At 47.1% G+C, this 230,686-nt stretch carries 189 protein-coding genes and 1 tRNA gene (2 of these 190 cut by a window edge); 91 read left to right on the forward strand and 99 right to left on the reverse strand.

The features are described 5' to 3' along the window. A protein-coding gene (locus tag FEN17_RS04470) for a choice-of-anchor Q domain-containing protein (RefSeq protein WP_138364081.1) crosses the window boundary here: on the reverse strand, nucleotides 1-666 show its 5' end (the start). The gene continues 3,453 nt to the left of window position 1, outside the view; 666 of the gene's 4,119 nt are visible here — the first part of the coding sequence; it begins with the start codon at nucleotides 664-666; its stop codon lies off the left edge, out of view. 617 nt (nucleotides 667-1,283) lie between these two features. After that, nucleotides 1,284-2,093: a hypothetical protein gene (locus FEN17_RS04475; RefSeq protein ID WP_138364082.1), complete on the reverse strand. Its 810-nt coding sequence runs from the start codon at nucleotides 2,091-2,093 to the stop codon at nucleotides 1,284-1,286. 78 nt (nucleotides 2,094-2,171) lie between these two features. Here FEN17_RS04475 and FEN17_RS04480 point away from each other — a divergent pair, with 78 nt between their 5' ends. Then, nucleotides 2,172-2,582 (forward strand): helix-turn-helix domain-containing protein, encoded by a 411-nt coding sequence (locus tag FEN17_RS04480; RefSeq protein WP_138364083.1) that lies wholly within the window; start codon nucleotides 2,172-2,174, stop codon nucleotides 2,580-2,582. Nucleotides 2,583-2,847: 265 nt separating this feature from the next. Continuing rightward, complete coding sequence (locus tag FEN17_RS04485) at nucleotides 2,848-4,515, forward strand: hypothetical protein (RefSeq protein ID WP_138364084.1); 1,668 nt, start codon at nucleotides 2,848-2,850, stop codon at nucleotides 4,513-4,515. A 48-nt stretch (nucleotides 4,516-4,563) separates the two neighbouring features. Here the strand turns inward: FEN17_RS04485 and FEN17_RS27445 are convergent, their stop codons facing one another. From FEN17_RS27445 to FEN17_RS04500, 4 genes are all read right to left on the reverse strand, one after another. Next, nucleotides 4,564-4,722, reverse strand: coding sequence for a hypothetical protein (locus FEN17_RS27445; RefSeq protein WP_205748099.1), 159 nt, complete (start codon nucleotides 4,720-4,722; stop codon nucleotides 4,564-4,566). Next, the gene (locus FEN17_RS04490; protein ID WP_138364085.1) at nucleotides 4,709-5,293 is read right to left on the reverse strand and encodes an ATPase; all 585 of its coding nucleotides are present in this window, start codon (nucleotides 5,291-5,293) and stop codon (nucleotides 4,709-4,711) included. Before FEN17_RS04490 ends, FEN17_RS27445 begins: the two co-directional genes overlap by 14 nt. Before the next feature lie 15 nt (nucleotides 5,294-5,308). Continuing rightward, entirely contained in the window at nucleotides 5,309-5,749 is a 441-nt protein-coding gene (locus FEN17_RS04495; protein WP_138364086.1) for a helix-turn-helix domain-containing protein, read from the reverse strand. A 146-nt stretch (nucleotides 5,750-5,895) separates the two neighbouring features. Then, nucleotides 5,896-6,300: a DUF1801 domain-containing protein gene (locus tag FEN17_RS04500; RefSeq protein WP_138364087.1), complete on the reverse strand. Its 405-nt coding sequence runs from the start codon at nucleotides 6,298-6,300 to the stop codon at nucleotides 5,896-5,898. 170 nt (nucleotides 6,301-6,470) lie between these two features. On the opposite strand from FEN17_RS04500, the gene FEN17_RS04505 reads away from it, so the two are divergent. Both FEN17_RS04505 and FEN17_RS04510 read left to right on the forward strand, forming a co-directional pair. Further along, entirely contained in the window at nucleotides 6,471-7,364 is an 894-nt protein-coding gene (locus FEN17_RS04505; RefSeq protein WP_138364088.1) for a helix-turn-helix domain-containing protein, read from the forward strand. 79 nt (nucleotides 7,365-7,443) lie between these two features. Next, the gene (locus FEN17_RS04510) at nucleotides 7,444-8,283 is read left to right on the forward strand and encodes an SDR family NAD(P)-dependent oxidoreductase (protein WP_138364089.1); all 840 of its coding nucleotides are present in this window, start codon (nucleotides 7,444-7,446) and stop codon (nucleotides 8,281-8,283) included. On the opposite strand, the gene FEN17_RS04515 is transcribed toward FEN17_RS04510, so the two are convergent. Beyond that, nucleotides 8,271-8,639 (reverse strand): winged helix-turn-helix transcriptional regulator, encoded by a 369-nt coding sequence (locus tag FEN17_RS04515; protein WP_138364090.1) that lies wholly within the window; start codon nucleotides 8,637-8,639, stop codon nucleotides 8,271-8,273. The genes FEN17_RS04510 and FEN17_RS04515 overlap by 13 nt on opposite strands. 119 nt (nucleotides 8,640-8,758) lie before the next feature. Between FEN17_RS04515 and FEN17_RS04520 the strand changes: the two genes are divergently transcribed. Then, the gene (locus FEN17_RS04520; RefSeq protein WP_138364091.1) at nucleotides 8,759-9,511 is read left to right on the forward strand and encodes an SDR family NAD(P)-dependent oxidoreductase; all 753 of its coding nucleotides are present in this window, start codon (nucleotides 8,759-8,761) and stop codon (nucleotides 9,509-9,511) included. A gap of 71 nt (nucleotides 9,512-9,582) precedes the next feature. Here the strand turns inward: FEN17_RS04520 and FEN17_RS04525 are convergent, their stop codons facing one another. Continuing rightward, nucleotides 9,583-10,080, reverse strand: a complete 498-nt coding sequence (locus FEN17_RS04525; RefSeq protein WP_138364092.1) for a DUF4385 domain-containing protein — start codon at nucleotides 10,078-10,080, stop codon at nucleotides 9,583-9,585. 6 nt (nucleotides 10,081-10,086) lie between these two features. After that, complete coding sequence (locus FEN17_RS04530; RefSeq protein WP_138364093.1) at nucleotides 10,087-10,464, reverse strand: DUF4174 domain-containing protein; 378 nt, start codon at nucleotides 10,462-10,464, stop codon at nucleotides 10,087-10,089. Nucleotides 10,465-10,561: 97 nt separating this feature from the next. Here FEN17_RS04530 and FEN17_RS04535 point away from each other — a divergent pair, with 97 nt between their 5' ends. Together FEN17_RS04535 and FEN17_RS27960 are read left to right on the forward strand one after the other, a co-directional pair. Further along, nucleotides 10,562-11,206 (forward strand): DUF2306 domain-containing protein, encoded by a 645-nt coding sequence (locus tag FEN17_RS04535; protein WP_138364094.1) that lies wholly within the window; start codon nucleotides 10,562-10,564, stop codon nucleotides 11,204-11,206. 90 nt (nucleotides 11,207-11,296) lie between these two features. Continuing rightward, nucleotides 11,297-11,536, forward strand: coding sequence for a PLD nuclease N-terminal domain-containing protein (locus FEN17_RS27960; protein ID WP_138364095.1), 240 nt, complete (start codon nucleotides 11,297-11,299; stop codon nucleotides 11,534-11,536). 213 nt (nucleotides 11,537-11,749) lie between these two features. Here the strand turns inward: FEN17_RS27960 and FEN17_RS04545 are convergent, their stop codons facing one another. Both FEN17_RS04545 and FEN17_RS04550 read right to left on the reverse strand, forming a co-directional pair. Beyond that, on the reverse strand, nucleotides 11,750-12,106 hold the full coding sequence (locus FEN17_RS04545; protein ID WP_171037842.1) for a hypothetical protein: 357 nt from the start codon (nucleotides 12,104-12,106) through the stop codon (nucleotides 11,750-11,752). Nucleotides 12,107-12,271: 165 nt separating this feature from the next. After that, nucleotides 12,272-12,454 (reverse strand): helix-turn-helix domain-containing protein, encoded by a 183-nt coding sequence (locus FEN17_RS04550; protein ID WP_138364097.1) that lies wholly within the window; start codon nucleotides 12,452-12,454, stop codon nucleotides 12,272-12,274. Nucleotides 12,455-12,509: 55 nt separating this feature from the next. Here FEN17_RS04550 and FEN17_RS04555 point away from each other — a divergent pair, with 55 nt between their 5' ends. After that, entirely contained in the window at nucleotides 12,510-13,724 is a 1,215-nt protein-coding gene (locus FEN17_RS04555; protein ID WP_229208691.1) for a ligand-binding sensor domain-containing protein, read from the forward strand. Between the two features lie 116 nt (nucleotides 13,725-13,840). Further along, nucleotides 13,841-14,185, forward strand: coding sequence for a nuclear transport factor 2 family protein (locus tag FEN17_RS04560; RefSeq protein WP_138364098.1), 345 nt, complete (start codon nucleotides 13,841-13,843; stop codon nucleotides 14,183-14,185). Between the two features lie 39 nt (nucleotides 14,186-14,224). Here the strand turns inward: FEN17_RS04560 and FEN17_RS04565 are convergent, their stop codons facing one another. Both FEN17_RS04565 and FEN17_RS04570 read right to left on the reverse strand, forming a co-directional pair. After that, nucleotides 14,225-15,121 carry a helix-turn-helix domain-containing protein gene (locus tag FEN17_RS04565; protein WP_138364099.1) on the reverse strand — a complete coding sequence of 299 codons (897 nt, stop codon included), beginning with the start codon at nucleotides 15,119-15,121 and terminating at the stop codon, nucleotides 14,225-14,227. Nucleotides 15,122-15,130: 9 nt separating this feature from the next. Then, entirely contained in the window at nucleotides 15,131-16,171 is a 1,041-nt protein-coding gene (locus FEN17_RS04570; RefSeq protein WP_138364100.1) for an NAD(P)-dependent alcohol dehydrogenase, read from the reverse strand. Between the two features lie 220 nt (nucleotides 16,172-16,391). Here FEN17_RS04570 and FEN17_RS04575 point away from each other — a divergent pair, with 220 nt between their 5' ends. The 3 genes from FEN17_RS04575 to FEN17_RS04585 all read left to right on the forward strand — a co-directional run bounded on the left by FEN17_RS04575 (nucleotide 16,392) and on the right by FEN17_RS04585 (nucleotide 18,757). After that, entirely contained in the window at nucleotides 16,392-16,826 is a 435-nt protein-coding gene (locus FEN17_RS04575) for a VOC family protein (protein WP_138364101.1), read from the forward strand. Between the two features lie 146 nt (nucleotides 16,827-16,972). Further along, nucleotides 16,973-17,836 carry an AraC family transcriptional regulator gene (locus FEN17_RS04580; protein WP_138364102.1) on the forward strand — a complete coding sequence of 288 codons (864 nt, stop codon included), beginning with the start codon at nucleotides 16,973-16,975 and terminating at the stop codon, nucleotides 17,834-17,836. Between the two features lie 72 nt (nucleotides 17,837-17,908). Beyond that, nucleotides 17,909-18,757 carry an NAD-dependent epimerase/dehydratase family protein gene (locus FEN17_RS04585; RefSeq protein ID WP_138364103.1) on the forward strand — a complete coding sequence of 283 codons (849 nt, stop codon included), beginning with the start codon at nucleotides 17,909-17,911 and terminating at the stop codon, nucleotides 18,755-18,757. A gap of 4 nt (nucleotides 18,758-18,761) precedes the next feature. Here FEN17_RS04585 and FEN17_RS04590 read toward each other — a convergent pair whose 3' ends face one another. Continuing rightward, on the reverse strand, nucleotides 18,762-20,051 hold the full coding sequence (locus FEN17_RS04590; protein WP_138364104.1) for a hypothetical protein: 1,290 nt from the start codon (nucleotides 20,049-20,051) through the stop codon (nucleotides 18,762-18,764). 232 nt (nucleotides 20,052-20,283) lie between these two features. On the opposite strand from FEN17_RS04590, the gene FEN17_RS04595 reads away from it, so the two are divergent. Then, nucleotides 20,284-20,421, forward strand: a complete 138-nt coding sequence (locus FEN17_RS04595) for a DUF2256 domain-containing protein (RefSeq protein WP_138364105.1) — start codon at nucleotides 20,284-20,286, stop codon at nucleotides 20,419-20,421. A gap of 22 nt (nucleotides 20,422-20,443) precedes the next feature. Here FEN17_RS04595 and FEN17_RS04600 read toward each other — a convergent pair whose 3' ends face one another. The 5 genes from FEN17_RS04600 to FEN17_RS04620 form a co-directional block, all read right to left on the reverse strand. Further along, entirely contained in the window at nucleotides 20,444-21,508 is a 1,065-nt protein-coding gene (locus tag FEN17_RS04600; RefSeq protein ID WP_138364106.1) for an NAD(P)-dependent alcohol dehydrogenase, read from the reverse strand. An 89-nt stretch (nucleotides 21,509-21,597) separates the two neighbouring features. Then, a complete protein-coding gene (locus tag FEN17_RS04605) occupies nucleotides 21,598-23,754 on the reverse strand; it encodes a molybdopterin cofactor-binding domain-containing protein (protein WP_138364107.1) in 2,157 nt (718 codons plus the stop codon). 11 nt (nucleotides 23,755-23,765) lie between these two features. Continuing rightward, complete coding sequence (locus FEN17_RS04610) at nucleotides 23,766-24,413, reverse strand: cytochrome c (protein WP_138364108.1); 648 nt, start codon at nucleotides 24,411-24,413, stop codon at nucleotides 23,766-23,768. Between the two features lie 22 nt (nucleotides 24,414-24,435). Next, nucleotides 24,436-24,912, reverse strand: a complete 477-nt coding sequence (locus FEN17_RS04615; protein WP_138364109.1) for a (2Fe-2S)-binding protein — start codon at nucleotides 24,910-24,912, stop codon at nucleotides 24,436-24,438. Between the two features lie 147 nt (nucleotides 24,913-25,059). Further along, a complete protein-coding gene (locus FEN17_RS04620; protein WP_138364110.1) occupies nucleotides 25,060-26,574 on the reverse strand; it encodes a TlpA disulfide reductase family protein in 1,515 nt (504 codons plus the stop codon). A 158-nt stretch (nucleotides 26,575-26,732) separates the two neighbouring features. On the opposite strand from FEN17_RS04620, the gene FEN17_RS04625 reads away from it, so the two are divergent. The 4 genes from FEN17_RS04625 (at nucleotide 26,733) to katG (ending at nucleotide 31,914) form a co-directional block, all read left to right on the forward strand. After that, nucleotides 26,733-27,665 carry an NAD(P)H-binding protein gene (locus FEN17_RS04625; RefSeq protein ID WP_138364111.1) on the forward strand — a complete coding sequence of 311 codons (933 nt, stop codon included), beginning with the start codon at nucleotides 26,733-26,735 and terminating at the stop codon, nucleotides 27,663-27,665. 137 nt (nucleotides 27,666-27,802) lie between these two features. Next, nucleotides 27,803-28,693: a helix-turn-helix domain-containing protein gene (locus tag FEN17_RS04630; RefSeq protein ID WP_138364112.1), complete on the forward strand. Its 891-nt coding sequence runs from the start codon at nucleotides 27,803-27,805 to the stop codon at nucleotides 28,691-28,693. 68 nt (nucleotides 28,694-28,761) lie between these two features. Continuing rightward, a complete protein-coding gene (locus tag FEN17_RS04635; RefSeq protein WP_138364113.1) occupies nucleotides 28,762-29,499 on the forward strand; it encodes an SDR family oxidoreductase in 738 nt (245 codons plus the stop codon). Between the two features lie 141 nt (nucleotides 29,500-29,640). Continuing rightward, nucleotides 29,641-31,914, forward strand: a complete 2,274-nt coding sequence (gene katG, locus FEN17_RS04640; RefSeq protein ID WP_138364114.1) for a catalase/peroxidase HPI — start codon at nucleotides 29,641-29,643, stop codon at nucleotides 31,912-31,914. 59 nt (nucleotides 31,915-31,973) lie between these two features. Here katG and FEN17_RS04645 read toward each other — a convergent pair whose 3' ends face one another. Continuing rightward, nucleotides 31,974-33,476 carry an RNA polymerase sigma factor gene (locus tag FEN17_RS04645; RefSeq protein ID WP_138364115.1) on the reverse strand — a complete coding sequence of 501 codons (1,503 nt, stop codon included), beginning with the start codon at nucleotides 33,474-33,476 and terminating at the stop codon, nucleotides 31,974-31,976. On the opposite strand from FEN17_RS04645, the gene FEN17_RS04650 reads away from it, so the two are divergent. From FEN17_RS04650 to FEN17_RS04670, 5 genes are all read left to right on the forward strand, one after another. After that, nucleotides 33,432-34,028: a short chain dehydrogenase gene (locus FEN17_RS04650; RefSeq protein ID WP_138364116.1), complete on the forward strand. Its 597-nt coding sequence runs from the start codon at nucleotides 33,432-33,434 to the stop codon at nucleotides 34,026-34,028. The two genes, FEN17_RS04645 and FEN17_RS04650, sit on opposite strands and share 45 nt — an antisense overlap. A 220-nt stretch (nucleotides 34,029-34,248) precedes the next feature. Further along, on the forward strand, nucleotides 34,249-34,572 hold the full coding sequence (locus FEN17_RS04655) for an ArsR/SmtB family transcription factor (RefSeq protein ID WP_138364117.1): 324 nt from the start codon (nucleotides 34,249-34,251) through the stop codon (nucleotides 34,570-34,572). A 51-nt stretch (nucleotides 34,573-34,623) separates the two neighbouring features. Continuing rightward, nucleotides 34,624-35,094, forward strand: a complete 471-nt coding sequence (locus tag FEN17_RS04660; protein WP_138364118.1) for an SRPBCC domain-containing protein — start codon at nucleotides 34,624-34,626, stop codon at nucleotides 35,092-35,094. 4 nt (nucleotides 35,095-35,098) lie between these two features. Then, entirely contained in the window at nucleotides 35,099-35,494 is a 396-nt protein-coding gene (locus FEN17_RS04665) for a DoxX family protein (protein WP_138364119.1), read from the forward strand. 2 nt (nucleotides 35,495-35,496) lie between these two features. Next, nucleotides 35,497-36,081 (forward strand): YdeI/OmpD-associated family protein, encoded by a 585-nt coding sequence (locus FEN17_RS04670; protein WP_138364120.1) that lies wholly within the window; start codon nucleotides 35,497-35,499, stop codon nucleotides 36,079-36,081. 82 nt (nucleotides 36,082-36,163) lie between these two features. Here the strand turns inward: FEN17_RS04670 and FEN17_RS04675 are convergent, their stop codons facing one another. Next, complete coding sequence (locus FEN17_RS04675) at nucleotides 36,164-36,442, reverse strand: hypothetical protein (protein WP_138364121.1); 279 nt, start codon at nucleotides 36,440-36,442, stop codon at nucleotides 36,164-36,166. Nucleotides 36,443-36,763: 321 nt separating this feature from the next. Between FEN17_RS04675 and FEN17_RS04680 the strand changes: the two genes are divergently transcribed. After that, nucleotides 36,764-37,324: a DUF4256 domain-containing protein gene (locus FEN17_RS04680; RefSeq protein WP_138364122.1), complete on the forward strand. Its 561-nt coding sequence runs from the start codon at nucleotides 36,764-36,766 to the stop codon at nucleotides 37,322-37,324. Nucleotides 37,325-37,337: 13 nt separating this feature from the next. On the opposite strand, the gene FEN17_RS04685 is transcribed toward FEN17_RS04680, so the two are convergent. Continuing rightward, nucleotides 37,338-38,738 carry a PQQ-dependent sugar dehydrogenase gene (locus FEN17_RS04685; protein WP_138364123.1) on the reverse strand — a complete coding sequence of 467 codons (1,401 nt, stop codon included), beginning with the start codon at nucleotides 38,736-38,738 and terminating at the stop codon, nucleotides 37,338-37,340. 133 nt (nucleotides 38,739-38,871) lie between these two features. On the opposite strand from FEN17_RS04685, the gene FEN17_RS04690 reads away from it, so the two are divergent. Further along, the gene (locus FEN17_RS04690; RefSeq protein WP_138364124.1) at nucleotides 38,872-40,131 is read left to right on the forward strand and encodes an Hsp70 family protein; all 1,260 of its coding nucleotides are present in this window, start codon (nucleotides 38,872-38,874) and stop codon (nucleotides 40,129-40,131) included. 2 nt (nucleotides 40,132-40,133) lie between these two features. On the opposite strand, the gene FEN17_RS04695 is transcribed toward FEN17_RS04690, so the two are convergent. The 7 genes from FEN17_RS04695 to FEN17_RS04725 are packed head-to-tail and all read right to left on the reverse strand — an operon-like array spanning nucleotide 40,134 to nucleotide 49,294. Further along, nucleotides 40,134-41,669 (reverse strand): AMP-binding protein, encoded by a 1,536-nt coding sequence (locus FEN17_RS04695; protein ID WP_171037843.1) that lies wholly within the window; start codon nucleotides 41,667-41,669, stop codon nucleotides 40,134-40,136. A 30-nt stretch (nucleotides 41,670-41,699) separates the two neighbouring features. Continuing rightward, nucleotides 41,700-42,713 carry a hypothetical protein gene (locus FEN17_RS04700; RefSeq protein WP_138364126.1) on the reverse strand — a complete coding sequence of 338 codons (1,014 nt, stop codon included), beginning with the start codon at nucleotides 42,711-42,713 and terminating at the stop codon, nucleotides 41,700-41,702. Continuing rightward, nucleotides 42,710-43,372 carry a diacylglycerol/polyprenol kinase family protein gene (locus FEN17_RS04705; protein WP_138364127.1) on the reverse strand — a complete coding sequence of 221 codons (663 nt, stop codon included), beginning with the start codon at nucleotides 43,370-43,372 and terminating at the stop codon, nucleotides 42,710-42,712. Before FEN17_RS04705 ends, FEN17_RS04700 begins: the two co-directional genes overlap by 4 nt. A 15-nt stretch (nucleotides 43,373-43,387) precedes the next feature. Further along, a complete protein-coding gene (locus FEN17_RS04710; protein WP_138364128.1) occupies nucleotides 43,388-44,479 on the reverse strand; it encodes a DUF3419 family protein in 1,092 nt (363 codons plus the stop codon). After that, entirely contained in the window at nucleotides 44,476-47,052 is a 2,577-nt protein-coding gene (locus FEN17_RS04715; protein ID WP_138364129.1) for a PEP/pyruvate-binding domain-containing protein, read from the reverse strand. Before FEN17_RS04715 ends, FEN17_RS04710 begins: the two co-directional genes overlap by 4 nt. Beyond that, nucleotides 47,049-48,020, reverse strand: coding sequence for a UbiA family prenyltransferase (locus FEN17_RS04720; protein ID WP_138364130.1), 972 nt, complete (start codon nucleotides 48,018-48,020; stop codon nucleotides 47,049-47,051). Before FEN17_RS04720 ends, FEN17_RS04715 begins: the two co-directional genes overlap by 4 nt. Then, a complete protein-coding gene (locus tag FEN17_RS04725) occupies nucleotides 48,017-49,294 on the reverse strand; it encodes a hydroxymethylglutaryl-CoA reductase (protein WP_138364131.1) in 1,278 nt (425 codons plus the stop codon). Before FEN17_RS04725 ends, FEN17_RS04720 begins: the two co-directional genes overlap by 4 nt. Nucleotides 49,295-49,464: 170 nt before the next feature. On the opposite strand from FEN17_RS04725, the gene FEN17_RS04730 reads away from it, so the two are divergent. From FEN17_RS04730 to FEN17_RS04750, 5 genes are all read left to right on the forward strand, one after another. Beyond that, nucleotides 49,465-50,877, forward strand: coding sequence for an AraC family transcriptional regulator (locus FEN17_RS04730; protein WP_138364132.1), 1,413 nt, complete (start codon nucleotides 49,465-49,467; stop codon nucleotides 50,875-50,877). A 67-nt stretch (nucleotides 50,878-50,944) separates the two neighbouring features. Continuing rightward, the gene (locus FEN17_RS04735) at nucleotides 50,945-52,444 is read left to right on the forward strand and encodes a YfcC family protein (protein ID WP_138364133.1); all 1,500 of its coding nucleotides are present in this window, start codon (nucleotides 50,945-50,947) and stop codon (nucleotides 52,442-52,444) included. Nucleotides 52,445-52,492: 48 nt separating this feature from the next. Further along, complete coding sequence (locus FEN17_RS04740) at nucleotides 52,493-52,972, forward strand: GNAT family N-acetyltransferase (protein ID WP_138364134.1); 480 nt, start codon at nucleotides 52,493-52,495, stop codon at nucleotides 52,970-52,972. A 73-nt stretch (nucleotides 52,973-53,045) separates the two neighbouring features. After that, on the forward strand, nucleotides 53,046-54,209 hold the full coding sequence (locus tag FEN17_RS04745; protein ID WP_138364135.1) for an acetyltransferase domain-containing protein: 1,164 nt from the start codon (nucleotides 53,046-53,048) through the stop codon (nucleotides 54,207-54,209). Nucleotides 54,210-54,241: 32 nt separating this feature from the next. Beyond that, nucleotides 54,242-55,828 (forward strand): serine hydrolase, encoded by a 1,587-nt coding sequence (locus tag FEN17_RS04750; protein ID WP_138364136.1) that lies wholly within the window; start codon nucleotides 54,242-54,244, stop codon nucleotides 55,826-55,828. 47 nt (nucleotides 55,829-55,875) lie between these two features. Here FEN17_RS04750 and FEN17_RS04755 read toward each other — a convergent pair whose 3' ends face one another. The 3 genes from FEN17_RS04755 to FEN17_RS04765 form a co-directional block, all read right to left on the reverse strand. Continuing rightward, nucleotides 55,876-57,294 carry a glycoside hydrolase family 125 protein gene (locus FEN17_RS04755; protein WP_138364137.1) on the reverse strand — a complete coding sequence of 473 codons (1,419 nt, stop codon included), beginning with the start codon at nucleotides 57,292-57,294 and terminating at the stop codon, nucleotides 55,876-55,878. 49 nt (nucleotides 57,295-57,343) lie between these two features. Beyond that, nucleotides 57,344-58,930 carry a ribosomal protection-like ABC-F family protein gene (abc-f, locus tag FEN17_RS04760; RefSeq protein ID WP_138364138.1) on the reverse strand — a complete coding sequence of 529 codons (1,587 nt, stop codon included), beginning with the start codon at nucleotides 58,928-58,930 and terminating at the stop codon, nucleotides 57,344-57,346. Nucleotides 58,931-59,097: 167 nt separating this feature from the next. Then, on the reverse strand, nucleotides 59,098-60,816 hold the full coding sequence (locus FEN17_RS04765; RefSeq protein ID WP_138364139.1) for a tetratricopeptide repeat protein: 1,719 nt from the start codon (nucleotides 60,814-60,816) through the stop codon (nucleotides 59,098-59,100). Between the two features lie 314 nt (nucleotides 60,817-61,130). Between FEN17_RS04765 and FEN17_RS04770 the strand changes: the two genes are divergently transcribed. Further along, nucleotides 61,131-63,074, forward strand: a complete 1,944-nt coding sequence (locus FEN17_RS04770; protein WP_138364140.1) for a PAS domain-containing protein — start codon at nucleotides 61,131-61,133, stop codon at nucleotides 63,072-63,074. Between the two features lies 1 nt (nucleotide 63,075). On the opposite strand, the gene FEN17_RS04775 is transcribed toward FEN17_RS04770, so the two are convergent. Continuing rightward, nucleotides 63,076-63,675, reverse strand: a complete 600-nt coding sequence (locus FEN17_RS04775; protein WP_205748100.1) for a hypothetical protein — start codon at nucleotides 63,673-63,675, stop codon at nucleotides 63,076-63,078. Nucleotide 63,676: 1 nt separating this feature from the next. Continuing rightward, the gene (locus FEN17_RS04780) at nucleotides 63,677-64,483 is read right to left on the reverse strand and encodes a metallophosphoesterase family protein (RefSeq protein ID WP_229208692.1); all 807 of its coding nucleotides are present in this window, start codon (nucleotides 64,481-64,483) and stop codon (nucleotides 63,677-63,679) included. Between the two features lie 151 nt (nucleotides 64,484-64,634). Between FEN17_RS04780 and FEN17_RS04785 the strand changes: the two genes are divergently transcribed. From FEN17_RS04785 to FEN17_RS04840, 12 genes are all read left to right on the forward strand, one after another. Further along, complete coding sequence (locus tag FEN17_RS04785; protein ID WP_229208693.1) at nucleotides 64,635-65,090, forward strand: hypothetical protein; 456 nt, start codon at nucleotides 64,635-64,637, stop codon at nucleotides 65,088-65,090. A gap of 149 nt (nucleotides 65,091-65,239) precedes the next feature. Then, the gene (locus tag FEN17_RS04790; protein ID WP_138364142.1) at nucleotides 65,240-65,854 is read left to right on the forward strand and encodes a TetR/AcrR family transcriptional regulator; all 615 of its coding nucleotides are present in this window, start codon (nucleotides 65,240-65,242) and stop codon (nucleotides 65,852-65,854) included. A 47-nt stretch (nucleotides 65,855-65,901) separates the two neighbouring features. Next, nucleotides 65,902-67,269: a TolC family protein gene (locus FEN17_RS04795; protein WP_229208694.1), complete on the forward strand. Its 1,368-nt coding sequence runs from the start codon at nucleotides 65,902-65,904 to the stop codon at nucleotides 67,267-67,269. Between the two features lie 8 nt (nucleotides 67,270-67,277). Beyond that, on the forward strand, nucleotides 67,278-68,312 hold the full coding sequence (locus tag FEN17_RS04800; protein WP_138364143.1) for an efflux RND transporter periplasmic adaptor subunit: 1,035 nt from the start codon (nucleotides 67,278-67,280) through the stop codon (nucleotides 68,310-68,312). Nucleotides 68,313-68,330: 18 nt separating this feature from the next. Continuing rightward, entirely contained in the window at nucleotides 68,331-71,426 is a 3,096-nt protein-coding gene (locus tag FEN17_RS04805) for an efflux RND transporter permease subunit (protein WP_138364144.1), read from the forward strand. 164 nt (nucleotides 71,427-71,590) lie between these two features. After that, on the forward strand, nucleotides 71,591-72,628 hold the full coding sequence (locus tag FEN17_RS04810; RefSeq protein WP_138364145.1) for a LacI family DNA-binding transcriptional regulator: 1,038 nt from the start codon (nucleotides 71,591-71,593) through the stop codon (nucleotides 72,626-72,628). Nucleotides 72,629-72,764: 136 nt separating this feature from the next. Beyond that, nucleotides 72,765-74,006 carry a mandelate racemase/muconate lactonizing enzyme family protein gene (locus FEN17_RS04815; RefSeq protein ID WP_138364146.1) on the forward strand — a complete coding sequence of 414 codons (1,242 nt, stop codon included), beginning with the start codon at nucleotides 72,765-72,767 and terminating at the stop codon, nucleotides 74,004-74,006. A gap of 21 nt (nucleotides 74,007-74,027) precedes the next feature. Further along, nucleotides 74,028-76,259 carry an outer membrane protein assembly factor BamB family protein gene (locus tag FEN17_RS04820; RefSeq protein WP_138364147.1) on the forward strand — a complete coding sequence of 744 codons (2,232 nt, stop codon included), beginning with the start codon at nucleotides 74,028-74,030 and terminating at the stop codon, nucleotides 76,257-76,259. Nucleotides 76,260-76,283: 24 nt separating this feature from the next. Beyond that, nucleotides 76,284-77,282: a 2-dehydro-3-deoxygalactonokinase gene (locus FEN17_RS04825; RefSeq protein WP_138364148.1), complete on the forward strand. Its 999-nt coding sequence runs from the start codon at nucleotides 76,284-76,286 to the stop codon at nucleotides 77,280-77,282. Beyond that, a complete protein-coding gene (locus tag FEN17_RS04830; protein ID WP_138364149.1) occupies nucleotides 77,279-77,917 on the forward strand; it encodes a bifunctional 4-hydroxy-2-oxoglutarate aldolase/2-dehydro-3-deoxy-phosphogluconate aldolase in 639 nt (212 codons plus the stop codon). The genes FEN17_RS04825 and FEN17_RS04830 overlap by 4 nt, the downstream gene beginning before the upstream one ends. Next, a complete protein-coding gene (locus FEN17_RS04835) occupies nucleotides 77,917-79,212 on the forward strand; it encodes an MFS transporter (RefSeq protein ID WP_138364150.1) in 1,296 nt (431 codons plus the stop codon). Before FEN17_RS04830 ends, FEN17_RS04835 begins: the two co-directional genes overlap by 1 nt. A gap of 5 nt (nucleotides 79,213-79,217) precedes the next feature. After that, nucleotides 79,218-79,679 carry a GNAT family N-acetyltransferase gene (locus FEN17_RS04840; RefSeq protein WP_138364151.1) on the forward strand — a complete coding sequence of 154 codons (462 nt, stop codon included), beginning with the start codon at nucleotides 79,218-79,220 and terminating at the stop codon, nucleotides 79,677-79,679. 7 nt (nucleotides 79,680-79,686) lie between these two features. Here the strand turns inward: FEN17_RS04840 and FEN17_RS04845 are convergent, their stop codons facing one another. The 3 genes from FEN17_RS04845 to FEN17_RS04855 form a co-directional block, all read right to left on the reverse strand. Next, nucleotides 79,687-80,037, reverse strand: a complete 351-nt coding sequence (locus FEN17_RS04845; RefSeq protein ID WP_138364152.1) for a hypothetical protein — start codon at nucleotides 80,035-80,037, stop codon at nucleotides 79,687-79,689. 55 nt (nucleotides 80,038-80,092) lie between these two features. Next, entirely contained in the window at nucleotides 80,093-80,932 is an 840-nt protein-coding gene (locus tag FEN17_RS04850) for a hypothetical protein (protein WP_138364153.1), read from the reverse strand. A gap of 139 nt (nucleotides 80,933-81,071) precedes the next feature. Then, nucleotides 81,072-81,296 (reverse strand): hypothetical protein, encoded by a 225-nt coding sequence (locus FEN17_RS04855; RefSeq protein ID WP_138364154.1) that lies wholly within the window; start codon nucleotides 81,294-81,296, stop codon nucleotides 81,072-81,074. A gap of 194 nt (nucleotides 81,297-81,490) precedes the next feature. On the opposite strand from FEN17_RS04855, the gene FEN17_RS04860 reads away from it, so the two are divergent. After that, nucleotides 81,491-81,940, forward strand: a complete 450-nt coding sequence (locus tag FEN17_RS04860) for a nuclear transport factor 2 family protein (protein ID WP_138364155.1) — start codon at nucleotides 81,491-81,493, stop codon at nucleotides 81,938-81,940. 218 nt (nucleotides 81,941-82,158) lie between these two features. Here FEN17_RS04860 and FEN17_RS04865 read toward each other — a convergent pair whose 3' ends face one another. Then, nucleotides 82,159-83,874: a helix-turn-helix transcriptional regulator gene (locus FEN17_RS04865; protein WP_138364156.1), complete on the reverse strand. Its 1,716-nt coding sequence runs from the start codon at nucleotides 83,872-83,874 to the stop codon at nucleotides 82,159-82,161. 370 nt (nucleotides 83,875-84,244) lie between these two features. Between FEN17_RS04865 and FEN17_RS04870 the strand changes: the two genes are divergently transcribed. Next, nucleotides 84,245-86,479: a bifunctional alpha,alpha-trehalose-phosphate synthase (UDP-forming)/trehalose-phosphatase gene (locus tag FEN17_RS04870; RefSeq protein WP_138364157.1), complete on the forward strand. Its 2,235-nt coding sequence runs from the start codon at nucleotides 84,245-84,247 to the stop codon at nucleotides 86,477-86,479. Nucleotides 86,480-86,539: 60 nt separating this feature from the next. Here FEN17_RS04870 and FEN17_RS04875 read toward each other — a convergent pair whose 3' ends face one another. The 5 genes from FEN17_RS04875 to FEN17_RS04895 form a co-directional block, all read right to left on the reverse strand. Then, on the reverse strand, nucleotides 86,540-86,791 hold the full coding sequence (locus FEN17_RS04875; RefSeq protein ID WP_138364158.1) for a hypothetical protein: 252 nt from the start codon (nucleotides 86,789-86,791) through the stop codon (nucleotides 86,540-86,542). A gap of 242 nt (nucleotides 86,792-87,033) precedes the next feature. Then, complete coding sequence (locus tag FEN17_RS04880) at nucleotides 87,034-88,104, reverse strand: dipeptidase (protein WP_138364159.1); 1,071 nt, start codon at nucleotides 88,102-88,104, stop codon at nucleotides 87,034-87,036. Between the two features lie 19 nt (nucleotides 88,105-88,123). Next, the gene (locus FEN17_RS04885; protein WP_138364160.1) at nucleotides 88,124-89,233 is read right to left on the reverse strand and encodes a D-TA family PLP-dependent enzyme; all 1,110 of its coding nucleotides are present in this window, start codon (nucleotides 89,231-89,233) and stop codon (nucleotides 88,124-88,126) included. Nucleotides 89,234-89,267: 34 nt separating this feature from the next. After that, nucleotides 89,268-89,744 carry a RidA family protein gene (locus FEN17_RS04890; RefSeq protein WP_138364161.1) on the reverse strand — a complete coding sequence of 159 codons (477 nt, stop codon included), beginning with the start codon at nucleotides 89,742-89,744 and terminating at the stop codon, nucleotides 89,268-89,270. A 105-nt stretch (nucleotides 89,745-89,849) separates the two neighbouring features. Further along, nucleotides 89,850-91,154, reverse strand: a complete 1,305-nt coding sequence (locus FEN17_RS04895; RefSeq protein WP_138364162.1) for a GntT/GntP/DsdX family permease — start codon at nucleotides 91,152-91,154, stop codon at nucleotides 89,850-89,852. Between the two features lie 281 nt (nucleotides 91,155-91,435). Between FEN17_RS04895 and gyrA the strand changes: the two genes are divergently transcribed. Together gyrA and FEN17_RS04905 are read left to right on the forward strand one after the other, a co-directional pair. After that, the gene (gene gyrA / locus FEN17_RS04900; RefSeq protein ID WP_138364163.1) at nucleotides 91,436-94,069 is read left to right on the forward strand and encodes a DNA gyrase subunit A; all 2,634 of its coding nucleotides are present in this window, start codon (nucleotides 91,436-91,438) and stop codon (nucleotides 94,067-94,069) included. Between the two features lie 72 nt (nucleotides 94,070-94,141). Next, nucleotides 94,142-95,602, forward strand: coding sequence for a tetratricopeptide repeat protein (locus FEN17_RS04905; RefSeq protein ID WP_138364164.1), 1,461 nt, complete (start codon nucleotides 94,142-94,144; stop codon nucleotides 95,600-95,602). A 52-nt stretch (nucleotides 95,603-95,654) separates the two neighbouring features. On the opposite strand, the gene FEN17_RS04910 is transcribed toward FEN17_RS04905, so the two are convergent. The 9 genes from FEN17_RS04910 to FEN17_RS04950 form a co-directional block, all read right to left on the reverse strand. Then, a complete protein-coding gene (locus FEN17_RS04910) occupies nucleotides 95,655-96,980 on the reverse strand; it encodes a hypothetical protein (RefSeq protein WP_138364165.1) in 1,326 nt (441 codons plus the stop codon). 227 nt (nucleotides 96,981-97,207) lie between these two features. Beyond that, entirely contained in the window at nucleotides 97,208-98,077 is an 870-nt protein-coding gene (locus FEN17_RS04915) for a hydroxypyruvate isomerase family protein (RefSeq protein ID WP_138364166.1), read from the reverse strand. Nucleotides 98,078-98,208: 131 nt separating this feature from the next. After that, complete coding sequence (locus tag FEN17_RS04920; protein WP_138364167.1) at nucleotides 98,209-100,902, reverse strand: PQQ-dependent sugar dehydrogenase; 2,694 nt, start codon at nucleotides 100,900-100,902, stop codon at nucleotides 98,209-98,211. Between the two features lie 350 nt (nucleotides 100,903-101,252). Continuing rightward, nucleotides 101,253-102,761 (reverse strand): RagB/SusD family nutrient uptake outer membrane protein, encoded by a 1,509-nt coding sequence (locus tag FEN17_RS04925; RefSeq protein WP_138364168.1) that lies wholly within the window; start codon nucleotides 102,759-102,761, stop codon nucleotides 101,253-101,255. Between the two features lie 32 nt (nucleotides 102,762-102,793). After that, nucleotides 102,794-105,991, reverse strand: coding sequence for a SusC/RagA family TonB-linked outer membrane protein (locus tag FEN17_RS04930; RefSeq protein ID WP_138364169.1), 3,198 nt, complete (start codon nucleotides 105,989-105,991; stop codon nucleotides 102,794-102,796). Nucleotides 105,992-106,439: 448 nt separating this feature from the next. Further along, the gene (locus FEN17_RS04935) at nucleotides 106,440-107,867 is read right to left on the reverse strand and encodes a DUF1501 domain-containing protein (RefSeq protein WP_138364170.1); all 1,428 of its coding nucleotides are present in this window, start codon (nucleotides 107,865-107,867) and stop codon (nucleotides 106,440-106,442) included. Between the two features lie 184 nt (nucleotides 107,868-108,051). Next, nucleotides 108,052-110,364 (reverse strand): DUF1549 domain-containing protein, encoded by a 2,313-nt coding sequence (locus FEN17_RS04940; RefSeq protein WP_138365272.1) that lies wholly within the window; start codon nucleotides 110,362-110,364, stop codon nucleotides 108,052-108,054. Nucleotides 110,365-110,702: 338 nt separating this feature from the next. Next, on the reverse strand, nucleotides 110,703-112,211 hold the full coding sequence (locus tag FEN17_RS04945) for a RagB/SusD family nutrient uptake outer membrane protein (protein ID WP_138364171.1): 1,509 nt from the start codon (nucleotides 112,209-112,211) through the stop codon (nucleotides 110,703-110,705). 11 nt (nucleotides 112,212-112,222) lie between these two features. Then, a complete protein-coding gene (locus FEN17_RS04950; protein WP_310589757.1) occupies nucleotides 112,223-115,387 on the reverse strand; it encodes a SusC/RagA family TonB-linked outer membrane protein in 3,165 nt (1,054 codons plus the stop codon). Between the two features lie 497 nt (nucleotides 115,388-115,884). Between FEN17_RS04950 and FEN17_RS04955 the strand changes: the two genes are divergently transcribed. After that, nucleotides 115,885-117,693 (forward strand): T9SS type B sorting domain-containing protein, encoded by a 1,809-nt coding sequence (locus FEN17_RS04955; RefSeq protein ID WP_229208695.1) that lies wholly within the window; start codon nucleotides 115,885-115,887, stop codon nucleotides 117,691-117,693. A gap of 40 nt (nucleotides 117,694-117,733) precedes the next feature. On the opposite strand, the gene FEN17_RS04960 is transcribed toward FEN17_RS04955, so the two are convergent. Together FEN17_RS04960 and FEN17_RS04965 are read right to left on the reverse strand one after the other, a co-directional pair. After that, complete coding sequence (locus FEN17_RS04960; RefSeq protein ID WP_138364174.1) at nucleotides 117,734-118,147, reverse strand: helix-turn-helix transcriptional regulator; 414 nt, start codon at nucleotides 118,145-118,147, stop codon at nucleotides 117,734-117,736. A gap of 231 nt (nucleotides 118,148-118,378) precedes the next feature. Continuing rightward, complete coding sequence (locus FEN17_RS04965) at nucleotides 118,379-119,194, reverse strand: 2,3,4,5-tetrahydropyridine-2,6-dicarboxylate N-succinyltransferase (protein ID WP_138364175.1); 816 nt, start codon at nucleotides 119,192-119,194, stop codon at nucleotides 118,379-118,381. 366 nt (nucleotides 119,195-119,560) lie between these two features. On the opposite strand from FEN17_RS04965, the gene gap reads away from it, so the two are divergent. After that, nucleotides 119,561-120,574 carry a type I glyceraldehyde-3-phosphate dehydrogenase gene (gap, locus tag FEN17_RS04970; RefSeq protein WP_138364176.1) on the forward strand — a complete coding sequence of 338 codons (1,014 nt, stop codon included), beginning with the start codon at nucleotides 119,561-119,563 and terminating at the stop codon, nucleotides 120,572-120,574. Between the two features lie 55 nt (nucleotides 120,575-120,629). Here the strand turns inward: gap and trmB are convergent, their stop codons facing one another. From trmB to FEN17_RS05005, 7 genes are all read right to left on the reverse strand, one after another. Continuing rightward, entirely contained in the window at nucleotides 120,630-121,289 is a 660-nt protein-coding gene (gene trmB / locus FEN17_RS04975) for a tRNA (guanosine(46)-N7)-methyltransferase TrmB (protein ID WP_138364177.1), read from the reverse strand. Nucleotides 121,290-121,297: 8 nt separating this feature from the next. After that, nucleotides 121,298-122,599 carry a bifunctional folylpolyglutamate synthase/dihydrofolate synthase gene (locus FEN17_RS04980; RefSeq protein ID WP_138364178.1) on the reverse strand — a complete coding sequence of 434 codons (1,302 nt, stop codon included), beginning with the start codon at nucleotides 122,597-122,599 and terminating at the stop codon, nucleotides 121,298-121,300. A gap of 5 nt (nucleotides 122,600-122,604) precedes the next feature. Next, complete coding sequence (locus FEN17_RS04985; RefSeq protein WP_138364179.1) at nucleotides 122,605-123,531, reverse strand: hypothetical protein; 927 nt, start codon at nucleotides 123,529-123,531, stop codon at nucleotides 122,605-122,607. A gap of 81 nt (nucleotides 123,532-123,612) precedes the next feature. After that, nucleotides 123,613-124,686: an HU domain-containing protein gene (locus FEN17_RS04990; protein ID WP_138364180.1), complete on the reverse strand. Its 1,074-nt coding sequence runs from the start codon at nucleotides 124,684-124,686 to the stop codon at nucleotides 123,613-123,615. 30 nt (nucleotides 124,687-124,716) lie between these two features. After that, the gene (locus tag FEN17_RS04995) at nucleotides 124,717-126,387 is read right to left on the reverse strand and encodes a TonB-dependent receptor (protein WP_138364181.1); all 1,671 of its coding nucleotides are present in this window, start codon (nucleotides 126,385-126,387) and stop codon (nucleotides 124,717-124,719) included. Nucleotides 126,388-126,424: 37 nt separating this feature from the next. Further along, a complete protein-coding gene (locus FEN17_RS05000) occupies nucleotides 126,425-129,433 on the reverse strand; it encodes a tetratricopeptide repeat protein (RefSeq protein ID WP_138364182.1) in 3,009 nt (1,002 codons plus the stop codon). A gap of 161 nt (nucleotides 129,434-129,594) precedes the next feature. After that, nucleotides 129,595-129,846: a hypothetical protein gene (locus FEN17_RS05005; RefSeq protein ID WP_138364183.1), complete on the reverse strand. Its 252-nt coding sequence runs from the start codon at nucleotides 129,844-129,846 to the stop codon at nucleotides 129,595-129,597. Between the two features lie 15 nt (nucleotides 129,847-129,861). On the opposite strand from FEN17_RS05005, the gene FEN17_RS05010 reads away from it, so the two are divergent. Further along, the gene (locus tag FEN17_RS05010; protein WP_138364184.1) at nucleotides 129,862-130,893 is read left to right on the forward strand and encodes a tetratricopeptide repeat protein; all 1,032 of its coding nucleotides are present in this window, start codon (nucleotides 129,862-129,864) and stop codon (nucleotides 130,891-130,893) included. Here the strand turns inward: FEN17_RS05010 and menD are convergent. The 6 genes from menD to FEN17_RS05040 form a co-directional block, all read right to left on the reverse strand. Beyond that, nucleotides 130,890-132,611 (reverse strand): 2-succinyl-5-enolpyruvyl-6-hydroxy-3-cyclohexene-1-carboxylic-acid synthase, encoded by a 1,722-nt coding sequence (gene menD, locus FEN17_RS05015; RefSeq protein ID WP_138364185.1) that lies wholly within the window; start codon nucleotides 132,609-132,611, stop codon nucleotides 130,890-130,892. The genes FEN17_RS05010 and menD overlap by 4 nt on opposite strands. Nucleotides 132,612-132,684: 73 nt before the next feature. Beyond that, nucleotides 132,685-133,548, reverse strand: a complete 864-nt coding sequence (locus FEN17_RS05020; RefSeq protein WP_015810559.1) for a sigma-70 family RNA polymerase sigma factor — start codon at nucleotides 133,546-133,548, stop codon at nucleotides 132,685-132,687. 63 nt (nucleotides 133,549-133,611) lie between these two features. Beyond that, nucleotides 133,612-135,747: a polyribonucleotide nucleotidyltransferase gene (gene pnp, locus FEN17_RS05025; protein ID WP_138364186.1), complete on the reverse strand. Its 2,136-nt coding sequence runs from the start codon at nucleotides 135,745-135,747 to the stop codon at nucleotides 133,612-133,614. Nucleotides 135,748-135,851: 104 nt separating this feature from the next. After that, nucleotides 135,852-136,127 carry a 30S ribosomal protein S15 gene (rpsO, locus tag FEN17_RS05030; RefSeq protein WP_138364187.1) on the reverse strand — a complete coding sequence of 92 codons (276 nt, stop codon included), beginning with the start codon at nucleotides 136,125-136,127 and terminating at the stop codon, nucleotides 135,852-135,854. Between the two features lie 101 nt (nucleotides 136,128-136,228). After that, a complete protein-coding gene (locus FEN17_RS05035) occupies nucleotides 136,229-137,722 on the reverse strand; it encodes an LptF/LptG family permease (protein WP_138364188.1) in 1,494 nt (497 codons plus the stop codon). Continuing rightward, nucleotides 137,722-138,114 (reverse strand): START-like domain-containing protein, encoded by a 393-nt coding sequence (locus FEN17_RS05040; RefSeq protein WP_138364189.1) that lies wholly within the window; start codon nucleotides 138,112-138,114, stop codon nucleotides 137,722-137,724. The genes FEN17_RS05035 and FEN17_RS05040 overlap by 1 nt, the downstream gene beginning before the upstream one ends. 200 nt (nucleotides 138,115-138,314) lie before the next feature. On the opposite strand from FEN17_RS05040, the gene FEN17_RS05045 reads away from it, so the two are divergent. The 4 genes from FEN17_RS05045 to FEN17_RS05060 all read left to right on the forward strand — a co-directional run bounded on the left by FEN17_RS05045 (nucleotide 138,315) and on the right by FEN17_RS05060 (nucleotide 141,343). Beyond that, nucleotides 138,315-138,388 (forward strand) — tRNA-Met (locus FEN17_RS05045). 119 nt (nucleotides 138,389-138,507) lie between these two features. After that, entirely contained in the window at nucleotides 138,508-140,286 is a 1,779-nt protein-coding gene (locus tag FEN17_RS05050; protein WP_138364190.1) for an ABC transporter ATP-binding protein, read from the forward strand. 88 nt (nucleotides 140,287-140,374) lie between these two features. Continuing rightward, nucleotides 140,375-141,076: a 2OG-Fe(II) oxygenase gene (locus FEN17_RS05055; RefSeq protein WP_138364191.1), complete on the forward strand. Its 702-nt coding sequence runs from the start codon at nucleotides 140,375-140,377 to the stop codon at nucleotides 141,074-141,076. Between the two features lie 3 nt (nucleotides 141,077-141,079). Continuing rightward, nucleotides 141,080-141,343: an Ada metal-binding domain-containing protein gene (locus tag FEN17_RS05060; RefSeq protein WP_138364192.1), complete on the forward strand. Its 264-nt coding sequence runs from the start codon at nucleotides 141,080-141,082 to the stop codon at nucleotides 141,341-141,343. Here the strand turns inward: FEN17_RS05060 and FEN17_RS05065 are convergent. The 3 genes from FEN17_RS05065 to FEN17_RS05075 all read right to left on the reverse strand — a co-directional run bounded on the left by FEN17_RS05065 (nucleotide 141,335) and on the right by FEN17_RS05075 (nucleotide 144,009). Continuing rightward, entirely contained in the window at nucleotides 141,335-142,246 is a 912-nt protein-coding gene (locus FEN17_RS05065; RefSeq protein ID WP_138364193.1) for a DNA-3-methyladenine glycosylase family protein, read from the reverse strand. The two genes, FEN17_RS05060 and FEN17_RS05065, sit on opposite strands and share 9 nt — an antisense overlap. A 59-nt stretch (nucleotides 142,247-142,305) precedes the next feature. Then, nucleotides 142,306-143,325, reverse strand: coding sequence for a DNA polymerase III subunit delta (gene holA / locus FEN17_RS05070; RefSeq protein ID WP_138364194.1), 1,020 nt, complete (start codon nucleotides 143,323-143,325; stop codon nucleotides 142,306-142,308). Between the two features lie 78 nt (nucleotides 143,326-143,403). Continuing rightward, a complete protein-coding gene (locus FEN17_RS05075) occupies nucleotides 143,404-144,009 on the reverse strand; it encodes an acyl carrier protein phosphodiesterase (protein WP_138364195.1) in 606 nt (201 codons plus the stop codon). A gap of 98 nt (nucleotides 144,010-144,107) precedes the next feature. On the opposite strand from FEN17_RS05075, the gene FEN17_RS05080 reads away from it, so the two are divergent. Beyond that, complete coding sequence (locus FEN17_RS05080; protein ID WP_138364196.1) at nucleotides 144,108-144,623, forward strand: FKBP-type peptidyl-prolyl cis-trans isomerase; 516 nt, start codon at nucleotides 144,108-144,110, stop codon at nucleotides 144,621-144,623. Between the two features lie 57 nt (nucleotides 144,624-144,680). Here FEN17_RS05080 and FEN17_RS05085 read toward each other — a convergent pair whose 3' ends face one another. Further along, nucleotides 144,681-145,163 (reverse strand): deoxycytidylate deaminase, encoded by a 483-nt coding sequence (locus FEN17_RS05085; protein ID WP_138364197.1) that lies wholly within the window; start codon nucleotides 145,161-145,163, stop codon nucleotides 144,681-144,683. Nucleotides 145,164-145,226: 63 nt separating this feature from the next. Here FEN17_RS05085 and FEN17_RS05090 point away from each other — a divergent pair, with 63 nt between their 5' ends. Next, nucleotides 145,227-146,309, forward strand: a complete 1,083-nt coding sequence (locus FEN17_RS05090; RefSeq protein WP_138364198.1) for a DUF922 domain-containing protein — start codon at nucleotides 145,227-145,229, stop codon at nucleotides 146,307-146,309. Here FEN17_RS05090 and FEN17_RS05095 read toward each other — a convergent pair whose 3' ends face one another. The 3 genes from FEN17_RS05095 to FEN17_RS05105 are packed head-to-tail and all read right to left on the reverse strand — an operon-like array spanning nucleotide 146,310 to nucleotide 150,318. Beyond that, entirely contained in the window at nucleotides 146,310-148,097 is a 1,788-nt protein-coding gene (locus FEN17_RS05095; protein WP_138364199.1) for a ComEC/Rec2 family competence protein, read from the reverse strand. A gap of 6 nt (nucleotides 148,098-148,103) precedes the next feature. Further along, nucleotides 148,104-149,390, reverse strand: a complete 1,287-nt coding sequence (locus tag FEN17_RS05100; protein WP_138364200.1) for a T9SS type A sorting domain-containing protein — start codon at nucleotides 149,388-149,390, stop codon at nucleotides 148,104-148,106. After that, the gene (locus FEN17_RS05105; RefSeq protein WP_138364201.1) at nucleotides 149,371-150,318 is read right to left on the reverse strand and encodes a PhoH family protein; all 948 of its coding nucleotides are present in this window, start codon (nucleotides 150,316-150,318) and stop codon (nucleotides 149,371-149,373) included. Before FEN17_RS05105 ends, FEN17_RS05100 begins: the two co-directional genes overlap by 20 nt. 248 nt (nucleotides 150,319-150,566) lie before the next feature. Here FEN17_RS05105 and dnaB point away from each other — a divergent pair, with 248 nt between their 5' ends. Beyond that, nucleotides 150,567-152,189, forward strand: a complete 1,623-nt coding sequence (gene dnaB, locus FEN17_RS05110) for a replicative DNA helicase (RefSeq protein ID WP_138364202.1) — start codon at nucleotides 150,567-150,569, stop codon at nucleotides 152,187-152,189. 20 nt (nucleotides 152,190-152,209) lie between these two features. On the opposite strand, the gene rlmD is transcribed toward dnaB, so the two are convergent. Next, nucleotides 152,210-153,607: a 23S rRNA (uracil(1939)-C(5))-methyltransferase RlmD gene (rlmD, locus tag FEN17_RS05115; protein WP_138364203.1), complete on the reverse strand. Its 1,398-nt coding sequence runs from the start codon at nucleotides 153,605-153,607 to the stop codon at nucleotides 152,210-152,212. A 63-nt stretch (nucleotides 153,608-153,670) separates the two neighbouring features. On the opposite strand from rlmD, the gene FEN17_RS05120 reads away from it, so the two are divergent. The 5 genes from FEN17_RS05120 to FEN17_RS05140 all read left to right on the forward strand — a co-directional run bounded on the left by FEN17_RS05120 (nucleotide 153,671) and on the right by FEN17_RS05140 (nucleotide 159,863). Beyond that, entirely contained in the window at nucleotides 153,671-155,878 is a 2,208-nt protein-coding gene (locus tag FEN17_RS05120) for a T9SS type B sorting domain-containing protein (protein WP_138364204.1), read from the forward strand. 456 nt (nucleotides 155,879-156,334) lie between these two features. Continuing rightward, nucleotides 156,335-156,745 (forward strand): Rrf2 family transcriptional regulator, encoded by a 411-nt coding sequence (locus FEN17_RS05125; RefSeq protein ID WP_138364205.1) that lies wholly within the window; start codon nucleotides 156,335-156,337, stop codon nucleotides 156,743-156,745. 66 nt (nucleotides 156,746-156,811) lie between these two features. Continuing rightward, nucleotides 156,812-157,465, forward strand: a complete 654-nt coding sequence (locus FEN17_RS05130; RefSeq protein WP_138364206.1) for an NAD(P)-dependent oxidoreductase — start codon at nucleotides 156,812-156,814, stop codon at nucleotides 157,463-157,465. A gap of 406 nt (nucleotides 157,466-157,871) precedes the next feature. Then, nucleotides 157,872-158,504 (forward strand): SRPBCC domain-containing protein, encoded by a 633-nt coding sequence (locus tag FEN17_RS05135; RefSeq protein ID WP_138364207.1) that lies wholly within the window; start codon nucleotides 157,872-157,874, stop codon nucleotides 158,502-158,504. A 36-nt stretch (nucleotides 158,505-158,540) separates the two neighbouring features. Continuing rightward, on the forward strand, nucleotides 158,541-159,863 hold the full coding sequence (locus tag FEN17_RS05140) for a putative porin (protein WP_229208696.1): 1,323 nt from the start codon (nucleotides 158,541-158,543) through the stop codon (nucleotides 159,861-159,863). Here the strand turns inward: FEN17_RS05140 and FEN17_RS05145 are convergent. Further along, on the reverse strand, nucleotides 159,835-160,314 hold the full coding sequence (locus FEN17_RS05145; RefSeq protein WP_138364208.1) for an SRPBCC family protein: 480 nt from the start codon (nucleotides 160,312-160,314) through the stop codon (nucleotides 159,835-159,837). The two genes, FEN17_RS05140 and FEN17_RS05145, sit on opposite strands and share 29 nt — an antisense overlap. A 109-nt stretch (nucleotides 160,315-160,423) precedes the next feature. Here FEN17_RS05145 and FEN17_RS05150 point away from each other — a divergent pair, with 109 nt between their 5' ends. Next, nucleotides 160,424-160,870 carry an SRPBCC family protein gene (locus tag FEN17_RS05150; protein WP_138364209.1) on the forward strand — a complete coding sequence of 149 codons (447 nt, stop codon included), beginning with the start codon at nucleotides 160,424-160,426 and terminating at the stop codon, nucleotides 160,868-160,870. A gap of 47 nt (nucleotides 160,871-160,917) precedes the next feature. Here the strand turns inward: FEN17_RS05150 and FEN17_RS05155 are convergent, their stop codons facing one another. Then, nucleotides 160,918-163,035: a Tex family protein gene (locus tag FEN17_RS05155; protein ID WP_138364210.1), complete on the reverse strand. Its 2,118-nt coding sequence runs from the start codon at nucleotides 163,033-163,035 to the stop codon at nucleotides 160,918-160,920. 87 nt (nucleotides 163,036-163,122) lie between these two features. Between FEN17_RS05155 and FEN17_RS05160 the strand changes: the two genes are divergently transcribed. The 3 genes from FEN17_RS05160 (at nucleotide 163,123) to FEN17_RS05170 (ending at nucleotide 165,395) form a co-directional block, all read left to right on the forward strand. Next, nucleotides 163,123-163,953 (forward strand): ThuA domain-containing protein, encoded by an 831-nt coding sequence (locus FEN17_RS05160; protein WP_138364211.1) that lies wholly within the window; start codon nucleotides 163,123-163,125, stop codon nucleotides 163,951-163,953. A 9-nt stretch (nucleotides 163,954-163,962) separates the two neighbouring features. After that, nucleotides 163,963-164,871, forward strand: coding sequence for a helix-turn-helix transcriptional regulator (locus FEN17_RS05165; RefSeq protein ID WP_138364212.1), 909 nt, complete (start codon nucleotides 163,963-163,965; stop codon nucleotides 164,869-164,871). Nucleotides 164,872-164,939: 68 nt separating this feature from the next. After that, nucleotides 164,940-165,395, forward strand: a complete 456-nt coding sequence (locus FEN17_RS05170; RefSeq protein WP_138364213.1) for an SRPBCC domain-containing protein — start codon at nucleotides 164,940-164,942, stop codon at nucleotides 165,393-165,395. Between the two features lie 3 nt (nucleotides 165,396-165,398). Here the strand turns inward: FEN17_RS05170 and FEN17_RS05175 are convergent, their stop codons facing one another. From FEN17_RS05175 to FEN17_RS05185, 3 genes are all read right to left on the reverse strand, one after another. Continuing rightward, nucleotides 165,399-165,632 carry a hypothetical protein gene (locus tag FEN17_RS05175; RefSeq protein WP_138364214.1) on the reverse strand — a complete coding sequence of 78 codons (234 nt, stop codon included), beginning with the start codon at nucleotides 165,630-165,632 and terminating at the stop codon, nucleotides 165,399-165,401. Between the two features lie 63 nt (nucleotides 165,633-165,695). After that, a complete protein-coding gene (locus tag FEN17_RS05180) occupies nucleotides 165,696-166,922 on the reverse strand; it encodes an RsmB/NOP family class I SAM-dependent RNA methyltransferase (RefSeq protein ID WP_138364215.1) in 1,227 nt (408 codons plus the stop codon). A 22-nt stretch (nucleotides 166,923-166,944) separates the two neighbouring features. Further along, nucleotides 166,945-168,165 (reverse strand): GAF domain-containing sensor histidine kinase, encoded by a 1,221-nt coding sequence (locus tag FEN17_RS05185; protein ID WP_229208697.1) that lies wholly within the window; start codon nucleotides 168,163-168,165, stop codon nucleotides 166,945-166,947. A gap of 432 nt (nucleotides 168,166-168,597) precedes the next feature. On the opposite strand from FEN17_RS05185, the gene FEN17_RS05190 reads away from it, so the two are divergent. The 4 genes from FEN17_RS05190 (at nucleotide 168,598) to FEN17_RS05205 (ending at nucleotide 172,087) form a co-directional block, all read left to right on the forward strand. Further along, a complete protein-coding gene (locus tag FEN17_RS05190) occupies nucleotides 168,598-169,065 on the forward strand; it encodes a DUF2147 domain-containing protein (protein WP_229208698.1) in 468 nt (155 codons plus the stop codon). A gap of 133 nt (nucleotides 169,066-169,198) precedes the next feature. Further along, entirely contained in the window at nucleotides 169,199-170,143 is a 945-nt protein-coding gene (locus FEN17_RS05195; RefSeq protein WP_138364216.1) for a helix-turn-helix transcriptional regulator, read from the forward strand. 5 nt (nucleotides 170,144-170,148) lie between these two features. Then, the gene (locus FEN17_RS05200; RefSeq protein ID WP_138364217.1) at nucleotides 170,149-170,688 is read left to right on the forward strand and encodes an NADPH-dependent FMN reductase; all 540 of its coding nucleotides are present in this window, start codon (nucleotides 170,149-170,151) and stop codon (nucleotides 170,686-170,688) included. 112 nt (nucleotides 170,689-170,800) lie between these two features. Then, nucleotides 170,801-172,087, forward strand: a complete 1,287-nt coding sequence (locus tag FEN17_RS05205) for an O-acetylhomoserine aminocarboxypropyltransferase/cysteine synthase family protein (protein ID WP_138364218.1) — start codon at nucleotides 170,801-170,803, stop codon at nucleotides 172,085-172,087. 64 nt (nucleotides 172,088-172,151) lie between these two features. Here the strand turns inward: FEN17_RS05205 and FEN17_RS05210 are convergent, their stop codons facing one another. Then, nucleotides 172,152-174,296, reverse strand: a complete 2,145-nt coding sequence (locus tag FEN17_RS05210; RefSeq protein ID WP_138364219.1) for a S9 family peptidase — start codon at nucleotides 174,294-174,296, stop codon at nucleotides 172,152-172,154. A 198-nt stretch (nucleotides 174,297-174,494) separates the two neighbouring features. On the opposite strand from FEN17_RS05210, the gene polA reads away from it, so the two are divergent. Continuing rightward, nucleotides 174,495-177,377 (forward strand): DNA polymerase I, encoded by a 2,883-nt coding sequence (gene polA / locus FEN17_RS05215; protein ID WP_138364220.1) that lies wholly within the window; start codon nucleotides 174,495-174,497, stop codon nucleotides 177,375-177,377. 25 nt (nucleotides 177,378-177,402) lie between these two features. On the opposite strand, the gene FEN17_RS05220 is transcribed toward polA, so the two are convergent. The 3 genes from FEN17_RS05220 to FEN17_RS05230 form a co-directional block, all read right to left on the reverse strand. Further along, the gene (locus FEN17_RS05220) at nucleotides 177,403-178,674 is read right to left on the reverse strand and encodes a T9SS type A sorting domain-containing protein (protein WP_138364221.1); all 1,272 of its coding nucleotides are present in this window, start codon (nucleotides 178,672-178,674) and stop codon (nucleotides 177,403-177,405) included. 118 nt (nucleotides 178,675-178,792) lie between these two features. Next, nucleotides 178,793-180,388, reverse strand: a complete 1,596-nt coding sequence (locus FEN17_RS05225; RefSeq protein WP_138364222.1) for a SusD/RagB family nutrient-binding outer membrane lipoprotein — start codon at nucleotides 180,386-180,388, stop codon at nucleotides 178,793-178,795. Between the two features lie 45 nt (nucleotides 180,389-180,433). Then, nucleotides 180,434-183,592 carry a SusC/RagA family TonB-linked outer membrane protein gene (locus FEN17_RS05230; RefSeq protein ID WP_138364223.1) on the reverse strand — a complete coding sequence of 1,053 codons (3,159 nt, stop codon included), beginning with the start codon at nucleotides 183,590-183,592 and terminating at the stop codon, nucleotides 180,434-180,436. 881 nt (nucleotides 183,593-184,473) lie between these two features. Here FEN17_RS05230 and FEN17_RS05235 point away from each other — a divergent pair. From FEN17_RS05235 to FEN17_RS05280, 10 genes are all read left to right on the forward strand, one after another. Then, the gene (locus FEN17_RS05235) at nucleotides 184,474-186,201 is read left to right on the forward strand and encodes a 3-keto-alpha-glucoside-1,2-lyase-like domain-containing protein (RefSeq protein ID WP_138364224.1); all 1,728 of its coding nucleotides are present in this window, start codon (nucleotides 184,474-184,476) and stop codon (nucleotides 186,199-186,201) included. A 39-nt stretch (nucleotides 186,202-186,240) separates the two neighbouring features. Beyond that, nucleotides 186,241-188,232: a plastocyanin/azurin family copper-binding protein gene (locus FEN17_RS05240; protein WP_138364225.1), complete on the forward strand. Its 1,992-nt coding sequence runs from the start codon at nucleotides 186,241-186,243 to the stop codon at nucleotides 188,230-188,232. 151 nt (nucleotides 188,233-188,383) lie between these two features. Beyond that, a complete protein-coding gene (locus tag FEN17_RS05245) occupies nucleotides 188,384-188,989 on the forward strand; it encodes an RNA polymerase sigma factor (protein WP_138364226.1) in 606 nt (201 codons plus the stop codon). Nucleotides 188,990-189,122: 133 nt separating this feature from the next. Continuing rightward, complete coding sequence (locus FEN17_RS05250; RefSeq protein ID WP_138364227.1) at nucleotides 189,123-190,220, forward strand: FecR family protein; 1,098 nt, start codon at nucleotides 189,123-189,125, stop codon at nucleotides 190,218-190,220. Between the two features lie 205 nt (nucleotides 190,221-190,425). After that, a complete protein-coding gene (locus FEN17_RS05255) occupies nucleotides 190,426-193,842 on the forward strand; it encodes a SusC/RagA family TonB-linked outer membrane protein (protein WP_138364228.1) in 3,417 nt (1,138 codons plus the stop codon). A 58-nt stretch (nucleotides 193,843-193,900) separates the two neighbouring features. Then, nucleotides 193,901-195,433, forward strand: a complete 1,533-nt coding sequence (locus tag FEN17_RS05260; RefSeq protein WP_138364229.1) for a SusD/RagB family nutrient-binding outer membrane lipoprotein — start codon at nucleotides 193,901-193,903, stop codon at nucleotides 195,431-195,433. A gap of 29 nt (nucleotides 195,434-195,462) precedes the next feature. Next, nucleotides 195,463-196,395 carry an RraA family protein gene (locus FEN17_RS05265; RefSeq protein ID WP_138364230.1) on the forward strand — a complete coding sequence of 311 codons (933 nt, stop codon included), beginning with the start codon at nucleotides 195,463-195,465 and terminating at the stop codon, nucleotides 196,393-196,395. 137 nt (nucleotides 196,396-196,532) lie between these two features. Further along, nucleotides 196,533-198,017 carry a mandelate racemase/muconate lactonizing enzyme family protein gene (locus FEN17_RS05270; protein WP_138364231.1) on the forward strand — a complete coding sequence of 495 codons (1,485 nt, stop codon included), beginning with the start codon at nucleotides 196,533-196,535 and terminating at the stop codon, nucleotides 198,015-198,017. Nucleotides 198,018-198,131: 114 nt separating this feature from the next. Continuing rightward, the gene (locus FEN17_RS05275; protein ID WP_229208699.1) at nucleotides 198,132-200,405 is read left to right on the forward strand and encodes a cation:proton antiporter; all 2,274 of its coding nucleotides are present in this window, start codon (nucleotides 198,132-198,134) and stop codon (nucleotides 200,403-200,405) included. 38 nt (nucleotides 200,406-200,443) lie between these two features. Then, a complete protein-coding gene (locus tag FEN17_RS05280) occupies nucleotides 200,444-203,698 on the forward strand; it encodes a cyclic nucleotide-binding domain-containing protein (protein WP_138364232.1) in 3,255 nt (1,084 codons plus the stop codon). On the opposite strand, the gene FEN17_RS05285 is transcribed toward FEN17_RS05280, so the two are convergent. The 4 genes from FEN17_RS05285 to FEN17_RS05300 are packed head-to-tail and all read right to left on the reverse strand — an operon-like array spanning nucleotide 203,690 to nucleotide 207,076. Next, nucleotides 203,690-204,259: an HD domain-containing protein gene (locus FEN17_RS05285; protein ID WP_138364233.1), complete on the reverse strand. Its 570-nt coding sequence runs from the start codon at nucleotides 204,257-204,259 to the stop codon at nucleotides 203,690-203,692. The two genes, FEN17_RS05280 and FEN17_RS05285, sit on opposite strands and share 9 nt — an antisense overlap. Nucleotides 204,260-204,261: 2 nt before the next feature. Beyond that, nucleotides 204,262-205,308 (reverse strand): adenylate/guanylate cyclase domain-containing protein, encoded by a 1,047-nt coding sequence (locus tag FEN17_RS05290; RefSeq protein WP_138364234.1) that lies wholly within the window; start codon nucleotides 205,306-205,308, stop codon nucleotides 204,262-204,264. Then, nucleotides 205,305-205,679 carry a response regulator gene (locus FEN17_RS05295; RefSeq protein WP_138364235.1) on the reverse strand — a complete coding sequence of 125 codons (375 nt, stop codon included), beginning with the start codon at nucleotides 205,677-205,679 and terminating at the stop codon, nucleotides 205,305-205,307. The genes FEN17_RS05290 and FEN17_RS05295 overlap by 4 nt, the downstream gene beginning before the upstream one ends. Before the next feature lie 32 nt (nucleotides 205,680-205,711). Beyond that, entirely contained in the window at nucleotides 205,712-207,076 is a 1,365-nt protein-coding gene (locus FEN17_RS05300) for an ATP-binding protein (protein ID WP_138364236.1), read from the reverse strand. A 214-nt stretch (nucleotides 207,077-207,290) separates the two neighbouring features. On the opposite strand from FEN17_RS05300, the gene FEN17_RS05305 reads away from it, so the two are divergent. The 4 genes from FEN17_RS05305 to FEN17_RS05320 are packed head-to-tail and all read left to right on the forward strand — an operon-like array spanning nucleotide 207,291 to nucleotide 213,156. Continuing rightward, entirely contained in the window at nucleotides 207,291-208,550 is a 1,260-nt protein-coding gene (locus FEN17_RS05305) for a TolC family protein (protein ID WP_138364237.1), read from the forward strand. Nucleotide 208,551: 1 nt separating this feature from the next. Then, nucleotides 208,552-209,562, forward strand: a complete 1,011-nt coding sequence (locus tag FEN17_RS05310; RefSeq protein ID WP_229208700.1) for an efflux RND transporter periplasmic adaptor subunit — start codon at nucleotides 208,552-208,554, stop codon at nucleotides 209,560-209,562. 6 nt (nucleotides 209,563-209,568) lie between these two features. Beyond that, nucleotides 209,569-212,724 carry an efflux RND transporter permease subunit gene (locus tag FEN17_RS05315; RefSeq protein ID WP_138364238.1) on the forward strand — a complete coding sequence of 1,052 codons (3,156 nt, stop codon included), beginning with the start codon at nucleotides 209,569-209,571 and terminating at the stop codon, nucleotides 212,722-212,724. Nucleotides 212,725-212,769: 45 nt separating this feature from the next. Beyond that, on the forward strand, nucleotides 212,770-213,156 hold the full coding sequence (locus FEN17_RS05320) for a DUF5618 family protein (protein ID WP_138364239.1): 387 nt from the start codon (nucleotides 212,770-212,772) through the stop codon (nucleotides 213,154-213,156). Between the two features lie 106 nt (nucleotides 213,157-213,262). Here the strand turns inward: FEN17_RS05320 and FEN17_RS05325 are convergent, their stop codons facing one another. From FEN17_RS05325 to FEN17_RS05350, 7 genes are all read right to left on the reverse strand, one after another. Further along, nucleotides 213,263-213,946, reverse strand: coding sequence for an NAD-dependent epimerase/dehydratase family protein (locus FEN17_RS05325; protein WP_138364240.1), 684 nt, complete (start codon nucleotides 213,944-213,946; stop codon nucleotides 213,263-213,265). Between the two features lie 48 nt (nucleotides 213,947-213,994). After that, entirely contained in the window at nucleotides 213,995-214,849 is an 855-nt protein-coding gene (locus FEN17_RS05330) for an oxidoreductase (RefSeq protein ID WP_138364241.1), read from the reverse strand. 85 nt (nucleotides 214,850-214,934) lie between these two features. Further along, nucleotides 214,935-215,837 carry a helix-turn-helix domain-containing protein gene (locus FEN17_RS05335; protein ID WP_138364242.1) on the reverse strand — a complete coding sequence of 301 codons (903 nt, stop codon included), beginning with the start codon at nucleotides 215,835-215,837 and terminating at the stop codon, nucleotides 214,935-214,937. Nucleotides 215,838-216,074: 237 nt separating this feature from the next. Further along, nucleotides 216,075-216,506, reverse strand: coding sequence for a hypothetical protein (locus FEN17_RS05340; RefSeq protein ID WP_138364243.1), 432 nt, complete (start codon nucleotides 216,504-216,506; stop codon nucleotides 216,075-216,077). Between the two features lie 17 nt (nucleotides 216,507-216,523). After that, the gene (locus FEN17_RS27210) at nucleotides 216,524-216,691 is read right to left on the reverse strand and encodes a hypothetical protein (protein WP_171037844.1); all 168 of its coding nucleotides are present in this window, start codon (nucleotides 216,689-216,691) and stop codon (nucleotides 216,524-216,526) included. Nucleotides 216,692-216,820: 129 nt separating this feature from the next. Next, nucleotides 216,821-217,513: a metal-dependent hydrolase gene (locus tag FEN17_RS05345; protein ID WP_138364244.1), complete on the reverse strand. Its 693-nt coding sequence runs from the start codon at nucleotides 217,511-217,513 to the stop codon at nucleotides 216,821-216,823. Between the two features lie 76 nt (nucleotides 217,514-217,589). Then, the gene (locus tag FEN17_RS05350) at nucleotides 217,590-218,159 is read right to left on the reverse strand and encodes a Crp/Fnr family transcriptional regulator (RefSeq protein WP_138364245.1); all 570 of its coding nucleotides are present in this window, start codon (nucleotides 218,157-218,159) and stop codon (nucleotides 217,590-217,592) included. 265 nt (nucleotides 218,160-218,424) lie between these two features. Between FEN17_RS05350 and FEN17_RS05355 the strand changes: the two genes are divergently transcribed. From FEN17_RS05355 to FEN17_RS05385, 7 genes are all read left to right on the forward strand, one after another. Continuing rightward, nucleotides 218,425-220,857, forward strand: coding sequence for an ABC transporter permease (locus FEN17_RS05355; RefSeq protein ID WP_138364246.1), 2,433 nt, complete (start codon nucleotides 218,425-218,427; stop codon nucleotides 220,855-220,857). A 1-nt stretch (nucleotide 220,858) separates the two neighbouring features. Beyond that, nucleotides 220,859-221,962, forward strand: coding sequence for a hypothetical protein (locus FEN17_RS05360; RefSeq protein ID WP_138364247.1), 1,104 nt, complete (start codon nucleotides 220,859-220,861; stop codon nucleotides 221,960-221,962). A 62-nt stretch (nucleotides 221,963-222,024) separates the two neighbouring features. Beyond that, nucleotides 222,025-222,507 carry a ferritin-like domain-containing protein gene (locus FEN17_RS05365; protein WP_138364248.1) on the forward strand — a complete coding sequence of 161 codons (483 nt, stop codon included), beginning with the start codon at nucleotides 222,025-222,027 and terminating at the stop codon, nucleotides 222,505-222,507. A 208-nt stretch (nucleotides 222,508-222,715) separates the two neighbouring features. Next, nucleotides 222,716-223,240, forward strand: a complete 525-nt coding sequence (locus FEN17_RS05370; protein WP_138365278.1) for an RNA polymerase sigma factor — start codon at nucleotides 222,716-222,718, stop codon at nucleotides 223,238-223,240. After that, the gene (locus FEN17_RS05375; protein WP_138364249.1) at nucleotides 223,227-224,066 is read left to right on the forward strand and encodes a zf-HC2 domain-containing protein; all 840 of its coding nucleotides are present in this window, start codon (nucleotides 223,227-223,229) and stop codon (nucleotides 224,064-224,066) included. Before FEN17_RS05370 ends, FEN17_RS05375 begins: the two co-directional genes overlap by 14 nt. 23 nt (nucleotides 224,067-224,089) lie before the next feature. After that, nucleotides 224,090-224,953, forward strand: coding sequence for a DUF4097 family beta strand repeat-containing protein (locus FEN17_RS05380; RefSeq protein WP_138364250.1), 864 nt, complete (start codon nucleotides 224,090-224,092; stop codon nucleotides 224,951-224,953). A gap of 5 nt (nucleotides 224,954-224,958) precedes the next feature. After that, nucleotides 224,959-225,801, forward strand: a complete 843-nt coding sequence (locus FEN17_RS05385; protein ID WP_138364251.1) for a DUF4097 family beta strand repeat-containing protein — start codon at nucleotides 224,959-224,961, stop codon at nucleotides 225,799-225,801. 14 nt (nucleotides 225,802-225,815) lie between these two features. Here the strand turns inward: FEN17_RS05385 and FEN17_RS05390 are convergent, their stop codons facing one another. From FEN17_RS05390 to FEN17_RS05405, 4 genes are all read right to left on the reverse strand, one after another. Beyond that, nucleotides 225,816-226,250, reverse strand: a complete 435-nt coding sequence (locus FEN17_RS05390; protein ID WP_138364252.1) for a MarR family winged helix-turn-helix transcriptional regulator — start codon at nucleotides 226,248-226,250, stop codon at nucleotides 225,816-225,818. A gap of 138 nt (nucleotides 226,251-226,388) precedes the next feature. Further along, nucleotides 226,389-228,236, reverse strand: a complete 1,848-nt coding sequence (locus FEN17_RS05395; protein ID WP_138364253.1) for a chloride channel protein — start codon at nucleotides 228,234-228,236, stop codon at nucleotides 226,389-226,391. Between the two features lie 111 nt (nucleotides 228,237-228,347). Beyond that, nucleotides 228,348-229,115: a hypothetical protein gene (locus FEN17_RS05400; protein ID WP_138364254.1), complete on the reverse strand. Its 768-nt coding sequence runs from the start codon at nucleotides 229,113-229,115 to the stop codon at nucleotides 228,348-228,350. A gap of 85 nt (nucleotides 229,116-229,200) precedes the next feature. Continuing rightward, nucleotides 229,201-230,686, reverse strand: the 3' portion of a protein-coding gene (locus tag FEN17_RS05405; protein ID WP_138364255.1) for a response regulator. It continues 443 nt past the right edge of the window; the window shows 1,486 of its 1,929 coding nt (coding positions 444-1,929); its start codon lies off the right edge, out of view; its stop codon occupies nucleotides 229,201-229,203.

Consider the following 230,686-nt stretch of genomic DNA (forward strand, 5'->3'; position numbering starts at 1 on the left):
ACTACCGATGGTGCAGTTGGTAAGGATCGGGGAAGATGCTGTATTGTAAAGACCACTGCCTCCTCTATTGAAAATTGTACAGTTTACCAAAACCGGAGATGCATTGTCGTTGGTCATTGCGGTACCGCCGCCCGAGCGCCCGATGATTAATATATTGACAAACATGGGAGAAGAGGCTGTGTTTCTGACGACAAATGCCCCGCCCGTCAACGTAAAGCCATTCAGCACGGCCGCGCTCGTCAGTCCGTTGTTGAGATTACTTACCACAGAACCAGTAGCATCTGTACCCGACAAGATGCTTGCATTGGCAGTAACTGATAAATCACGTGCCGCAAGCATTAATTCTGTTCCCGCAAAGCCACCATAGACTTCCACCCCTTCCTTCAATTTGAAGCTCCGGTTGAAATTTTGGTCGCGATCGGCAATGTAAGTTCCGCCAGCCACCCACACCTGGTCGCCGCTGCTGCTGGCATTGATCATATTTTGAATGTTGCCGCTTGCGTCATTCCAGCTTGCGCCGGTACCGGTTGCGTCCGGTTTCACATAACGCGTTGCAGCAAAAGCAACAGATGGTAATGAGGTGAGGAGTAAAAGGATAAGAAATGTTCGGGAGAGGACAAAAAATAAGGGTTTTTTGATCTTTGCAGGAAGTAGCGTTAAATACATACGGGAAGTGACAGAGGAGTTTAGAAGCTTTTGTAAAGCTCTGAGTTCCCTGCGAGAAAACCGAAACGTATATCCGTATTTGGCGCTATTTATTTACAACGGTATTCCAAGCATAATACTATCGGTGGCTAGGAAGCAGGTGTCTCATCACATAGTGAAGGAGCAACAGTTGCTTCGATTGTTGCATCCCGGCCCGGTAACACAGCATTTATAGTTTTATTGGCTGGACCCGGATTACGAGGGGATACGCTGATGCTGCTTCAGGGTGAAACAATGAGAAGGGCTGCTGGAATGTCGGAAGAGAATATTCAAAAAACATTGGATCAGGGCTCGGGTCTTTATGACATTGTTCTGAAATCACAGAATCGCGATTCCCTGAAGGCTGAGCTAACCAAATAAGGCTGGTAATAAGCAGGTAAAAGTTAAAGAAATACCTAACCTCAACCACTTTTTTCAGGAATGTGAAACGGGATCGCCGGATGAATATGCAACCATCGATCAAACTTTTTCACCCACGGCGTTATCAGAAATGTCTAGTTGGATATTAAAACAAGTGAATTAGGTAGGTCAAGCTATTTAACGGAAGTTTGGTGAGTAATCCGGTGAGCAACAACAGGTCATTCTACCTTACTTAAAAAATTCACCCCAATTAAATAAGGCATAAGCAGGGTGATAGCCGGGATATAGGACACATAGTTGGCAATCGAAAGCGGCGCGGGGAGGTTGGCAGGCAGCAGGTTTAATAGCGCGCACAAGCAACAGAAGAAAATGTAAACAGAACTGGCAAGCCGACTGAGATGGCCCGATCTGCTTAGCGCATAAGCGAACACGGCTGTGCCTAAGTAGATCAATGTTACTTCTACCATTCTTACAGCAGTGAAGGCGGTGGATACTGTCTGAAGCCAGTCGGGCTTGGAGGGCGCCCCTGGTTGAGAATATTTCACAAATACATTCGTCAGAAAAAATCCCCAGTAAATCATGTTTGTGATGAAAAGGGGAAGTGCTATTACAAACATCGTCTTGCCGACCTTTGCGAAACGCACACCCGGGCCGCTTCTAAGCATATCATACATTCTCAGAAAACCTATAGTGGTGAACGTACCGCTCACGATCAGAATGCAGTATCGCAATTGCTGCTCCCATGCCAGCGCTGCCCATCCCTCGGCAGTTTCAGGCGGCGGGCCCATTCCGGCAAAAACAGAAATAGGCGCCCAGGACATGATTAAGGGCCATGCGATGCCGCGAACAGTCTCACTTTTTGCATCTCCCAGTGCCTTCACAGCCAGGAACATGAGCAGCATGTTCAGGAACCAGCCCGGCAGGTAAACCCAATGGGATTGGTGCCCGAAAACGAAAGCCATCAAAGTCACCATGACGGGAACGGCAAGGAGGAAGATGTAGCTGAGTTTTTGAGTGAAAGTTTTCATTAAAAAACAAACGTCAAGTACATATCAATGTATGAATGGTAAAGGACAATGCAATGACAATCAGCGTTTCTTGTATCGATGATGTCCACTATTTGTTTGACCAGTGCCAGAATTAAGCACCATCATTCATTCAATACTATCCCAATCAAGGTAATGATGGAAAGCTTCGAGAATGTCTCAAATTTGTGTCAGGTAGCAGAAATTGAGCTGATCTACAAATTAGAAGTACAGGCAGGCAAATGGAAAGAGCGCGTAGCCCGCAAAGCCGGGAATCCGAAAGCGCTAGAAAAGTCAAGGATTATTGCAATTAATATTTTAGCCCAACTGCGAAAGCTTGGAATGACCCAAAAGGATTTGGCGGAGAAATTGCAGGAAACACCTCAAACTATTAATTCTTGGGTGAAAGGGAATAGTAATTTTATGATTGAAACGATTGTCAGGATCGAGGAGGTTTTGGGAGTTGAGTTGATTGGGGTTAGGGTAGGGTGATTATGTGTAGGTGAAATTCTACAGAACGACAGGTTATTAAGAGGCGATGATAGAAAGTCAACATATATGTATATTTGTTATACAACCAAAATTCCCTTTCTGTGTTTCAAATAGCGACAGAAGCCGATGTTAAAAATGTTTTTGAAGAGTCATCCAAATTCTTGAAAGTTTATCGAACAAGGCGGGCTATGGGTGGCGATAATTTATCTCATCAACTTTTTTTGATGATGTTGAATTTCAAGTACCCATAAAATTTGGCGTCGCGATGTTCGGTGGAACATCAGTGTCTAACTTAAGTAGGCTTACAGGATTCCAATATTATCATACAGTTCCGCACATCGTTTTTAATGGTGGTGATTATAGTGCAATTCATTTTAGTCGCTTTAAAAGTGAATATATTAAAGGGGCTGAGACATCTGGCGAAACTGCAAACTTACCGAACGAAGCACTTTTGAACATCGAGATTAGAGTGGGCCGGTTCAAAGGGCCTATCCGCTTTACTAATTCTAGAATTGGTAACGTAAAAATTTTGGGCGGGATATTTGAAGAGGTTGTTGCTTTCGAGCGTGGTATCTATGGCAATATAGAAATTTCTGGAGGTGAGTTTAAGAACGGTATCTTTCTAGGAAATAATAATTTATTTCCGAACGAAGTTCCGTTTTTGCCGCCGCCAGGCGGAGTGAAAACGTGGACCTCCACTGTCAGTGGTATTTTTGAAAACTTACGCCTGACATCAAAGAGCGAGATTGAAATAGTACTATCGAATATAGTAGTTAAGAATACATTTCTTGTGGATATTAAGCAAGGTGATGTGGATATTCATGGTTTGCTCTCCCTTGTTAGATCGCAGTATTGTGGTGGGAAGATTTCTGAAAGTTATGGAAATCACAGCATTTTAGAGATAGGTAATACTCGAAATGTTTCCAAGTTGCAATTGTCAGTAGTTAACACAAATACTAATGAATTAACTTTTCTTGGGTTGTTGTCAAGAGAATCAGGTATAAGTTTTAATGTCTGCAAAGTAACTTCGCTAACGTTTAATAGCTTTGTTTCACTAGGGTCCGTGAAGTTTGATCGGCTTTCATTTATCAATTTCAAAAAGGACTTCTTCTCAATTGATTTGGTGCCGAGAGCCCAGGCCTTAAATTCCAGCGAATACTATAACTCAGCATTTCATACTTCAAGCAATCCAGAAATATGGCCACAAGTGTTAGCTAGCTACGAACCAGGCTTGCGGGAGGTGCCTGCAGCAAAACAGATACACGCAAATTCAATATTTACCATAAAGAACTCAGATCTGGGCAAAATGATTTTTCTTCAATGCGACTTCTCTTCGGAAGTGTCATTCGAAAATTCAAAATTGAATGAGATAGCATTGATTGGAAATGACTTTCCGATAAACAGATGGGCAGAGAATACGAATACTAGTCAGCAAAGATTGTTACTATTTCAACTAAAGAAGGTTTATGAGGCCAGTGGGGACAACGATCGGGCGAGGCGACACAGAGCAGCTGAGTTGGAAGCCTACCGTCAGGATTTATCTAGGAGTGATAGGGGCGAAAGATTTACACTCGGATTAAATCAGTGGTCAAATAGTCATGGTGAGAGTTGGACCAAAGCACTTGGTAGAATTTTATTTTATGGCGTCTTATCTTGGCTAACAGTCAGTTTGCCATTTTTTGAAATTGAGGTTGACCCAGCGGAGAATTTCAGAGTTTTTGTCTTGTCACTTTCTTATTTCATTGAATATTTAAACCCTATACACAAGCTTGGATTTGTTAAGGATTTTGCTGAAAACGTAGCGAGAGTGAAAATCGAAAATAAAGTTGAGTATGCTCTTGCTTGGGGAAACGTAATTGATAGTCTTTGGCGAATTTTATCTGCGTATCTAATTTATCAATTGATATTCGCATTTAGAAAGCATAGTAAGTAGATTTGAATTAATTATAGGATCAAGCCATCAATCGTTATTCTTAATGTTTCATTTCTCCCAAGGCTTTATCTTCACAATCTTATTATCCCTCATAACCACAAGCGCACTATCCCTTTGTTTTTTAAACTCTACAACATTGTCAAAAGTCTTTTTGAGACCAAAAATGATTTTGTCGCGTAGTTCGAGCTGTTCTTTAATTGTTGTCATAGGTTTTTCTTAGTTGAGCATATTTACTTGTATCAATAACCTCTAATTCACTGTTTATTGTTTTTTGTGCGACAATTTCCGGAGCTCCGAAAGAATTGTCAAACAGAAATGCACCATGCACAATCGGTAAATAAATGTCAAATAGATTTTTTATCCCTTTAATATATCTGCGCTCAATCACGTCAGGTGGTATGTTATGGCCGCCTTCTGCCACTCTTGTTTTAACACGTTCTTTGGCAAGATCAATATTATCAAGCCAAAAGAAGATCAATGTTGCTGTATAGTCTTTGTTTTTCGCTTCTTCAATTTTCTGCTTATAACTTCTGCTCGACAATGTTGTTTCAAAGGCAAAGCTTTCGTTGTTATTCAGTAATTCATTTACTCTATCCAACATGATTCTTCCTGCCTCAACTGCAACCTTCTCAGGTTGAAACGGCGATATGCCTTTAGCAATTTCATCGGCGTTTACAAATTCCTTACATTCTATAATTTCCGGTAAAATTGTGAAGGAAGCAGAAGTTTTTCCAGCTCCATTACAACCTGCAATAATGTATAAGTTCTTGTTAGACACTATGATATCTATAAACTATACGATATATTTTTTATTTTCCCCAATCAAACGCTCCAAACGCCCCATCATCTCATCCTTCTCCTTCAACATCCGCTCATACAAAGCAATCTTCTCCTCATGAAGCTGAACAATTTTTTCGATAGGATTTATATAAAAGGTGCCCTGGTTAAAGGAGTTATCATTTGAATGATCGTTGTAAGTGTTCGAAATGATATTAATCGCCTGATCCTCATCAAAATTCCGAATTGCCTCAGCAGGAATCTTCAAAATCGCCGCAACCTTCTCCAAAATGTCGTTATCGATCTTCTCTCTCTGTTCAAGTAGAGAGATTTTTTGCTGGTTCCAGTCGTCGCCGAGCTCAAACGCCATGGCGTCTTGCTTAAGTCCGAAAAGTTCCCTGAATCTCTTCAAGTTACGGCCTTCGTGGATCTTCGGGTTGGAGGTAGTATGTGCCATGTGGAAAGGGTGTTTGGTTAAAAAAAGCAATTTATATAAATCTGCCGGGATGTGCCCGAATATCTTACGGCCGGCCCGCGTAGGGATTGCAATGTATAAAACTGGGCGATCATGTTGGAAACAAGCCCCACGTATTGTAGTGAGGTTCAGGAAATGCTCTTCAAAATCCAATCATGAATAATCTTGATTAAGGCGTCCTTGCTCGTCTCAATCGATTCGAGCGTGTTAAAGGTTGCAATAGCCCTGTCATTTTCCTTCCAAAGCAAAAGGTGATTTTCATCTTCGATTAATCGGGCATTTGGTTGTTCTTTGACCTTTGCTCCCCGGTGAAAGATGAGTTGGATTTTGGTCGGTGGCAAGATTTTCATCGTGATCCTATCCTCGCCGCCAATCGAATAGTTGGGGCCATTCCATTTAATGTTTTCGTTAAGCCGGGTGTCCGCTGACAATATAATGGAGCGCAGCGCATCAATTTCGCTCCTGAGCGGATGAGCAAGATCATCCAGAAATTGGGTTACCTCTGTATTATCGGTTAGGTCTTTCGTGTTCATTGGTTTTTAGCATCTGTGATTCACAAAGCTAATGTCTGCTTCATTGACAAGGGTAGGGGATACAAGACAAACGTGCGGGCGGATCGGGACGGTTGTCAGGATAGAAACTACCTGGCACCAAATTAGATAACAGGCTGTTGCTGATACGCGACGAATTGATTAGCTATAATATGCTGAAAACTCAAACCCTGGAAGCCTTTTACGCATTGAAGTTTGACGAGGCACCGCCTGAACCAGGTACCGGGGACTTTAATGTTTTTCGACTGGATCTTTCCAATGGGCTTTCCCATACCATGCCCTATGCCCGGTACGATTTCTACAAAATTATGCTCATCCGCGGCAGGCACCGCTGCCATTATGCAGCCAAGAGCATCGAGTTCGATGGTAGTACGCTTCTGTTTTTCAATCCTGCGACGCCTTACAGTTTTGAACGGCTGGATGCCGGATCGACCGGGTTCTTTTGCATTTTTAAAGAAGCCTTTTTCATAGAAAATCTGAGAAATGGCATCGGTCACCTGCGGATGTTTGAGCCTGAAAATAAATCGGTGTACCATTTGGATGGAAGGCAGGATCAGGAAGTGGCCGTGCTGTTTGAGAAAATGCTGAATGAGATTCATTCAGATTATCGTTTCCGGTTTGATCTGATCCGAAACCATGTGTCCGAACTCATCCATCTGGCATTGAAAATGTTGCCTGACGAGCAGTTATACCAACATCCGGATACGAATGCACGGATTACCTCGATTTTCATCAAGCTGCTTGAAAGCCAGCTTCCGATTCAATCCAAGGATCAATGCATCTGGATGCGGTCAGCGGGAGATTTTGCCGACAGGCTTTCCGTGCATGTAAACCATCTGAACCGCGCTGTCCGCGCGGCCACCGGAAAGACGACGACAACGCACATTGCGGAGCGGATCACAGCCGAAGCCACCGCATTGTTAAAGCATACGGATTGGACTGTGTCCGAAATCAGTTATTGTCTTGGTTTCGCGCAACCAGCCCATTTCACCTATTTTTTCAGGAAGCAAACCAAGCTTACGCCCAGCGCCGTGCGGGATGTTTGAATTTCGATAGCATCCGTTTGATTGCGGTAATGCCCGGACTGGATAGCCGTCCTACTTTTGCCATATCAAAATACGGGATATGGAAAACAGAAAAACATGGTTTGTCACAGGCGCTTCAAAAGGCCTGGGATTGACATTAGTGAAGCGATTATTGCAGGCAGGCCACCAGGTAGCGGCTACTTCCCGCAACACGGCCAGCCTCATTGAGGCAGTCGGCTTTCAGGGAGATGCATTTTTACCATTAGGTGTGGAACTAGGCAGCGACGAAAGTGTGGCGGCTGCCATCGGGCAGGCGGATCAACATTTCGGCGGAATCGACGTGGTGGTTAACAATGCCGGTTACGGCATCGGCGGGAGCATGGAAGAGCTGACAGACAAAGAAGTTCGCGATAGTTTTGCCATCAATGTATTTGGTACGATCAATGTCATCCGCCACGTGCTGCCTGTGATGCGCAGGCAGGGATCAGGTCATATTATCAACATTTCTTCGATTGCTGGTATTGCCCCGAGCGCAGGCTGGTCGGTTTACGGCGCTGCAAAACACGCGGTGATCGGCCTGACCGAAGTGCTGGCTGACGATGTCCGTCACCTGGGCATCAAAGTAACGCTGGTTGCTCCCGGCGCTTTTCGCACAAACTTCAACAATCCGGATTCGCTGGTATTATCGCAGCGCAAAATCGATGCTTATTCGGAAGTGCGGTCCTTACAGGAAAAGTTTGCGGCCAAGAGCGGCACACAGGCCGGTGACCCGGCAAAGGCTGCAAAGGCCATGATGGAAGTGACCGAAATGGCACAGCCACCTTTGTATTTACTTTTGGGTAGCGATGCTTATGCGCGCGCATTCGCCAAGTTAGACCTGCTGTCTTCCTCTTACAAGGATTGGGAAGTGCTGACAAAATCGACGGATTATGATGCTTGATACTGAATCGACAGCTCGGTTTCCTTTTTGATCTGTTTCTCGCCCCATTGCCGGAGATATTCAATAAACGGGATCAGCTCCTGCCCAACTTCGGTCAAGGTATATTCAACTTTTGGCGGTACTTCGTGGTACACTTTCCGGCTGATCAGGTTATCGGCTTCCAATTCCCGCAAAGTTTGTGTCAGCATTTTGGTTGTTACATCGGGTAAAGTCCTGCCGAGCTCGCCGTAGCGCAGGATAGCATGTTCATGCAGGTACCACAGGATCCGGCCTTTGTATTTTCCGCCGATCCGTCTGAATGCGTAATCGACGGAGCATGTCGGCATATCCGGACATTCGTGTTTATTTTTCTTCATTTTAATGGATTGATAATCAGCAATAGATTCTAAATAGTATGTAAGATACAAAAAAGTACATACTTGACGTAAGGAAATGTACACCCTAGCTTTGCAGCTCATTAAAATTAGAAAATAAGATGAGCTTAAAATTGAAAGATAAAGTCGCCGTAGTGACCGGTGCATCCAAAGGAATTGGTGCAGGAATAGCAAAAGCATTTGCCAGAGAAGGCGCGAAAGTGGTTGTCAACTATGCATCCAGCAGAACCAATGCTGAGAAGGTTATCAGTGATATCATCCAAAAAGGCGGAACTGCCACGGCCATACAAGCGGACATTTCCAAATTTGATGATATCAAAAGATTACTCGACGAGACGGTAAAGACGTATGGTCAGCTCGATATTCTGGTCAATAATGCAGGTGTTTTCAAAATAGAAATGCTGGACGGAATAACGGAAGAGAGCTTTCATTTGCAGGTCAATACCCATCTGATGGGACCGATTCTGACGATTCAGCAGGCCGTCAGTTTATTTGGCGACAGGGGCGGGAGCATTATCAATGTCAGTTCAACGGTAAGTCAAAACCCGATCCCCGGTGTCATGGTGTATTCTGCAGCCAAAGCTGGTATCGACAATGTTACAAAAACATTGGCGAAAGAATTAGGTCCTAAAAACATCCGCATCAACACCATCGCCCCGGGCGTGACCGACACCGAAGGAAACCACGAAATGGGTATCATTGGCGGCGACATTGAAAAACAAATGCTTCCCCTCACACCACTGGGACGGATCGGTCAGCCGGAAGATATCGCAAAGGTTGCCGTATTTCTGGCTTCCGATGAGGCAGGCTGGGTAACAGGTGAGCGGATTACCGTTTCTGGCGGGCTTTTATAGCCGTGTAGACCTTCACTAATCTGACTCACCAAAAACGACTCGTCAGAATTGGGATGAAGCAATGTGCAAATTCAGCCAATCTTGTTTTTCCAAGCCTTTTTCATTTGCGCATACTGCTCATTACTTTCTGCTTGCTTCCACTTCTCATAAAATACTGTAGCGGCTTCGGCTTTTTCTTGTTGCCCTGTGCCTTTTTCAAGAAGCGCGTATTGATTGTCTTTATCGTATTTCTTGCCGCCCTTATAATTGGCATAGCGCCGCGCCCTGGTAAATCCCATTTGTAGGTATTTGCGGGCCATATCTGCGCCTACAAAATCTTTTTCTTTCAAGTAACTAAGGAATAGTTCATAAATCTTGCTGCTGCTTTCCTTTGCTATATCCTTAGTTTTAAATCGCCAAAATTTGCCGATCTCCGATTTGTAAGGCTCGCAGATCAAAACACCCTGCTCGCCTTTGCCGACACGGTACAGCTCCGGATGTTTTTTGTAGTCAATGTCCGGCTTCCAGGGATAGGCGCCTTCGTCAAAATTTAAATAAGATGGCGTTTCCTTTGATTGACGCTGACCCATTTGTTGCTACTTTGGATTATTACCTCGGCTGCGCTTGACCTCACTTTTTCGCATCGGCATCGCGTCAATCAGGCCAAACAACTTCTCGGCACTCACCACATCGCTGGATCTAAACTTTTCACCACCATCGCGGCCAACTAATATAAAAGTGAAGGAGCTGGCGCTGTCGATGTCCCACTTCTTCCAAGCAGACAAATTTTTCCCGGAGAAAGGGAATTTGTGCACATTAATATCACGCTCAATCATATCTTTTTGATGTGCATCCAAGATAGCCATCTGCGATTTCTGCTTTGTTAAACCGCTGTCTGTATAGAAAAGCAGTACCTGTCTCGGAGACTCAGCTGCGATCAATGTGGCAATCATTATTCCAAATAGTATTTTCATGCGAACAGTCTTTTGTAACCCAAGTTAATAACTGTTGTATAGAAGTAAAAAAGCAACTTTGCTGCCCATAAAGGCATCCTACACGAAAACGGTATCTATGACACAAAAATCAAGCCCTTCATTGAGTAGCAAAATCTCCCGGATTACGATCGCCGTGCTTGCCACGTTCATAGGATTGTACCCATTATTCTATTTTTTCCAGAACAATTTTGGAATACTGGGCAGTAAGAACAGCGCGCTATTGGCCAGCTTAGTATGGAGCTCCGCTTTTTATATACACATTACCGCCGGAGGACTGGCTCTGCTTTGCGGCTGGGTTCAATTTAATCAAAGGATCAGAATGTCATCCCCGGTACTCCACCGCAACCTTGGAAAACTATATCTGTTACTTGCACTTTGCAGTTCGGCTTCTGCTGCGTATCTGGCACTGCACGCACAGGGAGGTTGGATGGCTGCAATGGGATTTCTATGTCTGGCTATTGTCTGGTTTACCAGCACGCTGCTAGGCTATGCCAGTATTTTAAAGGGGAAGATTAATCAGCATCAAAAGTTCATGACTTACAGCTACGCCGCATGCTTTGCTGCTGTAACACTCCGCATCTTGCTACCGGTTCTAGTCGCTGTTTATCAGGATTTTACCAAAGCATATATACTTGTAGCGTGGCTATGTTGGCTCCCTAATATGTTGGTTGCGTATCTGATAACACGAAACATTAAACAATCTGAAAACGGGAATGCTTGATGGCCCGTAGTCATAAAAGATGAAAGAGTATTTGGAAAGAGGTATCCAATCTTTATATTTATGCTATTATCCAACTACTTATAAATCAGTATGGCCATATTGACCACATTGTTTGGGCTAGGAAATCAGGAGCTTTTGCTGATTTCGATTGCCATACTATTTTACTCAGTTGTGATATGGACGGTCGTCGATCTATTTTCTAATAAAGATCTACCCGCAATCCCAAAATTACTTTGGTTAATTGTAATTCTTTTCTTCCCATTTCTAGGGACGCTGATTTACCTATACTACGGAAGGTCAGCGAAACATTTGTCAAACCAAAGGCAATAGCGATATCTGCGCTAGCATCCTTAGTTTCTTGTCGAGAAAGTCCATGGTGCTGTTTTCATGAAACCTCCCAAATATGTGGCCCTTTCGGAAGTAGAAGTGGCAAGGATAGAATATCTCAGATTGGAGGGTTTCCCGAGAATTCATAATGTCAAAATATTTAGTAAAGAGTTTCTACAATTAATAATATATGGACTGTGAGTTGGTAAATTCCATTTAAATGAGTTTACTACCTTGTAGTATGTCAAGTATCTCCTCTAACTTGCCTTTCGTTATTTCCCCATTTAAATAAGGATTAGCCAGTTCAAAAATTATGTCTTCCATCATCTGATTTTCATAAGCTACATCGTCTCGACATTCGAGGATATTTGCCCATTCTTCTACGGTTTCGAACGTGATATCACCAGCAATGGCCCGATTAATAAGATATGTAAAATCACCTTTAGAGACAGTTATAAGTGCTATTTCGCTATCCCATGGATACTTATCAAGCTCCGTTTTCAAGCTGTTTAAGTTACCTTTTATTTGAACAATATCGGCTAGCAATAAAGCCCGGCTCTTAACTTTTGTCATTTTCGTTCTTATGTGCAAAACAGTTGTCTCAGTATCGAGGGCGTTATATAAAAAGAACCTTAATGTAGAGTATAATAAATAGACTTCAAATAATCTGTCTTTCCGGTATTTCCAGTTTGTATCCCTTCCCATGAACATTCGTTATTCTCAGCTCAGGATCAGCGCTTAATTTCTTTCGCAGTTTGGAATAAACATGTCCAGACTACGCCCGATGAAAACCGCTTCATTGATCCAGATTTCCTGCATCAGCGTTTCTCGGGAAATCAGTTCACCGAAATTTTTGTGTACTGTGACGGTGTAACCAGATGGAAACTGTGATGCAGTGAGCAAGTCCTCTGCCAGGATCACGAGCGAGTCGTGGTTAAAAACAAATTCATTTTCGAACCTGTGCAGAAAAATTTACATGCATTTACATCTTTTTACAATTGATTTACAAGCAGCAACAAACCGGATGTCTACATTAGGACTTGTTAAATTAAAAACAATTTACCTATTCATTAACATGGCAAAATCCGTGCACATCAGTGTCTTTTTCATTTTGATTCTATCCACTTTCTGTGAAGGACAAGGGCAAGTTGGCCTGCCAAATGAGACGAAGCCCGAACCGAAAGAATTGATTGTCTCCGGCGTACCTAAGACAATCACCCGTAATATTATGGAGGATAGTAAGGGCAATATGTGGGTTGCCGCGTTTGATGGTATTTTTCGGCAGGATTCCACACAGGCAGCAGGAAAGTCTTTTACGAACATTACTAGCGAAATAAGCTCAGCCCGTTTTTTTGATATATTGGAAGATAAGGAAGGGAACTTTTGGTTTTCGACAACCTACTCAGGAGTATACTATTACCAACCCGGGCGGGCAGGAGGAGAATCTCTTCAGCATTTTACGATCGAGGACGGGCTCGCGAGTGATCAGGTTCTTGCTATTTATGAGGATAAAAATGGCAATATCTGGTTTGGGACAAAAGCCGGTGCAAGCCGCTACAATCCTGCCCGGCGGTCCAATTCGGACGCTCAAAAGTCAGATACGCTTGGGGCAAAGGAAAAATTATTTACAACATTTAAGATGAATGAGTCGGACCGCCGAGCGGGGTCGTCACGTTTTGATCCTTACGATAACGATGTTAATTCAATTGTTGAAGACGATACGGGAAAATTTTGGTTTGGCACAAGGGGCAATACCTTCACTTTTGACGGGAAGAAGTTTACCGTTGTTACAAATCATGGTGAGCCTCTTTTTAATGTCCGAAAGATAATCAAGGATACAAAAGGTAATATTTGGCTGGCAGGCATAGAAGACGGCCTCTGGCGCATCAGTGGTAATACATTTACCAATTTTTCACAGCAACCTACCGGGTATGTTTATGAAGACAAAAAAGGGAACATCTGGACTAGTTCAAAACCTCCGTATAACGGAAGCGACAGATGGGCACTTTCACGTTATGACGTTCAAACATTGTCTGACCAGAAACCGAACGTAACCGATGTAATGGCGGAATATGAAGATTATAAAAATATGATTTTTGGCATTGCAGAAGCGAAAGATGGAAGCATCTGGTTTGGCACTTTAAGTGGTCTGTTTCGCTATGATGGAGAGGCTATCACTCCCATAAAATAAATAGGGCCACTGGAAGCGATGCATCTTCTGCATCCAGGTAGAAGAAGCTGAAATGCGTAATCATGCCGGATCCGCACATTAACTTAACTACCAATTCATCAAAAAAACCACTTCCAATGAACAACAAACAAATCCTGCAAGCCGCCAACAACGCCGTGATGCAAGGGGACAATGAAGGTTTCCTGGCTTTCTGTACGGATGATGTCGTATGGACTTTTGTCGGTGATCAGACTTTAAGAGGGAAGGAGGCCGTGCGGCAGTATATGGCCGAAACTTATTTGGAGCCGCCTCAATTTGATGTGGAAAATATGATTGAAGGAGGGGTTTACGTCACCGCGATTGGCAAGATCGATTTGAAGGATGCGGATGGAAATCTTGTCAATTATTCGTATTGCGACGTTTGGCGATTTGAGGACGGCAAAATGGCTGAACTGACGGCATTTGTTATTCAAATTTCGTAGGCAAGCTTTTCTTTGCTTAAAAGCGCTGCTACCCTTTTTTTAATTGAAACTACTCCGGTATTCCATCGGCGACATATTTGTCTTGTTTTTGAATAGCTTGTGAAACGATTGCGGATACTCAAATCCCATCTGGTAGGCGATTTCACTTACCTGTAAGTTGGTCGTTGACAACAACTGTTTGGCTTTTTCAATTACCTTGGCCTGAATGTGCTGCTGGGCTGTCTGGCCGGAGGTGATTCGCAGCATGTCGCTGAGGTAACCGGGGGAAAGGTTTAGTTCTTTTGCGATTTGCTGCACGCTAGGCAATCCTTTTTGCTGATCCCAGAATTGATCCAGGACGGTTTCGAGGCGGGTCAGGATTTCGTCATTCGCTACTTTGCGTGTAATGAATTGGCGGGCATAAAAACGGCTGCTGTACTGCAGCAAAAGCTCGATCTGGGCGATCATCACGTCCTGGCTGAAATTATCTATACTGGTCTGGTATTCACTTTCAATGTTGGTGAAGATGCCTTCAATCTTTGCCTCCTCCTCTTCCGATAAATGCAGCGCTTCGTGAAGCTCGTACGAGAAAAAATGGAAGTTCCGAATCCTGGCTGCCAGTGGCGTATTGGCGATGAAATCAGGGTGAAACATCAGCGTAATACCACCCGGTGGTTTCGTTCCCGGGCTAAGTTTCATCAGCAGTTGATGTGGAGAGATAAATGCCATCATCCCTTCATCAAAATCATAATGCCGGTGCCCGTATTTCAGCTTGCCGTCATAATTCTTCTTGATGGATATGCAAAAAAAATTGAGTGTAAAATGCTGTAATTCAGTGAGCCTATCGTAGGCAGCATGTTCATGCCGGAAAACGCTGACCAGCGGATGCTTCGGCTTGGGCAATCCGAGCAGGCGATGCTGCTCGGATATGGAATTGATGAGATATGGCTTGTTCACCTATTGAAATTACAGGGTTTTCATGTCAATGACAAAACGATATCTGACATCGCCACGCTGCATCCGGTCGTATGCGGTATGGATATCTTTGATATCGATCAGTTCAATGTCGGACACAATGCCGTGTTCTGCACAAAAATCCAGCATTTCCTGCGTCTCGGGCAACCCACCTGCGCCTGAACCGGCGATGACCTTGTTACCCATTGCCAAAGAGAATGAGCTCACTTCCCACGGCTTGGCGGGCATACCTACATTCACATAAATGCCGTTTGTTTTCAACACAGAAAGATAGGGGTTTACATCGCTGTTGCCGGAAACCGTATCCAGTACAAAATCAAAAGTCTTGAATGCCGCCTTCATCTGCGCCTCATCTTTTGAAATAATAAAATGTAATGCGCCAAGCTTCCGTGCAGCTTCCTCCTTGCCTGGTGAAGTACTCAGCACCGTTACCTCGGCTCCCAAAGCATTCCCAAATTTAACGCCCATGTGACCCAATCCGCCTAAGCCGACCACGGCCAGCTTATGACCCTTGCCCACATTCCAACGTTTCAATGGCGAGTAAGTAGTAATTCCGGCGCAAAGCAACGGTGCTACGCCAGCCAGGTCGAGCTTTTCTGAAATGTGATGCACAAAGTCTTCGTTCACCACAATCGTGTTTGAGTAACCTCCGTAAACCGGCAAACCGTCGTGACCCAGGTTATTGTACGTCTGGACTGGCGACACGGAGCAAAATTGTTCCTGGCCATTTTTACAGTCCTGACATTCCCGGCACGAATCCACCATTACGCCGACACCGCCAAGGTCGCCTATGCCGAACTTTCTGGCGTGAGCGCCCACAGCGCTGATGCGTCCAACAATTTCATGGCCGGGGACCATCGGGAAAATGCCCTCAAACCATTCGTTTCGGGTCAGGTGAATGTCGGTATGACAAACCCCGCAGTACAGAATTTCGATTTGTACGTCGTGCGCGCCGATGTCGCGTCTTTCAAATTGCCAGGGCGCCAGCGGGCTTTCCGCTGTTTGCGCCGCATATCCTTTTGCAGCTATCATAAAGTAAAATTTTATGACACAAACTTAGGAAGCACCCGGCAGCAGCGATTATCCAGATCCGGGGAAAACGTATCCGGATTTTCTCGGGATCTAAATTCATGGGCAAACCCAACTTTGGCACTATTCACCCCCTAAGATGTCGCATTTACACAGTTTCGGTGGCAGGATTATATTCCACCTTTGCATTATGCAATGTCAAAAAAACTAAAAAAATAAAACTATGAGGACAATTAATCCCTGGATCAATTTCAACGGAAATGCGGAGGAAGCATTCACTTTTTACAAATCCGTTTTTGGCGGAGAATTCTCAAAAATCGTTCGCTTCAAAGATCTGGCAAGCGATGAATTTACCATACCGGAAAGCGAGGCGAATAAGATCATGACCATCATTTTGCCTATCGGAAAGCACAATGTGCTGCTCGCCAACGATGTTCCGGAATTTATGGGACGGGTAAATGAAAATGAAAACAGGTCCAAAATTTCAATCAGTGCAGAAAGTCGTGAAGAGGCAGACAGGCTTTTCAACGGATTATCGGCCGGGGGTAGTGTAGAAGGACCGATCGGTGACAGTCCCTGGGGTACTTATGCAGGTATGTTCCGGGACAAATATGGTATCGAGTGGATCGTAGATTTTGACCCGAATTATAACGGTTAATCAAGTGCTTGAATCAGCGTTTTTGTAAAAAATGAATCAGGGGATTTGCAAACCAGATGTTTGTAAATCCCCTGATTTGCATTTCGACTAAGATACTTTGCCGTAAGTAGCTAATTTCGTAAATACGACCCGAGTACCTTTGAACCATGAAAACGACAACCCGCAAGCATTCACTGCCGCCGGATTTTAGCCAGAACGACCAGCTGCCGATCCGCATCGTATCGCCCGATTTTGGTCATTTGCCAAAGGATGTGATCGGTAAATATGGGCTTACGCGCCGGCTGCCGTACTATTTTTTCCTTTTTGTGCTGGAAGGGACGAGCCGCCACGGGGTTGATCTGGATGAATTTGAAATCGGGAAGAATGAATTGCTGTTTTCGTTGCCACATCAGATGCAGCAGCTTCCGGAAAGTGCGCATGGCAAGGATTATTACAAATTAGGTTTTGATGAGGAATGTTTGTCACGGCTGCCCAGGCAATATCCTTTTCTATTAAACCCGCTCAATCAGCATAAGATAGCATTTCCCCATGCTGCCGCAGCCAGACTTTGTTCGATTTTTGAAATATTAAAAAACCTGCTGGGTACGCCCGATACCGAACCGGACCTGATCCTGGCCCACCTGAATAGCCTGCTGACCGAGATCAACACCGCATATTTTGCCGGGCAAGAAAGGCCTGTGGATGACCGTATTTCCAAGTTTATCGGCTTCAAAGTATTTGTTGAAAATAACCTGACCGACCATCCCACCATCCGTGACATTGCAGAAGCGCTGGCGATGAGTCAGGACAGCCTGTACCAGATCGTCAAGCAGTATTCAGGACTTTCGCCTAAGGAATTTGTGACTGATAGGCTTATCCTCGAAGCGCGGCGCAGGCTTTATTATGGTGAGCGGACTTCCGTGAAAGAGCTGGCTTTTGACCTGGGTTTCAATGATCCGGATTACTTTTCAAGGCTTTTCAAGAAAGTGACCGGCAAGACCGTCGCAGGTTTTTTTCAGGATTTGTCCTGAACTGCCCGCTTTTCGTCCGGCCCATTTAAAATTCCTCTTCCGAGCTTTGTCCATCACATTAATACATGAGTTATGGACAACAAATCAGAAAAAATATTGATTACCGGCATCACTGGTCTGGTAGGTGCCCGCCTGCTTCCGAGGCTTGCAGCGGAGGGCTGGAATTGTCACGCCCTGGTTCGTGGCGGTAAACCGGTTCCGGAGGGAATTAATGCCGTGGAAGGAGATATCCTCGACGCAGAAACGCTCACAGAAGCTGTGAAAGACGCATCCGCCATTATTCACCTCGCTGCCGTATTCCGCACGGCTGATACGGATCTTATCTGGAAAAGTAACCTGGAAGGAACGCAGAATCTTATCGACGCCGCAAAAAAATATGCGCCAAATGCCCGATTCATCCTTGCCAGCACGGCGCACGTTTATAATGCAGACAATCCGCACCCTGGCCGGGAAGACGACGAACTTAATCCGCAGTTGGCTTATCCGGCAAGCAAGCTGGCAGCCGAAAACGCCCTGCGCGCAAGCGGACTCAACTGGTCGGTACTCCGGTTTCCGTTTGTATACGGCGACGGCGACAAGCACGTAGAAATGCTGCCGGAACATGTTTTGGGAAAATGGCATCCCGCAGCCAGAATGAGTATTATCCACCACCGCGACATCGCAAATGCCATCAAAATGGCGTTCGCCGGAAAGATGGATGGGCGCATTGTGAACATTTCCGACGAAGCCCCGACTTCCGTCTACGAACTCCTGCGATTGGTCGGCGTAACCATGGAATCGTCTTCGGAGCCGCTCACCAATCCCTGGCATTTACAAGTCGACAGTTCATTGGCGCGGAACCTGGGCTTTCAGCCGGAAGTGCGGACAGTTTACCAGGCAGTGGCGGAGGGTTTGCTGTGGAAATTGGCAGTAGGCTTCTAATCAATCAGAGCGCCAGACCGACACCGATATTTGTCCTGAATCCCAGCGATGTTTTGTTATTGTTTAATTGCTCTTTCACATTGTACGATGTATTAAGATCAATATAGCCGCGGCGAAATGCGCGAAGCTGAAAACCTAAAAGTGGGCCAGCCTGAATCATGTTGGTCTCACTTTTTAAATCCACGCCCCGAACGTCGGAATGTTTGCCTTTGTAGTAATTGTATTCTGTGTGGAGACCAGCATACCAGCCGGACAATCCATTACCGCCTTTGCCTCTTCTTTGCTGTTGTTTTTGCAGGAAATAATATCGCGGCTGTACTGAGAATATGGCAATCTTTTCCCTGGAATAAACGAGTGTATACGGAAATATTCTGTAAATAGGCAGGTATGTATTGGGGTCATAGCCGATTTCGATCTGATTATCGTGTCTCAGATAGTTAAATCCGTTATTCATTGCAGCATCTAATTGCACATTAACAGTCCAGGGAGAGGTTTTGATTTTTCGTTCAAATGCAACACCCACCCGAATTCTGTTTAAATAATAGCCCACCGTAAGTTCCGGCAATCTGATCTTCCACTGCTGACCCTGAAATTCATCACAACGTAAAATGTCGCAAAAAGGCGCGGTGGCCGATTTTTTCCAATCTCCGAGCGCAATGCCCATACTTGCTTGCGTCGAAAACTGCAAACCTGTCGCTCCAAATCCGTATGAGTAATCAAAAACTGATTTGAAAAGGGCAAAGGAAAAATCCATATAGCCATGATTTAGAAAGCGTCTTTGAAATCCAAACTTTATTCCTGCCTTCGGATCATTTTCAACGGTACCGGGAATGTTAAAGAATAATGCGGCATAATTTCCGCTGAAATTGTTGGCACTTTTTCCGGACTTGATACGTCGGCGCATGTTGACAAACCAGCGAAGCTGCGCATCAATAACCGTATTTTGCCAGGATTCCCTGATCGGCGCATTTACGCCGTAAAGCGGAAAATGTCCCGACAATGCCAGCGAAAAGGCGGGGAGAAACTTTACTTCATAGCCCAGATGAAGCGATAAATTGTTGAGGGTTTTATCATCGCTCAGCGGGTAGGGGACTGCCTGATAATATTGCGACAATCCCAGTTTAAACATATTGCGAGTGGGCACTTTGGTCATAAAGACATTTTCATATCTGTCGATAAACCGCTGTTTTACAAGCGTATCCGGCTCTTGTGAAAATGTTACCGCAGTTTTTTCCTGAGCAAAAACATTTCCGGCAGAAATGATCGCAATCAGGGTTATTAGATTTTTTATCAATACTAAAAACGAAGGAGAAATTTTTAACATTTCTGGGCAGTGCTATATTTCAATGTAGGTTCAACCTAATAAATGCAGGTTGATTGAAACAAGGAGGCTGGAATGTTTACAAATCGTTGTATGCGGAGAAAGTTTTTGTTGGATTGTATTGGAATGGATTTAATGGGATAGTTGCTGGGAGCGAACTTTATGAAAAATAATTCCAAGCTTCTAACCGACAACAATTTCAAAAATGAAAGGAATCAAAAAGCAAGACCTCCCGGAGAAGAATTGTGTAGTTTGCGGCAGGCCTTTTACCTGGCGGAAGAAGTGGGAGAAAGTGTGGGACGAGGTGAAATATTGCAGTGAAAAGTGCCGCCGGACGAAATGACACGGCGGCACGTTTTCAGGTCTTAGCTATTTTTCAAAGAAGTCATATCAATCACGAAACGATATTTGACGTCACCTTTCAGCAGCCGCTCGTACGCTTCGTTAATATTTTGAATGTCAATCATTTCAATGTCCGCGGTAATGTTTTTCTCACCGCAAAAATCCAGCATTTCCTGTGTTTCCTTGATCCCGCCGATCGCAGATCCCGCAAAACTTTTGCGACCACCGATCAGGCTGAATGCAGCTACCGGCAGCGGATGCTCAGGCGCGCCCACCAATGCCAGCGAACCATCCACGCGGAGCAATCCGAGGTATGTATTAATGTCGTGCTCAGCGCTCACGGCATCCAGGATGAAATGCAGTTTCCCTTTGAATGCCGCCATCTGTTCCTTGTCTTTTGACAATACAACTTCGTCAGCACCAAGGCGTTTTGCTTCTTCGAATTTGGATTCCGACGTCGTGAATGCTACCACGTGCGCACCCATGGCTTTGGCAATTTTAATGGCCATGTGACCCAGACCGCCGATGCCGACAACACCTACTTTTTTACCCGGGCCTACCTGCCAGTGGTGCAGGGGAGAGTAAGTGGTGATACCCGCGCAAAGCAGGGGCGCAGTAGCCGCAAGATCCAGATTTTCAGGAATTCGCAATACATAGTTTTCATCAACCACCACAGTTTCAGAATATCCACCGAAAGTTGGGGAACCGGGGAAATAACTGTCCGGCGAATTGTAAGTGCCTGTCATACCCGGCTCGCAATATTGTTCCAGATGGTCTTTACAATACTCACATTCGCGGCAAGAATCGACCATACAACCCACGCCGACAATGTCGCCCACTTTGAATTTGCTTACGTGATCACCTACGCTTTTTATTTTACCAACGATCTCGTGACCCGGCACGCAGGGATACATTGTCGGGCCCCACTCGCTGCGGGCTGTGTGAAGATCGGAGTGGCAAACGCCGCAAAACAAAATGTCAATCTCTACGTCGTGAGGCGTAGCTTTTCTTCTTTTAATGGTAAGTTGTTCGAGGTCAGCTTCTGCCGCCTCATTTCCAAATGCTTTGATTTCAAATGATTCCGTCATGTGTAGATTTTTGTGGTTTAATTATTTGGTCTGGACAGTCTGCTCAGAGATTTGCCAGCATAATGTTATGCAAAAAATGCAAGGATCGCTTAAACGGCCGCCAAATTGAATGGTAACTTTCTGATGCGTTTTCCGGTCAAATCGAAAATCGCGTTTGTCAGTGCGGGCGCAAAAGGCGGCAAACCTGGCTCGCCTACGCCACCTGCATTCTCATCATTGTCCATAATGTGTACTTCAATCGGCGGAATGTCGGTAATGCGCGGCATCTGGTATGTGCTGAAATTGTTGTCTACGGGGATCCCATCTTTAAATTTCACCTCGTGCATGGTCGCCGCGCCAAGTCCCATCACGATGGAACCTTCCACCTGCGCTTCGATCGTATCCGGGTTCACGTACCAGCCGCAATCCATCACGGCCCATACTTTATCGATCTTTACGCCGCCCGTCGCAGCTTTCGAAACTTTCACTACCTGCGCTACCGTGCTATCGAAACATTCGGTGATCGCAACGCCAAAACCTTCGCCTTTTTTCCGCTTTTTCCAACCGGAAACACTTTCGATTTTATCAATCAACTTTTGCAAACGTTCCTCTTTCAAATGTGCCCTGCGGAAATCCAGCGGGTCTTTTCCGGCTTCTGCGGCCAGTTCATCCAGGAAACTTTCATAAGCAAAACCATTCGTAGAAGCATACACCGACCGCCACCAGATCACCGGAATCGGCGTTTCAAAAGGCACATCCATAATCGCCAGGTTTTTGATGGATTCGGCATAAGGTTTCAAAAATCCCTCGGAAGCGCTGCCATTTGGTTTATCTTTCGGCGCACCCGACGCGTGGCCGATATTCTGTCCCGCCAGTTTTACTTTCAATGCATCGATCCCGCCATCTTTCACTACGCCTTCGCAGCGATAGGTGATCCCCGGCCGGTAAGGTCCCTGGGTGGCATCGTCCTCCCGCGTCCATACCACCTGGATTGGCGTCTTCATCGCTTTCGAAATTTCTGCGGCTTCGTGCGGATAATCCATCAGGGCTTTCCGGCCAAAACCGCCGCCCAGGAAGGTCATATTCACCTCCACATTCTTTTTGTCCAGACCCATTTCCTTGCTCAGATATTCCTGCAGCCACTCGGGCGCCTGCACCGGTCCCCAGATTTGCAGCTTGTCGCCCTGGTAATGTGCCACGCAATTCAGCGGCTCCATACAGGCGTGGTACTGGTACGGTGTTTCGTAAGTCGCCTCGATTTTTTTCGAAGCCTTGCTCAGAATGCCGTCCACATCGCCTTGTTTTTTAAAAGGTAAACCTTCCTGCGTGTCCAGTGCTTTTGCCTGTCTTTTATAAATTTCTTCGGTGTCCAGATGTTCAAAACCCGAATCATCCCACTGCACTTTCAAAGCTTTTTTACCCTGTATTGCGGCCCAGGTCGAGTCCGCCACCACTGCCACACCTTCGCGGTACGCAGTGAAAACGCCTCTTTTGATCTTTACCACCTTTTTTACGCCTGGTACTTTGAGCGCAGCAGAATCGTCAAAACTTTTTACCTTTCCCAGCATGCGCGGGTTGCGTTCCACGGCGGCGTAGAGCATACCGGGAAGCATTTTATCAATGCCAAAAACAGCGGTACCATTTGTTTTCAAATGCGTATCCATCCGTTTCAGCGGCTTGCCAATCAACTTATAGTCAGCACGTTTTTTCAAAACCACATCCTTGGGCGGTTCCAGTTTGGAGGCAGCTTCCACGAGCTCGCCGTAGTGCATTTGCCTGCCCGACGGTTTATGGAAAACCTTTCCGCCTTCGGCATAACATGTAGCCTTGTCCACCGACCATTTTGCGGCTGCGGCCTGGATCAGCATCTCGCGTGCCGTAGCACTGAGTTTCAACAGGTTTTTATAAGAACCCCTTACCGTAGAACTTCCTCCGGTGATCTGGCTGCCATATTTTTCCTTGTTACCTTTTGCCGAAACAATGTTGGCATCAGCCAGGTTGACTTCCAACTCTTCGGCTACAATCTGCGGCACAGCCTGGTAAGATCCCTGGCCCATTTCGGCCCGGTGATTGAAAATTGTGACCTTACCCGACTGGTCAATGTGGATCCAGGCATTCAGCTCCACGCCAAACTGATCGGCTTCCGCAGCCGTCACAATTTTGGCTTGTTTGGCACTGGCAGGCATGTAAAATCCCAGCGAAAGAAAAGCACCCGCAGCGCCGGTTGTTTTCAGGAAATTCCTTCTTGATAATGATGTATTGTCCATATTAAATGCGGTCAGTTGGTGGTAGGAGCGGGCGCGTAAGCACCTTTCTTGATCCAGGTATTCCAGGCTTTTACAAAATCTTTGTGGCTCATCGGCGGCAATGTGCGACCCTCACCCGGGTCCCAGCCTGCCAGCACGAGCGAATCGTGGGCATGTTCCAGAAGCTGTTTTGTGTCTTTGTTACCGTTTTTACTTTTGTCAACAAGCTGTTTAGCAAGCTCATGCGGCGTTTTTCCCTGGAAAACCATTTTCATGTCGGCGGGAGGTAAGTGCCAGTTTGGGTTACCGGGAGGCGTGTGCAGGCCGGGCGTGTTGGTCGGCTGGTGGCAGTTCATACATTTCATCGCATACACGCCTTTTCCGTCCGCGCCACGCTTGGGTCCCATCGCATGCAGATGGCTGTCGTCACCTTGCAGCGGTACGTCGCCCGCCGGGTGGCAGTTCATGCAGCGCGGACTCATCAGCACCGTGTATACATCCATGAATGCTTTCACGGATTCAATGCTGTCTTTATTTTCTGTTTTAAAATGGATGGTGACCAAATGATCGGTTGTCCGAAATGCGGATAGCGCCACGGCCCCGCAGAAAATCAGGACCGAAAGCAATGTCGCATTCCGCTGGGAAATGAGCGGAGTTCTTCTGAATTTCAAAAATTTCATGGTGAGATTTTAATGTCGGTGATTAACCATTGCTGGCTGTTTTTTGCAGTTCAGACGCCAGGTGGATGGCCTTCCGCACGCGCAGGTAAGTGCCACAGCGACAAACGTTTCCTGCCATCGCATCATCAATATCCTGATCGGTCGGATCGGGTTTTTCGCGCAGCAGCACCACCGCAGACATGATCTGGCCGGAGTGGCAATACCCACATTGCGGTACGTCAAGATCTTGCCAGGCTTTCTGCACGGGATGGTTATTATCTTCCGAAAGTCCCTCAATAGTCACCACTTTCTTACCTTCGGCCCGGCTCACTTTGGTCACGCAGGAGCGCACCGCCTCACCATTCAAATGCACGACACATGCGCCGCATTGCGCTACGCCACAGCCATACTTGGTCCCTTTCAACCCGGCCAGATCGCGGATCGCCCAGAGCAGCGGCATTTGCGGATCAGCTTCCAGGACAGTATCCTTGTTGTTAATGTTTAATTTGATTTTCGTCATGGTGAATTTTTTGTATAAAGCTGAATTTAAAACTTTTACCGCAGGAATACATATCAACGCCCCTTATAATCTGCTATTACCGGGAAAATTATCGTGCCTTCCTCCGGACCGGACGTCTACGAAATGCAAAGTGAATGAGAGATGCGCCTAGCGTCCCTTCTCCAACAAAGATGAAATCATCAATTCCAGCGTCCGGTGGTTGGAGCTGTCAATGCGGAAATTTTTGAAGATAATGTTGCCGTTTTTGTCAATCAAAAAATTCTCAGGCGCACCGTTGACGCCGAAATGTTGCTGGGTGTAAGCAAAGCTGCCGCGCAGCGGGATGAAGGAATATCCGGTGTTTTTCATAAAAGGTAACACAAAACCATCCTGCGACGGTAAAGCATTGATTCCCAGGTAAACCAGACTGTCACCTTTGAAAATATCCACGACCTGCTGAAAATGCGGGAATTCCTCCCGGCAGGGAGCGCAGCCCGGAAACCAGATTGTCAGCAAAATCACTTTCCCTTTTAACGCATCCATTTTCAGAGAGTCGCTTGTTGTGTACGTGCCCAGTTCAAAAGGGTAGGCGGGTGTAGCCGCTTTGGCCCGTAATAATTGAATATCTTGATCAACCTGATCTTTTTCCTTACCCATTTTCTTACCATAGAATTGGAGGGCCTGGAAAACCGCATCGGTTGGCAGTTTTGCAAACCTTGCAGCCAGGCTATCATAAGCAGATTCAACATTACCTGTGTTTTCCAATAAAGACGCTTTTTTGAGAAGGATAATATCGTTTGTAAAATTGACGCGGGGCAATTTCACTTCTTCTAGCTTGGTTAAAGCTTCGGGATATTTTTGATCTCGTTCCAGGTTTTCAACTGCAATCAATGTTTCCGCAGCCTGTTTTCTGTTTTTCCAATCACCTTCTCCGCCCATTTCTTCGGCCAGCAGGAGGGCTTTTTCAGGATTTGTTTGAAGATAGATATCAGTTAAATGGGTCATCGCGAGCACGGTAGCGCCAAATTTCTCCGGCGGGTACAATTCGCGCAGCATTTCAAAAAGTTGCCTTTGCTTTTCCAGATCGGTTTTTTGTAGGCCTAGTCCAAACAATGCTTGTGCGCCACGTTCATCTGTTCGAAATCGATTTGCGAAATCAAACACCATTCGCTCGTAATGATCGCGATTGCCTGGTTCCAAAGATTTAAGGTAGCCGAATGCATAGTTGACATTTGAAGGGTCGGCTGTCGCCGCTTTACCGATATATTCCTGGAATAAATCGTTTCGAGCCGCCATATTCGCGTCTTCGGCAAGCATATACCAAACAGATGCGCTATCAGGTGCAAGTGCAGCCGCTTTAAGCAGGAAATCTTTCGGCTGAGGCATCGCAGCCATGTAATAAACTTTCCCGATCGCTATCGGAATGTTGACATTGTCCGGATAAGCTTTCATCCAGGTTTCGTATTGTTCCCAGAGATGCGGATTTTTCATGCCCATCGCATAAATGTAGCTTCTATGCGCTTTGAAACTATTTATATCCGCCTGAACGGCCGCAAATGCTTTCTTGATCACCTCGTCCGATGCAGGCCCCATGCGGGTGGGTGTCTGCGCCGATACTGGTCTTTCACTACAAAAAACGCATAGTGAAATCACAAGCAACGCAAGTCGAACAGCATTTGTCATCGTTCCCTGATTTTAATATCTCAAATTGTAAAGTGCTCGATCAGGCATTACTACCGGGGAATTTGTGGTTTTCCTGTTTCGGCTAAATCAAACATAGAATCGGCTAAATTCTCCTAACTGGCGCGTCCGACCTTTGTTTCAACAAAACAGGATAGGATATGAAAATTGTTGTAACAGGTTCTTTGGGGAACATTAGCCGGCCGCTGGCTGAGGCATTGGTAGGGCAGGGTCATGCCGTGACGGTTGTGAGCAGTGACGACGGAAAGCGGGGACCGATTGAAAAACTGGGGGCGACGGCGGCGATCGGTTCGATTTCTGACGTCGGCTTTTTGACCGAAACATTCAAAGGTGCGGACGCGGTTTATGCCATGATCCCGCTGAGTTTCACCGAGCCCGACCTGGCCGAATATCTGCGCCGGATGGCTCAAAATTATGCGCAGGCACTGAAATCGGCAGGGACAAAACGCGTGGTACTGATGAGTGGCTGGGCGGCCGACCTGGTCAAAGCTGAAAATGCAGAACATTACTTTGATGGGCTCAAAGCATCCCTGACGATCATGCGGCCTGGCTCGTTTTATACCAACTTTTACCAGTCGATGGATTTGATCAAAGGCAAAGGTTTTATCGGTAAATTCCTGACTTTCAGATATTCAGGAATTTGGGCGCTGCTAACAGGGAAAACCGGCGTACTCATGGGGAACTGCGGGGGTGATGACCGGATCGTATTTGTATCGCCCAAAGATATCGCCGATGCCGTGGCGGAGGAGCTGGTTTTAATGCCAAAAGAGAAAACGATCCGCTACGTTGGCAGCGAAGAAATGACCTGCAACCAAGCCGCAAAGATCATTGGTACCGCAGTAGGTAAGCCCTGGCTGAAATGGGTGCTGCTTTCGGACAAAGAAATGCTGAACGGACTGAAAATGGCCAAAGTGCCCGAAAAGCTGGCCGAAACATTGGTCGAAATGCAGGCCGCCATGCACAGCGGCAAGACCCTCGAAAACTTCCACTGCAACCAGCCAAAAATGGGTAAAACGAAGCTCTCCGAGTTCGCGAAGGAGTTTGCGACAGCTTATCATGCGACTCAACACTAGTTTTCCGCATCATTTTTGAGCAAATTCGGGATTGGGGTTAGCACGAAGTTGACGCTGTTTTAAATAAATTTGGTGTGAAAGTGGGCATCCGTTTCTGGTAAGATGCTCACTATAAATATATTGTTGTAATTCCTCTCATGAACCTGATCCAAAACGAGCAGCCAATTCCCGTACATTCCCTGAGCGACGACCCGATTCTGGCGGGCGAACTTTTTAGTATGATCAGGATGGAAGGCACATTGAGCTATCAATCCGAGCTTTTGGTCCCGCACCGTAAAGCTTACTATCTGATGGTTTTTGCCAAAACGGGCACGGGGCGACATTGGGTGGACATGAGGCCGTACACAATCAGAGAAAGCGCATTTTATTTTTCCGGTCCAAACCAGCTGATTGTCAAGGAAGAAGCCAAGCCGATCTGGGGAACTGCATTTGCTTTCACCGCCGAATTTTTAGCCTTGCAGGACAATGCGTCGCTGGGCCGCCTGCCGCTGATCAGAAATCCGCACAATGCGCATGAATTGCTCCTGAATGAGGCTGACGCAGCTTTTACCGAAGATTTGCTTGATAAAATTTATAAAGAATACAACGATCCCGGTGAGTGGCAGCAGAGAATGCTGACAGCTTACCTGACCGTTTTGCTGACCTACCTGAGCCGTTTATATACCGAACAATTTGAACAAGATGCTACTGGAACGGACAAGTTGGTTTTGAAGAAATACCACGCAAAAATTGACGAGCATTTCCGGGAAATGCACCAGGTGAGCGAATATGCATCTTTATTGAATGTTTCCGCCGGACATTTGAGCGAAATCGTGAAGGTCCAGAGCGGCAGACCTGCCATCGCGCACATTCACGAGCGACTGGTGATGGAGGCACGGCGCATGTTGTTCCACACCGAATATTCCCTGAAAGAAATTGCCTACGACCTCGGTTTTTCCGACGCTTCTTATTTCAACCGTTTTTTCAAACGCGAAACGGATCTGACGCCCGCCGAATACCGCGCCTCTATCCGTGAAATGTACCATTAATGCCGGAAAATGTGTTTCAAATGTCAGCGGTGCACAAAGTAGTTTTGTACATCAAAAACAAATGAAACATGAAAACAGTATTGATAACAGGCGCCAACAAGAGCATTGGCTTTGAAACTGCCCGGCAGTTATTACAAAAAGGCTACTACGTTTACCTCGGTAGCCGGGATCTGGAAAAAGGCCAAAAGGCTGTGGATCAGCTGAATGCAGAGGGACTGAACAATGTAGAGCCTATCGTGATCGACGTCGATCGTCACGAATCCATCAAGGCGGCCCGCGAAGAAGTTGGCCGAAAAACCCAGGTGTTGGACGTGCTCATTAACAATGCGGGGATCAGCGGCAGCTTTCCGCAAACAGCCCAGGAAACGGATATCAGCGTTTTTAAGGAAGTTTTCGAGACCAATTTTTTTGGTGTGATCGAAACCACGCAGGCATTTCTGGATCTGTTGAAAAATTCGCCTGAGCCGCGGATCGTCAATGTTACTTCCGGCCTCGGTTCGCTGACTTTGCATAATGATCCTACCTGGAAATATTACCCAGTGAAAGGCGCAGTTTACACATCATCCAAAGCTTCACTCAACGCTTTTACCATTGTACTTGCTTACGAATTGCGGGATACTGCGTTCAAAGTCAATGCAGTAGATCCGGGTTATACCGCTACCGATTTTAATCATCACAGCGGTCCCGGCACCGTGGAAGATGCAGCGGCACGGCTTGTTAAAGCTGCGACGCTCGGCCCGGACGGTCTGACAGGTCAGTTTTTTAGTGACGATAATGCGCCGGATACCGGAATCAGTCCCTGGTAGGTTTGAGTTATTCTTAACGATAAGTTTTAACTATGGAAACATAGAATTAATCGATTGTGATTATATTTTGCAAACGCATAACTTGCCGACCGGCTCATTAGCTAATGCAATAATTACTTCGTTTAATCATGAACTCATTATATGGAAAAAGACTCAAATGACATCAGCAAGTGCCCGTTCCACAATGGCACGATGAATCACAATGTTGGCGGCGGCGGTACACGCAACCGCGACTGGTGGCCTAATCAGTTGAAGGTCAGTATCCTGCGACAACATTCGACGAAAACCGATCCGATGGACCCGGATTTCAATTATGCCGAAGCTTTCAAAAGTCTTGACCTGGGAGCAGTAAAAGCAGATCTGCATGCCCTCATGACGGATTCTCAGGAGTGGTGGCCAGCCGATTTCGGACATTATGGCCCTCTTTTTATCCGCATGGCGTGGCACAGCGCCGGAACCTATCGTGTTTTCGACGGTCGGGGAGGTGGAGGTGCCGGGCAGCAACGTTTTGCGCCGCTGAATAGCTGGCCCGACAATGTCAGCCTTGATAAAGCCCGCAGGTTGTTGTGGCCGATCAAGCAGAAATATGGTAAAAAATTATCCTGGGCCGATTTGATGATCCTGACCGGTAATGTTGCGCTGGAATCGATGGGTTTCAAAACATTCGGTTTCGCGGGCGGTCGTCCTGACGTTTGGGAGCCGGACGAGGACATTTACTGGGGTTCGGAAAAAACCTGGCTCGGCAATGATGAGCGCTATGCGAATGGTGTAGCTGGCGTTGAAGGTCACGGTGTAGTGTCTTCCGACGAAAATCCAGGTCACGGAATCCACTCCCGCACATTGGAAAAACCACTCGGTGCGGCACATATGGGTCTTATTTATGTAAACCCGGAAGGTCCGGACGGGAATCCCGATCCGATCGCAGCGGCAAATGATATTCGTGTCACATTCGGCCGCATGGCAATGAATGATGAGGAAACGGTGGCGTTAATCGCTGGCGGTCACAGCTTTGGAAAGACACACGGGGCGTCTACCTCCGATCACGTGGGCAAAGAACCTGAGGCGGCGGATGTAGAATCGCAGGGTCTGGGTTGGAGCAACAGTTTTGGCTCAGGCGCTGGCGCCGACACCATTACCAGCGGTTTGGAAGTGATCTGGACCACCACGCCGACGCAGTGGAGCAACAATTTCTTCGAGAACCTTTTTGCCTTCGAGTGGGAGCTTACCAAAAGCCCTGGCGGTGCACACCAGTGGGTGGCCAAAAATGCCGATGCAACCATTCCTGACGCTTTCGACAGCAATAAAAAGCACGCGCCGAGAATGTTGACGACGGATTTGGCATTACGTGTGGATCCTGCTTATGAAAAAATTTCGCGTCTTTTTCTGGAAAACCCGGACGCATTTGCGGACGCTTTCGCGCGCGCCTGGTTCAAACTGACGCACCGCGATATGGGCCCACGCGCCCGCTACCTCGGTCCGGAAGTACCGGAAGAAGTGCTGATCTGGCAAGATCCTATTCCGGCAGTAGACCACGCGCTGGTTGATGAAAACGACATTGCAGGACTGAAAGCCAATATTTTAGCTTCGGGACTGAGTGTGTCAGAGCTGGTAACCACAGCCTGGGCGTCGGCATCGACGTTCCGTGGTTCAGACAAACGCGGCGGCGCAAACGGTGCCCGCATACGTCTGGCCCCGCAGAAAGATTGGGCGGTAAATAATCCGGCGCAGCTGAAAAAAGTGCTCGGTACACTGGAAAGTATTCAGGAGGAATTCAATGGTACGCAATATGACGGGAAAAAAGTTTCTCTGGCGGATTTGATCGTGCTGGCAGGTGTTGCCGGTGTTGAAAAAGCTGCAAGTGACGCCGGATTTGCTGTAAATGTTCCTTTCACGGCTGGTCGCGCCGATGCTTCACAGGAGCAAACCGACGTAGAATCAGTGAGTTACCTTGAACCGGCTGCCGACGGTTTCCGCAATTACCGCAATGCAACATTATCTGTATCCACCGAAGAAATGCTGATCGACAAAGCACAGCTGCTAACATTAACAGCGCCTGAACTGACGGTGCTGGTAGGAGGGTTGCGTGCCCTGGGTGCCAATTTCGATGGATCAAAAACAGGCGTATTCACAACCCGTCCGGGTGTTCTTTCGAATGATTTCTTTGTCAACCTGCTGGATATGAACACGTCCTGGAAAGCAATGGGCAATGACCGTGAGCTTTACCTGGGTACGGATCGCGCCAGCGGCCAGCCAAAATGGACAGCCAGCCGTGCCGATCTGGTTTTCGGTTCTAATTCAGAATTAAGGGCCATCGCCGAAGTATACGGAAGCTCAGATGCAGGCGAAAAATTCGTTAAAGATTTCGTCGTAGCCTGGAATAAAGTGATGAATCTGGATAGGTTTGATCTGGCTTGATTGCTGGATTAAATTTGGTATAAAAAAGGGCGACTGGTTTAACCAGTCGCCCTTTTGTTTTATTCTGCTAACGTAATTTCCACGACGCCTTGTTTTCCATTTTGCCCGTATTTTTTCTCACCATCAGCCTTATTTAACTGAACAATGTTATACTTTTTGTTAGAAAGTTTGATTGCATCATTCATTTTAATTGGCACATGCTCTACCACTAAATAATATACTTCGCCCATGACAGCGAACTTTCCGCTTCCCGAAAACTTATTACTTGCAAAATCGACCTTCACATTATCCCCTAAAAAGTATAAATTGTGGGTTTCGGAATATAGTAATTTGGGAGCGTAAAAAGTCCCCGAATCGGAGGCCGCTTCTTCATTGTGATATGCTGCCACCTCATGACTTTTGATTCGACTGGAAAGATCTTTCATTATTGTTGTCGAATCCAAAGTTAATCCTGCAATCAATAACCCACCCAAAGTGCTTAGATTTTTCATTGGTTTTTCTGTTTTAGTTTTTTCAACTATGATGGGATTTTTTGGAATGGTTGCAGTTTTTGGTGTAATTAAGTTTATGTGAATAGTTCTTTGTGTTGAATCCGGCGCCTCGAAAAAGATAGACTCTTTTGTATCAAAATGTTCAGGAGAATCGACATTAAATATAACTATACCGGAAAAAATCAGCGCGGCTGAGCCTACTGAGATCGCAACTTTAGAATAAATGTTTACAGATGCTGTACCGAATTTAAACAAATGGATATCAGTTTTTGGAATTCTCATAAAATCAATCTGATGCTTATTTTTCAAGTCAATCGAGAGATTCTTTAATGTTCGAAAAAATATTTGATCAAAATTCCAGAAGGGAATGATTAGCCAGAGCATTGCTTTTTGTCGTTTGTTTTTAACGCTATCAAAAAGAATTTCTTTGATTTTCTTTCGCGCCCTGGCTAAATGTGATTTGGAAGTCCCTTCACTGATGTCTAACTGGTCGGCAATTTCCGAGTGAGTTAAATTATCAATAACATACAAGTTGAAGACAAGTCGATGATGCTCCGGAAGTTGTGCAATTGCACTCAGAAGCTGTGTCTCTGAGAATGTTGCATTTTCAATTACATCTTCGTCATCCGGAATATCAATAACTGGCTCAAAGGGCCCAGCAATTTGATTTGTCTTTGGAAAATTTTTTTGCTTACGCACGTATTGTAGGGCTACATTCACAACAATGCGCCGCAGCCATGCTTCAAAGGGACCTCTATTTTCGAAATCATAAGCTTTGCTGATCGCAATAATAAATGCGTCGTGTGCGAGATCTTCCGCAGTCTGCCGATCCTGCGTGTATCGCCAGCAGACGCCAATCATTTTCGCAATATTCTTGCGGTAGGTCGCTTCCCAAAAAGTATCCGAAATGTGCTCCATATTTGAAACTGTACCTGCAATGATGCTGTTTTTCGAAAAGGTGGCAGCAAAAGTTCGAAAAAATGATTGCCGGCCCCAATCTAACCTTTTAAAAATAAGTATAACACAATGAAAATCATCATAGTAGGCGGCACCGGAACGATCGGTAAGCATGTTGTAAAGGCGCTGGAAGCCGGTAACGAAATCATTGAAGTCGGCTCAAAAAGCGGCGATTTCCAGATTGACATTACCGATCTTTCGTCTATTCAATCATTTTTCGAAAAAGTCGGTCCTTTCGATGCGCTGGTAAGTACTACCGGCTCTGCACATTTCGGTCCATTATCCAAAATGACGGACGCGGCTTTCAGGGTAGGTGTGGATAGCAAGCTGCTGGGACAGATCAATCTGGTGCTGATCGGTCAGCATTATATTAATCCAAAAGGCTCATTTACATTAACTTCCGGCAGTTTGGCCGAAGATCCGATCATTCTCGGCTCGGCAGTGAGCGCCATCAACGGAGCGATCAATTCCTTTGTAAAATCGGCTTATATGGAGCTCGAAAATGGTGTCCGCATCAACGTGGTAGCGCCTGGCGTGGTCGAAGACTCCCCGCATTATTTCCCATTTTTCCCGGGCGACATCCCCAACCAAATGCACCACGTCGCGCAGGCGTATGTGAAGAGTGTGGTGGGTGGGCAAAATGGGCAGGTTTTTAAAGTGGGGTAAAGAAGTAGTTGAAATATTTTCAAAGGAAAAGCCTGGCTGTATGCCGGGCTTTTCTTTTTGGACGGCTATGGAGTTTGATAGTCAAGTATTTGGGATTCAATTCTATGTAAAACGAAGAGCCTGCGTTTTTACTGATCTAAATCCGATCCGTCAAAAAATTTTAATAAAAATTTGCGTAGTTAAGTGACTACATATATATTCGTAGCCAAATAACTACGCAATGAATTTAAGACGAGATGTTTTTCAGGCGATTGCCGATCCTACGCGACGCGCGATTTTACTTTTGGTGGCGTCGCATTCCATGACTGCAGGCGCGATTGCAGCCAATTTTGATACTGCCAGGCCGACGGTTTCCAAACATTTGGCGATTTTGACAGAATGTGAATTGCTGCAACAGGAGCAAAATGGGCGGGAAGTTTATTATCACATTAATGCAAAAGGAATGAAAGATGTCGCGGATTTCATCGAACCATTCCGGAATATGTGGGATGATCGGTTTAATAAATTGGAAAGTATTATGAAGAATTATAAACCTAAACAATAACCCTTCGACTGCGCTCAGGGTGACAATGTAAAACCAAGAAATGAATTAAACATGGAACGGAAAACGAAAATTGATGCGGAAAATGGGAAACAGGATTTGGTAATTACGCGGGAATTCGATTTGCCATTGGATCTGCTTTTTAAAGCTTATGAGGAAGCGGAGATCGTGGAGCAGTGGATGGGTACAAAGGTGATTAAACTGGAAAATAAGAAACACGGAAGCTGGCGGTTTCAAACTTCCGATCCGCAGGGAAATGTTGTATTTGGTGCGCATGGTACGGTGCATGAATTTACCCCAAACAAAAAGATCATTCGCACATTTGAAATGGATAATGCTCCATTTCCGGTTCAGCTTGAATTTCTTGAATTTGAAAAATTGACCGACGAAACAAGCAAACTAACCATGCAAATCGTCTACCGCTCTGTGGAAGATCGGGACAGAATGTTGAGCCTGCCATTTGCGCAGGGAATTAATATGGCGCACAATAGATTGCAGCAGGTTGTTAACCAATTGAAACATTAATATCATGTCGAAGAGAGATAAAATCATTTATTGGGTCGCCACGCTTTGGCTTTCATTGGGAATGGTATCGACTGGTATTGTTCAGATTATTAAAATGAAGGAAGAAGTGACAATGTTCGACCGGCTGGGATATCCTGCGTATTTATTGATTATGCTCGGAGTCTGGAAAATATTTGGCGTGGTAGCGGTATTGATTCCCAGATTTCCCTTAGTAAAAGAGTGGGCTTATGCGGGGTTTTTCTTTGCCATGTCTGGCGCCGTATTTTCGCATCTTGCAGTCGGTGATCCTTTAAAAGAGCTTTTCGGGCCAATGTTACTGATCATTCTGACAATTGTATCCTGGTATTTTCGTCCGGCAGACCGGCGGTTAACTTATCTTAATTCTCCTTCAATTAATTGATTATGGAAACAAATCCAAAGGTTGACTGGTATTTCGAAAAGGCTGGGAAATGGCAAAACGAAGTCGCAAAATTGCGGACAATCATTCTCGGTTGCGGTTTAGCGGAAGAATTAAAATGGGGATGTCCATGCTACACGGAGCATAAAAATAACATCGTGCTGATCCATACTTTCAATGAGTATTGCGCATTACTATTTTTTAAGGGTGTATTATTAAAAGATACCGAGGGAATTCTAGTCCAGCAAACCGAGAATGTGCAGGCTGCAAGACAAATCCGGTTTACAAGTTTGCAACAAATCAATGATCTGGAAGTTATATTAAAAGCGCACATTTTTGAAGCAATTGAAGTAGAAAGAGCAGGTTTAAAAGTGGAAATGAAAAAGACCACGGAATTCAATACGCCCGAAGAATTCCAAATCAAACTGAATGAAAATCCGGCATTAAAATCTGCATTTGAAGCATTAACCCCGGGCCGGCAACGCGGCTACTTACTACATTTCTCGCAAGCCAAACAAGCGAAGACGCGCGAGGCTCGAATCGAGAAAAATATTGATCGAATATTTGAAGGGAAAGGATTAGAAGACTGAAAAAATATTCGTGTATTCGTGGCATCAACTTTTTTGCCACGAATACACCGCTGCGGCGGACCGTGAATAACACACGAATATTTTAAGCTTTTGCCATTTTTTCAAAACCTTCCCACAACAATTTCAGATCAAAAAGAGCGGCTTTTTCGCTGTCTCCAAATGGAATGTTCGAATGATAAAGCGCCAGATCGTGAACGAGTTGCAGGGACTGAGATAGTTCTCGATAACCTTGACAGCCAATGAGATACAAAAACTCAGCCTGCGATTGAGTCAGAGGATCGCCGACTTCGGATGCGGGGTGTGCATTGCGTGATGGGTTGACTGGATCGGAGTCAACATTCTGCCTTTCAAAAGTTCGCATTTTTAAAAAGTTTGAAGTTAATAAATAAGGAGAGGTCACCGCGAACTTCACTAAAGTATGGAACTTTCGTCAGGTCTCGGGACTTGCACCCGTATGCCTCTCCAAGGCCATTTCTTCCTGGCTTTTAATACTCGTTCCATAAAAATTTTAATAAAAGTTCGCGAGGACAAATATAGGAGAATATGCGAAAGTGGCGCAAGGTAGAATTGTACCTGTGCGGTTAGAATTTGTGGCGGTGCGGCTTTAAAGTTGTCTGAGGAGAAACCTACCGAAAGTTTGAAACCAGAACCCGGATATATTTAACATTACCTAAAAATCAACATGAAAACCACCAAAACCCTATCCCAAGACCAAACAACCGAGCTTCTCAAAACCCTACAAACGCGTTTCGAAAAAAATAAAGCGCGGCATAAGGGCATTGCTTGGTCAGCGGTGCAGGAGCGGCTGGAAAGTAAGCCAGATAAGCTTTGGACGTTGGATGAAATGGAAGTGACTGGTGGTGAGCCGGATGTGATTGGGCGGGATCAGAAATCCGGGGAGTTTATTTTCTGTGATTGTTCTACGGAAAGTCCGAATCGCAGGAGTTTATGCTACGACCGTACGGCTTGGGAATCGCGGAAAGCCAATAAGCCGGAAAATACGGCGATGGATTTGGCGGAGGAAATGGGCGTCGAGCTGCTCACGGAGGAAGAATATCAGGATTTGCAAAAGCTTGGAAAGTTCGATCTAAAAACGTCCAGCTGGCTGAAAACACCTGATAATGTCCGAAAACTCGGCGGCGCCATTTTTGGAGACCGCCGGTATGACCGGGTTTTCATTTATCACAATGGTGCTGATTCTTACTATGCAGCCCGCGGTTTCAGAGGGTTGTTAAAGGTTTGATAGTGAACTGTTTTCAATTCTTCGGCGTAAGTCGGAGCAGCAAATCAGGATCATTAAGTAGCACATATATCGCACCGTCAGGCCCGGTTTTGATCTCGCGGACACGCCCAAATCCTTTTAGGAAAATTTCCTGCGATTTCACGCGATTCCCTTCAATTACCAGCCGCTTTATTTCCTCAAATGCCAGCGCGCCCACCAGCAAATTATTTTTCCATTTCGGGAATAAACTGCTCGTCACAAACTCGGCCGGGCATACTGCGGGCGAAGGCGTCCAGTACGTAACCGTCTGTTCCATACCTACTTTCGCAGTATCATTGGAAACAATTTCGCCACTGTAATCGACGCCGTAAGTGATTTTCGGCCAGCCGTAGTTTGCTCCCTTTTTCAAAATATTCAACTCATCGCCGCCCATCGGTCCGTGTTCCGTCATCCAGATTTCACCTGTCACCGGCGAGGGCGCAAATCCCTGCACATTGCGGTTGCCAAGGCTGTAAATCGCCGGCAATGCTTTTGGGTCATTTATAAACGGATTGTCTTTTGGAATCGAACCGTCCGCATTGATCCTGAATACTTTACCAGAAGGTTTTCCAGGATTTTGCGAATCATCCGCCAGGTTCATATCGCCGATTGAAAAGAAAAGAAAGCCCGATTTGTCAAAAAACAACCTGCCGCCCCAGCGCGTCCCGCCTACAACTTTCAGTGAGTCCGGCACTTCGAACAATGTCTGCTCATCCGTCCACGCGAGGCCCTTGATTTTCGCCCGGACGAGCTTCGTCATACTCAGCGATTTTTTGTCTTCCAAACTGCTATTCGTGTGACTATAAGCGAGATATACCCATCCGTTTTTCTTGTAATCCGGGTCCAGCGCAATGTCAAAGTATCCGCTCGTCGCATTTTTAGTGAAGGTAGCAGGTACGCCTGTCACCGGTTCCGGATCGAGTTTTCCATCATTTAAAAACCGGATGGCTCCTGTCCGCTCCGAAATTAGCGCATGATTTGAATCGATAAACTCAATGCCCCAAGGCGTGTGCAGGCCGGAATTCACAACCTGTTCGACTTTTAGTACGTAATCTTTTGTGTTAATGGTCTCAGGAACAGGCATTTTAGCGCTCGGCGCGACGGTTTGGGACTTCACAATAAAATCAGTAACTGCTTTAATCTGCGCATCGTCCAAAGTGGTTTTAAATGCGGCCATATCCGTGTGCGCAATGCCGTATTTGATATTTTTGGAAATTGCTCCCGCACCTTTTCCATACTTCCAATCTGTTTTGATGAGCGCCGGCGCCGATCCGCCCTGCAACTGTGCCCCATGACAGCCCGCGCAGTAAGTCTGGAAAATTTTTGGGCCGTCCTGCGACTGTGCGGAAACCCCTGCGACTGTGAGAAGTAAGATGAACGTAAGGTTATTTTTCATAAAGTTCGATGGTGCTAGGTGCGTGAATATCAGGAAAAAATGCGTTCCAGCGCGTGTGGGAATTGGTAAACTTTCCGCTCACACTTGGATTGCCGGGCAAATAATCGGAAATTGCGCCCCCAATTTTTGAAAGATGACAACTCCTGTTTTTTGCGGTATCGACTTCGGCACTTCCAATTCCAGCCTGGCCGTTGCAAACCAAAATAATGTGTACCTCATCCCTGTCGAGGACGCCAATACCACCATTCCCAGCGCCATGTTTTTTGCCCGGAAAGACAACCAGGCATTTTTCGGTCGCGATGCGATGGAGCGTTTTCTGTCGCGTCAGCCCGGCCGGTTGATGCGGAGCTTAAAACGCGTTTTGGGTAGCACCGCGATGCGCCAGGGCACGATGGTGAATGGTGAACTGATGAAATTCGACCAGATCATCGCCGCTTTTTTGGAAAAGATGAAGCTCAAAGCCGAGGCCGAATGTGGTTCCGAGCTGAGTCACGTGGTGATGGGCCGGCCCGTACATTTTGTAGATAATGATGCCGCGGCTGACCAACGTGCTGAAAGTGAGCTGAAAGCAATTGCAGCCAAGCTTGGTTTCGAGCATATTGGATTTCAATTTGAACCTATCGCCGCCGCATTTGCCCACGAGGCGCGGGTAGTGGGGGAGAAGCTGGCGATGGTGGTGGATCTGGGTGGCGGTACCTCCGATTTTACGGTGATTAGATTGTCCAAGGAAAATGCCAAAAAACACGACCGGACCAGCGATATCCTGGCCAATACCGGTGTGCGGCTGGGTGGAAATGATTTTGATAAAGACCTGAGCCTTGCCGAAATGATGCCTGAACTCGGTTTCAGGACGAGGTATGGTGCCAAAAATCTGGAAGTACCTTCGTACCATTATTTTGACCTTTCCGAGTGGAGCAAGGTCAATTTTTTATATACCAATCGCATTGTTTTTCAGGCGAAACAACTGCTGCGCGAGACGCATGAACCTGCTAAATATGGTCGGCTGATCAATGTTTTGGAACAGGAAACCGGCCACGCGGTACTTGCTGAAACGGAGAAAATGAAGATCGGACTCGCCGGAAATGAGCGTTATGAAGCCTCGCTAAATTTTATCGGCGAGGATCTGCGCATTGATGTCGATCGAGAGGATTTCAACAATGCGATTATTTCCAAAACAGAGCGGATTCTCGAAGCCGCGAAGGAATGTCTGGTAGCGGCGGGCATTAGTGCTGAGGACATTAGCCTGGTGATTATGACGGGTGGCTCTACCGAAATCCCGCTGATCCAGGAGCAGTTCCGCAGCCTTTTTCCCAAGGCCGACTGGTCGGAGGAAAACAAATTGTCCAGCGTCGGACTGGGGCTGGCTTATGATGCGCGGAACCGGTTTTCGTAGGATCAGGAGTTCAGGAATGTGTACTGTCCGGCCAGTCTTCGTAACCTTTCGTAGTCGATTTTCGAGTTATGCCTCGGGTCACGGGGAATTTTTTTGATGAAGAGTATTTTTTCAAATTCCTTTTCAAGCGTTTGCTTCACATTGTCGTGAAACCGGCTGTTTTTCAGTTCAATGATTGCGGTAATTTTCCCGGCTAACATTAAAATTGTCCCCATTTCGATGCCTTCCAAGGTTTGGAAATAATTTTCATACATAAAAGGAGAAACGATTTCATTTTGATTGAAGATGAGCGTGTTACATCTTCCGGTCAAATATAAATTTCCATCCGGCCCAAAGTAACCGCTATCGCCAGTCCGGTGCCAGCAGGTTTCACCAATAAAGATTTTATTTCGTTTGAGCGCTTCCTCATTATGCAGGTAAGCCCTCAAAACGTGTTTTCCCGAGACGATAATTTCGCCAATTTCACCCTGCGTAACTTCTATCCCTTCCAGTTCTTTCTGTGTGCTTATTTCAAGGTTTTCTCTGATCTGAATGATTTTTACGGTTGCAGCCGGCTCCGGCATTCCCACCAGCAAACCCTTTTCATCCTGATTTTCAATCAAAACATCCGCATCAACCGAACTAATTGGTTCCGCTTCTGTTGAGCCATAAACGATTTGAATGTTGGTATCTGGAAATGCATTTCGATATAATGTGGCCTCACTCGGAAAAACCGGCGCGCCTCCGGTGAAGATTTTCTGAATGTGAGGTAATGTTAAATGCTTTTTGGACAAATGTTTGGAAATCTCTTTTACAAAAAATGGGGAGGCAATAATGCTGGTTACTGCATGCGTTTCGATCTGGTCAATGATGTTTTCCGATTTCAGTGAGCCGGGTTTTCTGGCATTGAAATCGGGGATGACGGAGGTGACACCGGCGCCAAGATTGAGGAGTAGCACAATCGGCAGTGCGGGCATGCAGATGTCCGCGGGATCGAATTCCAGGATCGGTTGCAAAGCCAGAAATTGTTCACGCAGGAGTCCGTGGGTGCGGATTGCGGCTTTCGGGTTTCCTGTGCTGCCGGTGGTGAAAGTGATCAGCGCAATGTCGTTTTCTAATGTTTTTGGAAGATTCGCAGCGACTAGATTTTTATCGAAATCCACACCCAGATGCAGCGGAATTTGTCTCAATCCCGGGACAAACCACGCCAAAATCCGGCCTTTGGTCGTACTGATAAATGCTTTACAATGAGCGAGTTTGCAACAAACATTCAGCCTTTTCAAACTAACCCACTCATCCAGAAAAACCGCCACTGCACCGATTTTAAATAAGGCTAAAACAATCCGGTACAAATCATCGCTCATCGGTACAAACACCATTACCCTGTCACCTTTTTGAATGCCTTTTTTTAGGAAATAGGCCGCCGTCTGATCTATGGAGGCAGCAAATTCGCCGAAAGTGACCTTTTTATTTTTGTAGATCAATGCAGTTTTATCCGGCGTTTTTTGCGCCGCTTTTTCCAGCAGATCGACAATGTTAAAAGGTTGATTATCTTCCATGAAGTTGTTATTCAGTACTTTATCAAAGGTTTAGTCGATTTTCACCCCGTACAATGCGTAATTTTTATAATTAACCCCCGAAAAATTCTTGGACAAAGCCATGGACGTGCCCTGCTGATAAATAAAGGGATGCAGCGCGCTCGTAAAGCCCAATTTCATCGCCTCACCGTAAACAATGTTGCCAATCACATGCCCCAAACCTTTCCAATTCGGATCGGGATGCCGCGCCAAAGTTTTTACGATCAAAGATTTTTCAGTGGTATTCAGAAAATCCTGGATGCAGAAATAGTAGCCGATCAATGTGCCGTTTTCATCTTCCGCCAGCAATGTCAAAGCAGGATTGATGAGATTTTTTGTCGGCAGATATTTATCAAGAAATGCTTTTTGGGAAATGGGCGTGTACAGGAAATTTGTTTTAAAAGCGATTTCATTGAATGCATAAATACGCCCGATTTCGTCTTCAAAATGCTGTAAATCAATCGGTCGGATTACAACTCCTTCATCAAATAATTCCTGCTGCCGGGCGGTCAATGCGGCATCTTCATTCAGTTCGAGGTTACTGTCAATGTTGGTGTAATATCTGGCGATGACCTCAAAACCTGCATCCTGAAACTGATCATTGTAATATAAATGATGAAAAGGTTCCAGAAAATAGGGCGGGTTATTACGGTCAGTAGAAAAACGGTAATTTTCCCAGGTACTGCCATTCATCGGGCCGATTAAATAGCTTGCGTCCAATGTTTTGGCTTGCTCTTTTAAATGATCAAGTAATGTGATCGCATAAGTGGCATTCTCCGCACATTCATAAGTCCCGACTGTGCAGGCAGGTGCATCGTGATATTTTAAAAATGGGTTAAAATAAAGACTCGCCCGCGCTACAACTTTTTCGCGATCAGTAAGATAGTAGCACCCTTCCAGAAAATCCACCGGTATTTTCTCTGACTTTTTTAATGCTAGCTCGGACTCCTGATATATGCTTTCGGGTAGCTTTTCAAAAAGGTGAAAATCCGTTTCTCCTGGTTTTGTTTTGAAAATCTGGATCATAAAATCAGGCTCAGGGTAATCGCCACGCTGGCGGGAATTGATAAGTTATCGCTGCCTTTCCAACTGATTGCTTCGGCAATGGTTGCTACTATGGATAGGATAATCAAATTCCAAACTGCGCTTTCCAGTTGAATTTTGAGAATATAAAAAACTATGGCAGAGACTATTAAGTTGCAAACAAAGAATGCCGCCGAGCCGGAAATCGTCTTTTTACATTGACCAATTTGATAGGTCCCGAACGGAAACTTTTTGCCGGTAAGCGCAGCGATCGGATCGCAGATGGCCAGGATTAGAATCGGCAAATAAAAGATCACGACACCTTTATCTAATAATGTGTACATTAAAAAACAGGCATAAACTGCCACCGGAAACAGAATGCTTCCGTGCGAGTCGCGATCGATGGCGTTGATCGAGGGTAACAGTTTGAATTTCAGGCTTAAAAGGAGAATGATCAGGAAGCTGGAACACAGGATTAAAACCTGCCAGTGGCTTGTCAGGAATATAGGAAAAAGCATCGTGAGAAGTCCGGTGCCGAGGTGTACCAGCTTGCGCGTCAGTTCAGGCTTGACATTGAACTGGTGATAAAGCAGCTCGGCCACGCCAAAAAGGGCGAGGAAGCAGGCGGCGAGGATCAGCATCGGCAAAATTTCTGCGAACATGGAGGTAATGTGTGTTTAGGGCCTGACTCGGTTTAATATAAATTGGTTGTAGAAAAATCCTTTGTCGATCCGGGAAAGATTTTCGGAGATATCCCGGCAAAATTCCACTTTCCCGGGCAAAATCGCAGAAATCCGGCGCGGTACCATCAGGTTCCAGTAGGCCAGTTTTCCACCTTTTTCCATGCCTTTTATCAATGTTTCAGAAGTTGTCTTGAAAAGTTTTTCATCCATATATTCAAAAATATCAGACAGGTTCATTGCATGAAAACGCCCGAAGTCTGTCATCGCATCCTGGGCAAAACCTTGTTTTAAATGCAGTGAACCAATATTTTGTCGGATCACTTTGTAATTTTCTTCTTGCAAATAATGTGGCAATGCTCCCTGGAAATCACCCGTCAAATTATAGTTAAGAATGTAGTTCCGCTGAGCAGCCGTCGATCTCAAATGTTGCGCCGCTTTGTTGAAAATGAATGTCGAAACAGCGCCGTCGACCTGTTTCAGAAACTCCGGGTCGCGGCCATATTTGCCCATCACATACCGGCTGAAAAATATTTTGAAAAGCAGCCGCCAGCGCCAGGTATTCCATTTTTTTGTGTAAAAATCTTCCTGCGCCTGTGGAGATTTCGGTGCCAAAAGTTGCCCGACCGTTTTCCTCGAATGTATCCAAGGCAAAATCTTATTCGCAAAAAGCCGGAAGTATTTTTCAAATTTTCCGGCATGGATTACGCCCTTTTCAATGATTTCCCGATTGGCTTCCCAATAAGCTCGCGCCTCTGTCGAAAGCTGGTTTTTGATCAGATCAAAATGTTTTAAACGCTTTTCAGAGAGCGAGAAGCCAAGAAATGCCAAAGTTTCTTCCAGCTCGAAATGAAAGATGCTGATCTTTTTTAACTCGATCAGGAAAAGCTGGGTCGGGTTAATGTCCACGGCTACAACCAGCTCGGGATCAGTGGTTAATAAGGAAAAACTATTGTCTCCCGCTGAGCCGATGGACAGGTTTTTTTTGCCGCGGTCCGACAATGCTTCAACCAGAATATCCGCATCTTCCCAGCAATTCGCATAGCGGATCAGACCGAAATCGACGACATCTGTCAGTTTTTGGCTCATGATTCGATGATGTTAATGATACCCGAACTGCCGTCCATCTCAATTTCGTCGCCGGTTTTCAATGTTTTCAAAAGTCCGGTCACACCGACAATGCAAGGTTTGCCCATTTCGCGCGAGACGATCGCCGAGTGGCTGAGCAGGCTGCCTCGTTCGACAATGATACCCAGCGCGCCGGGAAAAAGGGTGACCCAACCCGGATCTGTACTGATAGTGACAAGGATATCTCCATTTAAAGAGGCAATTTCATGCGCATTTAGCACGACGCGCACTTTGCCCCGCACGCGCCCCGGGGAGCAGCCGATGCCTTTCAGCCCGCCTTCGGGTCGCTCGATTCTATCGGTACTAAAAAAATCATTGTCGTGGTAAGGCGCGCCGTAAGTGGCAAATCGTTCGGAAAGTGGCCCGGCCGCCTGGTTTTTCTCAAATTCGTTTTTCCGCAACATGATCAGCCCGCGAATTTCCTGGGTGACGGAAGTTCCATCGAGGTAAGCGAAAATTTCTTCTTTGGTCAAAAAGAAAATGTCACGCTCGTAGGCAATGATGCCGTCGGCGGCGAACTTCTTTCCGATGTAGCTAAACAACTGACGTACAATACCAAAGGCACGTGTCCTTTCATAGCGGAGATTTTCCCGCGCGCTCACCAGTTCGCGCGCTTTGTTCAATGTGCGCCGAAATTTTAGCTTTTGCAAAATACCGCCTTTCAAAGCTCTATTTATTTCCTGCTCGGCTTTTTGCCGGATTTCCAGCTCGCGGCTGCCTGAAATTTGCGCCGATGTGATACCAGTTTCGACATACGATTTCAGAATGCGGATAAAAGCCGTCGGGTCCTGCGTGTAGGATACCGTTTCCAGTTTCAACTCACCGACGCAGCGCTCGCCGAAATCGGCAATGTACCGGTCGATTTCTTTTTTGATTGAAACAAAATCAATGTGTTTATTCTCAATCAGTTCCGCCCAGATTTCGGCTTCGTTTTTGTTTGTAAAAAGTGCTTTTAATCCTGGATTTTCAGAAATCTGGCTGGCCAGCCGGATACTCCTGTGCACCGGCTCGACGGAGATAATGTCGCTGCTGCCGCAAAGCAGGTCGTTGTGAATGTTGCGGTTTTCGGCACCGGCGTATTTTTCACATTGTTTTTGCAGCATCCCAAACCAGATCATCGCGAAAAAATCATTCAGCAAAGGCGCTTTCCACTCGTCCAGCAAGGTTTTTTCGAAATTCAGATAAAGCTGCATCAGCTCGTAAGCAGTTTTGGAATCGTAATCGATGGCCTTATATTCGGTGATCGTCTGGTTCAAAAGCTCCATAAATTCGCGACGTTTCCGCGGCAGCGATTTCCACCTCAAATACATATTTCCCGCCATCTTCACAATCCGCCACCACGCTCTTCCTTTCGAGAGCTGGTAACTTTCCGGAATGTCAAACCGCTCTTTCACACCCATCATTTTTTCCATAAACCGCGCATTAATGCTGTATCCCGGCAGCATCGCCAGCATGTGGTACCAGGTTCTGAGGTTGTAATAAACCCGGCCGTTGAGGAAACCCAGCGTATTGGAAAACACTCGTTCATTTTGCCGGATTACCGCATCGCTGACGCCGAGATAAGCGCTAAACAGCTTATAAGCAGTCTCATAGGATTTACTGATAAAAGAAAAAGTAAGCGGCGTAGTCACGCCCGGATACGATTCTATAATGTTGCTGTTGTCCCAGAGAATGTAATGTCCGGTAGTGTTGAACTGCTTTTTTAAGGTAGTGACCGGCCTGGTTTGCAATAAATACAACTGACCGTTTTGAAATGCAAATTCGATGTCCTGAGGTGCGCCAAATTCTTTTTGCAGCTGATCCAGCATTTGCCCGATCTCACGGATCTGGTCATCGGAAAGGGTAGGGGCGTTTTGTTTGTCTTCTGCTACTGCTATTTTAATGGTGCCGCCAGAAGCAGCATTGCTAAATGTTACAGCCTCCGTTTTTTCAACAATTTCAGCATAAACATTGCCATTTTTCAATGTAAAATGATCCGCATTTAACTCACCGGAGACCAATCCTTCTCCCAGGCCATACACCGCGCTGATCAGCTTTTCATCCACATTTCCATTTACCGGATTAACACCAAAAGCCACACCAGCAACCTCAGGATCAAGCATTTCCTGAATGATTACCGCGATGCCCGCGGGCCCTAAAAGTTGGTGATGCTGCTGATAAGTTTTCACCCGATCCGAAAAGGCAGAATCCCAGACTGCCCTGATTTTTGATTTCAAATCTGTGGCCGGGACATATAGAAATGTCTCAAATTGACCTGCAAACGAAAAATCGGCGCCGTCTTCATCGGCTGCGGAAGACCGGACTGCGAAGAATCGGGCGTCGCCAAAATCTCTTGATATCTCAAAAACGATGCGATTGATGTCTGATTCTGCCGAATTTTCTGAAAACATGATTTCTAATGTCTCAACCGGCAAAACCAGGAAAGACGGAACCCGCAAACCCAATTTTTTCAGGCGAAAAAGATTGGTCGCTTTTCCGCCGATGGTCAGGTTGGGCGGCAGATTTTCTTCGGTATCCCGCAAGTATCGCATCATACAGACAACATTTTTGAGAGCATCGGGCCGCCGCCTAATGTCAGGTACATCGCGATCGTCCAGAGTGCGGAGGCGTATTCGATCATTTTGGAAAGCTTTTCGGTTTTTTTATTTAAAAACAAAAAGGCAGGCATCGAGCAAATGATAAAAACTGCCCCCAGCACCAGAAACGCAGTTTTACCATAACCTGCAAAAACAGAAGCCGCAATGCTCAATGATAATGTGACCACCAAAATTGCAATCCAAAGCCAGACCGCTTTTTGTGTACCGAGTAAAGAAGTGTAAGTCAGCACACCTTCCGATTCTTTTTCTGGGACGCGGATTTTTCGGCCGACTTCTAGCACAATCCCATTCATAAATGATACTGCGAAAAAAAATACCAACCCGCTCGGCGCGTCGACGCCAGCCAACAACCAGTCCAGTCCGCTGGCGTAAATGTCGATGAGTGGGATGATCACCATGTGCGACACGACGTACCAGAATTGATGCCTTCGAAGCCAGTCGGCGATGAAAAATTCTTTTCCCATCAGCAGCAGATAACCGATTACAATGCTGTAAATCAGCAGCATCTTCGGGAAGAAAATAAGATTGACTACAATTTGAACCGCAGCGAATATCGCGCCGGTTATGGCAAGTTCTCTGAATGTAATCAGGCCGCGGGGCACGGCAAGTTCTTTCCGGTATTTGGCGTCATCTTCGGCGTCTTTGAATTCGTCGAAAATCCGTACGAGAAAAAAGAGGGATATGGTCGTGAAAATGCCGGTAAGGAAAATTTTCCAGCTGACAAATCCTTCGGCGCCGCGGCAAATTCTTGAAAAGGAGATCGCCGAAAAGCTGAATGCCGTAACCAGCAGTCCATGACCGAGGATCGGGAAACGCTCTTTTTGATAAATGTAGAGCCGTTTCAGGAAAGGTGCACGATTTTCCTCCGGCCTGCTGAATTCATTTCCTTGCGCGGGTAGCCTCATTTTTTGCGACCGAACTTCTGGTGAGCGGCGGCAAATTGACCGGCGGACAATGCTGCTGCAATGGACAATTCCCCAGCCAAAACCAGCGCGCCGCATATCTCGGCAAACTTCCGGGCTTTGCCTTCGCCGTAGCAATCCATCAGTTCCAGACATTCGCGCTGGGTGGGTAGCGAAGTACCGCCGCCGACGGTGCCGACGATGAGGTTGGGCAATGTTACCGAGGCATAGAGGCTGCCGTCGCCGGTGAGCTCCATACGGGTGATTCCCACCGCGGCTTCGGAAATGCAGGCGACGTCCTGGCCGGTGGCGATGAAAAGTGCGGTCAGACCATTGGCATAATGTCCCTGCGCGCCGATGGAGCCGCTTTGTATCGTGCCGACTGTGGAAGACAACCAGTATTGCGCCATCGCTTCCGGGCTGGTTTTCAGTATTTTAACAACAATTTCCCTGCTGAGTGTGATCTCGGTTGTTACCTTTTTACCGCGGACATGCGCGAATGATTGGGAAGTGGCTTTTTTATCGCCGGAATAATTGCCTTCGATAAACCACCATTCCGGCTGCACGGGTGCGTTGGCAATGATATATTGGCAAATCGCATTGCTGCAAATGGTGACCATATTTTGCCCGGATGCGTCGCCGGTCTGAAATTCAAAAGTGAGGATCAGGTGGTTGCCTTCAATGTTGGATTTCATATCCGAAAGTCGCGCATATCGGCTGGTTTCACCGGTAATGCGTTCAAATTCAGCAATGTTTCCCAAAATCCAGATCAGGAATGTGCCCAAATCGCCGAGGTGCTCAAACTTGAAAAGCGGCGAGCGCTGGACACCTTCGATCAGGCATACAGAGGTAGTGCCGCCTGCCCGCCGGCAAGCCCTCGCGCCGCGACTGTATGAAGCCAGTAAACTGCCTTCGCTCGTCGCCATCGGTACATAAAAATCTCCTTTGGCGCACGAGCCCAAAACCGTCAGCGGGCCGACAATCCCGGTGGGTACCATGGACATCCCGATGAAATTTTCAATGTTCCCTTCCAGCTGCGAGAGGTTTGAAAACGTATTCTTTCCGGTAAGATAGGGGAGCTCCCGGCCCGTTTTCCTAAGCATATAATCCAGCCTTTTCTCTGTTCCTTCCTGCGTAACCGGCACTTCTGCGGGCAAGGATTCGGTCAGCGGCTCGGGCAATTTTTTGTTGCGGATATCAGAGATCAGCTGGTCGATATTTTCCAAAGCGCTGATTTGCTGCAACGCTTTTAAGGTGATTTCACTTGATGAAGACATAGGGCGTTTTTTGGATTTTTCATGCTAACATTTGGGCAAAATCGTAATTTTTAGAAGAAATAAAAATTTATGCGCCTGCGGCAATTTCGTATGATGCAGAGATAACTGTCTGATTTATGACCAAGTATTGGGTCGAACATTTAAATTGCCGTTTGAATACGCAAAATGCTATGACTGAAAAATCTCACAATGTTGCCGCCCAAGCTTCCATCGCCGTTTTACCCTTCAAAAATCTGAGTAATGATCCCGAAGAAGAATATTTCAGCGACGGGGTGACGGAAGAAATTATCAATGTACTGAGCCGCGTGCCGGGTTTGCAGGTGGCCGGCCGGACTTCTTCTTTTACTTTCAAAGGCCGAACGGATGACCCGCAATTGATTGGTGAACAGCTTCATGTGGACTATATCCTGGAAGGCAGCCTGCAAAGTTCTGATCAGGCGTTGCTGATCGTGGCGAAGTTGCTGAAAGCGGAAGACGGCTCGGAGCTTTGGTCGGAGGAATATGACCGGGCGCTGGAAGATATTTTTGATGTGCAGGACGAAATTGCGCAGGCTATTTTAAGCGCGGTGAAAATTGAGCTGCTGGGCGAGGAGCCGGCGGTGACTTTTAAGCGGTATACCAATAACAAAGAGGCTTACCGGCTGTACCTGCGGGGCCGTTTTTATCACAACAAATTTGCCGGGATTGACGAATACAACAAGGCGATCGGCTATTTTCAGACAGCTATCGAGCTTGAACCGACGTATGCGATTGCTTATTCGGGCATCGCCTCGTGCTACCTGAATATGTGGTTTTACCGGCATATGCCTGCCAAACAAGCTTTGCCGCTCATGAAAGATGCGACGGAAAAAGCGCTGGCGCTGGATAGCGGGATTGTCGAAAGCTACCTCGCGCTGGCACGGATGCAAATGCTGTCGGAGTGGGACTTTTCGGCGGCCTCGGAAACATTTAAAAAAGCCTTGGAACTGAACTGGAATACGGCCGACCTGCACGGACAATATGCGCTTTACCTTGCCCTGACCGATCATTCCGACGAAGCGCAGGAAGAAACGGCCCTGGCGCTAACATTGGAGCCTTTTTCGCTGATCAATAATTTTTATGCAGGATATGTGTACTGGCTCGCCGGGAAGTTTGACAAAGCCATCGAACAAGGCCGGAAACTGACGGACCTGGAACCTTCTTTCTGGGGCGGACATTTGATTACCGGCTTAAACCAGATCACACTACAAGATTATCCGGAGGCGCAGGAAGCATTGGAAACCGCCCTCGAAATGAATTATAACGGGATAACATTGAGCGCCTGCGGTGTGCTTTTCGGTCTCTCCGGCGAAACCGAAAGCGCGCGTGACATCCTCACTCAAATGAATACATTAAGCCAAACGCAGGTCGTCTCGAACTACGATATGGGTATTGTTAACGCTTCCATCGGTGAAAAAGATACTGCTGTGAGATATTTCCAAACTGCCGTAGAAAAGCACGAGCCGCCTATGCTGTTTTTCAAATACATTGTCCGGGATTGGCTTTCCGGAGAATTGTATGATGAGAGGTATGGGGAATTGGTTGGGATTTTGCGACGGGGTTAAACTGATGCAGCGCATCGCCCGATATCTTATCTGCGGATTTCAATCCGCAGATATATAAAAAACCTTTATGCCCTCAACACGCCTTCCCTCGCCGCTCACTATCTTAATGATCGTCGTCATCCTCGCGGCGATCAGTACCTGGCTGCTGCCCGCTGGCCAGTATAGCAAGCTGGCTGCGGAGGGGACGGATGCATTTGTATTGACTAGCCCGACCGGTTCGGTTAAACTGCCTTTTGCGCAAAAAACACTGGACAGCTTGTCGATAGACATTGCGATCGGGAAATTTAGCAGCGGCGATATCCGGAAGCCGGTTTCGGTGCCGGGGTCTTACCAAAAACTTAAAAGCAATCCACAGGGCTTCACCAGCATTTTACAGGCACCTATCCGCGGCATTATCGATAGCATCGACATTGTCCTTTTCATTTTGACCATCGGCGGTTTTATGTATGTTTTCAACGAAACCGGCGCGATTGCCAGAGGCATTGAAAACCTTTCGCATACCATGAGGGGCCGTGAGCCGCTGCTGATGGTTTTGCTGATCTTCATTTTTGCGTTTCTGAGGGCTTCTTACGGGATGGAGGAAGAGGCGATCGTTTTTATTCCCATTCTCGTCCCACTTTTTCTGGCGGCCGGTTATGACCTGCTGATCCCGGTGGCGGTGGTTTTTGGTGGAACGAGCGTCGGGGGCATTGCAGCTTTTTCGAACCCTTTTTCGGTAATCGTCGCTTCGAATGCGGGGGGAATCAACTGGATGGACGGACTGTACGAGCGGCTTATTCTGTTTATGATCGCGACTTCTTTTATGGCCTGGTTTGTGGTCAGGTATGCAGCGAAGATCAGGAAAAATCCGGCTGCGTCGCTGGTTTTGCAGATCGAGGGAGTAGTAGCGCCAGCTTTGGAAAATGTGGTAAGTGACCAAAAAGAGCCTGTTTTGCTCGATTTAAAAACCAAAATATTGCTGCTCATTTACTTCGCCACATTTATCGGCATGATTTCCGGCATTGTGTGGCTGGGTTGGTGGACGATCGAAATGTCGGCGCTTTTTCTCGGCGTATCCATTCTGGTGGCTGTGATCACGCGGATGAATGAGCGGGTTTTTGTAAGCAATTTTATCAAAGGTGCCGAAAGTCTGCTTTCTGTCGCATTTATAGTCGGGGTGGCGCGCGGGATTACCATTGTACTCAACGACGGCCTCATTACCGACTCGATTCTTTTTTACGCGTCCGACATTGTACAACATTTGCCGCCCGCCGTTTTTATCCTGTTTTTAATGGTTTTTTATCTGATCTTCTCGCTCTTTATCAGCTCATCGTCGGGCATGGCCGTGCTCACGATGCCCGTGGTAGGCGCGCTGGCGGTGATCATCCATATTCCGGGGCGGGAAATCGTAAACAGTTATTTGTACGGGATCAACATCATGTTTTTCATTTCGCCCACCAGCCTGGTGTTGCCGTCGCTGGCGATGGTAAATGTGAGTTACAAAGTCTGGCTGCGTTTTATAACCCCGGTGATGGCCGTACTGCTACTTTTATGCGCTGTTTTTCTGGTTGTTGGATTGTATCTTTAAAAAAGCGCACGACAAAGGGTAAAATAGGAGGGATCAAACATTTAGATCATGACAACACCAGATATCCAACTTAAAACCGCCCAAGCTTTACAGGAATATTCCGATGCAGCGGATCTGATTATCGCTTACGTAACCTGGCTGGGTTTTGATCTTTCTTTTCAAAATTTTGACAAAGAAATGGCGGACTTGCCAGAGATGTACAATCCCACGAATGGCGGTCTGTATGTGGTTTATCTGGATGAAAAACCGGTTGCAGTGGCTGGTTTGAGGCGATTCGGAGAAAACGACGGTGAGGTAAAAAGAATGTACGTAAAGCCGGAAGCCCGCGGCCACGGAATTGGAAAATTGCTTTTGACCAAATGCATTGAAGACGCAAAAGCCCTGCATTATGATACCCTCAAACTTGACACCGCCGATTACATGACCGCCGCCATCAAACTCTACACCGACCACGGCTTCACCGAAATCCCAGCCTACCGCTTCAACCCCCACGCAGAAGCCAAATATTTCGAACTGCCCCTAAAATAAAAGCTAATGACCAAAATGACTACCAATGACCACACCTGACAACCCCTGACCAAACCGTCAACCCAACCCCAAAATGCCCAACCTCACCCCCTCCCGCATCCAATCCATCGATCTCCTCAAAGGCTTCGTAATGGTACTCATGGCACTGGATCACACGCGTGATTATTTTTTCCAGGCCGGTTCTTTTTTCGAAGTTAGCAACCCGGCGCAAGCCGCTGTACCTGTGTTTATTACGCGTATCATCACGCACGTGTGCGCGCCGACATTCAGTTTTTTAGCCGGGGTTTCCGCTTATATGTCGGGTAAGAAAAAATCCAAAGCAGAACTCGCCGAATTTCTGGTCAAACGCGGGCTCTGGCTGATTTTAATGGAATTGACCATCATTACATTTGCCTGGTATCTCAATGTGGCATTCAACAGTATCGACCTGGCGGTAATCTGGGTGCTGGGGGCGAGTATGGTGTTTCTGGCCGGCTTCATATTCCTGCCGCCAAACGTGATCCTGATTATCTCTGTTGTGCTGATCGCGGGACATAACTTGCTGGATAACATCCATTTAAACAATGTCTGGTGGGCGATGCTGCACGAAGTTTACGCAACCAAAATCTTCGGCGGTCATACCACTTTCTCGATCATTTACCCGATCATTCCCTGGATCGGCGTGATGTCGCTAGGGTATTATGTGGGGCGTTTTTATGATAACTCAATATTACCAGCGCAGCGACGAAAGTGGTTTAACCGGATCGGCTTTTCATCTTTTGCGCTTTTTATCATCATCCGATGGCTCAACGTTTATGGCGATCCGGTTCCCTGGGTGCACATGCCCACTACCGGCAGGACGCTGATGTCGTTTTTGAACGTAACGAAGTATCCGCCGTCGCTGTGCTACCTGCTCTTTACATTGACATTTACCTTTTTGTTTCTGGCCAATTCCGAAAAGTGGCGCGGTAGGCTTGTAGACTTTTTCAGCGTGTTTGGCCGGGTGCCGTTTTTCTACTACATTCTGCATTTATACCTGATCCGCATCGCAAGCGGCGTAGCGGGCTGGCTCACCGGCCATGGCTGGGATTTGCTCGTTCAGAAAGATTTTGAAATAGACCTCCATGGATTCGGGTTCAGTCTGCCTGCCGTGTACCTGATTTGGATGTGCATTATTGTGGCACTTTATCCGGTTTGCAAGCGATTTGACCGCTACAAGCAAAGTCACCGGGAACAGTGGTGGCTCAGCTATCTTTAACATTCTCATTTAGTATTTTAAAATTCTTTGTTATGAAAAAAACTTTACGCTTTCCGCTGCTCTTTTTTTGCTTTAAACTGCTGATTAGCTTCGACTTATCTGCGCAGATTTCGTCAAACGAAGTCGACGCACTGGTACAGGATGCGCTGGTAAAATTCCAGGTTGCCGGAGCTTCCGTGGCGATTGTGAAGGATGGAAAAGTGGTGCATAAAAAGGGTTACGGGGTGAGATCGGTTGAAACAAAACAACCCGTCGACGACCGTACCAACTTTCAGATCGCCTCCAATTCCAAAGCATTCACGACCGCCGCGCTGGCTATTTTGGTGGATGAGGGCAAAATTTCCTGGAAGGATAAGGTGAAAAAGCACATCCCTGAATTCAAAATGTACAATGAGTATGTGACGGAGAATTTCCTGGTCGAAGATCTGCTCTGTCACCGCTCGGGACTGGGCTTGGGCGCGGGAGACCTGATGTTTTTTCCGGATGGTACCGATTTCACGATCAAGGATGTGCTTTCGAGCTTCCAGTACTTCAAGCCGGTTTCTGCATTCCGCACGCAGTTTGACTATGATAACCAGCTCTATTTCGTGGCCGGGGAAGTGATTGCGCGGGTCACCGGGATGTCGTGGGAAAAGTTTGTGCATTCGCGGATCATCGAACCACTGGGGATGGACCATACCTATACTTCCGTGGCCGAAGTGACGGACAAGATCAACCTCGCGATGCCGCATTCAACTGAAAACTCGGAAACCAACAAGATCCGGAAAATCGATCTATTTATCGAGGCGATCAGCGGCGCGGCAGGTGGTATTTTATCCAATGCGGATGATATGTCGAAATGGATGATCACGCAACTGAACAAGGGAAAATATGGACCAAATCTGGAAAAGCAGCTTTTTACAGAAGCGCGGCAGCGGGAAATGTGGACGATCCATACCGTCACCGGCGTGAACCGCGATCCACGCTACAACTCACATTTCGCCGGTTATGGGCTGGGTTGGGACCTGGCCGATATCAAGGGAAATCTTCGAGCAAGCCACACCGGCGGCCTGCCCGGAATGCTTTCAACTGTCGTACTAATCCCGGATCAGAAGTTAGGAATTATGATTTTGACCAATACCGAAGCAGGCGGCGCTGGTTTGTTCAGTGCACTGAGCCGGACGCTCGTGGATAGTTATTTAGGGATTGATAAAACGGATAAGGTGGACTGGATCAGCAGGATCAGCAAGAATTTGCAGGCAGGAAGATCCTATGGCGACTCGGTAACAACGAAAGTATGGCAAACTGTGGCCGCCGCGAAGAATACGCCGGTGAAAGCGAATGATTATGTGGGTGTTTACGAAGACAAATGGTTTGGGAAAGTGGAGGTTTTTTTAAAAGGAGACCAGCTATGGTTTAAATGTTACCGTTCCAAAAGATTGAACGGCCCGATGCATTTTTACAAAGCAAATACCTTTGCCATAAAATGGGAGTACCAGGATATGGACTGCGACGCATTCGCCAGCTTCGTCCTGGATGAAAACGGCAAAGCGCAGAGTATCAAAATGAAAGGTATCTCACCCAACATTGATTTCAGCTTCGATTTCCATGATTTGGATTTGCAGCGGGTGGGTAAGTAGTTTTTTATGCCACGAATACACCGCTGCGGTGTATTCGTGGCATAAAACTAGGCAAGCAGCGCCGGCTTATTCTTATAAGTCTCCCACAAAAACTCCCCGAACAAAGTATTTGCCCACGCAAACCAGGAGCGCGTGAACTTCGTAGCATCGTCTTTATGGAAAGATTCGTGCATAAAGCCCGTACCTGCGTGGTTCTTTTTCAATAACTGGACGCAGAATTTGATCTCGGCGTCGTCCTTGCTGGTTAGTCCGCGGATGATGATACCCAGCGGCCAGATCATGTCGATCCCCGCGTGTGGCCCACCGATTCCTTCACCTGCTTTCCCCTTGAAAAAGAAGGGGTTATTGGGTGAAAGTAACATTTTCCGGGTGTTTTGGTAAACCGGATCGGAGACTGGCATCGCGTCCAGGTAAGGCATTCCCAGCAGGCTCGGCACATTGGCATCGTCCATCAGGTTGTAGCTCCCGAAACCGTTCACTTCATAAGCGTAGATCTTGCCATATTGCGGGTGATCGATCACCGCATATTGTTTCAATGCTTTGTCGACTTCATTCGCCAATGCAGTCAGTTCAGCGGCACCGGCTTTGTCATTCAGGATCTTTTCAAACATCGTCGCCGCCTGTCTCAAACTGGTCACGGCGAAGAAGTTGGAAGGTACCAGGAAAGAATAAATCGTGGCATCATCGCTCGGGCGGAATGAGGAGCAGATCAATCCCACGGGCTTCACCGGATAGCCGTAACCGTTCATCGGCACGCCGTCTGTTGCCCAGGAAGTTTTACGCTGAAAATGATAAGGCCCGTCGCCGTTTTTGCGCTGCTGCTCTTTGAATGTTTTCAATGTCAGCATCACCGCTTCCTTCCATTTTGCATCAAAAGGCGCCGTATCGCCGGTCAACTGCCAGTATTTGTGTGCCAGGCGGATCGGATAACAAAGCGAATCGATCTCCCATTTGCGCTCATGCAGTCCCGGTTTCATATCCGTTACATCGTCTTTCCACTCGCCCTGCTTGTTCGGATCGTCGTAAAAAGCATTGGCATAAGGATCTTTGATAATGCAGGCCGACTGGCGGTTGATCACCCCAGCGATGAGCTGCTGCAATGATCTATCTTTTTTAATAAAATGCAGATAAGGCCAAACCTGCGCGGTACTGTCACGCAGCCACATGGCGTCGATATCGCCGGTAATAACGTAGGTATCCGGCCGTGCGCCGTCGGCTTTATGGGTAACCGTGGTGTCGAGCGTATTGGGAAAGCAGTTGTTAAAAAGCCAGCCGAGTTCCTTGTCTTTCACGGCACCCTGGAATTCAACGATGGCATCTTCGATGACTTTGCTGGTGAAGTTGCGCTTGGCAGCCGGAACCCGAACAACCGGAAAATTGGCTGCCTGGGCAAATGAAGGTATTTTTGACATCATCAAACCCGTACTGAGTAGCGCTGTATTCTTTATAAAGCGGTTGCGATTCATTGCGTAATTAAGTTAAGTTTTGAGGGGCAGAGTTTTCCCGGGGCGAAAATTACAAAACCAGCGATTCTTCCACATTGATTTCTTTCAAAAAATAGGAATCATGCGAAATGACAAGCAATGTTCCCCGGTATTCGTTGATCGCCGCCGTCAGGATTTCAATGTTCTGAATGTCGAGATTGTTGGTCGGCTCGTCGAGAATGATGAGGTCGGGCGCCTGGTTGCCGATGGCGAGGGAACAAAGCATCAGCCGCATTTTTTCACCTCCGCTCAATGTAGAGCAGGGTTTATCCCAAAATGCTTTGGTAAACAAATACCGGTTGAGGCGGATTTTGATATCATGCTCCTGTAAGTCGCGGGAGTTGAATTTTTGCGCCTGCTCGTAAACCGTCAGTGTTCCGTCGATCAACGAATAATTCTGGTCCATATAAATACTACGGACTTCTGCGCGCTCGATGCTGCCGGTTTGCGGCTGGATTTCGCCCAATATCAGTCTGATTAAGGTTGTTTTTCCTGAACCATTGGGGCCTTTTACAGCCAGTCGCTGGCCGCTGGTTAGCTGAAAGCTGAGCGGGTTTTCCCACAACATTTGCTCGCCATAACCAAAATTCACATCCGTCGCCGTGACCAGGATTTTACCTTTGTGCAGCCTGGAATGGTCAAAATCCATTTTCATTCTATCTGTATCCGGCAGTTCCTGGCGTAGCTGGCTCATTTCCTGCGAGATAGCCCCCACTTTTTCCGCATGCACTTCCTTCATATTGGCCGTACTTCGCTCGGCTTTGTTCCTTAATGTATTGAGCATAATGGTCGGGATGCCAGCTTTTTCCTGCTTTCTCCGACCGCGAGCGTCCAGTTTTTGTTGCCGCTCGATGGATTCGCGCTCTATTTCTTTTGCCTTCCGAAGTGCTTTTTCCTTGTTTCTCAAATCGTTCGCCAGTGCTTCGCTTTCCACTTGTTTCTGGGCAGCATAAAAATCATAGTTGCCACCATAAATCCGGATGCCGCGTTTACTGAGTTCATAAACCGAATCGAGCAGATTCAGCAATGTCCGGTCGTGGCTGACAATCAGCAGGGTATCCGTTGTAGTTTGAATGTATTGATATAAAATGCGCCGGCTCGCATCGTCCAGGTGGTTGCTAGGTTCGTCAAGGAAGACAATTTCCGGTTTGTGGATCAGGATACCGGCCAGGAAAATTTTTGTTTTTTGCCCTCCGCTCAGCGAGCCGAATGTTTGCATTAAGTTTAATCCATCCAGCTGCCAGTAAGCTAGCGCTTCTGCGCAGCGTTCTTCAATGCCCCAGTCATCATTGAGCAAAGAAAGATTTTCTTCGGTAACATTACCTGCCAAAATTTCCCGCAAAGCCAGCAGGTTTTCTTCCACGCCCAGAGCCGCCGCTATGCTCCCGGTATCGTATTGACCTAGTAGTTGCGGAACAAAATAAGGCGCAGACTCCGTCCGCACAATTCCCTGCGAAGGTTGCAGCGTGCCAGCCAAAATTTGTAACAAAGTAGATTTTCCCGAACCGTTATTCCCGATCAGCGCAATTTTTTCGTGACGATTAACAGTAAGGGATATGTCTGTGAATAACAGATCTTTATTGGGATGCGCATACGCGACATCTTGCAGAATAAGCATAATTTCCAAGTAGTGAAAGTGAATAATCGGGCAGCAAGCAAAGTGCAGCCCTGAACATTTTCCTAAAAGAAATTATATCTCACATAAAGGGATTTCCTGGATTGAAGGGGACAAAGATAGGGAAGTCTTACCTGAAATGCGTATTCAACAAGTATCCGATCAGCATTTTACCTGATCTGCACCGACGCAGTCGGTAGCTCGTCCGCTTTCGCAAAAGATTGCTGGTACTTGGTTTTATACCGGGCCAGCTCTTTGGTTTTCTTCTGCGCAGCCAGACTTTTATACAAACCCACCAGCGACCAGCCGTTGCCGGGATTGTAGGTCAGATCTTTGCGATAAATGGCTTCTGCCAGCGCGGATTTCCCATCTTTTAGCAAATATGCACCAAGGAACTGGCGCGAGGGGATCGGCCAGTCTTTTGGTTCGGTGTAGATCAGCTTGTCTTCCAATGCGGCGGCCTCCTGAAAATTGGCGATGGCCTTTCCAGGCAGTTTTTGTGCGTAAAATATTGCTCCTTTCAGGATTTTTTGCGCAATGTTGGCAATTTGGATCGGGGAGTTAAATGGTATCCGACGTTTGGTCAGCGCCGGGTCTTTCATGCTGATATTTAAGCTTCTAAGACGCGCCGCAGCCGAATCAAGCTGATCGGTATTGACAAATGCCAGGCCTTTTGCAAAATCTGAAAGGACATTCGCGTAGGACCATTTTCCATCCGGCATGGCCGTATCCGCCAGGATTTCCTGCCACTTTCCATGACGTACCATCGCCATTTCGGGCAACATATAAAGGTATTGATCATAAGTCGATTCGGCAGTAGGGGATACGCTTTTCCGGCAGCGGAGGGCGTATTTGACGGCATCTTTGTACATGCCGGCCGAGAGCGCACAGTAAGTTTGCACCGCGAAATAATGCGGAGACTGTTTACTCAGCGCAAGGTTTTTAGCCAGTAAATCGTAATATTTCAAATTGTCATCCGCCAGGTTATTGACCTCTACACCCTTCACATACAACCCGTTACGTTCGTACTCGTGGCTCGACATGTGTACCATGTGCGCCACGCCCGGCAGCAGGTCACGCAAAGTTTCAGCGCTGCCCAAGGCCACTTCCGGATGCAGGGAAGCCTCGGTGAGGTGAATGTAGTAATGCAATGCCGCAGGATGTTTTGGATTGGTTTTCAAAACTTGCTGGCAGATAGTGACCAGCTCTGGCGTCCAGGCTTTTTCGCTGCCGTCTTTATTCCAGAAATCCCAGGCGTGCATCAGCATATTGGCATCGATGTACAGCACTTTCATGTCGGCGTCATCAGGGTAAGTGTCGATCAGGGATCTCAGTTTTTGTGCGTAAGCCTGATTCAACGCGGCCCGCTGTGCATCCGAGGCGTCGTCCGAGTATCGGCTGTTCATGGCGTCGATCAATGCCTTTTCTTTTGGTGACGCACTGGTAGCAAGCGCATTCATGCTTGTCAGGACGCCTGCCAGCTCTTCCGGTTTTTTATAGCTGTGCGCCGCATTGTAGTAAGGCCCCATCGCCAGCGCCTGACCCCAGTAAGCCATCGCATTTTTCGGATCAATCCGCGCGGATTCTTTGAAAGACGCCACCGCTTCCTTGAAATGATAGCTGTAATACATATTCAACCCCTGATCGAAATAAAATTGTGAGCTGTCCTCTTTGGTCGAAACCGGATAACTGTAACGTCCCCAGCCAGGTAGCGCCACCACGAACTTTCCGTCAGCCGCCGGTCGTATCTCCGCGTCATAAAATGGTCCGCACACGGCGATATCTCTCACCGTTTTCGCAGGAGCCACGGTGTTTTTAGTATTAAAATAAAATGCGGAAATCCCCAGCAGAAAAGAAATAAAAAGGGAAGGAAGCAGGAAAATTTTCATGGAAGTAGCTGTTTGCGATGCCTTTTCTCTAAATATATTTAGGCAAGACAGGTAAAATCAGATTTGAAATATAGCAAATTCCTGCCTTTGTCACGCGGAGGATCGGATAAGTTTCTATATTGTAATGTCGCCAGTGGATACATTCTTGTCGAATAAATTAAATCATTTAGTGGCTTTAAACATTCTGATAAAAAATATAATTAAATTGACAGCATCTTGCGGGTAATTCCTATGCAGGTCGTCGACGTTTATAACCAACAGTTAGTATTTACTTAAATGTTTAAATACACCCAGCGTGTAGATCGGTTAGTGGCATGACGAACGAAAATATCAGTGAAGTATTCGAGGCTTTGCCGTCTCCGAGTATCGTATTGGCGGCTGACAAGCCCAGATTTACCATAACGGAAGTGAATGCCGCGTACCTATCCCTAACCCAAAAATCGAGGGATGCGCTGATAGGAACCGGGTTCTTTGAAGCCTTCCCGGATCTTCCGCCGACCCGAAAGGAGGTTTGGATCTCGCTGCTCGACAGGGTGCTGGAAGAGCGACAGCCCAATAAGACCCCTGTTTCACGCTACGCACGCCCGGCCGTCCGAGACGGATATTTTGTGATCACCAACACACCGGTTCTCGATAAGGACGGCGCTGTGGCATTCATCGCACGGTCACTGACCGACGTGACGGAGATTGCAGAATGTGTGCTGCACGATAGCAGCGCAAACATTGAGTCCAAGCGGCTCGAAAAAATGGAGCGGCTGGAAAAGAAGATTTTGGAGCGCAACATTTCGAATGCCAAATCCATCGACGTGATCCTGACGGATTACCTTTCCGGCATAGAGTTTATTTTTCCAAAAATGCGCTGCGCGATCCTTTCCGTGCGGAATAACCACCTGCATAACTGGGCAGCACCATCGCTTCCGGTCTCTTATCTTAACTCCATTGAAAATGTGGAAATCGGGCCGCAAGTGGGTTCCTGCGGGGCGGCTGCTTTCCTGAAAGAACGCATCGTGGCCAGTGATATCGCTATCGATCCGCGCTGGACTAAGTATCGCGAAGTGGCGCTGGAACATGGCCTGCGCGCCTGCTGGTCGCACCCGATCATTATGATGGATCAGACGGTAATTGCCACATTTGCCGTGTATTACGACCAGATCCGGTATCCGGCGGAGGAAGAGATCAAAGTAATAGACCGCGCGGGGGCGATTTTAAAACTGATATTGGAAAACTGGCGGATCGCAGAAGTTTCGGAGCAGACCCGGCTGGAATTGCTGGCGAGCGAGTCGCGGCTGCGGAGCCTGGTGGACGCGCAGACCAACTATGTGATCCGGACCGACATTTTTGGAAACTACACGTACTATAACTCCAAATTCGAGCAGGATTTCGCCTGGTTTTATGACCACAAAAACTTCCTTGGCGTCAACTGTATGCAGATCGTCAAGCAGTACGATAAGAAAAAAGTGATTGAAACCGTGGCCGATTGCATGAAAAATCCGGGGGTGGTATGTCCGCTGGAAATCGACCATATCAGTGAGGATGAGGATCAGCAAACCGCTTACTGGCATTTTATTGCGCTCACCGATCCGCAGGGAAAACCGGTGGAAATCCAGTGTATCGGGATCGATATATCGGAACGGAAAAAGGCCGCGGACGCGCTCAAACGAAGCAACGAACGCTACGAGCTGCTCAACAAAGCGGCCAATGATGCGATCTACGACTGGGACCTGGTGCGCGACCACATTCACTGGGGCGACGGTTTCCGTAAACTCTTTGGATTTGATGTCAGTGAAGAACAATATCCGATCGAGCAATGGTCGCGACACATTCACCCCGCCGACAAGGACCGCATCCGGGAAGATTTGTACCGACAGCTGGAAAACCGTGACCAGACGAAATGGAATGCTGAGTTCCGCTTCAAAAAGGCCGATGGTACCTATGCGTATGTGGAGGATACCGGATACATTCGCCGAAACCGCGGCGGCAAACCTGTGCGGATCATCGGCGTGGTGCGCGACGTGACCGAGCGCATGCGGTACGTGAGCGAAATCGAGGAGCGCAACCAGAAATTACAGGACATTGCCTGGCTTCAATCACACGTTATCCGCGCGCCGCTCGCCAGGCTGATGGGGCTTGTAGACCTGATCCAGAATTACGAAAATTCAGCCGAAGAAATCAATCAGCTCCTTGACCACATTCTGACGTCGGCCAACGATCTGGACAACATTATCCGCAGCATTTCTTCCAAAACCGCCCAGGTGTAGTTTAGAACCCGTATTTAATGCCGATCGCCAGGTTCACAATGTCGCGGAGGTGCAGGTAGCCCCGGTTTTGCGCGTAGCTCACGAGCAGCAAATCGTATGTTCCGAGTTCGTAATAGGCTTCTATGCCGCGTTTTCTCTCTTTATAAATAAAATTCTTTCCGACTTTCCCGCCAATGTAAGCGCCTGGCCGGAAAGAGGTCGCCCACCAGTAATAGCCTTTGGGATAGTAGCTCGGCCATTTCGAATCAAACTGCGGCCCGAAGGTGTAGCTCAGGTAAAAACCGATGGAGGCCGGGACAATGTAATGTTCGTTCCGGACGGGTATACGCCAGGGCGAGTAGGTGGTTTTTCCCGTGATCGTCACCAGCGCGTCGCCGCCAAATTTTTGCGGTAAAAAACCGAAAAGTATATCCGTCTCCAATGTTTTGTTTCGCGAAGAATAACCCGGTCCGCCCGATAGGAAACCGACGCCTCCTGCAAATTGCAGCTTCATGTGATCGGGCAGGTACCACTTTTTGCTTTTTTGAAAAACTTCTTCCCGTTGCCCGAATGCATTGAGGGATATGCCGAGGGCGATAATCAGTAAAAATCGATGTGCCATGTTAAAATTCAATTCTGTCAACCTTATACCCGCCTTTCCATACTTTCACCATCATATAACCCCGCGCACCCACATTCGTGGTGACGAAGTAATGTACGCCATCATTGTAAAACTCGCCGTCGTTGAAACTGTGCTTGTGGCCGTAAAGGCTCATATTCACATTCGGGTTTGAACCCAGCAGGTCAGCAAAATCTTTTTCCAGGTTTTTATCAAAATCACCGTCATAAGGCGGCACGTGGCCGATTACAATGATGTTTTTGTTGGAAGGGTTATCGGCCAGCTGTGATTTTAGCCATGCAATGTCGGGTACCGAGCCGTCGAAGGCATATTCACGGGAATTGGTGTTGATGAAAACAAACTTGTTGTTGCCGTACTCAAAAGAATAATTCATCGGGCCGTACATTTTCCGGTAGTTCGCCGGGCCATTTGCCACAATGTCATGGTTGCCGATCACCGTCACATACGGGTATTTCAGCTTCTTCATAATGTCGTTTACCCACTTCAATTCCTGACCGATACCGAAATCTGAAATGTCGCCGGCATGGATCACGAATGCGACATCTTTTTGATTGTTAGCGCTTTTGACGAAGTCCGCCGACTCGTCGTACCAGCGTTGGGTATCGCCCATGAGGATAAATTGGAGCGTATCGGTGATGGGTATCTGCTGGATGCGCTCGATATTTTTCGCATTCAGGTTACGCTCGTCTTTATCAAAAATGACTTCGTTGGGATTGTAAAGGATCAGAGAGTCGCAGGAAGAGCAGAAAATAGCCACGCCCGCCAACATTCGGTGGAGATATTTTTTCAACGTATTTTACTATTTGAGTCGTGAGTAGGCGCCGCCAGGGCACTTTTAGACAACCGAGATACCGGAACGATAATTCCAGTTACATGCAATTTCTGGGCGGCATGGTTTTTGCATTTCACTCCCTGATACGACATTTTAAATGAAAATGAATATGAAAATCAAAGCACTGGCAGGAACATTCGCTTTCCTGCTAATTACCTTCTCATTGTCGGCACAAGTTGTTTCCAAAGATTCTATCAGTATGTTAAAGGATCAGAAACAGGCTTTGGAGCTGAGTAAAAGACTAAACGACCGCAAGCTGGAACTGGCCAAACTGGAAAATGAACTTCCGGGCGCAACAGAAGAAGCGGCGAAAACGGCAGAGCAAGCACAAAAATCGGCAGACGATAACCGCGAAGCCGCTGATAAGCTGGGAGACGACGCACAAAGCAGGAAACTAGCTAAGCGCGCCAGTAAAAGCGCGGGATCAGCACACCGCGATGCGAAAAAAGCGAGACGCGCTGCAGATAATCTTGAAAAGCTGAGAAAAGACATTGATAACCTCAGAAGCAAGATCAGTGAAGACGAACAGAAGCTGGCTTCCATGCCCGCACCGTCCGGACGATAAGCCATTAAGAAGCCCGCGCCAGGAGTAACCAGCGCGGGTTTTTTGTTTTTAATCAATAATTATAAAAAAATATTTTGCTTAAAATCACAGGGTAATTTGTTTTTACTAAACACTGTTTATTATATTTACAACGTACTTCAATAAATGCTATGGCGATCAAGGAACGGAAAGAGCGGGAAAAGCAGGATATGAGAAACCTGATCATTGAATCGGCTACCCAGCTGTTTCTGAAGCACGGTTACGATAAGACGTCTATCCGTAACATTGCCGATGATATTGAGTACAGTCCCGCCACGATTTATCTTTATTTCAAAGACAAAGACGAAATCTTCTACGTCATCCACGAAAACGCTTTCGTAATCCTGGATGGACTTTTACGCAAAAACCAGAGCATTGAAAATCCAATTGAGCGGCTGCACGCGATCGGGAAAACTTACATGCAGTTTGCATTCGACAATCCGGATTATTACGACTTAATGTTCATTATGCGTGCCCCGCTGTCGCAGATCAAAAGCGAAGAGCAGTGGAAATCAGGCGAATGTGCGTTTGGATATCTGATCGATACCATCGGCGAATGTTTGGATAAAAAGCTTGTGAAGCCGGTGGATAAAATGCTGCTCTCTATTTCTACCTGGTCATTTGTGCATGGACTGGTATCGCTGTATATCCGTGAAAGAATGTGTATTGTCCCGATGGAAGATTCTCAGATCAAGCAGATGCTGGATGTCGCGGTCGAAAATTACGTGGAAAATCTGAGGGCTTAAAAAATTTTGACTATTAATAAACAGTGTTCACTAAATAAACAATATTTATGATAAATGGTATGTTTAGCCGGATTTTGAGGCTGATATGTTTTTCAACGGTTTTGATTGGCTTTGGCTATGAGGCTGTTGCGCAGGATCAGGCCTTGCAGGACTACATTGCTCAGGGATTGAAAAACAACCAGGGCATCAAGCAGCAGGGTTTATTGCTGGAAAGAAATATGTATGCTTTGAAAGAAGCCAAAACATTCTTTCTGCCCGAAGTGAATTTCAGCACGTCGTATCTGGATTCCAGGGGCGGCCGGAAGATCAGCATTCCCATCGGTGATCTGCTCAACCCGGTGTATTCTTCGCTCAATGCACTCACCAACTCGACTGCTTTTCCGCAGGTAGAGAATGTGAATCAGACATTTAACCCAAGAAATTATTACGACGCTAAATTCCGTACCTCGCTGCCGATTTACAATGCGGAGATCACCTATAATACCAAAATTCGAAAGGAGCAGATTAACTTCCAGCAGGCAGAGGTAGATGTGTACAAAAGGGAGCTGGTGAAGGAAATCAAGCTGGCGTATTATGCTTGTTTACAGGCCGATGAGGCAATCCGGATCCTGGAAAGCGCAGTTTCGCTGGCGCGGGAGAATGTGCGGTTTAACCAAACATTGGTCAAAAACGACAAGGCAATACGCACCGTGGTAAGCCGCTCCGAGAATGAGCTGATCGGCTTGCAGGCGAAGTGGGAGGATGCGAAAAACCAGGCGGAAAATGCAAATGCTTACCTCAATTTTCTCGTAAATAATTCTTTGGATACCAAGGTGAATTTGCAAAAACGCGATCAGCTGATCGTGGAAGCTGATTCGTCGGCGGCGGGTAGGAGAGAGGAGCTGCTGAAACTGGAATCTCTTTATAAAATCAACAACCTGTCGGGCCAGCTGGCGAAGGCGGCAGCGATGCCGAGATTGGCGACGTTTATAGACCTGGGGTCGCAGGGAGAATTTGTGAAATTCAATGGTGACACGCGCTACTATCTCTTCGGCGTGACATTGGATTGGCGGGTTTTTGCCTCCAACCGTACCCAGTACAAAGCCAAACAGGCGCAACTGGAAAGTCAGGCAACCGGAGAGCAGATCAGCCAGGTGGAGCAACAGTTACAATTACAGGCACAAACTGCCTCAAATCGATTGAAATCGGCTGTGCAGATTTTCCAGGCAGCCCGCAGTCAAACCGCCTTATCACAACAATATTATCAGGACCAGCAGAAATTATACCGCGAAGGTCAGTTGCTCTACATCGAGCTGCTCGACGCTCAGAACCGTCTGATCGGCGACCAGTTACAGCAAAGTATTTCCTATTTGAATGTCCAGACGCGCTCCGCAGAATTGGAGCGGGCGAAGGCAAGCTATGTATTCTCAAACTGAAAAATGAAATGAAAACTACCCAGATTGCATTATCCATCCTTTTTGTAGCGGCCATGACCAGCTGCAAAGAAGAGAAAAAGAAAGCGGAAGCGACTGACAATACGATTCCCGTGAAGATCATCAGCTCCTCGTCACTCAGCCAGGCGCAGGCCGTGGAAACTTCGGGCTTGCTATCCTCTGACAATGAGGCACATTTATCCTTCAAAGTCGGCGGGATTATCCGGGATATCCTGATAAAAGAAGGCGACAAAGTACGCAGGGGCCAGGTGCTGGCGACATTGAATACGACGGAAATCGGTGCACAAGTGGGCCAGGCGGAGGAGAATTTCCTGAAAGCAAAACGCGACGCCCAGCGCGTCCAGAACCTTTACCGCGACAGTGTCGCGACCAAGGAACAAGTGGAAAACAGCCAGACAGCATTGAACCTGGCGGAAAAACAACTTGATATCGTAAAATTCAATATGTCGCAATCCAAGATCATCGCTACGACCGACGGTGTGGTGATCAAGAAGCTGCAAAATGCAGGCGAGCAGGTATCCGGCGGCACGGCGGTGTTGTACATCAGTGGTACCGGCAGCCAGGATTGGGTGATCAAATGCGGCCTCACGGACAAGGATTGGGCAAGATTAAAAGGCGGTGAAAAAGCCGACATTACCTTCGATGCCTACCCCGAAACATTCACAGGAAGTGTGAAAACATTGGCACAAGGCAGCGACGCTACTTCCGGACTTTACCAGGCCGAGATAAGGGTTGACAAAAAAGCGGCCAAACTCGCGACGGGTCTTTTCGCGAAGGTGAGCATTTATCCCGCAGAAAAAACAAACATGGTTTCCATCCCCGTCGATGCGTTGATCGAAGGTGAAAACGACAGTGCGTTTGTATTCCTGGCGGAAAACAGCAAAGCTGTAAGGAAGCCGGTGAAAATCGCGTATCTGCAAGGCGATAAGGCATTTATACTATCGGGCGTGAGCAGCGGCGCGCAGGTGATCCGGGAAGGTTCGGCTTACCTGGCCGATGGCTCGGCGATCAAAATAGTCCAGTAACAATCAACTGAGGAAACCATGAAATTACCTGAATTCGCCGTCAAGAATTACCAGTTTACGCTGGTCGTTTTCCTGGGTGTGCTCGCGCTGGGCATTTACTCGCTCTTCACCATGCCGCGGTCGGAGGACCCTGACATTCACCCGCCGCAGTTTACCGTGGTGGTCATTTACCCCGGCACCAATCCGAAAGATATGGAGCAGCTGGTGGTGGACCCGATGGAAAAGAAAATCAATGAGCTGGACGATATGAAACACGTCATCACCGACATCCGCGACGGACTTGCGGTGATGCAGATCCAGTACAAATACAGTTCCGATCCGGACGATAAATACCAGGAAGTGGTGCGCGAGATCAACAGTCTGCGCCCGCAGCTGCCTGCCGACATTGCCGATATCCGTATCAACAAGCAGATACCTTCTGACGTAAGCATTTACCAATATGCTTTGATCAGCGAAAATGCCACTTATGCGCAGCTGAAAAAGTATTCGAAGGATTTCAAGGAGCGTCTTGAGAAGATTAAAACTTTGAAAAAAGTAGAATACTCGGGTATTCCGGAAAGACAGGTGAAAGTGAACCTAAACCTGCAAAAAATTGCGCAGCAAAAACTGACGCAAGACCAGGTGATTGGTGCTTTGCAGAGTGAGAATGTCAACATTCCGGGCGGGAGTATCAGTATGGCGACCAAAAAGCTGAACATTAAAACCAGCGGAAATTTCAGGACGCTCGACGAGGTGGCGAACACGATCGTGTCCACTTCCGGCGGAAAAGTAGTGTACCTGAAAGACGTGGCGGACGTGAAAATGGGTTACGAAGATGAAACCCACATTACCCGCCTGAATGGTTTCCGGTGCAGTTTTGTAAATGTCAGCCAGAAAGAGGGCGAGAACATTATCGCGGTGCAGGACCAGGTAAATCCGGTGGTGGCGTCTTTTGAAAAAACGCTTCCTTCGAACATTCAGCTGGTGAAAGTTTTCGATCAGGCCAAAAGCGTTGACGTACGTTTGTCACATTTCGCCCGGGATTTTGGAATCGCGATCTTATTGGTACTGCTGACTTTACTTCCGCTGGGTACCCGGGCGTCGCTTGTGGTGATGATTTCGATCCCGCTTTCCCTGGCGATCGGGCTCACACTCATGAACTTGCTGGGTTACAACATTAACCAGCTGAGCATTGTGGGGATGATTGTCGCGCTGGGAATTCTGGTGGACGACAGCATTGTGGTGGTGGAGAACATTGAGCGCTACCTGCGGATGGGTTACGGAAAAGTGGAAGCCGCTATCAAAGCATCCTCGCAGATCGGTCTGGCGGTGGTTGGATGTACCATTTTGCTGGTTTTTGCATTTCTTCCGCTGGTTTTCCTGCCAGAGGGCGCCGGTGATTTTATCCGGAGTTTGCCTCTTTCGGTAATTACGACGGTGTTGGCTTCGATGCTGGTTTCGCTTACAGTCGTGCCGTTTTTGTCGAGCGTGATTTTGAAACCGCACGCCAGCGAAGAGGGTAACTTTTTGTTGAGAGGTATGAAAAAGATCATTCATACCACTTACGGAAGCCTTTTGGACAAAGCTTTAAAACGTCCGGTGATCACGTTATCCATCGCAGCTTTGATTTTCGGCGGCTCGCTGGCGCTTGTGCCTTTGATTGGGAACAGCCTTTTTCCCAAATCAGAAAAACCGATGTTTTTGGTTGACATTGAAACACCGCAGGGTACAAATCTGAAAAAGACCAATCAGATAGCCCGCTACGTGGAAGGTGTTTTGAAAAAAGAACCTTTGATCACTTCTTTCTCCACCAATGTTGGAAAAGGTAACCCGCGGGTTTATTACAATGTAATCCAACGCAATGAAAGCGAGAACTTTGCGGAGATTTTTGTGCAGGTAGAAGGTTTGGAAACCGGCGAAAAAGTGGAGGTGATCGAGCGGCTGCGTAAGAAACTGGAACGTTATCCGGGTGCAGAAATTAAAGTAAAAGATTTCGAGCAGGGACCTTTGATCGAAGCGCCGCTGGCTTATCGGATTTATGGTGAAGATTTGGAAGATTTGCGCAAAACCGCATTTCGTGTGGCAGATATGCTCTCCAAAACCGAGGGTACCATTTACGTCAACAACCCTTTGCAAGTGCAGCCCACCGATTTGCGTATCAACATTAACAAAGAAAAAGCGGGCGCGCTGGGCATCTCCTCCGCCAACATCGACCGGACGGTACGACTGGGCGCGGCGGGGTTGAATGTGGCCACCTACCGCGAAGATGTGGGTAAGGCCGACAATTATGACGTGAATGTTTCGGTTGCAAGAAATGCCGCGATCCAGGATTATAGTGTTTTTGACAAACTATATGTGCCGTCAATCACCGGCGCGAGCATTCCGCTGAAAAATATCGCCAAAATTGAGCTGGAAAGTTCGCCTAACCAGATCCGGCATTACGACAAAGACCGGTATGTGACAGTTTCGGCATTTGTGAAACCCGATTACAATGTGCAGCGTCTCAACGACGAGATCACACAAAAGCTGGGAAAATTCAAATTTGAAAAAGGCCAGACATTTAAAGTTGCGGGAGAAAAGGAAAGCCAGGAAGAAAGTTTCGGCGGACTGGGGCTTATTATTCTGGTCACTATTTTCGGTTTCCTCGGCGTGCTGATCCTGGAATTCAAGACATTCAAAAGCATCCTCATCGTACTATCCGTGATCCCGCTAGGTATTGTAGGAGGTCTGGCCATGTTATTCTTCACTGGCGAAACCCTCTCATTCACAGCGACAATCGGATTTATTGCACTCGTAGGCATCGAAGTTAAAAACTCGCTGCTGGTGGTAGATTTTACCAATCAGCTCCGCGAGCAGGGCAAAGGCATCGAAGAGGCAATCATTGAGGCCGGTGAAATTCGTTTCGTCCCGATCCTGCTCACTTCGTTAACTGCGATTGGCGGATTGTTGCCACTTGTTATTGAGTATAGCGCGCTTTATTCACCGCTTGCGCTGGTTTTAATCGGAGGTTTGATCAGCTCAACATTGCTGTCAAGACTTGTGACGCCGGTGATGTACAAGCTGCTGCCGCCAAAAATTGAAACGAAAAAGGCGGAGCTGGAAGTAGCCGCGGAAGGCGAAGTGGCCTGGGCCTGACCGTTCTTTTCAGGTTGGCAGAAGAAAAAATACCCCAAAAATCCGCTCCCTGAAAAAAGCGTTTGGAAGGTTCAGAAATTTGATTTAACCTTATTGCGTACTTCATATTTATTGCCCCGGGCGCAAGTCCGGGGCAATCTACATTTCTACCGCGTTCCGAAACCATGAAAAAAACATCCCTGAAAGATATAGCCCAAAAGGCTGGCGTATCCACTGCATTGGTCAGTTATGTGCTCAACGGGAAGGAAAAGGAGACGCGGGTTGGGGAGGCTATTGCCAAGAAAATCAGGGAAATAGCGAAGGAATTGAATTATCAGCCAAACCATCTGGCGAAGAGTTTGCGAAGCGGCAAAACGCATACGATCGGGCTGATCATTGCGGATATTTCCAACCCATTTTTTGCTAACATTGCGCGGGTGGTGGAGGACGAGGCAAAGCGCAATGGTTACACGGTGATCATCGGCAGCTGCGACGAGAATGCCGACAAATCCTGGGATATGATCAATGTGCTCATCAACAGGCAGGTAGACGGTTTCATCATTGTGTCGTGCGAAGGTTCCGAGAACCAGGTGAAGTATCTGAAAGAAAGAAATATCCCTTTTGTGCTGCTGGACAGGCATTTCCCTGACATTCAAACGGATTTTGTAGCGACGAATAATTACAAGGCATCCTACGACGCCGGCCTTCACCTGATCCGCGGAGGTTATGAAAAAATTGGATTAATGGCCTATAAATCAAACATGTACCACATGGAAGAGCGGATCCGCGGCTATAAACACGCGCTCGCCGACAATGGGATCGAATTCCAGAAAAGCTGGCTGAAAGAAGTGAAGTTCGACGCGATGGAGCGGGAAGTGAAAGTGGCAATCGACGAGATCATGAAATCGGAGCACCGGGTCGAAGCGATTATTTTTGCCACTTATGGTCTGGCAATCAATGGTTTAAAATATTTCAATGAGCTGAAAGTGAAAGTGCCTTCCGATCTGGCGATTGTCAGTTTCGGGCAGGCGGAGGTTTTTGACTTGTATTATTGTCCGATCACTTTTATGCGGCAGCCACTGGAAAACCTGGGGAAAACCGCCGTCGAATACCTTTTGAAAAACCTGAAAAATCCGGAAGAAGGTATGAAACAAATTCTCATGGAAGCCCGCCTGATTCCCCGCGAATCGTCAAAAGCCAAGAGTGAGTGGCTCGTGAAATAATATTTTTTTCAAATTAGCTTAATCGATTAAAGTATAATTCACCCCAAAATGTTTTTGTAAAATAATAAGGTATTCTGTAAAGAATTCCCGAATGCGATCCTAACCCAAATGCTCCGCCGGGGGCTACTTTTTTATTATGGAAAGAAGAAATTTTATTAAAACTGCCTTGCTGGGTTCCACGGCCATCGCGGCAGAATTTCCGCTGATCAAAGCCGAGGCGGCGTCCAAGATGAAGATCACCAAAATCCGGTACTATGCGGCACCGGGTTATAACAAGCCGCTTTTCAACCAGGCGCGCGGAATCGTGGAGATCGAAACCGACGGCGGCATTATCGGGATCGGCGAAGGCGGCTCCAAGGATATGATCGAGCAATGTGCGCAAATGATGATCGGGGAGGACCCTTTTCGCATTGAGCATATCTGGCAGAATGTGTATCGCGGGATGTTTTATCCGCCCGGACGCGAAAAGCTGCACGCGCTCGGCGCGCTTGAAATGGCTTTGTGGGATATCAAAGGCAAGGCGCTGAATGTGCCGGTGTATGAATTGTTGGGCGGCGCAACCCGCGATTACGTGGAATGTTACGCCACCGGTTTCCGCGCATCCAAAGCCAAAACCGAGGAAGAACGTGCCCGCGACTGCATTGAGGCAGGTTTGCGCGCCTACCGGATCGGCCCCACAGGCGGCAGCGGCGAGGAGCCTTTTGATTTTTATGAGAATGTTAAAAAGACGATCGAATTCTGCAAAAGAATCGACGAGGCAGTGGGTGGCGGCGGAAAATGGGCGGTGGATCTGCACACACGTTTTGATCTGACCGACGGGTTGAAAATCTGCTCTGCGCTGGAATCGACCGAACCTTACTTTGTGGAAGACATTGTACGATCAGAAAATCCGGCGGTATATCAGCAGGTCCGCGCGATGACCAAGGTGCCGATCGCGGTAGGTGAGCAGTTTGGCGACCGCTGGGATTCCAATGAATTTATCGAAAAACGTTGGATCGATTACACCCGGTTTACATTGCCGAATACCGGCGGAATCGGGGAATTCAAAAAGCTGGCGTCGATGTGTGAAACGCATTATGTTGGGATGATTCCGCATTTTACAGGGCCGCTTTCCACAGCTACGCTGGTGCACGTGCTGGGTTCGAGCAGTCCGGCCCGGGCGATGATGGAACTGGGCGGGGGCGAACCTGAGCGGCCGCCGTATTTCAATGAGGATTTTATCAATTTCAAAAATGGCAAGCTGTATCTCAATGATGCACCGGGTTTGGGCGTAAAGTTTGATCCTAAGAAGGCCACTTTTGTGATGGAGGTAAAAGAAAAAACCAAATTCCCGCATCCGATCCTGAAAGCGCCGGATGGTTCTATACATAACTGGTAATCAATGTGCTGACTAGGTAGGATGAAGAAAAATTACCTGTTGTTCCTTTCGCTGCTTCTGGCGGTGCTTTTATTTGGTGGCGCGGCAAAGAGGCTGGGCAAGTTTGCGAAACTTACCCGCTCCAATCCTGCAAAACCTGGTGAAGACTGGCCGGTTTACGGCGGTAATAATGCTGGAAACCGTTATTCTTCGTTGACGCAAATCAATAAGGATAATGTAAAAAACCTGCAACTGGCGTGGACGTATGATACCGGCGAGAACAAGGATACCACCCAGCGCGGCATGGACCTGCAATGTCAGCCGATCATCATCGACGGCATTATGTACGGCACCACGCCGCAACTGAAAGTTTTCGCCGTCGATGCTGCGACAGGCAAGCAGCTTTGGAAATTTGATCCTTTTGAAGGAAAAAGACCCCGGTTTCATCCGGCGCGCGCAGTGGTTTATTGGGCCGACGGGGATGATAAGCGCATTTTATTTACCGCAGGTTCAACGCTTCACGCAATTAATGCGGTCGATGGCAAGCCGGTTTCCAGTTTTGGTAAAAATGGCGAAGTGGATTTTCACGGTGGACTGGGTGATGAAAAAACGTACGGTTACGACCCAATTAATTTTAACATCAGAAATACCTCTCCGGGTGTTATTTACAAAGATTTACTGATTACCGGGTCATCGGTTTCCGAGGGAGGCGATGCCTTGCCGGGACATATTCGCGCATTTAATGTGCGCACCGGAAAAGTGGCCTGGGTTTTCAGGACGATTCCTTTGCCGGGGGAATATGGTTATGAAACCTGGTCGAAAGATTCGTATAAAAAGCTCGGCGGTGCGAATTGCTGGGCGGGTATGGTGATCGATGAAAAGCGTGGGATGGTATTTCTCGGAACAGGCTCGCCGTCCGTTGATTTTTATGGCGGATCCAGGATCGGGACGAATCTTTTTGCCAACTGCGTGATTGCCCTGAATGCAGCTACCGGGAAAAGGAAATGGCATTTCCAGACCGTGCACCACGATCTCTGGGACCGCGACATTCCTTGTCCGCCCAACTTGATCACGGTGAAACAAAAAGGTCCGGATGGCAAATTGCGGACGATCGACGCCGTGGCGCAGGCTACCAAAGACGGCTTTATTTTTATATTCGACCGCGACAGCGGCAAGCCGCTTTTTCCTGTAAAGGAAGTCCCGACGCCCAAAGGAAATATCCTTCCCGGCGACCAGCCCTGGCCGACGCAGCCGGTACCCTCCAAGCCGGCACCGTTTGCTTATCAAAATTTGACAGAAGACAACATTACTACGCGTACACCCGAAGCGCATGCTTACGTGCTCGACCGCTATAATCAAAGCAATAAGGGCGCGAAAAACACGCCGCCGGATCTGGTAGGGGGTTTATTGTATGGAATCGGGGGAGGCGCGGAGTGGGGCGGCACGGCTGCCGATCCAAATGGAGTGATGTATGTGAATGGTAACAACATGCTCTGGTGGCTCAAAATGCGGGATGCGAAAGAGAAATCCGGCGCTGAAATGTCGAAGGGGCAGGTTTTGTTTAATACCAATTGTGCGGCCTGTCACGCAAATGGCGCACAAAATGCGTCGGCTTCGGCTCAGGCTTATCCGGTTTTGACTGACATCGGGAAGAGAATGTCTCGGGAGCAGATTGGTGCGCTGCTTGAAACAGGTCGCGGACGGATGCCTTCTTTTCAGCATATCTCAAAAGAAAACCGGAATGAGATCATCAATTTTTTATTGAAAATAGAGGCCAAACCGGCCGCGAATGACATTCACAGCCAGAAAACAGAGGTGGCTGAAAAGAAGGAAAGTTTTCCATTTTCGGTGCCTTACGTCAACAATGGCAATGTGCAGTTTCGCGACCAGGACGACTATCCTGCCATGAAACCGCCGTGGGGAACCTTGAATGCGGTAGACATGAACACGGGTGAGTATCTCTGGAAAGTAACACTGGGAGAATATCCAGAGCTGACCAAAAAGGGCGTGCCGCCAACCGGGACCGAAAATCACGGCGGGCCGATCGTGACGGCAGGTGGTTTGCTGTTTATCGCCGCCACTTATGACCAGCATCTGAGAGCATTTGATACCAAAACCGGAAAAGTGGTTTGGCAGTATAAACTTCCGGCTGGAGGCTTTGCCACACCAGTTACTTATATGGTCAATGGGAAGCAATACATTGCGATAGCGGCCGGCGGGACGAGGTATGGACTGAAACCCGGCGGCACTTATGTAGCATTTGCATTACCTTGACAGCCAACACCTAACAATCGATCTATGAAAAAATATCTGCTTAGCTGTGACTGGGGGACGTCGTCTTTCCGGTTGAGACTTGTCCATTTGCCGGACCAAAGCATTGTCGGTGAAATCGTTTCCAAAAATGGTGTCGGGGATACTTTCAATGTGTGGCGGGAAAAGGGAATTCAGCTGATGCCGAGGGAAGAATTTTTCAAAAAACATTTAAAAGAGCAGGTCGATTTTCTTTCCCGCGACCTGGAAATAGACTTGACCGGCGTGCCGATCGTACTTTCGGGCATGGCCTCTTCTTCGATTGGCATGCTGGAAATTCCGTACGCCAATGTGCCATTTGACCTCGACGGAAGCAATGTGCTCACGCGGTTTATCGAGTCACAGCCTGCATTTCCGAATGAAATCATCATTATTTCCGGCGCGCGGAGCAGTCAGGATGTGATGCGCGGCGAAGAAACGCAGCTGGTAGGCTTGCATCAGCTTGTACATTTTGCCAGCCAGGAGGAATCGATCTTTATTTTCCCGGGTACGCATTCCAAGCACATGTATGTAAAAAGCGGCCAGCTGGTTGATTTCAAAACCTTTATGACCGGAGAAGTTTTCAACCTCATGGCGACTCAGAGCATTCTGAAAGATTCCGTGGACCTGGAACAGCTGGCGGATTTGAGTGAAAGTGACTGGGAACCGTTTCGTGCCGGGGTGCGGGAATCGGGTTCAGGGTTTATTTTAAATTCCCTTTTTACGGTCAGGACCAACCAGCTTTTTAATGTGATGAGCAAAAAGCAGAACGCCATGTACCTCAGCGGCGTGCTGATCGGCTCTGAGCTGCGGTACCTGATGGGTGAGCGCGGGAAGGAATTTGCTTTATGCAGCGGAAACAATCTTTTTGAACTATATCAAACAGGCATCAGCGAGCTGGGCCTGGCAGAAAATACGAAAATCATTTCATCGGAAATCGTAGATATCGCCGCTATGACGGGACATATCCGCATTTTCGAACACCAGAAATCAAAATTGGAATTATGAGTCAAGGTAAATTTTCAGAGGCGCTTTTTGCGAAGGCACCGCTCGTCGGCATTATCCGGAATGTGGCATTGGAAGATTTGAAACAAATTCTCCCGATATTCCGTGAAGTAGGTTTAACCACCGTCGAAATCACGATGAACACTGCAGGAGCGACGGAAATGATCCGGTATGCGATTGAAAATGAGGGAGAAGGCCTGAACATTGGTGCCGGTACAGTGTGTACCAAAGACGACCTGGACGCTGCATTGGAAGCGGGCGCGCAATTCATCGTCACGCCGGTAATTAGCAAAAAAGTGATTAAGTCCTGCGTAAAAAAGAACATTCCGATTTTTCCCGGCGCATTTACGCCCACCGAAATTTACAATGCCTGGACCCTCGGCGCCACAATGGTGAAAATCTATCCTGCTACGTCCCTTGGTCCTGAGTACATTAAAGATTTGAAAGCGCCGATGAACCAACTGAAACTACTTCCGACGGGCGGGGTAAGTCTGGAAAATATGTCGGCTTTTTTGAAAGCGGGTGCAAACGGGCTGGGAATCGGCGGGCAGCTTTTTGACAAGAAACTGATACAGGAAAAAAACTGGGATGAGTTGCGAAGTCACTTCCAGCAGTTTGTGCAAAAACTCTCCATGTGATGGGCCAGATCAAAAATTACCGCTGGATCATCGTTGTCCTGCTTTTTTCGGCAACCACCATCAACTACCTCGACCGCCAGATCATCGGACTTTTGAAACCGATCCTGGAAAAAGAATTTGTATGGACAGAAACCGATTTTGCGCGGATTGTGATGGCATTTACAGCGGCTTATGCGCTGGGTTTGCTGGTTTTCGGCTGGTTGATTGATAAAATCGGTACGAAGGCGGGCTACTCGTTTACCATTATTTTTTGGAGCATTGCCGGTATGCTGCACGCGGTGGCGCGGAGTGCTTTTGGTTTTGGCCTGGCGCGTATCGGATTAGGATTGGGTGAGGCGGGTAACTATCCTGCGGCCGTGAAAACGGTAGCAGAATGGTTTCCCAAAAAGGAGCGCGCGCTAGCGACGGGACTTTTCAATGCAGGTACCAGCATTGGCGTCGTGGTGGCACTGATCCTTGTACCCTGGATTTTGACAAGCTATGGTTGGCAGGAAGTTTTCTGGATTACCGGTGCTCTGGGTTTTGTGTGGCTTATTTTCTGGTTGCTTTTGTATGACATTCCTGCCAAGCAAAAACGACTGACTGCCGAGGAGCTGCACCACATTACTAGCGGCCAGGATCAGGATGAAAATGAAGCCGAGAAGCAGCCGATTAAGTGGATCAAGCTTTTTACATTTCCCCAAACCTGGGCATATATTACCGGAAAAGGGCTTATCGACCCGATTTACTGGTTTTTTCTTTTCTGGCTGCCGTCTTATTTTGCATCAACATTTAACCTGGATTTGAAAAAACCAAGCCTCGAATTGATGTTGATTTACACGGCCACAACCGTGGGAAGTATTGGCGGCGGCTACCTTTCATCCTGGCTGATCAAAAGAGGCTGGCCGACATTGAAAGCACGGAAAGCGGTATTACTGGCTTTCGCTTGTCTCGAATTATCCGTGATCACGATCCAGTTTGCCGACGGCGTCTGGGCAGCAGTTGGTTTGATCAGTTTTGCCGTGGCATTGCACCAGGCCTGGGCCACCAATGTATTTACTTTACCTTCCGATTTATTTCCGAAACAGGCAGTGAGCTCGGTAGTCGGCATCGGCGGGATGGCGGGCGCGGTGGGCGGTATACTTTTTCCGATACTGATCGGGAATTTGCTCGATAATTACAAAGCTGCGGGGAACATTCAGGCGGGCTATAACATTATCTTTACGATCTGCGGATTCACCTACCTGGTCGCCTGGACAATTATACATCTTCTGACCAGGACACCTAAGGTGGTCGAGCTGGATGAACTGAGATAATTTCCATGAATACCATTAAAAGAACAGATTCCGAAAACCCCGACTTCGTCGCCCTGGTGAAAATGCTGGACGCTTACCTGGCCGTCACGGATGGCGATGAGCATGCCTTTTACTCGCAGTATAACAAGATCGACAAGATCCGGCACGTCGTTGTTTTCTATGAAAATGATATTGCGATCGGCTGCGGCGCTATCAAACCTTTCGGCGAGGACGCCATGGAAGTGAAGCGAATGTTCGTTACGCCGCAAGGACGCAATAAAGGTATCGCTTCTAAAATGCTCACTGAACTGGAAAACTGGACAAAAGAACTGGGCTACTCACGCTGCGTCCTGGAAACCGGCGCGAGGCAAACCGAAGCCATCGCGCTATACAAGAAAAACGGTTACCAGGTGACGGAGAATTATGGTCAGTATGTGGGCGTGGAAAATAGTGTTTGCTTTGAGAAAAGGTTTTTTCCTTCGCTTTAATGTAAACTTACTTTTTGGTGATTGATGTGATCGTGATGTAAGGCGGAATCGCGACGAGCGACTCGCCAGAATAGCAGGTTGATTTCAGATCTCCGCTGATTATGTAATTCCTAACCTTATAATTTTCCGCTTTCTGCCAGGTTGAGTCGACTTCACAGGCTACTGCACCGGTTCTTGCAGATGTTGAATCACTGGTGTCGTAAATGGTAAAGTTTCCGTGACCATGATATGTGGCTTCCAGGTTTGCAACTTGCTTAAAAGGCTTACCATCGCAGCCGCATTCCGGCTCAGGATTTTTTTTCTTGCATGAAAATGCCAGTGACATTAAGACAAATACCAGAAAGGAGCTTGTTTTCATAACAGTGGATTTATTCTTTAACTTTCAAAGAATCCAGTTCGGCGTTTAAGCCGCATCAATACACAAAATTTAATGTATAAACCGTCCCTCCGGCTGAATCACTTTTGACGGTGACTTTGCTTGGGTAGCCGTTTGGCAGGTACTCGTAGGTATAGTCGACGTGGTAAGCCGAGCCGTTTGTAGCGACGCGGGTTTCGCGCACAATGTTGTTGGGGCTAAAAGAGTTGACCGACATTTGTCCCTGCCAGTCTATTCCGAGGTGGAAGAAAGGATTTGGGTGGTTGTCATACTCATATTTGATAATGCCCGTCATGCCATTCTGGTCATAGATGGTACTGGCGCTTTCAATGACATTATGCTGAGCGTCACGGGTATAGGTGGCGCTGTAATCTGTTCCCGGCGCATTTTTGGCGGTCATCACCTGCTTGATAATGTATCCGTTATCGTCGAAAAAGTAAATGCGGTTGTACAATTGCGGATAGGTGAAATACTCCTCGGTGAGCTTTCTGACCGAATCATTAGCCGGCGCCTCGAAGGTCAGGTTGTAAAATGGTTTGAAATCGGGTGAGACCGAGCCGCCCTCTGGTGAAACACTGGCAGAAATGACCTTGTAGGTAGTTGGGATACCGGCGTTGCGGGTGAAGCTGCCGGTACCAAAATGCGCCGGTTTTTCAAATGCAGCATAGCGCAATTCCTGGCTCAGATAATTTCCTTCGTAAACGTATTCTGCCAGCAACCGATTGTTATACAGCAATTTCTGCAACTTCACATCCGCGCCGCGGGAGCCGAATGGTGCCTGCTGCCTTTCCAGGTAAGAGAGGTCCGGGGCGGTTTCCTTGTCTTTTTTGCAGGAAATAAATCCGGCGAGAAGGAGTAAGAAGTAAAATTTTTTCACGGCCTGAGGGAAAATATTTGTGTTGAACAAGTTACAAATATTCGGATTATAAATGTTTACGCAAACAAAAATGAAAATGCTAAATACTTACATTTAAAAAGGGAGATACTTTGCGAATGTATCTCCCTTTTTAAATGTACTATCTCCTGTATCTTCCTCTTACCCACACGTAGCGTCCTCGTTTCCAGACATAATGACCAGGATCCCAGTGATGCTGGGGCGAAGGCTGGCGAGGTATTACTTCCACTCTAACCGGTGGCGGCGAAGGTCTTGGAGCTGCGGGCCTCACTACGCAGGATGCCATGGACAATAGCAGGAATGTCGCTGCCAGGATATGGTTTCTGAAACTCTTTGGATTTTTCATAACGATCGGTTTTTAGGTTCTCTGGACTTCCGGCAAAACTGCCGCAATGTGTTTTAGAGGGTTTCAGGCAGGAAAGGTTTAAATGATCGCGTTTTTAGCAGAAGTTGTGGTGCTTTATAAGTAAACAAGCCGCTCAAAACCGTTTTTATCTCAGGAATAAACAGCATTAAATATTTAACTAAAATCAAGAAACGATGAAACTGAGCTTCAAAAGCGGGGTACTGGTAATGTTTTCACTCATGATGAGCGCGACGCTGAGCTTTGCGCAGAGCAAAGACGAGGCGGATGTGGCCAAGGCGGTCGAGTCGCTGCGGGTGCTGCTGGTGGAGCCGACCAAAAAAGGACTGGAAGAAATTTCTGCAAAGGAGCTTAGCTACGGGCACTCCAATGGTATGGTGGAAGATCAGTCAACTTTTGTTGAATCGCTAATGAGCCTGAAATACGATTTTGTGACGATGGAACTGACCGAGCAAACGATCAAAGTGGTGGGTAATGCAGCGATCGTGCGTCACATCCTGACAGCCAAAACCAACGATGCCGGAAAGGGACCGGGCACGGCTAATATCAAAGTTTTGCAGGTATGGCAGAAGCAGGGAAGCAAGTGGATTTTGATTGCGCGTCAGGCGGTGAAGATCGTGGCCTGAACTGATCCGGTGCGCTTCACCATAGAAGGTGGGCGCACCGAATTTTAGGGAGGAGGATTTAACGTAAGCTTAAACGTTGAGTAAAATGCGTTTGTGTTTTCAAATGTAGAAATAGCTTTGTGAAATCCTGAATTAATGGCATTTCAAAAACATTCCAATTTGTTCAGTATTGATTTACAAGCGGTTGACGCGCGAGAATTTTGCGTAAGTGTTTTCTCTTAGATGGAACCGACCACATCATTGAGGTTTGATTCTTCTGGAAGGTTCAGCTTTTTCCTGATCCGGTGGCGGATAACCCGCACACTTTGCACGGAAATTCCCAAAGTACTGGCCATTTCTTTGTATCCCAAATTAAGTTTGGCGAGCGCCATAAACCGGGTTTCGGCAGGGGTAAGGCCCGGCAATTTTTCCCTCAGCCGCGAAAGGTATCCCACATGTATTTTGTCAAAAAGCCGGCGGAAATATTCCCACTGCTCGTCGGTGAGGATTGTGATTTTTTGTAATTCCGCCACAGCCTGATCATTGGCGCTCATCCCGTAGCGCGCGGTAAGTTCTTCCACGAGTTGATTTTTCTCCGAGATACTGCGCGTGAATTCTTCCAGCTGCTGGGTGGCAAAATTGAGTTCCTGCTCCGCTCTTTTGAGCTGGTCCTCGGAGCGGCGCTGCTTTTCGCGCACCTGGTAATAGTAGGTTTTATAAAAATACAGCGCAAGAACGATCAGGAGAATGATCAGTATAAAAAGAATGTTGCGTTCCAGGGTTTTGATCTGCTGCTCCGCCGCGATGCTTTCCAGGGTAGCCCGGTGCTCCTGCAACTTGGAGCGCTCCGATGCACGCAGCATTTGAATCGAATTAAACTCTTTGGCCAGCTTATCGTGGAGCTGATTGGCAGAATCGAGGTATGTATTCGTCAGGTCAAAATTTCCCTGCGCGGCATTTACTTTGGCAAAAACCTGGTAGAGCTGCTCCGACTTTTTCGGCGGGTTTGTCCGGCTGATCAACCCCTGCGCATCTTTCATGGCGACGGCCGCATCCGCGAACCTTTTTTGCCTGAAATAAATGTCGCTGATGCGGGTCATCGAGCCTGCTGCCTGCTCAAAATCACCGATCAGCTTTGCCTGATTCACGCTGCTTAGGAGCAGAGGGAGGGCTTTTTCGTAGTTGCCGCGCAGATAGGCTGTATGTCCAAGGTCACCCTGCGCGATGCCCTTCCAGACATTATAATCGCCCAGCTTAACATTCTCAATGATTTTTTGAAAATAAAAATCAGCGGAATCCAGCATTCCTTCCTTGATATAGCTCAACCCGATGGTGTTCATCGCAATGTTGTGCACGCCAAGATGTTCAAAGATCACTTCGGCTTTGAGAGCCTCCCTGGAAAAAGTAATGGCACTTTTATAGTTGGCAAAAAAGTAATAAGATTCGCCGATGCGTGTCAGGATCACGGCTTTTTCAGGAAGCTCTTTGCCCGAAATATGGGCCAGACGCTTGTGAATGTCGAAAAACAGCTCAAATGCCTTTTCGTAATTTTTGGTAAAATACCAGTAAACGTGCGCCAGCTGTACCCGCGCCCGGATCTGCATTTGCTGGTTTTCCTGCTGATCGGCCTTCGTGATCAGGGCATTCAATTCGTTGATCACCTTGCCAGGCTTCATGCCCGGTACCGATGTCAGCATGGCAATGTGAATGTAATCGGCTTCCAGCAGCAGCTCATCATCGCCCGCCCTGGCCGCCTGCGACCTGATTTTTGCGATGGATTCATTCGTAGTGACAGTATCGATGTGATTGACATTGTGATCGATAAAGTTCCGCATGTCCGAATATCGCTCAGCGTGTTTTTTATTGAGCCAGTGTTCAAACTGCGCTGCTCCCGGAGAGGAGGCCAGAACGAAAAGAAACAGGAATGCAAACCGCTTCTGTAAAAATACGGGCATCGGGGATGGGCGGAAACTGGGTGTACTGCAATACGAAAAGGAAAAGTACACCAAAAGCTGATCAAAAAAAATGGCGACCATTTCTGACCGCCAGCAACCCACAACAAAAAGTGGCACAGTGTTAATCTGCGATTACATAGTTGTAGTCCTTGACTAATCTTAGGTTCGCAAGAACCCGTATTTGTGGTCAGACATCACCTTAGTTTATAGAAAACAGCAAAGTTTTTTGCTTGCGTCGTCTTTGACAGACTTGCCCGGATAAAACCGGTTCCTTTTAAAATGATGAGAGAGGTTGCGGCCGCTAAGCTAGTTATTTTTCCGTTTTAACAAACGCTGCTGGCACAGGTTTTGAGGCTTGTGCAGCAACGCTATGAAAAATTTACGCTCAGAAAAGTCGGGTAAGTTAATTATTGTCGCCTATCGGTTGCCTTTCAAATTGGTCTGGGAGAATGAAGAAGTTCGCTTGTTCCAGAATTCCGGCGGCCTGGTTTCAGCGGTACTTTCGCTGGTAAAAAGCCAAAATAATGCTGCTTTCAATGCGGATGAGAAGATCCAGTGGATTGGTTTCTCAGAAAATTCGCCGGAAGAGCTGGAAGGACAATCGATGGAAAATGAACATTTCCAGGCGCACCCGGTTTTCATTCCGGCAGATGTCAATGAAAATTACTACGAAGGATTTTGCAACAACCTGCTCTGGCCGCTGTGCCACTATTTCCCCTCACTGGCGCGGTTCGACGACGCTTATTTCGAAGCGTACCAGACGGCGAATCAACTGTTTTTTGAAAAGCTGGCGGAGGTGATACAGCCGGGAGATACGGTTTGGGTGCAGGATTATCAGTTAATGTTGCTGCCCGCGCTGATCCGCAACCATTTTCCTTCCAATAAAGTCGGCTTCTTTTTTCACATTCCGTTTCCTTCTTTTGAACTGTTCCGGATGCTGCCGGTGGCCTGGCGTAAAGCGCTGGTTGATGGGATGTTGGGTTCGGATGTGATCGGTTTTCATACCAATGATTATGTCGAATATTTCCTGAAAGCCGCCCGGCTCGTGTCGGGATACGGCAATAAGCTGCATTATATTAATATGAGTAACCGGATCGTGAAAGTCGATTCTTTCCCGATCAGCATTGATTTTGACCAGTTTAACGAAGCTTTTGAAGATCCCGGCGTGGTGCAGGCGAGATACGACGCACGACTTTCACTGAAAGAGAAGATCATCTTTTCGGTTGACCGGCTCGATTATTCCAAAGGCATCATCCACCGGCTGCGCGGTTACCAGCGGTTCCTGGAAACTTACCCGGATTGGCACGAAAAGGTTTCGTTTGTGATGGTGGTGGTTCCTTCGCGGGATACCATCGAACAATATCAACAAATGAAATCCGACATTGACCAGACGGTCGGACGCATTAATGCAGATTACGGCACCATTTCCTGGCAGCCGATCATTTACCAATATCGCTCGATGCCTTATCCCGAGCTGGTTGGCATGTATACTGCCAGCGACGTGGCGCTCATTACGCCGGTGCGGGATGGTATGAACCTGGTTTGCAAGGAGTATGTGGCCAGCCGGCAAGACAATCGGGGTGTATTGATACTCAGTGAAATGGCCGGAGCAGCAGCCGAATTAGGTGAGGCGCTGATCATTAACCCGCTGGACAAACAGGACATTGCGGATGCCATCAACACGGCATTTGTAATGCCCGAAGAAGAACAAATGAAACGTATGGAGGCTATGCGTCAGCGCATCAGGGATTACGATGTGTTTGCCTGGACCAATGACTTTTTTACCCAAATGACCATGCTTGAATTAGAACATGAAAGGTTGCGCCAGGTTTTCCTGACCAACAAAGGAATTGACGCGATCAGGAAGGCTTATGAGTCTTCGAGCAATAGAATTTTATTTTTTGACTACGACGGAACACTGGCGCCGATCGTACCGGACCCGGCAAAGGCGATCATTTCAGAAGATGTGAAAAAGCTTTTGCTGGATATTGCCAAAAGAGATACGGTGATTATTGTGAGTGGAAGGGACCGGCATTTTCTGGATAAATTGTTCCATGACCTGCCGGTGCACATCATTGCCGAGCACGGCGCTTTGATCAAGACAAAAGAAAGCGGCGAGTGGCTGCTGAATGATAATTACGAGGAAAACTGGAAGGATAGCATTCGTCCGATCATGGATATTTATGCCAAAAGGTGTCCCGGTGCCTTCGTGGAAGAAAAAGAAACTGCGCTTGCCTGGCATTACCGTACCGCCGACGATAAGTTGTATGCAACCCGCCGGGCGCAGGAATTACTCTGGCAACTCAAAAACTACATCCAGCCTGAACTGAATTTGCAGGTGATCGATGGAAATAAAGTAGTGGAGGTCAAGAAAACGGCTTTCAATAAAGGTACTTCGGCACGCATGTTCGTGGAGAACGGCAACTACGATTTTATTCTGGCGATTGGGGATGATACCACGGATGAAGATATGTTTGAAGCGTTGCCGGAGAGCTCTTTTACGATTAAGATCGGTGATGATCTTTCGGCGGCGAGGAACCACATTCGCAGCCAGGAAGAAGTATTTTATTTTCTGAATTTCATGGTTTCTTCGATAGGCGAATAGACAGAAAACAAGAAAGGCCAGGATAACCTGGCCTTTCTTGTTTTAATAAAAATCTCGATATCAGCCGATTGCCAGGCCACCGGGCTCTTCCAAATTTTCGAGCTTAAGAAAGTGGCAGACATAGCCTGCGGAGCGGAGTGTCGCCTGGATCAATGTGAAATCGGATAGCTCGGAAGTCAGCGTCAGCAAAAAATCCTGAAAATCGTACGCCCAATGTTTGACATTGAGCTGTTTGAGGCAATCGTGTAATCTTTGGAACGACTTATTGTTTTGTATTCTCGTCCTGAATGAAATCTTATATGTTCTTGCCATTTGTTGTGACCGGGTAAATAAATTTAAGTAATGCTTTCTCCGCAAAGAGTAACATATTCAAATGTCAATCTTATTTATATTAATTACAAATAAGAAAGTAGAATTGTTGCAGGCCGCGGAAATAAAAAAGCTTTGCATTACGATGGCGTAAGTTGCAAAGCTTTTCTGAGATTACTTATTATTATAATATTAAGAAAGTATTAGATTTTATAAATCCGAAACTTACTATTTGTCCAACTACTTCAATCCCAGTTTCTTCCCAGGAAATCCACCCAATTTCGCCACATGATCTGCTCAATGTCCTGCTCCGAGTAGCCGCGGGCGCGTAATAGGCCAGGGATGGTTTGCAAATCTGCGATTGAATCCATATCGCCCGGGGATTGTTCCTTCCCGTAAGCTCCGTCCAGGTCCGAACCGATCCCGACGTGCAGCGCATTACCCGCGAGCTGGCAAATATGGTCGATATGCTGTACCACATGCTCGATCTTCAAACCTGTACTTTCCGGCGTCGATTTTCCGCGGATCCAGCCAGGTATCATCATCCACGCATCAAATGCCATCCCGATCACCGCTTGTCTTTCCAGCAAGACCTTGATCATTTCATCGGAAAACTGCCGGTTGTGCGGCGTGATAGCACGTACCAGGTTGTGACTTGCCCAAACCGGCCCTTTGTAAAGATCCATCGCTTCCCAGAATGCCGTATCGCACAAATGCGTCGCGTCGAGGATCATATCCAGCGCATCCATTTCCGCCAGCAGATCTTTTCCTTTTTGATTTAAAGGAGCGTCTGAGTCTGTACCATAGGCATATACGCCCGGCCCATAATGTGCCGGACCTACGGCGCGCAACCCGTATCCGTACGCGATTTCAAGGTTATTGAGACTAATAAACGAGTCGGCACCTTCGAGGCTGAGGATGTAGCCAATCGGCAAATTTTCCGTGAATTCAGACTTTTGCCAGAGATCCAGGTGATATTGCAGTCCGGCAAGGTTGGTGATCTGCACCATTTCGCCTGCGTCTTCCATGGCTTTGTACCACGCGATCTGTGCTTGTGTCTGCGCCCAGGCCTGCGCCTGCGAATGCCAGCCTGGAATTTTACTATCCGGTTTGATAAACCGCGCGATCTGCGTGGCGACGCACATACCGATGTTGCCTTTGCGCATTTCAGGGAAACTTACTACGCCTTTGCCGCGGTCGGGCTTGTCGGTCAGATGTTTTTCGCGATCGCGGATTGCATACAAATCCTGGGTTAAGTCCCGGTTCCATTCCACGGCATTCATGGAAAGGTCGAGATGGGCATCGAATAGGAACATTATAAAAGTTTTTTGTAGGTCAAATTGTTATTCTTCTGCTGCGGGCGGTGATTTTCCACTCGTCGGTCACTTCACCGTTTTCAATAATGCTGGCAAAATCGTGCAGCGCCACAGTCGGGCAAACGTGGTAGGGGATCGCGTAAAGCACATCACCAATCTGCATTTGCTCCCAATGTTCGTGGGTTACTTCCAGCACGCCGTGTTCTTCGCTCTGGCTCAGGACGGTGTAGTTGGTGAGATTCAGAAATTTAATGCGGTTCTGGATCGGATTTTCGGCGGATATCGCTTTGTGTCCCAGATCAATTGTGATATTTCCCGGGGCAGGTTTTGAAATCACCCTTGTCAAAATGACGGCTGCGTGCTCAAAAGGTTGTCCGTCAAAACGGTCACCATAGCCCCAGTCCCAGAGCACATTCGTACCCGGGCTCAGGTAAACGTGCGGCCGCATGGCGTGGACTGTGAAAGACGGAGAACCGCCCGCAATCGCCATCGGCTCTTTTCCAATATCCGATTTGATCAGATCCAAAAGCGGCAAAACGGTTTCATAAGCATTGTCCGCCGTCGTCTTTCTTTCCGAAAATTCCGCATCCCGAATATGCCCGTCGTAAATGTGCACGCCGGTCAATGTAATGTGCGTCAGGGTGGAGATAAAGCGGTAAAACGACAGGATACTTTCGTCCGTAGCGTGACCGGTACGGTTCATGCCATTGTTTACATCCAGAAAAACTGGCGAAATTTGTCCATGATCCAGGGAAGCCGCATTCAGGTCGAGCGCAGATTTTTCATTATCAACCAGACTTGAAAACACGACATACGGATAGGCCTCACGCAACTTAAAAAGCCTCGCAATGTTAGGCCCGACCATTTGGTAAGCAATCAAAATCCACTTGGCGCCTGCGTCAGCCAGCATTTCGGCTTCGGCGATGGTCGCGCATTTGTATTTGCTGATACCCTGTTCCAGTTGCATCCGGACAATCTCAGGCGTCTTATGCGTTTTAACATGCGGCACAAGTCGCTCCGCATCTCCCGCCAGATTGATCATATTACGGATATTCGTCTCGATCCGGTTTTTATAAAAAAGCAAAGACGGTGAGATGACCTGATCCGGATTGTTAAGCGTGAACCACATGGAGTTTTAAATTTTGAATGAGTGAATCACTTACTTATTTCTCTTCCAGCTCAAACATCGCCTCAATCTCCACGGGAATATTATCCGGCAATGTGCCCATACCGACGGCGCTTCTCACGCCGATGCCATTTTCTTCACCCCATACTTTGGCAAACAGCTCGCTGCAACCGTTGATAATGAAGGGATGTTTTTCGAAATCCGTCGTACAATTCACCATTCCTAAAACTTTAATTACCCTTTTCACCCGGTTGAGGCTGCCCAGGTTTGCCTTTAATGTGGCCAGAATCGCGAGTCCGACCTGGCGCGCGGCCAGCTTTCCCTGATCCGCATCCATATCTTTTCCGATGCGTCCTTTTATTAATGTACCATCGTCCTGCACCGTGCCGTGGCCCGAAACATATACCCACCTTTTATCGACAATCAGCAAAGGTTTGTAGACGCCCAAAGGCTTGGGAGCGGGAGGTAATGTGAGGCCGAGTGCAGCAAAGTTTGATTCTGGTGTAGTTTCCATATTGATAAAAATGGTGAAGCCCTGAGGCTGGATTATTGAACGCTCAGCCAGAAAAGACGTTAAGAAAGTCCCTCTCAAATGTTGGCAAAATAGCGTCAGAACTGTTTAAACAAACAAATTTAATATTAAAACGCCCAGTAGCCCCATGATCGAAACAATAGTTTCCATGACCGACCAGGTAAGCAGGGTGTCTTTGATGCTGAGGTTGAAATATTCTTTGAAGAGCCAGAAACCGCCGTCATTGAGGTGAGAAAACATCAAACTTCCTGATCCTATGGCGAGTACGAGTAGCTCCGGCGGCACTGCGGAGTTGACCAGAAGCGGCGAAAGTATACCCACGGTCGTTAGCCCGGCTACGGTGGCAGAGCCTACACAAACCCGGATCACCGCAGCGATTCCCCAGCTCAAAAGGAGGGGAGAAATGTTAATCCCTTTTAAGCTTTCGGCGATAAAGGTGCTTACACCGCTGGCGGTCATAACTTCCTTAAAAACACCTGCACCGGCAATGATCAGCAGGATCACGGAAACACCTTTAAAGGCTTCTTCCATGGATTTGCTGATGTTTTTCATCGTCATTCCGCGAAGAATCCCCAGGGTATACGCCGCGAAAAGAACTGAGAGCAGCATGCCGAAATAGGGTTCGGCGAGCAGACCGATAATTTTGTTGTCAGGATAAATCTTTTTGATTCCCGACATGGTTGTCAGCAAGAAAACGGGAAGCAGCGCGGTGACAACGCTTATTCCCAGGCCGGGAAGTTCGGAAGTGGGCCTGGGTGTGACATTAAAAAGATCTTCATCGGGTTTTGGCTGGAAACGTTTCAATGTACTTCCGAACAGCGGGCCGGCCACAGCAATCGCGGGAAGCGAGACGATCATTCCGTAAAATAATGTTTTTCCAAGATCGGCATGCAACTGGCTGGCGATGGCGGCAGGTGAGGGGTGGGGTGGGAGATAACCGTGCGCGACGGATAAAGCAGATAACATCGGAACACCCACATATAATAAAGGAAGCCGGGCCGTGGCGCTGATCATGAAAATCAGCGGGATCACAATCACAAAACCAGCATTATAAAAAAGCGGAATACCGATCACAAAACCCGCCAGCGCCATACCCCACTGAATGTATTTTTTACCAAATAAACCGATCAGCGCGTCGGTAATCCTCTGAGCAGCACCACTATCCGCCACCATTTTTCCCAGCATTGCACCAAATCCCACGATCAGAACGAGGTCGCCCAGGGTACCTCCTACACCTTTTTGGATGGCCTTACTCACTGTTTCAACATCCAGACCGCTGGCCAGGCCGAGCCCGATGGAGACGAGCAGGAAGGAAATGAATGTGTCAATTTTGAGCCAGGCAATTAAAAGGATGAGTGTGAGAATTGCGACAAAAGTGAGTAATAAGGGCATAGGTGAAAGGCTGGAAATGTAAGCTTACTTTTAGAAGCGGGAAGAAACTAAAATTTAATGACAGATGCCAAATAAGTTTTCCGCGTGGGATTTTCGGGATAAAAGCCGTGAGATCACGGACATAGAAAATGAGGTTGAAATAGCATTAAAGATAGTTTGTTAGAATGCTTTAAAATAGCGAAATTTGACTTTTTGGTGTTGCAAACATTGTATTAATTCATTGAGCAGTTGAACGTTTTCAATCTCTCACTTAACAACTTTCGATTCTTTTCTAACACTTTATGGCAGAATCTTCTGGTGAAAATATAATCCCGATTAATATTGAGGATGAAATGCGGGGTGCATACATCGATTACTCGATGTCCGTAATCATTTCCCGCGCTTTGCCCGACGTTCGCGATGGCTTGAAACCTGTACACAGACGGGTTCTATATGGAATGTCGGACCTGGGCGTCAATTACAACCGCGCTCATAAAAAATCCGCTCGTATAGTAGGGGAGGTTTTGGGTAAATATCACCCGCATGGAGATTCCTCGGTATATAATACCATGGTACGTATGGCCCAGCCGTGGTCACTGCGCTATCCTTTGGTGGATGGGCAGGGTAACTTTGGATCTGTTGACGGTGACAATCCGGCGGCGATGCGTTATACCGAAGCCAGGCTGAAACGTCTTGCTGACGAGCTCCTGAGCGATTTGAACAAAGATACCGTTGATTTTCAGCCCAACTTTGACGATTCGCTGAGTGAACCTTCGGTACTTCCTTCCAAATTCCCCAACCTGCTCGTGAACGGTTCGTCCGGTATTGCGGTGGGGATGGCCACCAACATGGCGCCGCACAACCTTTCGGAAGTGGTGGACGGTGTGCTGGCTTTTATCGACGACCCTGAAATCACGATCCCGCAACTGATGGAGCATGTAAAAGCTCCTGACTTTCCAACCGGCGGGATTATATATGGTTATAATGGTGTCCGCTCGGCGATGGAGACTGGACGCGGCAGCATTATCATGCGTTCCAAGGCCCAATTTGAGGTTTCGAAAACCGGCCGTGAGCAGATCATTATCACGGAAATTCCGTATATGACCAACAAGGCGGCGATGATCGAAAGGATCGCGGCGCTGATCAATGACAAAAAACTGGATGGTATTTCTGATATCCGCGATGAGTCGGATAGGGAAGGGATGCGGATTGTTTTTGATTTGAAAAAAGATGCAGTACCTAATATTGTACTGAACCACCTTTTCAAATACACGCCGCTGCAAACATCTTTCGGTGTAAACAACGTGGCTTTGGTAAAAGGCCGCCCTGTTTTGCTGAACCTGAAAGACCTGATCAAACATTATGTAGATCACCGGGTGGTTGTCGTCACACGCCGTACCGAATTTGAACTTCGGGAAGCGGAAAAACGTGCACACATTCTCGAAGGTTTGATCATCGCCCTGGACAACCTGGATGCGGTGATTTCCCTGATCCGCAGCTCGCGTGACCCGGAAACTGCGAAAAACGGTTTGATGGAATCCTTTGCACTGAGCGAAATCCAGGCGAAAGCCATCCTGGAAATGCGTCTGCAAAGGTTGACCGGTCTTGAAAGAGATAAAATTGTCAAGGAATACGAAGAGATCATGCTTTTGATCGCGGATTTGAAAGACATTCTGGCGAATGAATTCCGTAAATACGAGATCATCAAAAACGAGCTGAGCGAAATCAAGGAACGTTACGGCGACGCGCGCAGAACGGTGATCGAATTTTCCGCAGAGGAATTCAGCGACGAGGATATGATCCCCGACGATGAAATGCTGATCACGATTTCGAATGAAGGTTATATCAAACGTACCCCATTATCGGAATACCGAACTCAGACCCGAGGTGGCGTGGGTTCACGCGGTGTGAAAACAAAGGATACCGATTTTACGGAGCATTTGTTCTCGGCTACCATGCTGAATTACCTGCTGATTTTCACGGAATTCGGTAAGTTGTTCTGGATGAAAGTGTATGAAGTGCCGGAGGGTAGCAAGACTTCCAAAGGCCGTCCGATCCAGAATTTGATCAGCCTGGAAAATGGTGATTCAATTCGTTCAGTGATCAACGTTCGCACATTGTCGGATGAGGATTATATCAACAACAATTACCTCATAATGTGTACCCAGCAGGGCACTATCAAGAAAACTTTATTGGAAGCTTATTCTCGTCCACGTACAAATGGTATCATCGCGATCTCGATCAACGAAGGCGACAGATTACTGAACGTGGCTTTGACCAATGGTGATAATGACATTGTGATTGCTTCCAGTGCAGGCCGTGCGGTACGTTTTAACGAAAAAGGTGTTCGCCCGATGGGCCGGACTGCTGCGGGTGTACGTGGTATCAACCTGACTGATCCTGAAAATAAGGTAATCGGTATGGTTTGTATCAACCGGGAAGATGCGCAGCTGCTGGTTGTTTCTGAAAATGGTTTTGGAAAACGCTCAGACATCGATAGTTACCGGATTACAAACCGTGGCGGAAAAGGTGTTTCTACCATGAATGCGACGGATAAGGTAGGTAAACTGGTGGCGATCCGCGAGGTAACCGAGCAGGATGATTTGATGATCATTACCAGAAATGGTATCGCAATCAGAATGAGCGTGCTGGATATTCGTCTGGCTGGCCGTAACACGCAGGGAGTGAAACTGATCCGGTTGAACAATTCCGACGAAATCACTTCGGTAACCCGCATCTTGAAAGATCCGGACGAGAAGGCAGAGGAGCTGGATGAAGACGGAAATGTAATTGAAAAACCCGCTGTACAGGTAATCGGAGGAGATAGCGACGACATTCTGGTTACGGATGAACTGGATGAAACCGACGATGACGACGAAGTGATTGAGGATGACGAGGATGATGAAAATGAGCCTTCTGATGAACCTGAGGCATGATTTTTGTAAAATTTTATATTAATTGATTTATATTTAAACTCGAATAATCAATCACAACCAAAGTTAGGATTTATGAAAAAACTGTTTTTTGTTTCTGCTCTTAGCCTTTTCAGCGTTGCTGCGTTTTCGCAGGATGCTGCCAACAAGCTAGTAGTAGACGGATTCCGGAAAGACAAGGAGAAAAGCGATAAAGATGCCTCAGATCCCAAGAGTAGTGCAAAAGCTGCCTTTTGGATGGATAGGGCAAAATTGTACGAAAACATCGCTTCTCAGGCGTCAGAGGTAGATTCTAGTGCTGCGAAAACAGCTTACGAAGCGTATAAAAAGGTTGTTGAACTGGATAAAACCAAAAAAGGTGAGCCTGGGAAATCGGCGAAAGAAGCTGAGAATGTGTTGAATGGGGGAGAAGGTACCAATCTTTTCAATGCTTTTGTAAGACAAGGTGCTGAGAAATATCAGGCTAAAAACCTGAACGGTGCTCTTGAAATGTTTACGCTGGCGCAGGAAATCAATAAAAAAGACACATTGGCTTCCTTGTATGGCGGTATCGCCGCGCAGCAGCTGGATAAAAAAGAAGAGGCAAAAACCAGCTTCGAGAAATATGCAGCAAACGGTGGAAAAGATCCTAGCGTGTACTACGGATTGTCACAGCTTTACCGCGGTGAAAACAACTTCGACAAAGCGATTGAAACTTTGAACAGAGGTTTGACACAATCTCCGAACAACAAAGATCTTAAAGCTGAGGTAGTTAACATTCTTTTGGCATCTGGTAAAGAAGACCAGGCTATCAAAGAACTCGAAGCTTTGGCTACATCGGATCCGAAAAATACGCAAAACCTGGTGAACCTGGCAATCTTGTATGATAACATGCAGAGAACTGCTAATGACAGCATCAAGGTATTGAAAGGCAAAATGGGAGCGGGTGGTAGTGCAACCGACGTGATCGCTAAAAACCTTGAAAGCGAAAAAGGAAAGATCGAAGTATACGATGGTGAAGTAAAGCGTATCGGCGGGTTGATCAAAAAACAACCTAAAAATGCAGATTTGAAACGCCAGTTGACTGACGTAAATACGAAGAAAAAAGAAAGCCAGGAAGCAATCGTAAAATTGCAGGCTGATCTGACTGCTGCACAAAATGCGTCAAAAGGAAATGATGTAGCCGGAATGGAAAAGCAAATGGCTACTTTGAAAGCAAAACAAGCTGACGCGAGCGCCAAAGCAATCGCCAATTACAAAAAAGTATTGGATGTTGACGCGGCAAACTACGATGCACTTTTCAACCTGGGTGTTTACTACTTCAACGAGGCAGTAATACTAAAAGGTGAAGTTGATAACATGAATATGACTGAGTATCAGCAACGTGGTAAAGAAATAGAAGGTCGTGTGTGTGGCAAATTCAAAAAAGCAAAACCTTATTTCGAGAAAGCCATCCAGGCAAAGGATGAAGCCGAAGCGAAAGAAACATTGACTACGGTAAATGGTGTTTTGGAACAATTTGCAGCTAAACAAGTTGCTTGCGTAGAAGAGCAATAAGCGATTTTAAATAACGAGAAAGCGGCGCCGGAGCAATCCAGCGCCGCTTTTTTTATGGCTTGCTAAACTCACACATTGATTTGGGTAACATTTGGCGGATCGTAGGTTGGCTCAATAAATCGCGCAGCCGAGCAGAGTCGGGGAAGGGGATTTCGTTTCCCGGCTTTTGGAGATTGGTACCGTTTCCGGTTTTGAGAAAGTTGCAAACATTGGTTGTCTGAATTAGGGAGTACCGATAGTTCCGGCGCATATCATGCATGTCCATCGAGAACCGGATATAATGTCCAAAAAGAAATGTTACAAAAAATGCCAGGAAAGCCCAGCGCAAAGGATTACCCCGAAACTCCTGAATTCCCCGAATTGCAAACCAGGCATTACTAACCAAACCCAAACTGAGAAGTTCGGTGTAGCGGGAGGAGACTTCCGTCATTTCCTGTCCGCGGCCATAGGCGATCGCGAGGTTTTGAGAAAATGACCAGACAAAACAGCCGGACAGCAAGATGTCAGATGGTTTGAGTTTTCGTTTAAATAATAAAATGGGGATGACGATAAATGCGGGCGACCAAAGTAGCAATGCCGGAAGCTGGTGATCGGGAACTGGCCAGCTGAGAATGTAGCCGAGCGCATTGTAAAGTTGTGAGACATTTGTCGCACGGTAAATCTGATAATTGGGAATTTTGGGAATGATCAGAAATCCGGTAACTGCGATAATTATTAAGATAGCCGATAGGATCAGGTTTTGCTTTGATAACTTTTGGCTATTCAATGTGTGCAAAAGATAGATGCTGAGAACCGCGACGGAGGTCAGCAGGCCGGAGCCCATGGTGAGAATGCTCAGCAAGCATAAAGTGACGATTCCGAATTTGGCATAGATGTGATCAGGTCGAAATGTGGCGAGGATCAGCGCCAGTAAGGTGAATAGCATTAAAAAGTAAAACTGGCTTTGAAATCCGATTAGCAGATTTTCAAAAGAGAATGGTAACGAAAACTGTGCGAGTAAAACTGGCAGGATAAATAACCTGGCGCCGGACAATGCGCGGTTTTTTACAAGTACCCAAATAAGAACAGCAGGAACCGAGGCTGCAAGAAAAACATTCAGCCGGGCGGCTGTCAGATTATTCCATTCATGGGTAATGTTGAAAACCGCGAGCGACAGTAACCGTGTTGGAAAAATGCGATGCTCATTATGTGGTTCCCACAGCGCGGTTAATTTCAATCTGCCTTCGATCCACTGTTTTAATAAAAAATCACCTTCGGCATCCCATTGATCCCAGAAAGGTAGTGGTACCGCAAATGATCCAACAATGTATAGTCTGGAAACAACGACAATCAGGAAGGTTAGTAGGACCAGAAGGTTTCCAGAATATCTACTTAACATAATATAAATTATAAAACATTTATATATGAGTTTATGGCTGAGCTGATAAGGCTTAGATTTGATCAAACCCGGCCAATATGCGGGTTTGCTTTTTCTATTGAATTCTAAGGCGCATCAAACTTTGCCAAATTACCTTGTACCAGGCTGAAAATCAAAAAATTGGACGATGAAATCCTGATCAGGTTTTTCATCATCCAATTTTTAAAATGGCTTAAATCCACAAGACTTTAAGCAATATCACAGATCTGAACGCCTTGTTTGAGTGACGCCAGCGGTTCACGCTTTGGAATAAACTCCTGAGCAACGTAGCCTTTGAAGCCAGTGTCAACAATTGCCTTCATAATTGCCGGATAATAAAGCTCCTGGGTTTCGTCAATTTCATTTCTACCCGGAACGCCGCCGGTGTGATAATGTCCAATGTATTTAGAATACTGGCGAATGTTCGCGATAACGTCGCCTTCCATGATTTGCATGTGGTAAATGTCGTACAGCAATTTGAAATTTTCGGAACCCACCATTTCGCAAAGGCCAGCGCCCCAGGAAGTATGGTCGCACATATAGTCTCTATGATTCACTTTGCTGTTGAGCAATTCCATGATCATGGTAACACCATACTTTTGCGCCGATGGCATGAGCCTTCTCAAACCGATCGCACAATTCCGCATCCCGTCATAGTCCGACATTCCGCGGCGGTTACCTGAAAAGCAGATTACAGTTGTGTATCCCGCTTCTTTTAATTTTGGAAAAATGTCCTCGTAACTTTTCACGAGCTCATCGTGCAAAGCCAGATCATTGAATCCTTTTTCGATTCCCATACCTGCGCCATTTGGCAGCGCACAATGTAAACCATATTTTTTTAAAACCGGCCACTCTTCCGGTCCCAGCAACTCGACGGACGAAATGCCCATCGCCTTACATTCCTGTGCGAAAGTGTCCAGCGGTATTTTGCTGTAACACCATTTACAAACCGAATGCTTGATTTTTCCGTTGAGCTTCGGGCCGAGCGCTTTTTGGTTGGCCGCCAAAACGTCGGTCAGCGAAAGTGCCCCGGCGGTTCCGGCTACAATATTTTTTAATGCGTTGCGTCTGCTTGACATTGCGGTAATTATTTGAATTGGTTTTTTTCTGACTTTGAAAATGCGATTGGGACAAAAAAGAAGTGATGCCACTCACGCAGCATCACTATCTTAAGTTGTTTTACTTATAATCTACTCAAAAGCGGGTTCATCTATTTTCCGCCTTTCTGGGCTTTGCCTTCCGTATAAATCGGGCTGTTTTTGCTACCGCCGGATGACAGGTAAGCGATCAGGTCACGCAGTTCTTTGGGATTCAATCCATTGATCAATCCAGGAAGCATGATAGAAACCGGCGAGATTTTGGTAGAAGTTACCGTTTTCTTCGAAACCTTCTTGATTGTTTTCTGATCAAAAGGATTCTGAGCGATATAGTAGAAATTTGCATCCTCATTCATCTGACGTCCCAAAACCGATTCACCATTATTTAATGTGTAAATCGTGGAAGCGTACTGATCGGAAACCGCCTTGTCCGGTGTGATGATGGATTCCAGCATATCTTTTGCCGTAAATCTGTTCGCCAATTGGGTCAGATCAGGACCGATATCAGAACCTTCACCTTGGATCATATGGCATCTGCTGCACAGAACCGCCGAGAAAATCATCTTACCGGTTTCAAAATCAGCACCGGCTAAACTATCCTGAACAGCTGCGACAGCTTCATCAACCTTCCATCCCCTACCCGGCCCTTTCGGGTTGTATGATTTTGCAAGATCATTTCCGCTACCGGTCAATTTATCAGCACCGGATAACTTATTGTAATAAGCCAGTTTGTCCTGAGGCACGTTTTTCAAAGCAATCTGACGTGCTTTCTCAACAAAACCAATGTAGCTGCGGCCACCCTGGAAACTGAATGCTTTGTCGTACCATTTGAAATAATCATCGCGTAACTCAGGTGTCCATCCTGTTTTGGCCTGGCTCAAAACAAATGCGTAAAACGTCTGCTGTTTCGCCGGCATCTTTTCCAGCATACCTGCAATGTCCAGACCGTATTGTGGGTTTCTCAAAATCAAATCGGCAGAAGCTGTGGCGGTTTCGTTGTCTTTGTCATCGAAAGGTTCGTTTTTCATGAGCAATGCCAAGGTGCGTTCAACCGCTTTTGGCGCTTCAAGGAAAACCAGCAACTTACTATAAAGACGGTTGCTCAGCGCAGAAGATGACGGATAATTAGGGCTCAGATAATTGGTTACCTGCGTTTTCAATGCGCCATCCAGTACACCGTAGCGGAAAAACGCTACTTCAAAAACCCGTAAAAGATCTTGTTGTCTTGTCTCAGGCAGTTTTTTCAGATCAATTGTTGTCAAAGCTTTCAGCAAAGCTTCTTTGTCAGCCTGACTTCCCTGGCGCGCCAAAGCAAGTAATGCGTAAATTTTAGTTTGCTGATTTGTTTCGGCAAGCGCTTTTGCTTTCCACTCTGCAACTGGCTGATGTTCAACTGCAAGGCGCGCTGCATAACGAACTGAGCGATCCGCATGAGCCAGATTTGGCCAGGCTGCAGCTACTGCTTTCGAGTCTACTCCCAGATGGTATTTTTCAAGATCCGTTCTCAATTTGTGCTCTGGCGTAAGGTTCACGGTAGCAACATTTGAGCCGGCTTTCAGCGATTTATAATCCTTGTAATACACCCGGTAAAGGTCCGATTCAAGACGACGGCCACCAGTCAGGAAGTACAATGCACCGTCCGGGCCAATTACACCATCCGTCAAAGGTAGTGGCGATCCCGACAGAAATTCTTCATGATCAGCTGTGTAAGTTCCGCCTGATGGTTTCAGGTGAAGTCCGTGCATGATACCGAAACTCCAATCGAAAGCCAGCAGCGTATTCTTATATTTTTCCGGAAAAAGTGCGTCTTTCAGGTAAATAAGGTTGGTGGGCGATCCTTGTCCAATGTTCATGATCGGGCCCATATTGTCTGGAAATGAAGGTGCCCATTTTGCATCACCTGTTCTCCATCCAAATTCACTAGCACTTGTTGCGTGACAAACACGGGTAGGTCTATACCACGGTGTACCGAAATCCCATTCCATATCCGAGTCATAAGTGAACATATCACCCGCTTCATTGAATGCGATATCAAATGGATTCCGGAATCCAGCGCTCACCAGTTCCCAGGTTTTTCCTTCGGGATCAGTATGTGCAATCCAGCCGCCCGGCGCCATTCTGTCATTGGCGTGACCTCTCGGATCCTTAATAAATGGAAACAGGTTATCATTTCCCCAGTTGTTAGGCAAGCGATATGAATCCATCTGTGGAAGGTCCGTATGGTTTCCGGCTACCACGAACAAAGATTTTCCGTCCGGAGAAATCTGCACACTGTGTGGTCCGTGCTCACCTTCGCCATTCATGGCTTTCAGCAATGTGAGTTTGTCATACTGGTCATTGTTGTTTGTGTCCTGCAACCGATACAAACCGCTTCCTTTTGGAAATTTCGCATTCGAGCGGTTGTTGATCATCACATAAAGACTATTGAAAGCGTACAAAAGTCCATGTGCAAATCCCATGGCGACCTTGGCAGTATCACCTTCAATCTTCAAAGTTTCGATCACCGGCTTTTCGGTTGACCCGATCGGCGGCAGGATTGTCCGGTATAATGTGCCGTATTGATCGGAAGTGATCAGGCGGCCTTTGTTGTCGAAAGTCATGGAAACCCAGGATCCATCCTGTTCCTCCGACGGACTAAATAAATGCTCGGCCTTGAATCCTTCGGCAAGTTTCAGTTTGTCTACTTTATTTCCCGGTGGCCGGTGCTTGGCGGTGCGGTTGCTCAGCATCACTCCGCAAAAAACGCCCACAGCCAGTATGGCGGCAAGTGTCATCGGGAGTTTTGACCATTGTTTTTTTGTGTACATTTTACAGTTCAGAGGTTAAGAATTGTGATTTGAAATTGAATAAATGTGCAGTTCAGCGTATTTAGAGGCTATTTTAGAAAAAGAATCTCAGTGAATGTTGCTACTGCTGTCTTAAATAAAACTAACAAAAACTTCAAATAATCTGATAGTTAGCAATATTATGGGTAATCTTTCAGCAGACCATCCTGTTGTGTCGGGTTGAAAGCCGGGAATGTCTCTTGAAAAATGAAAGAAGTGCACGAAGCGTTGGCTTGTGCACTTCTTTTTTTAATGACTGAATGATTGAATGAGCGAATGAGTGAATAGAAAAAAAGAACACTCACTCATTCAGTCATCAAATCATTCAATCATTAAAAGTTCGGCGTAAGCGCTGATTCGACAGCTGGTAATCCGTAATATGGATCCAAAATCGTGAAGGCATTGCCCGGAGGAACTGATCCGGCTGGGAAATAGTAAGCAGCTGGATTTGATTTAACACGCTGACCGTAAGGCACAATGATCTCCTGGATACGGCCGGTTCTTACGATATCAAACCATCTTTTGTTTTCAAAAGCCAGCTCTACCCTTCTTTCTTTGAAAATCGCCTCCCGCAGATCGGCTTGTGATACCGCTTTGGTAGCAGCCAGTCCCGCTCTTTTACGAACCATGTTCAGATATGGGATCGCTTCCGCAGGTTTTCCTTGCTCGTTTAGAGATTCAGCCAGGAAAAGAAGTACTTCTGCATAGCGGTACACCGGAAAATTCTGGCCTGTGTTGCCGTGCTGCGTATGTTTCCGTGCGAACTTTTTGATGTAAGGATACACTTTGTTTGCTCGCAAACTCTGGCTCAATGTCACATATCCAATGCTCACATCCTTTCTTTTATCACCAGGCTCGTAAGCTGCAATGATATCCGGGGTTGGAATGTCATTACTTTCCTGAGAAGTCGACTGCGGATTGTTGGTACCTGTGATCGGTACGAGCTCTTCTGCAGTGATTGGCGAAGGAAGGATCTGATAGATCAGGTTTCCGTTATAACCGGCCGAACCTTCCATGTACTGCACTTCAAAAACCGACTCCGCATTGTTTTTGTTGGTAGCATTTCCTGAAAATGCATCGTCATAGTTTGGCATCAGCGAGTATTCGCCGCTTTTTACGACATCCGCCATCAATGTTGCAGCGTCGGCCCATTTTTTCTGAACAATGTAAAGGTTCGCCAGCAGGGTTTTAGCTGCACCCGAAGTAGCCCGTCCTTCTTCTTGTTTTGATTTGGAAAGCAAAGAAGTGGACGCTTCTTTCGCATCTTTTTCGATTTGCGCATACACGTCTTCCACTTTCGACAAAGGCAATGCAGCTTCCTCGCGGTTGGTAACCGGCACCAGGTGAAGCGGCACAGAACCGAAATATCTGGCGAGCTCGAAATAAGCAAATGCTCTGAGGAAAAGCGCCTGACCTTTCAGGTTAGCCTTGATCGCCGCGTCAAAATCCACATCGTCGATCAGGACCAGGATCTGGTTTGCGCGGGAAATGATGAGGTAATCCTGGCGCCACTGCTGCAACACATTGTCATTGGCAGTAACACCATTTGCGGTTGGTACTGCAAAATCTGCAATGTTTTCAGTCGGGTCCACTGCGCCGTAAAGCGGGTTTCTCGCGTAATAAGCATTATCGGAATGCAGCTCACCCAGCTTCCACGCGCGGTCGTTGAAGATAGACCGCAGCGGAGCGTAAGTTGCATTTACAGCTTGTTCAAAGTCAGTTTGTGTTTTGAAAAACGTATCTGAGCTCAGCGATGTCTGCGGGGTTACGGTCAGGAATTTATCCTGGCAGCTTGAAAATGCCATGGTAGCAATGCAAGCAATGATTATTTTTTTTCTCATTATCAATATCGATAGGATGTAAATGGCTGGAATTAGAAGTTGAGGTTGATACCCACTGTCCAGGTACGTGGTATTGGATAGTTAGAAAAATCGCGTCCGAGTGATAAGTTGCCGCCGTCTCCGTTTCCTGATGGGTCAGCACTTGTTTCCGGGTTTGGTCCACCCCAATATTTGGTAAATACGTACAGCTGCTGAACAGAAGCATACAATCTCGCCGACTTGAAGATCTTGTTTTTCACACCAATGTTGTAACCCAATGTCACGTTTTTGATGGTAAAGAAAGATGCGTTCGCCAGGAATTGGGTACTTGCCCAGTCTCTTTCAAGACCTGTGTAGTTACCACCATTGTTGGTTGCGCCGAACATGCCTTTTCCTTCGGTGATGATGGTGCTCGCTACACCGTTTGCGTCATTTTTAACACGGAAACGATCTTTTACGCCAGCTACCATGTTGAATACACCGTCGAGGTTGGCAGTACTGTACAAATGTTGTACATAAAGCTGGTTACCTTGTGAACCTGAACCGGTTACCGACAAATCGAAGTTTTTATACGATACATTGTTGGTGATACCGTAAGTGAATTTCGGGAATGGGTTGCCGATCACCGTTCTGTCGTCCTGGTCACCACCATTTGTGATCACACCGTCACCGTTCAGGTCTTTGTAGCGGATCACCCCGATTGCCGAGCGGCCCGGAACAACCGGCGTATTTTTAAGTTGCTCAGCAGTAGTGTAGTAGCCATCTTTTACCAAGCCATAAAACTGTCCAAAAGGCTTGCCTACCTGCGTAATGTTCACTGCACCGTAAACGCGGTCGATGCCGTCAGCGAGTGACATTACCTTGTTTCTGTTGATCGAAATGTTCGCGTTGGTAGTCCATTTCAACTGACCTACCGTGTTGCGGGTTGTCAGAGAGAATTCATTTCCCCAGAACTTGATCTCGCCAATGTTATCATTGAAGTTTCCGAAACCGGCTTCCTGTGCGATCTGCACGCTGTAAAGCAGGTTACTGGTTCTTTTTGTATAATAATCATAGGCAAATGTGATCCGGTCGTTGAACAAGCCCAGATCCAAACCAAGGTCAAACTGTTTTGTTTTTTCCCAGCCCAGGTTACGGTTGGCAAGCGAAGTAATTGCCGCACCCGCTGCTACATTGCCTCCGAATACCGAGTTGATCGTGTTGTCAACCAAAGCATAAGAAGTATAGTTACCAATGTTGTTGTTACCAATCACACCGTAGCTCGATCTCAATTTAGCAAACGATATCTGCTTGACGTTTTTCAGAAACTCTTCGTCTGAAACTACCCAGCCTACCGAAGCCGACGGGAATGTTCCCCAGCGGTTATCAGAACCAAAGCGGGACGATCCATCCGCACGAACAGCTGCCGTGAACAGGTACTTACCTTTGAAGTTGTAAGTCAGACGCGAGAGGTATGATGAAAGCGTAAACTGTCCTACACCGCTTGAAGTACCGCCGCCGCGAGAAATGTTGATCGCACTTTGAGGTGTTGTGATCCTGTCGTCCGGATAAGTATTAGCCGAAACAGTCAAAGCCTCTTCATTGAATTTTTGAAGCGTCGCACCAGCTAGCAATTCGAAATTATGTTCTCCGAAAGATTTGTTGTAGGTAACCGTGTTTTCGTTCAGCCAGCTGTAACTCTGATAATTTGAGCGAACAGATGATGCAGTGGTTGGAATCGGTACGTTGATCTGGTAAGTCGCAGTCGATGGGTTGAAGTAAAAGAATTTCTCAGCCCGGTACTCTGTATTGAAAGAGGCTTTGATCGTCAAACCTTTGATCGGCGAATAAGCTGCGTAAGCATTTCCAAGGAAGCTGGTTTTCTTCGTTTCGTTGGTCAGCTGCTGTGCCGCGCGCACCCAGTTAGGGTAATTGAAAATGTTACCGGTACTTCCAGGGAAGTTGTTATAAGTAGTCAAATCACCGTTTGCGTCGCGGATCGGCATTACCGGCCAAGTATGCAAAGCATTGAAAAGGATACCGGTACCACGGTCACCATCTGATTTTGGTGTATTGTCAAAAATGTAAGACGGAGCAATGTTGAAGCCTAGTCTCACTTTGTCGCTCACACGGTACTCGTTGTTAATACGCAAAGAATATCTTTTGTAAGCATTGTTGATCACCACACCCTGCTGGTTGAAAACCCCCGCTACGACCGAAGTACTTGATTTTTCGGTGTTGGTAGTTACCGTCAGGTTATAGCTTTGAAGCGGCGCCCGGCGGAGCAATGCACCATACCAGTCGTTGTTTTTGCCTCTGTATTTTGAAGGATCGGTAAATTCTTCCGGTACTGGCTGGTTCTGGTCTTCGTAATATTCTTTTTTGAACTGCGCGAATTCTTCTGCATTCAACATTTTGATCAAACCGCGGTCCGGCACTTTTTGCGTACCCACATACACATTCAGGCCAATGTTGGTTTTTCCATTGGTCGATTTTTTGGTAGTGATCAAAACAACACCATTCGCAGCACGTGAACCGTAGAGAGAAGTTGAAGCCGCATCTTTCAGGATGGTAATGTCTTCAATTTCATCCGGGTTCATGTTACCGATGCTACCCGTGATCGGGAAACCGTCAATCACGTAAAGCGGATCGCTACCTGCTGAAACCGACAACTGGCCGCGGATACGGATAGACATTCCCTGCCCTGGCTTACCGGTGGTTTGGTTAATCTGCACACCAGCCAGTTTACCCTGTAATTTCTGGGTCACCTGCGACACCGGCATGTCTTTAATCTCGTCGGCTTTAATGGTCTGTACCGCACCGGTGATTTCTTTTTTCAACTGGCTACCGTAACCCACTACCACGACTTCCGTAAGTGCTTTCGAGTCGGTCGCGAGCTTAATGTTCACTGTCGAGCTGGATCCGAGGGGTAATTCCTGGGTCAGAAAACCCACGGAAGAAATGATCAATGTTCCACCCGATTCAGGTGCATTGATTGTAAAATTACCTTCGGCATCGGAAACAGTACCAGTAGTTGTTCCTTTCAATACCACACTTGCTCCGGGAAGGCCGGCACCTGTATCGTCAAGCACCTGCCCCTTGATGGTGCGGTCGACATTCACAGAACTACTTACATGTAATGGGCTAAGGGCCAGATGGTTGTCAGCCATCGCATTGAGTCCACACGCAGCGCCTATGAGCACCTGGCTCAGAGACAACTTCAAAATGGAATTCAATTTAGCGCATTGAGGAAATTGGCGAAATTGATTCATAGGATTTGATTTTGATTAAAATTCAGCAGAGATAACAGATTGGTAGACACGGGTTAATCGGGTTTTTGCATGGGTCCTTTCTTCATTCAACTCAAATTTGGTGGTCAATTTTAGATAGGGGTTTAGAAATAGTCGCAGATCGGTATGTATAAAAAATATCAACTTTTATTGTTAAAGTCTTATTTGAGTTCAACAGCAATTTTCCCATTTCTGGGAGGGCTTAAACAGGCATAAGTTGACGGAGAATTGAAATACTTTAAGAATTAAATGTTCTGGTATCTACACGACACAATTTTTAATTCTAATAGTAACATTTATGCAATAGTAGAGGGAATGGAATAACAGACTATCCTGCTCTGTCTGGTTTTAATTGAGATTTAATTAATCGATTTAGTACAAAAAAAAGCGCACTTGCGGTGCGCTTCCTTTCCTGCCTTAACTCCGGATCTTAGCTCAGCAATTCCATCACTGGCTTGCCTTTTCCATCGGGAGTGGTGTAAAATGGCCTTTTTTCAATTTCATACTGGGTGTCCGGGGCGATGCCCAATGCGTGGTAGATGGTCTGGTGGATACCGTCGATTTTTACCGGATTTTCGATGGTTTTGCAGGGACGCTCATCGGCTGTTTTTCCGTACACAAATCCTTTTTTAATTCCGCCGCCGAACATTAACATCGAGCAGCCGTCGGTAAAGTGGCGGTGCATACCATAAAATTTCAAGTCTGAAAGAATGTCCGGCTGGGCCACTTGTTCCAGTACTTTCTGGTCGGGGCGGCCTTCCACCATCATATCACGGCTGAACTCGCTGGCGAGTACGATCATGGTGCGGTCGAGCAAACCTTTTTCGTCCAGGTCTTTGATCAGCTGGGCAACCGGCCCGTCGATCTGCTTTTTCATTTCTTCCAGGCGGGTATGTCCGTTTTCGTGGGTATCCCAGCCTTTAAATGGTTCATATTCAGTAGTTACGCTGATAAACCTGGCGCCTTGTTCTGTCAGCCGGCGGGCGAGTAAGCATCCCAGACCAAACTTGCCGGTGTTGTACGTATCGTAGCTCTTTTTCGGTTCGGTGCTGAGGTCAAATGCTTTCGATTCGGGCGAATTCAATAATGCATAAGCCTGCTCCATCGAACGTTTTAATGATTCGCGCTGGTAGTCACTGCCAAATTCACCCACCGGGCTATTGTTGATCAGCTCATTGTAAAGCTGGTTTCTACGCTCAAATCTTTTTGCATCCATACCCACCGGCGGGCGCACGCTGTCCAATCCCTGGCTCGGGTCCGGGATAAAAAACGGACCAAATTCATTGCCGAGGAAGCCGGCCGTATGGAACGCTTTCAGCTCTTCGGCCTCTCCTACCGTGAACCGCTGGCCAATGTCCACAAACGCCGGGATGACCGGATTTTTAGGTCCCAACTCTTTCGCGATCCACGATCCGAGGTGCGGCGCGGCCACGGTTTGAGGTGGTTCGTAGCAGGTATGCCAGTGATATTGGTGCCGCGAATGCAGGATGTGGCCCATGTCCGCCGCCACGTACGAGCGGATCAATGTGCCTTTGTCCATCACATTCCCGATGGATTGCAGCCCGTCAGAAAAGTGAATGCCGTCGAGTTTGGTGGGCAAAGATTTGAATGTGCTCAAAACCCGGTTGCCTTCCATGTCCCTTTCGTAAGGCGTGTACAGTTTCGGGTCGAAGGTTTCGGTATGGGCCATACCGCCTGCCATCCATAAAAGAATGACGGTATCTGCGGTGGAGTTGCTGCCGGATTTGCCTTTACAGGAAGACAGCAGGTTTGCTACTGGTGCTCCCGCAGCCAGCGCAGCAAGTGTTGCAGCACTCGCATGCTGCAAAAACTCTCTCCTATTCCATTGGCTTTTCATTTTCAATTATTTTTTAAAACGCTGATTATCAAAAAATTAAACCGTAATATTTATTTTACTTTTTATACTATTAATATTTATTTTTCTTATTTAAAATATCGATCATTTAAAAAGTTACGTATGTAATGATCATATTGTCTGGTTAATGCTATTGGTATGTTTGATACATTCAGAATGTGCTGTATTAATAGATCAACTGAAACTCCGGAACCAATGCAATCGCCCATACCAGATCTTGGATTCCTTCCTCGCTCGGCACCGGTCCGAGTATCTTTTTGGCAGCCGCAATCTCTTTCGGGAGCGGCGTGCGGCCCAATGCTTTTTGGTACAGCTCAGTCACCAGCGAGTCCGACGTCGGATATTTGGTCTTCCAGTTTTTCGCGCCCTCTTTTAATGTTTGGGTAAACTTGCTACCATTGGTTAGTTCCAATGCTTGCAGCAAGTTGGCCTGCGACGTCCGGCTCGTACTCACAGTCTCCCGGTTAGGGCGACCCAGTGAAGTCAGGAACGGATCGTTTTTCACGAGGGCTGCGCGGGCAAAAGGAAGTTTCGGTTTAATGTCCTCAGGTAAGCGTTTGTAAACAATCGCCGAGTCGGCATACATCGGACTGAATGCTACACTGATCGCATCCGAGAACTGTTCGGCCGAAAGCCGCTTTCTTACCATGCCGGTAAACTTGTAATTGTTGGCCATAATGTCCTGCGCTTCTTTCACGGACGTTGAGGGCAGCTGATATGTTTTGGAAGTGACGATCGTGAAGATCAGCTTTTTCATATCATAACCATTTGCGACAAAATCGGAAGCCAGCCAGTCGAGCAAGTCTTCGCTCCACGGTACATTGTCCATCGCATCCACCGGCTCCACAATCCCGCGACCGAGCAGCTGCGCCCATACCCGGTTTGAAACCGTACGGTAAAGACGTCCGTCTTTGGGCTGCACCAGAAAATCTGCAAGCTGACGCAAGCGTTTTTCGGTACTTGCATTAACACTGATCTCACCCAGTTCCGGGAAAAGGATTTTGGTACCAGCGATTTTACCCGTCGGCTTGTCGCAGCGGTTAATCTCTAATAAGGTATCTGCAAAAATGTTCGCGAATGCATAGGAGTCGGCCAGTTTCCAGTCACTGATAAAACTGTCGTGACAGGAAGCACATTTCAGGTTGAGCCCTAGCATCACCTGTGCCACATTCTGGGCGGCCTGCATTTCAGTACGCTGGCTCGAATTGATGGTGCCGCGCCATTTAATGCCTTTTATAAATCCTTCGGAGGCTTTGTCGGGACTGATGAGCTCTTTTACAAAAAAGTTGTAAGGCTTGTTGTCCTGCAAAGAAGTGTAAAGCCATTTGGTAATGTCAAAACGGCCACCGGTAATGTAGCCAGTTCCGGAATAATCATTTCGCAACGCGTCATTCCAGAATGTCATCCAATGTTGCGCATAGTCGTCATTGCGGCTCAGGAGCTCTTTCGCAAGAATCTCACGTTTGTCGGGACGGCTATCTGCTATGAATGCGGAGATCTTTTCAGGTGGCGGCAGTAAGCCGATAACATCCAGGTAAACCCGGCGGATGTAGGTGCGGTCATCGACAACCGGTTTCCAGGCAATTTTATTTTTTTGAAAATAAGCATTTACAAAAAGATCCACTGGCTTGGTCAGATCGCCGGTTGGCGCTGGTACCGTCGGCATACGCGGTTCGAGTTCTGCCACGCGGTAAATACTTTTTTGCTTGCCGTCGGGCCACAGGGCGCCTTTTTCAATCCAGTAAGTCAATACCTTGATTTCTCTTTCACTCAGGCGTTTTCCTTTGGTCGGCATCGCCTCTTTGTCTCCTTTCGGAAGAGATATGCGCCTGATCAGTTCACTTTTGTCGGGATGGTTCGGGATTACGACCACGCCATCTTCGCCGCCTTTCATAATGGCATCTTTGCTGTCGAGGCGGAGGTCGCCTTTGGTTTTGGTTTCGCTGTGGCAGCTGTAACAGTTGTGGGCCAGGATTGTGCGAACTTCGATGTTCAGTTCCTGTACTTGCTGCGGGTTTAATGCACCATTATTGGTTAAGACAAAATCCGCCTCGGTTTCACCTTCTGGCTCTTTTGTCCCGCCCGCGCCGCCAGGTAACACGCTTGACAGATAGTCATCGCCGTGGGTTAGCATTGCGCCATAATGTCCGGCAAATGATACGCCAAATACAGTGCAGAACAAGAGTGACCGGAAGATCGCCCTGTTTTTAGCTTTCAAGGCAAAAAGCGCCACAACCGTCAAGGTCATGGTCGCAATACCCGACCATTTGTGAATGTTGAATGTTTGCCCGCTCGCATCCTCTGAGTCAGCCAGCATGAGTCCGAAGACCACAGCAAAGACCGCGCTGAACGCACCCACCCAGGTCAATATAGAAATCGCATCGCGGAGAGCGCCCGACTTGCGTTTCCAGTCTAAAATTTCAAGTAAGAGGGCGACGCACAAAAGTCCAATCGGAAAATGCACGAGCAGCGGATGCAGCCGCCCTAAAAATTGCCAAAGCCAGAAAGTTTCGTTTGCTTGGAGTAACACAATATAAAAAATTATGGGTTTAGGAATATTCAGTATAAAGACCTGAAATATTTTGCAATAGTAAAATGATTGAAAATTGGCACTATCCTGCTCTGTCTTGTTTGAATGTGGCGGGATAGCAGTGTTTTGGAGAAATGTCTTGAATAAAAATCAGGAGATCAGTGAAATTTAGTAAGCACAAAGTTAGTAGGGTAACGATTTTGAAATAGTTAAAGTTACAGTTATTCTCAGAATGTGTCAAAGACGGACATTTTGGTAAAATATCCGTCTTTGACAACAAACCACCATTAATAGCCCGGATTCTGGGTCAATTTGGCATTGATCAGGATTTGTGGGGCCGGGATCGGCAGGTAGTATTCATTTTCTGTGTATACATAATCTGTCGAGTTAAAAGGTACGTTTCCGCGGTCCACGGTTGGTTTTTCACGTTCTTTTGCGCCATGAGCATTCATAAATGCGGCCCACTGCGCCGGGGTCATCGTTCTTTTCAGGTCGAAGAAGCGCTGGTTTTCAAAAGCCAGTTCCAGACGGCGTTCTTTCAACACGGCAGTCCGGAATGCAGTTTTGTCCAAAGCGGTCAATGCGGCTAAGCCAGCGCGTTTTCTTACCTGGTTAAGGTAGTCCAGAGCTTCTGCGGTCGGGCCAGTCTGTTCGTTGATCGCTTCCGCCAACATTAAGAGCACATCGGCATAGCGCAGCACCGGCCAGTTGGTATTGGTCCGGTTTACGATGGTATGCGCATAGTTGTATTTGGCAACATAAGGCACCGGATATTCTTTTCCATCCAAAGTAAAGCTGGTTTTCAGTGAAACATCTTTGCGCAAATCACCTTTTTCGTATGCATTGATGATGTCATTGGTAGGAACATTACGTCCGCCGTTTCCACCGGCAGAGTAGCCTGTTACCGCGCCTTTTGAAACCCTCGGTGCAAAAACATATTCGAAGTTGCTCCACTCACCCAGGTCATTATCGCCCTGGTACTGCACTTCGAAGAGCGACTCTGGTCCATTCTTTTTCGCCGCCGACGGATCGAAGTTATCCGCGTAGTTGGCGTTCAGTGAATAACCCAATGTGGTTACCTCTTTCAATGTAGTGACCGTTTCGGCGTATTTTTTCTGAACCAGGTAACTTTTGCCCAGAAGTCCCAGCGCGGCCCCTTTGGTAGCGCGGCCTTTGTCGGCAGCATTGGTGTATTTGGCTGGCAGCAATGTGCTGGCTTCTTTCAAGTCTTTTTCAATCTGTGCCCAAACCTCCGTTTGCGGAGATCTTACCAGATCAAATGCCGGGTCCGGTGTAGCCAACGTCGAAGTCACGATCACAACGTCGCCAAAATACTGCACAAGATTAAAATACAAGTAACCTCTCAAAAATTTGAGCTGCCCCTCGATTTCCTTTCTAGCTCCGTCTTCAAGGGTTGCGCCCTGCATTTTTTCGAGAGTCAGGTTGCAGTTGTAAAGCGTCGCATAATAGTTGTTCCAGATCGCGGCGATCTCACCATTACCTGAGTTTACCGTCCCGAATTCGAATGCTTCCCAGCCGCCCGCGCCACCACGGTCGGAAGGGTTGAGGTCGATGGTCGTGTTATCTGTATAAAATTCGCCGGCCAGGTAAGCGGTGTTGGTGATGGATTGCAGCTGGCTATATACCCCGTTGAGGGCTTGTTTCACCTGCGCTTCGTTTTTGTAAAATACATCCACCCCTACTTTCGTCGGGTCCGTCTGGTTGAGGAAGTCTTCGCTGCACGACGTCTGCAAAAGCGCGGCAACGACCATTCCCAGTATGATTGATTTTTTCATTGTCGTCAATGTTAGAAGTTTACTTTAATACCAGCTGAGAATGTTCTTGGAACAGGGTACGACTCGTCGTCGTTGTTCAGTTCCGTACCGCCGCGCACACCGGCGTCGGGGTTATTTCCAGGATATTTGGTGACCAGAAGCAGGTTGGCAGCATTGATGAAAATGCGGGCGTCGGACAGGATACCTTCCAGTTTTGGCAGCGTGTAGCCGATTGTTACGTTTTTCACCCACATGTGCGTGCCGTCATATACATATCGCTCGCTGCTCTCGCGTGACCATTTGAAATAATCGGTACCACCTTGTGAATGTTTGTCATTTGGATTAGGGCCTGGATTCTCAGGAGATTTCCAGCGGTCTTTCGCTTTTTCCAGCACGTTGAATACACCGTCCATGTTCATGGTTGATGCTTCAATGTTCCGGTAAATGTCGAATTTGTAGGCACCCATCAGCAACACGTTCACATCGAAGCGCTTGTAATCAGCGGCCACGGTCCATGCCCAGTTGAATTTTGGGTTAGGGTTACCAATAATGGTCATATCCTTGGTATCGTAAGACACAATGCCGTCGGGGCTGCCATCCGGATTTCCGTGCAAGTCGGCAAATTTCATCGCGCCTGGTACCGCGCCTTCCTGCAAAGGTGCTTTGTTGATCTCATCCTGGGTGTTGAAAATGCCCAGCTTGCGATACCCGAAGATCATACCGATCGGCTGGCCTACCTGCTGAATGTTGTACCCGCCGTACTGGCTTCCCTGGAGAATAAAATCATTCTGGCCGCGGATGGCGAGTACTTTGTTGCGGTTAATGGTAAAGTTCACATTGGTACGGAAGTTCACCCCGCCAAATCTGGTTTGATAAGTAGCCGCCAGCTCAACGCCCTGGTTCTGCACTTTACCCAGGTTTTTCAATGTTGAAGTAAAACCGGACACCGCAGGAATGCTGTATCCCAGCAACATATCATCCGTGATTTTCTTGTAGTACTCAGCCGTGAAGACGATCTTATTATTTAACAAAGACAGGTCAAGACCAATATCTGTCTGGTTTGATTTTTCCCAGCTCAATTCTGAGTTGGCAAATCGGGTTACCGTTTTACCTGAAACGACGGTATTGTTAAATACATAATTGTTCAAGCCGAGGAAGGCAAGGCTGGCGTAGTTACCATCGTCCCCCGAGTTTTGACCTACACCAAAGTTGTTGTTGGCACTCACGGCGTAGCTGTTGTTACCCGTCATACCCCAGCTGGCGCGCAGTTTCAGGTCAGTCAGCCAGTTTGCTTTTGGCATAAATGATTCTTCGGAAAGCCGCCAACCTACCGAAGCTGCCGGGAAGTTACCAAACTGGTGTCCTTCGCTGAACCTCGAACTTCCTTCACGACGGAAAGAGGCAGAGAATAAGTATTTGTCTTTGAATGAGTAGTTCAGACGGGCCAGGTACGCAATCATGGTCCATTTTCTTTCAATGGAGTTGGAAGAACGGATGGTTGCATTGCCAAGATAGGGCGACAGATCGTCCGGGAAAGTGTTACCTGAACCATAAAGACCTCTTACAACTTCCTGCTGCGCGGTGTAACCCAGCAAAGCATCGAAATGATGATTCTCTCCGAAATTATGATTGTACGTCAGCAACTGGTCAGCCGAGTAGTTGCGTGTTTCTTCCGAATCGTCACGTTCTGTTGCAATCCGTGGAGGCGCGCCGCTGCTACCTGTCGCCACCGGCAAACCGATTGTTGAAGGCACATATTCCTTATAAGTATTGTAGTTGATTTTCGCATTCACCGAAGACCGGAATTTCAGTCCTGGCAAAATTTTGAGCTCCACATAACCATTGGAAAGTACGTCGGCAATGTTCCGGTTGCGCTTGATGTTTTTCAACATATATAATGGGTTCGGAAATCCGAAGATGTCGCCCACACCATTATAATAAGGAATCAGCTCGCCTTTCTCGTCATAAGCCGGGTAGCGCGGGTCAGCTATCAGTGTTAAACCCACTTGTGCATTACGTCCGTCGGTACTAGCCAGGCTCGAACGCGAGTAGCTTCCCGCAATGTTCATACCCATGCTGATAAACTTGTTCACATCGCCGAAGAGATTGGTACGGACCGATGCGCGGTCGTAACCCGTATATTGCAGGGCACCATCTTCCTTGTAATAACCTGCCGAAACGACTGATTTGATTGGGCCTTTTCCGGATGATAAAGTGACGTTAATGTCCTTGTAAGGTGCATTGTTGTGCAGGATCAGGTCAAACCAGTTAGTCGAATACTTTGTGTCCGCGGGATTACGGAAATCAATGGGGATCTCCTCAGTCGAAGGCTGTCTTTTATTGGCCAGAACAAACCGTCCGATGAACACCTCCTTCTTAAACTGCGCAAAATCCTGTCCGTTCAAAACCTTCGTTTTTCTGGAATCAGGCACATTTTGCACACCGTAATCGATGGATACATTCAGGCTGGTCTTGCCTTCCTTGGCCGATTTAGTTGTGATCAGAACCACACCATTGGAACCTCTCGCACCGTAAATTGCCGTTGAAGCCGCATCTTTCAGTACCGAAATGGTTTCGATATCATTGGGGTTCAGGTTTTGTCCAACCGAAATACCGACAGGAAAACCGTCGATAACATAAAGTGGATCCGAGCCGGCTCCCAATGAGCTGATACCACGTACTTTAACCTCGAACTGCTGACCTGGCGTACCGCTTTTTTGCTTAATAATCACACCCGGCGCCTGGCCCTGGATCATCCGCGTTACGTTGGATTTCGGCATTTCACCAATGTCGTCAATGTTGATGACCGACAAAGCGGAGGTGATATCGCGCTTGCGCTGGGTACCGTAACCGACCACAACCACTTCTTCCAGGGCTTTGGTATCTACCACAAGCTGCTGATCGATAGTGGATTGATTACCGACAGTAACCTCTTTGGTAAGGTAGCCGACAAAAGAAAAAACCAGCACATTGGTGCCGGTTTCCGGAACACTGATTTCATAGTTACCGTCAGGGTTAGTGACCGTACCCACGCTCGAACCTTTTAATATTACGCTCACGCCCGGCAGCGCAACGCCCTTATCGTCAGAGACTTTACCTTTCACGGACCGGTCTACCGGCATCTTCACCGGATCGCCGTATTTATTTGTAGTGATGCCTGCCTGAGCCAGGCCAGCACACAGAATGCTCAAAAGCACCGGGGCAAATAGTATTTTGCTTAGAAATTGCCGACCAGTGCTGGGTCGTAATAGTCGAGGTACATGCATAAGCTAGATGATTGATGTTTTAAAGGTTTGGATTGAGTTAAATCGAATGTGAATGGGTGGTTCATTTGTTACATGGCGATTGATTTTGATGGAACATGAGTTGTGAGTTATTTAATAAGTACAATAAATGGTTGGAATTATACTTATTCCCGCAATAGTATTGGTTACAAAAGCGCCTACTATCCTGTTCTATCCGGTTATGAGCCAAAATGTGTAAGAAAGAAACAATTAATATAATTATACAGATGTCGATTTTTCGCGCAGATAAAATGTCGTTTTGGTGAGCATTCACTATTTTTACGCATGTGCAATTGATAGCGATTCTTCTTATGGCCCGAGGTGTACTGCGCATTTTTCTCCTTCTAACACTGTTAATCAGTTTTTCTAGCACTGTCTGCGCCAATCATATCGTGGGTGGAGAGCTAAAAATGTCTCCAAGAGGCGGCGGTAACAAGTTTAAAATCACGCTTATTCAGTTTTGGGACAAAAATCATTTGATCGAAAGCACGCCTACTTCTTCCGGTAACCGTGATGACTATGCGGACCTGTATATTTACCGCAAGCGTGACAATGCTTACATGACCGGGCTCAGGGTCAACTATATCAATTCGGAGACGATTTCTTACCAGAATAAGGCTTGTGCGGTGGTTCGGTCGCTCAATACTTCAAAGGGCATTTATGAGGGTGATGTGACGCTCGATCCGCAGATTTACAATGATCCGGACGGCTATTATGTTGCCTGGGAACGCTGCTGCCGAAATGCGGATATCAACAACATTGTTGCGCCGGGAGACAATGGAATGGTGTTCTATCTCGAATTTCCGCCCGTTACCATCGCGGATTCTGCTCCTGAATTCTATGCGCCAAATGGGCAGTACATTTGCATCAACCGCCCTTTTTCAATGACCATGAGCGCCACCGATGCGGATGGCGATGAACTGCGGTATTCTCTGGTCACACCATTTCGGGGCACGACGGATCCACAGCAGCCTTTTGGTACCAAGACTTCTAAAAGCAGCTACCCTACCATCACTTGGGAAACAGGCATTTCCCTGGCGAGTGTGATCCCGGGCAGCAGCCCGCTGAAAGTCAGTAATACCGGTATCTTGTCTGTCACGGCCAATCACCTGGGGTTATATGTTTTTACTGTTCAATGTGAAGAATACCGGGCCGGAAAAAGGATTGGCGTCGTGCGGCGGGATTTTCAGTTGTTGGTGATCGATTGCAATGATGACCAGCCAGAGCAGCCGGTGATTACGATGCAGGCGAGCCCTGTGCAGGAAGTGACATTTTGCCCGGCAAGTCCTGTTCAGCTCGAAACTGAGAGCTCTTCCGATTGGTCGTACCAGTGGCAACTCAATGGTCTGAACATCCCCGGTGCAACCAATGCCACGATTACGGTGACCGACTCCGGCAGCTATTCCGTAGTGAAAAGTTATACTAAAAAATGTTCACGTGATACCAGCTCACAGGTAGTGATTGCACATTATGCCGCTCCGATCGAGGCGGTCATTTCATCTGCCAAAGACACGCTTTGCCAGAACGAATCCGTCAATTTATTAGCGAATGGCGGCACGCTGAAACCCGGTGAATCCATTAGTTGGACGAGGGACAATGTGGCCCTGGAAGAAAAGGCGGCAAGCCTGACCATCAGCACAGCTGGTACTTATTACATTGAGATTAAAAATGGGACTACTGGCTGTGCGGGTAGGGATACGCTACGAATTGAGCAGGAAACTTTAACGGTGACTTTGCCAGCTAAAAAAGGCATAATCGAGACGTCAAAAACGACCCTGACTCCGCTGGTGACTCCGCCCAATCCCTCCTATTCTTACGCCTGGTCACCGCCCGACGGGCTTGTATCAAATGCAGATGCACAAGCTGCCACAGTTTCACCCACGCAAGATACTGAATATCACTTGACCGTCACTTCACCAAACGGATGCACTGCGGAAGCATCGACGCTGGTTTTCGTGATTGATAAGATGCACATTCCCAATTCGTTTTCTCCTAATAATGATGGTCACAACGATACGTTTCAGATCTATAATGCGAAGGATCAAATTGTAGAAATGCGTATCTATAATCGCTGGGGTGAACTGATTTTTTACTCTCCCGGGTACGAAAAACCGTGGGATGGTACCTATAAAAACGAACCTGTACCGGCGGGAAGCTATCCCTACATCATAAAGACGGAAGAATCTGAAATGAATGGTACTATCCTGCTATTGAAGTAGTTACTATATTTACCGAAAGCTGATAACTAATTTAACATTGTTAATTAGCGTCTTTGTATTCTTTAAATGAGCCGTCAGTATAGAAAATCAGTACACGCTCTATTTTCTTTTCAATACTTACGCTCTTCTCCTGAACTTCCGCAGCTGCTGGCTGCTGTGATTGTTGCCGAGTACTTACCCGAGGTTTACTAACTCTGGGAATTTCTGATTTTACATAACTGCTGGTCTCGCTAGTGGCGATGCCTGTGGGCAGATTCTCATCTTCAAAAACCCAGTTCAAACCCAGATCAGGAAAACGTTTTATAATCTTCTGGATAATGTCGAGACTGGGCTTATTTCTGCCCGCAATGATGTGTGACATACTCGATCGCTGTATCCCGATTTCATCCGCGAAAATGGAAGGCGAAATGTTTTTGTCCGCTAATATCTGCTTGATCTTTTCATTCAGGTCCATCAATTCCAGCTGTAAATTGTGATTTACAAATGTACGGTATACTTCCCTAAATCGAAAGTTAAAACTCGGCTAATTCAATAATGTAAATCGTCTGTTGTAATTTAAAATATTGAATTGTGATTGGTTTACAAATGTTAACCATGTTGATTTGCAAGCGAATACACAAAAAAAGTACGGCACATCACTGCACCGTACTGAATAAAAGCTTTTAAAATTCTCTATGAACGAATGTCAGACAGCTACGTGATTATCGCGCAATGCTTCGTTCAGGGACGTTTTAAGATCTGTGCTCGGCTTTCTCTTTCCGATAATCAAAGCGCAAGGCACATGGTAGGTACCGGCAGCAAATTCTTTCGGCAATGTTCCTGGGATCACTACGGAGTCTTCCGGCACGAAACCTTTGTATTCCACAGGCGTAGAGCCTGTAACATCAATGATTTTGGAGCTGCCCGTAATTGTCACACCAGCGCCTAGCACGGCTCTTTTCCCAATATGTGCGCCTTCCACGACGATACAGCGGGAGCCGATAAATGCACCATCTTCTACAATAACCGGCGAAGCCTGCACGGGTTCCAGCACCCCGCCTATCCCTACGCCACCGCTCAGGTGAACATTCTTTCCGATCTGTGCGCAGCTACCTACAGTGGCCCAGGTATCAACCATGGTACCTTCATCGATATATGCACCAATGTTTACATAAGATGGCATAAGCACAACACCCTTTGAAATGTATGCACCATACCTGGCTACGGCCGGCGGAACAACACGCACGCCTAATTTGTCGTAGCCGGTTTTTAGTTTCATTTTATCATGGTATTCAAAAATCCCGACTTCGCTAACCTCCATCTGTTGAATTGGGAAATAAAGAATAATCGCTTTTTTTAGCGCTTCATTTACTTCCCAGGTGCCATCTTCTTTTGGCTCGGCAACTCTGATGCGTCCTTTATCGAGTTCTTCAACGATTTCCTTAATGTAAGTTCTGGCCGATTCCTCCTTTAAAAGTTCGCGGTTTGTCCAGTAGGATTCAATTTCTTGGGCAAATGTCATGTTTAAGTAAAGAGTTAATGAAAATTATTTAATCCGTTCATTTACAGCTACTTACCTACCATTAAAATTATTTATTTTGAGCTGAATAAACCAAAATAAATACAGCATTATGGAATGATAGGAGATACTGCTTTGTTATACAAATATAAGGAAAGGTCATTAGGAGTTCAGATAATTAAGGAAGTGAATCAACATACAAGTATGATCATAGATTTGCTATCCTAATTAGTAAAATCCAGCATGGAAAAGTTTGAATTTTGCTAATTTCAATAGTAATCATAGTTGATTTGATTTTTAACCACCTCAACTTTTAATCCTCCCTGGCTTTTATTAATATTGCGGCAAATAATCAATCACAAAATAGATATGTCTAACGTCAAAGTTGCAATCAATGGGTTTGGCCGCATCGGCCGCCTGGTTTACCGTCAGATCTATAACATGGAAGGCATCGATATCGTAGCCATCAATGATTTGACAAGTCCAAAAGTATTGGCACACCTACTTAAATACGATACTGCACAGGGCCGTTTTGATGCTGACGTGAAATCAACAGAGAACTCAGTAGTCGTTAACGGAGAAAATATCATTATCTACGCACAGCGTGACCCATCACAAATTCCCTGGGCAGCGCACTATGTAGATGTTGTTTTGGAATGTACTGGCTTTTTTACCAGCCAGGAATCGGCAAGCGCACACATTAAGGCGGGTGCCAAAAAAGTGGTTATCTCCGCTCCTGCTACGGGTGACCTGAAAACAATCGTTTTCAATGTAAACCACAACATCCTGGACGGTTCTGAAACCATCATCAGCGGTGCATCTTGTACTACCAACTGTCTTGCTCCGATGGCGCAGGTTTTGGAAGAGCAATTCGGCATTGTAAATGGTTTGATGACCACCATCCACGCTTACACAAATGACCAGAATACACAGGATGCGCCACATCCAAAAGGTGATTTGAGAAGAGCGAGAGCTGCTGCTCAGAACATTGTACCTAACAGTACTGGTGCTGCAAAGGCGATCGGTTTGGTTCTTCCTTCACTGAAAGGCAAACTGGACGGTTCTGCGCAACGTGTACCAACATTGACTGGTTCACTTACCGAAGTAACTGCAATCGTTTCTAAACAAACAACGGTTGAAGAAATCAACGCAGCGATGAAAGCAGCGGCAAACGAAAGCTTTGGCTACACCGAAGACGAAATTGTAAGCAGCGACATCATCGGTATCAACTACGGATCATTGTTTGACGCTACGCAAACACGTGTTCAGAAAGTGGGTGATTCTCAGCTGGTGAGAACTGTGGCTTGGTATGACAATGAAATGTCTTACGTTTCACAGCTGGTAAGAACTGTTTACTACTTCGCTGGATTGATCAACAAGTAGTCTGAATTTTCAGATAGGCAAAAGGGGTTCCATATAGTTGGAACCCCTTTTTTTGTTAAAGCAGTTTAGCCTTAATGTATTTGATCGAATAACCTTTCGCGGTGAAAATGGTTTCGTAATGGGTTTTCACACCGTAATGTTCTTCTATCAAAGGCGACTGGTAAAGATTATCCGTGTGATCCAGAATTTCAAAATGCGCGGTCTGGGCAATGCTGTCCAGTGTATAATCGTAAAGAAAATCGCTGTCCGTTTTTAAATGAAAGAGGCCGTCACGTTTCAGAAAACCTGCATATTGTGATAAGAACTTTGCATTTGTAAGTCGCCTGATCTCGTCCCGGTCACGGACTTGCGGGTCAGGATGGACCAGCCAGATCTCACTTAACTCATTCTCTGCAAAAAATTCATCCGCATATTGGATCCCTCCTCTCAGGAAAGCCACGTTGAGGAGCTTCTCAGCTGAGGCTACTGCGCTTCCCCGGGCAATCCGATCGCCTTTGATGTCCATCCCGATGAAGTTCTTATCCGGAAATTTCTGTCCGAGTCCTATGGTATATTCGCCTTTTCCGCAGGCCAATTCTACGACAATCGGGTTCTCGTTATTAAAGTAAAGCTTGTTCCAATTCCCCTTAATTTCGGTATAAAGCGGCTTGCCGGCCTGGATTATATTTTCCGCAGTTTCGTTAAACTGATAATACTCTTTTTTTCTCCTTGTCATTCTTGTGCTTATAATTGATCGATGTCGGCGACCACGAAGGTACTTCCGCCGACGTAAATGGCATCTTCCGGACCCGAATCCGAAATGGCCGCCTGAAGGGCTTCATTTACATTCCCGAAAACCTGTCCAGCCAAACCAACAGAAAGTGCCTTATCACGCAGATCTGACGCATTTAAAGCCCGGACATTGCCTGGCTGACAGAAATAATAAATTCCTTCTTTCGGAAAAAGTTGAAGCATGCCCGTAATATCCTTGTCTCCGACGAAGCCTACCACAAATCGTTTAACCTGATTCGGCAGATCATTAAATTGCTCCATCGCGATGGTCAGTCCTGCGACATTATGCGCTGTGTCGCAATAAATCAGCGGTTTTAAACCCAGCTGCTGCCAGCGACCTTTTAAGCCAGTCAGCGCCACTACAGAAGCGAGGGCACTTTGTATACTTGGCCGGGAAATGTTCCAGCCCTGGGTATTCAGTACTTCAACCGCTGCGAGAACACCACCCAGATTTTTTAGCTGGTAAGATCCGGCCAGATCGAGCGCCAGGTTTTCCCAAATTGATTCTTTGGAAAGTTTATCGATTACCTGAACGAGCATTTTGCCCACACTCATGCCGGTTTTTATGATATCAAATCTTTCTGAGCCGAAAGTAATCGGCGCATTGAGCGACTTGGCTTTTTCAAGCATTACCTCTGCAATCGCGGTTTCCTGCAACTCACTTACTACAACCGGAACCGAATCTTTAATGATCCCGGCCTTTTCTCCGGCAATTTCCGGCAATGTTTCACCTAAAAATTGCGTGTGATCCAGACTAATGTTTGTGATGACCGAAATAGCTGGCGTAATAATATTTGTTGAGTCCAATCTCCCGCCCATACCTACCTCAATCACCGCTACATCAACATGAGCCTCTGCGAAGTAAGCAAAAGCCATTGCAACGGTCACCTCAAAGAATGAAGGATTCAATCTATCAATGTTAGATTGCTGAGAGGCAGTAAAGTCGATAATAAACTGCTCGTTAATATCGTTACCGTTAACCCTTATACGTTCCCTGAAATCCTTTAAATGTGGCGAAGTATATAACCCGACTTTATACCCTGATTGCTGTAAAATAGCAGCCAGCATGTGGGATGTGCTTCCTTTCCCGTTGGTTCCGGCAACATGTATGGTAGGGTATTTATCCTGGGGATCCCCAAGAGATTTACACAACTCCCGGGTAGTATGAAGGCCCGGCTTGAAAGCCCGGGCCCCTATATGCTGAAAAACGGGTAATCTGGCGAAAAGATAGTCGATCGTTTCCTGGTAATTCATTCCTGTTACCGAGAGCGTATTTTAAAGGTAATTGTTCCGATGGATTCGTCAGGAACATTAGATGATTTTGGTATGAAAGTCAGATCGCGGACGGCACTTTTGTATTTGTTTACCACTGCATAATCCGTCACTGTTGTGCTCTGCGTCACAACGCTCTTTACCCGACCGTTTTTATCTACGGTTATTTTAAAAGTAATGTCCCCGGTAGCATCTGAATTGTCATCCACAACCGGTCGTCTCGACCAGCTCCAACCCGACAAGCTCAAACCTACTGCTGTACCTCCGCCGCCGCCTTCGCCTTTATAAGTCTTTGCGAACAAGCTACCGGTTTTAGAACCCTTATCTCCCACTCCTTCGGCGTCGTCACCATTGTTATTACCGCCAACACCTGTTTGCGTCCCGTTGGTACCATTACTGCCTGATTTGCTTCCGGAAGATTTAGAAAACAAAGCATCTTTATTAATCGCTTTTTCAACAACCGGCTTGGCCACCGGAGCAGAAGCATTTTCAGAACCACTCGATTTCTTGACGTCCGTTTTCTCAGGTGCTTCCACCGGACTTTCGGCCTTCGTAGTGATCACCGGCTTTTCTGCAACGGTTTTTGTAGGTTTTGGAGATTCGATTTTTGGAGGAGTTGGCGGCGTTGGTTTTGGTGTAGAAACCGATTTAACCTTCTTTACCTCGTCCGCATCGGCCTTCATGTTTTGGGCTACCTTGCTATCATTGGGCTTGTTGAATGTCTGAATATCGCCCTTACCTACCTTGCTCGTACCGTAATTCACTTCAACAAACAACTCCATCGGCGCCACTTTTGGAAGCGAACTATTCAAGCGGATAAAGAAAAACAGGCCGAGCATAGCAATTGTGATCCCGAAGGACCATGCCCAGGATATTGCAATTCTTTGTCGATCTTCTGCCTGTAATGTGATCATTGATGTCGGTGATTTCTTTCGAAAACGTAAATTTAAAAAAATTCGTATGTAATGAAAAAGGAGCCCTAAGCTCCCATTTCCCTATTTTCTGTAAGCTTTATTCTTAAAAACCCAGCCTTCTTCGCCAATCACTTGTTTGAGTTTCGCCGATGAGCGGTAGGCATCCGTCTCGTTGTCATATCCGCCGATGGAGACCTTTACCTTTTTACTGTACCGGGTTGCAGGCAAAATGGCGGCGTTTTCAAAACCTTTTCCTTTTAATTCTGTTAATAAAACATTCGCCTGCTTTGGGCCTTTGAATGCGCCTGCTATCACGTAAAACCTGGAATCAGCGCTTTTGGAAGTGATTACCGGGGTAGCTGGCGCGACAGACGAATCTACTGGTGCAGCTGCTGCTGGCAAAGCTTTAGCGGCCGAGTCTACCGAAGCGATCTTCGCAGGAGCCGGCGCTTCCTCCTTTACTTCCACAACCTCTTCAACCGGTGTTGACTCGACTTCCGTAGCTGGTTTTGAAGCGAAAAGCTCGGTAAATGGATTTAATGTACTTCTGATTTCGCTATTCGAAGAATTGACCAGGAAAAAGCTGATACCGCAAAGCAAGCCAGTAATCACCGCAGCGGCAGCCCATCCGAGCCAGCGTCTTGGTTTTACTTTCTCTTCACCCAACTCAATTACTTCAACGTCACTATCATTTACAAAACTTCCAGCCGATGAATTAGCAGATACCAGCTCGCGGTTCAGCGCTTTTACCTGCACTTTTTCAAAACCAAACCACTCGTCTTTGAAGTACTTACCAGTGTTAGGTTCAAAAACCAGCTTGCCTTCCACGTTTTTATGAAACTCCCCAATCCCTGCAATGCTGGCTTTTCCACTAGATTCTAACGCAGCACGCAGCTTTTCGGTGTAAGACCTCACATATTCAACCGCTTCAATGTGCGGCCACTTTTCTTCTCTTGAAATATAGTTTGCCAGCAGCCCGTCATCCAGTTTGAGATACTCATTAAACGCCAGCTTTTTCGCCGGCGGCATAAAGAAACCCGACGAGGTGTCGAAAGAGGCCGGAACCTGGTGCGACAGCAAAGCCCCAAAGCCGGGAATGATCACGAATTCATATTCGCCGATGAGTTTTCGGATGACGGTTTCGACTGCTATCATGAATCATTTTTTGGAGTTAACTGAGCGAAGTTAAAAAGAAAACGATAATCCTCCAATAAAGTTAAGCCCCTGCTGCGGGTAGTACTGGTAGCGCTGATACTGTTTTCCAAGCACATTGTTGATCGATACAAAGGCCGAGAAGTTCCTGGTTAACAAGTAGTCAATCTTCAAATTCAGGTCAGCAATCACCGGCAATTTCGTCACGACACCCGACTGAAAATTCTTCGCTTTTATGCCTCTTAAAACATAAAAATCTGTTGTGATAAACAGCTTTTTGCTGATCGTAAGCGCATTGAACCAGTTAATAGTTAAGTCGGGACGGTGCCAGGCCTCCTCTGTATTATCCATCGAATAATCGAAGAAATTAGCCTTCAAAGACGTCTTGAAAAGATCATTATAGTTATAGCCAACTTGCGCTGAAATGGTCATCACCTTGGTTTTTCCTGAATCGTAAATCACAGAAAAACGGGATGTATCTGCCAAAGAATTGTTGAAGTTGTAAAAATTGCGGTACATCGTGTACGCCAATTTTCCTTCATAGTTGAAGCCGCTCGTTGTTTCACCTTTTACTCCTCCGCTAAACTCAGCTGTTTTTTCTGTATTGGCAATTAGCACGTTAGGCCCCAGCCATTGATTTTCACTCAACATACTTCTCAATGTATTCCGGACGATATCACCGTTCCATCCAGCAAAAATATGGAGACCAGTAAAAGGCGTAACGTCCAGGTTCACTGCCGGGAAAGCCTTGGTTTTATTGATATCCAGTTCGCTGTCGGTTTCATTCACGACATTAATGCCGGCTGATACTGTGAATGCTTCATCTGCATACTTGAATGTTGGTCTCACCCGGAAAAGGTTACGGTTGTAAGTCAGGCGATCCACACGTTGGGAGACAAATGCATCCGCATCAAGCAGCGCGTAAAACTTTTCAGAAATTGGCACGGAAGCCATCAACTTTGTTCCCCAGTCAATTTCCGAGGCGCTATACCTATCCTTAACAGTGTTAAGGCTTGTTTTAACGGAGTAATCGACCAAAACAGAAGCGTCCGTATTCTCGAAACCGAGGTTTACTCCGAACTGATTAATGGTCTGGCGGATCGTGTCGCGGTCAACATTGATCCCTTCCGGCTGCGGCTTGTAACCATAGAAGTAGTAGTTTTTGCGGTCATAACCAAAGTCAGCCTCCACCTTGTATTTGCTGCGAATGTATTTCCCGCCAATCTTGATGTTGGTACCCGCATTCGCCGAGTTCTTACCATCCACCGGGCCATTTGCTGCAGAAAGATGCTTTAACTGAGCAGTGAAAGCCAGATCTTCCGACGGCCGTCCGCCGACAAACAACTCTCCCAGGAGGCGGCCATAATTACCTCCACCAAGCTTTACATAGTTATTCAAAACGTCCGGCTTTGCTTCTCTTTCTTTTTCATCCGAAGAAACGCCGACGGACGGGGTAAGTTTTGGCGATGAAATGTTGATCTGCGGATCGATGATTTCGTAGTTAACCTTCTTCTTGCCAGTCTCTCCCTGTACGGGTTGTACTTTATCAAAAACCCGGTTGGCCGGGGCAAATTCAATGCTCTTTTCCTTGACGATCTCGTAGGTCTGGCTTTCGATCTCGCCTTTTTGCGCAAGCACAAGCTGAGAGGAAAAACCAAGTGTCATTAAAAGCAACGAAATACGCTTTGTGTTGGAATTTATCATGGGTTACAAGATTTTCTGTCTACCTGGAACGGGGTGATTATTTCAATTTTTCAATTTGCGTGAGCTTTTCCTTAGCCAGCTCCACTGCCTCTTTATCATCAGAATTTTCGATGATCGAGTTTAATGTTGCCTTCGCCTGGCCCACTTCATTCATACCGACATATACATCTGCCAGCAAAATGAACGAGCGTGCGCGCCAGTAATCGTAGCCCTCAAAGTTTTTGCCCATTTCGATAATGGCCGTTTCGGCTTCCTTATACTTTTTCTCTTTGTTGAGTATCATCGCCGACCAGTAGCTGGCTTCCGCCCCAAATTCGTCTTTCGATGAGCTCATGACCTTCTTAAATTCCTCGGCCGCTTTTTTCAAATCACCTTTTTCGTAAGGAACCTTGCCCATATACAGCTGCGCTTTACCCACGCCACCCGGTACTACATTACCTACATTCACGACTTCCTTCGCATAATAAAGCGTCGAATCGTAGCTTTTCAAGGTATAGTAAGTGTCCATCAAACCAATCCATGCCTGCGTCTGCTCCTTTTTGCTTTCAGAATTTCTAAGCAAAACCCGGAAGTTGGTCACGGCATTGTTAAAGTTACCGCGACCTATTTCAAGCTCGGCCGATCTTTGCGCGGATGCTGCCACGAATGTTGACCGGTTTTCCTGAACCACTTTACTGTAAGCCTGCAATGCTTCATTCACTTTACCCAGCTTGTCATAGGAAGAAGCAATGAAGTAATGTGCATCGTACTGGTGTTTGCTGGCCGGGTAGCTGCTTAGGAATTGTTGCAGCGAATTGATCGCGTTTTCATATTTCTCCGCATAATATAGGTTGCGAACATTGTCGAATTCCACCTCTTCCAATTTTTCATTGCCAGGATTGTTTTTCCTGACCACACCCAGCACCTGCGTAAATTCTTCCGGACGTCCCACGGCTGTGTAACTTTCCTGGATACCTTCCAGCGCGCTGCTCGCGGACGGTGAATCCGGATAGTCCGTCAGGATTCTCCGAAAATCGACGATTGCCTGCTCATACACCTGCAAGTTGTAATAAGACTGCGCGCGGCGGAGCAATGCTGCAGGAATAATCGTGCTCTTAGGTTTTTCATTGATCATGCGGGTGAAACCTTTCACAGCCGCAGAATAACTCTGGTTTTGGAAATCGATATCCGCTAACTGGAAATAGGCATCGTCCAGGTAGCGTGACTGAGGATACTGACTGATCAGCTGCTCGAACTGCTTGCGCGCTTCCGGCTCACGGTTCATATACACATAAGCCCGAGCTTTCTGAAACAATGCGTAATCCTTGTCAACCTTTCCTTTGGCAGCAACCTGCTCGTAAGTCCTGATCGCTTCATTGTAATTTTTGGCAGCGAGATAGCAGTCCGCGAGACGCGAGTAGGCATCTTCGATCATTTGCGCATCCATGCCTTCAATGTTGTTGGTAAACTCTTTGAAGTAAGGCAGCGCCTGCGCATATTTCTTTTGATTGTAATAAATGTATCCCAAAGCGTAAAGGCTCTTTCTTCCATATAAACCCGATTTTCCATTTTTAGAAATCTGGGTGTAAAGTGCAGCCGCTTCATCAACACGCTTCAAACCATACGTTGCCTCCGCTTTATAGAATGCCGCAGAGTTGCTGATTTCAGGATCGATCGGAAATTTCAAAGATTTGTCGAACATGGCGATTGCCTGATCGTACCGCTCCTGATTAAAATCCGTCACACCCTGATTGAAAGTCAACCGCTGGTAGGTACCATTGATTTTAGCATTGCGTGTTTTCAGGCCTTCAATGTATTTGATGGCAGTGGAACTGTTGCTAGAACTCGCATATCCTTCTGCTACTAATTCTGTCGCTTCCTCCGTATGCTTACTCTGCGGATACTTCGCCATGAAGTTAGTAAACTCTTTTACCGCCTCTGCATTATTCCCGGTTTTCAACTGGACTTTCGCGTGGTTGTAGGAAGCTTCCTCCTGCACAGTAGTATTGAAATCCAACCGTGCTGCATTATCGAAGGATGTTAAAGCATTGCTTAAATTATTCGTCTTTAAGTAGCTGACACCCAACAAGTAAGAGGCGTACTGCGAAACAGAATCCTTGCCCGATCCAACTGGTTTTAGCTCCTTAATTGTACCTTCAAAATTGCCTGTCCGGAATTGTGAATGTCCGTAATGTAAAGCAACAGATGGAGGAACAGTGCCTGGTCTCATTCGCTTATAGCGCTCGTAAGCTTTCACAGCACCTGCATAATCACCTTTTTCGTAGTATACTTCTGCCACATATAAAGCCACGTCATCCAGTTTAGTATTGCCCCGCTGCTGCGTGAGGATCTTTTCACCATATTGGAGCAGCTCATCATATTTCTTCAATTGATACAAGGAAGAAATAATCCAGTTAGGCGCTTCATTTTTATAGAAAGGATGGTCTTCAATGCGCTTGAAATCCTCGTACGCAGCGTCAAAATTGTTTTTCTGATAATTGATAACCCCGGCATAAAATGAAGCATCGCCGGCATTTGCGAAGGACGCTTCTGTTTTAACCTGGTTAAATAATGGGAGTGCCAAATCTGGCTGTTTCGTATTATAATAAGACATCGCCAGCTGGTAGGTACTTTCTGCCGTACCATTCACCTGAACTGCTTTTTCAAGATATGTGATGGCTTTTTCGTAGTTACCGGCTTCGTAGTAGTAGCGGCCCAGATCACCGTAAATTTGCTGTGCTTTGGGGTGCTCAGCGTGGTTTTTCACAAAGCGGTCGACCTGCACTTCAGCCTCCGGATAGTTGAGATATAAGCCTGTGACGGCTACATAATATTCGGCCGTGACCTTGTTGTAATCGCTGGTGCTGAGCAACTTGTCCTGGGTATTGAGAAACTCGCCAAACTCCTGCCGCGCGGCGACAAAATTGGACTTCTCATAATATTCCAGACCATTTCGAAAGTGGGCCTCCGGCTCGGTAATGCTTAATGTATTCTGAGCCATAACGGAAGACGCGCCAACATATAAAAGCATTCCGAACGTAGTGGTGGCGCCGTGTTTAAAGACCATAGAGACTGAGTTGGTGGATTTTTGAATTAAATTGTTGAGGTAAACCATATCTATCTAAAAGACTGTTTTAGCTGACACTTACCGCCCAAAATTCGTTTGCTATCTAACGAAAAGTGTACTAAAACCGTATACGTCGCGATTTTGTATTGCCCTATACAGACCTAAAACACAACATTATTACGTTTCAGCGTGTCCGAAAAGTCATCATGCATTGCATCAAACCGGCGACTGACCGCACTGATAAAATCATTATCTATACATTGTTCCAGCTCGGGAAGCTCCTGAATCTCATAATCATCGATTTTGTAAGTCTGCTCATACATGCCTGACTCTACTTTGATGATATATTTGCTGTTCCACTGGTAGAGGCCGATCTTGAATTGCGGGTTGGGTATATCTTTAATGTATCTCATTTAATTGTTGTCAGAATGCGTAACTTGTTCATTATCATATTAGCACTAAATATTTTAGTTGAATTTTCAGGTTGTTCAGGCCAAAATAAGAAAGATGCTGCTGATTTTTTCCTAAAAGGAAATCAATCACTAAGTCAAAAGAACTATGCCGAGGCAATCCGTTTTTACGACGAAGCGATCGCCAAAAATGCAGATTTTTCGGACGCCTATCTTAACAAAGGGATAACTTTATTGAAACTGGAACAGGCTGATAAGGCGGCGGAGGTTTTGACAGAAGCGATTAAGATTGACCCATCTCTCGTCCAGGCAAATCTCGTTCGCGCCGAATCCATGCTTCGCCTCGGTCAGTTGCGTGAAGCAGCGGAGAATTTAAAGCATATAGAAAAACAATATGCAGACTCTTCTTCCTATCATTTGCTGAAAGGAAACTTACTGCAAGCCCAGAGCGAGCCGACTCAGGCGATTTCGGAATACGATCGGGCAATTGCACTTGACAAGCGGAACATTGAAGCGTACATCAACCGGGGTGCGGTATACTATGCATTGCATTCGTACAAAATTGCAAAGCTCGATTTCCAGTCAGCCATCGTGCTGGATCCTGCGCAGCCACAAGCATTGAACAACCTGGGATTAATTTTTATGCACGAGCAGCAGTGGTCCTCTGCCCTCTCCTGTTTTGATAAAATCCTGAATCGGAACCCAGCAGATGCGTATGCTTTAAATAACAAAGGCTACACACTCATGCAAACCGGCGAACTCGCAAAAGCAAAAGATCTGATTGATAAGTCGCTGGAAATCCTGCCAAAAAATGGCTACGCGCTTCGCAACCTCGGTGTCTATTATAGAAAAAGTAATCAAAATGAAAAAGCCCTGGAAGCATTTTCCAAGGCCATCGAAATCGCTGAGCCTGTTGATCAGTTATACGGCTTGACCGGCCAGACTTACTACGATCAAAAGAAACTCAAAGAAGCCTGTGAAATCTGGAAGCAGGGTGTTGTACTGAAAGATTCTATTTCAGTAGCGTCCGCAGCGAAATACTGTCATTAAAAACTTTGTTCACGCGCTTGCCGCCTCAGTTCTCTCCAAACCTTTTCATTTTCATAAGGATCAGTAAAAATCTCCAGCAAACTGATTGACTGGCCTGTCCAGAACTGTAGTAGAACTGATTCGAGCTCTTCAAGATCCGAAGCTTTAAAATAGCTTATTGCTGAATCTTCACAAGTACGCCTTGCAGAAAATGAATGTCTCGTTTCAAAAAATTCCTCCATTTCCGGCAAGCCGGTCGGCCCATCGATCATTCTGAAAATATTTCCCCCAGCATTGTTAAGTACAATTATTTTCAAATTCTCCGGCAGCGATTTATTCAAGAACCCGTTCCGGTCATATAGGAATGCCACGTCGCCTACAATCAAAACTGTCGGCTGACCGTTCACCATCGCAGCACCAATTGCTGTACTCACGCAGCCGTCAATTCCACTCGTTCCACGATTGGAAAAAATTCCAGAAACATGTTCCGGCATACCTAGCATATTTAGATATCGAATCGACATACTATTTGCTACATGTAACTGATATGAACTTTTTAATGACTTAATACTTAAATCTATTCCAGTTAAATCATTTAACGATGTTAGATTTTCGAGGTATTCATGCTTCAAACGACCGGAAACTGTGTTTTTAGCGCTCCAAGTAAGTCCAAATGCTTCATCATTTTCAGGATCAACATTTTGAGTAAATAGTTGATAATCAATTTTCTCAAAGAGTGATTCAAAGAAATAAGTCGGTGATATAGGCAGAAATCTGGACACGGATTGCGTCGGATCAGCCAGAATGTTATCCAGGCCGATATGCCAATGTTGCTTTGGCGTGTTTTTTCTCAGGAAGTTCTTTAAATCCTTTGAAATAAATGATAAACCAGCAGTGATAAGAAGGTCAGGCTGTAATTCTGTTACTTCTGGAAAGCTCAAAAATAGGTCGTGATTCCCAATAAACTGGTTGCCATTTAGATTTGAAATGCAGTCCCCAACTATCGGAATTCCCCACTCATCAGAAATCTGCGCGAGCACCCGACTTAACCTTTCATCCGGACCGTGCTGACCAATCGCAATAAGTATCTTCTTAGAATCATCCCATTCATTTAAAATGTCCATCCATTGATCAGGCGACAAAATCCGGTCCGGCTCTTGCCTTTTGATGATCCTAAGATTAGCCGACTGCTTCCAAGTTTCAGAAGCCTGCGGATAGAATGGTTCGCGTATCGGAATGTTAATGTGCACCGGGCCGTAAGGAAGTGCCGCGGCAACATTGATAGCTTCATTCACCGTTCTGCTGATCGACCACTGTACATCCTTATGGCCATAATCCGGCGACAGTTCAAAAGCTTTCTTTACGTGCTTTCCATAAATGTCGTTTTGGTAGATCGTTTGCCCGTCATATTGGTGCAGCCACTCTTTTGGGCGGTCGGCTGTTAAAATTAATAGCGGAATCTGCTGAAAAAACGCCTCTGAGACGGCCGGAGCAAAATTATAAGCTGCACTCCCGGAAGTACAAATCAGAACAACTGGAACGCGGATTTGCTGCGCCATTCCCATTGCAATAAAGCCCGCCGAGCGCTCGTCAATACAAACATGCGTCTTAAAGCCGCCATGACGCGCAAAAGCTAATGTGAGCGCCGCGCTGCGAGATCCCGGAGAAATAACTACATGCCGGATTCCATGACCGTAACAAATGGCCGCCAGATCTATTATTGGTTGTAAAATAGCCATGACATAAATGAAAATAGCCTCATGATGAGGCTATTAAAAAATATTCAAACTCTTCTAAAAGAAACCCGGAACATTAACCCAGGTAAGTTTTCAAAGCTTTGCTTCTGGATACGTGGCGCAATCTTCTGATCGCTTTTTCTTTGATCTGGCGTACGCGTTCGCGGGTGAGATTAAACTTCTCCCCTATCTCTTCCAAAGTCATCGCATGCTCGCCATTTAAGCCGAAATACAAGGCAATTACATCTGCCTCACGCTGTGTCAAAGTGCACAATGCACGCTGAACTTCCTTCCGAAGTGACTCATTTACAAGCCCTGAATCCGGTTTGTCTTCCAGATCATTTTCCAGGACGTCCAGCAAGCTGTTCTCTTCACCCTGTACAAAAGGAGCATCCATCGACACGTGGCGACCAGAAATTTTCATGGTATCCACAACCTCCGAAGACGAAATTTCGAGTACTTCCGCCAATTCCTCAGGAGATGGCTCACGCTCGAAGCGTTGTTCCAGCTCAGAGAAAGTCTTGGAAATTTTATTCAGCGAACCTACCCGGTTCAAAGGCAGACGAACGATACGTGACTGTTCGGCAAGTGCCTGAAGAATTGACTGACGAATCCACCAAACTGCGTAAGAAATGAATTTAAATCCCCGTGTTTCATCAAAACGTTGTGCAGCTTTGATCAGACCGAGGTTTCCTTCATTAATCAAATCGCCCAATGAAAGGCCCTGATTCTGATATTGCTTTGCTACTGAAACTACGAAACGAAGGTTGGCTTTGGTTAATCTTTCCAGGGCAAGCTGATCGCCGTCCCTGATCTTTTGAGCTAAGGTCACCTCCTCATCCGGCGTTAACAAATCTACCTTACCGATTTCCTGCAAATATTTGTCTAACGATTGACTCTCCCGGTTGGTAATTTGCTTACTGATCTTTAGCTGTCTCATCTATATCTGTATTAAGTATGTTATTGACGACATTCGTTGTGTCCCTCTATCAGAAACACGGTTTTACTCTTTTTTGTTCTCAGGTTTAGGAAGCAAAACCTTGCGGGACAGGCGATACTTTCCGGTCTTCTTATCGATCTCAACCAGTTTCACCTGAACCTCTTCGCCTACCTCAAGAACGCCATCCATCTTTTCAAGTCGCTCCCACTTAATCTCAGAAATATGCAGCAATCCGTCTTTGCCTGGCAGGAACTCAACAAACGCGCCGAATGGCATGATAGACTTAACTTTTCCTGAATATATTTCGCCAATTTCAGGTACCAGGATAATGCCTTTAATGCGGGCAACCGCCTTATCCATCGAAGTCTTATCCGCTGAAAATATACTTACGAAGCCAGCGCCATCTTTCTCTTCGATTGAAACCGTTGCTCCGGACTCTTTTTGAATGTCCTGAACCACTTTTCCACCCGGTCCGATTACCGCTCCGATCATCTCGCGGTCGATCTTGATCACAACAGCACGAGGCGTATGTGGTTTCAGATCCGCACGGCTTTCGGTAATGGTTTTGTTCATTTCGCCCAGAATGTGCAATCTGCCGGCTTTTGCCTGCATCAATGCTTCTGTTAAAACTTCAAATGAAAGTCCGTTTACTTTCATATCCATCTGGCAAGCTGTAATACCAGCCTCAGTTCCAGTTACTTTGAAGTCCATATCACCCAAATGATCTTCATCACCGAGGATATCTGAAAGTACCGCATACTTACCGGTAGCTTCGTCAGAGATCAATCCCATCGCGATACCTGATACAGGTGCTTTTACTTTCAAACCTGAATCCATCAACGCAAGAGAACCTGCGCAAACCGTCGCCATCGAAGACGAACCGTTTGATTCAAGGATATCAGAAACGATGCGGATGGTGTATGGGTTGTCCTCAACCGGCGGCAAAATCTTTTTCAATGCACGCAATGCCAGGTTTCCGTGACCTACTTCCCGACGGCCAGGTCCACGGTTTGGTTTTACTTCCCCCGTAGAAAATCCAGGGAAGTTGTAGTGCAGCATGAATTTGCTGTAACCGTATTTTAAAGGAGAATCAATGATCTGCTCATCGTTTTTGGTACCCAATGTTACCGTAGTAAGTGACTGGGTTTCACCTCTTGTGAATAATGCTGAACCGTGCGCGTTTGGTAAAAAATCTACTTCTGATGCAATCGGTCTAACTTCATCCAGGGCGCGTCCGTCCAGACGTTTTCTTTCGTCCAAAACCAAACGGCGTGAAGCTTCCCACACCAGGTCATTGAAATATCTCTTTGCAAGCGCTTTATTCAGTTCCTCTTCCTCGCCAATTGAAGCGATAAATTCTTCCCAGACCGCTTTGAAACCATCTTTACGAACTGTTTTATTGGTAGAACCCAGCTGGGTTACAGCGTAAATTTTATCGTAAGCAAATGTTCTCAAACGCGCTTCCAGTTCCTCATCCGCTTCGTCGCCTACGTATTCTCTTTTTTCTGTTTTGCCAACTGCCGCTTCAAATTCTTTCAGCGCCAGACATTGTTCTTTAATCACTGCGTGCGCCACTTTCAAAGCCTCGATCACTTCTTCTTCCGAAACTTCGCTCATCTCACCTTCCACCATCGCAATGTCGTTGTAAGTAGCACCTACCATCAGGTCTAATGTAGCGCGCTCCAATTCGGCCGAACCCGGGTTCACAACATATGCACCGTCGATTTTGGCAACACGCACCTCTGAAACAGGACCGCCAAAAGGAATGTCCGACGCAGCCAGTGCAGCAGATGCCGCCAATGCAGCCAATGCATCCGGCAAAGCAGTCGGGTCAGCAGAGATCATCAGGATATTTACCTGAACTTCTGCGTGGTAATCGTCTGGGAACAGAGGACGAAGAACGCGGTCAACCAGGCGGCTTACCAGTACTTCACTGTCAGACAGTTTGCCTTCACGGCGTTGGAAGCTTCCAGGAATACGTCCCGCAGAAGCAAATTTTTCCTGATAATCAACCGATAACGGAAGAAAATCAAGGCCTTCCTTAATATCTTTATTAGCAACCACGGTTGCCAGCAGCATGGTGTTACCCAATCTTACGACTACCGAGCCATCGGCTTGCTTCGCTAATTTGCCTGTTTCAATAGTGATTTCCCTACCATCGGGCAAGGGTATAGTCTTAGTAACTATATTAAAGAGCATAAAATGATGTGATTTTTGTAGCTGTAAAACGCCATCCTGACGTCTTTTAATTTTCCGCAAAAAATCAGGGAACTGTCATAATGATGAAGTTCCCTGATTTTGACTTACTTACGAATGTTCAATTCGGCAATAATCGCACGATAGCGGCTAATGTCATTTTTGAAAAGATAGTCCAGCAATCTTCTGCGCTTTCCTACCATTTTAAGAAGACCAAGACGGGTGTCGTTGTCTTTTTTGTGCGTTTTCAAGTGCTCGTTCAAATAGTTGATACGGTACGTGAACAATGCAATTTGAGATTCAGCAGATCCAGTGTCTGCACTCTCTTTTTTAAAACCTTTCGATTCGAAGATCTCGCTCTTCTTTTCCGCGGTTAAATACATGATTGTAACAACAGATTAATTATATGAAGCATATACAGCACCTTGCTGTAAATAAGGCTGCAAAAGTAGCACTTTTATAATTATTTTAAAAATATAATTTGCTATGATTGGATAAGCCGTGATTTGCCGAATCTACTTACCCATTTGGATTTTATTCTCTTGAAGAACATCTGATATACATCTTTTTCAAACAGCCGTGAGTCGCTCCTGGCTTTGTCAATAAAGTAGATACCCGACAATAAGAGCACCGAATTTGCCATCCAGGCACCGATTGGCACCGCCAGCAAGCCTTCTTTCACCCATTTATCACCCTGGTTGGTCAATACGTAAAGCAGAATAAAAAATAAAATCGAAACCAGCACAGGTACACCAAACCCACCTTTTTTAATGATAGCTCCCAGTGGCGCACCGATTAAAAACATGATCAGACAAGAAATTGCCTGGGTATATTTATGGTGTTTTTCCAATTCATACTTACTCGCATCTTTCAGCTTCGTCTGCAGATATTCCGTTTGCGATTTGGTATAACTCAGCATACTATTCGCAGCGCTCTTGGTGTTTTGCAGGATCTCTTTTTTCAAACTATCTGAAACCGGCTTAACCAGCAAAGAGTCAATCCATTTCCCTTTTTTAATGGTCTTGTCAGTACCCTCGCGGTAGTTATAGGAATAATATTGCTGACTGCCCGCTACCAGATTCTTCCTGGTTTCCTGATAAGAGTTACGCAGCGAATCTGCCGTGGAAGTCAGATCGCTGATGTTCTTCATGAACTCGTGGTATTTAAACTGACCCTCATCCGTCCGTTTCATGCCGAAAGAAGAAAGGCTTTCCGTCAACCGGTAATGTTTGAACGAGTTACGACTGAAATTGGAATAAGCCTGTGTAGCGCCCGTCGGCGAGGCAATGTATACCGGCCGCGAATTGGCGGAATTGGTTTCATCCGTATACCGCGTCCCGTTGTAAAGCTCGATCACCAGGTAACGGTTCTCATTAATCGAATACATTCTGCCCGAGTCAGCGAGGATAATTTCCGTATTTCCCAGCTCGTATGACCGGTTATTATGCTTGTAAATCACCATACCGATCAGCTTTCCATTATCCTGCTTCCGGTCCACCTTAATGCTGTATCCTGGCAAATCATTGTAGAAAATTCCTTCCTTGATCTTCAAGGTAGCCTTAGTGGTTTTAATGTCATACAAAAGACTGTAACCTTTCAAATTAGCCCACGGAGATACTCTATCATTAAAAAAGAACGAAAACACACTGATAAAAAGCGCCACAAGGAAAAGCGGCAGCATGGCCCTGACGATGGAAATACCGGCACTTTTCAGCGCAGTAAGCTCAAAAAACTCTCCCAGGTTACCGAAAGCCATCAGTGACGAAAGCAATGTGGCCAGCGGAAGCGCCGTAGGAACGGTGATCAGGCTGAAAAAGAAGAATAACTGCGCGTAATCGGCAACACCAAGATCCTTGGAAACAAAGTCGTCAATGTAAAAAATCATGATCCGCATCAGGAACACGAAAACCACGACAGACATGGTGATTATAAACGGACCCCAAAATGAGGTTAAAATAAGCTTATCCAGCTTTTTCATCAACTACCAACTATTTCTCTAAGATTATCCATAAAACCCTCCCACAACGACGCCAGCTCATCCTGGTCCTTGTTCGACGAATAGTCGATCACCCTCAAAAAGGTCGTCTGGGTTAACTCGCTAACTTCCAGTTTTAGTTCCAGATGATTGTTATCGAGGTTATCCTCACTCGTATTTTCAAAATCAAATCGCACGCCCTTGTTAATTCTCAATCCGGTTTGCCTGGCAATGTGGCTGTCGCCGTCCCACTGAAAATCGAAGCGGTGGTCGGGCAGGACTGTGACCTTTTCAGCAAACCATTGTTGCAGCCCTGATGGTGTAGATATATATGGAAATAATACTTTGGGCGAGGAACGCAATTCAAATTCAGTAATAAACTTATATTTTTCCATACCAACTAAAATTAAAAGGTTGACCTGTCAGCAGCGGCCTTACGCGCTGATTTAAAAGTTGTAATATAGCATAATTCGAGAATAAATGCCTTTAAACTTCATTTTGGTTTTTTCACAAGATCAACAATTTTGGTGCCAAAAATACTAAAACGGGTTGTGCGATAAGTTTATTTAACATACTTTTGCACCACAATTAACTCGGCGGGGTAGCTCAGATGGTTAGAGCGTAGGATTCATAACCCTAAGGTCGGCAGTTCGATCCTGCTCCCCGCTACATTGACAGACATCCCTTTCTGGATGTCTTTTTTTGTTTCCTACCCTCTGTACGGAGAATTAAAATGCCATTCTTTCGGTTTACTCTCCCGGGTACACCACCGAATCACCATTCTCTGTATGAAATTATTGTTGCAATACCTCAGCCGGTACAAAGGCCTGATACTGCTCGCCTTGCTGATGGCCGCCATCAACCAGGTTTTTTCGCTTTTAAACCCTTATATATTAGGTAACTATCTCATCGACCCGTACGCCAACAAAGCAGCGCAGTTCAGGGCGAAAGGTATGGACGATGCATTTTTCCGAGGCGTCCTGCTTGGGTTGCTCATGATCATCGGCACGGCCATGGTGTCCCGGATCGCCAAAGCATTCCAGGATTATGTGGTCAATGTCGTGATCCAAAAGTTCGGCGCCAACCTGTATACCGACGGGCTGAGGCACGCATTAAGGCTTCCTTTCCAGGATTTCGAGGACCAGCGTAGCGGCGAAACATTATCGGTACTTCAAAAGGTACGTGCTGACTGTGAGAAGTTTATCACCAGCTTTGTCAATGTACTTTTTGCAACATTGGTAGGCATCGTCTTCGTGGTGATCGTAGCATTCAAGCTCAGCCCGATGTTGCCGCTGATCTATTTGGTAGGTTCCGTGGTACTGGCTATTTTGACCAGTGTTTTGAGTAAAAAAATCAAGGCGATTCAGAAGAACATTGTCAAGGAAACCACCGCCCTCGCTGGCTCCACCACCGAATCTCTGCGGAACATTGAACTGGTGAAAAGTCTCGGACTTACCCAGCAGGAAATCAGCCGGTTAAATACCACAACATTCAAAATCCTGAAACTGGAACTCCGCAAAGTGAAGAGCATCCGGTCGATCAGTTTTATCCAGGGAACGTTCGTCAACTTCCTGCAGCAGTGCATTATGTTCGCGCTTATTTTCTTTGTTTTCCAAGACAAAATTACCGTTGGACAAATGATGATGATGCAGTTCTACTCCTTCTTCATCTTCGGTCCGCTGCAAGAATTGGGTAATGTAATCCTCTCATACAGAGAGGCAGAGGCTTCTCTCAATAACTTACAGGTTTTATTAGCGCGACCTATCGAACGCAAACCAGCGAAACCTGAACTCGTCGACGAAATCAAAGCATTAAGATTCGATCACGTCAAATTCCAGCACCAGACCGCCAACCGGCCCGCGCTGGAAAACATCTCTTTTCAGGTCGAACGCGGAGAGAGTATTGCATTTGTCGGGCCATCGGGTTCGGGGAAAACAACATTGGTTAAGTTGCTGGTGGGCTTGTATAACCCGATCGAAGGCGATGTGTATTATAATGGTATCAATGGCAGCAACATTGATTTCGACGAGATCAGGAACAAAATCGGTTTCGTGACGCAGGATACGCAGCTTTTTTCCGGCACGATCAAGGAAAACCTGCTTTTTGTAAATCCGGACGCGACTGATGAAATGATCAATGATGTTTTATTAAAAGCCGCTTGCTATAACCTTTTGGCGAGAGCTGAAAATGGTATTGAAACGGTGATCGGTGAGGGAGGCTTGAAATTATCAGGCGGTGAACGTCAGCGACTTTCGATTGCGCGGGCACTACTCCGCAACCCAAACCTGATCATTTTCGACGAAGCGACTTCCGCACTCGATTCGCTCACAGAAGAAGAAATTTCCAACACGATCCGCAACATTACCGATCAGCGCCAGCACATTACGGTGATGATCGCCCACCGCCTGTCGACCATCATGCACGCCGATCGGATATATGTCCTCGAAAAAGGCAAAATCGTCGAAACCGGCAGCCACGATGATCTTTTGGACGAGAAAGGTTTATACTATGCCATGTGGCGCCAGCAAATCGGCGAGCGCAAAAACGAGCCTGCGCTCCACGCCTGATCTTTCGCAAGAATCAGGTTTTCATTCGCCCCGGATCCGTTTTATTTTGTTCAAAACATTTTAGGGTTGAACAAAGTAAAACCGAATTATGGAAGATATAAAGGACATCAATTGGCCTGACATTCAGGGAAGTCTGCACCAGAAAGGCTACGCGCTGGTTCCAAATGCATTGGAACAAAAAGAATGTGATCAGCTTATCGAAGGCTACGACCAGCCTGAATTTTATCGGAAAACGATCGTCATGGAACGTTACCGGTTTGGTCTTGGGGAATACAAATATTTCAATTACCCGCTACCGCCTTTAATCCAGCATCTCCGGAAAGGCTTTTATCCAAAACTCGCGCCGGTTGCCAATAAATGGATGGAAGTGCTGCAAATACCCGTAAGTTATTTCGAAAACTTTGCTGATTTTCAAGCCCTTTGCCACAAACATCAGCAAGACAAACCCACCGCATTGATCTTGAAGTACGGCGTAGGCGGACATAACACCTTGCACCAGGATCTGTACGGCGAGGTGTATTTTCCAATCCAAATGGTCTTGTTTTTAAGTCAGCCGGGGGAAGATTATGAAGGCGGCGAATTTGTATTAACCCAGCAAACGCCGCGCGCGCAGTCCAAAGCCATTGTTTTAAAACCAAACAAAGGTGATATCCTGCTTTTTACGACCAACTTCCGGCCGGTGAAAGGCAGCAGAGGTTACTATCGCGTCAATATGAAACATGGCGTAAGTGAGGTGCATAGCGGCAACCGTTATACGCTCGGCATTATTTTTCATGATGCTTTGAGCTAGTGTATGATACAGCATTCACAACTCGGACCTCCAACATTTGGAACGAGCAGAAAATTGAAAAAGCTGATCGACAAAAAGCGGATTTGCTTTGGAGGAAATAAAAACCTCAAAATTTACGGCAGGCTCGATTGCAGCTCAGGCAAAAGGATGAAATTTCAGAACCGGGTTTTCTTTGAATCGGAAAAAGACGCGCTGGGAAATGGGTACCGGCCGTGCGGACTTTGCATGCGGGAAGAATATAAAAAGTGGAAACAAAATTTAGGCTAATTCTTTGACTGCCAGACTTCTCCATAAATAGAATACCAGGTAACTCTCCCACCCTTTGAATTGCGCAAAAAGCGCGTCGATTTTCTGCGTTTCGCTTCTTTCCTGAATGATACCGTGGCTCGTCAAAGCATTCAGCAAACCAATGTCACCGTGTGGAATTCCTTCCGGTTCTTTCAACGATTTCATCAGGGCATAATTCGCCGTCCATACGCCGATACCTTTGTGGCTGATCAGTGCTTTTTTGCGGGCTTCGAAATCGGGTAAGTCCAGTAGCATTTCTTTACTTAAACTGCCATCCAGGAATGCGCGGGCAATTCCGATCAGATACTCGGCTTTTTTCTGTGAAAACTGCATCCCACGCAACTCGTCAACTTCCGCTTCTGCCAGAATTTCGGCGGCTGGAAAAATGTGGTACACGTGATTATCATACTCCAAATGTTCACCAAAACGCTCGACCAGCCTGCGTTTCAACCGGTACGCAAAAGATAAATTAATCTGCTGCCCGATAATGCTCCAGCAGATCGCCTCAAAAAGATTGGCAATACCAATCACCCGCAAACCCTGATAGGCATCAGCCATGTAAGACAGCCGGTTATCTGCCAGAAGCCCGTCGTAAAATGGCTGAATGTTGCGGTCCATATCAAACCAATCCACGACATATTTCGTCAAAAAATCTTTTGCTTCGGCAGACACATTTCCTTCCAAAACCGACACATCCAGAAATGCACCATTTGACTTGATGGCGATCAGTAGCAACTCGCCATCGAGGGCCAGGGACTTATAAATCGTATTGTTTTTGATCAGATGCAGACAGTCGTCGTAGTTCCGGTTCAGAAACCAGAGACATTCTTCAAAGCTAAAAAGCGCGGGTATCGGGATCAGCACCCGGCGGTCATTATCCATAAGTCAAATTTAATGCGGCTGAAATGTTGCGAAAACCCGAAACTTGCGGTGCGGCAACATTAATGTAAAATCTTGAAAACCAGCTCGCGCAGCAACTCACCTTCCGAAATGCTCACGCCATCCAATCCTTTCAACCGACCGTCCGATTCGCGGAGATAATGTATAATGTTGGCCACTTTGGGCAGCGGATAATTCCGGCACGCCAGCAGATAATCCTTCACAAAATAAGGATTGACGCCCAGCTCCGTGGCCAGGCTTCGTTCACTTTTATCCTTCGAAGTATGCGCGATCAGCAGTTTTGAAAAAAATCCAAAAAGAATGATCAGGATCGGAGAAAGCGGGTTATCCTTCGGATTGGCAGAGAAATAAGTCGCTATCTGGTTGGCCTTCAAAATGTCCCGGTTCATCAGCGCTTTTTGAAATTCAAAAACATTGTATTCCTTGCTGATCCCCACAAAACGCTCCACCGCGCCCGCGTCGATGCCTTCGTCCACGCGCAGGTTCACCATAATTTTCCGGATTTCATTGGACAGCCTTTTCAAATCATTCCCAATGTTGTCCACCAGCATTTGTATCGCCTTGGGACTGATTTTCACGCCTTCATGCTGACAAAAAGAAGATACCCACTCGGGCAGCTTGTTGTCGTACATTTTCTTCGACTGCACCACGGCGCCTTTTGTATTGATCGCCTTGATGTAAGCCTTGCGCTCATCGGCATTGGCATGAAAGCAAAACACCAGCACCGTGCTTTTGAGCGGGTTTAATGCGTAATCTTCCAGCCGCGCCTGCTGCTCTTTCTGCTCAATTCCGCCCAGCTTGTTGGCATCTTTTACAATCACCAGCTGCCGCTCCGACATGAATGGAAATCTTTTGGCATAACCCAGAACACCCGTCAAATCAATGTCTTTTCCATAAAGCACAAATTGGTTAAAACCCTTCTCAGACTCCGGCACAACCCTTTTTTCGAGTTCATCCGTAATCGAATCAATGTAGTAGGGCTCGTCGCCGTGCAGGAAATATATGGGCTGGAATGTCTTGCTTCTAATCTCTTTTAAAATGCTGTCGGGTGTCTGCGCCATGGCAAAAAATATTCGGTAAGGGCAAATGCTGCCCTGGTTTTCGGGTTTTAAAAGTAATGCGATTGCCGGATTTTCTGGTTATACAACTGCATTTTCGGCGAGAAAAAGCGCCGCATTTTTTGTCAGATCAGGATAGAAATCTTTAAACTTCTCATAATAAAAGGCTTCATTGTTTTTCAGATCCGATACTGCGGTTTTGATCGGCGCTAAAAATGGCGCACGACGGGAAAGTCGCTGGAATGTCAGGTCGATGCCCTCAAATGTCGCATAAGTGGTGAGCCAATCCTGGCGGATCATCGAGCGCACCATCGGGATCATTTCCTCCGGGATCAGGTATTCGTTTTTCTCGATCAGGGCATATTTGTCGTGCGCGTAAACCTTTAAAGGCACGTCGCAATAATCGCTGAATTTGCTCGCCAGGAAATAATCAAAATAAATGTCCATCACAATGCCCGACAACTTGCCCTGCGCCAGCGCCGCTACTTCCTTGGCTTCCTGGACCAGCGGATGCGTATCTGTAAACGAATCGATAAACCGGTGAAGTTTCAATCCCAGCACATAATCCGGATTCCAGCCAACCGTTTTTTCATCCGTCAAACGGCCTTTGATAAAGTCTCCGACGTAGTTTCCCATGAGCACGCCCTCTTGTTCCCCTGATAGCAAAATGTGGGCTAAAAAATTCATTTGAATAGCATTTTAATAAAATTCCCGTAGGTTTGCTTACCTGCATTTATCAAGGAACAATTATTTTACAACAATCATTATTTTAATCACCTGAGCAAATGAAAGTCGAAAAAAATAACGTGATCGCGTTAACATATAGTCTTCGCATTCCTGACTCGGAAGGCGAAACAGACGTGGTAGAAGTCGTTTCGGAGGAAGATCCGATGTATTTTATACAGGGTATCAGCGGATTACCCGAAGGTTTTGAAAATCAGATTGAAGGCCTTTCTGCCGGCGATACATTCGAATTTACAGTTGCGCCGGAAGAAGGTTACGGTGAATATGACGAGGAAGCGGTGGTAGACCTGCCCAAATCTATTTTCCAGATGGACGATGTGGACCAGGAAGAATTGCTGCAAGTCGGTAACATTATTCCGATGACCAACGACGAAGGCGAAAGAATGCACGGCCAGGTTGTTGAGATCAAAGACGACGTCGTGATCATGAACTTCAACCACCCGCTGGCAGGAAAAGAAATGCATTTTTCGGGTCAGATCATTTCAGTACGCCCGGCAACCGCCGAAGAACTCAGCCACGGACACGTGCACGGAGCGGGCGGGGTGCATCACCATTAATTTTAATGAGTGAATGAGTGGATATTACTAGTGTTCACTCATTCACTCATTCAAAATTCACTCATTTATTTTCGCGTACTGCTCCACCTCCACGCCGAACCGCTTCAAAAATTCCACTCCTTCTTCCACGGCGATTCCTTTGTATGCGGCGTAGGAATTCAGGAAAATGACTTTCTTTATTTTCATTGTGTAAATCACCCGCGCGCAGGCAATGCAGGGCGCTAGTGTGACAAAAAGCGTGGATCCTTCAATGTTTGATCCGTTTTTTACGGCGAATAAAATCGCGTTTTGCTCGGCGTGTAAGGCCAGCGAGCAACTTCCTTTTGCATCTCTCGCACAGCCGGTTTCCGGAAATTCTTCATCACAGTTATGCGTCCCGGCCGGCGGACCATTGTAGCCGATTGAAATGATCCGGGTATCCTTCGTGAGTACTGCGCCTACCTGCGCTTTGATGCAATGTGAACGCATGGCAAGATTTTTTGCTAGATCCATAAAAATAGCATCAAATTCCGGCCGCAAATTCGTTTTAGGTAATGTCATTCGTGATTTGAAAAGAATTGGTTACAAACTTAGATAAATGCGCTGGGATTCAACAACGGAAGTATGGTAAGGGTAGTTTTGCTTCAAATTATTTTACTGGCAGCTTGCATTCCTGCGTTTTCACAGCAGGACAAAGTTACCCTGACCCTGACCAATAGCCCGGCTACCCTTTTCAAGAACTACAAATTTTTCATCCAGGAAGTTGAGGACAAGCGAATTTTACCGGGTGCGGGAGTTGGAAAAGTAATTGCTTTGGGCAAAGAAGTGCCGATGGTACTGCCGGGAAATGTTGAAAAGGAGCTATTTAACTATTGGTCATTTGCCGCACCCAGAAAGACGCAGGCCACGCTCCCACTTTATGTGACGGTGAAGGAATTTTCTGTCAATGAAAAACGCGCCGGCCCAAACAAGGTAACCGGCGATGTGAAGCTGCACGTACGTTTCCGCTGGTACCGCGATATGCAGCCGGTGGAACTGACCAGTTACCAGACCTCCGCCACATATACCCGGCCCGAAAAGGATTTTGATTACGAAAAACTGTTCAAACAATTGCTGGATCAATCATTAGCCAGTTTTCACAAATGGATGGAAACAAACTCGGGCAAAAATCCGGCGCTAGCGCGAAGTTTGATCTTGGTTTTCAAGGAAGTTACTGAAAATAAAGAAGATACTGTTTTTTATTCGCCCAAAAGACCGCTGATCTGGGACGATTTCAAAGTCCGGAATGGTAAGCCCGGCAGCAGGTATGCGGCGGCGGTTTTCACTAGTTTTGGCTATGAAGGGCGGTCCTACCCAAAAGACAATGATCTGGTGGTAGAGATTGGCCTGAAAATATTCATGGTCAAAAGCATGTCCTGGGGGCGGCCGGAATCGCGCACTCCAAGTACGTTGCGGCACGAGCAGATACATTTCGACATTACCCGGCTGGTCGTGGAGAAATTTAAAGAGCGGCTGAAAAAGGCTGAACTCACGATTGAAGACCACGACAGCGAGATCCAGTATCAGTTTTTGGAAGCATTCCGCGAAATGAATCATGACCAGGAGCAATACGATGGGGAAACCGGCCACGGACTCAACCCCGGAGCGCAAGCGGCCTGGGACAAAAAAGTAGCCGCACAAATTGAAGCATTATACCAGGTGCAGTAACTAGTCTGCGGTAATGCTGATCACGTTCTCAATTTCCTGGTTCACGACGTAGTTTTTAAGATAAAAATCAAAAGCATTCGTATCCGAGGGAAATGTGGCATCGCTCACAACATAAAGCGAATTTCCGTCCTTAAAGCTCCTGACCGCATGTTTCGGGACTGCATGCACAATATGTGTATCGGAAAAATATATAAAAATACTTTGCGAGACTGCAATCGCTGAAAACAGAAAAATTGAGGCAAAAGCATATTTCAAATACTGATAATCCCGGGAATGTAGTGCGTACCAAATCAAAAACAACATGGCGTAAAACAGCCACATTTCGGGCTTGCTGAAATGCAGGTTAGTGATCAGAAATTGAGGAAGTTGTTCCGGAATTTTCACAGATATATCCGTCAGCCGCGCCGACCAGTCCACGATGAATGCTGCAATCTCCTGCAAAAGGCTCAGGCCTGTCAAACTCGCCAGCAAAAGCGCCATCGCGGCGGGGAGGAGCACATTGGTAAATGCGATTACAAACGGATTGACGAGCCAAAAGTAAGTCGGGAATTGATGAAAATAGTAAATGCTCAAAGGGAACGTGACCAGCTGCGCCGCGAAGGACATCGCAGTAACCTGCCAAATGAATTTCAAAATCCGATTATCCGGTTTAAGAATATTAGAAATCGGCTCAAAAAGCAGGAAAATCCCACTCATTGCCAGATAGGAAAGCTGAAAACCCACGTCATATAATGCTGATGGATCAAAAAGCAGGATCAGGAATGCGGAGATCGCCAGCGTATTCATCGCATTGTTTTGCCTTTTGAAAACTTCTGCGAAAACAAAAACAATACACATCACAGTAGCCCGCTGCACGCAGGGTGAAAATCCGGTAGCCAGCGCATAAAATCCCAGCAAGCCTATCACCAGCAAAAGATAAAGCAGATTCCCAAACCGAAACCGCTTGATCCATCCGAGCAAATAGCTGATGCTGAGAAAGATAATCGCCACGTGCATACCCGAAACCGATAGAATGTGCACCGTACCCGACGCAATGTAACTATCCACCTGCGCCTCGCCCAGATCATCCCGGCGACCGAGTAACATGGCCTTGACCAACCCGTAAGACTGATCATTCCTGATTTGTTTTCTAAAAACCTGATCTGCCCAATCAGAAACTTGCAGACTTAGCAAGCCTAATGTTCGAGGTACACCATTCTGGTCAACCATGTAGAAGCTGTGTTCCGGCAGGTACGCGGTCCACAATATTCCTTTATTTCTTAAGTATCGGCGGTAGTCAAACTGATCGGGGTTACTCGCTTCTATCGGCCGGTTCAAATTCCCGCGGACAATGATCAAATCGCCTGGTCTTGGGATTTGTGCAGCTTTGGAATCAATGTTGATCAGCGCCTTCAAATCCACATTCATCCAAGCACCACTCCGAAGTTTCAGCCGGTCGACGGTCACTTCCATACGCACCGACTTACTCCGTTTTTCAGGTAGACTAGTTACCCTGGCTTCGTAAAAATCATAGGCTACGACGCCAAGCAGCCGGGTTTCCGCATCGCGTTTTTCCTCAACATTTATATTTGAAAAAGCACCCAGTAAAATGAAGAATGCGGCCAGACTGACTCCCGACGCCAATTTTTTCTTTTTGAAATAATAAAAGAGGAATATAACAAGAAGCACCACCAACATAAATCCCGGAACAAGAGAAGACATTGAAAACTGACCAAAAAGCCAGTCCCCAATGACAATTCCCGAAATAAGATACAGAGCGATGCCGACGAACGGGGCGCGTGAAAGCATAAGTTTTTACCTGACTACAAAACGCTTGGTTAAAGACTGATTGCCCGAAGTGACTTTGAAAAAATACAAGCCGCTCGGAAAGCTTTTTACGTCGAGTGAGGTACGGTTGACCGCGTCATCGGTCACCTTTTGTCCGCGTACATTGAATACGCTGACCGTGAAAGTTTCAAAATTGGGAGTAAAAACGTTGGTGAAAAGCGTGCCGCTCACGGGGTTTGGGTAAACTTCCACCAGCAGATTATCGGTGGTGATCCTGGAAAATTCCGCCAGCTTGGCCCGGCGCGGACTCAGTGCCAGCACCGCGTGCATTCTTTCCTTCTGATCATTGGTAAAAATGCTCATACACAAGTCCGGCGAGTAATCCATGTAATTTTCGATCATATTTCTGGTCCGCACGCCATGGCAATTAGAAAATACCGGCGAGCAGGAAATGTCCGTCGTTTCATTTTTCGTGTTGGCCGTAGGAGTATCGTCGCAATAATCGGTTCCGCAGGTTTTATCGCCCCAAATGTGGATCAGGCCCAGCCAGTGTCCTACTTCATGCGTTGTCGTGCGGCCCAGGTTGTAAATCTTTGTTGTGATCACCTCAGCATCGCGCCCGAAATAGCGGTAATCAATGATGACGCCGTCGGTTGACGCATCTTCCTCATCTTCGGCAGTCGCAAGCCCCGCGGTGCGATCGGTGATTTCGGTGACGACGGGGAATTGGGAAGTTCCGAGATATCGGTCTGTCAGCCTGCAAACCCAGATATTCAGGTATCGATTGGTAGCCCAGGCCGGCGCGATGGTTGTTAATTTTTCGGCATCGGTGATCGGGCTGAACTGGGCGGTAGCATCGTAATCCCGGGTAATCGTCACCAGCTTAAAACGGATACCTGTATCAACCGCCAGTGAATCGGTATAAAAACCCCGATAACCCGAAATATTGCCGTAATCTTCATTCAGAACATCAATCTGGCTTTGGATCTGCGCGTCGCTGATGTTGGAATTGGCAGCCCCGCCGACGGCACCACTCGACCTGTCGTGCACCACATGCACCACGACCGGTATCGTCACAATGTCATCGGCGGATGTGCGCAGATTGGAGCGGTTTTGCTGGATATAATTCCTGATCGCCTCTTCGGAAGCAACGCGCTTATTGATCAGCGACGGCTTTTTGAGCAGCCGGAATGAATCGCGCTCGACTTCCGCGCAACGGATTAATTGAGAATCCAGGACCTGCGCTCGAAGTACCGAGAACAGGCCTGCTACCAGGATCAATGTCAGTAAAAACCTACTGCTCCGATTTTTCATAAGCTGCGAGAATATCCTTCACCAAACGGTGCCTTACCACGTCGGAACCGTCCAGTTCCACGAAACTGATCCCTTTGATACCTTTCAAAACATTGAGCGAATCAATCAGACCCGATTTCAGGTTTTTCGGTAAATCGATCTGCGATTTATCCCCGGTAATGATCGCCTTCGAGCTCGGACCCATCCTGGTCAGGAACATTTTCATCTGCATCGGCGTCGTGTTTTGCGCCTCATCGAGCAGGATAAATGCATTGTTCAGGGTACGGCCGCGCATGTACGCGAGCGGCGCAATCTCTATGACGCGACTTTCCAGATAAAGTTTCAACTTTTCCGGCGCAATCATATCATCCAGCGCATCGTAAATCGGGCGCAGGTACGGATCAATCTTTTCTTTCAAATCCCCCGGCAAGAAACCCAGGTTCTCGCCAGCCTCTACCGCAGGTCTGGTAATGATGATTTTCTTAACTTCTTTATTTTTCAAAGCCCTGACCGCGATGGCCACGGCTGTGTAAGTCTTACCGGTACCCGCAGGCCCCACTGCAAAAACCAGGTCATATTTCCCGGCTTGCTCCACCAGCAATTTCTGGTTAGCCGTTTTCGCTTTTACAACCAGTCCTTTATTTCCATAAACAATGACATCTTCGTCATTTTCGCCACTCGCCACCGGCAATTTCACCACACCATTGAGGTAACCTTTGACATTGTCGTTGGTGATTTTGCCATACCGCTGGTAATGTGCCAGAAGCGAATCCATGATGTCGGTGATGCGGATAATTTCGGGTGCAGTGCCCTGGATGCGGATCTCGTTTCCGCGTGAAATAATTTTGCTTTCCGGGAAAGCGGCGGCGACTTCTTTAATATTCGAATTGTGAATACCCAAAAAATCCACCATTGATACGTCTTCGAGCGTGATGATTTTTTCCAGCAAATGAATTAATGTTTAGTGTTTCCTTATTTCCTCTAAAATTTAGTAATAATAACCAACAATTTATAAAACATCGGAACAGATTTTCCAACAGCGCAAACAAAAAAATCTTTAAAAATAAGGTGCTTTCTGACCAACTGTTTCATTATCAGACATGCAACCCAAGGTCACATTTTAGAAAAAAATTTAATGTTCCAAGATCGCCTCCCCGCCTTTCCTCAGAGCCCTTCTATGCTTAACTTTGTCTTAACATGGAAAACAATAAGGCACCCAACAACTCCCCGAAGAAAGGTCCAAATTCCGGTAGTTTTCAGAAGAAGGCTTACGGCACTCGGACACCAGCTATTGACCAGTCTTTCAGTAAGTTACCCCCTCAGGCAATCGATGTAGAGGAGGCTATTCTGGGTGCTTTAATGATCGAAAAAGATGCCCTCACGGCCGTCGCCGACATCCTCCGTCCGGACTCATTTTACAAGGAAGCGCACGTCCGGATATACACCGCGATCATCACGCTTTTTGCCGATTCGGAACCGATCGATATGCTTACGGTTACATCCAAATTGCGGAGTACCGGCGAACTGGAACTGATCGGCGGGGCGTCGTACATTATGGAGCTGACCAGCAAGGTCAATTCCGCCGCCAACATTGAATACCATGCCCGTATCATTTCCCAGGCTTTTATCAAAAGAGAGCTGATCAAGATTTCGTCCGAGATCCAGCGGGAAGCATTTGAAGATACGACCGACGTTTTCAGGCTGCTCGACAAAACCGAGCAGGCACTATTTGAAATTTCTGAATCAAACATTAAGAAAAACTATTCGGATATGGGCGCGCTGATGCGACAAGCCCTTGCCGAACTGGATCTGAAAAAGAATAACAAAGACGGTCTGACCGGCGTACCTTCCGGTTTCAGCGCGCTCGACCGGCTGACTTCCGGCTGGCAAAAAACTGAGCTGATGATCCTCGCGGCCCGTCCTGGTATGGGAAAAACGGCATTCGTCGTTTCGTCACTCCGGAATGCTGCCGTGGACTTCAATATGCCTGTCGCTATTTTCTCTCTTGAAATGTCCTCGGTGCAGCTGGTCAATCGTTTGATATCTGCTGAGGCTGAGATCGATAGTGAAAAAATCAGGAAGGGAAGTCTTGCCCCGCACGAGTGGGAGCAGCTTCACCACCGGATTCACAGACTTACAAATGCACCGATTTTTATCGACGATACCCCCGCCCTCTCTATTTTGGAACTGCGGGCAAAATGCCGCCGTCTGAAAGCCCAGCACGACATTCAAATGATTGTGATCGACTACTTGCAGCTGATGACCGGCGATACCGGCGGAAAAGGTGCAGGTAACCGCGAGCAGGAAATTGCGATGATTTCGAGGTCACTTAAAAACCTCGCGAAAGAGCTGGATGTACCGGTTATTGCGCTTTCGCAGCTGAGCCGGGCGGTAGAAACACGGGGCGGTGAAAAACGCCCGCAACTTTCGGATTTAAGGGAATCGGGATCGATCGAGCAGGATGCCGATATGGTTTTGTTCTTGTACCGTCCTGAATATTATGGAATTACAGAAGACGAAACCGGAAATTCAGTAGCTGGTATCGGTGAAGTAATCGTAGCTAAAAACCGCGCGGGCTCGCTGGATACGGTGCAGCTGCGGTTTATTGGCAAGTATACCAAATTTATGGACCTGGATTCCGGCTTTACTCCTGCCCCATTCTCGGTCGACCGCCCGATCCCGGTTTCAAGCAATCCGATTTCGTCATTCGAAAGTCAGAGCAAGCCGGCTCCCGGAGGAGGAACATTGCGAAGCCGTGCGAATGACATTAACCGCAGCGATTTCGACTTCAATGGTCCTGGAAGTGAGCCGCCATTCTGACGGCTCGTTTTTCCAAAACCTTATTTTTTGATTAATAGCGCCACATTCTCTACGTGGTGCGTGTTCGGGAACATGTCTACGGGCTGGGCTTTCGTCACTTCATAATGTTCCGACATTAACGCCAGGTCCCGCGCCTGTGTAGCCGTATTGCAGCTTACATACACGATGCGGTCGGGCGAAGCTTTTAAAATCGTTTCTACAACCGGCAAGTCCATTCCCGCGCGTGGCGGGTCAGTAATGATAACGTCCGGGCGGCCGTGGGTTTGCAGGAAGTTTTCATTCATAATATTCCGCATATCTCCTGCAAAAAACGATGTATTTGAAATTCCATTTAATTCGGAATTCCTACGCGCGTCCTGCACCGCGGCTTCTACATACTCCACGCCTACGACCTTTTTGGCGCGGCGGGCTACAAAGTTAGCTATCGTGCCGGTACCGGTGTACAAATCGTAAACTGATTCATTTCCATTCAAACCTGCATATTCCCGGGTAATGTTGAAAAGCTGGTAAGCCTGCTCGGAATTGGTTTGGTAGAATGATTTTGGCCCGACCAGAAACGTCAGGTCTTCCATCGTTTCCCGGATAAATTCTTCGCCGGCATAATGTATCACCTCCTGGTCCTGGTAAGAGTCATTTCCTTTCAGGTTGATAATGTAGTTCAAAGAAGTGATTTCACTGTGCGTGTGGTGCAGGTATTCCATCACTTCTGCGATAATTTCATCATGCTTCTGACCAAACTGCACAATCACCATCACGTCGCCGGTATTAGCAGTCCGTACCACCAGATTCCGCAGGATGCCTTTGTTTAAACGCACATCATAATGTGGTATCCCTTTCAAATCCCCGAAATGGTGCAGCGAATTCCGGATCGTGTTCGAAGGATCGGGCTGCAAGTGGCAGTGATCCACGGTGAAGATTTTATCAAAACGTTTGGGAACATGAAAACCCAGCGCATTTTTGGAAAACTGCTGGCCGGAATCCATTTGCTCCTTCGTCAGCCAGCGCCAGTTTGAGAAAGTAAATTCCAACTTATTACGGTAATACTCCGTCTTGGGAGCAGCCAAAATCTGGTTTATTTCAACATTCCTGATCTTTCCTATTCGCTCAAAATGGTCAACAACCTGCTGTCTCTTGAATTTCAACTGGTGCTCGTAGGCAATGTGCTGCCACCGGCAACCGCCGCAAACCGTGTGATGCAAACAATATGGATCGGTACGTAGGCTCGACAGCGAGTGGATTTTAGTGACGACCGCTTCCTGCAATTTTTTCTTGCTTTTTACAACCTGTAAATCGACGATATCGCCGGGCGCCACGTTTCCTTCCACGAAAACCACCCCGTCTTCCGATTTAAAAATACATTTGCCTTCTGCCGCAAAATCGGTAATTTCAACGTACTCGTATTTGTTATTCTTAGGCATATTTCTATTTTAATTACTAACTCTTATATCCTATCGGATTAATTTTACCGCCCACATTTTGTCATGAAAAAATGGTTCATCTGCCTGGTTGTGATGCTGTTTGCCATTTACCAAGTCCACGCTACCCACATTGTCGGAGGTCAGCTCTTTATCACCGAAAACCCCAATAGCGCTTTCAATTATAACATTGGTCTGACCATGTATTTCGACGCCCTCAATGGTAATCCGGGTGCCGAAGATCCCACCGTGAACATTTATGTTTTCAGAAAACGTGACAACACCGCGATCGGCTGGCTTGAAGCTCCAAAAATAGAACGAAAAATGGTCTCCTATGCAAATCCGACTTGCGGAATATCGACGCTGCAAACCTACATGATCACTTACAGCGCGACGGTCCGGCTCATTACCACCGATTTTGACGATCCGCAGGGCTATTATATGGTGTGGGACCGATGCTGCCGGAACGGGACGATCACCAACATTAAAGCCCCGGGCGATGCCGGAAGCCTTTTCTACCTCGAATTTCCGCCGCTAATCAAAAACAATGCGAATTTCAAAAATTCCTCTCCCGTTTTTCCGGCTCTCAAAGGCGATTATGCCTGCGTGAACAACCCGTTTTTCTTTGACTTTGGAGGTACCGATGCGGATGGCGACAGTCTTTCCTACAAGCTGATCACGCCGATGCAGGGTTTTTCGGATAAGACAAACCCCAGTATTCCAGGCCGCGGCTCTTCCAATTATCCGCGTCTGCAATGGATTGACGGCATTTCTGAGGCCAACATTATTCCTGGCCCGCAACCGCTGAAAGTGAATTCAAAAACCGGAATGCTCTCGGTGACGCCGGGTAGTGTGGGGTTGTATGTATTTGCCGTACAAGTCGATGAATACCGGAAGGGTGTGAAAATCGGTTCGCTTACCCGTGATTTTCAGTTAAAAGTAGTTGACTGTCCAAAATCCGATCCACCCAAACTTTTGTTCAAACCAAAAGGAAAAAACACTTATTACACCGAGAACGAGATCATTACCATCAAAAAAGATGATCCAAACTGCTTCGAGGTGATCGTCACCGACCCGACGATCAATCAGCTGGTGAAAGTAAATGGCCGGGCAGTTAACAATACGAAAAATTATTTCTCGCTGCTTCCCGCGCAGTTCACCACGACTATTTCAAATGATACCTTGAAGTTTGAGGTTTGCCTGGAAGAATGTTTCGTCACCTACGACAACCGGCCGATCAAGATCGAGCTGATTGCCGAAGACGAAAGTTGTCCGATCCCACTCACAGATACGCTCAACATTTATATCCGCCGCGAAAACAGCACCAACAATGCTCCGGCGGTATCCACCTCGCTCGGCAGCGATTATGTGCACGTGACGGCAGGTACACCCGTGAAATTCATTGTTTATGGCAAAGATCCTGATAAGGATAACCTCACATTGTCGGGCAGCGGCCGTAATTTTAACATGACGGACATGGGCATGACTTTCGCGACCGCCAGCGCGCCGGCCAATGTGCAGCAGAATTTCACCTGGACGCCGCCTTGCAATGCAAAAAAAGGCGACACGCTCACGGTCGATTTCAAAGTGGAAGATATGCGCTGTGAAGGCAACCCGATGCCTGTGTCCAAGCCGGTCTATTTTATCGTGGACCAATCGCCGAACAATCCGCCCGTGGTGTCAACTTCTTTGCCAATGCCGGAAGTCACTTATGTGCTGGGCAGCGGAAACGGTATTACATTCGATGTGCTGGGTGCCGATCCGGATACGAACTCGATCAGTCTTTCCGCGGCCGGTCACGGGTTTAGTTTGAGTGACGCGGGGATGATCTTTGAAAATAAGTCCGGCGTAAAAACGGTCACCTCCCCCTACTCCTGGAATCCCGACTGTTCCATGATGGAGGGTGAAGCAGAAAAGGAATTCCTGATCGACTTTATTTCTTTGGATAAAAGCTGCGCCGCCGCCAGCGACACCACGACTGTCAAGGTGATTTTAAAGGACAATGGCGAGCAACCCTTCCCGGAATTTCCGAATGTGATCACCCCAAACGGCGATGGGAAAAACGATTGCTTTGTGTTTTCCGAACTTCCGCAAGATCAATGTGACGACCGTTTCAAAGACATGACGATCTTCAACCGCTGGGGAAAACAGATCTATTATTCCAAAATCCGCCCCAATGATTGGTGCCCCGATAACATCTCCGGCGGCTACTATTACTTTGTTGTTCAGTACACCAAACGCTCCTACAAAGGTGGTTTAACTGTACTCAAATAGGTGCTTTACATTTCATAAGCTCATATCATTCTAATCATTTTCAGCGTATCAAATGTAATGTGCATTTGATACGCCGAGTTTTCTAATATGTATTAAAAGTACTTAATGTAGCGAAAGTCTCATATTGATGAAAAGTACTAAAAGAAATGCTCTTCGACCTTACTTAACATACTGTTAATATTTTCCAAAAAAATTGAACGGATAATACTTTTTATATTTATTATTTAATTTATTAGTACTTATAGTATATTACTTTTGATATTCAGTTTTAGGTTAAAAAATATCCATCAGCATAAAAGGCAACAAGCATAATACACTCTTTATCAATTCATTATTAAAAATCAACCAATCCCGATTTTTACTATCAAGTTTTATTCACAAAAAAATCTCTCATAAGTAGACACATTATCGGACAAACTTTCTCACCTTTGTACTGTAATTAATAAAATTACAGTAATGAATAGCGGACGATTTGCGATATCGGTGCACATTCTCACATTGTTGACTTTTTCGGAAGATGAGTGGACGCCGTCGGAGCATTTGGCTGGGAGTATCAACATTAACCCGGTGCTGGTTCGGAAGGAACTCGCCAATCTTCGTGCACGCGGACTGGTCATCAGCAAGGAAGGAAAAGCGGGTGGAAGCAAGCTGGCGAAGCCGGCAGAGCAGATCTTTATGTCGGATGTATATGAGTCCGTGCGGCAGAAAGAATTGCTCGGCAAGGCGGCCAACTCCCCTAACCCCGATTGCGAAGTTGGACAGAAAATTAATGAGCATCTGGACTTCCTAAATGACCGTGCGGAGCAGACCATGATCGCCAGTTTGAGCAGCATTTCGCTCCGGGATTTTTGCGATCGGTTCGTCTGATTTTTTTACTTAAAACTGTAACAAATTTCATTACAATAAATATCAAACCATCAAACATTCTTCAAAATGAAAGTAGCACTAATCGGCGCCACAGGCTTTGTAGGCACCGCACTCTTGACCGAACTGACTTCGCGTGGGCACCAGGTAACTGCCATCGCACGCAACATTGACAAAATCCCCACTGAAAGCGGTTTGGTAACGCCTTTGTCGGCAAACGTGCTGGACGCGTCAGAAGTCGCATCTGCCGTAGCCGGCCACGACGTGGTAGTGAGCGCTTATAACCCTGGCTGGACCAATCCGAACATTTACGCAGAATTCCTTCAAGGCGCACAAGCAATCCAGCAGGGTGTGAAGCAATCGGGCGTGAAACGTTTTCTGCTGGTCGGCGGCGCTGGAAGCCTGGAAGTGGCACCCGGCGTACAGCTGATCGACACGCCCGGTTTCCCGGAAGAATACAAACCAGGTGCCAATGCGGCGAGAGAGTATCTTAATATTTTGAAACAAGAAAATGACCTCGACTGGACATTTGTAAGTCCGGCCATCGAAATGCATCCCGGCACTTCGGGCAAGCGGACAGGCACTTACAGGACTTCCCTGGACACGCCCGTTTTCAATGATCACAAAAGAAGTATCCTTTCTGTGGAAGATCTGGCCGTCGCAATTGTAGATGAAATTGAGCAGCCACAGTTCATTAAGAAACGTTTCACTGCTGCTTACTAATTTAACATTCAAATCATACTTATCTTATTGTTAGTATTAAAAGTATTAAGCTTATAATAAGATAAGTATGTTTTATTTGGAATAATAATTCTTAGCTAGTAATACTTAAAGTTAATCAAATACAGATTCTCAATATAGAACATTTGATACTTTAATTACTTTTTGTTAGTACATAAAATATTATATGGTAATTACTTCCAATAAATCAATTATGTACTTACTGGCCTAACTTACAATATGTATAGTAAGTTAATTTGAATTACATATCTCATTATCAGTACAAAATAAAGATTGAATTTAGTGAAACGATGAATGTAAAATTTCAGGATATTTCTTTCCACATACGTGTAACCTGTGGCACACATGTTTTGTTCTTCTTCGGAACAGGAACAATGCAAAACACATAATGCAAGTAGGAACTGAAATTGAAGAACTGGCGAGGCTTTCAAATACCACATTGGAAGAGAAAACCGGGAAAGGCTGGCTGGATTGGATCGCGTTTTTGGAAAACTTGAAAGTCGGGGCGAATGATCACAAGGAGATTGTATCTGCATTAACAAGCCAGGTGGACAGTTCCTGGTACCGGAATAAAATTGCATCGGGCTACCGGGAGTATAAAGGACAGCGTAAAACCGGCAAGCTGGAAAATGGTTATGAGATCGGAGTTTCAAAAACATTTGCCGAAAACCTGGACCGTGTCTGGGACGAGATCATTTCTGGTCGCGGGATAAAGGTCTGGCTGGGCGACATTGGAAAAATGCAAATACATGGCGGCCAGCATTTCGAGAATACCGACGACATTTCCGGCTCGGTAACAACTTACAAAGACCACTCGCACCTGCGGCTTAGCTGGAAGCGGAAACATTGGAAATCACATTCCATCCTTCAAATCCGGATCACCTCGACCGGAAAACACCACGACAAAACCACGATTACCTTCCACCACGAAAAGCTTCCGACCGCGACCGACCGCCGGACGATGAAAGCACATTGGCAGGAAAAGTTATCCGCCCTGGGTAAAATGTTTAAGGGAAAATAAAGTTCTTTGTGTCATCTGACACCAACTTCCTGTTAAATGAAATTCCGCCACGCCGGCATTTTACTGCTATTCCTATGTTTTTCCGGCAACAATGCGCATGCCCAGCGATTTTTAATGGACCTGGTCGACACGACCAACCAGATGGGCAAAGGAATGTTATCGATTTACGAGCGCTACAACCGCGTGCGGATCAGCGGCTACATCCAGCCTCAGTTTCAGTTTATTTCCGCGAAAGGTGCTGAAACGTTTGCTGGTGGCAACTTTTCACCAATGTCAAATAACCGCTTTATGCTGCGCAGAGGGCGTTTACGTGTCGATTATGCACATTTAAACAAGCATAATGATCCGACTTCCTATTTTGTTTTCCAGTTTGACGGTACCGAGCGTGGCGTGGCGATCCGTGACTTTTGGGGAAGGTTTTACGAAAACAAATTCAAAATATTTGCCTTAACAACCGGTATGTTCGCCCGGCCTTTCGGGCATGAGGTAAACTTGTCATCCGCCAACCGGGAGTCGCCGGAGCGTGGTAGAATGTCACAGATTCTAATGAAAACCGAGCGGGATATCGGAGCAATGCTGACCGTCACCAGCCGACACGCGGATCTCTGGCACCAGAAAATTAAATTTGATCTGGGCGTTTTTAATGGTCAGGGAATGTCCGGCCCGATGGATTACGATAGTCACAAGGATGTGATCAGCCGGTTGAGCCTCAAACCCACCAAAATTCGCGCATTGGGCGGCGCTATACTCTCTGCGGCGGTTTCTGGCTACGCGGGCGGCATCACTAGCCAGTCGCAAGTGCTATATTCTTCGAAGATGCAAGGCGGCGAGTACATCATGCAAAGGGATTCTTCGCAAAAGAATTTTGGCAAAAAAGCTCCTAGAAACTACGCGGGAGCCGACTTTCAACTCTCTTTCCCAAACCAGAAAGGTGAGACGGAGTTCAGGGCTGAATATGTGAGGGGTAGGCAGACTTCCACGTTTGCCAGCAGCGAAACACCTGGTGTTTATCCTGTCACAAACAATTTGAAAGACCCGCTTTACAGCCGCAGCTTTGACGGCGGCTACTTTTATTTCCTGCAAAACCTGGGGAGCACCGACCACCTGATCGTTTTGAAATACGACTGGTATGATCCGAACAAAAAGGTCGCTGGCAGGGACATTGCAGCCCAAAAAGGATTCAGCAAGGCCGATTTGCGGTACGATACCTTCGGAATGGGCTACGTGTACATTGCCAACGAATCGCTCAAATTCATGTTTTACTACGACCTGGTACGAAACGAAAAGTCGGGTTTGTCAGGCTTTGAAAAGGATTCGCCAGATGACGTTTTTACCTGCCGGGTGCAGTATAACTTTTAGCCGGAAAGCGCTCGTCCAAAATCTTGCGGCGATAATCGAAAATACCCTGCACCTGGCGGCCTACAAAAAGCGCATCAACCCAGCTCCCCAAAAAGCCGAAAGGTACCTTATAATGCAGCAAATCTTCCATCAGCGTGCCGCCGTCGACCTCGGTGAAGCGGTGCTGATGATGCCAGAATGTGTATGGGCCAAATCGCTGCTCATCCACAAAGTACTGCTTGTCAGCGACATGTGTAATTTCGGTACACCATTTTAGCGGGATTCCCAAGATGGGTTTTACAATGTAGCGGATGATTTGTCCCGCGTACATTTTACTGCCGTGGTGCTTGGAAGTGACCATAAAGCCCATGTAAGAGGGCGTGATTTCTTTCAGGTTTTCAGGATTCGAGAAAAAATCCCACGCCTGGTCCAGTGAAATAGGAAGTTTTTGAGTGTAATACAGCTCTCGCATGCAAGTTGTTGGTTTAACCTAAACATTAAATATCCGCGCCAGACCGGCAAATTCCCACTTACCTGGCATGATTTTCTTGAATTTTAAGCAAGACTAATTCTTAAATATCATGAACCGGAAACTTGTTGCAACCACCTCGCTATCCATTTACGCCAGCCCGTCTGACGTGTGGAGAGCGCTGATCGACCCCGAAATTGTAAAACAGTACATGCACGGTGCCATCGTAGAATCCGACTGGCACGTGGGCAGCCCGATCACCTTCACGGGAGAATGGGAAGGCAAACCTTACCAGGACAAAGGCACTATTATCGAGATCAAGCCGGAGCGGGTGCTGGGATTTAGCTTTTGGAGCCCGATGTTTGGCACGGAGGATATTGAAGAGAATTACATGCACGTAACTTACCACGTGTCGGAATATGACGACGAAACTACATTGACCATCACCCAGGATAATCTGGACACCGACGAAGACGTGGTGAAAGCCGAAGAGAACTGGATGAAAGTGGCACACAACATTAAAGACATCCTTGAAAAAGAATCCAAGCATGTTTTATAAGTGTCAAAAAGAAAGCGGACTAGTTGGTCCGCTTTCTTTTTTTGAACCTACAATTTCATACTTAGCGCAATCCGCTTTCTTGCCAGGTCCACCTCGGTAACACGCACCTGCACCTGCTGCTGCAACTTGACCACTTCATTCGGATCTTTCACAAATTTATCGGCCAGCTGAGATACGTGCACGAGGCCGTCTTGTTTGACACCAATATCGACAAAAGCCCCGAAGGCTGTAATGTTGGTTACTAATCCTGGTAGCACCATCCCGACTTTCAAATCTTCCGGTTTTCTGACCGAACTATCAAACTCAAACTTTTTCATTTCCGAGCGTGGGTCGCGGGAAGGTTTTTCCAGCTCGGCGAGGATGTCTTTTAATGTTGGCAAACCAACCGTATCCGAAATGTACTTTTCCGGCCGGATCGTTTTTCGTAATTCCTGTTTTTGCATCAAATCCTTCACCGTAGCGCCGGCATCCTTGGCCATTTTCTCAACCAAATCGTAGCGCTCAGGATGTACTGCACTGTTATCCAGCACATTAACGCCATTTTCAATTCGTAAAAATCCGGCCGCCTGCTCAAATGCTTTCGATCCGAGGCGCGGCACTTTCAATAATTGCTGGCGTGATTTGAAGTTGCCATTTTTAGCCCGAAAATCCACGATATTCTGCGCCAGAGCGGGTCCAAGGCCAGATACGTAGCGCAAAAGATGCTTGCTGGCCGTGTTGAGATTTACGCCTACGGAATTTACGCAGCTTTCCACGACTGTATCCAAAGCATTTCGCAATGAATTCTGGTCCACATCGTGCTGATACTGACCGACACCGATCGATTTCGGGTCAATTTTGACGAGCTCGGCCAGCGGGTCCATCAACCTCCGGCCGATCGAGATAGAGCCTCTTACGGTTACATCTTTATCCGGAAATTCGTCCCGCGCCACTTCCGAAGCCGAGTAAATGGAAGCACCCTGTTCGCTCACCATAAACAAGCCAATGTCCTGCGACTGTCCCGAAGCTTCCAATACCTTTTTAACGAAATCTTCGGTCTCCCGACCAGCGGTACCATTCCCCACTGCGATTGCTTCAATCTTAAATTTTTTGATGAGATCGGAAACACGAGCAGTTGCCTCATTCACTTTGTCGAAAGGATAAATGACCTGATCCGCCAGCAAATTTCCCTGGCTGTCCAGTACCACCACTTTGCAGCCGGTGCGGTATCCCGGATCGATGGCCAGCACATTCTTCTGGCCGAGCGGCGAAGCAAGTAAAAGTTGTCTGAGGTTTTCGGTAAAAACTTGTATCGCCGCCAGATCCGCTTTTTCTTTGGACAGATTACTGAATTCCGTTTCAATAGAAGGCTTCAAAAGCCGCTTGTAGGCATCCGCAATCGCATCTTCCAGCTGATCCTTGCAGGCCTCGGTACCTTTCATAAACAGCCGGTCCAGTGCTTCCAGCGCCTGTTCTTCGTCCGGGGAAATGTCCACACTCAAAAAACCTTCCTCCTCGCCTCTCCGGATCGCCAGCAAACGGTGCGAAGGAATGCGCGACAGCGGCTCCGAGAAGTCGAAATAATCTTTGTATTTGATCGCTTCTTCCTCCTTTTTTTTCTTCACCTTGGCCGTAATCACCGCGCCGCGCTGAAATGTGTTACGAATGCGGCTCCGGGCATCCTGATTTTCATTGATCCACTCCGCGATAATGTCACGCGCGCCCTGCAATGCTTCCTGCACGTTGGCTACCTGATCATTCAGATAAGATGCGGTGCGTGCCTCGGGATCGCGCTCGTTTCCGGCAAAAATCAGCTTTGCCAGCGGTTCCAGGCCTTTTTCTATGGCAATACTGGCGCGGGTTTTTCTTTTTTGTTTGTAGGGTAAATAAATGTCTTCCAGCTCGGTCAGCGAAAAAACACCTTCAATTTTCTTTTTCAGTTCAGGAGTTAGTTTGCCCTGGTCTTCGATGCTTTTCAGGATCGCTTCTCTCCTTTTTTCAACTTCCAGCTGCTTTTGCCAGAAATCTTTGATCGCGCCGATCTGCACTTCGTCCAAACCGCCGGTCGCCTCTTTGCGGTACCGGGAAATGAAGGGAAGCGTCGCACCTTCTTCGAATAATTGAATGGTATTTCTGACTTGTTTTTCGCTAATGCTGCTTTGCTGGGCAATAAGTGCGTAATTCATATCGGGTAGCTCAAATTCATGCAGGCAAATAAAACGGGTTTTTGTAGTTTTAAAAACTAAATTCCTAATCCTGTCCATTTCCTGCCGATGAAACCATTGATACTGCTATCCGCATTGCTGGCCCTCGCAATGTTTACACCAAAAGATATTCAAGCGCAAACGCCCGCCAAATTCCATGTTATCGCCTTTTTTACCGGAAAAAACGACCGGGCGCACATCAGCTTCGTGGGAGAAGCGCACAAACGTTTTCCCGAGATGGCCAAGAAGTACAACTTCACTTACGACTCAACCAGCAACTGGGACAATCTGAATGCGGAATTCTTATCCAGATACCAGGTCGTATTGTTCCTCGATACCCGACCCGATAAACCTGCCCAGCGTGAGGCTTTTCAAAAATATATGGAAAATGGCGGCGCCTGGATGGGATTTCACTTTTCGGCTTTTGCTTTGACGCCTTCGGCCTACCCACAAAATTGGGACTGGTACCACAATGTTTTTCTCGGCTCCGGTCAGTACGCGAGCAACACCTGGCACCCGACGCCGGCGATTTTAAAAGTGGAAGTTAAAGATCATCCTGCGACCAAAAATCTGCCTGATACATTCAAAACGGCTCCAAATGAATGGTACCGATGGGAAAAAGATCTGAAAGCAAACCCCGACATTCAGATTTTACTTTCAATCGATCCTTCCAGTTTTCCCCTCGGTAACGGTCCGAAGCAGCATGAAATCTGGCACAGCGGCTACTATCCGGTGGCGTGGACGAACAAGAAATACAAGATGCTTTACATGAATATGGGGCATAATGATATCGACTACGACAACAAAACCAACAAAGAGCTGTCTTTCACATTTGACAATGCAACGCAGAACCAGTTTGTGATCGATGCGCTGCTGTGGCTGGGCTCTGGGAAAAAGTAGCGACCTTGAATGATGATGGAAGAAAAAATTTCGCGTGTTTTTGATAATGGTAAAATGTCGGGCGTCACCTGGCAGGTCGACGGTATCAAGATCGGGCACAGCATTTCGAAATTCAAAGAGCTGACCAGTTTTGACGCCAGCAGCAAGGCTGATGTGGTGCGGATGCATTTCGGCATGCGAGGTGACTATATGTTCAGTTACAAACAATTGAACTCGACCTTCGACCTCATCGGCGGGCATCATAACATTATGTATTCCAGGGATTTTGACATGACGGTTTCTAACAAAACCCTCGAACTGGAAACATTTGGCATTCAATTTCCCACGGAAACTTTTATTCAGTTTACCCAAAATGCGACAGACGCTCTGAAACGTTTTGCCGAGAACATTGTCCAGGGAAAGAGTGCGATCCTTTCGAAAAACTGGGGCGCGATTGACTCCCAGATGCAGCAGGTGCTCAGCCAGATCATTCATTGCAAATTCTCCGACGAGCTGAAAAGTCTTTTCCTATTGTCAAAAAGTATTGAGCTGCTGGTGCTTTGCGCCGACAGCATTGACCTTTCTGACAGCAAGAAGGAGGTTTTTATCAAAAGCAAAACCGACAAGGAGAAGATCATTGCCGTGCGCGACCTGATCAATGAACGGGTACATTGTCCGCCTAACCTGACCGAGATTTCGCGGCACGTGGGTTTGAATGAATTTAAATTGAAGAAAGGTTTTAAGGAGACATTCAATAATACCGTATTCGGCTATTTGACGGATCAGAGGCTGAACCTGGCGCGGCAGTATTTGCTTGATACACAAAGAACTGCGGCTGAAATTTCTACGGAACTTGGCTATGCTACGCCGCAGCATTTCAATAATGCATTTAAAAAGAAGTTCGGTATGACGCCCTTTTCCGTTAGAAATAATCCGTAAAACGCAATCTGTCAACCTACTCGAGACAGTAAGTTTGCAACATTCGATTCAACATTAAACCTAAAAAAATGGCAGAACCACTGATTATCAGCAATAGCATTCAAATCGCCGCGCCTGTGGAAAAAGTATGGGACGCGCTGGTGAACCCGGAGCAAACCAAAAAGTATATGTTTGGCTGTGAGACCGTTTCCGACTGGCAGCCCGGCAGCGAGTTGCTTTGGAAAGGGGAATATGAAGGAAAGGAAATGGTATTTGTAAAAGGTGAGATCGTGGAAATTGACCCGCCTAAGTTGCTGATTTACACCACCATCGACTCAAATTCGGACATCGATGATACTTCGGAAAATTACCTTCGGGTAACTTATGAATTGATACCCGAAGGTAATGGAACGACGCTGAATGTTTCGCAGGGCGATTATAGTACCGTCGCAAATGGAGAATCGCGCTACCAGGATTCTTACAACAATGGTGAAGGCTGGAACCCGATTCTGGTTGAAATCAAGAAATTGGTCGAATCCGAATAGTTATCAGGGATTTTCTGATTCGATCACGCCTACATCTTCCTCATCAATATCCTGCGCCGGAATATCGTCGTCCATGCGTGAACCCGTGTTTGTTTCCGGGGAATCGGGACCCGGTACTAACGGCGTGGGATTGAGCGGAGGTGCCTGGCCTGGCTCATTATATTCAGGGTAAGGCACCTGTTTATCAGGCATTTCGCTTACAATGTCATTATAGAAGTCAATAATGCGGAATTCCATGAGTTGATGACGTTTGGTTTATTTCTCAAAAGAGAAAAAACTATGCCGCAGAGGAAACCCTGACTAACCCACGCGTTCCAGCAGTGCCATATAAAATCCGTCGAAACCGTCCTTTGCTACCGACGTGCGGTGCTCCGCAACCAGTTTCCACTGTTTTTTGCGGCTTTTGGTAAATCTTTTCACCTGTTCCTCCGACTCTGAGGGCAGAATACTGCACGTCGCGTACACCATTTTTCCACCTGTTTTCACCATGTCCGAGTAAGTGCTCAGAATCGTCCACTGTACCTGGCGAATGTTTTCCAGAAACTCGGGTTTGAGCTTCCATTTTGAATCCGGATTGCGCCGCAGAACACCCAAACCCGAGCAAGGTACATCCAGCAAAAGCCGGTCTGCGGTTTGAGAAAGGCTATGAATAATGTCTTCCGACTCAATCAGCATGGTTTCCAGGTTCGTCACCCCATTCCGCTGCGCGCGTTTTTTCAATTCTTCGAGTTTGAAAGGCTCAATGTCCATCGCCAGCACACTTCCCGAATTTTGAAGTAAAGAAGCAATGTGCAGGCTTTTTCCTCCCGCACCCGCGCAGGCGTCGATCACGCTCATACCCGAAGAAATATCCAGATAAGGTGCAATAAGCTGAGAACCAGCATCCTGAATTTCAAACAAACCGGATTTGAATGCTTCCGACTGCTGCATACTTTGCCGCTTATTCAAAACCAATGCATCCGGCACACCTGCGACTTCCGATACCAGGTCGGCGCCCAAGATGGTTTTCACCTCTTCCAGCGAAGTTTTCAAAGTATTCACCCGCAGCACGACTGGCGCGGGCACATTTAGTGCAGCAATTTCAAGGTCCCACTTTTTACCAAGCTCTTGCTCACAAACTTCGTCCAGCCAATCCGGCACAGACTGGGCAATTTTCCTGGTCTGCAAAGCTTCCGCATAACGTGTTTCAATGCTGATCGGATCGATTTCAGCGAATTCTGCCCAGTCAGGCAGCGTTTCGAAATGCACTTTTTGCAAATGCTGCGGTTTAATGATCTGCCAAACACCTACCAGACGCCAAAATTCTTCGGTTTCCGAGGCACTTTTCATCTCGGCGCAGTATTTTACCAGCCGCCACCAGCGCACGATTTCGTAGGTGTTTTCGGCAATAAATGCCCGGTCGCGGGCGCCCCACTTCTTATTCGATTTCAGCAGTTGCTCCACAACCCGGTCGGCTTGCCGGTTTTTAACAAAAATATCCCGGAGCGCGTCAGCGATAGCGGCTACTAAACCTTTATGCAGTTTCAAATTTGAAATTGATTTACGGATGTTATTGGAGCCTTTGGGGCAAATTAATGTCAAAGGTAGTACCAGATCCGATTTCTGAGGCAATAGTCATCGTACCATTCAGGCTGCCGATCAAATGTTTTACCAGCGCAAGTCCGAATCCATAGCCTTGCTCGCCACTGGTACCATCTGTGGTTGAGGCAGTTCCGTCCAAAATCGCCCGGATACCTTCCTCTTTCATCCCCACGCCGGAATCTTCCACCCTGATGTGCAGATTAGGTCCCTCAGGATTTAACGCAAGTTCCAGATCAACAGTCACAAACCCATTTTCCGGTGTGAATTTCATGGCATTCGAAATCAGGTTGCCTGTGATTTGCAGCAGCTTATTCCTTGAAAACGAGATTTTATCAGTTTGTTTGCTGATCCGCACCTTGAAATGGATCTGCTTGTTCATTGCCTGCGGCAGGTAGAGCTTTTCCAACTTATCCTTAAAAATTTCCAGGTTAAAGCCACCACTATTCACCAGTGTAGATTTCGATGCCGACTTATCCTTATGCGAATCCAGGATTTCTTCCGCCAGGTCCAAAATCGAATTACTGCTTTTATGAATCAGGTTAATGAATTCCAAAACTTCATCCATCTGGTTGCTATCTCCCTGATCCTGAATGATTTTCGACAAACCGATAATGCCCCCAAGTGGTCCCCTGATGTCATGCGCCACTTTTTTCTGCGTTTGCTTTGCTTCCATCAGCTTGGCTTTCAACCCCTCCATTACCCGGTGCGTTTTGAGCCTGCTGACAATTTCGTCGGCAATGATCTTCATCAGCTCAATTTTCTCCGGATCCAGCACGACCCTTTCCTGATCCAGCACGCATAACGCGCCAATGTTCAAGCCTGCGCCCGTGCGGAGCGGGATACCGTAATAATATCGTACATTCGGATCACCCGTCACATACCCTTTGTCCTTAAAACGGTCATCAGCACTAAGATCCGTCACTTCGAAAGAATCATTGCTCATAATGGTATACTGGCAGACTGACTCTTCGCGTGCCATCTGGTCAAGATCCATTCCATAGTTTGAAATAGTCCATTGCGTGAGCGAATCAATGAGGTTTACCAAAGAAATACGTGTGCCGGTTACTTTGGCGGCCAGTTTCGCCAGTTCCTGAAATGTTTCCTGATGATCAGAAAAATCAACGTCGAACTCTGCCAGGGACATCAGCCTTTCCATTTCGTTGGCTGGGATGGGTGGATTGTTATTCACGAATAGAGGAATTGAAAAAAGTTTGGTTCTGTTCAAAACAAATTTAACCTAACAATTAATTCTACCCAAACTGTGGAGGTCATTTATCGGCCTTCTAAATTGGGCGCCTGCCTGTCAGTAGCTTATATAAAACATTCAGGCTTCGGAAACCTAATCTTGGAATAATTCTGTTTCCTTATCAAAATAAGAGTTGTATATTGTAGCAGTCTACCGAGGCTATTTATAGTACTTATTGAAGCGGCATCAGAAAGTCAAAAATGTCTAACAGCGTTAATAAGTATTTCTAACATTGTTAAATAAGTAGCAACTGTAAGATTTATTGGTTTAAACGCCGAATTAAAGCATTTACTATTTTATAGTTGCATTTCGGTAATTTTGTAGTTCAACTTCAAATTGAACATTTTCCAGATATAAAAATTGTACTCCGCAGGAATGTCAGTCAATACTCGAATGTATAAAATCATTTTTACCATACTTTTTCTATCAGCATATCAGTTTGCATCGGGTCAAAATCTGCCCGGCGATAAGATTGTTGGTGAGTGGATGAATGAAGAAAAAGACAGCAAAATTGAAATCTATAAAGTGGGCAGCGAGTACTTCGGAAAGCTTCTCTGGACGGATGAGTTATTTGAGGCAGATGGAGTTACCTCCAAAAAAGACGTACGAAATTCGGACGAAAAACTTCGCACCCGCAACCTGCTGCAAGTCGACATCCTCCAAGGTTTTGTTTTTGATGAAGATACCTGGGACGACGGAAAAATGTACGACCCTAAAAGCGGGAAAACATACAACTGCATCATGAAACTGCGGGAAAAACTATTGGAAATCAGAAGCTATATAGGTATTCCACTCTTCGGTCGATCTACATACTGGCAGCGTCAGCCTAAGGAACAGTTGTAGCGTACCTCCCCTACGCCACTTAGCAACGACACCTTTGAGAATCGTGCAAGATCTTTTCATTGATTTCTGAGGCATTTAGGCTGACTAAACCGGTTCTTTGATATTTTTGCGGCAGACACTTTCTCCGCAAAAAATGAACCGTTTCGACCGCATTACTGCCATCCTGATCCAGCTTCAATCCCGCAAAATTGTAAAAGCCCAGGACCTGGCCGAGCGCTTCGAAATCAGCCTCAGGACAGTTTACAGGGACATTAACTCGCTGGCAGAAGCCGGTGTGCCGATTGTTGGGGAGGCGGGTGTGGGCTATTCGATCATGGATGGCTACCGCCTGCCTCCCGTCATGTTTACGCGGGAAGAGGCGCGGACATTCATCACAGCTGAGAAATTGATGGAGAAATTCACAGATATCTCCACGCAATCGCATTATCAGTCGGCTATGTTTAAGATCAAGGCGGTTTTGAAAAGCAATGAAAAATCGATGGTGGAAAACCTCGAAAATCACATTGAGATCCGGCACAACAACCAGCTTTTTCATAAATCAAACAGCAACACGCTGGATACATTGTTGAAAAGCATTTCCGAAAAGAAAATCGCGAAAATCTATTACGCCGCCATGAATGCCGATGATCCGATGGAGCGGGTGATCGAGCCGGTGGGGGTTTATCACGAAAATAATTACTGGTACACAGTCGCTTACTGCTATTTGCGGAACGATTACCGTAATTTCCGCTCCGACCGCGTCCTGCGCTGCGAGCTTACGGAGGAGCCTTTTAAACAAAAACACGCGCCGCTGAAAGATTTTATGCACAATCCCTGGGGCCCTGAAACGGTGCGGCTTATCCGGATCAAAATTGAAAAGAGGACAAGCCGGTACATTCGGGAGCAGCGCAATACTTACGGTTTTGTTTCGGAAATTAATAAAGGGGATTTTGTTGAAATGTCCTTTTTGAGCCCGTCCCTCGAATGGTTTGCCCGATGGTATCTCATGATCGCACCCAGCGCCTACATTCTCGAACCCGAATCTTTAAAAACCGTCGTAAGAAACCTGGTTGAAAAGATTTCCGAAAACATTCAGTAGCAGCGATGAATTCAATCCACATTCTCGGAATTTCTGGCAGTCTCCGCGCAGACTCCACCAATACCATCATTCTCAACAGTTTCCAGGAACATTTACCCCGGCATGTTACCTTTGAAATCTTCCAGGGCCTGGGCGAATTCCCGCATTTCAGCCCGGAATTGCAGGATACCGAGCCAGTGACCCGTTTTAAAAATGCCATCCAGCAAGCGTCGGGTGTCATCATTTGCACCCCGGAATATGCGTTTGGCGTACCAGGAACATTGAAGAACGCGCTGGATTGGACGGTAGGTACAGGCGACTTAAACGACAAGCCGCTCGCGGTCATCAGCGCATCGCCACTCAATTCCGGCGGTGACAAAGCACTTGCCTCCATCCTGCTCACGCTGACCGCCTTAGGTGCAAAAAGAAATGAACATTCAGCACTTTCAATTCCCAATATCAAGCAAAAAATACGGGACGGTAAAGTCACCGACTCCGAGACGATCAGCCTGCTGAAAGCACAAGCCGAGAACCTGATGGAACTTATTTCAAGCGTTCAAGGCTGATTTACTGATATAGTTCAATTTATTATACGGCAAACAAAAGACTACTATTCTGGTAGTCTTTTGTTTTGTTATTGATACATTTGGGTTTTATCCACCATAACGTTTCCAAACCATGAAATTTGAAACCTTACAACTCCACGCAGGACAAGAGCCTGATCCAGCTACAAACTCACGTGCGGTACCCATTTACCAGACGACTTCGTATGTGTTCAACAATGCCGAACATGCGGCAAACCTCTTTGCATTGAAGGAGTTCGGAAACATTTACTCGCGGATCATGAATCCGACGAATGATGTTTTTGAGAAAAGAGTGGCTGCTTTGGAAGGCGGAGTAGCGGCACTTGCCACCGCATCGGGACATTCGGCACAGTTTATCGCGATCAATAACATTACTACGGTCGGTGACAATTTTGTAACGACTTCTTTTCTCTATGGCGGGTCCTACAATCAATTCAAAAATTCTTTTAAAAATATCGGGGTAGAAGCCCGTTTTGCCGACGGTGACGATGTGAGCAGCTTTGAAAAGCTGATTGACGATAAAACCAAGTTCATTTATTTGGAAACGATCGGTAATCCAAGTTACAGCGTGCCCGATTTCGAAGCATTTGCTGCACTGGCAGCCAAATATGACCTTCCGCTCATCGTAGATAACACATTTGGTGCGGCCGGCGCGATCTGTCAGCCCATCAAACATGGGGCGCATGTGGTGGTACAATCGGCGACCAAATGGATCGGCGGCCATGGCACATCCATCGGCGGCGTGATTGTGGATGCGGGAACTTACAATTGGGGAAATGGTAAATTCCGTCAGTTTACCGATCCAGCCCCCAGTTACCACGGGCTGGTTTACAATGATGTCTTCGGCATTGGCGGGCCATTTGGCAACATTCAATTTATTATCCGCGCACGTGTTGAATGCCTGCGGGACTGGGGCCCTGCCCTATCTCCATTCAATTCATTCTTGTTTTTGCAGGGTCTTGAAACGCTTTCCCTTCGCGTAGAACGTATTGCCGAAAATGCGCTCAAACTGGCGCAGTGGCTGGAAACGCATGAAAAAGTGGAGAGCGTCAATTATATCGGTCTAGAAAGCAATAGATACAACGCACTGGCCAAAAAGTACCTGACGAGAGGATTTGGCGGTGTTTTATCTTTTACATTAAAAGGCGATAAAAGTCAGGCCGAGAAATTCGTGGACAATCTGAAAATGATCAGTAATGTTGCCAATGTCGGCGACGTAAAAACATTGGTGATCCATCCTGCATCTACAACCCATTCGCAACTATCCGAACTGGAACAAATCTCAGCGGGCGTTCACCCGACACAACTCAGGATTTCACTGGGAATCGAACACATCGACGATATCATCGCGGATGTAGAACAGGCGATTGGTGCAATTTGATTTTGAATGAATGAATTTTGAATGAGTGAATACATCATGTTGTATTCACTCATTCAATCAAAACTCACTTCGTCTTTCCTTCCAGCGCAAACATAAATGCGTACCTCAGTGCTACTTCTTTCAGGTAGTCGAACCTGCCCGAAGAGCCTCCGTGGCCAGCGTCCATGTTGGTGTGGAGCAACAAGACATTCTTATCGGTTTTATGTGTTCTTAATCTCGCTACCCACTTGGCCGGTTCAAAATACTGCACCTGGCTATCGTGCAGACCGGTGGTCACCAGCATATTAGGGTACGCCTTTTTCTCCACATTATCATAGGGAGAGTACGATTTCATGTAATCATAGGATGCTTTATTTGTCGGGTTTCCCCACTCGTCGAATTCGTTGGTTGTCAGCGGAATGCTTTCATCCAGCATGGTGGTGACCACATCTACGAAAGGTACATCGGCGATAATGCCGCGCCAGAGATCCGGACGCAGGTTGGTGATAGCGCCCATCAGCAAGCCACCCGCGCTGCCGCCTTCCGCAAATAAATGTTTGGACGAGGTGTAGTTTTCTTTAATCAAAAACTCGGCGCAGTCTATGAAATCATTGAATGTGTTCTTCTTCTTGAACATTTTGCCATCCTCATACCATTTCCGCCCCATTTCCTGGCCGCCGCGAATGTGCGCGATCGCAAAAATAAAGCCTCGGTTGAGCAGAGAAAGCCGGCCGCTGCTGAAACTCGCATCGGTGCTATAACCGTAAGATCCGTACGCGTAAAGCAGCATCGGGGTATCGGCGCTTTTGGGCATGCCTTTCTTATAAACCAGCGAAATCGGCACCTTTACCCCGTCGCGTGCTGTTGCGTATAGACGCTCCGTCACGTACTCGTCCGGGTTGTAGCCGCCTACTACTTCCTGCCTCTTTTTCAAATCTTTCTTCTTCGTTTCCATGTCGTAGTCGTAAACCGAGCTAGGCGTGGTAAGCGAAGTATAAGTGTAGCGCAGGTTTTTGGTATCGTATTCCGGATTTCCAGAGGCGTAAACATCATAGGCCGGTTCGCCGAAATCGACATAATGTTCCGCATTCGTACGAATGTTACGGATGCGCAGCTGCACAAGCCCGTTTTTACGCTCCTGCACTACCAGAAAGTTCTTGAACACATCAATATCTTCCAGCAACACATCATTTCGGGTCGGGATCACATCCTTCCAGTTTTCCACGCCGGTTTGTTCCACCGGTGTTTCCATCAGGCGGAAATTCAGCGCGTCTTTGTTGGTCAGGACCAGGAATTTGTCGTCCTGGTGATCAATTTCGTACAAAACGTTTTTGATCCTCGGCTGAAAAACCTTGAACTCACCATCCGGCTTATCCGCATCCAGAATGCGGTACTCCGACGACATGGTCGCCCGCGAGCCAATCATAATGTACTTTTCAGACTTGGTTTTGCCGACGCCGATGTAATTACTCTTGTCCTTTTCAGCATAAACCACCACATCCTTTCTTGCATCTGTACCCAATGTATGCCGCTTGATTTTCTCGCTCAGCAGCGTTTTCGGGTTTTTAGAAGTATAAAAAAAGGTCTTGTTATCATTGCCCCAAGGATAACCGGGTTCGGTGTTATGGATCTGGTCAGGCATCATTTCACCGGTTTCCAGGTTTTTGATCTGCGCAATGTACTCGCGGCGCGAAACGGTATCCACCCCGAAAGCCAGCAGTTTATTGTCAGGACTTATGCTGAAACCCGACGCGGAATAGTAAGAATGTCCCTCCGCCATTTTGTCCACGTCGAGCAAAATCTCCTCCGGCGCGTCCAGCGTACCTTTTTTCCGGCAGTATTTGAAATATTGTTTACCCTCTTCGCTGCGAGTGTAGTACCAGTATCCATCATTGTAAACCGGCACCGACTCATCCTTTTCCTTGATGCGGCCCTTCATTTCAGCAAACAGGTCTTCCTGAAACTTTTTGGTGCCCGCCATCATGGTATCGGTGTATGCATTTTCGGCAATCAGGTAATCCACGACCTTCGTACTATCCGGACCTTTACTGAAAAAATCGGCCATCCAGTAGTATTCATCATTTCTTTTGTCGCCATGCATGCCAGTTTCATGGTCTTTCTTTTCTGCTACGGGCGGCTTCACGTCCGGCCATTGATATGCTTCTTTCACTTCTTTATTTTGATTACAGGAAAAAATTAGAACAGCTAAAAACGGTAAAATGATTCTCATTGCGCGTCAGGTTTATGATATTTTCAAAATGGTGTATACTTTTTAAATGAATTCTACTTTTAATTTTATTTAAATGTGCAAAAAGTTTTGAATGGCAGTAATGGTGATAGCTTTTACCTCCAATCTACAAAAATCCCGCTGCAATCGGTTTCACTCGGGGAACTACGCTATATTTGAATTTAGATAAAAATTGGCCTCATGGACAAACCCGTTCACAAACTATTTCTTCTTGACGCGATGGCGTTGATCTACCGCGCACATTTCGCGTTTATCAAAGCACCCCGCATAACTTCAAAAGGACTGAATACCAGTGCGGTTTTCGGATTTACCAATACATTGCTGGAAGTTTTACAAAAAGAAAAACCCACACATCTCGGCGTGGCATTCGATACCTCTGCGCCGACATTCAGACACGTGCAGTTTGAAGCCTACAAAGCCCAGCGCCAGGAGCAGCCCGAAGACATTACCGTGGCGATACCACTCGTGAAGCGACTTTTGAAAGCGATGTGCATTCCTATTTTGGAACTGGATGGGTATGAGGCCGATGACGTGATTGGAACCATCGCGAAAGAGGCGTCGCGAGAAGGATTCGAGGTGTTTATGATGACGCCGGACAAAGATTACGGGCAGCTGGTGGAAGAGCACGTGTATATGTATAAACCTGCTTTTTTAGGAAATAGCGCAGAAAAACTGGGGGTACCCGAGATATTGGCGAAATGGCAGATCAAACGGATCGACCAGGTGATCGATATGCTGGGACTGATGGGTGATGCCGTCGACAACATTCCGGGCATACCGGGTGTAGGTGAAAAAACCGCGCAAAAGTTGATCGAACAGTACGATACCATCGAAAATCTGATCACCCATGCGGACGAAATCAAGGGAAAACTGGGCGAGAAAATCCGCGAAAATTTTGACAAAGCCATCCTGAGCAAGCAGCTTGCAACGATCGATTGCCAGGTGCCGGTTCCATTCGACGCGGAGGACCTCACGATGTGCGGCCCCAATGTGGATCTGGTCGTGGAGCTTTTTGATGAACTGGAATTCAAAACTTTGAAGCAGCGGGTACTTGGCATCAGCGCGACCGGCCAGCTCTCTCCCGTAATAGCAAGACCTGGCGCACCTGCCAAAGAAAAAAAGGGACAGCTGGACCTTTTTGGCAACCCGACCGAAGAAGTTGGGAAACAACCGGCGATCATCAGCGAAGGTATCGCCGACGATGACGCGCCGGAGCAAGCCTATGAAGACCTGAAAATACCTACTACCAGACGGAAGATTGACAATACATTCCATAGATACCATACCGTCGACACGCCGGAGCTGATGAAAAGCCTGGCCTATTATCTCGGTTTGCAGGACGCATTTTGTTTTGATACGGAAACCACTTCGCTGGATACGATTGACGCGGAGCTGGTTGGACTATCTTTCTCTTATTTGGCAGGAGAAGCATTCTACATTCCAGTGCCTGCTGACCGGGAAAAAGCGCTGGAAATTGTTGAGCATTTCCGCGCGGTTTTCGAAAATGAGAACATTGAAAAAATCGGGCAGAACATTAAGTATGACCTGCTGGTTTTGAAAAATTACGGCATCGAAGTACACGGAAAAATGAGCGATACCATGCTGGCACATTACCTGCTGGAACCTGACAAACGCCACGGCATGGACATTCTCGCAGCTTCTTACCTCAATTACGAGCCGGTATCGATTACGACATTGATCGGTAAAAAAGGCGTAAAACAAGGCACAATGCGCGACGTGGCGATCCCTGAAATCACACAGTACGCCGGGGAGGATGCAGACATTACTTTTCAGCTCAACGAGATTTTCTCCAAAGAGCTGCCGAAAGTGAATGCTTCCAAACTGTTTTACCAGGTGGAAATGCCTTTATTGAAAGTGCTGGCGTCGATGGAAAGTACGGGTGTGCGGTTGGATATCAATGCATTAAGGGAAATGTCGGGCGTGCTGGAAATTGATTTGCGGCAGACGGAATCGGAGATCTACGAGGCAGCTGGCCAATCCTTCAACATTAGCTCGCCGAAGCAGCTGGGTGAAGTGCTTTTTGAAAAAATGAAATTGATCGAAAAGCCTAAGAAGACAAAAACCGGGCAATATGCGACCGGTGAAGACATTCTTTCGGACCTGGAAGCGAACCACGTGATCGCGCGAAAAATCCTGGATTACCGGGAGTTGCAGAAATTAAAATCGACTTATGTAGATGCATTGCCGCTGCTGGTAAATCGTGGCACTGGCCGCATTCATACTTCTTATAACCAGGCCGTGGCTGCTACGGGTCGTCTGAGTTCTACCAACCCGAACTTGCAGAACATTCCGATTCGCACCATCCGCGGCCGCGAAATCCGCAAGGCATTTGTGCCCGATACCGACGATTTCCAGATCCTTTCGGCGGATTACTCGCAGATCGAGCTGCGGATCATGGCGGCATTCAGCGGGGATACGAGTATGACGGAAGCATTCAACCAGGGCCGCGACATTCACGCGACCACGGCCAGCAAAGTGTTTGGAGTACCGCTGGAAGAAGTGACTTCGGATATGCGACGTAAATCCAAAATGGTCAATTTCGGCATCATTTACGGCATTTCAGCCTTTGGTCTTTCGCAGAGGTTGGGTATCCCGCGCGGCGAAGCGAGCGAAATCATCCGGGCATATTTTGAAGAATTCCCGGCCGTAAAGGGATACATGGACCGGATCGTTAACAACGCCCGCGAAAAAGAATTTGTAGAAACTATTTTAGGCCGCCGCCGCTACCTGCCAGACATAAATTCAAGAAACCAAACCAACCGCGGCTACGCGGAACGAAACGCCATCAACGCCCCGATCCAAGGCTCCGCGGCCGATATGATTAAAGTTGCGATGATCAACATTCATGACTGGATGGCCGCGGAAAAACTGAAATCAAGGATGATCTTGCAGGTGCATGATGAACTCGTCTTCGATGCGCATCGGGATGAGATTGATTTGCTTAAAGAAAGGGTCGATGAGCTGATGCGGAATGCGATTCCGATGGCAGTAAGGATGGAAACGGGGATTGGTGTTGGTGCGAACTGGCTGGAGGCGCATTGATGCGCCTCCAACCGGTAATTTCATCCTATTTTTTAACAAACTTAAATCGGCTTATGCTGCCGTCTTGTTTCTCCAATGAAAGAATAAAAACGCCGGCCGGCAGTTGTTTTGTGCTTATTTCAGAACCCGGATTTCCGGCGGATTTGTAGATTTCCTTTCCATTGATGTCTAATATCTTAGCTGATGAAATAAGCTCCGCACCAGGTATTCTTACGTTTTCGGTGACCGGATTAGGATAGATGCTTGCCTCCGAGACGTTTATATTTTTCACATTGATAATTTTTGAAAAAGTAAATGTGTTGTCGATATCTACCATCTTTAAACGATAAAGATTACGCTCATTTAGAGGATGCTTATCCGTGAAAGTGTATTGAATAGTGGACCCGCTTTGCCCTTGCGCATTCACTTTACCAATGGTCGCCCAGGAGCGCCCATTATATCCGGTTTGAATTTCAAAAGACTTACTGTCAACTTCTGAAGTAGTCGCCCAGGTCAGTTGCACGTTACCGTTATCCAAACGCATTCCTTCAAAATTAACAAGTTGTACGGGCAGCGCTTCGATGCACATTTCTTTAAGCTGAGCTTTAGTAGTACAACCTTCGCCGTTACCCTGAACGAACCAATTTATATATTCTGCACCATCTGTGAGCGCTGCATGGCAAACAACCTCATTGGAACAATCGGTCAACAAGTCATTTTGTACCAATTCAAGCCGGAAATAGGCCTCTCCTAAGACACGGTCATCGACAAATTTCACATTGTCAATAGCGTCAATGTTTTCCAGACTGGGATTAGAAACTAGGCTCAGGCTCATCATTTCTTTCACATTTTCCAAACCGTGCAGGTTAGTCAGCGTAGACGCTCGAAGATTCAGTGATCCCATGAAAGTTACGTTGCTGAGCGGCTCCAATGAGGCGATAGGTGACTCATTAATCATAAAGCCATATTCAATGCGTTTCAGACCTTCCAGTCCGGCAAGACTTGTGAGTGAAAGACATCCCGCAATTCCGAGATTAGAGACCTCGACAAGATTTGATAAAGCAGATAAACTTGTCACATCGACATAAGCCAAATACAAGCTGTAGAGCTTAGTCAGATTGCTAAGTCCATTCAAGTTCGTGATCGATGGGCCATCGACTGTAATGCTATGGCCAAACTCCGTACAATTCGGATAAAGTATTTTAAAATTATCAAGCTGGGCTTGTGAGCCTATCGTCAGATCGGATGTTGGACATTGCGCCATAACACCAAAAATCGAAAATACTGCAAAACCAATAGTGAGTAATATAGTTTTCATGTTAGTATGTTTAAGTTGGTTACATAGAGAGCATAAAAATTGCCTTTCCTACTCCCGTCATAAAAAAGGTCTGGAAGTTGATTTCCAGACCTTTAATCATTTATAAAAAACTACCCTCCTACTTCGACAACCAAAGTGCCTGATTAATATCATCCTTCCCAGCAAACTGGCTCTGAATCGCAGCTTTATAGTTCGCTTCGTTAGTCGTACGCTCGGTGTATGGGTATTGCCAGCGGACGGCGATGCGGCCGGAGTTGCCGGTTCCTACGCCGGTCATGAATTTTGGAAAACCGGTGCGGATGTAGTTGAAATAGGCTTCCATACCCGAGTTCATGAAGAATGCCAGGTACTTCTGCGTTACGATCTGCTCGATGCCCGAAATGTTGTTTCCCGCGTATTTTACCAGTGGCTGCGCGTAGTAAGTATTGAAATCGAAGTTGATGGTGTAGTTCACGAAATCAGATGTGGCGCGGCCTCCGGTTTTGGAGTACGTCATCGTCAATGTGCCTGTTTTTACACCGTAAAACTCCTGCGAAGCGACGATACCTTTTTTGTACCAGTCTTCGGCGCTGCCGGTGGCCCAGCCGCGTGCGATACCTTCCGCAATGTTGAAGCACATTTCAGGATAACCCACAAGGAAAGTGCTCTCACCTACGTAGTTAGAATAATATCTCGACCGGCTCTGGAAAGAATATTCGCCCGGCGCAAAACCTGCACCATTATCTTTTCCAGCTTTATTGGACATATCCGAAAGGTCCTCGCCTGAACTTGCTGCAATGAATGCGGAGAAATCAGACGGCTTTTTACCTGCTTTCAACTGCGCACCGGCAGGCTCGGTCGTAACCATCACGCGTGGATCCTGGCGGGCAGTCAGCAAACCAACATAAGTCTGCGCCATGTTCTGGCGGGTCGCGTCGAAACCGAAGTTATCCGGGTTCGATGGGTACTTATTGAATGTGTTGGAAACAAATTGCAGGTTATCCGCCATGCCCGACATCAAAGGATATTTAGTCGGGTTGGTCAGCATTTCGGCAAATTGCGCTTTTACATTCATGCCGGCTTCTGCTTCTTTTTTACTCAAACGGATCAGAATACGTAAACGCAGCGCGTTCACCACTTTCTGCCATTTAGCCAAGTCGCCGCCCAGGTAAAAATCACCTGCCAGCGAGTTGTTACCCTGCGTGATCAGCGATGCAAACTCTGCATTTGACTGATCCAGCAAAGAAAGAATCTGCATATACACATCCTTCTGAGAGTCATATTTCGGAGTCAGTGTTTCAAGCCCTTTCAAAGCCTCGCTCACAGGAATGTCTCCGCCACGAACCGACATTTGGTCGAAAAAGAATGCGCGGAAAAACTTGCCCGCCGCCGTGTAAGGGTTGACATCAGCCAAACCAGCGCGCTTGGCCTCTTCCTCCATTTTCACTACATTTTTCAATGTTGAATAGTGGTCTACAAAAGATGACCAGGTATACTCATTGTTTCCATAGTAGTTGTAATTGATCGCGTAAAACTGGTTCCAGCGCATTTCATCGCTGAAAGGTCTTCCGGTATCGTCATACATATCAAACTCGATGCCTTGTAAAACCAGTGACGCGGGAGCAGTTACAGGCCGGTTCGGATCTTTTTCGAGTTCTTCAAAGCTTCTCTCGCAGCCCGTCAGCGACAGGGCAAAAGCAGCGCACAATCCGATAAGTTTATGATTGAATTTCATTGTTCAGAATGGGATTTTTTGAAATAATCTGTCTTGGACGAAGGATTAGAATGACAAGTTCACATTGATACCGTAGCGACGTACAGAAGGCGTCTGCAAGCCAGAGCCACCGTCGGTAATGTACTGGTTCAGGTCCACGTCTTTTTTCTCAGCAAAATAGAGCAGGTTACGTCCTACCAGCGAAACTGACGCGGCACGGATAAACTTGCTTCTTTCCAGCATTTTGGCAGGGAAACGATATCCGATCACCACCTCGCGGAGCATACCGAAAGAGCGGCTCATCAGGTTACCTTCGTCAGAGTTGTAGTACCGGCTCACCCAGTCCTGCACGTTTTGCGCCGTCGCATTTGGCTTGAATTTCAGTTCAGACAGGTTGGTAATGTTACCGTCCGCATCAAAATTCAATGCAGTTCCATCCACCACCTGAACACCCGGTCCTACGTAAGTTTTGTTCTCGGTATTGTTTTTAAATGCCTCGTAATCCGTCTCACGCGAAGCGCCCAGTTGTCCTTGGATGAGCTCAATGTGGCGACCACCGCGGAATGTTTGTTTCTGGATGTAATTGGAAATCACACCGCCGATACGTCCGTCAAACTGGAAGCCCAGGTTGAAGTTTCCGTAAGAGAATTTGTTGTTGATACCGAAAACAAATTTGGAATTGGCGTTACCCAAATAGCGCGGCGTGTTGGTATAGATCGGACGACCTGATGCATCATTAATGATCTGTCCGTCAGCGGTTTTTGCAAAAGCACCACCGTAGAATTTGTCCATCCTATCGCCCACTTTGAAATAAGTGTTCAGCTTGTCCTGGCCTGGATAAATGTCGGTAAGTACTTGTTTGTAGGTCGAATAGTTCGCTACGATATCCCAGTTAAGACCTTTGTCGCTTTTCAGCGGAGAGCCTGTTAAAGAGATTTCAAGACCGTTTTTACGTGTTTTGATACCATTTACCAAAGCAGCGGTATAACCTGTCGTAGACGAGATCGGCAATGCGAAAATACTTGGGCCGTCATTTGAAATATAATAAGCAACATCCAGTCCGATACGGTTTTGCAGCACACGTAAATCCAAACCGAATTCAGTTTGTGAAGTTGTGCTCGGCACCAGGCTCGGGTTATTGATGGTATTAGTAAAATAGGCCGCCGGCTTGTTGTTGTAGGCAAATGGTGTGGAGTAAACCGCAGAGTTCTGATAGCTAGGACCGCCGTAAGAAGAGCTGTACTGCTCGCCATAACCCAGGAAGTAATCCGTATTAGGCGTCGCACCAATGTTCGCCGAGGTCAAACCATCTTTCACATTTGCATAAGAACCACGCAGTTTCAGGAAAGAAATCACCTCCGGCAATGTAGTGTAATCCGAGATCACGGTCGATAATGCGACCGATGGATAGAAGAACACGTTGTTACCTTTTGGAAGCGTAGACAGCTTATCCATACGACCTGTTGTAGAAATCGTCAGGAAATCCTTGATCGTGAAATCCGCAGAATAGTAAGCCGAAGCCACCCGCATATCAGAGCGGAAGTTGGTACTTTTTACCGGGTTAGCCGAGTTCGCAAAGTTATACAGGCCCGGTACGTTCAGATAATCCGTAGAAGTGTACTGTGAATTGTACTCAAAACTGCGAATGTTACCGCCACCCCAGATTTTCGCATTCAAACCTGGCACAATGTCCTTGTCGAACTTAATCAAAAGGTCGGTGTTGTTTTCAAACAGGTTCCGGCGGTCTTCACGGTAGTCACCACGACGCTCGTCACGGCCATAAGCACCGGCAGAGTAAGGCATTTTCTCGTTACGGAACATGCTCCAAGTGTTGATCTGCGACCGGAAGCTGGCTTCCAGGAAGTCAGTAAACTTGTAAGTCATGGCCGCCTGACCGATGATATCCGACTTCTGGTGACCCCGGAGCCACTCGTAGCTCATGAAATACGGGTTGTTGTAGCGCTGATATTCTGCGTAGATCTGCTGCGTACCTTCTTTTCCAGGCTGCCAGTAGTTGCGCATATCGTCCACGTTCCAGTCAGCACCAGCCCACAATACGATGTTGTAAATGATCGAGTTAGGACCGTAGTTCACGTCAGGAATATTCGGCGTATACTGGCGGTTGTATTGCAGAGACGAGTTGAATGTCAGCTTCTTGGAGAAATTGTAATCCGCCGTAATGTTGAAGTTGGTAATGTTCAGCTTTGTATTTGGAACGATACCCTTCTGGTGAATGTGTGAAGTTGAGAAACGCAGGTTGTATTTTTCACCGCTGGCCGAAACTGAAATGTTGTTGGTCGACAACAAACCTGGCTGCAAAAAGCGGCTCAAATTGTCTTTACCGCGTGCTACCCACGGCGTGCCTTGTCTTACACCCGTCACCGGATCCACAGGGCTGTCGTACTGCGGGATCAGCTGGCCTTCAAATTTAGGTCCCCAGCCGCCATCGTAATCGCCATCATTCAAACCACCCCCTTTACCGTCACCGAAAGCATAACGACCGTGGTCACCAGGTCCGTAAAGGTCCTGAACCTTTGGAATTGCGTAAAAACCGTTGTCAACCATCGTCGATGAATTGAAATCAACGGAAAATCCGCGCTTGTCTTTGGTACCGCGTTTAGTCGTGATCAGGATCGCACCATTTTTACCACGGAAACCGTAAAGTGCTGATGCAGAAGCACCTTTCAGAACCGAATAAGTATCAATGTCGTCAGGGCTGATGTTCCAGGTATCGGAGTTAACGGGCACACCGTCTACAACAAAAAGTACGTCGGTATTACCACGCAGCTGAATGTTCGGCTTGCGCAACATTTCCTGCTGCACACCCACCGTCAAACCGGCCACTTTACCCGCCAAAGCATTGATCGCGTTGGGTTCGCGGGCTTTTACCGTTGCACTTCCGTCCACGGTCTGGATCGCCACACCGATTCTTCTGACATCTTTTTTGATACCTAAGGCAGTGACCACCACCTCGTTAAGCTGGCGCAAGTCGGCGCTCAGCTCTACATCGACTACGCTACGTCCGTTGACCGCAACTTCCTGCGTAGAGAAACCCAGGAATGAAAAAATGACCGTCGACACATTGTTGCTGATGTCCAGCTTGTAATTTCCTTCTGCGTCTGTGATCGTACCGTTCGTAGTGCCTTTTGCAATAATGCTGACACCCGGGATCGGTTGCCCGTCTTCTTTGGACTTCACCTGACCAGTGATAACCACCTGAGCCATAGTAAGCTGTGAGAGAAGTACAAAGGCAAGCAAAAAGAGAGCCTGCCTACTTCGTCTGAGAACATCCAGCCGCAAGTTTGAGTAAAAAGGTTTCATCATGAGCGCAATTGTTTAATTGTTTATTGTTAAGGAAAGAGCATTGAAAACTCGCTTACCAAAATGCAAAAGTCCGGTTTTGGCGGATTTTTGATGTTAAGTATTTATTAACATACTATAAACAAATGTGGCTGACCCGTGCGGCGGATGCCGGAAACTGATTTTTACAAAAGCGACCAGAAATTAACCTGTCCCAGGTGAATGCCTGCCGGTATATCACGCGAAAGAAATCGCGCTCGCCTCTGAAATTGAGAATTGAAAGTGTTAAATCTAAAAATTTTGCGGGACAAAAAATACGGGAAATTCAAAAGTTACCGCACTAGTTATAAGTAGTTTACGGTTACAAATCATCATTTACTTTCCAGATTGCAATTTTATATTGGAATTGGTAAAGAGATTTTTTTATAAATTGGTCAATCCGATAATCCTGTGACTACGAATACAAACGCAACCCGGGAAAGTCGTATAGTAACCTGCGTAATAACAGCCCAGGCCAGTTAGCGACTGACCAGCCAATTTTTAATATAGTTAAACTTTTACCCGAAAAAAGCCAATCGGGATTTCATCCTTAAAGGGTGCCTGGATACATTTGATTGGAATTAATGTTGTTTCGGTCAAGCCAGATTTTCAAAGAATAGATAAGTCATCCTTCAAAATCCGACAGTCGGTTATCTCTTTGTTATGTCCTTATTTCTTGAAAATTAATTATAAAATTTCCGGATATATTAGTGGAAAAAAGTGCGAACTTCGCTTTTTAATTGTAAACATTACACTTAATATATCCGATGCGTCACTTTTTTATAAAAGCCTGCCTCCTTTGTCTGGCAAGTCCCGTCCTTGTTTTGGGGCAGATGGTCAAAGGAAATTACTCCCCTCTTTCCCTTAAAGACCTCAGCTCCTTCGAAGGCGGCAAGCCTAACTGGTCCGTGCAGGGTGGCATTGCAATCCATCCTACTGGCGCTACCAAACCAAAAATTTCCTCCGGCGAAGGCATCCTGGTCGGAACTACGGGCAGCGTGATTACGACTAAATTGAAAGCAAGTGATCTGCGTCTTTATGCAGAATTCATGGTTTCGCCCGATGCAGAGGGCAGCATTATCCTGCCCGGCGGCCAAAAAGTCCGCATTTCGGATAGCAGCAAACAAAAAGTTACCGGGGTGACAACTTCTGGCTATGTCGGCCAGTTTCCGACACAAAATGCCGCGAAAGCAGCTGGCTTGTGGCAGACGATCGAACTGACTTACGATGCTTCGGTTCCGCATGTGGCTAATTCCGCCAGACTGAATTCCTTATCATTAAATGGCGTCACAATCCTGGAAACCATTTATCTCCCCAATTCGAAACCTGCTACCGACGGCCAGCCGATTTCTTTTGAAGTCACAAAGGGCACCATCGCATTCCGCAACATTGGCTACCAGCTGCTGGCAAGCCGCAAGCCGCTCACATTATCTAATCTGACTTACAAAGTTTACTCCGATAAATGGGACGCAAAAGATTATAGCAAGCTCGACCATGAAGGTCAAACTGCGATCCTGACCCAGGAAGTCACCAACGGCATGCGTGAATTTCACCTGGTATATGAAGGCGATATGGAAGTGGCGGAAGCAGGCGACTACATTTTTACCAGCATTTACTCCGGCCCGCTTTTCAATGTGGATGTGGATGGAAAAAGTGTCCTGGCAGGCGGCGAAAGCACTTCTCAGGAAACACATACCGGATCTGTAAACCTGACCCAAGGCAAGCACCGCTTTAAAATACATTATTCCAGATTCCCCTGGCGGCAGCCTGCGCTGGGCCTGCGCGTAGAAAAAGCGGGTATCCGTCCCTACGACCTGCACACACTTTCTTCTTTGCCTGAGCCTGAGCCAAAACCATACATCAGCGTCACCCCGGACATGCGTCCCGAAATGGTGCGCTCATTCATCCTGCTTCCCGGCGAAAAATACAAACGCACACATTGTATCTCGGTCGGCAGCCCGGACGGCTGGAATTATACGGTGGACCTCAACCGCGGCGCATTGGTACAAGCCTGGCGCGGACAGTTTGCCGACGTCACCGAAATGTGGTACGAGCGCGGCGAGCCGCAATTGCTTTTTCCGGCTGGTTTGAATGTCCACATTTCAGGCAGGAGCAGCTTTGCAACTTTGGAAAATGCGAACGCAGCGTGGCCAGATTCTTCCAACATTAACTTCCTCGGCTACAAAATCCAGTCGCAGGGTTACCCGGTTTTCAGATATTCCGTGGGTTCGGCGACGGTTTCGGACGAACTCGTATCTACCGGCAACAACATGACGCGCACATTGAAAGTGGAAGGCACCTCGCAGTCGCCGCTTTACTCCCTGCTCGCCAGCGGCAAGCAGATCGTGGAAGTCGAAAAAGGACTTTACCAGATCGACGACAAGCTGTATATCATGGTTGATAAAAAGGCGAAAGCGACGATCCGCCCGACCGGCGAGACCAGCGAGCTGATCCTGCCTGTGTCCGGTACCACGACTTATTCCATGTTCTGGTAGTTGTTCCCATCATTTTCAAGACATTCCGATTTCAAATCAATGAAAAATATTCTTTTAGCTTCTCTCATTTCCCTGGGCTGCGCCAACGTTTATGCGCAATCGAAACCCAATAAGGAAGACGATTTTTACCGGATCATTACCATCCCCATTCCGGACAACATTAAAATGGAAGTGGGCGGTATGCAGGTTTTACCCGACGGCCGCCTGGCGACTTCTACCCGACGGGGCGAAGTTTGGATGATTGGCAACCCATACCTGAAAGGCGACGGCAAGCCTTCGTTTCACCGGTTTGCGTCTGGCCTGCACGAGCCGCTGGGCTTGTTATACCGCGGCAAAGATTTCCTGGTATCCCAGCGTGGTGAAGTAACCCGGCTGGTGGATTCGGACAATGATGGCGTGGCCGATGTGTATGATTCTTTTGCAAAATGGCCGCTGTCAGGTAATTACCACCAATATTCTTACGGACCTGTACCTATGCCAAATGGCGAGCTGCTGGTTACATTGAACCTCGACTGGGTAGGCCGCGGCGCCAGCCAGTCGAAATGGCGCGGGTGGATGCTGAAACTGGGCGAAGATGGAAAACTGACGCCTTTCGCGACCGGACTTCGCTCTCCGTCGGGCTTTGGCTCTTATAAAGGCGACATTTTTTATACCGAAAACCAGGGCGACTGGGTAGGCTCGGGCCGGATGACGCATTTGGAAAAAGGCGATTTTGCGGGTAACCCGGCCGGTTTGAGATGGAGCAAGGAAGAAGGCTCGCCGGTGAAACTGACGCCTGATGACATTCCCAACACCGGTGAGCCGCTTTACGACGTGGCGAAACGCGTGAAAGGTTTGAAGCCGCCGGCTGTATGGTTCCCGCACACATTGGTCGGGATCTCTACTTCCGATTTTAAAGAAGACGTTACTTCCGGAGCGTTCGGACCTTTTACAGGACAAATGTTCGTGGGCGACCAGGGGCACAGCATTATTACCCGTGTGGACCTGGAAAAAGTAAATGGCGTGTGGCAGGGAACCGTTTTTCCTTTCCGCGAAGGTTTTATGTCTGGTATCCTGCGTCTTGAATGGGGTTTGGACGGCTCTCTTTTTGTAGGTCAAACCAGCCGCGGATGGTCGGCTACGGGTAAGTCGGAGTTTGGCATTCAAAGACTGGCGTGGACCGGTAAAATGCCTTTTGAAATGAAAACCGTGCGGTCAATGCCGGATGGTTTTGAGATCACATTCACGACGGCTGTGGACAAAAAAGCAGCGGCCGACCAGGAATCTTACAAGCTCAACAGTTTTACCTATAAATACCACCAGACCTACGGCAGCCCGATCGTCAATACCGAGGAGGTACCGCTGAAAGGGATTGTGGTTTCAGAAGATGGCATGCGCGTTCGCCTGGTGGTAGACCCGGCGAAGCTGCGCAAGGGATACATTCATGAGATCAAAGCGGAAGGTATCAAGGCGGCTGACGGAAATTCATTGCTGCATTCGATCGGTTACTACACATTGAATGAAATTGCTTCCGGAACCGCGATCAATCCTTCCCAATTTACGACTACTGTAAAAGCAACTGTCGATCACAGCGCGCATAACATGGCAACCGCCGATGCTGCGAACACAGCACCTTCTGCAAAACGTGTCACCGAAATGCCGGCCAGCTGGACCAGCGGTCCTGACCAGACGATCACGATCGGCACGGTGCCGGGCTTGAAATTCGATATCTCAGAAATTCAGGTGAAAGCTGGCAGCCGCATCCGGGTTGTTTTCAATAATAATGATGATATGCTGCACAACCTGGTGATTACAAAGCCTGGCAAATTAAATGCAGTGGGTGAAGCTGGTTTAAATCTGGGTTTGAAAGGTTCGGAACTAAGCTATGTCCCAAGAACCGATGATGTTTTGTTCCATACCAACATTGTGGAACCCGAAAAAACGGAGTCGATTTACTTTGTTGCACCCAAGCAGCCTGGTAACTACCAGTATGTGTGCACATTCCCTGGCCACTACACCCTGATGCAGGGCAAATTGAAAGTGGTGAAATAAATACATTTCGTCCCGCTGGGCCTTTTTTCCGGCGGGGCGTTTTTCTGTTTTTTTATTAAAATAAATACGCTTCCGCTGCAAGGAGAATAAATTTGCGCCTTACTTTGGTTAGCATAATTCGATGATTAAATAAAACAATGCCTTTACGGATTTGAGCCACCCAAGTCACATATCGGACCTTTATGATGTTAACATCCGGCTTTGGAAACGTTTCAAAGACGGTGATTCCGATGCGCTCGGGCAGCTTGCGCAGGTACATTACCGCGCACTTTACAATTACGCCACCAAATTCACTTCCGATCCCGATTTTATCCGTGACACGATCCAGGAACTGTACCTCGACCTCTGGGAACGCCGCGCACATTTGTCGGAAACGGCTTTTGTGAAATCCTATCTGCTGAAAGCGCTCCGACACAAGCTGATCAAGGAATCGATCCGGTTGAAGCGCTTCCAGGAACCAGAAGCTGCGTTTTTTGATGACGATCAGGCGGATTCCTGCATTGAGGCCCACATTATTGCAGACGAAAACATGGCTTATCAAAGTGGCCGCCTGCAAAAGATCATTTCGCTGCTTTCCAAACGCCAGCAGGAAATCATTTATCTCCGCTTTTACCAGAACCTTGAAAACGAAGACATTGCCCAGATTATGGGACTGGGCCGCCAGAGTGTCTCCAACCTTTTGTACCGCACATTAAAGGAAATCAAGGAAATCTGGATGCCGACCGCGTTTCTCTGGCTGCTGACTTTTAGCTGCTAGCGTTCGCCAAAATCCCCAATAGCATTATTTCAAAAAAATTTTCAATTTTTTGGTTATCCCCGGCCAAAAACCTGACATACATACAAAAGAGGCATACAAACTCATCCCACTATCCTGACAATATTTTTACCCCATGATTAATTACCGAATGTATTCGGTCGAAGAACTGGCTGCGGACGACATGTTCCGGCGCTGGGTGCTTGCGCCTACTCCCGAGATCACCTCTTTCTGGCAGCAGTGGCTGAACGAAAATCCGGAACGAGCTGATGCCGTGGCCCGCGCGCGGGAACTGGTGAATGCGGTGCACAACCTTTACGGCGACGACCTTACCGACAACCAGGTCGAGTTTGAAGTAGAAGAAATTGTGCGCCTGGCGGAAGCAAGAAAAGAACCTGCTTCCGACCGCATTATTTACTGGCCCGCATTGTGGAAATCGGCCGCTGCGGTGGTGCTGGTTTCGGGCTTGGCTTTGCTTTATTACACGCACAAATCGCCGGTTGAAATCGCTGAAAAAGCGCCTTTTGAGCAAATAAAGGAAGAAGTGATGCAGGTGCGGGTGAACAATTCAGCGGTGGAAATGACCATTTTGCTGGGGGATAACAGCGTAGCAACATTATCAAAAGGCAGCACGATCAGGTACCCGAAAAAATTTGATGCAAAAGAGCGTCGGGTGTATTTGACAGGTGAAGCATTTTTTGACGTGGCGAAAAATCCAGCCCAGCCATTCCTGGTTTATACCAATGAAACCGTGACCAAAGTGCTCGGTACGAGTTTTCGCGTGAAAGCATTCGACGACGACAATACAGTGCTGGTGGTGGTGAAAACAGGCCGGGTGTCTGTTTATCCTAAAAAAGCTTACGAAACGGCTGCCGGCGAGACGCCCAAAATGGCAGGCGTAGTCCTTAATCCTAACCAGCAGGCGGTATTTATCCGCAAGGAAAACCGGCTCGAAAAAGGAATGGTATCGCAGCCGCAGCTGCTTTCCGAATCCATTTCGCAAAAAGATCAGGTTTTCGACGACAAGCCGGTGACGGAAGTTTTGCAGGCTTTGCAAAAAACCTACGGGATCGTGATCATTTATAATGCCGAAACGCTGGCGAACTGCGCCATCAGCGCCCAGTTTGACGATGAAACATTGAAACAGCGTATGAATGCGATTTGTGAGGCGATCGGCGCGAGCTATGAGATGATCAACGGCCAGATTATGCTTGTTTCAAAAGGTTGTAATTAAAAACAAACCCTCTGCCTATGATATAGAAACGCTACTGAATCCTTTGAAAGAGCCAGTGATGTTCGCACCACCACTGACTCAACCTCCCGGTAAAAACGCCTTTTAAAGGGCGCAGGAGGATTTTGTCCCATCTTTTCCAATACTGAACAAAACAATCAAAAGTATGAAAAAACACCGACACTTGTCCAGGCTACTCTATCGGACCATGAGAATATCATTATACCAATTATTAATAGCCTTTATCTTCGCGAGTGTATCCGCTGCCGGTACGGTTGGCGCGCAGGATATCCTCAACCAGCGGATCACCCTGCAAGTCAATAACCAGGAGATCAAAACGGTGCTGAACAAGCTTAACAAGCTGACGCAGATCAGGTTCACTTACAATTCGTCATTGATCCGCTCGCAGCAGAAGGTCTCTGTAAATGCAGTGGAACGTCCGCTGGCCGACGTGCTGGACGAGATTTTCAGGCCGATCAATATAAGCTATAAAATTGAAGGAAAACAAGTTGTGCTCACCAAAAGCACTGCCGAGCCCGGCAGTCTGATTCCGCTTCCGGTACACAACCCGTCCAACATTGACCGCACGATCAGCGGCAAGGTTTCGGACGAAAAAGGCCAGCCGCTACCGGGCGTGAGCGTGGTGGTAAAAGGCGGAAAAAACGGTACTGCAACGAATACAGAGGGCACTTACGAACTTTCCGTGCCGGATGCGGGCGGCGTATTGGTTTTTTCCTACGTGGGTTACACACCCGAGGAAGTAGCACTGGGAAGCGCATCGACGTACGACCTGAGCATGAAACCGGATGTAAGAAACCTGGAAATGGTCGTCGTGACGGCGCTGGGTATCAAGCGGGATGCGAAAAAATTGGGTTATTCTACTGCGACGGTCAATACCGAAGAGCTGCAATCCAACCGTACTACCAACCTGGGAAACAGCTTGCAAGGAAAAGTGGCGGGTTTGAATGTGACGCCTCCCGCGAGTGGACCGGGCGGATCCACGAAGATCCGTATACGCGGCCAGTCGTCTTTTGGCGGTAACAACTCCCCGCTGATCATCGTAAACGGTATCCCGATCAACAACAGCAGCGTATCGGCCGGTGGCTCGAACGGAAATGGTACCGGCAACCCTACCGGCGGTTCGTCCGATGCGGGTGATGGTTTGCAGAGTATCAACCAGGACGACATTGAGTCGATGACGGTTTTGAAAGGTGCGGCAGCGGCTGCATTATACGGTTTTCGCGCAAAAGATGGAGCGATCATTATCACGACTAAAAGCGGCAGCAAAACGACTGGTATCGGCGTTGAACTCAACTCCAATTTCCAGGCGCAGCAGGCCCTTGATTTTACCGACTTTCAATATGAATATGGTCAGGGAGAATTTGGAAAACGGCCTACCAACACGGCTGAGGCACAAAGCTCGGGTGTTTTTGCATTTGGTGAAAAACTCGATGGCAAGTCTACCCCGCAGTTTGACGGAAGTTCGCAGCCTTACATTGCGCACAAAGACCGCATTAAAAAATTCTATCGCACGGGAACGAGCTTTACCAATTCTGTGGCGCTTTCGGGCGGGAACGAAAAAGGAAACTTTCGCCTGTCGTTTGCCAATACCGACGCAAATGCGATCATGCCCAACTCCGATTACCACAAGCGGATCTTCAACCTGGGTTTGAATTATAAATTCTCAAAAAGACTGTCTGCGCAGCTGAATGCCAACTATTCAAACGAATACAACAAGAATCCGCCGCAGATTGGTATCCAGGATATGAATGCGAATACAACGATTTATACCATGGCAACCAGCATCGACGCCGACTGGCTGAAAAACCGCAAAGATGCCAACGGAAACGAGATGCCGCTGGCGCGTTTTACCAACCGGAATAACCCCTACTGGGTAGCGTACGATCGTTTTGAGAATGTAAAGCGCGACCGGATTTTTGGAAATACCTCTGTACGATATGATTTTACGAGCTGGCTTTTTGTGCAGGGACGCATCGGGCAGGACTATTACACCCGTCCGTATAACTACAACCGGCCAACAGGTACGCGCTCGATCAGCGCGGTCACCACGGGCTTCAATGGTTATTACTACCAGGATGTTTCCACTTTCCGCGAGCGCAATATGGACGTGCTTATCGGCGCCAACCGTACGTTCGGGGATTTCGGGATAGACATTACCCTGGGCGGCAACCAGATGCTGCAGGTGAGCGACAATGTGTCCACAGCCGTAACCAACTTCTATGTCCGCGACCTTTACACCATTGCAAATGGTCAGGTGAAAACGCCGAATTACGGTTATAGCAAAAAGAAAGTTAACTCAATTTACGGCGCGGCTGAATTCTCTTACAAAGGCTTTTTGTTTGTGAATGTTACAGGAAGAAATGACTGGTTCTCAACATTGAACCCACAGTCAAACAGCTACTTATATCCTTCGGTGAGCGGTAGCTTTGTGTTCAGTCAGGCATTTGCAAATGCACCAAACTGGCTGAATTACGGAAAACTCCGCGCTGCTTATGCGGAAGTGGGTGGCGATACGGACCCTTACTCAAACAACTTGTACTACGGTATCAATGCAAATCCTTTCAACGGGACAGCATTGGGAAATTTACCTTCGACGGTCAGCCCGAATGCCAATTTGAGGCCGCTTAAAGTGAAAGAAACCGAGGTAGGTCTTGAAATTAAAACCTTTGACAGCCGCCTGAACCTGGATATGTCTTTGTACCGCAAAAATACGGTTGATGAAATCCTGAATGTGGACATTTCAAATGCTTCGGGTTTCAGCCAGACCAAAGTGAATGTGGGTAAGCTGCGTAACCAGGGTGTTGAATTTCTCTTGACGATCGTGCCCGCACGCACCGACGGATTTACCTGGGAAACCAGTTTCAACGGAAGCTACAACATTAGCAAGGTCATCGAGCTGGCAGCTGGCCAGCCACGATTTGACGTGGGTACCGGTGAATTTTTCGGGATCGTTTCTCATGAAGTCGGCAAGCCGCTGGCGTCGCTCCGGGGATTTGACTACAAAAGAGATGCACAAGGCCGGATCATTACTTCGGGTGGTTTGCCGCAGCAAGGTAACCTCACCACTTTCGGCAGCGCGATCCCGAAATGGGTCGGTGCGTGGGTGAACACATTTAACATTAAAGGCATCCGTATCGGCACGCAGATCGATTTCAAGGCGGGCAACAAAATCCTCTCCAACTCTAACCTGAACTTCCTGCGGGAAGGTTTGTCGAAACCATCGCTCGTGGGACGTGAAGGCGGCGTGCTGCTGGACGGCGTGAAAGCCGACGGCTCGCCCAATGATACCCGGGTGGAAGCAGAGCAGTTTTACACTTCTTACCGGAGCACTAACATGGCCTCGCCCTTTGTGTACAATGGTGCCTTTGTTAGATGGAGAAGCATCTCGCTTGGTTACGATCTTTCCCGTTTTGTTAAAGATAAAACCTTTATCAAAGGCCTGACAATTTCGGCGATGTGCAACAATGTATGGTTGATCAAAAAATACATCGACAACCTGGATCCGGAAGCTCAGGTATCTGCATCAGACAACCTGCAAGGCATCGAAACCCACACCCTTCCGACTACCAGAAGCTACGGGATCAATCTGAATGTTAAGCTATAAGAGAAGTTATTCACTCATTCCCCGTTCCACGGCTCATCCATCATTCAATTATTGATTTATGAAAAAAGCACTCATATACTTTACAAGCATCGCCATCCTCGCCGGGGCCACTTCCTGCGATAAGGGTTTTGAAGATGTCAACGTAAACCCGGTCCAGGCTACGAGCATTGATCCGATCTATCTTTTTTCCAATGCGGAATTTTCGTCGGCGATCGCGACACAGAATTACCAGCTGCAAATTGTACAGCAGATCAACACGCCATTTACGGGTGTGGTGGAAGGCGGTAACCACAATGTGGTTTCTGATCCGAATTCGAATGCCAACTTTAACTCACTGTACCTGCAAAATGGCCCGGTGAACCTGCTGACGACGGTGATTGCGCAGACGAAAGATGTACCTGCGCGCTCCAATCTGTACAATATGTCGCGGGTATGGAAAGCTTACGTCTTTATGGTTTTGGTCGATACTTATGGTGACGTACCTTATTTCGAGGCTGGAAAGGCATTTCTGGAAGGAATTAACCTGCCTAAATACGATGACCAGAAGCTGATCTACGATGACATTCTGAAAGAATTGGTAGAAGGTACCAAAGGCCTGGACGCAACCAAAGCAATAGAAACCGGTGACCTGTTTTTCAAAGGCAACATTGCACAGTGGAAAAAGCTGGGTAACTCCCTCCTCCTGCGTGCGGCGATGCGCTATTCCAAAATCGATCAGGCAAAAGCGAAACAATACGTGGCGATTGCGGTGGATCCGGCTAACGGAGGCTTACAAAGCTCCAATGCAGATAATGCTTACATCGCATTCAACAGCACATTCAACCACCCGCTCGCGGGCTACTTTCAGGGAACAGAGCGCGGGAATGTTTATATGGGAAAAGCGTTTATCGATTTCCTCAAAACTACGGCTGATCCAAGGCTGAAATACATTGCTGTCAAATACGAAGCGCCGGGAAATCCGCTCGCGACTGTCGGTGCAGAAGACACCAACCCGGCTAACCAGGAAGGGATGCCTTATGGTTACAATGAATCCACCATCACGGCGATCCCGGGCTTCCCCGGAAAAATCGGTTCTGCATTCAAATATTCACAGATCAACCGCAGGACTGTCGGCAAGATCGATGCGCCGGAGTTTTTCATCACCTATTCCCAAACTTCCCTCCTGCTGGCAGAAGCCGTGCAGCGTGGTTGGGCAACCGGCGATGTGAAGGCTTTGTATGAAGCTGGCGTAAAGGCACATATGTCGCAGCTAGCTACTTACGATGTTTCTGCCACGATCCCGGAAGCTACGCAGACGGCTTATCTGGCTGCAAATCCGTTTGTTGCGGCCAAAGCTTTGGAGCAGATCAACAACCAATACTGGGTTTCATCTTTTTTGAATGGCTCTGAGGCCTGGGCGAACTTCCGCAGGAGCGGTTTTCCAACACTTCCGATCAACAATTACCCGGGTAAAGATCCTTCGGTGAAAGACTTTATCAAGAGATTGGTTTATCCGGTTCGTGAGCGTTCCGTGAACGAAGCAAATTACAAGGAAGCCATCGCCAGAATGGGCCCTGATGAACTGGGAACGCCCATTTTCTGGGATAAATAAGCATTTCACTAACCCTTAATTTTTCTTTTATGCTTAAACAAAGTTTGCTTGCCGGGGCGATGGTAGTGCTGGGTGCCGCCGCCCAGGCACAGTCCATCTCCCCCACGCCCGACCAGATCAAAGCCTATACCTCGGCCTGGAAAGGGGAACGTTCCGCAGATGGACGCCCGCGTGTGTCGGACGCGATCCTGGCGCGGCTCAAAAACATTTCCATGGAAGAAGCCTGGGGTGTTTTGCGTAATAAGGGGTATAACAACCAGTTTGAAGGCGACTGGCAGCTGATCCACTCCGACAGCGTGATGACCGGCCGGGTAGTCACCGCCCAATATGTGCCCCTCCGCCCCGATCTGGCTGATCTGGTAAAAGAAACCGGTAAGAAGGAAGGCCGCGTGCAAACCGGCGGCACCAACTCCTGGCCGATCGACGTGCTGAAAGAAGGCGATGTATACGTGGCCGACGGCTATGGCAAAATTGCCGACGGAACATTGATCGGGGATAATCTCGGAAACTCCATTTACGCCAAATCCAAGCGCGGTGTAATCTTTTACGGGTCGGTGCGCGACGTGGAAGGTTTGAGCGAAATCAAGGGTTTTAATGCGTGGACAAAAGGAAATGATCCTTCCTACATTCAGCAAATGATGCTTTTCAACATCAACACGCCCATCCGCATCGGCCGCGCGACGGTAATGCCCGGCGATGTGGTATTAGCAAAAAAGTACGGCACCATTTTCATCCCGGCACATTTGGTAGAAGACCTGGTACTTACCTCGGAAGTAACTGCCTTGCGTGACGAATTCGGTCATTTACGCTTACGCGAAGGAAAATACACGCCTGGTGAAATCGACACCAAATGGTCGGACGTGATCCAGAAGGATTTTCTGAACTGGGTAAATCATTATCCAGGCAAGCTGCCGATGACGAAGAAGGAGTTGGATGATTATTTGAAAGATAGAAATTACTAATAATGTCATGCTGAGCGGAGTCGAAGCACGTTTCTGGCTCGGCACAACGCCTTTTGCACAGTGCCAAGCCAGAAACGCGCTTCGACTCCGCTCAGCGTGACAAAGTCAACAAAAAACATTATTTAAAAGAAATTTATATGAAAAGCATTCTAACCCAAATTATTTCAGAAAACAAGAAGGTCGAACAAGCCGAAAAAGCAGCTGCCCTTGCCGAAATTAATGCGCCTTCGACCAAAGACAGCCGCAGGAACTTCTTGCGGAAAACGGCCGTGGGCGGGATGGCGCTGGGGGGTTTTATGGCGATGTCGCAGGAGGATACCATTGCACAGGCTACTTCCAAAGTGAACCGGGCTTCGAAACCTTCGGAGCTGAAAATTACGGACTTACGGTATTGCATTGTGCAGAATGTGGGCCGCACACCGATTATCCGGATCGATACGAATCAGGGCATTTATGGCCTGGGCGAAGTGCGGGACGGGGCTGACGAGCGTTATGCCTTGTTTTTGAAAAGCCACTTACTGGGACAAAACCCCTGCAATGTTGAAATGCTTTTTAAATCCATCAAACAATTTGGCTACCACGGTAGGCAGGCTGGCGGGGTTTGCGGGGTGGAGATGGCACTTTGGGACCTTTGTGGTAAGGCTTATGGTGTTCCTTGCTGGCAGCTGCTGGGCGGACGGTACCGGGACAAGGTGAGATTGTATGCCGATACGCCTGAGTTTGAAGACCTCAGTGAGTTTAAACAAAAAATCAAATTCCGTACAGTGGACCAAGGTTATACCTGGCTGAAAATGGACGTTTCCATCGGAATGCTGCGGAATAAGGAAAACAGCGTGGTGAACAACAAAGTCTGGGGCGGCGGATTCTCGCAGTGGGCTGGGGACTACAATTCCTACGCAAACACCAAACACCCTTTTACCGCCATTCAGATCACTCCGAAAGGGCTGGATGAAATGGCGAAAGTGGTGGAAGACGTCCGCAATGCAGTAGGTTATGAAATCCCGCTTTCTACCGATCATTACGGCCATTTTGACTTAAACAACGGAATCCGTCTAGGCAAAGCGCTCGATAAATACCGCCTCGCGTGGCTGGAAGATATGGTGCCCTGGGAATATACCGACCAGTGGAAAACAATTTCCGACGCGCTGGAAACACCGACATTGACCGGCGAGGACATTTTCCTGAAAGAGGGTTTCAAAGACCTGATCATGAAACGCGCGGTAGACATTATCCACCCGGATCTGGCTTCGTCAGGTGGTTTGCTGGAAACCAAACGCATCGGTGACTTTGCCGAAGACCATGGTATTGCGATGGCGATGCACTTTGCCGGAACGCCGGTGAGCTTCATGGCCAATGTTCACTGCGCGGCCGCCACGCAAAACTTCCTTGCACTGGAACACCATTCGGTGGATGTGCCCTGGTGGGAAAGTCTGGTGAAAACCACTGACGGTCGCAAGCTGATCGACAAAGGTTACGCGCCGGTGCCCCTGGAAGCGCCGGGACTCGGCATCGAGCTCGTAGACGAGGAAGTGAAAAAGCATTTGAACACGAAGGACAAAAGCTACTTCGCCCCCACGCCCGACTGGAACGAAAAACGCTCGCACGACCGGCTTTGGAGTTAAATTTATGCGTTGGAACGGGCAGATTAATACGGTCTGCACGTTCCTGCATTACGCTTATTTAACTTGCCAGGCCAACTTTAATTAAGTACTTTGCATTCTTCACTCTGATAAGTAATGATGAAGAATCTACGCAACGTACTTTTCTATACTGTTACAATTGGTGCCTTTTCTGCCTTGCTTTTCTTCTTTCTCCGACAAGGCACATTCCTGGAAAAACCTGACATTCAACTGCACAACCCGGTAACGCACACGTCGTCCTGGCAGCAGTTTACTGATACTTTCGGGCACAACATTACCCACCCGCTGGCCATCCTTTTATTACAGATCATCACCATCATCATTGCCGCCCGCGTGTTTGGCATGATCTGTAAAGCCATCGGCCAGCCCACCGTTATCGGGGAAATCGCCGCAGGGATATTCCTTGGCCCCTCGCTGATCGGCACGCTTTATCCCGGATTTTCAACCTTCCTTTTTCCCGTGCAATCGCTGGGTAACCTGCAATTTCTCAGTCAGATAGGCCTGATCCTTTTTATGTTCATCATTGGCATGGAGCTGGATTTAAAAACACTCAAGTCCAAGGCGCAGGAGGCCGTCGTGATCAGTCATGCCAGTATTATCCTGCCTTTTGCGCTGGGTGTCGGGCTCGCACTTTTTATGTACCAGGATTTTGCGCCCGAAGGCATCAGCTTTCTTTCTTTCGCTCTTTTTATTGGTATTGCGTTGAGTATAACGGCATTTCCGGTACTGGCGCGGATTGTTCAAGAGCGTGGGCTATCGCGGACTAAGCTCGGGACGATGGTTATTACCTGCGCTGCCACCGACGACATTACCGCCTGGTGCGTGCTTGCTGCGGTGATTGCCATTGTGAAAGCCGGCTCGTTTGTGAGCTCGATTTATACGATTATGCTGGCATCAGGGTACGTGTACATCATGATGCAGGTACTGCGGCCGATTTTGAAGAAAGTTGGCGACCATTATTCTTACCGGGAAGGATTGACAAAACCAGTCGTGGCGTTGTTCTTCGTCATTTTATTGATCTCTGCTTTTGTCACCGAAGCGATTGGTATCCATGCACTTTTCGGCGCATTCATGGCCGGGGTGATCATGCCTTCCAATCAGAAATTCCGGAATATTTTTATTGAAAAAGTAGAAGACGTTTCGATGGTGCTGCTGCTGCCGCTTTTCTTTGTTTTTACGGGATTAAGAACGCAGATAGGCCTTTTGAATGATCCCTATCTCTGGAAAATCACGGGATTGATCATTCTGGCAGCGGTAACCGGAAAATTCATCGGCAGTGCGCTGGCAGCCCGTTTTGTAAAACAATCGTGGCGCGACAGTCTGGTGATCGGCTCGCTGATGAATACCCGGGGGCTGATGGAGCTCGTCGTGCTCAACATTGGCTATGACATTGGCGTGCTATCCCCGCAGATTTTCGCGATGATGGTGATTATGGCGCTGGCAACTACCTGTATGACAGGCCCGGCACTGGACCTAATCGACAGATTTTTCCCCAGCAAAAACGGGATCGAAATCAACGAAGCAGAGCCGTCCCGCTTCTCTATGCTCATTGCGTTTGCAAGTCCGCAGGGTGGCCGCAAAATGCTACGGATTGCGAATCATCTAATCCAGAAGTTCACGGATCAGCAGCACATTACAGCCCTGCACCTTTCGCCCAGCAGCTATCTCAACCAGGTCAATACCGAGGAATATCAGTACGAAACCTTCCGGCCGATTTCAGAAGAAGCGCACCAGCTTGACCTCACCTTCCAGTCACTTTTCAGACCATCCCATAACATTGAGCACGACATTATCGAAACCGCCAGCAACGGGGAGTACGATATGCTCATGATCGGTATCGGGCGGTCGGTTTTTGAAGGCACATTCCTGGGTAAGATTTTAGGTTTTACTTCCAAAATCATCAGCCGCGAAAGGTTGTTCGACACCATAACCGGCAAAGAAAAGCTTTTTCACGCAGATGTTTTCGACGAGCGCACGACCCACATTATCAAATCTTCCAAAGTGCCGGTCGGTATTTTAATTGAAAAAAACCTGGGCAAGCTGCAAAACATTTTCATCCCGGTTTTTTCAACGCAAGACGAATTCCTGCTGAAATACGCCCAGAAAATGCTCGTCGCCGGCAATCTCAATGTGAACATCATGGACCCGACCGAAAGTGTGATCCACCAGGCCGACGGTCATGATACCTTCGCTGCGATGCAGGAACTGGCCCCGGAAAAGGTTGCGCTGCATTTTGAAAAGGCCCTGACCCGGGAGTTTTTGCAGGAACAGGACCTTATGATCATCAGTCTGGAAAGCTGGAAAAAGGCCGTCGCGTCACACAGCATCTGGTTGTCTAATTCGCCTTCGGTATTGATAATACGCGGCTGAGTGTTTATTTTACAGAAGCTACGCTAGCATTCCAACCTATGATATCCTTTTTAAAGAATAATAGATTTACAAGTTCGATCAACCCCCAAACCATCCTTTTCTTTTTTCATAACTTTTTCATCAACGTTGGTACCACCCTGGTTTATGTTTCCGCCAATGTTCTCCTGCTCGAAAACCACCCCGAATACTCCCTCCCGATTGCCTATATCGCCGCCGCAGTAGCGGTAATGACTGCCGGAAAGATCTACGAATACTACGAACATCACCTGATTTTAAAGCGGTTAAGTCTCGGTACCATGCTTTCCTCGCTTTTTATGGTCGTGGTGGTGATGGGGCTGCTCTGGCTGGGACACGGCATCGCCACGGCCATCGCGATTATGGTGGGTTACCGCATTATTTACCTGCTGATCAACCTCGAATTCTGGGGACTTTCGGCGCTGGTTTTTGATGTAAGACAAAGTAAAAGATTGTTCAGCGTCATCGGATCGGGCGATATGCCGGCCAAGGCACTCGGTGCCGTTTTGGCGGTTCTGATACATTCTCCGTCGGTTTTGATGATCCTGCTGATCATTTCGCTGGCGTTTTTCGCACTGGCTTTTTATACGCAGATCCTGACATTCCGGTACACCGAAATCCCAAACCCGCACCACGCCCGTCCGCGCCAGATCCAGGCTTCGGATTCGCGCATCATACAGAAATATTTTGGCGGCAATAAGCTGCTTACATCCCTTTGTCTCGGCATGGTTGCCATAGCGGCGACGGCCACGTGGATCGAGTACCATTTTTTTGTAAATGTGAAATACAAATTTCACAGCCAGCACGATGTAATCGGCTTTGTAGGTACTTTACTGACAGCCACTTACGTCATTTCAACATTTGTTAAACTGATTTTTTCAGGAAAAACGGTAGAGCGTTTCGGCGTGAAAGTAACGTTATATCTGCTGCCGCTTACGACGATTGTGACGTCGGTCGGGCTGATTATTTCTTCTTATTTCAAAAAAGACGAGCCGTCGCTGCTGGTGTATTACTGCGCTGCTTACCTGCTTTTTGAGCTTGTCAGGCGCACCATTTTCGACCCGGTTTTCCTTGTTTTGTTCCAGCCACTTTCTACCAAAACCCGACTGAAAGGTCACACGCTGGCGAAGGGACTTTTTGAACCGATGGGTATGCTGATCGCCGGGGTGCTGCTTTGGGTCGTCTATACCCGTAACCTGAGCAACATCAGCCTGACATTTGACCTCTCGCTGCTTTTTGCCATCGCCGCGCTGGTCATTTTCCGCAAGGCTTACGGGCATTATATGCAGGAGCTGAAAAGCGCGATCAGCAAGCGGTTTATCCGCAGCGGCGAAATGGCCTCACCGGCAGAAGCATTGCCGATCATTACCGAAAACCTGAAAAGCGAGCGCAAGGAAGAAGTGCTGAATGCGATCGACTGGCTGGCGCGGAATAAGGTTTCACTGTTCAGGAAAAACGTGGACTTGCTGCTGCAAAATCCATCCGTGGCGGTGCGACTAAAAACATTACAAACACTGGCGCAAATTGAAAAACCGGAGCTCTCCGAAACCTTCCTCAAATACATCGAAACCGAGCCGGATACGACCTGCCAGACCCTCGCTGTCCGCATTGTCTGCTCTACCTCCCGCCTCTCCGACGAGCAGCTCGCGCACTTCCTTTCGCACGATGATCTCGACATTGTGGAAGGCTCCATACTGGGTTGTTTTGAAGCTGGAAAAGCGCTGCCGCTGATCCACGGAACATTGCACATGTTGTTCTCTTCGTCCTCCGAAAACACCCAGCTCGTAGCGCTGGATTGTGTGCGGGTGATGGGCATTGCCACTTACGAAAATCAGGTTAAAAACTGTCTGCGAAATGGCAGCGAAAAAGTCCGGAACCAGGCGCTGGAAGTAGCTGCGGAAGTCGGCTCGGCGCAATTATTACGCGAACTGAAACCGATGCTGGGCGGCAATTTGTCACGCTCGACGGTCAGCGCTTTGATCAAATCCGGCGACTCTGGCATCCGCATTGTAGAGGAATGGTTGCATAGCGATCCTGCCGGAGAGCGCATCCATACCATCATTAAGGTAGCCGAAAAACACAAACACGAATTTATACTTCAAATACTTTTTGAACTTATTAAAAATATTTACCAAAATAAACTTTCTATAAAATCAGAAAGTATCATTAATACCAATCACATTGATACTTTCACCCACCTGGCAGCATTGAAAGTTTTGACGAATTATTCCCTGGTCGCTGATTACAAAGAAGTTATCTCTGATTTTGTCAACAGTGAGCTGACCCACGCGGCGCAGCTGCTGAATGGCATGGATGAAACCGAAGCTGATCAAGTATGGAATAATACGCTGGATTATGAGCTGAACCTGACTGCCCAGCGGCTTTTTTATCTTTTTATGATGCAGTACGATAAGGATGCGGTGCAGAACGCTTGGAAGGGAATCCGGCACGCAGGAAAGGAAAAACGTGCCAATTCTTTGGAGCTGATTGAAAGTCTGCTGCCCCGGAATCTGTATCCTTCGCTGCACGCATTGTTTGAGGATATATCCATTCAACGGAAGCGCGAGGCGCTGCGGCAATACGTCGAAAATCAGGAGCAGGCGGTTTCGATCACCTCTTATATTTTGACCCAAAAAGAAAAATCTTTTACGACCTGGACCATCGCGCTGGCAATCAAAAACCTGACTGCCGACGATCAAAACCTGGTACTGCTGGAAGGTCTTTCGGGCCATCCGTCCCGGCTTGTACGGGATGCCGTACAGGAGAAATATGCCGCGCTTGCCCTCGATCCCAACATTAAATTCTCTCTGAAAATCCCTATGAAAACGCACGCCGAAACTACGCAGCAGATCTCCGAAATGGAGCGGGTAATCGTTTTGAAAAATACGCAGCTTTTCGCCCAGACACCCGAGAATGTACTGAGCTCGATCGCGCCGATCATGAATGAAGTTTCGTACAGCGACGGCCAGGAAATTTTCGCTAAAGGCGATCTCGGCGATTCGATGTACATTATTTACACCGGCCAGGTGGGTATTTATGATGGTAAAAAACAGCTGGCGCTTTTTGACAAAGGAGAAATTTTCGGGGAGCTGGCTCTGCTGGATACCGAGCCGCGTTCAGCCACCACCGTCGCAGAAACCGACGTGCTGGTATTCCGGATCGATCAGGAAGATTTCTTTGAACTGATGGAAGAGCGTGATGAAATCCTGCGCAATGTACTGCGGATCCTTTGCCAGCGGATCAGGGTGCAGAACGAGAAAATGCGGTCACTATCTTAAGGCGGCCAGATGCTGTTCTTTCAGTGCATTCCGCCGGTCCCGCTCAGACTGCGTCCAGTAAGTGTGCTCGTCGATAAATTTGACCTGGATCTCATTCCATTTCGAAACTTCGTGCACCACATCCCTGGCTTTTAGTTCTTCAAAGAGTGTTGCCGCGATCGGCTCAAAATCTTCCCTGCCGAGGTAATCCAGGTCGGCGTCGCTGATGATGCGCTCAAAATGTGTTTGCGGGTTTTGCGGGATCTTGGTCGCCATGATCATCCCGCAGATCAAAGAAATTTGTTCAGGGTTATAATCAAAATCCGGCAGCACTTCTTCTGCGATCCGGCAGCTTTCTTCCTCGTGGCCGGCATAGGTATTCATGAAACCGGAATCGTGGTATAATGCTGCGGTTTTGATCAAGTCCAGCGATTCCTGGTCGGTGATATCTTCCATGCTGGCAATTTCCATCGCGGTGCGGGCAACGTCCTGTGTGTGGTGCACGCCGTGGTAGAAAAGCGTCTGATCGAGCCGGTTACGCATCTCTTCCAGGATATATCTTTCAGCTTGTTCAACTTGCATGGCTATTCCAGAACTTCATAAATCATCACTGCCGCAGACTTGTTTTTAAGGTTCACCTCCCCGACCGGATTGCATTTAAATGCCTCTTTGATCTGCTGATAAGACGATTCGGACACGACAACCTGACCAGGTTTGGCAATCGCCTGCAAACGTTGCGCCACATTCACTACATCGCCGATCACTGTGTAATCGAGCCTTTTCAATGCTGCCGACCCAATGTTACCCGATACCATTTCACCTGAGTTGATCCCGATGGAAACATTGGGATGGTAGCCTGTCTGATCCGACAATTTCTCCGTAAAACCGGCAATGTGATTTCGCACTGCGAGTGAAGATTCGATGGCCCGGTCCAAATGATATTCACCCCGGAAAACGGCCATGACAGCGTCTCCCATGAATTTATCGACCAATCCACCCTGCGCAATGATTTCTTTCACCATCACATCAAAGTATTTATTAATGAGTTCCACGACGACTTCGGCGGGTTCTTTTTCCGAAATAGAAGTAAAACCGCACATATCCATGAAAACGACTGTTCCCTCAATGTTCTCGCTCGTCATCAGCGACTGTTCGAAGGCTTCCTGAGTCATGAATTGCAGCACCGAAGAATCGACATACATGCGGAGAATGTCGTTTTCGCGCACCGCTTTTACGGTTTCTTTGAGCTGCGCCACATAATGCAGCGTTTTCTCCATCGTCACTTCAAGGTCCTTGAAATCAATGGGTTTGGTCAAAAAATCATACGCGCCGCGGTTCATAGCAGAGCGAATGTTGTCCATATCCCCATAGGCCGAAACGATCACGGATTTGAGGATCGGGCTCAGCTCACCGATGCGTACCAGCAGGGTAAGTCCGTCCATTTCGGGCATATTGATGTCGCTCAGCACCATGTCCACGTCGGGATGCTGATCGATCACTTCGAGCGCTTTCACGCCGTTTTCTGCAAATAGAAATTCATATTCCTGCTCCCGGATCTGCCGTCGGAATTTCTGCTTGATCAGCAGCTGCAAATCGGCTTCATCATCCACCACCAATATTTTGGATCTCATAAAATCTGTTGCAGTTTCTCTTTCAGTTCGACAAAATTGACCGGTTTGGTTAAAAAGTCATCGGCCCCCAGCTGCATAGCCTGATCGTGGTTGGCGCTGTCGCCGTAAGCGGTGATCATCATCACCTGCGGCGGTGCCTGCGGATGGTCTTTCCGGATGGTTTTGAGCAATTCGATCCCGCTCATGCCCGGCATATTGATATCGGAAAGGATCATAACCACCTCCGAATGATGATCGGCGAGGTAGGACAAAGCTTGTTCGCCGGAAAACGAGAATGAAAACTCGAACTGCCCGCTGCGGATCTCCCGTCTGAATTTTTGTTCAAACAACGATTTCACGTCTTCTTCGTCGTCAACAACTAATATTTTCATAGCCTTTGGTTATGGAGGTTTGGTTTGAAATGTCAGGACATCGGGATGGTGATCCTGAACTCGGTACTTTGCCCCTCGACGGTCTCTACATCGAGCTGGCCGCCATGGCCGCTGGTAATGATGTCGTAGCTCATCGAAAGCCCCAGACCAGTTCCCTGGCCGGTCGGTTTAGTCGTAAAAAACGGTTGAAAAATTTTAGCTTTAACCTGCTCCGGCATGCCGGTACCATTGTCTGTAACCCTGATATAGAGCTTGTTGTCAAACTTTTTAGTACTAATTTTCACCTCAGGCTTGTAGTCAGCTCCAATGCCTTGCTCTGTAAGTTTCCGCCGCTTCTCGGCTACTGCGTAAAAAGCGTTGGTAAACAAATTAAGGAATACCCTGCCCAGGTCCTGCGGCAGCACATTCACCTTACCGATGGTCGGGTCAAAATCGGTGACGAGCGCGGAGTTAAATTCTTTTTCTTTTGCGCGAAGACCGTGGTAGGCCAAACGCATGTATTCGTCGGCCAGCGCATTGATCTCCACCGGCTCTTTTTCACCGGACGAAACCCGGGAATGCTGCAGCATTCCTTTCACGATGGAATCGGCGCGTTTACCGTGGTGCGTGATCTTTTGCTGGTTCTGACTGAGATCGCTGATAATGCCTTTGATATAATCCTTATCGGCATCGGCAATTTCGGTTTTATCAATTTCTTCCTCCAGCTCCTGGCAAAGCTCCACGGATACCTCCGAAAAGTTGTTCACGAAGTTCAGCGGGTTCTGGATCTCATGGGCGATACCGGCGGTGAGCTCACCGAGGGAAGCCATTTTTTCACTTTGTATCAACTGATTCTGCGTCGATTTCAGCTCCTCGATCGTTTTTTGCAGCTCTTCTTTTTGTTGGGTCAATTCAATAGTACGCTCATTCACAAGGTATTCCAGCGACTCTTTCTGCGCCTTGCTGATCATTTCGTCCCGAAGTCTGTCTTCCCGTTCTTTTAATAATACCTTTTGCTGTTTTCTGGCATAAAACCAGAGCACAAAACATAACGCAAAGGCAAAAAACGTGGCTATCTGGAAGTAATCGCCATATTCTTTATAAAACTTTGGCGCAATTAAATGCACCACATCTTCGATCACCGACAAAACCAGATAGGGAATGATGCCCTGTAAAACCGTCCTGACCGGCTTGACTTCTTCTTTGCCAAACAAAAAATACAGCACGCCGCCCAGGAAAAAGGACCAGATCCAGCTAAACCAATCGGGCGTTTCGGATAAATAGAATGTGGCGACCAGGGCGATCGCTATGTTCCTGATGAGCAGCAAACTCTTGTCCAGATCGGGCAGCTGGGCCTTCGTTTGGAGGATAGAACGAATGTACTGGATCAGAAATAGCGTAACGAGGAAATATCCCATGCAGGTTTTAAAATTCGCTGATAACGTTTTTGGAAGCTTACAATTAAGTACCAAAGTAAATATTTTCCCTCACATAATCTCCCTAAGGCACTTTGGGATGGGCAAGCCTCTAATTTATTTCTAACTGTTTTTTAATGCAATTATAAATCTGTTTTAATACGCTTTTTATCGCACAGCCGAACCTTTGTGACAGTAATCTAAAAACGAACAGATCATGTCGTTAAAAGTAAAAGTACCGGTGGCCCTGATCCTGCTGATCTGGGGCTGCTGCACGGTAAGGGCGCAGACCGTCTACACACTTGGACGCGCATTACAAACCGCGCGCGCGAACAACCCGGTTTTGAAAACGGAGCAGTTCAATGCGGAGATTTCGCAGACGGACATTGTGACCGCGGGTTTGAGGCCCAACCCTATCCTGAACAACCAGTCGCTGCAACTGGTACAGCCCTCCCGGTTTCCTGAAAATTCTTCCTGGTACAGCGGGCTCAACCGGCAAATCTGGTGGCAGGTTACCAAGCCTTTTCAGTTGCCTGTACAGCGGCAGAATAAAATCAACTACGCTGAGCAAAATGTCAGGCTGACCCAGAAGCAGTATGCCGAGACGGAACGTCAACTTTTTCAGACAGTTGCGCAGAAATGGCTGGACGTTTGGGCCGCGCGCAAGCAGCTCGATTTATTGAACACGGCCAAGTCCAACATTGATTCGCTGGCTTACATTAACCGGCTGCGTTTAAAAAATCAGGTGATTACTACCACGGATTTGGCGCGGACAGAGCTGCTGGTAAACCAATATGCGATCCAGCTGAAATCGGCAAACCGGGATTATCTGAATGAGATCGCCAATCTGAAATTTTTGCTCGGCACTGCGGATTCGGTGCAGGTGGATACGACGGACCAGTTTGAATACAGTTTCCCGCAGCAGATGGATTCGCTTCTGCAACAAGCTTTGCAAAACCGGGCGGACATTCAAACCATTAAAACCAGTATGGATGTAGCCGAAACCAACATTAAACTGCAAAAATCTTCCGCACTCCCGACCCCGGAGCTGGGATTAATTTATAACCCGCAAAACAAGGTGCATTATATGGGTATCTATGGAACGGTGGAGATACCGCTGTTTTCGCGTAACCAGGGCGAGATTAAAAAATCGCAAATCATGAAACAACAGGCCGAGCAGGATTTGAAGACAACCGAGGGGCGGATCCAGAGCGAAATTGCTGTGGCTTACAATACCTACCAAACCCAAAAGATTAATGTACAGAATTTCAATCAGTTACTCACCCAATCACAATCTATCCTGAACAGTGTTAAATATTCTTACTTGCGGGGCGGCACCACAATCATCGATTTTCTGGAAGCGCAGCGTAGCTGGCTGGACACGCAGCAGCAATATTACGACCAGCTTCAGCAATATCGGCAGAGTTACATCGACCTTCTTTTCACCTCAGGATTGATCAATCAAATCGCGCAATAACATGAAGCAAATACTGATATGCAGCTGCCTGGCCATGACATTGTTGGCAGCATGCAAGCCCAAGGAAAACAGGAAAATCAGGCAGGATAACACCACGCCGGTTGTCAATGCCAGTGGTACGCGCATTAATTTTCCGCAAAAGAAAAGCGCGGATTTTTTCCAGACCGAAAAAATATCGTCCACTTCCCTGATGGCCGACGTGACCGCACCGGCAAAGGTATCCGCCACCATTCTGCGGTCACAGGAAGGTGCTTCGGGCAACATTGTGCTTTTCGATAACCCCGAGTTATCAGGTACTTACTCGCAGCTTCTGCAACATTTGACAATGATCAACCAGATCCAGAATGTGAATGTGCGTCAGCGCAAAACCGAGCTGGCGCGGATCAAGGATTTGCAGGAACACGGCGCAGCGACCGGAAAAGATTTGCTGGAATCGGAGACGGCCCTGGCGATGGAGGAAACGAACCTGATCAGCGAAAGATCGGCGATCATCGAGCAGGAAGCGAAACTAAAAGCAGGCGGTTTTGAACCAAAACAATTGCGCAGCGCCAGTGCAGGTACCGCTTACGTGATTTGTGATATTCCTGAGAGTGAGGTAGATAAGGTTAAAAAAGGCAGCAACTGCCAAATCCAGTTCGCCGCTTTTCCAAACGAAAAAATTACGGGCCGGATCGACGACATTACGGATATGGTCGACCAGGTGACACGGATGATCAAGCTGCGGGTGAGCATTAATAACGCCACCGAGAAACTGAAAGCCGGGATGTATGGCACCGTGGCATTTGGCGTAAGCGAAGGTAAAGCCTTGAGTATCAACCAGGATGCGCTGATTACTATTCAGGGAAGAAATTATGTGTTTATCAAAATCGGCCCCAAAAGTTTCGAGAGGCACGAGGTGAACATTGGCGACCAGATCGGCGGCCGGATCATAGTGTTCAGCGGTTTGAGAGATGGTGAAGAAGTTGTGACAAAAGGTGTCATGCAATTGAAAGGTCTATCATTTGGATATTGAAACAAGATGATTTCGAACCTGTTAAATTTCAGCTTACGCAACCGATGGGCTGTGATAGCGATCAGCATTGTGCTGACTGGCGTGGGATACTGGTGTTTCACCCAGCTTAAAATTGAAGCTTACCCCGACATTGCCGATACCAACGTGATCGTTGTGGCGCAATATCCCGGACGGGCCGCCGAAGAAGTGGAGCAGCAGGTGACCGTTCCTATCGAACGTGCTCTGCAAAATACGCCGAATGTGCTCGACCGTAGAAGCCGCACGATTTTTGGCCTGTCGGTGGTCCAATTAACATTTCAGGATGGTACCGACGATTATTTCGCCCGTCAGCAAGTGACTGAGCGGCTCGCCGCAGCGGATCTGCCCGATGGCGTCGCGCCCGAACTGGCACCGCTCTCGACAGCGGTGGGTGAAATTTTAAGGTATGTAGTGGAAGCGCCGGCGAGTTACAGCCCGACGCAGCTACGCGATTTGCAGGATTGGGTAATCAAGCCGGCATTGCTGCAAGTACCTGGCATTGCGGATGTTACTACATTCGGCGGGCCTTTGAAACAATTCCACATCATTACTTCGCCGGAAAAACTGGTGAAATATGGCTTATCCCTGGAAAACGTCATTGATGCGATCAATGTCAACAACCAGAACACCGGCGGCAATGTGATCTCCCGCGGCGGCCAGGGTTTTGCGATCCGGGGATTGGGTGCGATCAAAAATGAGCGGGATATCCAGAACATTGTATTGAAATCGGATAATGGCGTGCCGGTATTTGTACGAGATGTCGCGACGGTTGAAATTACTCCGCCACCACCAAGCGGTGTGATGGGCTATACCATTACGCAGGACAAAGTGGACGTCAGCAGCGGCGTGGAAGGCATTATCCTGCTCAGAAGGTATGAAAACCCGAGTGAGGTTTTGAAAGTTTTGAAAGAAAGAATTGCCGACCTGGAAGCCAGCGAGCTGCCCGAAGGCGTGCATTTGAAACCTTTGTACGACCGCAGCTTTCTGATCGATCATTCGCTGGAAACCGTGGCACATACCCTTTTTGAAGGTATTTCCATTGTTGTGATCCTGCTGATTTTCTTCCTGGGCAGCATCCGTAGCGCGCTGGTTGTCGCACTGACTATTCCGTTCTCGCTGCTCTTTGCGTTTATTCTGATGCGTTTGACCGGCATTCCGGCCAATTTACTCTCGCTCGGCGCGATTGACTTTGGTATCATTGTCGACGGGGCTTGCGTGATGGCGGAACATTTGATCAGACGGTATCGCAATGCTTCGCCCGAGGAAAAGAAAATGGGTATCGTCCACCTGACGCTGGATGCGGCCCAGGAAGTGGGCAGGGAAATATTCTTCTCCGTCACCATCATTATCCTGGCTTATATGCCAATCCTTTTAATGACCCGTGTGGAAGGAAAATTGTTTTCACCGATGGCGCTGACATTAGCTTTTGCCGTGATCGGTTCCATGCTGGCGGCGCTCACATTTATTCCGGTGCTAATTTCCTTTGCATACAAAAAAGCGCTTGCCGATCCGGACAAACCACTGAAAGAACATAAAAATCCGGTGCTGGATTTGATGACGAGATCTTACACCAGGTCACTTGCAGGGTTTATTAAACATTACCGGATTACTGTTTCTGTGGGTCTGGGGATTGTTTTAGTGCTGGTTTTATTTGGGATCAAATTGGGTACAGAGTTTCTTCCGACACTTGACGAAGGCTCTATTTTCCTGCGGGGAAACTTTCCGTCGGGCATCACGATCCAGGAGAATGCCAGTTACGCGCCTAAAATCCGTAGCATTATTGCTAAATATCCGCAGATCTCTTTTGTCATCACCCAAACCGGCCGGAATGACGACGGTACGGATCCTTTTCCTGCGAACAGAAATGAAATTCTCGTCGGACTGAAAGATTATGACCTGTGGAGCAAAACCATTTCAAAAAAAGAATTGGTAGAAAAGATCAAACGCGACCTGCAAACCCAGTTGCCCGCGGTTTCTTTCTCCTCCGGCCAGCCGATTATCGACCAGGTGATGGAAATCGTGACCGGCAGCGCGGCGGATCTGGCGGTATCGGTAGTAGGCGATAATTTGAATATGATGCGTAAAAAAGCCGTGGATATCGCTAAAATCGTGCAGTCGACGCGGGGTGCGGACAATGTGAACATTGAGCAGGAAGGCCCGCAGGAGCAGCTGGCGATCAACATTAACCGGGAAGCTGCGGCGCGTTTCGGGATCAATGTGGCCGATATTCAGAATATGATCGAGGCGGCGATCGGCGGAAAAACGATCTCGACCTTGTATGATGGTACCAAGAAGTATGATATTGTGATCCGCTTCCTCCCAAAATTCCGGAATTCCATCGACGCGATCAAAAGTGTGCAGGTTCCGTCGCTCACGGGCGCTTTGGTACCGATGAGCCAGCTCGCGGACATTCATTTCATTGAAGGACAAACCAACATTTACCGCTACGGCAGCAAGAGAATGGTGACCGTGCGTACCAACATTCGCGGCCGTGACCAGGGCGGTTTCGTGGCAGAGTTGCAGAAAAAGCTGCACGGAAAAATCCGCGTGCCAAAAGGCTACAACATTATCTACGGCGGTCAATACGAAAACCTGGAACGTGCGGGGAAACAACTCGCATTCACCATTCCGCTGACGATTGTGATGGTATTCCTGTTCCTTTTTATGTTGTTTAAAAACCTGTCGCACACGCTGGTGACGATGAGCTGCATCCTGTTTGCGCTCGCTGGCGGTATCATTGCGCTGCTGCTGCGGGGCTATTATTTCAATGTTTCCGCGGGGGTTGGGTTTGTGAGCATTTTCGGTATCTCCGTTATGGCGGGTGTTTTGCTGGTGTCGGCTTTAAACCGCGCGGTCGAATCGGGTGAAGGCGACATTGCCCAAACTGTTTGGCGGGCGTCCGGCGAGCAGCTTCGCGCCATGCTTTCCATCCTGATCGTCGCCATTATCGGTCTGGTACCGGCAGCCATTTCCTCCGGCATCGGCTCCGACGTGCAGCGTCCCCTGGCCACCGTCATCATTGGCGGCCTCACCAGCACCCTGCTCTTCGCCCCGATCATTTTACCACCACTTTATTATTGGGCCGAAAAAAATAGAAAGGCGAAGAAAACTGACGGTGGTGCGGAGTTGCAAAGTGTTGGGTAAAAGGTATATTTTCGTCCCATCACTTTTAAAATCAGGCACACCTATATGGGAAAGACGAAATCTGTTCAGGAGGCAAAACGGTACGTGGACAATGCTAAGACACTTTTGCGTGAAAAAGCATTGAAAGAAGACGAATATTATCAGGACGAAAAGTATGTAAAACTGGCCGGTCACGCGGCTTATACAGGCGTGCTGGTTGCACTCGATTCGATGTTGGGTGACAAAAAGAAAGGCAGGAAAGAAGTTTCTTGGTACAAAGAACAATTATCGGCGCTTGATAAAAAGGTCTTGAAACAATTCGTCAGCGCATACGATTTGCTGCATCTTTCTATGAGTTATGATGGAAATCCTGAAACCGCAGTAGCGCAACTCGGGTTGAAACGTGCGGAGGAAATTATTAATTGGGTTGAGCAGCGGACGGCGGTTTCCTAAATCGACAAACATTAAAAAAAGCCAGGCAACATGAACATTGCCTGGCTTTTTGCTTGATAACTAATTGATTATTAGAAAACTAATTTGATTCAAGAAATAAAAAATCTTAGATATACTGCCTGTCAGCCAGCTCATTGATATCTTTTACTTCCAGAATCTTTTTGTCATAGCCATACTTCGTCACTTTCAGCATTGCTTGTCCCAACTGGCTGAGCAGAGAAGCATAGTTTGGGAAAATGGCTTTGATAACCGGGTAAAGCCAGATCAAATATTTGTAAAAAGACAGAACATTCCTGGCGCCCGCCCTCGCTTTCATCAATCCGGGACGAAATGCGAAAACTTGCTTGAAAGGCAGTTTCATGAGGTCATTCTCGGTTTTCCCTTTCACTCTTGCCCACATTTGCCCACCTTTTTCTGTGCTGTCCGTGCCAGCGCCCGAAACGTAGCAAAACGTCATGTCCGGATTGAGGCGGCTCAAAATGGTAGCCACATGCAGTGTCAGATCGTAGGTAAGCCGGGTATATTCGGGTTCTTTCATTCCGACGGAGGACACGCCGAGGCAAAAATAGCAGGCATTGTAGCCCGACAACTGGTTTTCGATCGGCTTAATGTTCTGGAAATCCTTGTGAATGATCTCTCTGAGTTTGGGGTGAGAAAATCCTGATGGTTTTCTGTTAATGATCAAAACCGATTCCACATCCGGATCTTCGAGACATTCCTGCAGGACACCTTCGCCGACCATACCCGTGACACCGGTCACGATAGCCCTTATTTTATCATTTAAAACCATTGATTGCGCGGTTTAGGTGGTCAAAACTGTTTCTGCAAGATATCGATATTATGCATTTTGTGTTTCAAATCCCGTCGAAATAGTAATCGCTTTCCACTCTTCTATTTCTTTGGTAATTGAAGCGATTTTAGCGTGAGCCAGATCATAAGCATCTTGACCCAGGAACAAATTCAGCGGCGGATTCTTCTCGCCAGCGACGCGGATCAAAGCTTCGGCTGCCTTTTCAGGATCGCCGGGTTGGTTACCGTTAATGTCGTCCTGGTGCGCTTTCTGGATCTCACGCACTTCCTTATATTCCTCAATTTCGTTGGCGGGCACTCCTATCGAGCCAGAGGTCAAAAAGTTTGTCCTGAAATAGCCCGGTTCTACAACCGTCGCCGTCACGCCAAATGAGCGGATTTCGGCAGCGAGGGATTCGGTGAGACCATTCACGGCAAACTTGGTTGCGCAGTAAATCGCAAAGCCGGCGAAATCTCCGACGAAGCCACCGATAGAGGAAATGTTGAAAATGTGACCTGATTTTTGCTGACGCAGAATTGGCATCGCCTTGCGGATGACATTCAATGTACCAAACACATTCACATCGAAATTGGCTCGCGACTCGGCATCGGTCAACTCTTCGATACTGCCCATTAAACCATAACCGGCATTATTGACAATCACGTCCAGCTTGCCAAACGTGGCAACCGTTTTTTCGATGGCTTCCTGCACACTTGCGTCGTCGGTGAGGCTTACCTGCAGCGGCAAGAAGGATTCAGTTTTAGTTGAAATCGCATTTTGCAGGTCAGCGATTCTCCTTGAAGTTGCGGCAACTTTAAAACCTTTTGATAATAATTTTTGAACTAGAACAAGCCCTAATCCTTGTGAAGCGCCTGTTACGAACCATACTTTTTGATTTTCCATTTTTTTGGCTGTTTAATTAACAGGACAAAATTAGGATCAGAACTCGGTGCAGCTCTTGCGCGGTTCAAACAGATGCTTGCGAAATTCAAACAATCCGGAAAGAGGAAGGTGTTTGATTGGTTTGTTTTTTGAAAAAGTTGTTGAAATGAGCAGGTTCTTCGAATCCCAGGCTGTAACTGATCTCCGAAATGTTCCAGTTGGTATGCTTCAATAATGCAATTGCCTCGCTGGCCACGCGTTCTGCAATGTGCGCCGTGGTGGTCTTCCCGGTCGTTTCCCGGATCGCGCGGTTTAAATGGTTGACGTGCACCGAAAGTTGGTTGGCAAAATCATTGGCCGATCTCAACACAAAACGCTGGGAAGGTGATTCGATCGGAAATTGGCGTTCCAGCAGCTCCGTAAAAACCGAGGTAATCCTAGAATTGGCATTCGGATGCTGGTAAAGCGACTCGGAAGGCTGCATTTTCAAAGCATAATGTATGAGCTCCGTCACATAATTCCGGATCAGGTCATATTTAAACTGATATTCCGATTCAATTTCTGTGAGCATTTTATGAAAAAGCTGCGTCACATACTCATCCTGCGATTCCGTAAGAATGTAAGACGGCTTCCCTCCTATCGCAAACATGGGCAGCTCATTAAGACTTCCCCGCAAACGCTCATGAAAAAAGCCTTCCCTGAAAATGCAAAAATATCCGCTCCCATCGCTACACCCTGAATCCCAGGTATATGGCACCAGCGGATTAAAAAACATCAGCGCGGAACCGTCCACTTCCAAACTCTTATCAGCATAATGATAGACATTCTTCCCCCGCAGCAGCGCAATCTTATAGAAGTCCTTCCGGCTATAAACCACCGGCGCCGCATCCGGCCCGAAATGCTTTTCCATCGAAAAAACATTAAAATGCCCAATGTCTTGCTGCAAATTCTCAGGAAGCCAATTGAACTTCTGCTGATAAAAATCTTCGAGTGTTTCTATGTTTGCCATGCAGCAAAGTTACGAAATTCAAATAGGAAAATGAATGTGTTATGAATTTAACAGTTTATTCACTTTTTATATGTATTAAACTTAAAGTAAGTATATATCTTACTAAGATATTATTAATTACTTAACTTTTTAATTATTTAAAATTTTCTAAATATATTATACTTTAAATACATTTATTAATTTTTATACTTTTAAAATGTATTATAATAAAAAGCTAAATATAGTGCTGGAAGTAACTTAGGAACGTACGCTGTATTCTTCATTCTTAATCAACTTGACATTATTGAGCTGGGGAATCGCTAAAACCTTGTCTCTCGGTACGACACCGCGGGAGATCCAGTTCTGTACACGGCTCACTTTAAGATTATGGACACGGGAATATTCAGAAATGGTAATCCAGTCATGCAGATCATATTCAGCCCCTGCCACCACGATTTTTACATCTTCCAGTTGCTGTATTTCGTTCAAAGCGGCCTTAATTTCCTTGATAGTCTGCCGAGCGCGATTTTTAAGGTCTGCCCAAAAAGGCTCCAATTCTTTCCTGTCAGATTCAGCAAGAGCGTAGTACCATTTTGAAAAATCGGAGCGGATTTGTGCGGCTTGCTCCGGTTTTGCAGTCCTTAATTCAGAAATATATTCGTCGAGCTTAATCTTGAATTCGTTTTTCATAATAATACCCAAGCGGGTTATTTCAAAAATTCTAACATTTCTCTGAGCTTTACCGCCTCCGTTATCAACTCCTGGAATTCTTCGTCGCTCAATCGATCCGGTGGAAGCAACAACTCAAATTCCAATTCTTCAAGCCTCGCTTCGGCCAGTTCAATTAATTCCTGCTTCCGGGATTTCTTCTTCATAAAATCAGTGTGTCAGATTTAACAAATTTAGATTTTGTATAGTAATTACACAAATTAAACCGTGAATAAACTATACAACCGTATCCGTTTTCATTTTCAGCCCAAGCCCCAAGCCTTGCGCAAAGGTTTCTATTTACCGATGCTACTGCTGCTTCCAATGTTGTCGTCAACACCCGTCCGGTTACTATCAACCAAATGCGCCAGCCCTAAAACAATTCCCTGCAAAACCGCAAAACTACCCACCAGCGCCGGGATCGAATCCTGAGGAGGCGGGCCAAACATGTTATAAAGATTTCCAGCGACGAAGAAAATGACGAGGAGCCACAATGCCCAGGTTCCTTTGGAGCTGGTTGCCTTCGTGTTTTTTACATAAATGAAAATCCCGCCGAAGAAAAGAATGCTTTCGACAAGCAATGTCAGCGGCATGGAATGCCAGAGACCGAGCCCGAATTTTGGGGAATCTGAGAAAGTAAGTGGCAGGTCGGGGACGTGGACGATGAGGTCGAGGAACCAGTGACTGAGGACGGCCAGACCTACTACGATTGAGCCGCGGACGTCTTTGTTGAGGAGCCAGTAAGCAAAACCGAGCAGCGCGCCCCACACGATTCCCATCAGCAGGCTGTGGGTGTAAGGATAATGTACAAATTCAAAAGGCGTAATGCCCGATGCGCCGGAGTGAATTTCGACCTGCTCCACATTAAAGAGCAAAAGGAAAGGCCACAAAATATCGACGAATTCCACGGCGACAAAAAGCGTGAGGAGCGAGACGCGGGGAGCTACTTTTTTCGCTCCGAATGCTAAACCGTAATGACCTAAAAACATATAGCTGGCTGGTTGATTAATGACTTTGTAAAAGTATCAACCGCAGTTTCGAAGCCACTTGATCTATATCAAGAAATCAATTCAGCTGTTTTCGCCTGATCCTGCTGAATGTTTCGGGCGTCATGCCGAGCATGGACGCAATGTATTGGAGCGGTACCTGGTTGAAGAGCTCGCGATTGCTTTCGAAAAGCATATTATAGCGTTCTTCGGCGGTTTTGGAAAGGAAAGAAAAAACGCGGTCCTCCAAGGTAGAAAAACAATGTGCGATAAAAAGCTTCTCGGTCTCCGGCCATCTGGGAATGTATTTCGAAAGACTATCGTAATCTGTTTTATCAATGGTGTACACCGCGGTATCCGTCAGTGCCTGAATGTTCCAGCGCGATGGTTTGCTGAAAACAAGGCCGGCCAGGTCGGTGATAAAATACCCTTTCGTAGAAATCCATTGGGTAACTTCCCGATCTTCCAAATCGACAAAAACCCGTAGCATACCGGATTGCAGGAAGCTCAGTTTCTGGCAGGGCTTGCCAATTTTCAGGTAAAATTCCCCTTTCCGGATTACTTCCGGTTTGAAAAAGGCCGCCACTTTCGCGAGGTCTGTTTGCGTAAAATCGAAGTATGTTTGGAGGTATTGTTCGAGGTCGGTCATCTTGAAAGGTATTAACGCAGTAAAGTTACTAAACCTACGCGCTGGTTCGAACGTAAACGTTCAGACTAACCTAACAGACGATCGGAATCGTACGAAAACTGTTCGATATTGGACAATTTGATTTTGGTTCTGGCACCTAAACGGCAGATAATGACGAATTATGCTCACTGGCATATATTTTTATACATGGAACTATGTAATACAAAGTACCTCATTTATTAGCCAGAAAAATAAAATTTAAATTACCCGATTAACCATCCCCGTCATGATCCGAAACTTCCTCAAAATCGCCTGGCGCACCCTGCTCCGCAACCGCGCATTCTCTGCCATCAACATTGCCGGTCTGGGCATCGGGCTTGCGTCGTGTATGCTTATTGGCCTGTATGTGCTGGATGAACTGAGCTTTGACCGCTATCACAAAAACGCCGATCGCATTGTGCGGGTGGTTTTTAAGGGAATCATGCAGGGAGGAAAACTGAACGAGGCGCATGTCATGCCCCCGACCGCCGCCGCACTCAAAGCGGATTATCCGGAGGTGCTGGCGTCTACCCGTATCCGGCAGGCTGGCGCACCGCTGATCGTGCTCAACGAAAAACTGTTTACAGATGACCGGATGGCATTTGTCGATTCAAACTTCTTTGACATTTTCACCTTTCCGCTGGTGCAGGGAAATGCTAAAACGGCCCTGGTCGAGCCGCGCACGATTGTCATCTCCGAGACCTTGGCCAACAAATACTTCGGCAAGGAAAATGCGCTTGGGAAAACGCTGAAATTCAAGGAATGGAACGAGACTTATAAGGTGACGGGCGTGATGAAGGATATGCCTAAAAATTCGCATTTCCGATATGAAATGCTGGGATCCATGTCCTCAAATCCCGATTCCAAATCGACTTCCTGGATGACTTCGGAGTTTTTTACCTACCTGCTTTTGCCCGAAGGATACGACTACAAACGGTTGGAAGCAAAACTTCCGCAGACCGTCGCCAAATATATGGGGCCGCAATTGAAGCAGGCGATGGGACTTACGCTTTCGGAATTCCGAAAAAAAGGAAACGATATTGGCCTGTATTTGCAGCCGCTGACAGACATTCACCTGCGTTCTGATTTTGAATATGATCTCAGCCCAAAAGGTGATATGAACTACGTATACATTTTTAGTGCAGTAGCGATTATCATGCTGATGATCGCCTGTATCAATTTTATGAACCTTTCTACCGCGGGTTCGTCCAAACGCGCCAGGGAAGTCGGTGTACGGAAAGTGATGGGTTCGGAAAAGATTGAGTTGATCGGTCAGTTTCTGATGGAATCGTTGCTGCTCACCGGTATTGCATTGCTACTTGCGGCGGGACTCTGCCTGGTGGCACTGCCCTTTTTCAATGAATTGTCTGGCAAAGACCTGCAACTCACGCTGGGCGCGCTGCCGGGGATCATTCAGGGACTTTTGCTTTTTGGCTTGCTGGTCGGCTTGTTTGCGGGGAGCTATCCTGCCTTTTTTCTTTCCTCTTTCAAACCGATATCTGTTCTTAAAGGCGGCTCTGCGAACCTGAAACTAGGCTCGTCCGGAAGAAATATCGGACTGAGAGGCAGCCTGGTGGTTTTCCAGTTTTTCATGTCTATCACATTGATGGTCGGCACTACCGTGGTGTATCAGCAGTTAAAATTTATTCAGAATAAAAAATTAGGTTACGACAAAGACCAGTTGGTGGTAATCCCATCCTGGGCTTTGGGAAAAAATCAGAGTGCGTTTCGCGAAGCATTGGAACGCGATTCCCGGGTGAGCCATGTCAGTGCGTCCGACTTTCTGCCTGCCGGGCCTTCGGGAAACAACAATTTTATGATCTCACCTGCTGATAATAGTTCGCAACTGGTGAAAACCATACGGTACGATGTCGACTATGACTACCTCGCTACCATGGGTATGCAAATGCTCGAAGGCCGTAACTTTTCAAAGGAGTACGGTACAGATTCCACCGCCATTATTTTGAATGAAACAGCGGCAAAGGAATTTGGCTGGCAAAACAAAGCGCTCGACAAGCAGATATCCCGTCGCGACAACCAGGGTAATGTCGCTACATTCCACGTAATCGGCATCGTGAAGGATTTCCACTTCAAATCACTCCACGAACGCATCACCCCGCTGGTCATGACCCTTAGCAAGGGCGGCGGCTGGATGATTGTCAAAACCAAAAACCGGGAAGTTTCGGGGCTATTGGCCAAGATGGATCAGGAATGGAAAAGCTTTAAGCCTGATTTTCCTTTCACCTATACTTTCATGGATGAGCGTTACAACGATACCTACAAAGCAGAACAGAAAACCGGCCAGATACTGGGCACATTTGCGGGATTGACGATTTTTGTGGCATGCATGGGACTGTTCGGCCTCGCCATTTTTACAGCGGAGCAGCGTACCAAGGAGATTGGCGTGCGGAAGGTACTCGGTGCTTCGGTAACTGGTATCGTGGCGCTGCTGTCCAAAGATTTTATGAAACTCGTCGGCATCGCAATCGTGCTGGCACTACCACTCGCCTACTGGCTCATGGAGCGCTGGTTGCAGGATTTCCAGTATAAAATCGAGATATCCTGGTGGATGCTCGCGCTGGCCAGCATTATTTCGGTCGCTATCGCTTTATTTACAGTGTCATTTCAGTCTATAAAAGCGGCACTCACCAATCCCGTAGATTCGCTGCGGGCGGAATAACATGGAGCGAAAAATTCTTAACATTGAGATTACAGAACAAACACACATTTTCCAGCCTGGCTGCTTTTTCAGCGTGCCCGACATTCCGGGCGCGGCGCAGTTAGGGTATTCAATCCCTGACATTGGCAACGGTTTCCCTGGCATAATTCCGGCGGCAAATGCAGTAGAAAGAAGCGGTCAGGACGAAGAAGCAGAAGAATTTTACGGAAAATGTGTGCTTACCAAAGTTTCCAATTTTTATAAAAATGAAATAAAAAGTGAAGCAGAGGGTATAGCGGAGTTTGGCATCGTGGAGCCTGAAAAAGTGCGCGTGATACATTATCCCGACTGCCAGCAAATCCTGTTTCACATGCCAAAATATGCTTACGACGCTGGAACCTTCAAATTAATTGAGCTGGCGACCGGCGGAGTCATCAGAGAGTGCCCGGTGAAAAACATATTAAGCGGAAGTACCATGATGCTGAATAGTGTCTCGCTAAAACCCGGCTTTTACCAAATGGAAGCCGACTGGCCCAGCGGCTGGACGCATGAAATTCGTTTTATTAAATTCAAAGAAGGATTTCCTAAGACACCTTTTGCGAACGCTCCCGATAATGTTTTGCGGGCTTTGAAAAATAATGAGCAGCATTTACTGAAACTTCCGGTTGTTCAGGACGACGATCGTCAGGAGCTGGCCAAGATTCTTGCGGAAACACCTCCGAAAAGTGAAGAACAACCCCGCAAGTACACCATCGTGCAAAATGGGAGTTTATACAGAATCGTTTACGCCGACGGCACCGAAATCAAATATGGCGCCGATCCCGTTGAGCTTAAAAGGGAAACATTTGTAAAACTCGGTTGGGTGCTGGATTATGAGCAGGAAGGTCGCGGCGGCACGATTACCTATCGGGAAGCGGATGTTAAGATCCGATTTGACTGGGAATTTGCAGGCGGCAGGGCAATGGTACTGATCTTTATTCCGGAAGGTGAATATTGGGAAGCGCATACAAAAACACCTTTATCCCGCCGTCTCGAAATCCTGCACAGGATGGCTACGCAGGTGATTGCAGACAAGGCGCCGGGGCACCGATTTGAAATTGATTATAATACCATCACGATTATTTAGCCCGAAATTCTGTGTTGGAATAATTATTTTAAAAGGGCCGCCATCATCAAACTTTAAATGTCATGGCCGAAAACACAGCAGTGATAGAAACACTCAACGACCTCATCCTGATCAATAATGACCGGATCGCAGGTTATGAGAAAGCTTACGACGAAACGAATGAAATCGAAAACGATTTACGGGCAATGTTTAACAAACTGGCAGACCAAAGCCGGGACCATGTTTTAGATCTCAAAGCGGAGGTTACCAAGCTTGGTGGCGAGCCTGAGAGCGGCACACTGGCTTCGGGAAAATTGTACAGGGTTTGGATGGACATCCGCTCGGTATTTTCTTCGGATAACCGGCGGGCCGTACTTGAAAACGCGGAAGGTGGCGAAGATGCTGCAAAAAAAGCGTACGACGAAGCACTTCAATCCGACGATCTGCCCGCAGATATCCGTCAGCTGCTGCTCAGTCAGCAAACCGCCATCCAGTCTTCGCACGACTCCATTAAACGGGAAAGGGACCGGCAACGCGACGTTTCGAAATATCCCCTGACAACCTAGAAAAAAGCCGGCTAAGCCGGCTTTTTTTATTAAAACCATCATCTAAATCCCTTATTAAAATCCCTTCTTTATCCTGCCTCAATGCAATTTTCAACGCTCTAAAAAATTTTTCCTAAATTCCTGTAACCTTTCCTCCCTACCGCAGTTCTCACAACAGAATCCAATAAAAAGCCTTTCACATTTGAACACGCTCACAGACAATTCGCTGATGCTCCGGGTCAAAGCCGGCGACCTGGATAAGATGGGGTTGCTGTTTGAGCGATACAACAGGCCGTTATTCGGGTTCTTTTATCACATGACCCATAATGCCGACGCCAGTGAGGATCTTGTGCAAAATGTGTTTTACAGGATGCTGAAATACCGGCATGCGTTTACGGGTGACGGTGAATTCAGAACGTGGATGTATCATTTGGGCCGGAATGTGCTGAATGATTCGGTGAAGCAAAATAAGTCGGCCAACCATTTTGATGTAAATGAGCTGGCCGACCGGATCGGCGGCGGAACATTGGCCGATGAAAGTTTTGAGAAGCAGCAGGATAAGGATTTCCTGCATAAGGCAATGGCCGGGTTAAGTGCTGAGTATCGCGAGGTTTTGATTTTGAGCCGGTTTCAGGAAATGAAATACGACGAGATCGCGAAGGTCCTGAACATCAATGAGGGAACTGTGAAGGTGAGGGTGCACCGCGCCCTGGGTGAGTTAAAAAAAAAGTTTTTTACCAATGAAAGCAGATAAAGAAATGGGTTGCGAACAAGTCAGGAATATGTCGGCCGACTGGCTCAACGACAGGCTTGACAACATGGAGCGGCGGGAGATCGACAACCACCTGGCCGGGTGTTCGGGCTGCCAGGAAGAGTTTGCCATGGACAAACAGCTTTGGGCCAATCTGGGTAAAATGCGCGTCCCAGAACCAGAGGAAAGCATGCGGGTGAATTTTTACCAGATGCTGGACGAATTCAAGGAAGCGGAAAAAGAAAAGGAATCTTTCTCCCTGCAATACATCATTGAAAAGATCAGGGAATTTGTACTGCCACAGTGGACCATACAAGTTGCATTCAGCTTGCTGCTGGTGGGACTTGGCTGGGTGATCGGCCGGAAAACGAGTCCTGAAACGACCAAAGCCGTCGCTTATAAAGAGCAGATCGAAACATTGGCTTCGCAGGTGGAAGATATGAAAAGCACGATGATGCTTTCGCTGATCGAAAACCCGTCGGCTACGGAAAGGCTCAGGGCGGTAAGCTACACCAGCGACATTGAAAATGCCGATGAACGTGTGATCGAGGCGCTTTTTACAACATTGAATAATGATGACAATGATAATGTGCGGCTCGTAACATTGGAAGCGCTGACGCAGTATGCAGATAATCCTGCGGTGCGGGAAGGACTGGTCAAATCGCTGCTGGTGCAGGATTCGCCGATGGTCCAGGTCGGGCTGGCAGACATCATGGTCAAATTACAGGAAAAACGCTCCGTCAAAGTGCTCAGGAAATTGCTCAAAAAAGAAGGTCTGAATGATCTGGTGAAAACCAAAATTGAGCAGTCGATCAAGGATTTATCTTAAAACCAATCATCCATTTATTAGCCATGAAATATTTTGCAATCCCCTTACTAGCGGGAGCGGTGCTCTTTTGTACCCAGGCCCCCGCACAAAAACTGGAATTTAAAGAGCATATCAGCAAAACGCTGAACCTCTCTTCCGCCGCCGCGTCCAATACACTGGCCATTTACAACATCACTGGTTTTATCAAGGTGGAAGGGTACAATGGCGACAAAGTCCTGCTGGAAATCGATAAAACGATTTCTGCGGAAACCCAGGAAGTGCTCGACCAGGGTAAACAGGAATTTGAATTCAGCATTGACCAAAAAGCCGACAGTGTGATCGCTTACATTGCCGCGCCCTATGATTCACGTCCTAACCGCGGCAGGCGGAACTGGGACGGCCCGAAAATTCATTACAACTACAAGTTGAATTTTACAGTGAAAGTCCCCTACTCGCTTAACCTGCATGTTTCGACCGTCAACGGTGGCGATGTAACTGTGAATGATGTGACGGGCTCGCTGGGTGTGAGCAATGTAAACGGGGCCATCAAAGTGGTGAATGCAAAAGGCGCAGCGCGGGTGCGGACTGTAAACGGCAATGTGGAAGTCAGCTATGTGACGCTGCCGCCGGGAGAATCGGATTTCAAAACATTGAATGGGGATATCCTGATCAGCTATCCTTCGGCACTCTCGGCCGATTGTCAGTTCAAGACTTTTAACGGCGGGTTTTACACCGATTTCAACAATATTGAAACGTTGCCGGCAAAAGTGGTGAAGAACGTGGAAACGCACGATGACAAGACGGTTTACAAGCTCAGTGCCGACACCATGATCCGATTCGGAAAGGGTGGCCCGACCTACAAATTCGAAACATTTAACGGAAATATTTATCTTAAAAAACAATCATAAGCAAAATGAAAACCAAGCCCATTTTATCCCTCGCCATATTGGTAGCTCTCACTTTCGCACAAATACCGGCCTGGGCGCAAACTGAATCCAAGGAGACGCTGACCATACCGCTGACAGATCCCGCCAAGCCAGGTACACTGAATGTCGGCTTGATTACCGGCAGCATTCACATCACCGGATATGCCGGAAACCAGGTGATCATCGACGCCGTGGCGCCGCAGAAATCCGAAGAAAAAAAAGACCGGCCGAATGACTCGGAAGCAAGCGGTATGAAACGCATCACTCCCCGGAACGCGGCGCTCGACATTACGGTGACGGAGCAAAACAATACGGTAAAAATCAATTCCCGGGTGCCGAATAATATGACGAACCTGAACATTAAAGTGCCCCAGAAATTCATGCTGAAAGTGAGTACGATCAACGATGGCGATATCGTCGTGGAGAACGTGGACGGCGAGCTGGAAGTGAAGAATGTCAATGGCGATATCAGGCTCACGAACGTGTCGGGATCGGCGGTGGCAAACACGATCAACGGTCTATTGAAAGTGGTCTTCAAAAGCGTAAATACCACTTCGCCGATGGCCTTCTCCACATTAAACGGAAACGTGGATGTGACCCTGCCCGCCACCGCCAAATTTGATGTAAAGATCAAATCCGACCGGGGCGAAATTTACAGCGACTTTGACGTAGATGTGGACAAAAGCGCGCCGCAGGCTACCCGCTCCACCAAGGATGGTATGTACAAAGTTTCGATCGAAGACTGGGTCAAAGGCAAGGTAAATGGCGGCGGCGGCGAGATCATGATGAAGAACATGAATGGCAACATTTACGTGAGAAAAGCGAAATGATTTTGCTCAAAATATCACTTGATTGTGGCGCCCAATTCTTGTAGCATTTTCGAGAAATCCTCCATTTTTTTGGTCTTGACCATCCCCAAAATAAGCTCAGTTACCTCTTCGGCGGTGGCTGAGCTTTCGTTTAAAATTTTTTCCCCGGCCTTGGCCAGTTTTACGTAACTCACGCGGGCATCCCGGCTGTTCGCTTCGCGCTTTACGAGCCCCATTTTTTCCAAAGGCGTCAACATTCTTGTAATCCCCGACGCTGTCAAACCGATTCTTTCGGCCAGATCTACCCGTCTTAATTTTTCATCCGGCGCTTCTCCGAGGTGATATAGGATCATGAATTCGTTCAGGCTGATGCCGTGTGCGCTGAGCTTTGTATCGAACCGCTTGAATATCAGGGACTGAACCATCGTCAGGTTCAAAAAGAATTTCAATGATGGCGTAATGGCTGACATAAGTTTGAATGATGTTTGATTAATAGTTGACATATACTTGAATTGTCAAGCATTATGCAAATATATAGCAATTGTATTTATTTATAAAACAGTGATTTAGAGAATTTGGAAAATAAAAAAATGTTTCACGTGGCACTTCTAGCTCGAATGTGCGCGGAGTAGCTGGCGGTAGCTGTTGAGGATGCCCGATTTGGAAATAAAGCCCACAAATTCGCCCGAAGTTTTCACTACCGGCAGGTTCCAGGCGCCAGTTTCATCGAACTTTTTGACAGCGCTCAGCACGCTGTCGAAGTCGCTGATGACGGTGGGCGGCTCTTTCATGAGCCCGCGGACGCTGAGCAGATCGTAGACTTCGGGATTGAATAGCAGCGGCCGTACATCGTCCAGCGAAATGATGCCGAGCAGCTTGCGGCGCCCGTCCACAACCGATATCATATTACGCTTTCCGGTACGGAACATTTCGGCCAATTCCTCGCGGGAACCGTCGATGTGGATCACCTGAATGTCCTTATCGATGAGGTCGAGAATGTGCAGCAGAGACAGCAAATTGCGGTCGTGCTCCTTGGTAAAAATCTTGCCCTGCGCGACGAGCTTTTGCAGGTCCGGCGAGATGGACGAAAACCATTTCGCCATGGAAAAAGAAGTGACCGCGACGATCATTAATGGGATAAAAAGATCGTAGCCGGAAGTCGATTCGGCGATCAGGAAAATGGCTGTGAGCGGCGCGTACATAACCCCGCTCATCACGCCCGCCATACCCACGATTACGAGGTTGCTCACTGGTACATCCGTCACGCCGGCCTGAATGCAAAGCAGCGCGAAAGCATACCCTAATGTGCCACCCGCGAAGAGTGACGGGCCAAAATTTCCACCGTTTCCACCACTGAAAATGGTGATGGATGCGGAGAATGCTTTGAGCAAACAAATGACCGAAACGAACACCACTACCACCCACTCGCGGTAGCTGATAAACCTGAAAAAACTGTTCTCGATAACGTCATTGATCTTCCCGTTTGTGATCGCTTTGATGGTGTCATAACCCTCGCCGAAAAGCGGTGGATAAAGCACACACAGGAACGAAAGTATAGCGCCGCCGAGCATGGCTTTCTGTACCCGCGACAGTTTCAGATTGTGAAAAAACTCGTCCACATATTTGGCGATCAAAACAAAATAGCGGGCGTACAAACCGCACAGAATTCCCAACACCAGGTAAAAAGGAATGTTGTGATAATCGAATGGATTGCGCGTCTTGAATTGAAATAAAACCTCCTCCTGCAAGAGCACCTTGGAGACAAGGCTACCACAAACCGCCGCGACTACGAGCGGAATAAAATCGGAAAAAACGACGCCGGTCAAAAGGATTTCAAAAGCAAACATCATCCCTGCGATCGGCGCATTGAATGCTGAGGCGATACCTGCCGTGGCGCCGGCAGCGAGCAGTAATGTTCGCTCGCGGTAATCCAGCTTGTAAGTCTGCGCAAAATTAGATCCGATAGCCGCACCCGTCACGGCAATAGGACTCTCCAACCCCGCCGACCCTCCCAGCCCGACGGTAATCGCGCTCTGGACAATCTGTGAGTACATTTTCACCGAGGAAACAACGCTTGAATTCTGCGCGATTTCGTAAAGTATTACCGGGATACCTTTCTTGTCCTGCCCTTTAAATACCAGCATGACCACCAGCGAAGTGAGCACGATACCCAGAAAAGGGAACACGACGTAAAAGAAAAGCTGGTCTTCGAAATGTACTTTGTAGGTAATAACGTAGTGTATGTAATGCACCAGCGATTTGAGCAGCACGCCCGCCAGCCCGCAGGTAATGCCTACGAGTACACCCGACAAAATCAGGAACTGGCTACGATTGAGCACACTTTTAAGCCAGAACAAAACGATCTCATAGATCTTGAATTTGTTGAGGCTGTACCGGGTAAACTCTTTTTTGAACTTAAAAAAGTTGTAAAACTTTTTAACACGCGTTTTATTCACAATGCAATATTTTGGGGCGACAGTCTGGCGAAGGTGGGAAACATTTGGTATTCTGCCAAAACAAAAACCCGCCGATTGCTCAGCGGGCTTCCGTCATTGATAAAGGCTGGTCTAATTCGCTCTCGCAAGCTGTACTTCCAGCTTGATATCCACATTACGGTCGTTGTTGTTGTAGCGCGAGCCATAGCCGCTACCCGTGCCGATCCCCACACCCATACCGCTTCCCATTCCGATTCCACCACCCAACCCGATACCGATCCGCGGACTGAAACCCGACTGCGATGACTGGCCGTCCACCTTAATGCTCACACCCATCATGCCGGTTTCCCGCACATTCACATTCAAAAGGCTAAAAGGAATGGCTACCTGCTCGGTCAGTTCTCCGTTGCGGTCCATGGCAATGTGCGACTTAATGCTGCTCTCAGGCACGGCCAGGTTGATAAAACGCTGACCTTGTCCGTCTTTCCAAACCGCTTCCTTGTTATAAGAATCCAGCAAAAGGTCCAGTCCAAGACTGTTAGGTAAGTCGGTATCGATCCTTTTCAGCGCCTTTCTGTCCTCCTTCATCACCACCGGGAAAAGTAAAGAGTAACCTTCTCTTTTTTGGCCGCTCGGGCTGAATGCGATCTTCATGCCGCTGCTCAGAATGTTCTGGATCGTGGTCGGATCTTTTGTTTTCAAGGTAAGGTACACGTACTGATCATCATTGATGATACCGTAGCGAAGTCTTGATTTTTGGTCCTGCTGATCTGGTTTTACTTCATCCACATACGAAAAAGGCGCATTCCATTTGGACTCGTATGGCATTGTCCTGGACGAGCCGCATCCGGCGAGGGCTGCCAGCAGCAAAAGGGTCCAGCTGTTTTTAACGATTTTCATTTTGTCAGTTGATAACGATTACAATTACTTCTAATAACGAAATCCATCTATGAACATTACGACAAAAACCGAGAAATCGTTGCAATTAGTGCATTGTGCCGCCTGCCAGCAGCGAATCAATTTTCCGGTGCAGCTTTTCCGGTTCAAAGGGTTTGGACAAAGTATCGTTCATCCCCGATGCGAGCGCCTGGGCAATTTCTTCGGGTAAAACCGTGGCCGAAAGCGACAGGATCGGTGTTTGAACTCTCAGCTGCGTCCGGGCAATATGTGCTGCCTGGAAACCGTCCATCTCCGGCATCCGGGTATCCATGATAATCAGGTTGAATGTCTGCTCTTTCAGCGCGTCCACGGCTTCTTTCCCATTCCCTACCACGCGGGTTTCCATCTCCCAGGCTTTCAGGTATTTTTTTAATAGAAGTGCGTTAATCGGGTTATCTTCTGCCACAAGTACGGTTTTTCCTGTAAAAGGCGGCAGTTCCTGGAATGAAACCGGCGGCTTCGAAGGCTCTGCTTTTTGATTGGCGTCGGGCAAAACCAGTGTAAAAAAGAATTCACTGCCGGCATTCTTGCGACTATTTACTTCCAGTTCGCTGCCCATTAAACGTACCAGTTTCTGGGAAATCGTGAGGCCGAGGCCCGTGCCGCCGTACTGGAACGAAGTGTTTTCAGAAGCTTGTCCGTACTCCGAAAAGATGTTTGCCAGCTGCTCCGCCGACATGCCGATACCCGTGTCTTCTACGCAAAAACGAATGCTATGCCCTGCCTCGGCCGCCGAAATGTGGTCTATTTTCAAAACCACGCCGCCCGTCTGGGTGAATTTCAATGCATTCCCGATCAGGTTGAGAAGTATCTGGTTGAGGCGCATGCCGTCTACCATGACACATTCAGGCACATTTTCGCTGATGATGAGGTTGAAGTTCAGACGTTTTTCTTCGGCTTTAAACTTCATCAAATCAATAATACCCTTGCCCACCACACGCAGATCGACCGAGGACGGGATGATCGAGAATTTACCTTCGTCGATCTTAGAAATGTCGAGAATATCATTCAGAATGTTCAGTAGCGAGCCCGACGACTGGCGCAGCATTTCGATATAATCTTTTTGAGAACTGTCCAGCGGCGTCGCTGCCAGCAGGTTAGCCAGCCCAATGATCCCATTCAGCGGCGTGCGGATCTCGTGGCTCATATTGGCCAGGAAAGATTCCTTTACTTTCCGCGCTTTTTCAGCCGCAGTTTGCGCGTCGATCAGCGCACGCTCGTGGGCTTTTCTTTTTTCCACATCATGTAAATTCACAAACAAGAGCCTGTTTTTGTACATAATGCGCAGTTCCAGCCAGACCGGCTGACGCAGGCGGCCGACAAACTGGTCTTCAACGACGATCGTTTCGCCGCCGGTATAGCTTCTCTTGATCAGAACATCCCGGAGCTCCGATTTCAGCGGGTCCACCAGCAGATCCAGCATGGTCACGCCGAGCAGCGAGGCAGGATGCAGCCCCAGAATGGTTTCGACAGAAGGGTTAATTGATAGAATGTTCCCCGACTCCGGCTCGACCGTCGCGATAATGTCGGGT

Source organism: Dyadobacter luticola (assembly GCF_005860805.1).
In the GTDB taxonomy this organism is placed as follows: Bacteria; Bacteroidota; Bacteroidia; order Cytophagales; family Spirosomataceae; genus Dyadobacter; species Dyadobacter luticola.

Excerpts from the sequence above, each read along its gene's own strand:
- FEN17_RS05290 (WP_138364234.1), bottom strand. The coding sequence starts at position 205,308 with ATGAGATCCAAAATATTGGTGGTGGATGATGAAGCCGATTTGCAGCTG.
- FEN17_RS05295 (WP_138364235.1), bottom strand. The coding sequence starts at position 205,679 with ATGAAAATATTAGTTGTTGACGACGAAGAAGACGTGAAATCGTTGTTT.
- FEN17_RS04510 (WP_138364089.1), top strand. The coding sequence starts at position 7,444 with ATGGAAAACAGAAAAACATGGTTTGTCACAGGCGCTTCAAAAGGCCTG.
- FEN17_RS04870 (WP_138364157.1), top strand. The coding sequence starts at position 84,245 with ATGAAAAATTTACGCTCAGAAAAGTCGGGTAAGTTAATTATTGTCGCC.
- FEN17_RS04820 (WP_138364147.1), top strand. The coding sequence starts at position 74,028 with ATGAAGAAAAATTACCTGTTGTTCCTTTCGCTGCTTCTGGCGGTGCTT.
- FEN17_RS04655 (WP_138364117.1), top strand. The coding sequence starts at position 34,249 with ATGAATTTAAGACGAGATGTTTTTCAGGCGATTGCCGATCCTACGCGA.
- FEN17_RS04930 (WP_138364169.1), bottom strand. The coding sequence starts at position 105,991 with ATGAATCAATTTCGCCAATTTCCTCAATGCGCTAAATTGAATTCCATT.
- FEN17_RS04980 (WP_138364178.1), bottom strand. The coding sequence starts at position 122,599 with ATGAATTACCAGGAAACGATCGACTATCTTTTCGCCAGATTACCCGTT.
- FEN17_RS05190 (WP_229208698.1), top strand. The coding sequence starts at position 168,598 with ATGTCAGTCAATACTCGAATGTATAAAATCATTTTTACCATACTTTTT.
- FEN17_RS05000 (WP_138364182.1), bottom strand. The coding sequence starts at position 129,433 with ATGGTCTTTAAACACGGCGCCACCACTACGTTCGGAATGCTTTTATAT.
- FEN17_RS05340 (WP_138364243.1), bottom strand. The coding sequence starts at position 216,506 with ATGAAAAACGAATTCAAGATTAAGCTCGACGAATATATTTCTGAATTA.
- FEN17_RS05210 (WP_138364219.1), bottom strand. The coding sequence starts at position 174,296 with ATGAGAATCATTTTACCGTTTTTAGCTGTTCTAATTTTTTCCTGTAAT.
- FEN17_RS05385 (WP_138364251.1), top strand. The coding sequence starts at position 224,959 with ATGAAAACCAAGCCCATTTTATCCCTCGCCATATTGGTAGCTCTCACT.
- FEN17_RS04885 (WP_138364160.1), bottom strand. The coding sequence starts at position 89,233 with ATGTGGTTCACGCTTAACAATCCGGATCAGGTCATCTCACCGTCTTTG.
- FEN17_RS04680 (WP_138364122.1), top strand. The coding sequence starts at position 36,764 with ATGAAAACCACCAAAACCCTATCCCAAGACCAAACAACCGAGCTTCTC.
- FEN17_RS04805 (WP_138364144.1), top strand. The coding sequence starts at position 68,331 with ATGAAATTACCTGAATTCGCCGTCAAGAATTACCAGTTTACGCTGGTC.
- FEN17_RS05095 (WP_138364199.1), bottom strand. The coding sequence starts at position 148,097 with ATGCTTTCACGCGCCCCGTTCGTCGGCATCGCTCTGTATCTTATTTCG.
- FEN17_RS04740 (WP_138364134.1), top strand. The coding sequence starts at position 52,493 with ATGACAACACCAGATATCCAACTTAAAACCGCCCAAGCTTTACAGGAA.
- FEN17_RS04765 (WP_138364139.1), bottom strand. The coding sequence starts at position 60,816 with ATGAAAATTTTCCTGCTTCCTTCCCTTTTTATTTCTTTTCTGCTGGGG.
- rlmD (WP_138364203.1), bottom strand. The coding sequence starts at position 153,607 with ATGCCTAAGAATAACAAATACGAGTACGTTGAAATTACCGATTTTGCG.
- FEN17_RS05365 (WP_138364248.1), top strand. The coding sequence starts at position 222,025 with ATGGCCGAAAACACAGCAGTGATAGAAACACTCAACGACCTCATCCTG.
- FEN17_RS05205 (WP_138364218.1), top strand. The coding sequence starts at position 170,801 with ATGAAATTTGAAACCTTACAACTCCACGCAGGACAAGAGCCTGATCCA.
- FEN17_RS05155 (WP_138364210.1), bottom strand. The coding sequence starts at position 163,035 with ATGAATTACGCACTTATTGCCCAGCAAAGCAGCATTAGCGAAAAACAA.
- FEN17_RS04860 (WP_138364155.1), top strand. The coding sequence starts at position 81,491 with ATGAAACTGAGCTTCAAAAGCGGGGTACTGGTAATGTTTTCACTCATG.
- FEN17_RS05260 (WP_138364229.1), top strand. The coding sequence starts at position 193,901 with ATGAAAAAAGCACTCATATACTTTACAAGCATCGCCATCCTCGCCGGG.
- FEN17_RS05330 (WP_138364241.1), bottom strand. The coding sequence starts at position 214,849 with ATGGAAAATCAAAAAGTATGGTTCGTAACAGGCGCTTCACAAGGATTA.
- rpsO (WP_138364187.1), bottom strand. The coding sequence starts at position 136,127 with ATGTATTTAACCGCGGAAAAGAAGAGCGAGATCTTCGAATCGAAAGGT.
- FEN17_RS04865 (WP_138364156.1), bottom strand. The coding sequence starts at position 83,874 with ATGCCCGTATTTTTACAGAAGCGGTTTGCATTCCTGTTTCTTTTCGTT.
- FEN17_RS04745 (WP_138364135.1), top strand. The coding sequence starts at position 53,046 with ATGCCCAACCTCACCCCCTCCCGCATCCAATCCATCGATCTCCTCAAA.
- FEN17_RS27960 (WP_138364095.1), top strand. The coding sequence starts at position 11,297 with ATGGCCATATTGACCACATTGTTTGGGCTAGGAAATCAGGAGCTTTTG.
- FEN17_RS05150 (WP_138364209.1), top strand. The coding sequence starts at position 160,424 with ATGAACCGGAAACTTGTTGCAACCACCTCGCTATCCATTTACGCCAGC.
- FEN17_RS05305 (WP_138364237.1), top strand. The coding sequence starts at position 207,291 with ATGTCGTTAAAAGTAAAAGTACCGGTGGCCCTGATCCTGCTGATCTGG.
- FEN17_RS05320 (WP_138364239.1), top strand. The coding sequence starts at position 212,770 with ATGGGAAAGACGAAATCTGTTCAGGAGGCAAAACGGTACGTGGACAAT.
- FEN17_RS05130 (WP_138364206.1), top strand. The coding sequence starts at position 156,812 with ATGAAAGTAGCACTAATCGGCGCCACAGGCTTTGTAGGCACCGCACTC.
- FEN17_RS27445 (WP_205748099.1), bottom strand. The coding sequence starts at position 4,722 with ATGACAACAATTAAAGAACAGCTCGAACTACGCGACAAAATCATTTTT.
- FEN17_RS04500 (WP_138364087.1), bottom strand. The coding sequence starts at position 6,300 with ATGAACACGAAAGACCTAACCGATAATACAGAGGTAACCCAATTTCTG.
- FEN17_RS04755 (WP_138364137.1), bottom strand. The coding sequence starts at position 57,294 with ATGAATCGCAACCGCTTTATAAAGAATACAGCGCTACTCAGTACGGGT.
- FEN17_RS04645 (WP_138364115.1), bottom strand. The coding sequence starts at position 33,476 with ATGCTTACCGATCGTTCCGGTGCCGCCTACTATGATGATTTTCATTGT.
- FEN17_RS05075 (WP_138364195.1), bottom strand. The coding sequence starts at position 144,009 with ATGAATTTTTTAGCCCACATTTTGCTATCAGGGGAACAAGAGGGCGTG.
- FEN17_RS04475 (WP_138364082.1), bottom strand. The coding sequence starts at position 2,093 with ATGAAAACTTTCACTCAAAAACTCAGCTACATCTTCCTCCTTGCCGTT.
- FEN17_RS04600 (WP_138364106.1), bottom strand. The coding sequence starts at position 21,508 with ATGACGGAATCATTTGAAATCAAAGCATTTGGAAATGAGGCGGCAGAA.
- FEN17_RS04770 (WP_138364140.1), top strand. The coding sequence starts at position 61,131 with ATGACGAACGAAAATATCAGTGAAGTATTCGAGGCTTTGCCGTCTCCG.
- FEN17_RS05010 (WP_138364184.1), top strand. The coding sequence starts at position 129,862 with ATGCGTAACTTGTTCATTATCATATTAGCACTAAATATTTTAGTTGAA.
- FEN17_RS04985 (WP_138364179.1), bottom strand. The coding sequence starts at position 123,531 with ATGATCACATTACAGGCAGAAGATCGACAAAGAATTGCAATATCCTGG.
- FEN17_RS04660 (WP_138364118.1), top strand. The coding sequence starts at position 34,624 with ATGGAACGGAAAACGAAAATTGATGCGGAAAATGGGAAACAGGATTTG.
- FEN17_RS04800 (WP_138364143.1), top strand. The coding sequence starts at position 67,278 with ATGAAAACTACCCAGATTGCATTATCCATCCTTTTTGTAGCGGCCATG.
- FEN17_RS05220 (WP_138364221.1), bottom strand. The coding sequence starts at position 178,674 with ATGAAAACTATATTACTCACTATTGGTTTTGCAGTATTTTCGATTTTT.
- FEN17_RS05400 (WP_138364254.1), bottom strand. The coding sequence starts at position 229,115 with ATGAAAATCGTTAAAAACAGCTGGACCCTTTTGCTGCTGGCAGCCCTC.
- FEN17_RS04855 (WP_138364154.1), bottom strand. The coding sequence starts at position 81,296 with ATGAAAAATCCAAAGAGTTTCAGAAACCATATCCTGGCAGCGACATTC.
- FEN17_RS04990 (WP_138364180.1), bottom strand. The coding sequence starts at position 124,686 with ATGATAGCAGTCGAAACCGTCATCCGAAAACTCATCGGCGAATATGAA.
- FEN17_RS04830 (WP_138364149.1), top strand. The coding sequence starts at position 77,279 with ATGAGTCAAGGTAAATTTTCAGAGGCGCTTTTTGCGAAGGCACCGCTC.
- FEN17_RS04485 (WP_138364084.1), top strand. The coding sequence starts at position 2,848 with ATGTTCGGTGGAACATCAGTGTCTAACTTAAGTAGGCTTACAGGATTC.
- FEN17_RS04955 (WP_229208695.1), top strand. The coding sequence starts at position 115,885 with ATGTCTCCAAGAGGCGGCGGTAACAAGTTTAAAATCACGCTTATTCAG.
- FEN17_RS04580 (WP_138364102.1), top strand. The coding sequence starts at position 16,973 with ATGAAAACGACAACCCGCAAGCATTCACTGCCGCCGGATTTTAGCCAG.
- FEN17_RS04905 (WP_138364164.1), top strand. The coding sequence starts at position 94,142 with ATGAAAAAACTGTTTTTTGTTTCTGCTCTTAGCCTTTTCAGCGTTGCT.
- FEN17_RS04910 (WP_138364165.1), bottom strand. The coding sequence starts at position 96,980 with ATGTTAAGTAGATATTCTGGAAACCTTCTGGTCCTACTAACCTTCCTG.
- FEN17_RS04920 (WP_138364167.1), bottom strand. The coding sequence starts at position 100,902 with ATGTACACAAAAAAACAATGGTCAAAACTCCCGATGACACTTGCCGCC.
- menD (WP_138364185.1), bottom strand. The coding sequence starts at position 132,611 with ATGGCTATTTTACAACCAATAATAGATCTGGCGGCCATTTGTTACGGT.
- FEN17_RS04675 (WP_138364121.1), bottom strand. The coding sequence starts at position 36,442 with ATGCGAACTTTTGAAAGGCAGAATGTTGACTCCGATCCAGTCAACCCA.
- FEN17_RS04615 (WP_138364109.1), bottom strand. The coding sequence starts at position 24,912 with ATGACGAAAATCAAATTAAACATTAACAACAAGGATACTGTCCTGGAA.
- FEN17_RS04945 (WP_138364171.1), bottom strand. The coding sequence starts at position 112,211 with ATGAAAAAATCAATCATACTGGGAATGGTCGTTGCCGCGCTTTTGCAG.
- FEN17_RS04685 (WP_138364123.1), bottom strand. The coding sequence starts at position 38,738 with ATGAAAAATAACCTTACGTTCATCTTACTTCTCACAGTCGCAGGGGTT.
- FEN17_RS05050 (WP_138364190.1), top strand. The coding sequence starts at position 138,508 with ATGAAATTATTGTTGCAATACCTCAGCCGGTACAAAGGCCTGATACTG.
- FEN17_RS05040 (WP_138364189.1), bottom strand. The coding sequence starts at position 138,114 with ATGGAAAAATATAAGTTTATTACTGAATTTGAATTGCGTTCCTCGCCC.
- FEN17_RS05315 (WP_138364238.1), top strand. The coding sequence starts at position 209,569 with ATGATTTCGAACCTGTTAAATTTCAGCTTACGCAACCGATGGGCTGTG.
- FEN17_RS04825 (WP_138364148.1), top strand. The coding sequence starts at position 76,284 with ATGAAAAAATATCTGCTTAGCTGTGACTGGGGGACGTCGTCTTTCCGG.
- FEN17_RS04605 (WP_138364107.1), bottom strand. The coding sequence starts at position 23,754 with ATGGACAATACATCATTATCAAGAAGGAATTTCCTGAAAACAACCGGC.
- FEN17_RS04560 (WP_138364098.1), top strand. The coding sequence starts at position 13,841 with ATGAACAACAAACAAATCCTGCAAGCCGCCAACAACGCCGTGATGCAA.
- FEN17_RS05055 (WP_138364191.1), top strand. The coding sequence starts at position 140,375 with ATGGAAGATATAAAGGACATCAATTGGCCTGACATTCAGGGAAGTCTG.
- FEN17_RS05020 (WP_015810559.1), bottom strand. The coding sequence starts at position 133,548 with ATGAGACAGCTAAAGATCAGTAAGCAAATTACCAACCGGGAGAGTCAA.
- FEN17_RS04915 (WP_138364166.1), bottom strand. The coding sequence starts at position 98,077 with ATGTCAAGCAGACGCAACGCATTAAAAAATATTGTAGCCGGAACCGCC.
- FEN17_RS05265 (WP_138364230.1), top strand. The coding sequence starts at position 195,463 with ATGCTTAAACAAAGTTTGCTTGCCGGGGCGATGGTAGTGCTGGGTGCC.
- FEN17_RS05060 (WP_138364192.1), top strand. The coding sequence starts at position 141,080 with ATGATACAGCATTCACAACTCGGACCTCCAACATTTGGAACGAGCAGA.
- FEN17_RS05380 (WP_138364250.1), top strand. The coding sequence starts at position 224,090 with ATGAAATATTTTGCAATCCCCTTACTAGCGGGAGCGGTGCTCTTTTGT.
- FEN17_RS05080 (WP_138364196.1), top strand. The coding sequence starts at position 144,108 with ATGAAAGTCGAAAAAAATAACGTGATCGCGTTAACATATAGTCTTCGC.
- FEN17_RS04525 (WP_138364092.1), bottom strand. The coding sequence starts at position 10,080 with ATGGGTCAGCGTCAATCAAAGGAAACGCCATCTTATTTAAATTTTGAC.
- FEN17_RS05170 (WP_138364213.1), top strand. The coding sequence starts at position 164,940 with ATGGCAGAACCACTGATTATCAGCAATAGCATTCAAATCGCCGCGCCT.
- FEN17_RS05200 (WP_138364217.1), top strand. The coding sequence starts at position 170,149 with ATGAATTCAATCCACATTCTCGGAATTTCTGGCAGTCTCCGCGCAGAC.
- FEN17_RS04670 (WP_138364120.1), top strand. The coding sequence starts at position 35,497 with ATGGAAACAAATCCAAAGGTTGACTGGTATTTCGAAAAGGCTGGGAAA.
- FEN17_RS05165 (WP_138364212.1), top strand. The coding sequence starts at position 163,963 with ATGATGATGGAAGAAAAAATTTCGCGTGTTTTTGATAATGGTAAAATG.
- FEN17_RS04710 (WP_138364128.1), bottom strand. The coding sequence starts at position 44,479 with ATGAGCCAAAAACTGACAGATGTCGTCGATTTCGGTCTGATCCGCTAT.
- FEN17_RS04575 (WP_138364101.1), top strand. The coding sequence starts at position 16,392 with ATGAGGACAATTAATCCCTGGATCAATTTCAACGGAAATGCGGAGGAA.
- FEN17_RS04795 (WP_229208694.1), top strand. The coding sequence starts at position 65,902 with ATGATAAATGGTATGTTTAGCCGGATTTTGAGGCTGATATGTTTTTCA.
- FEN17_RS04700 (WP_138364126.1), bottom strand. The coding sequence starts at position 42,713 with ATGATCCAGATTTTCAAAACAAAACCAGGAGAAACGGATTTTCACCTT.
- polA (WP_138364220.1), top strand. The coding sequence starts at position 174,495 with ATGGACAAACCCGTTCACAAACTATTTCTTCTTGACGCGATGGCGTTG.
- FEN17_RS04630 (WP_138364112.1), top strand. The coding sequence starts at position 27,803 with ATGAACCTGATCCAAAACGAGCAGCCAATTCCCGTACATTCCCTGAGC.
- FEN17_RS04625 (WP_138364111.1), top strand. The coding sequence starts at position 26,733 with ATGAAAATTGTTGTAACAGGTTCTTTGGGGAACATTAGCCGGCCGCTG.
- dnaB (WP_138364202.1), top strand. The coding sequence starts at position 150,567 with ATGGAAAACAATAAGGCACCCAACAACTCCCCGAAGAAAGGTCCAAAT.
- FEN17_RS05005 (WP_138364183.1), bottom strand. The coding sequence starts at position 129,846 with ATGAGATACATTAAAGATATACCCAACCCGCAATTCAAGATCGGCCTC.
- FEN17_RS05300 (WP_138364236.1), bottom strand. The coding sequence starts at position 207,076 with ATGGGATATTTCCTCGTTACGCTATTTCTGATCCAGTACATTCGTTCT.
- FEN17_RS04480 (WP_138364083.1), top strand. The coding sequence starts at position 2,172 with ATGATGTCCACTATTTGTTTGACCAGTGCCAGAATTAAGCACCATCAT.
- abc-f (WP_138364138.1), bottom strand. The coding sequence starts at position 58,930 with ATGCTTATTCTGCAAGATGTCGCGTATGCGCATCCCAATAAAGATCTG.
- FEN17_RS04925 (WP_138364168.1), bottom strand. The coding sequence starts at position 102,761 with ATGAGAAAAAAAATAATCATTGCTTGCATTGCTACCATGGCATTTTCA.
- FEN17_RS05120 (WP_138364204.1), top strand. The coding sequence starts at position 153,671 with ATGAAAAAATGGTTCATCTGCCTGGTTGTGATGCTGTTTGCCATTTAC.
- FEN17_RS04695 (WP_171037843.1), bottom strand. The coding sequence starts at position 41,669 with ATGGAAGATAATCAACCTTTTAACATTGTCGATCTGCTGGAAAAAGCG.
- FEN17_RS05125 (WP_138364205.1), top strand. The coding sequence starts at position 156,335 with ATGAATAGCGGACGATTTGCGATATCGGTGCACATTCTCACATTGTTG.
- FEN17_RS05065 (WP_138364193.1), bottom strand. The coding sequence starts at position 142,246 with ATGGATAATGACCGCCGGGTGCTGATCCCGATACCCGCGCTTTTTAGC.
- FEN17_RS04515 (WP_138364090.1), bottom strand. The coding sequence starts at position 8,639 with ATGAAGAAAAATAAACACGAATGTCCGGATATGCCGACATGCTCCGTC.
- FEN17_RS04610 (WP_138364108.1), bottom strand. The coding sequence starts at position 24,413 with ATGAAATTTTTGAAATTCAGAAGAACTCCGCTCATTTCCCAGCGGAAT.
- FEN17_RS05350 (WP_138364245.1), bottom strand. The coding sequence starts at position 218,159 with ATGACCGACCTCGAACAATACCTCCAAACATACTTCGATTTTACGCAA.
- FEN17_RS04570 (WP_138364100.1), bottom strand. The coding sequence starts at position 16,171 with ATGATAGCTGCAAAAGGATATGCGGCGCAAACAGCGGAAAGCCCGCTG.
- FEN17_RS04890 (WP_138364161.1), bottom strand. The coding sequence starts at position 89,744 with ATGGAAACTACACCAGAATCAAACTTTGCTGCACTCGGCCTCACATTA.
- FEN17_RS04875 (WP_138364158.1), bottom strand. The coding sequence starts at position 86,791 with ATGGCAAGAACATATAAGATTTCATTCAGGACGAGAATACAAAACAAT.
- katG (WP_138364114.1), top strand. The coding sequence starts at position 29,641 with ATGGAAAAAGACTCAAATGACATCAGCAAGTGCCCGTTCCACAATGGC.
- FEN17_RS05325 (WP_138364240.1), bottom strand. The coding sequence starts at position 213,946 with ATGGTTTTAAATGATAAAATAAGGGCTATCGTGACCGGTGTCACGGGT.
- FEN17_RS04665 (WP_138364119.1), top strand. The coding sequence starts at position 35,099 with ATGTCGAAGAGAGATAAAATCATTTATTGGGTCGCCACGCTTTGGCTT.
- FEN17_RS05255 (WP_138364228.1), top strand. The coding sequence starts at position 190,426 with ATGAGAATATCATTATACCAATTATTAATAGCCTTTATCTTCGCGAGT.
- FEN17_RS04520 (WP_138364091.1), top strand. The coding sequence starts at position 8,759 with ATGAGCTTAAAATTGAAAGATAAAGTCGCCGTAGTGACCGGTGCATCC.
- FEN17_RS04880 (WP_138364159.1), bottom strand. The coding sequence starts at position 88,104 with ATGTTCCTATTCGATGCCCATCTCGACCTTTCCATGAATGCCGTGGAA.
- FEN17_RS04545 (WP_171037842.1), bottom strand. The coding sequence starts at position 12,106 with ATGACAAAAGTTAAGAGCCGGGCTTTATTGCTAGCCGATATTGTTCAA.
- FEN17_RS05345 (WP_138364244.1), bottom strand. The coding sequence starts at position 217,513 with ATGTTTTTAGGTCATTACGGTTTAGCATTCGGAGCGAAAAAAGTAGCT.
- FEN17_RS05310 (WP_229208700.1), top strand. The coding sequence starts at position 208,552 with ATGAAGCAAATACTGATATGCAGCTGCCTGGCCATGACATTGTTGGCA.
- FEN17_RS05355 (WP_138364246.1), top strand. The coding sequence starts at position 218,425 with ATGATCCGAAACTTCCTCAAAATCGCCTGGCGCACCCTGCTCCGCAAC.
- FEN17_RS04720 (WP_138364130.1), bottom strand. The coding sequence starts at position 48,020 with ATGAGGCTACCCGCGCAAGGAAATGAATTCAGCAGGCCGGAGGAAAAT.
- FEN17_RS05275 (WP_229208699.1), top strand. The coding sequence starts at position 198,132 with ATGATGAAGAATCTACGCAACGTACTTTTCTATACTGTTACAATTGGT.
- FEN17_RS04790 (WP_138364142.1), top strand. The coding sequence starts at position 65,240 with ATGGCGATCAAGGAACGGAAAGAGCGGGAAAAGCAGGATATGAGAAAC.
- FEN17_RS05230 (WP_138364223.1), bottom strand. The coding sequence starts at position 183,592 with ATGGCTCAGGTGGTTATCACTGGTCAGGTGAAGTCCAAAGAAGACGGG.
- FEN17_RS04535 (WP_138364094.1), top strand. The coding sequence starts at position 10,562 with ATGACACAAAAATCAAGCCCTTCATTGAGTAGCAAAATCTCCCGGATT.
- FEN17_RS04595 (WP_138364105.1), top strand. The coding sequence starts at position 20,284 with ATGAAAGGAATCAAAAAGCAAGACCTCCCGGAGAAGAATTGTGTAGTT.
- gyrA (WP_138364163.1), top strand. The coding sequence starts at position 91,436 with ATGGCAGAATCTTCTGGTGAAAATATAATCCCGATTAATATTGAGGAT.
- FEN17_RS04650 (WP_138364116.1), top strand. The coding sequence starts at position 33,432 with ATGAAAATCATCATAGTAGGCGGCACCGGAACGATCGGTAAGCATGTT.
- FEN17_RS04690 (WP_138364124.1), top strand. The coding sequence starts at position 38,872 with ATGACAACTCCTGTTTTTTGCGGTATCGACTTCGGCACTTCCAATTCC.
- FEN17_RS05195 (WP_138364216.1), top strand. The coding sequence starts at position 169,199 with ATGAACCGTTTCGACCGCATTACTGCCATCCTGATCCAGCTTCAATCC.
- trmB (WP_138364177.1), bottom strand. The coding sequence starts at position 121,289 with ATGACAAGGAGAAAAAAAGAGTATTATCAGTTTAACGAAACTGCGGAA.
- FEN17_RS04895 (WP_138364162.1), bottom strand. The coding sequence starts at position 91,154 with ATGCCCTTATTACTCACTTTTGTCGCAATTCTCACACTCATCCTTTTA.
- FEN17_RS04635 (WP_138364113.1), top strand. The coding sequence starts at position 28,762 with ATGAAAACAGTATTGATAACAGGCGCCAACAAGAGCATTGGCTTTGAA.
- FEN17_RS04840 (WP_138364151.1), top strand. The coding sequence starts at position 79,218 with ATGAATACCATTAAAAGAACAGATTCCGAAAACCCCGACTTCGTCGCC.
- FEN17_RS05335 (WP_138364242.1), bottom strand. The coding sequence starts at position 215,837 with ATGGCAAACATAGAAACACTCGAAGATTTTTATCAGCAGAAGTTCAAT.
- FEN17_RS04725 (WP_138364131.1), bottom strand. The coding sequence starts at position 49,294 with ATGTCTTCATCAAGTGAAATCACCTTAAAAGCGTTGCAGCAAATCAGC.
- FEN17_RS04495 (WP_138364086.1), bottom strand. The coding sequence starts at position 5,749 with ATGGCACATACTACCTCCAACCCGAAGATCCACGAAGGCCGTAACTTG.
- FEN17_RS05160 (WP_138364211.1), top strand. The coding sequence starts at position 163,123 with ATGAAACCATTGATACTGCTATCCGCATTGCTGGCCCTCGCAATGTTT.
- FEN17_RS04810 (WP_138364145.1), top strand. The coding sequence starts at position 71,591 with ATGAAAAAAACATCCCTGAAAGATATAGCCCAAAAGGCTGGCGTATCC.
- FEN17_RS05370 (WP_138365278.1), top strand. The coding sequence starts at position 222,716 with ATGCTCCGGGTCAAAGCCGGCGACCTGGATAAGATGGGGTTGCTGTTT.
- FEN17_RS04530 (WP_138364093.1), bottom strand. The coding sequence starts at position 10,464 with ATGAAAATACTATTTGGAATAATGATTGCCACATTGATCGCAGCTGAG.
- FEN17_RS05270 (WP_138364231.1), top strand. The coding sequence starts at position 196,533 with ATGAAAAGCATTCTAACCCAAATTATTTCAGAAAACAAGAAGGTCGAA.
- FEN17_RS27210 (WP_171037844.1), bottom strand. The coding sequence starts at position 216,691 with ATGAAGAAGAAATCCCGGAAGCAGGAATTAATTGAACTGGCCGAAGCG.
- FEN17_RS04935 (WP_138364170.1), bottom strand. The coding sequence starts at position 107,867 with ATGAAAAGCCAATGGAATAGGAGAGAGTTTTTGCAGCATGCGAGTGCT.
- FEN17_RS05240 (WP_138364225.1), top strand. The coding sequence starts at position 186,241 with ATGAAAAATATTCTTTTAGCTTCTCTCATTTCCCTGGGCTGCGCCAAC.
- FEN17_RS04715 (WP_138364129.1), bottom strand. The coding sequence starts at position 47,052 with ATGATGCGATACTTGCGGGATACCGAAGAAAATCTGCCGCCCAACCTG.
- FEN17_RS05135 (WP_138364207.1), top strand. The coding sequence starts at position 157,872 with ATGCAAGTAGGAACTGAAATTGAAGAACTGGCGAGGCTTTCAAATACC.
- FEN17_RS04960 (WP_138364174.1), bottom strand. The coding sequence starts at position 118,147 with ATGGACCTGAATGAAAAGATCAAGCAGATATTAGCGGACAAAAACATT.
- FEN17_RS04965 (WP_138364175.1), bottom strand. The coding sequence starts at position 119,194 with ATGACATTTGCCCAAGAAATTGAATCCTACTGGACAAACCGCGAACTT.
- FEN17_RS04785 (WP_229208693.1), top strand. The coding sequence starts at position 64,635 with ATGAAAATCAAAGCACTGGCAGGAACATTCGCTTTCCTGCTAATTACC.
- FEN17_RS05175 (WP_138364214.1), bottom strand. The coding sequence starts at position 165,632 with ATGGAATTCCGCATTATTGACTTCTATAATGACATTGTAAGCGAAATG.
- FEN17_RS05145 (WP_138364208.1), bottom strand. The coding sequence starts at position 160,314 with ATGCGAGAGCTGTATTACACTCAAAAACTTCCTATTTCACTGGACCAG.
- FEN17_RS04505 (WP_138364088.1), top strand. The coding sequence starts at position 6,471 with ATGCTGAAAACTCAAACCCTGGAAGCCTTTTACGCATTGAAGTTTGAC.
- FEN17_RS05140 (WP_229208696.1), top strand. The coding sequence starts at position 158,541 with ATGAAATTCCGCCACGCCGGCATTTTACTGCTATTCCTATGTTTTTCC.
- FEN17_RS04815 (WP_138364146.1), top strand. The coding sequence starts at position 72,765 with ATGGAAAGAAGAAATTTTATTAAAACTGCCTTGCTGGGTTCCACGGCC.
- FEN17_RS04620 (WP_138364110.1), bottom strand. The coding sequence starts at position 26,574 with ATGACAAATGCTGTTCGACTTGCGTTGCTTGTGATTTCACTATGCGTT.
- FEN17_RS04995 (WP_138364181.1), bottom strand. The coding sequence starts at position 126,387 with ATGATAAATTCCAACACAAAGCGTATTTCGTTGCTTTTAATGACACTT.
- FEN17_RS04705 (WP_138364127.1), bottom strand. The coding sequence starts at position 43,372 with ATGTTCGCAGAAATTTTGCCGATGCTGATCCTCGCCGCCTGCTTCCTC.
- FEN17_RS05375 (WP_138364249.1), top strand. The coding sequence starts at position 223,227 with ATGAAAGCAGATAAAGAAATGGGTTGCGAACAAGTCAGGAATATGTCG.
- FEN17_RS05235 (WP_138364224.1), top strand. The coding sequence starts at position 184,474 with ATGCGTCACTTTTTTATAAAAGCCTGCCTCCTTTGTCTGGCAAGTCCC.
- FEN17_RS05360 (WP_138364247.1), top strand. The coding sequence starts at position 220,859 with ATGGAGCGAAAAATTCTTAACATTGAGATTACAGAACAAACACACATT.
- FEN17_RS05090 (WP_138364198.1), top strand. The coding sequence starts at position 145,227 with ATGGTAAGGGTAGTTTTGCTTCAAATTATTTTACTGGCAGCTTGCATT.
- FEN17_RS04750 (WP_138364136.1), top strand. The coding sequence starts at position 54,242 with ATGAAAAAAACTTTACGCTTTCCGCTGCTCTTTTTTTGCTTTAAACTG.
- FEN17_RS05250 (WP_138364227.1), top strand. The coding sequence starts at position 189,123 with ATGATTAATTACCGAATGTATTCGGTCGAAGAACTGGCTGCGGACGAC.
- FEN17_RS05035 (WP_138364188.1), bottom strand. The coding sequence starts at position 137,722 with ATGAAAAAGCTGGATAAGCTTATTTTAACCTCATTTTGGGGTCCGTTT.
- FEN17_RS04730 (WP_138364132.1), top strand. The coding sequence starts at position 49,465 with ATGACTGAAAAATCTCACAATGTTGCCGCCCAAGCTTCCATCGCCGTT.
- FEN17_RS05225 (WP_138364222.1), bottom strand. The coding sequence starts at position 180,388 with ATGAAATTCAATCATAAACTTATCGGATTGTGCGCTGCTTTTGCCCTG.
- FEN17_RS04585 (WP_138364103.1), top strand. The coding sequence starts at position 17,909 with ATGGACAACAAATCAGAAAAAATATTGATTACCGGCATCACTGGTCTG.
- FEN17_RS04735 (WP_138364133.1), top strand. The coding sequence starts at position 50,945 with ATGCCCTCAACACGCCTTCCCTCGCCGCTCACTATCTTAATGATCGTC.
- FEN17_RS05100 (WP_138364200.1), bottom strand. The coding sequence starts at position 149,390 with ATGAAAAATCGGAGCAGTAGGTTTTTACTGACATTGATCCTGGTAGCA.
- FEN17_RS04775 (WP_205748100.1), bottom strand. The coding sequence starts at position 63,675 with ATGGCACATCGATTTTTACTGATTATCGCCCTCGGCATATCCCTCAAT.
- holA (WP_138364194.1), bottom strand. The coding sequence starts at position 143,325 with ATGGCGCAGACACCCGACAGCATTTTAAAAGAGATTAGAAGCAAGACA.
- FEN17_RS05280 (WP_138364232.1), top strand. The coding sequence starts at position 200,444 with ATGATATCCTTTTTAAAGAATAATAGATTTACAAGTTCGATCAACCCC.
- pnp (WP_138364186.1), bottom strand. The coding sequence starts at position 135,747 with ATGCTCTTTAATATAGTTACTAAGACTATACCCTTGCCCGATGGTAGG.
- FEN17_RS05390 (WP_138364252.1), bottom strand. The coding sequence starts at position 226,250 with ATGTCAGCCATTACGCCATCATTGAAATTCTTTTTGAACCTGACGATG.
- FEN17_RS04845 (WP_138364152.1), bottom strand. The coding sequence starts at position 80,037 with ATGAAAACAAGCTCCTTTCTGGTATTTGTCTTAATGTCACTGGCATTT.
- FEN17_RS05085 (WP_138364197.1), bottom strand. The coding sequence starts at position 145,163 with ATGACATTACCTAAAACGAATTTGCGGCCGGAATTTGATGCTATTTTT.
- FEN17_RS04835 (WP_138364150.1), top strand. The coding sequence starts at position 77,917 with ATGGGCCAGATCAAAAATTACCGCTGGATCATCGTTGTCCTGCTTTTT.
- gap (WP_138364176.1), top strand. The coding sequence starts at position 119,561 with ATGTCTAACGTCAAAGTTGCAATCAATGGGTTTGGCCGCATCGGCCGC.
- FEN17_RS04555 (WP_229208691.1), top strand. The coding sequence starts at position 12,510 with ATGCATTTACATCTTTTTACAATTGATTTACAAGCAGCAACAAACCGG.
- FEN17_RS05285 (WP_138364233.1), bottom strand. The coding sequence starts at position 204,259 with ATGCAAGTTGAACAAGCTGAAAGATATATCCTGGAAGAGATGCGTAAC.